This is a genomic window from Ancylobacter pratisalsi (genome assembly GCF_010669125.1).
Taxonomy (GTDB): domain Bacteria; phylum Pseudomonadota; class Alphaproteobacteria; order Rhizobiales; family Xanthobacteraceae; genus Ancylobacter; species Ancylobacter pratisalsi.
Window position 1 is genome coordinate 3,220,001 of the sequence record NZ_CP048630.1, and the last position, 226,152, is coordinate 3,446,152.

A 226,152-nucleotide genomic window follows, 5' to 3' on the forward strand; every position below is an offset into this window, starting at 1 on the left:
AGCCGGACCTTCAAGGTTTCCAAGTCCATCACCGGGGTGATCGAGACCATCAAGCCGGGCAGCCTGCGGCGGATGCACTGGCATCCCAATGCGGATGAATGGCAGTACTGGATCAAGGGGCAGGGCCGGATGACGGTGTTCAACGCCGGCCCGCGTGCGCAGACCATCGATTTCCAGGCGGGCGACCTCGGTGTCGTGCCCAAGAGCCAGGGCCATTACATCGAGAACACCGGCACCGAGGACGCGCAGGTGCTCGCGGTGTTCCGTGCGCCGGAATATGAGGAGATCGATCTGTCGAACTGGCTGACGCATGCGCCGCCGGAACTGGTCGCGCAGCACCTCAACATCAATCCGTCGGTGATCGCACGCTTCCCCAAGGGGGAGAACGGCATTCAGCCGGCGGGCGGAAAGGGCTGAGGCGCCCCGCCGTTCGCTCGGGGCGCCTCTGTCAGTGACGGGAGAGGACCGGGAGAGAAGCACCCGCCCCGGAGGGCGGGTGCCGCGAGGGCGTCAGCTCGCCTTCTTGAAGCGCTGCGCCTCTTCCGAGCCGCCGGTCGCATTGCCCTTGGAATAGGAATGCGCGCCGGTGCCAGCCAGGGCGCCGCCCTCGACGATGAGATACTCGTCGCGGATCGGCCGGCCTTCGAAGAAGCACTCGAGGATCTCGCGCGTGCCGGCCGCGTAACGCGCCTGCGCCGTGAGGGTGGTGCCGGAAATATGCGGGGTCATGCCGTTAAAGGGCATGGTCCGCCACGGGTGATCCTTCGGCGCCGGCTGCGGGAACCAGACATCGCCGGCATAACCCGCCAGCTGGCCCGATTCCATGGCGCGGGCCACGGCGTCGCGGTCGCACAGCTTGCCGCGCGCCGTGTTGACGAGGTAGGCGCCGCGCTTGAACAGCTTGAGCGTCTCGTCATTGATCATGTGCTCGGTTTCGGGGTGCAGCGGGCAGTTCAGCGTCACCACATCGCAGACCGGGTACATTTCCTCGCGCGTGGCGTGCCAGGTGAGGTTGAGTTCCTTCTCCACCGACTCCGGCAGGCGGTGACGGTCGGTGTAGTGCAGGTTTACGTCGAACGGCGCCAGGCGACGCAGCACGGCGAGGCCGATACGGCCGGCCGCGACCGTGCCGACCTCCATCTTTTCCAGATCATAGGCGTGGCTTACGCAATCGGCGATGTTCCAGCCGCCGTTCTTCGCCCAGTCGTGCGAGGGCAGATAGTTGCGCACCAGCGACAGGATCATCATCACCACATGCTCGGCGACGCTGATCGAGTTGCAGTAGGTGACTTCCGCCACGGTGATGTTGTTGTCGATCGCCGACTGAAGGTCGACATGGTCGGAACCGATGCCGGCGGTCAGCGCCAGCTTGAGGTTCTTCGCCTTGGCGATGCGCTCGGGCGTGAGATAGGCCGGCCAGAACGGCTGGGAGATGACGATGTCGGCATCGACCAGCTCCTTCTCGAACACCGAGTTCGGGCCGTCCTTGTCGGAGGTCACAACCAGGGTGTGGCCGTTGGATTCAAGATATTTGCGCAGGCCAAGCTCGCCGGAGACCGAGCCGAGCAGTTCGCCCGGGGTGAAATCGATGGCATTGGGCGTCGGCAGGGTCTGTCCGCCGGGGTAACGCTCCATCTTGGGCAGGCCATCGCGGGCATAGCTGGTGGGGTAGCCGGTGATCGGGTCGTCATAAAGGACGCAAAGTACCTTCGCCATGCTGGCATCTCCTCGCTTCGGTGAGCGGAAACGCGTCGGCCGCGCAGACAACCGCATTGGCGCCGCGCGGAGGCGCGGGCCCTGGGCTGGTCAGCAATCGCCTGAACCCGGCGCGCGCCATCTGGTGATGCGCCAGCGCGACGGACGTTTCCGCATCGGCGTGGCGCGCGGCTTCAGATGTGCCGCTGCGCCGTCGATGGCCTGAATCTGGGGCAAGAGCGCGCGCGGTTCAAATTGAAAGGGCGGAACAATTGATAGACGGCGACGATGAAGTCGCGATTACTTTTAAATAGTCTCAATTGACATTAGGGAACCTTCCGGGTCGCGGGGCAGCGCGCGGGCCAGTTTCATCAGTGCGCCGGCGACCGGGCTCAGCGGCTCGCGATCGGAAAGCACGAGGCCGATGGGCTGCGCATGCACGGGATCGACCAGCGGGATGCCGACAAGATCCGGGCTCTCGCCAAGGCCGCGCCAGCTCGCCTCCGGTACGATGCTGGTCCATGGTCCACGGCGCACGAAGCTCCACACCCCCATGAAGGAGCTGGTCTCGATGGCTGGCTGCACCGCCAGCCCCGCATCCCCCATCACCTGGTCGATGATGCGGCGGTTCTGCATGTCGGCGGTCAGCAGGCACAGCGGCCGAGCCGCGGCCTCGGCCCAGCACAGGGTGCGCCGGCGCGCCAACGGGTCGTCCCGCCGGGTGACGAAGACATAGCGTTCGACATACAGCTCCACGCGGCGAACCCGGTTCAGCGGCTCGTTCTCCAGATAGGTGATGCCTGCATCGAGTTCGAGCTGGTCGAGCCCGCGCTGGATCGCCACCGAGCTCAGGGTGAGCATCTGCACCTTCACGTCGGGATGGCGGTCGTGAAAGCGGGCCAGCAAAGCGGGGGCTGCCGCTGTGGTGGAGGGGATGGCGCCGACCCGCAGCGTGCCCGAGAGCTGGCCGCCGGGCTCGGTGCGCTCCTGGCGCAGGCTCTCGTAATCGGCCGCGATCTGGCGCGCCCAGCCCAGCACCCGCTCGCCCTCCACGGTGAAGCCGAGGAAGCGATGCCCGCGCACCACGATGGGCAGGCCAAGCTCCTGCTCCAGCTTGCGAATGCCGGCGGAAAGCGTGGGTTGCGACACGTTGCACGCCTCGGCGGCGCGGCCGAAGTGCTTCTCGCGGGACAGGGCGACGAGGTAGTGCATCTGCCGGACGAACATCGGGATTTCCTGCGTTGAAAAGGCGAGGCCGATGCGTCCTCTTATTCCTTTAGCGATACAGGATCAAAATAAGCCGCGATACGGCGGTGAAACGCCTTCGGCCGCTCGGCGAACAGGCGCTCGCGCAGGCGCAGCGCCGAGAGCGCGAGGCGCTGCTGGCGCGCCTGCGCCGCGCTTATGACGCCGGCCGGCCATTCCTGTTCGCCCGCGGGCGCGGCACCGGCCTGCTGCGCCGCAGTGATCTGACCGAGCAGCACGGCAAGGTCATGATGCTGGCCGAGTTTGTCGCGCAGGCGCTGGAGCTCGTCCTCCCACACCTTGCCAAGGCGCGGCCAGAACGGCGTCACCAGCGCCATCTGGTAGCGATGGGCGATGACGGCCTTGCGCAGGTCATGCAGGCTTTCGGGATCGTCCGTGTCGACGGGGCGCCGCCGCGCGCGGGCGTAATCGTCGCGAAGGGCGGCGAGAAGCGCCTTGTCCTTCATGCCGCCGGAAAGGCGAGGGGTGTCGATGAGGCACTGGTAGACAAGCGCGTCGAGCGCCGCCCGGTGCGGGCCGATGCCGCCTTCCGCGGCGCTCGGCGCCGGCACGGCCTCGGACGAGGGGGCATCAAGCGGGGCGGAAAGCGCCTGCGTGGCAGCCGCGGCGTGGGCGGTGTCGAGGCCGGCCTTGGCCACGAGATCATCGAGCGCGTCCTGCCGGGCGGCGTGATCGCGCGCTCCCGACAGGTGGCGTGCCGCTTCCGCCATGGCGCGGCCGAGGGCGCGGGCCTGCGCGCGCTCCCGGCGCCCGCGCACCAGCCGCAGCAGCGCGCGCAGGCGCTTGAACGCCTTTCTCAGGTCATGGACGGCCGTGACCGGGTCCTTGGTATCCAGCGCGGTCCGCGCCTCCTGGGCGGCGTCGAGAAGGCCATGGGCAAGCGGGCCGAGCGAGGCGCCAGCATCCGATACGCCGGTATCAGGAGTTGCCCCGGCATGACGGGCATCGGCGCCGGTGTTATGAACAGCCCCCTCGCGGCTTCGGTCCCGCATTAAATTCCTCCATTTTCTCAATTGGTTATATCATCAATATCGATGCTGGCGACGTTCCGATGACAAAAAGTTGGCCTCCAGGCCTTTCAATTGGGCACCGGGATTGCTAGATACCCCTCGTCGACACGAGGTTGCCCTGCCGGGCGCCGAAATGTCGGCTCTGACGCGGGGTGGAGCAGCCCGGTAGCTCGTCAGGCTCATAACCTGAAGGCCGCAGGTTCAAATCCTGCCCCCGCAACCACTGATACCGACAAACCCGCAGCCTCGGCTGCGGGTTTTGTTTTTCTAGCGGTCTTTCCGATTGCTTGGCGCTAGGTCCATTCGAGGATGGTTCGCCGTGCAGCGCCGCGAACATCTCGCCTCGTTCATTGCCGGGCGCCAGCACGATCCGCTCGATCAGAATCCGCAAACTTCCGCTGCCTGACGCCTTTCTTCCGGCCGGTTGAGCGCGTTGACGTGCTCCCCGCGTGTGTCCGGCCAGAACGGGAGTCCTCTGGTTTTATGCTCCGTGGTTGATGAGATCGCAATGGGGTCGGGGGCATGCCCCCGACCCCATTGCGCGGCGAGCCTGGCCGGGGTCTGTCCGCCGCGCTGTGCCACCCCGCACGCAGGCAGTCGCCGCTCTCCGTCTCGACGGACGCCCCGCCTGATCAGAGATCGAGTGTCAGGCTGCCTCTGGCGCGGGAGACGCAGGGCATGAGGCGACTGGCACGGGCCTTTACGCCAAGTACCGCGTCGCGATGGATCACATCCCCGCTCACATAGCCGCACTCGCACGAGCCGCACACACCGATCTCGCATGAAGAGCCACGCACGAAGTGATTGTCCCGCAACACCTCAAGCAAGCTGCGGTCCGCCGGAACATGGAGCTTGCGGCCGCTGGAGGTGATAACCACCTCGAAGGAGTCCGGGACGAAATCGGCATCCGACAGGGCTGCGAAATGTTCCCTGTGGTAGAGGTCGGCGGGAAAGCCCTGGGCGGCGATGGCCGTTTCAAGCGCCGCCGTCAGGCTGTTCGGGCCGCAAGCGTAGAGCTCGGCGCCCGCGGCCCGGGCCAGTAGCGTATGCACGTCGAGGCGCCGGCCTTCCTGCGAGAACCAGGTTGTCAGGCGGTCGCCGCACACGGCCCTCAGCTCGTCGAGAAGCGGAGCCTGCGCCGCATTCCTGGCGCAGTAATGGACGGTGAAGTCCGCTTCCCCCGCCGCCAGCACGCGGGCCATGGCGAGGATCGGCGTCACGCCGATACCGCCGGCCACCAGCACGTATCGCCCGCCTTTTCCATCAAGACCAAAATGGTTGCGGGGAGCGGAGACGTGAAGCTCCGAGCCTTCCCTCGCATGGTCATGGATCCATTTCGAGCCGCCGCGTCCACCCGCCTCGCGCTTGACCGCGATGCGGTAGCGGCCGCGATCCTCCGGGTCGCCCCAGAGCGAATACTGGCGCACGCCGCCGGCCACCATTACGTCCACATGGGCGCCGGCCGTCCATGCCGGAAGCGCCGGCCGCTTGGGATGCTGCAGGTCAAGCATGAGGACGTCCGGGGTCGTCAGCCTCGCGCCGACGACCCGCAATTTCATGATAAGACGGTCACTCATCGCCTAGTCCAACAACTCGATGACATCTCCCGGCCGGATCGTGCCGCTCGTCTCGATGCCGCAATTGAGGCCGGAGCGATTGTAAAGCGGCAGGAAGAGCGGGCGATCGAGTAGGTTTTCCAGATACTTGCAGGGAAAGTTGAGGCGCCCGCCACGCAGGACCACCTCGCCCACGCGAAAGCGCCGGCCCACCAGATGGTTGAGCGGCACTCCGCGCACGGTGAGATTGCGGCGGTGCTCCTCCGGCGCCAGCACCACCGGGCCCTCCTGGAGCGGCGGATCGTTGCGCGCAAGGGCATCGAGCGCTTCCTGCTCGATAAGCGTGATCTCGCGCACATCCGGGCGGGGCGAATAGGTGCCGGTGCCGAGATAGTAGCGATCGCCTTCGATGCCGCGCCCAGCGACACATGTCGCCTCGGTCAGCTCCTCCATCTCGTAGCTCGCCGCGGGTGCGATATGGATGTGCAGCAATTCGCCCTTCCAGCCCGTGGTGCCGCCCTCAACGCCCAGTGCCGCCTGAGCGGCGGGATGGGCGAAGGCCTCGATCTGTTTCACGCTCGTCTCGTCCGTCATGGCACCCTCAATCGACACGCGCCGCGATGGCTTCGATTTCGACCAGCGCGCCCTTGGGCAGTCGTGCCACCTCAATGGTGGAGCGGGCCGGCGCGCTGCTGGGAAAGGCCTTGGCGTAGATCTCGTTCATTGCGGCGAAATCATCCATGTTCTTCAGAAACACGGTGGTCTTCACCACACTGGCGAGGCTCGCCCCGCCCGCCTTCAGCACGGCCTCCAGGTTGGCCAGCGACGCCTTGGTCTGCGCCACGATCCCCTCGGCCAGTTCGCCGGTGGAGAGGTCTATGGGAAGTTGGCCAGAGACGAAGACGAGGTCGGCAAACGAGATGCCCTGGGAATAGGGGCCAGCGGCCGGGGCGGCCGCATCCGTCGCGATGACGTTGCGTGACATGTGGCTCTCCTTGAGCTTGGTAGGTTTTTGGAAATGCCTCAGTAACCGAGGTAGGTCGGCAGCCACAGGACCAGTGCCGGAACGAGAAGGCACAGTAAAAGCCCGGTGAGCTGAAGCAGAGTGAAGGGGATGATGCCCTTGTAGATGTCGCCCAGGGTCAGATATCCCTGTCCGGCCTGGCGCAGGTAGAACAGGGCTGGCCCGAAGGGGGGCGTCAGGTAGGAGGTCTGGAGGTTGACCGCCACCGCGATGGCGAACCAGAGCAGGATACGGTCCTTCGGCACCGCATCGCCGAAGTCCAGCTCCATCACGATGGGCCGGAATACCGGCAGAATGATCAGCGTGATCTCCAGCCAGTCAAAGACGAAACCCAGCAGGAAGATGATGCCCATCAGCAGGAAGAGCAGGGTCCAGTCGTGCAGGTCGAGAAGTTCGATGACGTGCACGATGGCATCGTCGCCTCCAAGCTCCCGGAAGACGTAGGAGAAAAGCGTCGCGCCGCAGAAGATGCCGAAGATCATGGCGTTGGTGAGCGCCGTGCTTTGCACCACATCCTTCAGCAACTTCAGCGAGAAGGTCCGGTTGAAGACGGCCAGGACCGTGGCGCCGAAGGCACCGACGCCGGCCGCCTCCGTGGGGGTGGCAAAGCCGCAGATGATGGAGCCGAGCACCAGCACCACCAGCGCCGTCGGCGGGACGAAGCCGCGGATGATGAGGCCAATGAGGCTCTGCCCGTCCGCCATCGGCGCCTTCTCTAGCCGGGGCAGGCGATCGGGCTTCAATATCGCCATGACCACGATGTAGACGAGATAGAGTCCCGAGAGCAGGAAGCCGGGAATCACCGCGCCGGTGAACAGGTCTCCGACCGGGATCGCCAGAAGATCGCCCATGATGACCAGCATGATGGACGGCGGGATAAGGATTCCGAGCGTGCCGGACGCGGCGATGACCCCGGAGGTGATGCCCTTGTCGTAGCCCCGCTCCATCATGACCGGCAGGGCCAGGAGCGCCAGCATGACCACCGAGGCGCCGACAATGCCCGTGGTCGCCGCCATGATGGTGCCCATCAGGACGACGGACAGGGCAAGCCCGCCGGGCACCCGCCGCAGCAGCACGGAGAGGATCTCCAGCAGGTGCCGTGCCACCCCGCTGCGTTCCAGCATGATCCCCATGAAGATGAACATGGGAATGGCGACCAGCACCAGATTGTCCGCGATCGAGCCCCAGATGCGGCTGACGACCAGAAACAATTGCGCCGGCACGAACAGATCGAGCATGCCGCCGACCAGGGCGAAGACGAGCCCCACGCCGGCGAGGCAGAAGGCCACGGGGAAGCCGGAGAACAGCACCAGCACAAGAAATGCCAGCATGGTCAACGGCAATGCGGTGTCGAATGCGCTCACAGACCGACCTCCTGGTGCTCGTCGTGATGGCTCCTGGGTGGCGGCGCGCCGAGGAGCGTCGCCAGAGAGCCGGTGATGGCGCTGAGGGCGGCAATAAGGAGAGTGGCGAAACCGACGAGAAGCGCCGACTTGACGATCCATCGGTGCGGCAGGCCGGTGAGCGAGGGCGAGCCTTCATCGAGCTGGAAGGAATGCGCGACGAAGCCCCATCCATAGCTGAGCACGATGATGCAGAACGGCGCGAGGAAGAGCGTCGCGCCGATCAGTTCGATGACAGCCGCGGTCTTCGGCCCGAAGCGGGCGTGGAGCACGTCGATGCGCACGTGCTCCCCTTCCACATAGGCGTAGCCGAGGCAGAGCAGGAAAAGAGCGGCATGGAAGTGCCACTCCAGATCCTGCAGCTTCGTCGAGCCAAGCACGATGAAGCGGCGGGTGATGACGTCGAGCACGACGGTCAGGATCAAGAACACGACACACCACGCCGCCACTTGCCCGACCCGCCGTGCGATCATCCTCAAGAGGTTTGACGCGGCGAGCAGGAAGGTCATGGGATCACTTCAGGTATCCGATTTCTTTCCAGGTCGCGTAGTCGTCGCGGAATGCCGAGAAGCTGGCATATGCGCGCGCGAAATCGGGATCGGCGGCGACCTGTTCGGCGATCACCTCGTCCACCGCGCCGTGCAGCTTTGCCAGGTCCTCATCGGACCACTTCTTGATGGTGACGCCCTTCTCCTGCAGCGCCTTGAGGGCCGGCAGCTGGATCGCCTCGCCCTCGGCGATGCCGTAGCGCACGTTGTCGCCGCACACGCTCTCGATCTGAGCCTGCTGAGTGGGGCTCAGCTTGTCCCACTTGTCCTTGTTCATCATCAGGTCGAAGAAGGTCGACTGCTGGTGCCAGCCGGGGAAGTAGTAGAATTTGGCGATCTGCCAGAAGCCCATCTTGAGGTCGATAGCGGGCTGCACGAATTCGAGACCGTCAATGACGCCGCGATCAAGGGCAGGGTAGACGTCGGGCGCCGCAAGAAGCTGGGCGGAGACGCCGAACTTGGCCAGCGCCTTGGCGCCGAGGCCGAAGAATCGCAGCTTGAGGCCATTGAGATCGTCGACGCTCTTGATCTCCTTCTTGAACCAGCCCGAGCCTTCGGGCGCGAGCATGCCGCACATGACCGACTTGATGCCGTACTTGGCGTAGATCTCGTCGAAGATCTCCTTGCCGCCGCCGAAATAGAACCAGGCCATGTATTCGGGTGCGGCGGGGCCGAACGGCAGGGCGCCGAAGACCTGCAGCGCCGGCACCTTTCCGCCCCAGAAGCCGGGGGTGGAAAAGGCGGCATCGATGGCGCCCATGGACACTGCGTCGAACGCCTCCAGCGGCGGAACCAGGGCGTTGGGCTCGTAGAAGCGAATTTCCATATTGCCGCCGGAGACCTTGTCGATCTGGTCCTGAATACGCTTCCCGAGGGTGCCGAGCTGCGGCAGCGAGCTTGAGAAGGTGCCGGCCATCTTCCACTTGACCTTGGTGTCCGCGGCGGCTGCCCCCGAGATGGGCAGGGTCGCGGCCATCAGGACCAACAGTGCCTGACGCACATGCTTGGTGAGCTTCATGGATCTGTCCCTCTTTGATTGTCAGCGTCCAGAAATTAGACAACGTTGCCTATTGAACAACCATTCTTGGCTTCCCGAAACGGTAATCCGAGCTTCCAACCCTTTACGTAGCAAGGCCTATGCCAAGCTCGCAAAGGCGGGGTTGTGGCAACGCGGCCGTAGGGGTTGCCTGATGATCAACATTGTACAATGGGCGCAATTGACCACTTGCAATCGCCATCCGAGTGGGGAAATTGTGCTGCCGTCCTCGCCAAAGTCGGTTCTGGGAGTTTGGGCCGTGCAGAACGCGGGTTTGTGCGATTCCGGTGCGCGCCGAGCAACCGCAGGAGTATGAGAGCCCCATGGTCACGCTAGCTGCCCCCGCGACGACAAAGGCTGCGACCGATGTGAGCCTGGGTCGCGCCATTCGCGCGCTGCGCACCGCGCGCGGGCTTTCCCTGTCGCAGCTGGCCTTGGCCGCCGCCGTGGACAAGGGCTATCTCTCGCGCGTGGAGCGGGGGCTGAAGGTCCCTTCCGTGGCCATCGTCCTGCGGATTTCCACGGCGCTGGAAGTGTCCGCCGCGCAGCTGTTCGGCGCGGCGGAGAACCACCAGCTGATCTTCGTCACGCGTGCGGGCGATCGCGATGCGCTCACCGCCGATGACGGCAACTACCACATGGAAGTGCTGACCCAGGGGTCCGACAGCTCAGGCCTGGAAGTCTTCCTCATGTATCCGCCTGCCGAGTTCGCCAATGAGCCGGAAGCGACCCATCGCGGCGAAGAGGTGCTGTTCGTCATTCAGGGCAAGGTGGAAGTGCGTTTCGCTGATCAGGAACTGGTGCTCAACAAGGGTGACTCCGTGCAGTTTCCCGGCGTTCTGCGCCACAAGGTCCGCCGTCTGGCGGACAACAGCTGCGTCCTGCTTTCCGTCTACGGCCCCTGAACCCTGGCTCCGATGGAGCGGAGGGGTAACGCGGGCCGGCGTCGGCGTCGCGCCGGGTTCACGTCGCGCCGGATACTGTCTCGGTGACGCACCGGTGCGCTGCGGCGATCGTCACGGCGGTGTCGATGGAGATCGGCTTGCCCAGCAGGTAGCCCTGCGCCTCCGTGCAGCCCGAACGCCGTGCCGCTTCCCACTGTTCGGTGGTCTCGATCCCCTCCGCCGTCGTCGTCATGCCGAGCCGGAAGGCGAGCATGGCGATGGCGTTGACGATGATGGCGCTCTCCGGGCGTAACGTCATGTCCCGCACGAAGAGCTGGTCGATCTTGATCTTGTCGAGGGGGAACAGGTGGAGATGGCTCAGGCTCGAATAGCCGGTGCCGAAGTCGTCGAGGACGATCTTCACACCCATCAGTTTCAGGCGGCTGAGCACTTCCAGATTATGCTGGTCATTGGTGAAGAGGGCGGTTTCGGTGATTTCGAGTTCGAGACGCGCCGGGTTGAGCCCACTCTCCTCCAGAGCCTGGCTCACGGCGGCCACGATGTCGCCGAAGGCGAGCTGGATCGGTGAAAGGTTGATCGCGATTTTCAGATCGTCCGGCAGGAGACAGGCATCGTGGCAGGCCCGGCGCAGCACCCATAGGCCGATGTCGACGATCAGCCGTGTATCCTCCGCGATCGGGATGAAGGTCGCCGGGCTTATGAAGCCGCGGATGGGGTGGCGCCAGCGTAGCAGGGCCTCGAAGCCGCACAGCCGTTCCGAGGCCAGATTGTAGATCGGCTGATACACCAGCTCGAACTGCTCGCCGGGCAGGGCGTGGAGCAAATCCCCCTCGATGGCGAGCCGGTCGCGCAGATGCGCGTCCATGCCGGGCTCGAAGGCGCAGAACCGCGCGCGGCCCTTGCCCTTTGCCTGGTACAGCGCAAGGTCGGCCTGCTTGAGCAGGGCATCGGCGTCCTGGCTTTCGGGCATCGCCACAGCGATGCCGATGCTGGCGCTCACCGAAATGGTGTGGCCGAGAATGCTGTAGGGCTGACCAAGCTCCTCGATGATCTTCGCGCTGAGCTGCTCGGCGTCCGCAGGCTGGTTCTGGGCCAGGCTGACCACGGCAAATTCGTCGCCGCCGAGCCGGGCGACGCGATCGGGGTCGTTCACGCAGTTGCTCAGCCGCTCGGCCACGGTGCGCAGCAGCGCGTCGCCGACCGGATGACCGAGCGTGTCGTTGACGTCCTTGAACCGGTCGAGATCGAGATAGAGCAGGGCGAGCTTGTCTCCCTCGGCCGTGGCCTTGCCGAGGGCCGAGGCGAGGCGCTCGCGGAACAGTACCCGGTTCGGCAGGCGGGTAAGGTCGTCATGATGGGCGAGGAACCAGATGCGCCTTTCGCGCTCGGTCAAGGCCGCGTTCTGGCGGTGGGCCTCGGCAGTGGCCTCGTTGGCCCGCTCATTGGCCTCGGCGAGTTCGCGCAGCATGGTCTTGAGCGGGGTGATGTCGGTTCGCGTGCCGACCGTTCCTCCATCGGCCGTGCGCCGTTCCTTCATCAGCACCCAGCGGCCGTCCGGGAGAAGGCGCTCCAGCGACCCCCTGCCGCGATGGTGCAGCTGCAGCATCGAGGTGATAAGCCCTTCCAGATCGTCCTTCGCTTCCGGGTACTGCCCGGCCTGCGCGGCCTTTCGCACCAGTTCTTCGAAGCTGATGCCGGGCTCGATAAACGGGGCGCTGATCCGGTAGAGGTCGCGGTAGCGTTCGTTGCAGGTGACCAGCCGATCATTCTCGTCCCACATCACGAAGCCTTCCGACATGGCTTCGATCGCGTTCACCAGCACCTTCTGCGAACGGCTCCGCTCAGATTCGACCTTCTCGCGCTGGCGCAGGGCGGCGATCAGCGCCAGGCTGAAGGCCGCGATCAACAGGGCGCCGACCGTGGCGGCGGCGATCGTGTTGTCGCGATCGCGTTTCCAGTCGCTGAGCAATTTCGTCAGCGGGGCGGTGAGCACCACGCGCAGGCTGCCATAGAGCGAGCCGCGGACGATGGCGAGCGAACGCTCGCCGGTGACCGGATTGATGGCAACGAACGCCTTGCCGTCGGCCGTGTGCGTTCCAAGCGCGGAGGGGCGTACCTTGCCGGTCTCTGTCTCATTATGCGGCAGCGAGGCGACGAGCATGCCGTCGGGGCGCTCCAGCTGCAGCTTCACGCCGGGTGGAATGCCGGTTTCGGCGAGGAGTTCCATCAGCGTGGGGAGCGGCACCTCGGCGACCGCGGTGATGCCGCTCCAGGCCACGAGGGAGCGGCAGACATAGAGCGACCAGTCGCCGGTTATGGCGTTGCGCAGGGGGCCGACGAGGGCGGCCGGACCAATATTCAGTGTTCTGGTGTCGAAGGGCAGCTTCTGCCCGGAGGGGCGCCGGCGGGCCGAGGCCAGAATAGTGTCATGGGAATCGACGAGGATCAGGTCGCGATAGGCAAGGGTCTGGAAATTCAGTCCCCGCAGGACGTCGTCGACGGCGGAGGGATCCATCGGCGTGATGCTTGAGGCCGCGAACAGTGTCGGCAGGCTGGCGAGCGCGCCGTGGACCTGGAGCAGCTGCCGGTTCAACGCGTTCTCAACGGCCTGGGCGGAGCGTTCCAGCGATATCCGTGCGGCCAGCATTGCCGCGCGCTCGGCCTGGTCGAGCAGCGCTGCCGTTCCTGCCGCTATAATCAGCAGGATGATCGCCGTCCCTGTTGCGACAGTCAGCTTGAGGCGATGCCAGATCATCGGGTGTTATCGGCTGCTCTGCGCGGGGTACACTTGAAGGGTATCACTTGGTGGGTTCGTCGGGTGGCATTCACTTGGCTGAGTTCACTGGACCGGCACCGTTATCGAATGAATGGGAGCGAGAAAGGTGTTCCACGCCTCCGCGCAGGCGTTGCCGCATCTCTCGATCCAGCGTGGCAACACGACCTCCTCGAGAAGGCGCAGGCGCTGCTGTGTATCGGCGGCGCTGCTCGGCACGATGGTCATCGGCCGCTCCGGATCCTTGCCGCAGGATATGGTGCCGGCATCGCAGGCAAGGCCACGCTCGGTGTCGGCCTCCGCCTGCTGCCAGATGCGTTGCTCAAGCTCCGCCACGCTCGAGCGCAGGATCGCCCGGTCGTCGGCCGGCAGGTTGTGCCAGGTCGCCAGGTTGGCCCCGAAGATCGAGATGCCCCAACTGATCGCCATCGCGTGCACATGGGTCGTGACCTCGGGCAGTCCGATCTCGTATCCGCTCAGTGTTCCGGTTATGGCGCAGTCCGCGACGCCGTCACGCAGCGCGTTCACGATTTCCGCAAACGGCACCTGAACCGGAATGGCGCCAAGCGCGGTCATCAGCTCGGATTGGCCGACGGAGGATGTGCGCACTTTCCGGCCCGAGATGTCGTCGAGATCCGTGAACGCGGCTTTGCAGAACAGGACCTGTGCCGGGTAGATGTAAATGCCGAGAAGCTCGATGTCGTAGCGGGTGCGCAGGATGTCGGCCAGATGCTGGCGGAAGGCGGCGACGGTGCGGCGCAGTGTGGCGATGTCGGGGTTGAGGACCGGCAGGTCAATGGCGTTCAGCTCGGGCTCGTCGCCCGCCACCAGGGCGAGCAGCGCCGTCCCGAACGGAACCACTCCCAGCCGCATGAGCTGCAGCATCTCCTGAACCCGCAGGCCGCCGCTGTCGAGGGGGCGTATGGAGGCGGTGATCCGGCCATTGGTGCGTTCGGGCAGCTCGTTTTCCCAGAAGGGGCGCTCAAGCTTCAGATACTGGGTCACGCCGCCCAGCCCTCCCACAACCTGAAGCTGGAGGGATTCGTGGACAGCGGACTCTGCCCGCGCGTCGCCCACGTGCGCCAGACAAAGGAGGGCGGCGAGCAGAAGCCCTCGAAGACCGTTCGTCGCCAGTCGACCGAGACACATTTGCCGCCGCGGACCCGCCATGCGTCTGCCCTGAGGTTTCATCTTTCGGGACAATAGGCGTGATCGCGAATTCACGAAATGCCCCTGTGTGTTGCACAGGACATTTCCTGGCCGGAAAGCCGGCACGCTCACCGAAGCAGCAATTTGACGCCGGCCACAAACAAAACAAGGGTGATGAGGATCCGCACCAGCCGCTCGTCGAGGCGCGAGCAGGCGAGGGTGCCCAGCGCAATTCCCGGGATCGACCCCAGCAGCAGCAGCCCGAGCAGGGCGAGGTCGACATTGCCGAGGATGAGATAGCCGGTGCCGGCGATGATGGTCAGCGGCACGGCATGTGCCGTGTCCGTCCCCGCGATCTGGCGGGCGGCGAGGGTGGGGTAGAGGGCGATGAGGAAGACGGCGCCGAGGGCGCCGGCCCCGACCGAGGTCAATGTCACCATGGCGCCGATGACGCAGCCGCACAGCACCGTGCCTCCGTCGCGCAGAGTGGTCAGGTGGGCGAACCGCTCGCTGCCACGTATCGCCGCCCGCTGGATGCGCTCGCGGAAGACCATCGCGACGGATGTCATCAGCAGCACGCCGCCCAGGATGTTGGTGGTGAACGAGGGATCAAACGTCGTGTGGGAGACGTACAGATAGAGCAGAACCAGCACGGACGAGGGAATGCTGCCTATGCCGAGCAGCACCGCGATGCGCAGATTGAGGCTGCCATATCTGTGATGGAAGGCCGAGCCGAACATCTTGGTCACGGCCGCGAACCACAGGTCGGTGCCAATCGCCGTGGTGGGTGCGACGCCGAAAAGAAGGATCAGAAGCGGGGACATGAGCGAGCCACCGCCCACCCCGGTGAGGCCGACCAGGATACCGACGAAAAACCCTGAAAATATATATGCAAAATCGATCATTGGCACGACCAGCAATCCCGAACGGGATATTCGCAGGGAAATCTTGGGACTCGAGAGGTCGTCGAACTCTAGTCGCCCGCGATTGCCGAGCGCAACCGACGATCGGTCGCATATCGACTCGGGCTTCGACGATTGCCGATCTTCTTGGCCCTTCGGGTTGCCGCACCGCGGCAAATCTGGAACCCTTGGGGGAACGAGTGTCGACATACCGCGTTGGCGATCTATCGCCAACTTGCCGAGAGCGTCGCGATCCGTGGCGGTCGTGACCATGAATGATGGGATTCCCCATGCCGCCACGTAAGATTCCAGCTGCCCTTCTGTTTCTGCTTGCGATTGTCTTCGCGGGCCCCGCCTTCAGCCAGACTCAGGCACTCTCCGCGGCGGCCACCGCCTCGTCCCCGGCACCACCACAAACCGCGCCGCACCTGAAGGCGCTGCTCGATACGCTGAGCAATGACCAGACCCGTGCGGAGTTTCTCAGCAAGCTGCGGGCGCTGGTGGACAGCGGGGCGGTGGCCGAGGAGCCACCCAAGCGGGAGGACTGGCTTTCCGGGGCAACGGAATCGCTGGGCGCTTTCTCCGGCGCGGTGCTGGGCATCGTCGCCGAGATCGAGACGCTGCCGGCGCAGGTCGCCGAGCTGTTCGAGAATCTGACGGATCCCTTCATACTGGAGCGGATCGGCTGGGCGATGACGACGGTCCTCGCCGTCCTCGCCGCGGCGATCCTGGCCGAGTATGTGTGCAAATGGCTGCTCGCGCGTCCGCGCCGGGCCCTGGAGGCGAGGCCCGCGCGCGCCTTTTTCGCCAAGTTCCTGCTGCTGCTGGTCCGCACGGTGCTGGACATCATACCGATCGGCGTCTTCGCCGCCGTGGCGTTCGGCGTGCTGGCGATGGTCGATCTCAGCTTCATCGTCCGGCTCGCCGTGGTGACGGTGATCAACGCCAATGTGCTGGCGCGGCTGGTTATCGCGGGCGCCCGGGCGGTGCTGACGCCGGATGCGCCGCAAATGCGGCTGTTCCGCCAGCACAACGAGAACGCCGCCTACAGCTATCTGTGGGTCCGCCGTTTCTCTCACGCCGCCATTTATGGGTACTTCATCCTGCGCGCCGCGTGGGTGCTCGGGCTGTCGCGGGCGGCCTATGTGTTCTTTGTCGACCTGCTGGGCCTTCTGCTGGCCGGCATGTGCATTGTCCTGATCCTGCAGATCCGCGTCGGGGTTGCCCGAAAATTGCGCAGGTTTGGAGCCAAGGACGGCCGGACGGTGCGGCTGCGCGAGACGATTGCCGATTTCTGGCACGTCCTGGCAATCGCCTATATCGGCGTCGCCTATCTGGTGTGGGTGCTGCATGTGGGGCGTGGGTTCGATTTCCTCGCCCGGGCGACACTGCTCTCCTTGATCACCATCGCGACGGCGACGCTGGTGGGCATCGCGCTGGGGCGCCTGTTTGATCGCGTGTTCCAGCTCAGGCCGGATCTTCGCGAGCGCTATCCGATGCTGGAGGCGCGCGCGAACCGGTATCTTCCCCTGCTGCGCAGCGCGCTGAAGAGCCTGCTGGCGATCGTTGTCGTCATGGCGCTGCTGGAGATCTGGGGCGCCGAGCCCTTCGTCTGGCTGGCGTCCGCGTCGGGGCAGGGCCTTGTCGGGCGACTGATCTCGATTGGCGTCGTGCTGCTGGCGGGGATGGTATTGTGGGAACTGTCCTCCGCCTTCGCTGAACGGATGCGGCTCGCCAATCCGAATTCGACACGGCTGAAGACGCTTCTGCCTTTCCTGCAGAACGCGTTCCGCGTCGTTCTGCTCACCCTCGGCGGGCTGATCCTGCTCTCCGAGGTCGGGGTCAACATCGCGCCGCTGCTCGCCGGTGCCGGTGTCCTCGGCCTCGCCATCGGCTTCGGCGCGCAGACCCTGGTCAAGGACGTCATCACCGGCGTGTTCATCCTGATGGAGGACACGCTCTCGGTGGGTGACGTTGTCGAGGTCGGCTCGCATGCCGGGCTGGTGGAGAAGATCACCATCCGCACCGTGCACATGCGTGACTTCGACGGCAATGTGCACTCCATTCCCTTCGGCGAGGTGCAGACCGTCAAGAACATGTCGAAGGAGTACGCCTATGCCGTGGTCGACGTCACCGTCGCCTATCGTGAGAACATCGACGACGCACTGGCGGTGATGGCGGAAGTGGCCGCGGACATGGCGGCGAAGGGGCCGCTGGCCGACACCATCGTCGAGCCCTTCGAGGTGGTCGGCGTCGAGGGACTTCAGGAATCCAGCGTCTGGCTGCGCGGACGCTTCAAGACGCGTCCGCTTGGCCAGTGGAACGTCAAGCGCGAGTTCTACCGGCGCATCAAGGCCGCCTTCGAGGCCAAGGGCATCGAGATTCCGTTCCCGCACCGCACGATCTACATGGGCACCGACAAGAAGGGGGATTCCGCGCCGTTGCGCGTGGTCAACCAGCGCCCGGAAGACGTGACCCTGCCGCAGAAGCGCCGTGCCGATGCCGCCCGGTCGGCCCGTACGCCCGGCCCGCACATCGAGGAGCATCCCGGTGCACGCGAGCGGACAGAGGAAGACGACGCGCCGCTGCTGCCTTCCATCGAGGAACGCTGACGCCCTCGCCCACCATGGCGGGCGAGGCCGGCACGTGAAATGGATGCAAAGGGGAGGCGGCCGGCCTTCAGCCGGCTCTGGCGCGCGGCGTCGGCTCCATCGCCGTTCCGGCGAGCTGCTCGAAAGCGTCCTCGACCAGGCTGACATGATGCAGCATCGCCGCATGGGCGGCGGTGGCATCCCCGGCCAGCACGGCGCGCACCACCGCGCCATGCTCGGCATGGGACAGCATCAGCCGGCCCGGCGCGCGGAACTGCGCGCGGCGGAACGGGCCGAGGCGGCGGCGCAGCCCCGCCGTCATTTCCGCAAGCACGGGGTTGTGGGTGCCGGCGTAGAACATGGCGTGCAGAGTGGTGTTGGCGCTGGTGTAGGCGGGGACGTCGTCCTGCGCGACCATCTCGCCCATGGAATCGTAAAGTGCGCCGAGGCGGCGACGCTCGATCGGCGTCATGCTCATGGCCGAGAGCCGCGCGCAGGTGGCTTCCAGCTCGCCCATCGCGACGAAGAGCATTTCAAGCTCGCCCGAGGTGACCTCGGCCACGATCGCCCCGCGGCGCGGGCGAAGATCGATCAGTCCCGTGGTGGCAAGCTGGCGCAGCGCCTCGCGGACCGGCGTGCGGGATGTGCCGTAGCGGGCCGCCAGCATGTGCTCGTCGAGACGGCTTCCAGGGGCCAGCGTGCCATCCAGAATGGCATCGGCGATCTCGCTCGCGAGCTTTTCGGTCCGCGTCTGTCGGTCGTCCGACATCGGTAGGCGCCTATCCTGCTGCATTCAGCCGAAGAACATCGCCTATCCTTGCCATGATTTGGGCCCTGCATACAGATCAGAAAATGAGCAACGCTGAAAACAATTTGAGCACGCAATTTCGGGAAATTGCATGCACAGTGGGTAACAGAGAACGCAAGGGTTCACCTCACATCGGACATCGCCCGGAGCTCGGCCTTCCATGAACCGTCGTGAATTTCTGACATCTGCCACCGTCCTTTCCTCCGCCGCGGCCACCGGCGTCGCCGCTCCCGCCATCTGGTCCTCGGCCAGCGCGCAGTCGGCGCGGCAGGAAACGCTGCTTCTGATCAGCGAGGACGGGCCCAACAATCTCGATATCCAGGGCGTCGGCACCAACCGCCCGGGCTATGAGGTGTCGTGGAACTGCTACGACCGTCTGATGAGCTACGGCTCCAAGACAATGCCCGACGGAACGGTGAGCTATGACCGCGACAAGCTCGTGCCCGAGCTGGCGGAAGAGTGGGATCTCACCCCGGATTCGGTCACCTTCAAGCTCCGCAAGGACGCCAAGTTCCACGACGGCTCGCCGGTCACGGCGCACGACGTGAAGTGGTCCTTCGATCGCGCGGTCTCCGTCGGCGGCTTTCCGACCGTGCAGATGAAGGCCGGCTCGCTGGAAAAGCCCGAGCAGTTCGTGGTGGTGGACGACCACACCTTCCGCGTCGACTTCATCCGCCCTGACCGGCTGACCATGCCGGACATCGCGGTGATCGTGCCGTCGGTCTACAATTCCAAGCTGGTGAAGTCCAAGGCCACCGAGCAGGACAAGTGGGGGATGGAGTACACCAAGCAGAACACCGCCGGCGGCGGTGCCTACAAGGTGGTAAAGTGGCAGCCGGGCACCGAGGTGGTGTTCGAGCGCAATGACGACTGGAAGTGCGGCCCGATGCCCGCGCTTAAGCGCGTGGTCTGGCGCATGGTGCCTTCCGCCGGCAACCGCCGGGCGCTGATCGAGCGCGGCGATGCCGACATCTCCTTCGGCCTGCCGGCGAAGGACTTTGTCGAGCTCGACAAGGCCGGGAAGGTCAAGGTCGTCTCCAACCCGATCTCGAACGGTATCCAGTATATCGGCATGAACGTCACCAAGCCGCCCTTCGACAAGCTCGAAGTGCGTCAGGCGGTGGCCTATGCGCTTCCCTACCAGAAGATCATGGATGCGGTGCTGTTCGGCCTCGGCAAGCCGCTTTACGGCGCGGCGTCGAACACGGTCACCGAGCCGGTGTGGCCGCAGGCCCATGGCTACAATACCGACATGGCCAAGGCCAAGGAGCTGCTGGCCAAGGCCGGCTATCCCAACGGCTTCGAGACCACGCTCTCCTTCGATCTCGGCTCGGCCGCCATCAACGAGCCGCTGTGCACGCTGGTTCAGGAGAGCCTCGCCCAGATCGGCATCAAGGCGACGCTGAACAAGATTCCGGGCGCCAACTGGCGCGGCGAGCTGATCAAGAAGGAGATGCCGCTCATCTCCAACTTCTTCTCGGGTTGGCTCGATTACCCGGAATACTTCTTCTTCTGGTGCTATCACGGCCAGAATACGCTGTTCAACACGATGAGCTACAAGAACCCGGAGATGGACAAGCTGATCGACGGCGCCCGCGCGGCGGCGGCGACGGCCGACTGGCCGACCTATGACAAGGATGTCGACGGCTTCATCGACCTCGCCTTCGCCGACATACCCCGCGTGCCGCTTTACCAGCCCTATCTCAGCGTCGCGATGCAGAAGCAGATCTCCGGCTACCAGTACTGGTTCCATCGCCAGCTCGACTACCGCACCCTCAAGAAGGGCTGAGGCGCGCGGGAACGTGTCACGGCGGCGCGATCGCCGCCGCCGTGAAGACCAGGGACTGGCAGGCTCTCGTGAGGGGAGGCGGCGTTGCTGCAACAGATCGTCAGGCGTCTTGCGACGGCGGTGCCCAGCATCATCGGTGTCGTCATCGTCACCTTCCTGCTGACGCGGGTGCTGCCGGGTGACACGGCGGCCTATTTCGCCGGGCCGGCGGCGACGCCGCAGGCGATCGCCGAGATCCGTGCCACGCTGGGCCTCGACCAGCCGCTGCCGGTGCAGTTCGTCGCCTATGTGAAGGACCTCGTCACCGGCAATCTCGGGACCTCGCTCACCACCGGCCAGCCGGTGCTGAACGACATCCGCGCGCGGCTGCCGGCGTCCGCCGAACTGACCCTGCTGGGGTTGCTGATCTCGATCCTCATCGCGGTCCCGCTCGGCATCCTCGCCGCCGTGCGTCAGGGCTCGTGGATCGACCATCTGTGCCGCATCGTGGCGACGGCGGGCGTTTCGCTTCCGGTGTTCTTCACCGGCTTGCTGCTGGTCTATGTGTTCTATTTCAAGCTCGGCTGGGCCCCGGCGCCGCTGGGGCGGCTGGACTTCTTCTACTCGGCGCCGCCCGACATCACCGGCTTCTATCTGATCGACACCCTCGCGGTCGGCGATCTCGAAACCTTCCGTGCCGCCTTCTCGCAGATCTGGCTTCCGGCGGTGACGCTCGCGATCTTCTCGCTGGCGCCGATCGCGCGCATGACCCGCGCCTCGATGCTCGCCGTGCTGGCCTCGGATTTCGTGCGCACGGCGCGGGCGAGCGGGCTGAGGCCGTCCAAGATCGTGATGGGCTATGCCTTCCGCAACGCGCTTCTGCCGGTAATCACCACGCTCGGCATGGTGTTTTCCTTCCTGCTCGGTGCCAATGTGCTGGTGGAGAAGGTGTTCGCCTGGCCGGGCATCGGCTCCTACGCCATCGAGGCGCTGATCACCTCCGATTACGCGCCGGTGCAGGGCTTCGTGCTCGCGATGGCGATTCTCTATGTGCTGCTGAACCTCGTCATCGACATTCTGTACGGCCTCGTCGATCCGCGCGTGCGCATCGAAGCGTGAGAAAGCCGACATGAGCGAACGGATATGGGAGAGCTGACATGAGCCTGGCTTCCGCTTCCGGTGCCCGGCCCGCCCGGGATGGCCTGCTTGCCCATGCGCGCCATGTGGTAGCCGAGAACCCGGTCACCGGCGTCGCCTTCGCCCTGTTCGCGCTGCTCGTGTTCGCGGCGCTGCTCGGGCCGGCGATCGCGCCCTACGACCCGCTCGCCAGCGATACGGTCGCGGCGCTGCAACCGCCGAGCGCGGCACACTGGTTCGGCACCGACCAGCTCGGACGCGACATCTTCAGCCGGGTGCTGGTGGCCGCCCGGCTCGACATGGTGATCGCGATCACCTCGGTGGCGCTGGTGTTCGCGGTGGGCGGCTTCGCCGGCATCGCGGCGGGCTATTTCGGCGGCTGGACCGACCGCATCGTCGGGCGCGTGTCCGACACCATCATGGCCTTCCCGCTGTTCGTGCTGGCGATGGGCATCGTGGCGGCGATGGGCAACACGGTGACCAACATCATCATCGCCACCGCCATCATCAATTTCCCGCTCTATGTCCGCGTCGCCCGCGCCGAGGCCAATATTCGCCGCGAGGCCGGCTTCGTGCAGGCGGCACGGCTCACCGGCAATTCGGAGCTGCGCATCCTGCTCACGCAGATCGCGCCGAACATCCTGCCGCTGATGATGGTCCAGGTGTCGCTCACCATGGGCTATGCGATCCTCAATGCCGCCGGGCTGTCCTTCATCGGGCTGGGCGTGCGCCCGCCGACGCCCGAATGGGGCATCATGGTCGCGGAGGGGGCCTCCTTCATCATCTCCGGCGAATGGTGGATCGCGTTCTTTCCGGGCGCGACGCTGATGGTGGCGGTGTTCTGCTTCAATCTGCTCGGCGACGGCCTGCGCGACCTCGTCGATCCCCAACGGCGCACCTGAGAGGCCGGGCCGTGAACATCCAGACAGGCATTGCGCAGGGGGCCAACCACATGCAGCCGCCGCTCCTCGACGTGCAGGACCTCACCGTCGAGTTCGCGACGCGGCGTGGTTCGGTGCGGGCGGTGGATCAGGTGAGCCTGACCCTCGCCAAGGGCGAGACGCTGGGCATCGTAGGCGAATCCGGCTCGGGAAAGTCCGTCACCTCCTACACGGTGATGCGCATTCTCGACCGCGCCGGGCGCATTGCGCAGGGCACCATCACCTTCGGCGGCGTCGATGTCGGCGACGCGCCGGAGAGCACGGTGCGCGCCTTGCGCGGGCGTGAGATGTCGATGATCTTCCAGAACCCGCGCGCGGCGCTGAACCCGATCCGCAAGGTCGGCCGGCAGATCGAGGACGTGCTGATCGAGCATATTCAGGCGCAACCTTCCGACGCCCGCGAAAAGGCGATCGAGGTGCTCAAGGCGGTGCGCATCGCGCGGCCCGAGGAGCGTTATCACGCCTATCCGTTCGAACTTTCCGGCGGCATGTGCCAGCGCATCGTCATCGCCCTGGCGCTGGCCTGCCGGCCCCAGCTGCTGATCGCCGACGAGCCGACCACGGGCCTGGATGTCACCACCCAGAAGGCGGTGATGGATCTCGTGGTCGAACTGGCGCGCGAGCGCAACATGGCGACCATTCTCATCACCCACGATCTCGGCCTCGCGGCGGCCTATTGCGATCGGGTGATGGTGATGGAGAAGGGCCGTGTGGTGGAATCAGCCACTGCCGAGGCCATTTTCCGCGCCCCCCAGCATCCCTACACGCGCAAGCTGATGCGGGCGACGCCGCGCCCCGGAATCGGTCTGCGCGACCTGCTGCCGGAGGGCACTGCGCCCGAGGGCGTGCCCGCCACGCTGGCTCCGCCCAAAACGGGGGAGCCAGCCGCCGCGCCGCTGCTGGTTGTCGAGAACCTCGTCAAGGAATATCCGCGCCAGGAGACGGGTGGGGGGCTTGCCCGGTTGCTCGGTCGCGGCGAGCCCGCGGCCCCGTTCCGGGCGGTGGACGGCATCAGCTTCCAGCTCGCCCGAGGGGAAAGCCTGGGGCTGGTGGGCGAATCCGGCTGCGGCAAGTCCACCACCTCGATGATGGTGATGCGCCTCACCGACCCGACAGCGGGACGCATCCTGTTCGATGGCGAGGATATCGGCGCCATGCCGGCGCGCCAGTTCGCCCGCTCTTCCTTTCGCCCGCGCATCCAGCTGGTGTTTCAGGACCCGACGGACAGCCTCAACCCGCGTTTCACCGCCGCCCGCGCCATCGCCGATCCACTGATGCGGATGGGCGCCGGCCTCGGCCGCGAGGCGCTGCGCGCGCGGGTGGAGGAACTGGCGGGCCTCGTCGGGCTGCCCGCCGAGTTTCTCGACCGTTTCCCGCACCAGCTCTCGGGCGGGCAGAAGGCGCGTGTCGGCATTGCCCGCGCCATCGCGCTCGACCCCGATCTCGTGGTGCTGGACGAGCCGACGGCCGCGCTCGATGTCTCGGTGCAGGCGGTGGTGCTGAACCTGCTGCACGATCTGAAGCAGCGGCTCGGCATGAGCTACATCTTTGTCAGCCACGATCTGGAAGTGGTGCGGATGCTGTGCGACCGCGTGATCGTGATGCGCGCGGGCCGGATCGTCGAGGAGGGGCGTACGGACGAGGTGATGGCCGCGCCGAAGGCGGAGTATACCCGCGAGCTTCTGTCCTCGATCCCGCACCCGCCGCTGTGAGGACGGTATCTGAAGCGCATTGAGCCCGGCGCGCAAAGACGCGATGATGGTGCAAGCCGCTGCGGCGGATTCCCTGGGTTGACTGTTTCATGCTGATCCGCCTGCTGCGCCATCCGGTGACACTGATCGTCGGAGTGGCGATCGCGCTGTTCGTTGTCTACGAAGTCAGCGTTCGCTACTTCGCCTACACTTCCGACGCCTATGTGATGAGCGACATCATCGTCATCTCCTCGCAGGTCGAGGGGCCGGTCTCGACGCTTTCGGTGCAGGACAACCAGCCTGTCGCGGCGGGCGACGCGCTGTTCGAGATCGAGCAGACGCCCTACCGGCTTAAGGTCGATGAAGCCGCCTCCGCGCTGGCGCAGGCAGAGGCCGACCTGGAACTGGCCACGGACGAAGTGGCGGCGGCACGGGCCAACGTCACCTCGGCCCAGGCGGTGCAGACCAATGCACAGGCGACGCTGGCACGGGCGAAGTCGCTTTCCACCGACGGCTTCTCGACCGAGGCGACGCTGGACGTGGCCACCCGCGACGTCGCCACCGCCGGCGCCAACGTGCTCTCGGCACAGGCCCAGCTCAATGTCGCCATCCTGCGCGTGGCGGTGGTCAAGGCGAGCATCGCCTCCGCCAAGGCCGTGCTGGACAAGGCGCAGTACGACTTCTCCAAGACCAAGGTCGTCGCGCCCGAGGCCGGCCAGGTCGCGCCCTTCACCGTCCGACGCGGCGACTATCTGGAGCGCGGCACCGAAGTGCTGGCGCTGGTGACACAGAACCGCCGGCGCGTCGTCGCCAACATCGCCGAGCGGCATCTGGCGCGGCTGCGCACCGGCCAGCGCGTCTGGCTGACCCTCGGTTCCGACCCCTGGGTGATCCATTCCGGCCGTGTCAGCGGCATCGCCGCCGGGGTGTCCCGCTCGCCGCAGAATCCGGAGGTGCTGCCTTATGTCGAGCCGACGACCGACTGGGTGCGCCTGCCCCGGCGCTTCCCGATCGAGATCACGCTTGACGACTGGCCCGTCTCGCTCGGCCTGTTCAACGGCGCGGATGCCCGCGTGCTGATCTGGTTCTAGGCCATGGATGATGTCGACCGGCAAGCCTTCGCCACCGCTTCGGGTGTCCTTGTCGCGGTCTATACCGCGCTGTGGATGGGACTTTCGGAGCCCTACTGGGCCGCGCTCAGCGTGCTGATCATCGCCAACACCGACCGCGACGCGGTGTTCACCAAGGGGGTACTGCGCGTCGCCGGAACGCTTGTCGGCGTGGGGCTCGGCTATGTCGTCGGACAGTGGATGGAGGGGCTCGCTATCCAGCAGGTGGCGCTGGTCGCCCTTGCCGCCGCCGTCGGCACCTATGGGCGCCAGCGCAGCGCCTTTGGCTACGCCTGGTTCTATGGCGCACTGACCTTCATGCTGGTGATGCTCTACACCATGGTCGAGCCCCAGAACCTTTTCCAGTTCGCCCATTACCGCTGCTACGAGATCCTGATCGGCGTCGTGTGCGGTACGCTCTCGAACTGGGCCCTGGGCCCGCGCGCGGGCGAGCTGCCGGCGCATTTTCTGGCGCAGGCGGCCGCCGCCACGCCGGAAAACGCCCTGCGCCAGGCGCTCATCGCCGGGCTCGGGGCCTTCACCATCGTGATGATCTGGGTGCTGTTCGACCTGCCGCAATTGCCGCAGGTGCTCATTTCCAGCCTGATCGTGGTCGACATCGATCCCATGGCGACGCGGCACAAGGGCTGGCAGCGGATCCTGGGTTGCTTCATCGGCGGCGCGGCCGGCTTCGGCGTGATCCTGCTCGATGCCAGCGACCAGTTCTGGTGGGTGGCGGCACTGTTCCTTGGCGTGTTTTCCTTCGCCCGGCTGCATCTGGGAAAAACGCCCAATGCCTATATCGGAACCCAGTCGGCGATCGCCTATCTGGTCACGCTGGTGGGTGCGGGGCCACCGACCTCGCTTTACCCGCCGGTCGACCGGCTGGTCGGAATCGTTATCGGCGTGAGCATCATGACCGTGCTGGTCTGGGCGCTCAATCCGCCCAGGCCCGCCACGCGCGCCGCCTGAGAGGCGGCTATTCCGCCGCCTGCTTGTGGCCGAGCCGGCTGGACAGCTTGGCGACGAGTTCGCCGGCGGCATCCGCGATCACGGTGCCGGGCGGGTAGATCGCCTCCGCGCCGGCCGCGCGCACCGCGTCGTAATCCTGCGGCGGCACCACGCCGCCGACCACGACCATGATGTCGGGTCGCCCCTCGGCCGCGAGCGCGGCCTTGACCTGCGGCACCAGCGTCAGATGACCGGCGGCCAGCGAGGAGATGCCGATGACGTGGACGTCATTCTCCACCGCCTGGCGCGCGGCTTCTTCCGGCGTGGCGAACAGCGGGCCGATATCGACATCGAAGCCGAGATCGGCGAAGGCCGAGGCGATCACCTTCTGGCCGCGGTCGTGGCCGTCCTGGCCCACCTTGGCGACGAGAATGCGCGGGCGCCGGCCTTCCTCGTGCTCGAAGGCATCCACCATGGCGCGGACCTCATCGACCTTCCCGGTCATCGCGGATGCCTCCCGACGATAGACGCCGGAGACCGCGCGGATTTCGGCGCGATGCCGGCCGAAGACGCGCTCCAGCGCATCGGAGATCTCGCCCACCGTCGCCTTGGCACGGGCGGCGTCGATGGCGAGCGCAAGCAGATTGCCCTTGCCCTCCGCCCCATTCTGCAACGCGGTCAGCGCAGCTGCCACCGCCTTCGGGTCGCGCTCGGCCTTCAGGCGCCGCAGCTTTTCGAGCTGGGCGGCGCGCACCGCGGAATTATCCACCTTCAGCACGTCGATCGGCGTTTCGCGCAGGGGGCGGAACTTGTTGATGCCGACCACGGCCTGCGTGCCGCCGTCGATGCGGGCCTGGGTGATGGCGGCGGCTTCCTCGATGCGCAGCTTGGGGATGCCGGCCTCGATCGCCTTCGCCATGCCGCCCAGTTCCTCGACCTCGGCGATATGGGCGAGCGCGCGTGTCGCCAGATCCGCGGTCAGGCGCTCCACATAGTAGGAGCCACCCCAGGGATCGATGGCGCGGGTGGTGCCGCTTTCTTGCTGCAGCAGGATCTGGGTGTTGCGGGCAATGCGGGCGGAGAAGTCGGTCGGCAGCGCCAGCGCCTCGTCCAGCGCGTTGGTGTGCAGCGACTGGGTGTGGCCCTGCGTCGCCGCCATGGCCTCGATCATGGTGCGCATCACGTTGTTGAACGCGTCCTGCGCGGTCAGGCTCCAGCCCGAGGTCTGCGAATGGGTGCGCAGCGGCAGCGACTTGGGGCTCCTGGCGCCGAGGTCCTGCATCAGCTTGGCCCAGATCAGGCGGGCGGCGCGCAGCTTGGCCACTTCCATGAAGAAGTTCATGCCGATCGCCCAGAAGAACGACAGGCGCGGGGCGAAGCTGTCGATCGGCAGGCCGGCAAGCCCGCCCGCCCGCACATACTGCACGCCGTCGGCCAGCGTGTAGGCGAGTTCGAGGTCCTGCGTCGCTCCCGCTTCCTGCATGTGGTAGCCGGAGATCGAGATCGAGTTGAAGCGCGGCATCTCCCGTGACGTGAAGCCGAAGATGTCGGAGATGATCCGCATCGAGGGGCCGGGCGGGTAGATGTAGGTGTTGCGGACCATGAACTCCTTGAGGATGTCGTTCTGGATGGTCCCTGAAAGCTGCGCCGGGCTGACGCCCTGTTCCTCGGCGGCGACGACATAGAGCGCCAGGATCGGCAGCACCGCGCCGTTCATGGTCATGGAAACGCTCATCTGGTCCAGCGGGATGCCGGAGAACAGGGTGCGCATGTCGTAGATGGAATCGATCGCCACGCCCGCCATGCCGACATCGCCGGCCACGCGCGGGTGGTCGCTGTCATAGCCGCGATGGGTGGCGAGGTCGAAGGCGACGGAAAGTCCCTTCTGCCCCGCCGCGAGGTTGCGTCGGTAGAACGCGTTGGAATCCTCGGCGGTGGAGAACCCGGCATATTGCCGGATGGTCCAGGGCCGCGTCGCGTACATGGTGGGGTAGGGTCCGCGCAGATAGGGCGCGATGCCGGGATAGGTGTCGACGAAGCCCAGACCCGCAATGTCCTCGGGGCCGTAGACCGACTTCACCGGAATGCCCTCCGGCGTCAGCCAGTCCGTTGCCGCCGGCGTGAGCGCGGCGGGGCGGGGCGCCTGCCAGTCGATGGCGGCGAAGTCGGGAATACGGCTGGCGCCGGCCTTCACGGTACTGTCCGTCACGGCACAACCTCCCGTTCCGCGTCGATGCCGAAGCGTCGAAGCGCGTCAGTGAGAAAGGCGAGAAGATCGTCGCCCGCGGCGAGGAAAACCTCAATCCCCGCCGCGCGCCACGTCGCCTCGTGTTCGCCGGGCCGGCCGGCGAGATAGATCGTCGTGGCCCCCGCCGCCCGCAAGGCGGTGGCCGCGTTGGCGGCGGTCGCGGCGTAGATCTCGTCGGACGAGCACAGGCAGGCCGCCCGCGCTCCCGAGGCGCGGAAGGCGTCGGCAAGGGCGTCGATGTCGCTGAAACCCTCATTGCCGAGGGCCGCGATGCCGCCGGCCTCGAAAGCGCTGCGGGCGAAGCCGCTGCGGGCGGTGAAATCGGCCGCCATGCCGAGATTGGCGAGGAACACGCGCGGGGCGGGCTGCGCCGCCTGCGCCGTCGCGCGCAGGTTCTCGAACGGCTCGGCGAGGCGATGGCCGATCAGCGGCTCGCAGGCGAGCGCGCCGTCGCCCCCGGCGAAGGCGGGCGCGCGCCGCGCCGGGGCGAGCAGGGCAGGAGCGGCCTCGCCCAGCAGGGGGAATTCCGAGGTGCCGGTGAGCGGCAGCCGCCGTGTCGCGACATCCTTCGCCCGCGCCGCGCGCGCCCTTGAAAGCTGTCGCTGCCATGCCCCGGAGCTGAGGCTCTCCACCATGCCGCCTTCACGCTCGATGGCGCGGAACAGCTCCCACGCCGTGGCGGCGAGCTTCTCGGTGCGCTCCTCGATGGCCCCCGCGCCGACGGCGGGATCGGCGACGCGGTGGATGTTGGATTCCTCGATAAGGATGAGCTGGGTGTTGCGGGCGAGCCGCCGGGCGGCCGGGTCCGGCAGGCCCAGTGCCTGGGTGAAGGGCAGCACGGTCAGGCTGTCCGCGCCCCCGACCCCGGCGGCGAAGGCCGCGATGGTGCCGCGCAGCAGGTTCACATAGGGGTCGTGCCGCGTCAGCATGCGCCAGGCGGTCTCCATATGGATCGACACCGGCACGGGCGACGCGCCGCACGCGCCGAGCATCGCGGCCCAGAGCTGGCGGAAGGCGCGCGGCTTGGCCTGGGTGGCGAACTGGTCGACATCGGCGGTCAGCGTCACCTCGATCGCGGCGGCGGCCTCCTCCAGCGATAGGCCGGCATTCTCCAGCGCGCGCAGATACGCCAGGGCGGTGGCGAGCGTACCCGCCAGTTCCTGCGCATCGGTGGCGCCGGCGTCATGGTGGAGCCGCCCATCGGCCCGCAGCATGGGCGCGCGCAGGCCCCGCCCGCGCAGCGTGCCGACCGTCTGGCCGAGCCGCGCGGCCAGTGCGTCCCACTCGATCGGGGCGCTGCCGAGCGCGGCGAAATCGCCGATCGGGTCGAGACCGAAGCGGATGTCCAGTTTCGCCGGGTCCTCGCCCTCGAACAGCCGGGCCAGCGCCAGCGCGATGTCGCGGCCCTGGAAATGGCCGGCCTCGACGCGCAGGGTGATCAGCTCCGGCATCACGCCCTTGAGCACGGCCACCAGCTCTTCATGGCGCAGGGGGAGGCCGAAGCCGCGCGCGGAAGGCGCGGAGGCGAAGATGAGGCTGGCGCCGTCGGCCCCGCCGTCGAGGTCCTCCAGCAGCTGCGCGTTGGCCGCCGCCGGGGTGTCGTGGTCGATGCGGGCAACGACGCGCCACGGCGCGCCGGCCGGGCGCCCTGCCAGCGGCATGGCCGCGCGGCGGCGTTCGGGCAGCGCGTCCAGCGTGTCGCCATCGGCCGTGCGCGTGACCATGCGCTTGTCATAGGAAGCGCCCTTGAGCACGCCCTCAACCAGCTTCAGCCATTCCTCACGGCTGGCGGCCGGGAAGGAGGCGAGGTCGAGCTCGGTCAGCGCATCCATCGGCGTACCCCTCAGGCGAATTCGAGAATGACGGCGTCCACCGCGAGGCTGTCGCCGGCCTTGGTGAGGATCCGGGCCACCGTGGCGTCGCGCTCGGCGCGGAGCACGTTCTCCATCTTCATGGCCTCGACCACGGCCAGGGCCTCGCCGGCCTTGACCTCCTGTCCTTCCGACACGGCGATCGAGACCACGAGTCCGGGCATCGGGCAGAGCAACTGCTTGCCGCTGCCGGCCTCGGTCTTCTCGGGCATCAGCAGGGCAAGCTCGGCTTCGCGGTTGGTGTAGACATTGGCGTCCACGGCGATGCCGCGATGGGCGAGGGCGACGCCGTTGAGGCGCGGGCGCACCTGCACGGCGATGGCCTCGTCGTCGAACACGCCGCTCCACACCGGCTCGCCGGGCTGCCAGCCCGAGCGCAGCTCGTGCGTATCCTGCGGCTTGCCGGCGTCGTCGAGGAAGGTGACGATGAATCCGCCGGCCGCCCGGTCCACCTCGCAGGGGAGGCTCTGGCCGCCGAGGCGCACCACGCGCTGGTGCTCGAAGCTCACCGGCTGGCCCGGCATCTGGCCGCTGATCCCGCGCTTGCGCGCATTGCCGACATTGTCGATCACCGCCGCCACGGCCGCGAGGCGGCGCGCGAGCACCGGGCTCGGGGCCGTGGGGTGGAAGCCGTCCTTGTATTCCTCGGCAATGAAGCCGGTGGAGAGCCGCCCCTCGCGCCAGCGCGGATGGCTCATCAGCGCCGCGAGGAAGGGGATGTTGTGCTGGATGCCGTCAATGGCGAAGGCGTCGAGCGCGTCCGCCTGGGCCTCGATCGCCTGCTCGCGGGTGGGCGCATGGGTGATCAGCTTGGCGATCATCGGGTCGTAATAGAGCGAGATCTCCCCGCCCTCGAAGACGCCGGTGTCGTTGCGGGTGGTGATGCCGTCCTTCACCGCTTCCGCCGGCGGGCGGTAGCGGGTGAGCCGGCCGATGGAGGGCAGGAAGCCGCGATAGGGATCTTCGGCATAGACCCGCGATTCCACCGCCCAGCCGTGCAGCTTCACGTCGGCCTGCGTCAGGGCGAGCGTCTCGCCGGCGGCGACGCGGATCATCTGCTCGACCAGATCGATGCCGGTGACCAGCTCGGTCACCGGGTGCTCCACCTGCAGGCGGGTGTTCATCTCCAGAAAGTAGAACGACTTGTCCTGACCGGCGACGAACTCGACCGTGCCGGCGCTGTCGTAATTGACGGCCCTGGCCAGCGCGACCGCCTGCTCGCCCATCTTCCGGCGGGTGGCCTCGTCCAGCAGCGGGGAGGGCGCTTCCTCGACCACCTTCTGGTTGCGGCGCTGGATCGAGCATTCGCGCTCGCCGAGATAGATGATGTTGCCGTGCTTGTCGCCGAGCACCTGAATCTCGATGTGGCGCGGCTCGACGATGAACTTCTCCACGAACACGCGGTCGTCGCCGAAGGAGGACTTTGCCTCCGACTTCGCGCGGTCGAAGCCGTCCTGCACCTCGTCGCGCGAATAGGCGATGCGCATGCCCTTGCCGCCGCCGCCCGCCGAGGCCTTGATCATCACCGGATAGCCGATCTCGTCGGCGATCCGCGCCGCGTGCTCGGCGTCCTCGATCACGCCGAGATAGCCCGGCACGGTCGAGACATTCGCCGCCGCCGCCGCCTTCTTGGACTCGATCTTGTCGCCCATCGCCTCGATCGCGCCGGGGTTCGGCCCGATGAACACGATGCCCGCCTCCTTGAGCGCCGTGGCGAAGCTGGCCCGCTCGGAAAGGAAGCCGTAGCCCGGATGCACCGCCTCGGCGCCGGTCTGGCGGCAGGCCTCGATGATCTTCTCGGCCAGCAGGTAGGACTGCGCGGCGGGGGCGGCGCCGATATGCACCGCCTCGTCCGCCATGGCGACGTGCAGGGAATCCTTGTCCGCGTCCGAGAACACCGCGACGGTTTTGATGCCCATGCGCCGGGCGGTCTTGATGACCCGGCAGGCGATCTCGCCACGGTTCGCAATGAGGATCTTGGAGAACATGGGAGGCCTCACAGCGGCAGGTTGTCGTGCTTCTTCAGGGGCGTCTCGACCTTCTTGGAGGCGAGCATGGCGAGCGCGCGGGCGATGCGCTTGCGCGTCGAGCGCGGCGTGATCACCTCGTCGATATAGCCGCGCTCGGCGGCGACGAAGGGCGAGAGGAAGCGTGCCTCGTATTCCTTGGTGCGCGCGGCGATCTTCTCGGGGTCGTCGATATCGGCCCGGAAGATGATCTCCACCGCGCCCTTGGCGCCCATCACCGCGATCTGCGCCGTCGGCCACGCATAGTTCACGTCGCCGCCAATGTGCTTGGAGGCCATCACGTCATAGGCGCCGCCAAAGGCCTTGCGGGTGATCACCGTGACCAGCGGCACGGTGGCCTGGCTGTAGGAAAACAGCAGCTTGGCGCCGTGCTTGATCAGCCCGCCATATTCCTGCGCCGTGCCGGGCAGGAAGCCGGGCACGTCCACGAAGGTCACGATCGGGATCTCGAAGGCGTCGCAGAAACGCACGAAGCGGGCGGCCTTGCGCGAGGCGTCGCTGTCGAGCACGCCCGCCAGCACCATCGGCTGGTTGGCCACCACGCCGACCGTGCGGCCCTGGATGCGCCCGAAGCCGGTGAGGATGTTGCGGGCGAAGGACGACTGGATCTCGAAGAAGTCGCCCTCATCGACGACCTTCCCGATCAGCTCTTTCATGTCATAGGGCTTGTTCGGGTTGTCCGGCACCAGCGTGTCGAGCGAGGCGTCGAGACGGTCGGCCTGGTCGAAGCTCGGCCATTCCGGCACGCCGGCCACGTTGTTGGCCGGCAGAAAGTCGATCAGCCGGCGCATCTGCAGCAGGCATTCGACGTCGTTCTCGTAGGACCCGTCCGCCACCGAGGACTTGGTGGTGTGCACCTTGGCGCCGCCCAGCTCCTCCGAGGTCACGCTCTCATTGGTGACGGTCTTCACCACCTCCGGGCCGGTGACGAACATGTAGGAGGTGTCGCGCACCATGAAGATGAAGTCGGTCATGGCCGGCGAATAGACGTCGCCACCCGCGCAGGGGCCCATGATGACCGAGATCTGCGGGATCACGCCCGAGGCGGTGACATTGCGCCTGAACACCTCGCCATAGCCGCCAAGCGCCGCGACACCTTCCTGGATGCGCGCGCCGCCGGCGTCGAACAGGCCGATGATGGGGGCCCGCGTCTTCAGCGCCATGTCCTGGATCTTGGTGATCTTGGCCGCGTGCGCCTCGGACAGCGAGCCGCCGAACACGGTGAAGTCCTTGGCGAAGACGAAGACCTGCCGGCCGTTCACCGTGCCCCAGCCGGTGACGACGCCGTCTCCGGGGGTCTTGGTGTTCTCCATGCCGAAATCGGTGCAGCGGTGCTGCACGAAGGTGTCGAACTCCTCGAAGGAGCCGGTGTCGAGCAGCAACTCGATGCGCTCGCGCGCGGTGAGCTTGCCGCGCTTGTGCTGGGCGTCGATGCGGCGCTCGCCGCCGCCCATCCGGGCGCCGGCGCGGCGCTGTTCGAGCTCATCGAGAATGTGCTTCATGGCGGTTCCTCGAACGCATGTGTCACGTCATTTCGGCGGCATGGCTTCGGTGCTTCGGGCGTGCCGCGCGCTCCCGGTCCGCCTCGAACGGCGCCCCGGCAGCATGCCGCGCGCCGGCCGCGCCCGTCATCCGCAGTTATCCGGTGGCGCAGGTTCCCTTTTGTGAAGTCGCCCAACGCCACGCTGTCTCTTAGGCCCTTGCGGAACAAAAGATAAGCTGTGAAAATGCGGATCGTGAAATTGTAAATCTTTCACAAAATCGAAAGCCCGCACCCATGTCGAAGAAGGTCTATGCCGGCCATGCGGTGCGCAATGTGCGCGAGAAGCTCGGCCTGACGCAGATCGACTTCTCCCGTCGTCTGTCCCTGTCCCCAAGCTACATCAATCAGATCGAGAGTAACCAGCGTCCAGTGACGGCGGCGGTGCTGCTCGCCATCAGCCGCACCTTCAATCTCGATATCGCCCATTTCGGTGCCGACGATCTCGACCGCGTGGTGGCGGATCTGCGCGAGGCGCTGGCCGATCCGGTGTTCAAGGGGCTGGAGCCGAGCCTTCAGGACCTGAAGAACGCCACCACCCACGCCCCCGCCTTCGCCCATGCCTTCCTGCGGCTCTACGGCGCCGTGCGCCGGCTGGAGGAGCGCCGCGTCGCCCATGACGACGCCGTGGTGTCGGTCGCCACCGAGCTGGACGGGGAGGCGCGCAACCTCGCCCCCTACGAGGAGGTGCGCGACCATTTCCACTACATCGACAACTATGTGGACGGGCTCGACCGCGCCGCCGAGGAGCGCAGCGCCGCCCTCGACCTGTTCGCGCGCGAGGACGCCTCGGCGATCCTGGTCCGGCATCTGCGCGAGCGCCACGACATCGCGGTCGATACCGCGCCCGCCGACGAGCCGGACGCGCCGTTGCTGCAATATGATCGCCATCGCCGCGTGGCGACGCTGTCGCGCATGCTGGAGCCGGCCAGCCGCAGCTTCCGCCTTGCGGCGCTGATTGCGCGCTTCGAGCAGAGCGAACTGATCGACCAGCACGTGCTGGAGGCGGGGTTCCGCAGCACCACGGCGCGCGAGGTGTGTCGGCTCTCGCTTCAGAACTACTACGCCGGCGCGCTGATCCTGCCCTACCGCCGCTTCGCCCGTCTGGCACGCGAGACGCGCCACGATCTCGACCTTCTGGGCGCGATGACCGGGGCGAGCCTGGAACAGGTCTGCCACCGGCTTTCCACCCTGCAGCGGCCGGGCGAGAAGGGCGTGCCGTTCTATTTCCTGAAGGTCGACCGCGCCGGCAACGTCATCAAGCGCCACAGCGCGACGCGCTTCCAGTTCGCCCGCTATGGCGGAGCCTGTCCGGTCTGGAATGTCCACGAGGCGTTCGAGCAGCCCTCGCGCACGCTGGTGCAGCTCGGCGAGATGCCGGACGGGGTGCGCTATCTGTGCCTGGCGCGCAGCACCTCCACGGCGCCCATCCGCTACGGCCAGCGCGAGCGTCGTTTCGCGCTCGGCATCGGCTGCGAGGTGTCCTATGCCGGCGAGATCGTTCATGCCGACGGGCTCGACCTGAAGTCGGCGCGCATGTCTCCGCTCGGCGTCAACTGCCGCATCTGCCCGCGCTCCGCCTGCCCCGAGCGCGCCTTCCCCCCGCTCGGCCGCGAGATCGCGCTCGACCCGGACCGGCGCGGCGTCGTGCCGTTCACGGTCCGCGAGTGAGCGGCAACGCAAACGGCCGGGCAGGGGCCCGGCCGTCGCCTGCGTGTGTTTTCAGCGCCGTTCAGATGTCGAGCGTGTTGTCGCGTTCCCACTGGGTGAGGTGGTGGGAATAGGCGTTCCACTCCTCGGTCTTCAGCTTGATGTAGCCGTCGATCAGCGGGGCGCCGAGGGCGGCGCGCAGCACGGTGGACTTCGACAGCGCGCGGGTGGCGTCGAGCAGGTTGAGCGGCAGCTTCTTGGCGCCGCGCACCTTGTGCCCGTCGGTGTACATGTTGATGTCGAGCCGCTTGCCCGGATCGCGCTGGTTCTGGATGCCGTCGAGCCCGGCGGCGAGGACGGCGGCGGGCATCAGATACGGGTTCGCCGCACCGTCCGGCAGGCGCAGTTCCAGACGCCCCGCATCGGGGATGCGGATCATGTGGGTACGGTTGTTGCCGGTATAGGTCACGGTGTTCGGTGCCCAGGTGGCGCCGGAGGTCGTGACCGGGGCGTTGATGCGCTTGTAGGAGTTCACCGTCGGGTTGGTGAAGGCGCAGAGCGCGTCGGCATTGTGGATCAGGCCGCCGATGAAGCCGTAGCCGAGATCGGAGAGGCCGAGCTCGCCATCCTCGTCGTCGAACAGGTTGGAGCCGTCCTCGCCCCACAGCGAGGTGTGCATGTGGCAGCCCGAGCCGGTGAGGTCGATGAAGGGCTTGGGCATGAAGGTCGCGCGCAGGCCGTGCTTCTCGGCGATCGAGCGGGCCATGTACTTGAAGAAGACGTGGCGGTCGGCGGTGATCAGCGCGTCGTCGAAGTCCCAGTTCATCTCGAACTGGCCGTTGGCGTCTTCATGGTCGTTCTGGTAGGGGCCCCAGCCCAGCGTGAGCATGCAGTCGCAGATTTCCTTGATGACCTCGTAGCGGCGCATCAGGGCGGACTGGTCGTAGCAGGGCTTGGTGGCGTTGTCGGCGGCGTCGGAAATCTTCGCGCCGTCCGGGGTGGTGAGGAAGTACTCGCACTCGACGCCGCTCTTCATCAGGTAGCCGAGCGAGCCGGCGCCGAGCATGGTGCTCTTGAGCACGTTGCGCGGGGCCTGCCGGACCAGTTCGTCATTCATGACGAGGTCGGAGGCGAGCCAGCCGATTTCCGGCTTCCACGGCAGCTGGATCAGGCTCGACGCGTCCGGCACCGCGAACAGGTCCGGGTCCGCCGGCGTCATGTCCAGCCAGGTGGCGAAGCCGGCAAAGCCGGCGCCGGTCTTCTCCATGCCGCTGATGGCCGAGGCCGGCACCAGCTTGGCGCGCAGGGCGCCGAACAGGTCGACATAGGAGATGAGGAAATATTTGATGCCGAGTTCTTTGGCGGCGTAAGCCAGATCGTTTGCCATCTGCTGCAATCCTACCTGCAATCCGTGCTGTTCCCCGGCCCTTTGGGGCTCGTTCGGTGTCGTGATGTGCAAACCCCGCGCCGTGCGCGGGGTCTGGTCGTTCAGAAGCGGCCGTTGCGGCCCGGAATCCAGTCGGTGCCGGCGAGCGGGACATTCGCCATGGCCGCCGCCTCGATGGTGAGGGCGGCGAGGTCCTCCGGCTCGAGATTGTGGACATGGCTCTTGCCGCAGGCGCGGGCGATGGTCTGGCACTCCAGCGTCAGCACCGCGAGGTAGTTGGCCAGGCGCCGGCCGGCAGCGACCGGGTCGAGCCGCTTCATCAGCTCGGGATCCTGCGTGGTGATGCCCGCCGGGTCGCGGCCCTCGTGCCAGTCGTCATAGGCGCCGGCGGTGGTGCCCAGTGCCTCGTAGTCGGCCTGATAGCGCGGGTCATTGTCGCCGAGCGCGACCAGCGCCGCCGTGCCGATGGCCACGGCGTCCGCACCCAGTGCCAACGCCTTGGCCACATCCGCGCCGTTGCGGATGCCGCCGGAGACGATGAGCTGCACCTTGCGGTGCATGCCCAGATCCTGCAGCGCCTTCACCGCCTGATGCACGGCGGCGATGGTGGGGATGCCGACATTCTCGATGAAGACTTCCTGAGTGGCGGCGGTGCCGCCCTGCATGCCGTCGACCACGACCACGTCCGCGCCGGACTTCACCGCCAGAGCGGTGTCGTAATAGGGACGGGCGGCGCCGACCTTCACATAGATCGGCTTCTCCCAGTCGGTGATCTCGCGCAGTTCCTCGATCTTGATCTCGAGATCGTCCGGGCCGGTCCAGTCGGGATGGCGGCAGGCCGAGCGCTGGTCGATGCCGACCGGCAGGGTGCGCATCTTCGCCACCCGCTCGGTGATCTTCTGGCCGAGCAGCATGCCGCCGCCGCCCGGCTTGGCGCCTTGACCGACCACCACTTCGATGGCGTCGGCGCGCTTCAGATCGTCGGGGTTCATGCCATAGCGCGAGGGCAGGTACTGGTAGACCAGCGTCTGCGAGTGCCCGCGTTCCTCATTGGTCATGCCGCCGTCGCCGGTGGTCGTCGAGGTTCCCATGGCCGACGCGCCGCGCCCGAGCGCTTCTTTCGCGTTGGCCGAGAGCGAGCCGAAGCTCATGCCGGCGATGGTGATGGGGATCTTCAGCGCGATCGGCTTCTTGGCGAAGCGGGTGCCGAGCAGCACCTCGGTGGAGCACTTCTCGCGATAGCCCTCCAGCGGGTAGCGCGACATCGAGGCGCCGAGGAACAGCAGGTCGTCGAAATGGGGCAGCTTGCGCTTGGCGCCGGCGCCGCGGATGTCATAGATGCCGGTGGCGGCGGCGCGGCGAATTTCCGAGAGCGTGTACTCGTCGAAGGTCGCCGAGAGGCGCGGCTTGGTGCGCGGCGTGTTGGTCATGTCCGTCATCGCGGCCGCCCTCAGTAGTTCGACACGTTGTCGACGTGGAAGTGGTAAAGCGTGCGGGCCGAGCCGTAACGGCGGAATTCGCCGATATCGACCGCGCCGAGAAGGCCGGCGGCCTCCAGCTTGGCGGCGAGCAGCGCCTTGTGCTCCTCGCGCATTTCCTTCTCGACGCAGTCGGCGCCAAGGCCGGCGACCGAGCCGCGCACGAACAGCTTCGCCTCGTACAGGCTGTCGCCCAGCGCCTCGCCGGCATCTCCCAGCACGGTAAGGGTGCCAGCCTGGCCCATGAAGGCGGAGAGGTGCCCGACCGAGCCCTTCACCACGATGTCGATGCCCTTCATCGAGATGCCGCAGCGGGCGGAGGCGTTGCCGTCGATCACCAGCAGGCCGCCATTGCCGGTGGCCCCGGCGGACTGGCTGGCATCGCCCTTCACATGGATGAACCCGCTCATCATGTTCTCGCCGACGCCAACGCCGGCATTGCCGTTCACGATGACGCGGGCCTGCTTGTTCATGCCGGCGCAGTAATAGCCGACCGGGCCGTCGATCTCGACCGTGACCGGCGCATCGAGCCCGGCGGCGAGCGCGTGGCGGCCGGCCGGGTTGGCGATCTTCCAGTAGGCCTCGGTGGTGTCGGGCGCGAGCTTGTGCAGCGCGGCGTTGAGTTCGCGCAGCGAGGAACTGGCGAGATCGACGGTGACGGCGGCCTCGACGGCGGGAGTGAGGGCAAGTCTCATGCGGCGCGATCCCAGAAATAGACCTTGGCGGGCTCGGGTTCGAACAGGCGGGCGGAGCTGATGCCCGGCAGGCCGGCCAGCGCCCGGTATTCGGAGCCGAAGGCGACGTAGTCGTCGGTCTCGGCCATGACGGCGGGCTTGCAGGCGATCGGGTCGCGCAGCACGCCGAAGCCGCTCTCGGTGCCGACGACGAAGGTGTAGAAGCCGTCGAGGTCGTCCAGCGAATGGGTCAGCGCCTCGCCCAGCGTATCTCCCTGCGCAATGCGGTAGGTGAGGTAGGCGGCGGCGACCTCGCTGTCGTTTTCGGTGTTCACACGCACACCCTCGCGGGCCAGCTGTCGGCGCACGCCGGCGTGGTTCGACAGCGAGCCGTTATGCACGAGGCACTGGTCGGGACCGGTGGAGAACGGGTGGGCGCCGTCGGTGGTGACCGCGCTTTCCGTCGCCATGCGGGTGTGGCCGATGGCGTGGGTGCCGGACATGCCCTCCAGCCCGAAGCGACGGGCGACGTCAGCCGGCAGGCCGACCTCCTTGTAGAGCTCCATGCGCGAACCGGTGCCCACCACCCGCACTTCGGGGGCGATGCGCGCCAGCGCGGCGCGGACGCCGGCCTCCTCGGAGGCGCTCACGCTCAGCACCGCATGGGTGTCGCGCGGCATCACGGGATGGCCGATCGCGGTGCCGATCTTCGCGAAATCGGTGCCGGCGGGGCCGCGCAGGGTGAGCTTCACCAGGCCGGGCGTACCGCTGCCATACACGGCGAACCCGGCCGAATCCGGCCCGCGGTCGCACATTACGTCGAGCATCTGCGCCAGCATGGCGCCGAGCTCGGGCTCGAGTTTGGGGTTCTTGAGGAACAGCCCGACAATGCCGCACATGGCGGAGCTCCTGGCACACGATCCGGGGGAAGGCGAAGTTGCCGTCCTTCATAGGAGCCTGCCGCGGGAGCGTCAATGAAGTGAGAATAATTTTTTCTTCTAAGGAAATTCCCGGTCCGGATCAGCTGGGCGCGCGGGGGTAGATGATGATCGACAGATAGGTCATCGGCCGCACCAGCAGCTCTTCCGGGCCATGCGTCGCCGCGGAATCGAACAGCAGCGAATCGCCCGGCCGCAGATGATAGGTGCGATCGCCGTGGCGATAGATCACCTCGCCGCTCAGCATGTGGATGAACTCGGCACCGGCGTGACGGAAGCCGGTATAGGACACCGCTTCCTCGCTCAGTGTGATCAGATACGGCTCAACCGCGACTTCTCCGCCCAGCGCGTAGCCCAGCAATTCGTACTGGTGCCCGACCTTGGTGCCGCGCCGTTCGATGTGAACGCCCTGGCCGGCGGGAACGAAGGAACAGTCGCGCTTCTCCTCGAAGCTGGCGAACAGCGAGGAGATCGGCACGTTGAGAACGCTCGATATCGCCTGCAGCGTGCCGAGCGAGGGCGAGATCAGCCCGTTCTCGATCTTCGACAGCATGCCCACCGAGATGCCCGCCGCGCTGGCGAGGTCCGACACGGTGAGGTCGAGGTCGCGCCGCGTCGCCCGCACCTGCAGGCCGAGCGCCTGTTCGAGCGTCGGTCCGCCCGATGGCGGCGCGCCGGAGCCCGTTGTCAGCTCGTCCAGCGCCGCGGCGACATCCTTTGAAACGTCGCCCGACGCACTCCTTGTCGCTTCTGACCGGCTCGACGGTCCGTGCCTGCGCTCGCTCACCTGCGTCCCCCTTCCGTCCGCTGCCCATTGAGGACCTTTCGGCGCCGTATGCCAAGCGCTTGCAGCAGGTTGTCCGCGCCTGTCATCCGGCCTTGGCATTCATCGTGCATCGACATTTGAGGCGCCAATCCCTGCCAGCCAACGGTGCAGCATCTCAATGTACGACTTCGACATGATTGTCATCGGCAGCGGCCCCTCGGGCCGGCGTGCCGCCGTGCAGTCCGCCAAGATCGGCAAATCTGTGCTGGTCATCGAAAAGGGCCGCCGCGTCGGCGGCGTGTCGGTCCATACCGGCACCATCCCCTCCAAGACGCTGCGCGAAACCGTGCTCAACCTTTCCGGCTGGCGAGAGCGCGGTTTCTACGGCCGTTCCTATCGGGTCAAGCAGGATATCGGCGCCGGCGACCTTATGGCGCGGCTGCACAAGACGCTGGACCACGAGGTCGACGTGCTTGAGCACCAGTTCGCCCGCAACGCGGTGAAGACCGCCCGCGGCGAGGCGCGCTTCCTTGATCCCCACACCATCGAGGTCGCCGGGGAGGGCGGGGAGATCGAGACCGTCACCGGCGCGCATGTGCTCATCGCCTGCGGCACCCGCCCGTTCCGCCCCGACTATGTGCCCTTCAATGGCATGAGCGTGTTCGACAGCGACGAGATCGTCGATCTGCCCAAGCTGCCGCGCAGCCTCGCGGTGATCGGCGCCGGCGTCATCGGTGTGGAATATGCCACCATTTTCAGCGCGCTGGACGTCGCGGTGACGCTGATCGAGCCGCGTGCGACCTTCCTCGATTTCATCGACAAGGAACTGATCGACGAGTTCGTCCATGAGCTGCGCGACCGCAATGTCGCGCTGCGGCTGGGCGCGGCGGTGACCTCGATCGGACTCGACCCCGACGAGCGGCCGGTGTGCAAGCTGGCGGACGGGCGCACCGTGCAGTCCGACATGCTGCTCTTCGCCGCCGGCCGGGTAGGCGCCACCGACCGGCTCAACCTCGACGCGGCCGGCCTCGCGGTCGATCATCGCGGCCGCATCGCCGTCGAGCCCAAGACCCTGCAGACCGCCGTGCCGCACATCTACGCGGCGGGCGACGTGATCGGCTTCCCCAGCCTCGCCTCGACCTCCATGGAGCAGGGCCGCGTCGCTGCCTGCCACGCCTTCGGGCTGGAGCCCCCGCCGCCGCCCGAATTCTTCCCCTATGGCATCTATTCGGTGCCGGAAATGTCCACGGTCGGCATGAGCGAGGAAGAAGTGCGCCGGCGCGAGATTCCCTATGAATGCGGCATCGCCCGCTTTCGCGAGACCTCGCGCGGCCACATCATGGGGCTGAACAACGGGATGATGAAGATGATCTTCTCGGTAAAGACCCGCCGCCTGCTCGGCGTGCACATCGTGGGGGAAGGTGCCACCGAACTGATCCATATCGGCCAGGCCGTTCTGAACCTGAAGGGCACGATCGACTATTTCATCGAGAACACGTTCAATTACCCGACGCTGGCCGAGGCCTACAAGATCGCCGGCCTCGACGCTTGGAACCGGCTACCGCGGGTGTAGTGCGCCATCAACCGCCGGCGGCAACCTGCCGCCGCGCCGCCGTCAGCGTGTTCTGTAACAAACAGGCGATGGTCATCGGCCCGACGCCGCCGGGCACCGGGGTGATCCTTCCGGCAATGCCCTGCGCCTCGTCGAAGGCGACGTCGCCGACAAGGCGGGTGCCGCCGCCCGCCTTCTCCACACGGTTGATGCCGACATCGATCACTGTGGCGCCCGGCTTGATCCAGTCGCCGCGGATCATCTCCGGCCGGCCGACCGCACCGATCAGGATGTCCGCCCGCCGGCACACATCCGGCAGGTCGCGGGTGCGCGAATGGGCGATGGTGACGGTGCAGTCCTCGCGCAGCAGCAGCTGCGCCAGCGGTTTGCCGACGATATTGGAGCGACCGACCACGACCGCCTCCAGCCCGGCGAGCGAGCCGAGCGCGTCCTTCAGCAGCATCACGCAGCCCAGCGGGGTGCAGGGCACCAGCGCGTCGAGCCCGACGCTGAGCCGGCCGACATTCACCACATGGAAGCCGTCGACATCCTTGGCCGGGTCGATGGTGGCGAGCACGGCCTGGGCGTCGATAGGGACGGGAAGCGGCAGCTGGACCAGAATGCCGTGCACCGCCGGGTCATCGTTGAGCTGGCGCACCAGCGCGAGCACATCGGCCTGCGTGGCGGTGGCCGGCAGCTTGTGCTCGATCGAGTTCATCCCGGCCTCGACCGTCTGGCGGCCCTTGTTGCGCACATAGACCGCGCTTGCGGGATCCTCGCCCACCAGCACCACGGCCAGACCGGGCGTCACGCCTGTGTCCGTGACGAAGGCGGCGACCTCGTCGGCAAGGCGCAGGCGCATCCGCTCGGCAAAGGCCTTGCCGTCGATGAGGCGGGTCTCGACCATGTGTCTCTCCTCAGTCGCGGAACACGACGGTCTTGCGGCCATTGATCAGCACCCGGTCGTCGAGGTGCCAGGCGAGCGCGCGGGCCAGCACCCGGCGCTCGATATCGCGGCCCTTGCGCACCAGGTCCTCGGCGCTGTCCTGATGGGTGATGCGCTCGACGTCCTGCTCGATGATCGGGCCCTCGTCGAGGTCGGAGGTCACGTAGTGCGCCGTGGCGCCCATCAGCTTCACGCCGCGCGTATGGGCCTGATGATAGGGCCGTGCGCCCTTGAAGCCGGGCAGGAAGGAGTGGTGGATGTTGATGCAGCGCCCGGAAAGCTTGGCCGACAGCCCGTCGGAGAGCACCTGCATGTAGCGGGCAAGCACCGCCACTTCCGATCCGGTCTTCTGGAACAGCTCCCAGAGCTGGGCCTCCTGCTCCATCTTGGTTTCCTTGGTGATGGGCAGGTAGTGGAAGGCGATGCCGTCGAGGTCGAGATGGGAATGGGTCTCGCGCGGGTAGTTCGAGGCGATGGCGGCGATGTCCATCGGGATCTCGCCGATCCGCCAGCGATAGATCAGGTCGGCGAGGCAGTGGTCGAACTTGGAGACCAGCAGCATCACCTTGCGCTTGCGCGCCCGCGCGCGCAGCCGCCAGCTCAGGCTGAACTTGTCCGCCAGCGGCAGGAACTTCTCGCTCAGGCTCTCCAGCGTCTCCTCGCCGGTGATCCGCTCGAACGAGACGCGCATGAAGAAGCGCCCGCTCTCGGTGTCGTCGAACTGCTGGGCTTCAAGAATGTTGCAACCCTGCTCGAACAGGAAATTGGCGACGCCGGCGACGATGCCGGGGCGGTCCGGGCAGGAAAACAGCAGCGTGTAGACATGCGTCTGGTCGGTCATGGCAGCTCTCGTCGTGGCGCTCCGCCCTGCCTTGTCCAGGCTCCGGCTGGAGCGCGGGACCGGCGGGCGGGAGATGCGTGGCGCGGGTTCTAGGGCGTTTGGGGCGAGGAGGGAAGCGCGCAACACGCCGCGGTCAACCTCGTGTCGCGAAGGACAACCCGAACGCGGCACCCGCGCCAATGAGGAACCGCGCCACGCTTACCCCATGGCTGCGCCCGGCCAGCATCACATAACGGTTCGTCGCCTCGCGCCAAAGGGTGACATTGAGATGCGCGACGTTCGTCGTCGCCGCCGTGCCGGGCGGAAACACCGACGCATCGAGATCCAGAGTCACGCCTCGCGCCAGCAGGTCGCCGACGCGCGGCCCCTCCAGCGCGAAGCCGACAAAGGCGTCGCCCTGTTCGGTAATCGCGGCGTGGGCGGCAAGCGGGGCCAGCCTCGCGTGCAGGTCGCCGGCCTCGCTCGCCAGTATCAGCCAGCGCCCCGGTGCGAGGCCGATGGCGCTGAGGTTATCCCCCCGCGACAGGCGCGGGCCGTCTTCCAGCGTCAGGCCAAAACCTTCGCGCATCGCCTCCGCGAGCGCCTCACCCTTGCCGCGACGGGCGGCGAGGGTGACGAGACCCGGCGGATCGAACATCAGCGCGCTCACGCCGGTGTCCTGCGCCGGGCCGTAATGGCCAGCTGGCGGCATCATGGTGACGGGAATGGTGTCGAGCGCGGGCATGGCGGATGTGGGGTCAGACACGCTGGCGGCTCCCTTCCGGGTCGATGAAGGCGGGCGAGCAGACCTCGACCTCGAAATCCTCGCCGCGCACGGGATCATAGGCGCGCATGCGGTAGCCGATGCGCTCTTCGCCGCCCTTCAGGAAGCCGAGCCCGATCCAGTGACCGAGATGGGGCGAGAAGGCGACCGAGGACATGTAGCCCTCGTCATGGGCCATGTCGGCCGGGGCGCCGGGGCTGAGAAAATGCGCCCCCGCACGCAGCCGGTGCGCGCGGTCCACCGGCCGGAAACCCACGAAGCTGGGCCGGTCCGGGTCGGTGAGGCCGGGGCGCCCCGCCATGACGCGGCCGATATAGTCCTTGGTCTGCGAGGCCATGCGTCCGAGCCCAAGATCGCGGGCGGTGCTCTGCCCGTTCAGCTCGTTGCCGGAGACGTGGCCCTTCTCGATGCGCAGCACACCGAGCGTCTCGGTGCCATAGGGCGTGATGCCGAACTCCTCGCCCGCGCTCATCAGCGCACGGGCCAGCGCCTCGCCCTGCCGGGCGGGCACCGCGATCTCGTAGCCGAGCTCCCCGGAGAAGGAGAGGCGGAAGATGCGCGCCTTTACCCCGCCCATCACCCGCGCCTCGACCGCGCCCATGAACGGCAGGCCCTCATGCGAGACATCCAGCGGCGCGTCGACGATCTTCGCCAGCACCTCGCGCGAGCGCGGGCCGGCGAGCGCGATCTGCGCCCATTGCTCGGAGACCGAGGTCAGCGTCACGTCCAGTTCCGGCCACAGCACCTGCAGGCAGAATTCCAGATGCTGGAACACCTTGGCGGCGTTCGCGGTGGTCGTGGTCATCACGTAATGTTCGGGCGCCAGGCGGGCGGTGGTGCCGTCATCCATGACGATGCCGTCCTCGCGCAGCATCACGCCATAGCGTGCCTTGCCGACCGCCAGCTTGGCGAAGCCGTTGATGTAGACACGGTCGAGGAAGGCACCGGCATCGGGACCCTGAAGGTCGATCTTGCCGAAGGTCGAGACGTCGATCAGCCCCACCGAGGCCCGCACCGCCTTGGCTTCGCGGCTCACCGTTTCCAGCCAGTCGCTCTCGCCCGGCCTGGGGAAATACTGCGCGCGCAGCCACGCGCCGGCTTCCACGAACACCGCGCCCTGCTCCTGCGCCCAGGCATGGGTAGGGGTGAGCCGGGTGGGGCGGAAATCCTTGCCGCGATGGTGGCCCGCCAGCGCGCCGAGCGTCACCGGCGTATAGGGCGGGCGGAAGATCGTGGTGCCGGTCTCGCCGATGCCCGCGCCGGTCAGTTCGGCCATGATCGCAAGGCCGGCGACATTGGAGGTGCGGCCCTGGTCGGTCGCCATGCCGAGCGTGGTGTAGCGCTTGAGCAGCTCGACCGAACGGAAGCCTTCCTTGCAGGCGATGCCGACATCCTTGGCGGTGACGTCGTTCTGCTGGTCGACGAAAGCCGGCCCTTTCGCGCCCTGCACATGCCAGAAGGCGGTGATCGCGATCGGCGTGTCCGCGGTTTCGGGAACCTCGGGTGCGCCAGCGGGGAAGCCGAGATCGGTCGCGGCCTGCGCTCCCTGCCGGGCGCCCTCGTCGAGGATGGCGCCAAGGGCGTAGCGCCCGCCCGCCGCGCCGGCGATGGACAGCCCGGGCGAAGCCTCGCCCGGCACGAAGGCGGCGATGTCGTCCTTCCACACCGGCCGGCCGCGATGGTGGCAGGTAAGGTGCACGTTGGGCGACCAGCCGCCGGACATGGCGAGGGTGTCGGCGGTGAGGGTCTGGCTCTGCCCGCCGGCGCGCACCGTGATCGCGGAGAGCACGCCACCGATCATGGCGCCGGACGTTCCCGTCACCTGCCCGTCGAGGATGGTGCGGATGCCCAAAGCCGCGGCTTCGTCCATCAGCGCCGGGGCAATCTCGCGGCGGATATCGATGAGCGCCACGACGGTAACGCCCGCCCGCGCCAGATCGAAGGCCGCGTTCCACGCGCTGTCATTATTGGCGAACATCGCGACCCGGCGGCCCGTCGCGACGCCATAGCGGTTGGCATAGCTGCGAACGGCGCCGGCGAGCATCACGCCCGGCCGGTCATTGCCGCCGAACACGATCGGCCGCTCGGTGGCGCCCGCGCACAGCACGGCGCGCCTGGCCGCGATGCGCCACAGGATCTGGCGTGGCTGATAGGGGGCGGGCAGGGCGAGATGGTCGCCCACCCGCTCCACCGCGCCATATTCGTCGTCATAGACGCCGAACACCGTGGTGCGGGTCATCACGCGCACATTCGGCAGGCTTGCCAGCTCGGCAAGGATGCCGGCCGCCCAGTCGGTGCCTGCCTTGCCGCCGATGCTCACCGCCTCGGCATTCAGCCGCCCGCCGGGCACGAAATCCTCATCGGCGAGGATGACCCGTGCCCCGGCGCGCGCCGCCGCGAGCGCGGCCATCAGCCCGGCCGGGCCGGCGCCGATCACCAGCACGTCGCAGAACAGGTTGCCCTTCTCGTAATGGTCCGGGTCGTTGCCTTCCGCGGCGCGGCCAAGGCCGGCGGCGCGGCGGATCATCGGCTCGTAGAGCTTTTCCCAGAACGCGGCCGGCCACATGAAGGTCTTGTAATAGAACCCCGCGCCGAGGAAGGGCGCGACGAGGCCGTTGACGCTCAGCGCGTCGAGCTTCAGCGAGGGCCAGCGGTTCTGGCTGGCGGCCTCCAGCCCGTCGAACAGTTCGGCCACGGTGGCGCGGGTGTTGGGCTCGCGCCGCGCGCCGGCGCGCAACTCCACCAACGCGTTCGGTTCCTCCGGCCCGGCCGAGAGGATGCCGCGCGGGCGGTGATATTTGAACGAGCGGCCGACAAGGCGCACATCGTTCGCCAGCAGCGCCGAGGCGAGGGTGTCGCCGGCAAAGCCCTGATAGCTCTTGCCGTCGAAGGTGAAGGACAGCGCGCGGGAGCGGTCGACCAGACCGCCTCGGGCAAGGCGGCTCATGGCGCGTCTCCCGCCAGCGTGGCGCCGGCAATGGCGTGGGTGAGCGTGTTGCGTTCCACCTTCACCCAGCGCCGACAGCCGCCGGAGTGGTACCACCACTCCCGATGCGCCCCGGCCGGGTTGTCGCGCAGATACACATAGTCGTGGAACGCGTCCTGCGCGTCCGCCGCCGCCGGGTCGGGGCGGGTCAGCGTGGCGTCGCCGAGATAGGTGAATTCGTGGGCGTCGCGCGCGCCGCAATAGGGACAGGGAATGCGCATCAGTGCAGGTTCGGCTGGGCGCCGACTCCCTTTTCGTCGATGATATGTCCGGTGCGGAAACGGTCGAGCCGGAAGGCGGTGGCGGTCTCGTGCGGCGTGTCGCGCGCCAGGAGATGCGCGAAGCACCAGCCCGAGGCCGGCGTCGCCTTGAAGCCGCCATAGCACCAGCCGGAATTGAGGTAGAGGCCCGGTCGCGGCGTGCGGTCGATGATCGGCGAGCCGTCCATCGACATGTCCATGACCCCGCCCCACATGCGCAGCAGCCGCAGCCGGCCGATGCGCGGCATCAGCGCCATACCGCTCTCGGCGACATCCTCCACCACCGGCAGGTTGCCGCGCTGGGCGTAGGAATTGTAGCCGTCGATATCGCCGCCGAAGACCAGCCCTCCCTTGTCGGACTGGCTGATGTAGAAGTGCCCGGCGCCGTAGGTGATGACGCCGTCGACCAGCGGCTTCAGCCCTTCCGAGACGAAGGCCTGCAGCACGTGGCTTTCCATCGGCAGCCTGAGCCCCGCGCGGCCGGCCACCCGCGAGGAGGAGCCGGCGACCGCGAGGCCCACTTTGCCGGCGCGGATCGACCCGCGCGAGGTCTCGACCCCGACAATGGCGTCGCCCTCGGTGAGAAAGCCGGTCATCTCGCAGTTCTGGATGATGTCGACGCCGAGCTGGTCGGCCGCGCGGGCATAGCCCCACACCACCGCGTCGTGGCGGGCGGTTCCGCCGCGGCGCTGGATCAGCCCGCCCTGCACGGGAAAGCGCGCATTGTCGAAATCGAGGAACGGGTACATCGCCCGCACCTGTTCCTTGCCGACCAGTTCACTGTCCGCGCCGGCGAGGCGCATGGCGTTGCCGCGCCGCGCATAGGCATCGCGCTGGGCGTCGGAATGGTAAAGGTTGAGAATGCCGCGCTGGCTGACCATGGCGTTGTAGTTCAGCGCCTGCTCCAGCCCCTCCCATAGCTTCATCGACCATTCGTAGAACGGCTCGTTGCCCGGCAGCAGGTAGTTCGAGCGGATGATGGTGGTGTTCCGCCCGGCATTGCCGGAGCCGATGACGCCCCTCTCGATGACCGCGACATTGCGGATGCCGTGCTGGCTGGCGAGGTAGAAGGCGGTCGCAAGCCCATGCCCGCCGCCCCCGACGATGACGACGTCATAGGCCGGCTTCGGCGCCGCGTCGCGCCAGGCGGGTTTCCAGCCGGACTGGCCGGAAAAGCCGTGACGGAGAAGGCTGAGGAAGGAATAGCGCATGGGCGGCTCGCTCGATCACTGCAAACAGCTTTAGAACGGCGCGGTGCTGGTGATAATATAAGTTTTGCTTATAGTACGAAGGAGAGTGGGAACCCCATTGCCATGGCCCAGCCTTCCGACACGCTGCCCTTCGATCTGCGCGGGCTCGATATCTTCCTCGCCGTCTGCGAGGCCGGCACCATGGCGCAGGCGGCGCGCCGCCTGGGGCTCACCCAGCCGGCGGTGTCGCAGGCGGTGGCCGAGCTGGAGCGGCGCATCGGCGTCACCCTGTTCGATCGAAGCGCGCGCCCGCTCGCGCTGACCGGGGCCGGAGGCGCCTTGCGCCAGCGCGCCAGCGCGCTTCTGTCCGAAGCGCGCCAGATCGCCCCCCTGCTGCGCGAGGCCGAGCATGCGCGGCTGCCGCTGTTGCGCGCGGGCCTTGTGGATTCGCTCTCGCGGGCGCTGATGGCTCCGCTCGCCCGCAAGCTCGACGAGATGGCCGAGCAGGCCTCGATGCTGTCCGGCCTCACCGCCTCTCACGCCGGCGCGCTGCTCACGCGCCAGCTCGACCTGCTGGTGGGAGCGGACGATCTCGACGAGATCGAGGGGCTGGAGCGCTGGCCGCTGATGAGCGAGCCCTATGTGCTGCTGATGCCCGCCGCCATCGCCCCGCCCGCGCGGCCGGCGGATCTGTCGGGGCTGGCGCAGACGCTGCCGCTGGTGCGCTTCTCCGCGCGCTCCAAGACCGGCATGGAGGTGGAGCGCCATCTGCGCCGCCTGCGGCTGGATCTGCCGCGCCGGCTCGAATTCGATACGCCCTATGGCGTGACCGCGAGCGTGGTGACGGGCGCGGGATTTGCCATCACCACCCCGCTCTGCGTGCTGGAATCCGCGCTCGATCTTGACGGCTATGCCTGCCATCCGCTGCCCGGCGCCGGTCTTGTCCGTCACCTGACGCTGATCGCGCGGCGGCAGGAACTGGGCCGCCTGCCGCGCGAGATCGCGGCCTTCTGCCGCCTGCACCTCGCCGGCCTTGTTCCGCAGTTGCAGGTGCTGGTCGGCGAGGAACTTGGCGCCCGGATCCTGGTCGAGAACGTCCCGCCTCAGGAGGCGTAGCGCTTCACCGCCAGCACGGCGTTGAGACCGCCAAAGGCGAAGCTGGAGGACAGCGCGATCTGCGGCGCCGCGTCGCGCGCGGCGTTGGGCACGCAGTCGAGGTCGCAATCGGGGTCGAACTCACGATAGCCCATGGTCGGCGGCAGGAAGCCCTCGCGCAGCGCCAGCACCGTGGTCACGAGGTCGAGCGCGCCCGAGGCGCTCATGGTGTGGCCGTACTGGGACTTCGAGGAAGAGACTGGCAGCTTCGGTAGATGATCGCCGAACACCTGCCGCAGCGCGCCCGTCTCGGTCTTGTCGTTCAGCGCCGTGGCGGTGCCATGCGCGCTCACATAATCCACCGCCTCCGGGGCGATGCCGGCATCGTCGAGCGTGAAGCGCATCGAGGCCGCGGCGCTGTCGAGGTCCGGGGCGGTGATGTCGCGCCCGTCGGCGCTCATGCCGAAGCCGATCATCTCACCATGAATGGTGGCCCCGCGCGCCAGCGCGTGATCCATGTTTTCCAGCACCACGGCGCCCGCGCCCTCGCCGACGACGAGGCCGCCGCGGTCCTTGGAAAACGGCCGGCAGGCATCGGGGGCGAGCACGCGCAGCGCTTCCCAGCTCTTCAGCATGCCGTAGGTGATCTGCGATTCCGCCCCGCCCGCCAGCGCGACGTCGAGCATGCCGGCGCGGATCATGTGGAAGGCGGTGCCCACGGCATGGGAGGCCGAGGAACAGGCCGAGGCGATAGAGAAGGAAGGGCCGTGAATGCCCAGATCCATGGTGATGTGGCTCACCGGCCCGCTGGGCATGGCGCGCGGCACGGTGAAGGGGTGCGGGCGCGGCGCCTTTTCCAGATAGAGCTTGCGGTAGCTGTCATCGACGGCGTGATAGCCGACCGAGGCCGCGAAGATCGAGCCGACGCGGTGCGCAGACACGCCCTCGCGCGCGGCCCCGGCATCGGCCATCGCCTGACGGGCGGCGACCAGCGCCATCTGCGAGGTGCGGTCGATCAGGCCGAGCTGGCGGGGCTCGAAATGCGCTTCCGGCACGAAGCCGCGCACCTGCGCGGAAATCCGCGTCTTCATCGCCGAGACGTCGATGTCCTGCGTCTCGCCGATGCCGACGGTTCCCTTCCTGAGCCCGGCGAGATGGGACGGCACATCGAGCCCGAGCGCGGAAAGCACGCCAAGGCCGGTGATCGCGACGCGTGCGTTCATCAGGCCAACTTCGCCGCGTTGGCGTCCGGGCCCTTCGCCGCGAGCAGCGCCGCGACGTGCTCGACCAGCGTGCCGACGGTGACGTCGTTGCCGTTGAGCGGGCCGTCATTGGGAATCTCGATGCCGAAGCGGCTTTCGAGCTTGAAGATGGTCTCGATGAGGTCGAGCGAGGAAATGCCGAGTTCCGAGACCGGTGTCTCGGGCGTCAGCAGGCTCGAATCGACCCCGACTTCGCCAGAGAAGAACTCGATGATTTCTGCGACGGCGGGATCGTCTGTCTGCATGCAACTGCTCGGGTTTTGCGGGTCCCCGCGCGGACGGGGACGCTTCGGATCTGACGCTTGGTAGCACAGGAAAGTGCGTTCTCGAACCAGCGTCAAATGACCGACATATGTGTCCGGCGCATGTCACCGCGGTCCGGTGGTCGGGGTCGCGCCATCGCCGGCTCAGGCACGCATCAGCTGCGACAGGAACTGGAGCGAGGCTTTCGGGGTGCGCTGCTGGGTATCGAAATCCACATGCACCACGCCGAAGCGGCGGCGCTTGCCCTCCGCCCATTCGAAATTGTCGAGCAGCGACCAGGCGAAATAGCCCTCCAGCGCGCAGCCCTGGCTGATCGCGCGGGCGCAGGCATCGAGATGCTCGCGGAAATAGGCGGTGCGCTCGGGGTCCTGCACCACGCCGCCGGCGGGGGCGGGGTCCTCGTAGCAGGCACCGTTCTCGGTCACATAGACCGGCGGATTGCCATAGTGGTCGCGCAGCCGCGCCAGCACCTGCACCAGCCCGTTGGGGTCGATCGGCCAGCCGAGCAGTGTGCGCGGCGTGCCCGGCGGCACCGCGCCATAGCCCGCCTGGGCGAGAAACGCCGACGGGTCGTGCTTGATGAAGGACGGGCCGTAGTAGTTTACGCCGAGAAAATCGACCGGCACCCGGATCGCCGCCATGTCGTTCGCCTGTATCAGCGGCGCGAAATAGGGCTCGAATTCGGCCGGGTAGCGGCCGAGGAACAGCGGGTCGAGATTGATCGTGTTCCAGCAGGCATCGAAGCGCGACGCGGCGGCGATGTCCTGCGGCGTGTTGCTGGAGGGGTGGATCGGCTGAAGCGAGAACACGGTGCCGAGCGCCCGGTCGCGGCGTTCGGCGCGGATCGCGGCGATGGCGGTTCCCTGCGCGAGGTTCTGGTGGTGCTGGGCCGTGACATAGCTCGCCCAGCCGGTCAGTCCGGGGGCGTGGTTGCCGAAGCCGTGGCCGAAGATCGCATGCACCGAGGGTTCGTTCAGCATCGCCCATGGCTGCACCCGGTCGCCGAGCCGGGCGACCGTGACGCGGGCATAATCGGCGAACCAGTTGGCGATGTCGCGATTGTGCCAGCCGCCCCGGTCCTGCAGCGCCTGCGGCAGGTCCCAGTGATAGAGGCACGCCATCGGCGCGACGCCGCGCTCAAGCAGGCGGTCGACGAGGTGGTCGTAGAAATCCAGCCCCGCCGTGTTCACCGCGCCGGTGCCCTGCGGCATGACGCGCGGCCAGGCAATGGAGAAGCGGTAGGCGCGGAAGCCGGCATTGGCGATGATATCGACGTCGGCGGCGTAGCGGTTGTAGTGGTCGCAGGCGACGTCGCCATTGGTACCGTCCGCGATCCGCCCCGGCGTGTGGGAGAAGGTGTCCCAGATCGAGGGCGCGCGTCCGTCCGCCTTTACCGCCCCCTCGATCTGGTAGGCCGAGGTCGAGGCGCCCCAGATGAACCCCGGGGGAAGTCGGGGAGTGGCCATCTGCGCCTGCGCGCGGCTGGCCGCGCCAAGGGCGGGAAGCGCGGCGGCGGCGGTCGCGCCGGCAAGGAAGTCACGACGGCGAAGCATCGGCGGTGTCCTTGTCCTTCAGGTGGCAATGAGCCGGATCAGCATCAGGGCCGTGATCGCGACAAGGCCCTGAAGCACGGCGCCGAGAGACAGGCGGGCGAGGCCCGCGCCGGGGCCGAGGCGTCCCGCGCGGCTAACCAGCCAGAAGAATCCGTCATTAATGTGCGGCGCGCACATCGCCCCGGCGCCGACACCGAGCGCGGCAAGGGTGCGCCCGGCCGGATCGTCGAGGCCCAGCGGGCCGACAAGCTCCATCATCATGCCGGCGGCGGTGATCGCGGCCACCAGCGAGGAGCCCTGCAGCGTCTTCACGATGGCGGCGAGCGCGAAGGGGAGCAGCAGCGCCAGCGGGCCGGGGGGAGCCCAGCCCAGCAGGCGCTCGGCGTTCATTTCCGCCATGCCGGTTTCCTGCGCGATCTTCTGCAGGCCGCCGGCAGCGCCGACCAGCAGCACCAGCGAGGCGGCGCGCACCAGCGCGCGCCCGGCCCAGCCCTCTTCCGAGAACCCCTTGGCGGTCCAGTGGCCGCTCAGCACCAGCATGAGGCCCGTTCCCACCAGAAGCAGGATAACGGGACGGCCGAGCGCGATCAGGAATTCGCGGTTCGAGCCTCCCCCCAGCGGTTCGCTGGCGATGTCGCCCAGAGATTGCACGGCGAGCATCGCGACCAGGACGAGGCTGACCGCGACCAGCGCGGCCATCGCCCGGCGCGGCGCGTGGAGGCGGCTGCCGTCGATGAGGTCGTCGCTTTCCATAGCCACCGCCGCCGCCTCGCCCGATGCGGCAGGGCGCGCGAACAGCGTGCCCACGAGGACCAGAAGGGCGGCAAGCGGCAGACCGATCCCCGCCGCCAGTGCCCAGTCGGCACCCAGAATGGTCGCGCTGGCGAGCATTACGGGGGCGGGGATCAGCACGCCGTGGCTGCCGGAAAGCGCAAGGCCCAGCACCAGAGCGCCGCGCGGGCTGTCGCTGATCGCCCGGCGCAGCGGGCTCAGCACCGCGAAGGCGGCCGCCGGCGTGGAGGCGATGCCGGCAACCAGACCGAGGATCGCCAGCGGCAGCGACCGCGTACGCCAGCCGCGCGCCTTCTCCGCGAGGAAGCCGGTCGCCCCCGCCGCGTCCGCGATCGCGGCGATGAAGGCGGCGCCGACGACGGTCAGGCCAAGCGCATTCACCGTCTGGCCGAAGCCGAGGCTGAACGCCTTGCCGACATGGGCGGTGGACATGCCCGCCGCATAGCCGAAGCCGATGGCGGCCACGGTGAGCGCGAGAAAAAGCTGCAGGCGGCCGCGCGCGACCGTAAGCACGAACAGGACCAGCGCGACAATGAAATAGGCGGCTTGATGAAGCGACATGGATGGCGGGGCCGGAGCGGAGGGGCGCGGGCGGGAGACGTCTGGATCGATTAGCGCGGGCAGGGCGGGCTGTCACTCGCCTTGATGCAGGCGGGGCCATGGGGACGGCACCGGATGGGCGGCGATCGTCGCGGCGCGGCTTTCCCATTGCCCGCGCGCGGTGGCTTGAATAGCGTGCCGGCCATGACGCTCTCGCCCCGCCCGCTGTTCTATCCTCATGTCGCTCGCCTTGCTCTGGTCGCGCTGGCCATGCTGGTGCCGTGGCTGCCGGTGCGCGCACGGGCGCAGGAGGCGCCGCCGGCACAGGCCGCGTCACGGGCGGATGTGGCGGGAGAGGGGGCGCCCGGTTTCGTGCGGGCGCAGGGCACGCGCTTCGTCAATCCGGACGGGTCGACCTACACCGTAAAGGGCATGAGCTTCGGCAACTGGCTGCTGCCGGAAGGCTACATGTTCAAGTTCGACGTCCAGCGCTCGCCGCGCGAGATCGAGGACGTGATCGCCTATCTCGCCGGCCCGGAAGAGGCGGCGCGGTTCTGGCGCGGCTTCCGCGATGTCTACATCCGCGAGGAGGATTTCGCCTTCCTGCAGGCCGCCGGCTTCACCACCGTGCGTATCCCGCTGCACTGGAAGTTCTTCCTCGATCCGGCCGATCCCTCGCGGATCGACCCGGCGGGTGAGGGCTGGGCGCTCATCGACCGCGCGGTTGGCTGGGCCAAGGCCCACGACATCAAGGTGATCCTCGACATTCACGCCGCGCCCGGCGGGCAGACCGGGGTGAACCATGATGACGGCGTCGGCTACCCGCTGACCTTCTACGTGCCGGAGTTTCGGCGCCGCACGCTCACACTGTGGCGGGCGATCGCCACGCGCTACCGGGATGAGACGGCGGTGCTGGCCTATGATCTGCTCAACGAGCCGATCTCGCCCTATCACGACATCGATTGTCTCAATCCGCGCCTTGAGCCGTTCTATGAGGAGATCGCGCGCACCATTCGCGCGGTCGATCCCAACCATCCGGTGATCCTGGCGGCGGCGCAGTGGAGCACGAATTTCGACGTGTTCGGCCCGCCTTTCACCGACAATGTCGGCTACACCTACCACAAGTTCTGGGCCAGCCCGGAGCGGCGCGAGGTGCAGGCTTACGTCAACTTCGCCAATCGCTGGGGTGTGCCGATCTTCCTCGGCGAGACCGGCGAACTCACCGATGAGTGGAACGCGAAGTACCGGGCGATGAACGAGCGCTTCGGCATCGGCTGGAGCTTCTGGACCTACAAGAACCTCGATTCCCGCTCCACCGTGGCCTCCATCGTCCGGCCCGAGGGCTGGGACGCCATCGCCCGTTTCGGCAGTGCGCCGCGCAGCCAGTGGGACGCGATGGAAAAGCCGCCGCGCGCGGCGGTGATCGCGACGCTCGACGCCTATCTCGCCAATGCGCGCTTCGCCAACTGCCACATCAATCGCGGCTATGTCGCTTCGCTGGGGCTGACCGCGCCCTGAGCCGCCGGTCTCCTGCGTAAAGGAGGCTCAGCGCTTCAGCTTGCCCAGCACGTCGATCAGCTCGGTAATCTTCTGGCGCTGCTCGCCGGGGTCGCCGGAGGCGATGGCATGCTCGACGCAATGGCCGAGATGGTCGCGGAGAACTTCCTCCTCGACCTTCTTCAGCGCCGCCCGTGCCGCCGCCACCTGGGTGATGATGTCGATGCAGTAGCGGTCGTCCTCGACCATGCGCGCAATGCCGCGCACCTGACCCTCGACACGGTTCAGACGTTTCAAACAAGCACTGCGCGTATCATCCTGCATGCTTGCCATATACCTATACAGGGTATATATCGCAAGCGCTGAATACCCATATGGGGTATGCCGGGAAGGGAGGCGGTCATGGCCGATCACGAGCACAGGCACGAGCCGAACGCGGCTGGCGGGTCCTGCTGCGGCGGGAAGGGAAGCGCGGCGAAGGCGTCCCATGAAGGTGCCGACAAAGCCGCGCACGGTGCGCACGCCCATCATCACCCTTCCGGCGCGCCTGCCCATACGCATGACCACGCAGCCGCCGATGCCGGGCATCGGGTCAAGGATCCGGTGTGCGGCATGGATGTGGACCCTGCCACCGCGAAGCATCGCGCCGAGCATGAGGGCGCGACCTATTATTTCTGCTCGGCGGGATGCCGGGAAAAGTTCGTCGCCGATCCCGGCAAATATCTGAAGGCCGAGACGGCGGGTGCCTGCTGCGGCGGGCACGGGCACGCCGGCGAAGAGGCCGGGCATCCGGCCGCCGGACATCTGGCGAAGGATCCGGTCTGCGGCATGGATGTCGATCCGCACACCGCCAAGCACCACGCCGAGCATGGCGGCAAGACCTATTATTTCTGCTGCAATGGCTGCCGCACCAAATTCGTCGCCGACCCCGGCAAGTATCTGGAGCCGCGTGCGGCCGAGCCGGTGCCGGAGGGCACCGAATACACCTGCCCGATGCATCCCGAGATCCGCCAGATCGGACCCGGCAGCTGCCCGATCTGCGGCATGGCGCTCGAGCCGATGATGGTCAGTCTCGACGACGGGCCCAACGAAGAACTGGTCGACATGACGCGCCGGTTCTGGATCGGCCTTGCCCTCACAGTGCCGGTGTTCGTGCTGGAAATGGGCGGCCACCTGTTCCCGGCGCTGCATCACCTGGTGTCCGGCACGGTCTCGAACTGGGTCCAGCTCGCGCTGGCGACGCCCGTGGTGCTGTGGGCCGGCGCGCCGTTCTTCGTGCGCGGCTGGCAGTCCATCGTGACGCGCAACCTCAACATGTTCACGCTGATCGCCATCGGCACCGGCGTGGCCTATCTCTACAGCCTGGTCGGCGTGCTGGCGCCGGGCCTGTTCCCGCCCGCGTTCCGCGCCGGCGATGGCACGGTGCCGGTCTATTTCGAATCCGCCGCCGTCATCACCGTGCTGGTGCTGTTCGGACAGGTGCTGGAGCTGCGCGCCCGCGAACAGACCACCGGCGCGCTGAAGGCGCTGCTCGACCTGACCCCGAAGACCGCCATTCGTCTGCGCGGACGCGATGGCGAGGGCGAGGATGACGAGGAGGAGGTGCCCGTCTCCGAGATCGCCGTGGGTGACCGCCTGCGCGTGCGTCCGGGCGAGAAGGTGCCGGTCGATGGCAAGGTCGAGGAGGGCCGCTCCGCGCTGGACGAGAGCCTCGTCACCGGCGAGGCCATGCCCGTCACCAAGAATGTGGGCGACGCGGTGATCGGGGGAACCATCAACCGCTCCGGTTCGCTGGTCATCGTCGCCGAGAAGATCGGGCGCGACACCATGCTCGCGCGGATCGTGCAGATGGTGGCGGAGGCGCAGCGCTCGCGCGCGCCGATCCAGCGCCTGGCCGATCAGGTGGCGGGCTGGTTCGTGCCGCTTGTGGTGGGCTGCGCGGTGCTGGCCTTCATCGCCTGGGCCAGCTTCGGGCCGGAGCCGCGCTTTTCCCATGCGCTGCTGGCGGCGGTGGCGGTGCTCATCATCGCCTGTCCCTGCGCGCTGGGGCTCGCCACCCCGATGTCGATCATGGTCGGGGTCGGGCGCGGCGCCGGCATGGGCGTGCTGATCAAGAACGCCGAGGCGCTGGAGCGCATGGAGAAGGTCGACACGCTGGTGGTCGACAAGACCGGCACGCTCACCGAGGGCCAGCCCACGCTCACGCAGATCGTGCCGGCCGAGGGCTTCGAGGAAGGCGCCGTGCTTGCCCTTGCCGCCGCTGTCGAGCGGCTCTCCGAGCATCCGCTCGCCCGCGCCATCGTCAACGCGGCGCAGGAGCGCGGGCTCGACATTCCGAAGGTGCGCGGCTTCGACAGTCCGGTCGGCAAGGGCGCCTATGGCCTTGTCGGGGGCAAGCGGGTGATGCTGGGCAGCGCCGCCTTCCTGTCCGAGCTCGGCATCGACACCTCCACGCTGACCGCGCCGGCGGACGAGCTGCGCCGCGAGGGTGCCAGTGCCATTCTCATGGCGGTGGATGGCAAGGTGGCGGCGGCGCTCGCCATCGCCGATCCGATCAAGGCGACCACCGCGCAGGCGCTGAAGGATCTCGGGACCGAGGGCATCCGCGTCGTCATGCTCACCGGCGACAACCGCACCACCGCCGAGGCCGTGGCGCGCCGGCTCGGCATCACCGAGGTCGAGGCCGAGGTGGCGCCGGATCGCAAGGCCGAGGTTGTCGAGCGGCTGAAGCGTGAGGGCCGGGTGGTGGCGATGGCCGGCGATGGCGTGAACGACGCGCCCGCGCTCGCCAGCGCCGATGTCGGCATCGCCATGGGCTCGGGCACGGATGTCGCCATCGAGAGCGCGGGGCTGACTCTGCTGCGCGGGGACCTCGCCGGCATCGTCCATGCGCGGCGGCTGTCGCAGGCCACCATGCGCAACATCCGCCAGAACCTGTTCTTCGCCTTCATCTACAATGCGGCGGGCGTGCCGATCGCGGCCGGGGTGCTCTACCCCGTCTTCGGCCTGCTGCTCTCGCCCATGGTGGCGGCGCTGGCGATGTCGCTGTCCTCGGTCAGCGTGATCGCCAACGCGCTGCGGCTCCGGGCCGTGAAGATGTAGGCACCGCGCCCGCTGGCGCCATCCTCCGGGGTGGATCGCACGTCATGGCCGCATCGAGACAGCCCCACCTCCACAGGGTGGGGCGATCATGATGGGAAGCGCGTGTGTCTGCTGGGCGGTGGGGCGGGGGTGAGGCATTCCTCACCCCCGCCCTTCTTTTATCGCTGCCGCAATGAACACCCGTCACCAGGCGGCAGAGCCTAGGGCGGGAGAGTTTGGTGCGGGAGAGCTTGGCCCCGCTACTCGGCCGCCATGCGCAGCATCGGCGCGGGGGTATCAAGCGGCATCGCGGTCTCGATCTTCGCCGCGATCATCTCGGCGGTGGCGCAGGACAGCGTCCAGCCCAGATGCCCGTGGCCGGTGTTGTAGAACACGCCGGGCTTCTTGCCGGCGTCGACGCGGGGCATTAGGTTGGGCAGCATCGGGCGCAGGCCCGCCCACGGCACCACGCGGGCGGTGGAAACGTCCGGGAACAGCTTGCGCGTCCAGTCCACCAGCGGGCGGATGCGGTCGGCGCGGATGTCGCGGTTCTCGCCGTTGAACTCGGCGGTGCCGGCGACGCGGAAGCGGTCCTTGCCCAGGCGCGAGGTGACGATCTTGGTCTTGTCGTCCAGAAGGCTCACCCAGGGCGCGCCGTTCTGGCTGGCTTCGTCGTCCAGCATCACGGTGATCGAGTAGCCCTTCACCGGGTAGATGTTCACCCGGTCGCCGAGCGCGGCGGCGAGGGCGCGCGAGCCGACGCCGGCGCACACCACCACGGCATCGAAGGAAAGCACCTCGCTGCGCGGCGTGGAGTCCTCGGCGTCGGGCGCCACGGTAAAGGCGATCTCGACGCCGGTGCCGTCGGGCCCGCGCCCGGTGTGACGCACGCTGTCGACGCTCGCCTCGCTGATGAAGTGCACGCCCTTGCGGCGGCAGACCTCGGCGAGGCCGAAGGTGAATTTGTGGATGTCGCCGGTGGAATCGGACGGTGTGTAGAAGCCGCCATAATAGGAGCCGTGCAGGGTCGGCTCGATGGCCCGCATCTCGGAGGGGGTAACCGCACGGCGCTCCAGTCCGCCGGCGGCGTAGAGCGCGTTCACCTTGGCCGCGGCGTCATAGCTCGGCTTGTCGCGGTAGATGTGCAGGATGCCGCGGGTCTCGTGGTTGAAGTCGATCTTCTCGCGCGCGGCGATCGCGAACATGTGCTCGCGGGCCTTGATGGCGAGGCGCGTGGTTTCAACCGTGTTGGCTTCGTAGTTCGGGATGTTGCCGAGGAATTCGGCCATCCAGGAATATTTGTGCCAGGAAGGCTTGGGGTTCATCAGCAGCGGCGCGTCGGGCTTGAGCATCCATTTGATGCCCTTCATCACCGTGGCCCAGGAGTTCCACACCTCGGCGTTGGAGGCCGAGAGCTGGCCGCCATTGGCAAAGGAGGTCTCCATCGCCGCGTAGCGCTGGCGATCGATGACGGTGACGTCATAGCCCTTTTCGTTGAGGGCGTAAGCGGTGGTGATACCGGTGATTCCGGCTCCGACAACGGCAATCTGGCGCATGGGTGGCTCCCGCGCTTGAGGACGACGAAACCGATCCCGCCCCGTGGCGGTCCGGCCGGCTGTCCCCAATCTGTCGCGGTACCTGAGAGCTCGCCCCGGGACGGAACGGCGACATGCCGTCTGGCCTTCCCGGGCTTCCCCTTCGGTGGGCATCCTGACGCCAAACAGGCGGCGCCGATGCCTCTCTCCAGATCGTCCTGATTACGCGGTCCCTGGTGCCTGAGAGTTTCCTGGGGGGTTGCTCCGTCGGCGCCGACACATGTCCGGGAGGACTGTCGGTCTCTCCCGCATAACCATTAGCAGACCCTTAGATGCATCGCACAAAAGCATGCCTCATTCAAGGGCAATCGGGCCTGTGCCCGATATTCAGCCGTTCATATCGGCCCTCACGCCTGCGCCGCGTCCAGGCCCAGATCGAGGATCGGCGCGGAGTGGGTGATCCAGCCGACGGAAATGAGATCCACGCCGCTGGCGGCGATGGCGCCGACGGTGTCGCGCGAGACCCGGCCCGAGGCTTCGGTCAGCGCCCGGCCGCCCACCATGGCGACGGCGCGGGCCAGTGTGGCGGGGTCCATGTTGTCGAGCAGCACCGCGTCGACGCCCTCGCTCATCACCTCTTCGAGCTGCGCGAGCGTGTCGACCTCGACCTCGATCTTCACCATGTGCCCGGCATTGGCCTTGGCGGCGCGGATGGCGGGCAACACCCCGCCGGCGACGGCGATGTGGTTGTCCTTGATCAGCACCGCGTCATCGAGGCCGAAGCGGTGATTGGAGCCCCCGCCCGCCCGTACCGCGTGCTTTTCCAGCCCGCGCAGGCCCGGCGTGGTCTTGCGGGTGCACACGATGTGGGCCGTGCCGTGCTGGCGGGCGATCTCGACGATGCCGGCGGTGGCGGTGGCGATGCCGGACATGCGGCAGGCGATGTTCAGCGCCACGCGCTCGGCGGTGAGGATGGCGCGGGCCGGGCCGGACAGGCGCATCACCACATCGCCGGGCGCGACGGGGCTGCCGTCGCCGCGCTCAATCGTGACCTTCAGCGCCGGGTCGATCAGCTCGAACGCGATCACCGCCGCGTCGATGCCGGCCACCACGCCGGGCTGCCGGCTGGCGATGACGGCCTCGAAGCGGGTGCTCGCGGGCACGACCGAATCGGTCGTCACATCGCCGGCGCGGCCGAGATCCTCGATCAGCGCCGCGCGCACGATCGGTTCGACCAGCAGGCGGGGGAGGGGCGGAAGAGAAGGCGTCATGACGGTACTCGCAGGGTTCTGGCAGTGCGCGTGCCCAGGAGGCGGGCGGGCAGGGAAACAGGCATGTCGGGAATTCAGGCCACCTGCCGGATGCCGGCGGCGTTGCCGAACCGTTCGTCTAGCGTGGTCTGCCCGTGTCGGGCGGTCTCGGCGGGCAGGGGATGGTCGGCACGGAAATGGCCGCCCCGGCTCTCCTCCCGGCGCCGCGCGGCATCGGCCACCAGCCAGGCGACGAGGGCGAGGTCGTCCTCCCCGCTGGCGGCGAGCATGCCGAGGCGCGCGACCGCCGCGTCGAGCAGGCCGGCCTCGCGCACCACGCCGACCTTGGCGTCCATCAGCGCGCGGATCTCGGCGCGTGCGGGGGAAGGGCGCACAGGCATGACAGCGCCGTCCGGGCGGCCCGGTCGGGCGTCTTCGCCCCCGATGTCGGCCGCGATCCATTGCGCATAGGCCAGCGCTTCCAGCAGCGAGTTGCTGGCCAGCCGGTTGGCACCGTGCAGCCCGGTTGAGGCGACCTCGCCGCAGGCCCAGAGGCCCGGCACACTGGCGCGTCCGGCGCCGTCCACCCGGATGCCGCCCATATGATAATGCGCCGCCGGCCGCACCGGTATCGGCGCGCGCAAAGGGTCCAGCCCATTGGCGCGGCACAGCGCGACCACGCCGCGAAAGCGCTCTTCGACCCCGTCCATGCGCGCGTCCAGCACCACCCGGCGCCCGGCCGCGATTTCGCGGAAGATGGCGCGGGCCACCACGTCGCGCGGCGCCAGCTCCTGGCCGGGCACCTCGCTCATGAAGCGCTCGCCGCGCTCGTTGAACAGCTTCGCGCCTTCGCCCCTCAGCGCCTCGGTGGCGAGCGGCATGGGGTCTGCGCCGACCGCGATGGCGGTAGGGTGAAACTGCACGAACTCCATGTCGCGCAGCACCGCGCCGGCCCGCGCCGCCAGCGCCAGCCCGGAGCCGGTGGCGCCGAGCGGATTGGTGGTGGAGCCGTAAAGCCCGCCCAGCCCGCCGGTCGCCAGCACCACCGCGCGCCCGGACAGCGTGCCCAGACGGCCTTCGCGATCCTGCACCGCGATCCCCGCCACGCGGCCGGTTGCGTCCTTCAGAAGCGTGATGGCGCGCTGGCCCTCGATCACGCGGAGGGAGGGGCAGGCGCGCGCCGCCGCGACCAGCGTCTCCAGCACCACGCGGCCGGTGCCGTCGCCCGCGGCGTGGACGATGCGCCGGCGCGAATGGGCGGCTTCCAGCCCGAGCGCGAGGCTCCCGTCGGGGGCGCGGTCGAACGGCGTGCCGAGCCCGACCAGCCAGTCGATGGCCTCGCCCGCCGCCCCGGCGACGTTGCGCGCGACATCGGCCTCGCTCAGCCCAGCGCCGGCGGCCAGCGTGTCGCGGGCATGGAATTCCGCGTCGTCGCCCGCGCCTATGGCCGCCGCGATGCCGCCCTGCGCCCAGCCCGTGGCGGCCTCGGCGCCGAGCGGGGCCATGACAACGAGGGTGACCGGAAGCGGGGCGAGGCGCAGCGCGGTGGCAAGGCCGGCAATGCCGCCGCCGACCACGATCACGCTGTCCGGGGAGTGTCCGATCGGCTGTTCCACCGCCATGTCCTCAACTGCCGCCCTGTCCTCAGCGGATGGCGAGCATGCGCTCGACGGCGAGCCGGGCGCGGTCGGCGATGGCGGGGTCGATCTCGACCTGGTGGGTCATGGTCTCCAGCGAACGCCGGATGTTGCCCAGCGTGATGCGGCGCATGTGCGGGCACAGATTGCAGGGCCGCACGAACTCGATGTCGGGGTGGCCCACCGCGACATTGTCGGCCATGGAGCATTCGGTGATCAGCACCACGCGCGCCGGCTTCTCGTCGCGCACATAGTCCGCCATGCCGGCGGTGGAGCCGGCATAGTCGGCCGCCGCGACCACTTCCGGCGGGCATTCGGGGTGGGCGAGCACGACCACACCGGGATGGTTCTCGCGCAGGTCGCGGATGTCGGCCGGGGTGAAGCGCTCATGCACCTCGCAATGGCCCTTCCACGCGATCAGCTCCAGCTCGGGAACCTCCTTCTGAACGTTCTGGGCGAGGTACTCGTCCGGCAGCATCAGGATGCGGTTGACGCCCCATTCGCGCGCGACCGCGCGCACCACCTTCACCGCGTTGCCGGAGGTGCAGCAATAGTCGCTCTCGGCCTTCACCTCGGCGGAGGTATTCACGTAGGTTACCACCGGCACGCCGGGGTAGCGCTGGCGCAGCAGGCGGATATCGGCAGCGGTGATGCTCTCGGCGAGCGAGCAGCCCGCCTTCATGTCCGGCATCAGCACGGTCTTGGAAGGGTTCAGCAGCTTGGCGGTCTCGGCCATGAAGTGCACGCCGGCCATGACGATGACGTCGGCGTCCACCGTCACCGCCTCGCGGGCCAGCGCCAGGCTGTCGCCGACAATGTCGGCCACGGTGTTGAAGATTTCCGGTGCCTGGTAATTGTGGCCCAGCACCACGGCATTACGCTCGCGCTTCAGCCGCTCGATGGCTTCGACATCGCGCGCGATCAGTGGCCATTCGGCCGGGGTGACGTGCTTTGACACGCGGGCATACAGATGCGCCAGCGGCATGTCCGGTACCTGCGGTGCCCCCTCGGGCACGTAGGCGCGGGAGAATTCGTTGACGTTTTCGGCACGGGTGGCGACGTTGAGATCCAGCATCGCGACCTCCCTTATGCTCGTTTTGAGTATATCTAGATCCAAAGAAGACCGGGCATCCAGCCCGGCCTGTCGAGGGTTATGCTAGAACTGAGTATAAGTCGCTGTCAACTGCGCGTCACAAATGGGGTGATCCGGTTCGGCGATGGAATCGGGCGGTGCTTTTCGGGGAGGTGCACATGACGATGACGATCGAGCCGGCAACGGCGAATGACGAGCGGGCGGTGGTCTATCTGTGGCGGGCCTGCGGGCTGGTCGTGCCCTATAACGACCCCGCCGCCGACTTCCGCTTCGCGCTCGCGGGCCCGAACGCGACCGTCCTGGTGGGACGGCTCGAATGCGGGCGCGTGACGGCGTCGGTGATGGTCGGCCATGATGGCCATCGCGGCTGGCTCTATTACGTCGCTGTGGATCCGATGATCCAGCGCCAGCGCGTCGGCGCGGCCATGGTGGAGGCCGCCGAGGGCTGGCTGAGGGAGCGCGGCGTGGTGAAGGCGCAGCTCCTGGTGCGCGAGACCAATACGGGCGTCGTCGCCTTTTACGAGACGCTCGGTTTCGAGGTCGCCCCGCGTGTGGTGATGTCGAAATGGATCGACGGGCGCGAGTAGCCGCGCGCCCCGTCTTCGCTCACTGCATGATCAGCCCGCCATCCACCGCGTACTGGCTGCCGGTCACATAGGACGCATCCTCGCTCAGCAGGAACAGTGCCACCGCCGCCGCTTCCTCCGGCGTGCCGGCGCGGCGCAGCGGCACCTGTCCGACGACGAAGTCCTCGAACGCGCCGCGCGCCTCCTCCGGCAGGAAATGGCGGAAATTGGTCTCGATCGGCCCCGGCACCAGCACGTTGACGCGGATGTCGCGCGGCGCCAGCGCGCGGGCCCAGCTCCGCGCCATCGCGATCACCGCGCCCTTGGTCGCCGCATATAGGCTGGTCATCGCCGCGCCCTCATAGGTCGAGCTGGAGGAGGTCACGACCACCGAGGCTCCCGCTTTGAGGTGGGGCGAGAGCGCGGCCAGCTGGAGCATCGGGCCACGTACATTGGCGGCCATCATGGCGTCGAAAGCCTGTGCCGTTACCTCCTCGATCGGCCCGATCTCGGCATAGGCGGCGTTGAGCCACAGCCCGTCGAGCCCGCCCATCGCCTGCGCCGCGTCGACCAGCGCCCGCGTCGCGCCGGGATCGGCGGCGTCATTGGCGATCACCCGTGCGCCTTCCGGCAATTCCCGCGCGGTGGCGTCGAGGCGCGCGACATCGCGGCCGGTCACCGCGACCGCGCCGCCCTCGGCAGCGATCCGCCGCGCCCCGGCCAGCCCCATGCCGCTGGTGCCGCCGGTAATGAGTACACGCCTGCCGATGAACCGGGTCATGTCCTTGATCCTTCATGTGTCAGGAAGAGAGCGGGCGCCTAGCGCCGGCCAAAGCCGCCGGGCAGGCGCACGCCGGGCGCCGGGCGTTCCAGCAGCACCTCGCGGCGGAAGCTCACCAGCCGGGCCGGGCGCCCGCCGGTTTCCGTCGTGGTCTCGCCGGTTTCCTCGACCAGGCGCTGCTGCTCGATCAGGCGGCGGAAATTGCCCTTGTGCAGCCGCACCCCCGAGAGCGCCTCCACGGTGCGCTGCAACTGCAGCAGGGTGAAGCTCGGGGCCATCAGTTCGAACACCACCGGGCGGTATTTGATCTTGCCGCGCAGCCGGGCGATGGCCAGCGCCAGCATGCGGCGGTGGTCCTCGCGCATCTCCATGCCGGAAGGCGCGGGTGCGGCGCGCGAGGAGCCGCGTTCGCGCAGCGCCTCGGCCACCAGCCCGGCCTCATAGAGCAGTTCGTAGCGCTCCAGCACGCGCTCCTCGTTCCAGCCGGTGCCGCCGAAGCACAGTGTCACGCGTTCCGCGCGCATCTCGCCCATGCGCGGATTGGCGGCCGCCGCCGCCCAGGCCCGCAGCCCCGGCTCCAGCGCGTCGAGCACGGCGGGGCGGCCGTCGCGCCAGTCCTCCCAGGGGAAATAGCGGTACCAGCTCTGCCAGGCGGCGTCGGCGTCGCCCGCCGGACGGGCCTCGCGCACCAGAGCGAGATAGGCCAGCGACAGCGCGCGCCGTCCGTCCTCGCCACGGTCGCGATCGCCGAAGGTGTAGAGCTGCTCGACATAGCCGAGCTTCTGCAGCGTCTGCCGCTCCACCCAGGTCCTGAGGCCGGTCTCCAGCGTGCGGTGGCCGCGCTCCAGCGGGCCGGAGGGCAGCGCCTCGCGACCGTCGGCGTGGCGGATGGCGAGCACCTTGGGGTCGTCGCCGGTCACCGCGACGATCACCGCCGCCAGCCCGATCGCCAGGCTCGGCTCCGGCGTGCCGGCGGGGTCGATGGGGTTCGGGGAACTCGTCAGGGTCGGGGCGGCCATGGGTTCGGTGGGGCGGGACGCGGGGGAACGGATCACCTGATAAATAGCACGGTAAGCCGCCGCTGGCGCCCGCCCCGCGAGGGACTGTGCACGACATGCGGGCCGGGCGGCACTTGCGTCGCGGGGGCGGGGATGGCAATCGGTCGGGGGAACAGCAAGCGAGGTGAATGATGAGCGGCAAGGTGGTTCTTCCCGGCGGTGAAAAGGTTCCCGCGCTCGGCATCGGCACCTGGATGATGGGTGAGCGCTCCTCGGCACGGAAGGATGAGATCGAATCGGTCCGCCTCGGCGTCGAGCTGGGCATGACGCTCGTCGACACCGCCGAGATGTATGGCGACGGTGCCTGCGAGAGCTTCCTGGGCGAAGCGCTGGCCGGCCTGCGCGACAAGGTGTTTCTCGTCAGCAAGGTCTATCCGCAGAATGCCAGCCGCGCCGGCGTCGTCGCCGCCTGCGAGCGCAGCCTGAAGCGCTTGAAGACCGAGCAGATCGACCTCTATCTCCTGCACTGGCGCGGCGGCGTGCCGCTGGCCGAGACCATCATCGGCTTCGAGCACCTGAAGACGGCCGGCAAGATCCGCCACTGGGGCGTCTCGAACTTCGACACCGACGACATGAACGAACTGTACCAGACCCCCGGCGGCGAGAGCTGCGCGGTCAATCAGGTGCTGTACAATCTGACCCGTCGCGGGCCGGAATGGGACCTGCTGCCGTGGCTGGAAGAGCACGAAGTGCCCCTGATGGCCTACAGCCCGATCGAGCAGGGCCGCATCAAGACGGCGGGCGTGCTGTCGGACATCGCGGCCAAGCACAACGCCAAGCCGTTCCAGATCGCGCTGGCCTGGGCCCTGCGCAGCCCGAACAACATCGTCATTCCCAAGGCCTCGCGTCCCGTGCACATGCGCGAGAATGCCGGCGCGCGCGACATCGCGCTCGACGCCGACGATTTCGCCGCGCTCGACGCCGCCTTCCCCCCGCCGGGCCGCAAGCGCTCGCTGGAAATGCTGTGAGCCGGCCCTCACAATAGCCTCTTCCTCCCCGGGCGCTGTCCGGGGGGCCTCATCTTCACCGCGTGTCAGACCAAGTGCGCCACGACACGGGGATACCTGCCGCATGAGCGACGCCTCGATCCTTCTCGACAAGGTGACCCTTCGGCGCGACGGGCGCGTGGTGCTCGACGCGCTGTCGCTGGAGCTGGCCGAGCGGCGGATCGGGCTGATCGGTTGCAATGGCTCGGGCAAAAGCTCGCTGGTGCGCCTGTTCAACGGGCTTCTCAGTGCCGATGAAGGCCGCGTCGTGGTCCACGGTCTCGATGCCGCCGGCAACGCGGCCGTGCTGCCGCGCAAGGTCGGGTTCATCTTCCAGAACCCGGACCACCAGATCATCTTTCCCACCGTCGCCGAGGAAGTCGCCTTCAGCCTCGAACAGGCCGGCCAGTCACGCCGCGAGGCGTTGAAAGCCTCGCTTCCCGCGCTGGCCCGCTTCGGGCGCGCGCATTGGGCGGAACGGCCGGTGCACACGCTGTCGGAAGGCGAGAAGCAGTTTTTGTGCATCATCGCCGTGCTGGTGATGGAACCGGCGGTGCTGATCCTCGACGAGCCGTTCTCCAGCCTCGACCTGCCGACAAGGCGGCGGCTGGAGCGGCTGATCGCCACCCTGGACCAGCAGGTGGTGATGATCGCCCACGAACTCGACGCCCTCACCACCTATGACCGCGTGGTCTGGCTCCATGAGGGCCGGGTGCGGATGGATGGCGCGCCGGACGCGGTGCTCGGCGCCTACCGCGCCTTCGCCGAGGCGCTCGGTGCGGAGGGCCCGGCGTGATCTCGCTCTATCTGGCCGAACGCACCTGGCTGCATGGCATTCCGGCGGGCTGGAAACTGCTGGCGCTGGCGCTGGTGAGCCTTGTCGTGGCGCCGATCGACGCGGTGGCGGCGATGGCGGGGCTGCTCGTCGCCACGCTGCTGCTCTATGTCTCGCTTGGCCGCCCGGCCTTGCGGCAGATCGCGTTGCTGCGCCCGATGTGGCCGCTGCTCGTCCTCCTGCTCGCCTTCCACGGGTGGAATGGCGACATCTGGCTGGGTGTGGCCACCGCCCTGCGCCTCATCGCCATGGTGCTTCTGGCCAATGCGGTGACCATGACCACGCGCATGGACGCGATGATGGACGCCATCGAGCCGCTGTTGCGTCCGCTCTCCCTCATCGGGGTGTCGCCGCGCGCGGTGGCGCTGGCGGTGGCGATGATGATCCGCTTCGTGCCGCTGCTGTTCGCGCTGTGGGAGGCGCTGAACGAGAGCTGGCGCGCGCGCACCGGGCGACGCGGCGGCTGGCGCCTTCTGGCGTCCTTCTGTATCCAGACGCTGAGACTTTCCCATCATGTCGCCGAGGCGCTGGCCGCGCGCGGCGGCGTCATTCGAGGAGACCGCCGATGAAGGAGCGCTCGCTGGTGCAGATCGCGCTTTATGCCGCCATCTTCGCCGTGCTCGGCCTCTTGCCGAAATTCGACATTCCGCTTGCCGGCGGCGTGCCGATCACCGCGCAGAGCATGGGCGCGATGCTGGCTGGGGTGATGCTCGGCGCCTGGCGCGGGGCGCTGACCATGGTGCTGGTGCTGTTCGTGGTGGCGCTTGGCGCGCCGCTGCTGGCGGGCGGGCGCGGCGGGCTCGGCGTGTTCTTCACCCCCTCGGTCGGTTTCATCTTCGGCTGGGTCGCGGTGGCGTTTGTCAGCGGCTGGCTGATGCAGGTGATGCGCGCACAGGCGGTGTTCGCCTCCGCGCTCATCGCCTCCGTCATCGGCGGCATCGTTGTGATGTATGCCTGTGGCATTGTCGGCCTGGCGCTGAAGGCCAATCTGTCGCTTCTCGACGCCACCAAGGCGGTGCTGATCTTCATTCCCGGCGATGTCATCAAGGCGGTTCTGGTGGCCTTCATCGCCCAGACGGTGGCGCGCGGCATGCCGGATGCGCTGCTGTCGCGCCATGCGTGAGCGGTGAGCGGCGAAACCATCGGCGCCCGTCTGCCCGCGCTGGCGCTGGCGGATCCCGCCCGGCCCGCGCTTGTCTGCGATGGCGAGGTGCTGGATCGCGCGGGCCTGTGCGCACGCGTGGCGGGGCTGGCGGGCTGGCTTCAGGCCCGCACCGCGCCGGGCGCTTCCATTGCGCTGGCGCTGGCCAATTCCCCCGCGCTGGTCGAGCTGTTCATGGCCTGCGCGGTCTCGGGACGCGAAGCGCTGGTCTATGATCCCGCCTGGCCGCCCGCGACCCGCGCCGCGCTCGCCGCCGCCGTGGCGCCGGATCTGACGCTGGCGCAGCAGCCGGCCGTTTCAGGATCCGGGATCAACCCCTCTCCGTCCTGGCCCGCGCCGCCGTCGCCGGACGCACCGTTCTATGTCGGCTTCACCTCGGGCACCACCGGGCTGCCGAAGGGCTATCGCCGTGGCCACCGCTCGTGGATCGACAGCTTCCACGTCAGCGCCGCCGCCTTCGGGCTCGGGTCGCAGGACGTGATCCTGGCGCCCGGCGGGCTTGCCGCCTCGCTTCATCTGTATGGCGTCGTCCATGCGCTTCATGTCGGCGCCTGCGCGGTGATGATGCGCCATTTCAACCCGGAACATGTGTTCGCGCTCATCGTCCGCCATGGCGTCACCGCGCTCTATGCCACGCCCACCCAGCTGCAGATGCTGATCAGGATGGGCGAGGGTGCGCGCTTTCCCACCGTGCGCGCGCTCATGATCAGCGGCGCCAAATGGCAGCCGGGCACGCGCGCGGCCACCCATGCGCTGTTTCCCAACGCCCGCATCTTCGAATTCTACGGCGCCTCGGAAACCAGTTTCATCACCATCGGCCACCCCGCAGACGCCGTGCCCGAGGGCTCGGTCGGCCGGCCCGCACCCGGCGTGACGCTCGCCATCCGCGACGGGGAGGGCAACGATGTGCCGGCCGGGGAGACCGGGACGATCTGGGTCGCCAGCTCGATGCTGTTCGACGGCTATGCCTGCGGCGGATCCGGGGAGATGCGCCGCGACGGCGGCTTCATGAGCGTGGGCGATCGCGGCTGGCGGGACGCGGCCGGCTTCCTGTTTCTCGCCGGGCGCGAGAAGCGCATGCTCGTCACTTCCGGGCAGAACGTCTACCCCGAGGAGATCGAGGCGGCGCTGGCGGGCCTGCCCGGCATCGAGGAGGCGGCGGTGTTCGGGGTCAACGACGCGCTGCGCGGGGTGCGGCTGGTCGCCGTGCTGCGCGGCGCGCCCGTGGCCGGGGAGGGGCGGGTCGACGAGGCCGGACTGCGCGCCGCGCTGCGCCCGCTGCTGGCGGCGTACAAGATTCCGCGGCGTTTCCTCTGCCTCGACGACTGGCCGCGCACCTCCGGTGGCAAGGTCGACCTGCCCGCGCTGCAACGCCGCGCCGAGACGCAGCTGGCGCAGGAGCGGGGCGCGGCGTAACCATTCCCGCATCGTTGGAATGTCGCAACTGGGCATTATCGTCGGCCGGCCGTGCCCGAAGGTACAACACAGGGGTGGTTAGCAGCGGGGCTGCGCTGCCCTAAACTCGCGCGCCATCCGCCGGCAGGCTCTCGCGAAGCAGAAGGATCAACGCATGGAAATGCGACGACTAGGCCGCTCCGACATACTGGTCCCCCCGCTGTGCCTGGGAGGCAACGTGTTCGGCTGGACAGCCGATGAAGCGACCTCGTTCCGCATCCTCGACGCGCTGACCGAGGCCGGCTTCAATTTCATCGACACCGCCGACGTCTATTCGCGCTGGGTGCAGGGACATGTGGGTGGTGAATCCGAGTCCGTGATCGGCAAATGGATGAAGGCGCGCGGCAACCGCTCCCGGCTCGTCATTGCCACCAAGGTCGGCGGCGACATGGGGCAGGGCGGCTACTGCCTGAAGCCCGACTACATCGCCCGCGCGGTCGACGCCTCGCTGACCCGGCTCCAGACCGATTATATCGACCTCTACCAGTCGCACTGGGACGATCCCGACACCCCGTTCGAGGACGTGCTGGAGGCCTATGAGAAGCTGATCGCCGCCGGCAAGGTGCGCGTCATCGGCGCCTCCAACCTTTCCGCCTCGCGCCTGTTCGAGGCGCTGGCCGTCGCGGCCCGCGAGAAGCTGCCGCGCTACGAGACCCTGCAGCCGGAATATAATCTGTGCGAGCGCGCCGGCTATGAGGCCGAGCTGGAGCCGATCTGCAGCCGCAACGCGCTCGGCGTGATCAGCTATTTCTCCCTCGCCGCGGGCTTCCTGACCGGCAAGTACCGCGCGCCCGCCGACGCCGCCAAGAGCGTGCGCGGCAAGGGGCTGGTCGACAAGTATCTCAACGAGAGGGGCCTGCGCATTCTCGCCGCGCTGGATGATGTGGCGCAGGCCCGCCAGGTCAGCCCGGCGACGGTCGCGCTCGCCTGGATCATCGCCCGCCCGAGCATCACCGCGCCGATCGCCAGCGCCTCGAAGGTCGAGCAGCTTGGCGACGTGTTGGCGGCGGCGTCGGTCAACCTCACCGCCGCCGAGATCGCCCGGCTCGATGCCGCCAGTGCCTGGAAGGACTGATATGATGAGCACGCTCACCCCCGCCGAGATCGCCCGCTTCATCGACGCCGGACGCGGGGTCGCGCCCGCCGATCTCGTGATCAAGGGCGTGCGCCTGCTCGACATCATCACCGGCGCGGTCACGCAGACCGACATCGCCATCGTCGGCGATCGCATCGTCGGCACCTATGAGAGCTATGAAGGCACGCACGAGATCGACGGCGCCGGGCTGTTCGCGGTGCCGGGCTTCATCGACACCCACCTGCATGTCGAATCCTCGCTCGTCACGCCGCTGGAGTTCGACCGCTGCGTGCTGCCGCGCGGCGTGACCACCGCGATCTGCGATCCGCACGAGATCGCCAACGTGCTTGGCGCGGAAGGCATCCGCTACTTCCAGCGCTCGGCCGAACACACCATCATGGACCTGCGGGTCCAGCTCTCCTCCTGCGTGCCGGCCACCACTTTCGAGACCTCGGGCGCGGAGCTGAGCGCGGCCGATCTGGTCGCCCTGCGCGGCCATGCCAGCGGAATCGGCCTTGCCGAGTTCATGAATTTCCCCGGCGTGCTGTTCAAGGACGAGGGCTGCCTCGACAAGCTCTCCGCCTTCTCCGGCGGGCCGATCGATGGCCACGCCCCGCTGTTGAGCGGGCGCGACCTCAATGGCTACATCGCCGCCGGCATCCGCACCGAGCACGAGGCCACCGCATTGGCCGAGGCCCGCGAGAAGCTGGCCAAGGGCATGACGGTGCTGATCCGCGAGGGCTCGGTCTCCAAGGACCTGCATGCGCTGATCCCGCTCATCACCGCCGACACGTCCGCCTTCCTGGCCTTCTGCACCGACGACCGCAACCCGCTCGACATCGCCGAGGAGGGCCATCTCGACTACATGATCCGCGAGGCGATCCGCCATGGCGCGCCGCTGCATCATGTGTACCGGGTCGCCAGCTGGTCGGCCGCCAATGCCTTCGGCCTGCGCGATCGCGGGCTCATCGCGCCCGGCCGGCGCGCCGACATCGTGCTGCTGGACGATCTGGAGGCCTGCGCCGTGCGTCAGGTCATCAGCGCCGGGCGGCTGGTGACGCCCGAGCTGTTCGCCTCGCGCGGCTTCGTCGAGCCGGTGGGGCTGGGCTCGATGAAGGCGGAGAAGGTGGACGCGGGCGATTTCGCCATTCCGGCCACGGACATGTCCACCCGCGTCATGGGCGTCATTCCCGGCCGCATCATCACCGAGGACATGACCCTGGACCTGCCGGTGGTCAATGGCGAGAAGCAGGTCGATCTCGACAAGGACGCGGTGAAGGTGTGCGTGGTCGCCCGCCACGGCAAGAACCGCAACATCGGGCGCGGCTTCGTGCACGGCTTCGGCATGAAGCGCGGCGCCATCGCCTCCTCGGTGGGCCATGACAGCCATAATATCTGCGTGGTCGGCGCCGACGAGGCCGACATGGCGGTGGCGGTGAACCGGCTGATCGAGCTGAAGGGTGGCTTCGTGGTAGCGGAGGGCGGCGCGGTGCGCGCCGAACTCGCCCTGCCGGTGGCGGGGCTGATGGCGACGACCTCGTTCGAGGAGGTGCATGACGGGCTCATTCCGCTGCGCGCCGCCGCCAAGGCGCTCGGCGTGGTGCTGCCCGAGCCGTTCCTTCAGGTGGCGTTCCTGCCGCTGCCGGTCATTCCCCATCTCAAGATCACCGACTACGGCATGTTCGACGTGAACCGCTTCGAAATGATCGCGGGGCAGAGCGCCCCGATCGGCACCGGCGGGTGAGGGTGCGGGGGCGGTGTCGGCTCGCCCGCGCCGCACCGGGCTGCTCCTTCCGCCGGCCCCTCTGCCGGGCCTCCCTTCCGCTGGCATGATCTGCTAGACCGGCGCGTCACGTTCTTGAGGTTCTTCTTCCCCGATGCCCCGCCTGCGTTCGTCCGTCTTTGTGCTGCTGCTGGTTCTGTGGACGGTGATTTTCGCTCCGCTCGTTCCCTGGTTCATGCTCCGCAAGAACCCCAGGACGACACGGCGCGTTTCGCGGTTCTGGGCGGATGGCGTGGTCAGGATCCTGCGCCTGGTCGGTCTTGCCTACCGCATCATTGGCGAGGAAAACCGCCCGGCCGGCCCCGCGCTTTACGTCGCCAACCACCAGTCCGCCTTCGAGACCATCGCCGCCACCGTGCTGGTGCCGGACGTGGCGATCGTGCTGAAGGAGGAGCTTTACCGCATCCCGATCTTTGGCTGGTTCCTCAAGAACTCGCCCATGATCGCGATCGACCGCGCCGGCGGCGCAAGCTCGATGAAGAAGATGTTCCGCGAGGCCCGCGCGGCGAGCGAGGACGGGCGCAGCCTGCTGATCTTCCCCGAAGGTACGCGCCGGCCGGTGGATGAGCGCGGCGAGTTCCAGCGCGGCGTGGTGCTGCTCTACAAGGCGCTCGGCCTGCCCGTGGTGCCGATGGTGAACAATGCCGGCCTGTTCTGGCCCGCCCGCACCTTCGCGATCAAGCCGGGCGAGATCACCGTCTCGATCCTGCCGTCGCTGCCGCCCGGCCTGCCGGACGCCGAATTCCTCGCCCGCATCACCGACACGATCTACGCCGAGCGTGACCGGCTGGTGGCGGAAGCCCTTGCAAAGGAGGAACGGTGATGGCCGAACCCAGCGACGCGCCGGCGGGCGCGGGTGTCGTCATTGTGGGCGCGGGGCAGGGCGGTTTCCAGCTCGCCGCCTCCTTGCGCGAGGCTGGCTTTGACGGGCCGGTCACGCTGCTGGGCGATGAACCGGGCCTGCCTTACCAGCGCCCCCCGCTGTCCAAGGCCTATCTCAAGGGCGATGCCGGGATCGAGCAGATCGAGCTGCGCCCGGCGGCGTTCTACACCCAGCATCGCATTATTCTGGCCCATGGCCGCGCCAGCGGGATCGACCGCGCGCGGCGCCGGCTTCTGCTGGAGGGCGGGGCGAGCCTGCCTTACGAGCATCTCGTGCTTGCCACCGGGGCGCGCAACCGGCCGCTGCCGGTGCCCGGCCACGAACTGGGCGGCCTCCACGCTCTGCGCACCCGCGCGGACGCCGACGCGCTGAAGTCAGCCCTTGCCGGCACCCGCCATGTGGTGGTCATCGGCGCGGGCTTCATCGGGCTGGAATTCGCCGCCGTGGCGCGTGCGCTGGGCCATGGGGTGACGGTGCTGGAAGCTGCGTCCCGGCCGCTGGCGCGCGCGGTTTCGCCGGACATGTCGGCCTTCTTCGTCGAGGCTCATGCGGCGATGGGCACGCGGCTGCTGCTCGGCACCGGCGTGGTCGGGCTGGCGGGTGCGGGCGGGCGCGTCACCGGCGTCGAGGCAACCGACGGGGTGGTCTATCCCGCCGATGTCGTGGTGGCCGGCATCGGCGTCACGCCCAATGTCGAACTGGCGGCCGAGGCGGGTCTTGAGATCGCGAACGGCATCGTGGTGGACGATCATCTGGCCACCGCCGATCCGGCGATCTCGGCCATTGGCGATGCTGTCGCCTATCCAAGCCGCTTCGCGGGGGGGCGGGTGCGGCTGGAATCGGTGCAGAACGCGGTGGACCAGGCCCGCTGCCTGGCCGCCCGCCTTGTGGGCCGCTCGGCGCCGTTCGAGGCGGTGCCGTGGTTCTGGAGCGACCAGGGCGACCTGAAGCTGCAGATCGTTGGCCTTGCCGGCCCGACGGACAGCGCGGTGCTGCGCGGCGATCCCGCCTCGCGGCGGTTTTCCGTGTTCCGGTTCCGTGACGGCGTGCTCACCGCCATCGAGAGCGTCAACCGCCCGGCCGACCACATGCTGGGCCGTCGCCTGCTGGCCGGCACGCCGCGGATCACCCCCGCGCAGGCGGGTGACGAGGGCTTCGAGCTGAAGAGCCTGCTGACGCGATAGTGGCCTCTGTTTCCCGGTCGCGGCGCGCGTCGCTGTCGTGAGCGGTGGGAAGAGGCACGGCGGGAGGTCGGTCTGACGCTTCTCACGCGCCATTCGCGCGCCTCACGCTCCCCATGCGCCGCCTCATGCGCCTCACGCTCCACGGTGGTCGAGGTGGCTACCCACGGTTCGATGCGGGGTGCTACCATCGTGGTTCCCTGGCTCCCGTGGAATTTCCGATGGCCTTCTCGCTGCGCCAGCTTCAGTATTTCGTGGCCGTCGCGGAAAACGGGTCGGTGTCCTCGGCGGCGCATACGCTGTCGATCTCGCAGTCCACGGTGACGGAAGCACTGCGCGAGCTGGAGCTGGACCTCGGCTTCAAGCTGCTGGAGCGCCATGCCCGCGGGGCGGACCTGACCCTCAAGGGCCATCACTTCCTGCGCCATGCCCGCAAGATTCTCGGCGACGTGGCCGATGCACGCCGGGCCCTTGCCGGGCCCGAGACGGCGGCATTGGCAGGGCGGCTGTCGGTCGGGGTGACGCCGCTGGTGGCGGGCTATGTCTATTCGGATCTGATTGCCCGGTACCGCCGCGCCTTTCCCGGCATCGCCGTGGAAGCGGTGGAAGACGCGGCGGATTATCTGGAGCACCTTCTGGTCGGCGGCGAGCTCGATGTCGCGGTCATGGTGCTGCCCCAGGGCCGGCGTTCCGCCGCGTTACAGACTGAATCCGTTGAGGTTTCCCCCTATCGGGTGTGGATGCCGCTCGGCCATCGCGCGCTTGCCGAGGAGCGCGTAAGCCTCCTTGACCTCGCCGGGGAGCCCCATGTGCTGCTTACCATCGACGAGATCGCGGAGGCCTCCGAGGTGGTGTGGCGCCGGCTCGGCATTCGTCCCCCGGTGGCGTTCCGCACCCGTTCGGTGGAGGCGGTGCGCTCGCTGGTGGCGACCGGAGCGGGGGTCGCGGTGCTGCCGGACCTGACCTATCGTCCCTGGTCGCTGGAAGGCGACAAGATCGAGGCGCGCGTGCTCGTCGACGAGGTGCCCGCCGTGGAAGTCGCCACCGCCTGGCGGCGTGGCTCGCCCCTCTCGGCGGCGGCGGCGGGTTTCGTCTCCGTCGCCGCGACCCGGCACGGCGGCCGCAGCCGCTGAAAGCCCCCGACACCGCGTGAGGAAAGCGCCCGGTTATTACTCATCGGTTTTTCCGATGGCTGCGTTCTTTTCTTTGGTGTGGCGCAAGGGCAGGGCGGACGGCACACTCATGTCAAAGGGCCGCTAGCGCCCGCAGGACAGAGGGAATTCGATCATGCCGACGTCGCGTGTCACCCGTTATCTGCATCTGCCGGCGCTCGCCGCCTGCGTCTCCCTTTCCATCCAACCCGTTGTTGCTGCTGAATTAAAGGAGCTTGGCAAGGGCGAGGGCCAGGTCGATATCGTCGCCTGGGCCGGCTATATCGAGCGCGGCGACACCGACAAGGCGTTTGACTGGGTCTCCGATTTCGAGAAGTCCACGGGCTGCAAGGTCAATGTGAAGACCGCCGGCACCTCAGACGAAATGGTGGCGCTGATGAACGAGGGCGGCTTCGACCTCGTCACCGCCTCCGGCGACGCGTCCCTGCGCCTGATCGCGGGCAAGAAGGTCGCCCCGATCAACACCAAGCTGATCCCGAGCTGGAGCACCGTCGACGACCGGCTGCAGAACGCGCCCTGGCACACGGTGGATGGCGTGCATTACGGCGTGCCCTATCAGTGGGGCTCTAACGTATTGATGTACAACACGGAAGCCTTCAAGGGTGAAGCGCCCAAGAGCTGGAGCGTGGTCTTCGAGGAGCAGACCCTGCCGGACGGCAAGTCCAACAAGGGACGCATTCAGGCCTTCGACGGGCCGATCTACATTGCCGACGCCGCGCTCTACCTAATGGCGCACAAGCCCGAGCTCGGCATCAAGGATCCCTATGAGCTGAACGAGGAACAGTACAAAGCCGCGCTCGATCTGCTGCGCCAGCAGCGCAAGATCGTGCAGCGCTACTGGCACGACGCCATGATCCAGATTGACGACTTCACCAATGAAGGCGTTGTCGCCTCCTCATCCTGGCCGTTCCAGGTCAACCTTCTGGTTGGTGAAAAGCAGCCCATCGCCTCCACCATCCCGAGCGAAGGCGCTACCGGCTGGGCCGATACCACCATGATGCACACCGACGCGGCCCATCCCAACTGCGCCTATATGTGGATGGAGCACTCGCTCAGCCCGAAGGTGCAGGGCGACCTCGCCTCCTGGTTTGGCTCGGTGCCGGCCGTACCCGCCGCCTGCAAAGGCAACGAACTGCTCGGCCCGGACGGGTGCGCGACCAACGGAATGGGTGATTTCGAGAAGATTCACTTCTGGCGCACCCCGGTCTCCAAATGTGCCACGCAGGCCGAGGGTTGCGTGCCTTATTACCGCTGGGTGTCAGACTACATCGCGGTGCTTGGCGGGCGCTGATCGCGCGCTCCATGCGGCCCGGCTGCGTGGCCGGAATCGTTCCGGTTCGTTGAAAGTCCTTGAATGGCACGACCTGGAGGCTGGGGCGCGTTCCCCGGCATGACAGCCTGCGAAGGGGCGTGCCCATCGCCTGTGGAATCGACATGCGCGTAGTTGCCGACACCCAGCCCATCGTCCCGGCCGTCCGCTTTCAGGGCGTCATCCGCCATTTCGGGGCGATCCGGGCGGTGGACGGCGTGGAGCTTTCCATCGCGCCGGGTGAGTTCTTTGCCATGCTGGGACCCTCCGGTTCCGGCAAGACGACTTGCCTCCGTCTGATCGCGGGCTTCGATCAGCCGGATGCGGGCCATATCGAGATCTTTGGGGAGGCCGTCGAGGGCCTGCCGCCCTATCGGCGGGGCGTGAACACCGTATTCCAGGACTACGCGCTGTTTCCTCATCTGTCTGTCGGCGACAACGTTGCCTATGGCCTGCGCGTGCGCGGTGTCGGTCGGGCGGAGCGGGACAGGCTGGCGCGCGAGGCTCTCGCCCTCGTCAAACTCTCCGGCATGGAGACGCGTCGTCCCGCGCAGCTTTCCGGCGGTCAGCGCCAGCGCGTCGCCTTGGCGCGTGCGCTGGTCGTGCGCCCCAGGGTGCTGCTGCTGGACGAGCCGCTCGGCGCGCTCGATCTCAAGCTCCGCGAGGAGATGCAGACCGAGCTGAAGGCGCTCCAGCGCGAGCTTGGTCTGACCTTTGTCTTTGTGACCCACGATCAGGGCGAAGCCCTGTCCATGGCCGACCGGGTGGCGGTGTTCAACCAGGGCCGGATCGTGCAGGTAGGCCCGCCCGAAGAGGTGTATGAGCGCCCGGCGACACGGTTCGTCGCGCAGTTTGTCGGCTCCGCGAATGTGCTGGATGCCGCACAGGCCGCGGCGCTGGGGGGCGCCCGCCGGGTCTCGAGCCTGCGGCCGGAAAAGATCCGCCTGCTGTCAGGGCAGGAGCTGCCGCCGCAGGATGCGCGGGTGGTCGAGGCACGCATCCTCGACGTCTCCTATCAGGGCGCGGTCCGTCGTATCTCGGTGGACACCAGCGACGGGCTTCGCCTCGTCGCCGCCATACCGGCCGGCGCAGGAGGCGCCTCCATCGGAGAGGGGATCCGTCTGACCGTGCCGGTAAGCGCCCTCCAGCCGATGGAGGGCGAGGAATGAGCCTTGCGAGCTTCGACCTGCCCGCGCCGCGCGGCGGGCTCCTTCGCAGTCTTTCGGACACGTTGGTGCGGCACGGGCGCCTTCTGACGCTGCTTCTCCTGCTGCCGCCGCTTCTCTGGCTGGGCCTGATCTATCTCGGTAGCCTGTTCATTTTTCTCGGCCAGTCGATCTTCTCGATCGACGAATTCTCCGGGACCATCGTGCGCGAGCCGACGACAGCGACGCTGATCGAGCTGTTCCGGCCGGCCAATTTCGACATCGTGCTACGCACGGTGGGAATCGCGGCGACGGTGACGGCGCTGTGTGCGGTGCTGGCCTTTCCCATCGCCTATTACGCCGCACGCTATGCCGGCCCGAGCGTGAAAGCCGGCTTCTATCTGGCGGTGATGATGCCGCTATGGTCGAGCTACCTCGTCAAGGTCTATGCGTGGAAGCTTCTGCTGGCCAAGGAAGGTGCCATCGGCTGGATCGCCGAACGTCTGGGACTGGGCGGTTTGCTGGAGACCTGGCTTTCCCTGCCGGTTGTTGGCGGCCCCTCGCTGTCGGTCAGCTATACCGGGATGGTGCTGGCCTTCACCTATCTCTGGCTGCCTTTCATGATCCTGCCGGTGCAGGCGGCGCTGGAGCGGGTGCCTCCTCACCTGATCGAGGCGGCGGGGGACCTGGGCGCCGCGCCGGGCGTGGTGTTCCGCACGGTGATCCTCCCGCTTGCGCTGCCGGGCGTCGTGGCTGGAGCGATCTTCACCTTCTCGCTGACGCTTGGCGACTACATCGTGCCGCAGATCATCGGCACATCGGCGCTGGTGCTGGGGCAGGCGGTCTACACGCTGCAGGGAACGGCGGGAAATATCCCGCTCGCCGCCGCCTTCTCGCTGGTGCCGATCCTCGTCATGGCGGCGTTCCTCACCATCGCCAAACGCGTGGGGGCGTTCGATGCGCTTTGAGGCTTTCCGGTCCGCACAGCGGAAGAGGCGGTCATGACCCGCGCCTCACTGTCGCTCAAGATCGCCGCGCTGGCGGGCCTTGCCTTCCTGCACATCCCGCTGCTGTTCATCCTGCTTTACTGCTTCACCACGGAAGAGCGGAGCTATGCCTTTCCCCCACCCGGCTTCACCCTGAAATGGTTCGGCGTGGTGTGGGAGCGGGCCGATATCTGGGCGGCCGTTGGCCTCTCGCTCAGGGTTGCCGTTGTCGCGACCCTGCTGGCGCTTGTGCTCGGCACGCTCGCCGCCGGTGCGCTGGCACGAGCGCGGTTCTTCGGGCGCGATCCGATTTCCCTGCTCTTCGTACTGCCGATCGCCCTGCCGGGCATCGTTACCGGCATCGCGCTCCGGCAGGCTTTTGGACTGATGGAGATTCCCTTCTCCTTCTGGACCATTGTCATAGGTCACGCGACCTTCTGCATCGTCGTCGTCTACAACAATGCGGTCGCCCGTTTGCGCCGGCTTTCGCCCTCGCTGATCGAGGCCTCGATGGATCTGGGGGCCGATGCGTTCCAGACCTTCCGCCTCGTCGTGTTGCCCAACATCGGCACGGCGCTGCTCGCCGGAGGAATGCTCGCCTTCGCGCTCAGCTTTGACGAGGTCATTGTTACCACCTTCACGGCCGGCCAGCAGTCGACCCTGCCGATATGGATGCTGTCCGAACTTATCCGGCCCCGGCAGCGGCCGGTGACCAATGTCGTCGCCGTGCTCATCATTATCGTGACCTTCCTGCCCATTCTCGCCGCCTACTACCTGACCCGCGAGGGCGAAGCGGTGGCAGGTGGCGGAAAATAGGAGACGTCCCAATGAATGCCCTTTCCGATACAGAAATGCTCATCGGCTCCAATTTCGTCGCCGGCACGGAAACGGCCGAGACAGTACTGAATCCGAAGACCGAGGAGACGCTCATCGAGCTTCCCGAAGCCTCGCCGGACCAGATCGACGCAGCGGTGACGGCGGCGGAGAAGGCGTTCACGACATGGTCGCGGACCACGCCGGCTGAGCGCTCCTATATGCTGCTTAAGCTCGCGGATCGCATCGAGGCCGAAGCGGAATCCTTCGCCACACTGGAGGCGCTGAACTGCGGCAAGCCGCGCCATGCGGTGCTGAACGACGAGATTCCCGGCATCGTGGACTGCTTCCGCTTCTTCGCCGGCGCGGCCCGCACCCAGCACGGCATGGTTGCCGGGGAATACATGGCCGGTCATACGTCCATGATCCGGCGCGACCCGATTGGCGTCGTCGCGTCGATCGCACCTTGGAACTATCCGCTGATGATGGCGGCATGGAAGCTCGCTCCGGCACTTGCCGGTGGCAACACCGTGGTGATCAAGCCATCCGAGCAGACGCCGCTGACCATGCTGAAGCTGGCAAAGCTCATTGCGGACATCTTTCCCGAAGGCGTGGTGAATGTCGTGGTGGGGCGCGGCGAGAGCGTGGGCAACGCGCTCATCAATCATCCCAAGGTGGCGATGATTTCGCTCACCGGCGACATCGCCACAGGAAAGAAGGTGCTGGGCGCTGCGGCCAGAAGCGTGAAGCGCACGCATCTTGAACTCGGTGGCAAGGCGCCGGTGATCGTGTTCGACGATGCGGACATCGAGGCCGTGGTCGAGGGCGTGAAGATCTTCGGCTACTACAATGCCGGACAGGACTGCACCGCCGCCTGCCGCATCTACGCCGGGAGCAAGGTCTACGAGAAACTGGTAGCGGATCTTGTGTCCGCCGTCTCGGGACTGAAGTTCGGCCAGGCCGACGACAGCGAGAACGATATCGGCCCGCTGATCTCCTCCCGCCAGCGTGCCCGTGTCGCCTCCTTCGTGGAGCGTGCGTCCGAGCTCGATCATATTGAGATTGCGACAGGTGGAAAGCTCGCCTCCGGCAAGGGCTTCTTCTACGAGCCGACAGTCGTTGCCGGCGCGTTGCAGTCCGATGAGATCGTGCGTCGTGAGGTGTTCGGTCCGGTCGTCTCGGTCACACGCTTCTCGGATGTGGACGAGGCGGTAGGCTGGGCGAATGACAGCGACTACGGACTGGCTTCCTCGGTGTGGACCAAGGATATCGGCAGGGGCATGGCGACCGCTTCGCGCCTGCAATATGGCTGCACCTGGGTGAACTGCCATTTCATGCTGGTGAGCGAGATGCCGCACGGCGGTCTCAAGCAGTCCGGCTATGGCAAGGACCTCTCCGCCTATGCGCTGGAGGACTACACGGTCGTGCGTCACGTCATGGTGAAAAATGCCTAAATAGAGGTACTTGCTGGGTTGCCCCACGGGCGATCCGGTACTCAGGGGCGCCTATTGCCGATTTGTGATGCTGGCGGGCTGAATATGACGGATAATTAAGTTGGAACTTCCCGCGTCTTCTGCTGTGTCGCAACATGGATTTCCATGCTTCGGGCTCAGCTTGGCGAGGACCCCTTATGCGACGCAGGTTCGGCATTGTGCTTTGTCTGGCCGTCCTTGGCGGTGCGGGCTACCTCGCGCAGCAGAAGGGTTGGCTTGAGGCGGGCCTCGCCGCCGTGAAGGACGAAGCTCGTGCGGCCCCCGAGCCCCGCGCCTCGGGCGCCCAGCGGGTGCCCGTCGAGGTCTCTCCGGCCCGCGCCTCGCAGGTGACAACCGATATCCGGGCAATCGGCAGCTTGCAGTCGGACGAGTCCGTCAAGGTGGCCTCTGATGTTTCCGGCCGCATCGAGGAGATCGCGTTCCGCGAAGGCGAGCACGTCAAGCAGGGCGACGTGCTCGTTGTGCTCGACGCGGCGCTGGTCAAGGCCTCGCTTGAAGAGACCGAAGCGCGTCTGGAACTGGCCAAGGCCAACTACGACCGCGCTCAACGTCTCCAGAAGAGTGGTTCAGGTACGGAGCGTGCGCTCGATGAAGCCCGGGCCGAGCTCAACACCGCCAACGCACTGCTCGATTCCCAGCGTGTGCAGATCGCCAAGCACACCATTACGGCGCCGTTCGACGGGGTCGTGGGCCTGCGCTCGGTCTCCGTGGGTGCGTACATTCCGGTTGGCACGGAACTGGTGAATTTGGAGAAGATCGACCTGCTCAAGGTCGATTTCAAAGTCCCCGAGATCTACCTGCGCAGTGTCGCCGTGGGGCAGGAAGTCCAGATCAGCGTGGATGCGATACCCAACGAAACGTTCACTGGTGAAGTCTACGCGATCGACCCTCTGATCGATGTGAATGGCCGCGCGCTCAGTGTGAGGGCACGGCTGCCAAATTCCGATCTCATGCTGCGTCCCGGACTCTTCGTTCGCGTGCTGTTGAAGGGGCAGGATGCGCGCACGGCGATCTTCGTTCCCGAGAGTGCCATCGTGCCCCGTGGCCAGGAGCGTCTGGTGTGGGTTGTCGAGGACGGGAAGGCGATCGAGAAGAAGGTGACGCTCGGGCAAAGGCTGGCGGGTGAGGTTGAAATCACCGACGGCATCGTCGCCGACGCGAGCGTTGTCACGGCGGGTCAGGCGCGGTTGCGACCCAATGTGCCCGTTGAGGTGGTTGGTCGGCCACCGGACCCGCAGAGCTGAGACGCGGTCATGGGGCTCGCCGAAATCTGCATCCGCCGACCCGTCTTCGCCACGGTTCTCAGTCTGCTCATGGTGCTCGTGGGCATCGTCGCCTACAGCCGTCTCACCGTCCGTGAATATCCGAACATCGACGAGCCGGTCGTTTCCGTCGTCACCAAATATTCCGGCGCTTCGGCGAGCATCGTTGAGAGCCAGGTAACGCAGGTACTTGAGGGATCCATCGCCGGCATCGAGGGCATCGATGTGCTCGAGTCCACGAGTCGGTCGGAATCCAGTCGCATCACCGTACGCTTCCGCTCCGAGATCAACCCGGACGTTGCCGCCAGCGACGTGCGCGATCGTGTGAGCCGTGTGCGCCAGCGCCTGCCGGACGAAATCGACGAACCGGTGATCTCAAAGGTCGAGGCCGATGCTCAGCCGGTCATGTTCATCGTGTTCAGCTCGGATCGGATGAACGCGCTTGAGCTGACTGATTACATCGACCGCTACGTGATCGACCGTTTCAAGAATCTCACCGGCATCGCCGATGTGCAGATCTATGGCGAGCGCCGGTACGCGATGCGCGTCTGGATCGATCGCGAGCGTCTCGCTGCCTACAATCTGACGGTTCAGGACATCGAGGATTCGCTGCGGGCGCAGAACGTCGAGATTCCCTCTGGCCGCATCGAGAGCGCGGACCGTGAGTTCACCGTGCTGTCACGCACGGCATTGGCGACGGTTGACCAGTTTAACGACATCGTCGTCAAGCGAGCCGACGGTGCCCAGGTCAAGCTGTCGGAAGTGGCCAAGGTCGAACTCGGCGCAGCGGACCAGCGCCGTTCCAGCCGCTTCAATGGCGGGGAAGCAGTCATCGTCGGCATCATCAAGCAGGCGGTCGCCAATCCGCTCGACGTCTCCGCGGGCGTGCGTGATGTCCTTCCGGCTGTGAATGCGAGCCTGCCCGAGGGGATGACGGCAACGATTGGCAACGACAACGCCGTGTTTATCGACCGCTCAATTCGCTCGGTGTTCCACACCATTCTCGAGGCGGTCATTCTGGTGGTGCTGGTGATCGTGGTGTTCCTGCGTTCGCTGCGCGCGTCGATCATCCCGATTGTCACGATACCGATCTCGCTGATCACCACCTTCGCGATCATGTACGCGCTGGGTTTCAGCGTGAACACGCTGACATTGCTCGCGCTCGTTCTCGCCATTGGCCTCGTGGTCGATGATGCCATCGTCGTGCTGGAGAACATTTTTCGACATATCGAGCACGGCATGAAACCGATTCCCGCCGCGATCAAGGGCGCGCGCGAGATCGGTTTCGCCGTGGTTGCGATGACGCTGACTCTGGCGGCGGTCTATGCGCCGGTGGCGTTCGCCTCAGGCCGCACCGGACGGCTGTTCCTCGAGTTTGCGCTGACGCTGGCTGGGGCGGTCCTTATTTCCGGCTTCGTCGCGCTTTCGCTGACGCCGATGATGTGCTCACGACTGTTGAAGCATGACGCCCATCCCGGGCGGGTTTCCGCGTTCATCGAACGGTGTCTTTGCGGCGTCGAGAATGGCTACCGCCGTCTGCTTGGCGTGTCGCTGAAGGTGCGTCCGCTCATGCTGTTGGTCGCGTTTCTGGTGGCGGGGGTGAGCGGGATCCTCATCTATGCGCTCCCGTCCGAGTTATCGCCGGTCGAGGATCGAGGCGTTGTACGCGTGAATGGAAGTGGGCCGGAGGGTTCGACGCTGGCCTTCACGACGCGCTACACCAATCAGGTGGAAGGCATCCTCGACAAGATACCGGAGATGGACAGCGTGCTGATCATCAACGGCCTGCCCGAGGTGCACCGCTTTCTGATCATCGGCCGGCTGAAAGATTGGGATGAGCGGGATCGGCGCCAGCAGGAGATCGTTGCCGAGACAGCGCCGAAGCTTCGCCGTATCGCCGGGGTGAGCGCCTATGCCAATAACCCGGCCTCGCTTGGGGCCTCCAACAACTCTCGGCCGATTGAGTTCGTTCTCCAGACCTCGGGCACCTATGACGAGCTCAACGAATACGTCGACCGCTTTCTCGAAAGGATCGAAGGCTATCCGGGGCTTACGAGCATCCAGAGCGACCTCAAGCTGAACAAGCCCGAGATATCCATCACCATTGATCGAGCCAAGGCGGCCGATCTGGGCATAGATGTCGCGGTGCTGGGGCGGACGCTGGAGAGCCTGCTCGGCGGCCGCCAGGTGACGCGCTTCGAGGTCGGCGGCGAGCAGTACGATGTCTACGTGCAGCTTGATGCGCGCGACCGCGCCTCGCCCGCGACCCTCGACACCATCTATCTGCGCTCTGCGAGCGGAGACATGGTGCAGCTTTCCAATCTTGTCAGCGTGCGCGAGACGGTTGCACCTCAGGAGCTCAAGCGTTTCAACCAGCTGCGTTCGGCGACCATCTCCGCCAATCTCGCACCGGGATTTTCACAGGGCGAGGCGCTTGCCTATCTCGGGAGAACGGCAAGCGAGGTGCTGCCCCGTACCGTTCAGACGGATGTTTCCGGTCAGAGCCGGGAGTTTCGCGCCTCCGGCCAGAGCCTGCTGCTGGTCTTTCTGCTGGCGCTTGGCTTCATCTATCTCGTGCTCTCTGCGCAATTCGAGAGCTTCCGCGATCCGGTTATCATCATGCTGACGGTTCCGCTTTCCATGACCGGCGCGCTCGCGGCACTTTATTTCACCGGCGGCACACTCAATGTCTATTCGCAGATCGGCCTCGTGACCCTTGTCGGCCTCATCACCAAGCACGGCATTCTTATTGTCGAGTTCGCAAATCAGCAGCAGGAAGCGGGCCTCGATCGTGTTGCTGCTGTGATAGAGGCCGCGACGCTGCGCCTGCGTCCCATCCTGATGACGACAGGCGCGATGGTTCTTGGTGCGCTGCCGCTGGCCCTTGCAACCGGGGCTGGCGGGGAAAGCCGGGCCCAGATCGGCTGGGTCATCGTCGGCGGCATGTCGCTTGGTACGCTGCTGACGCTGTTCGTGGTACCGGCCGTCTATTCGCTGATCGGGCGCATCCATCACACCGCCCATGCGGAGATCGCGCCGGGCATCGTGCATAGCCCCGCGGAATAGGCCTCGAAGGTACCTGGGGGCAGGCTGATCGTGGCCGTGAATCCGGGTGCGCGGGGGCTTGAAGTGGCTTCGCCCGCCCCCTAATGTGCGCCGGCCTGAGCGGGCGTAGTTCAATGGTAGAACGGCAGCTTCCCAAGCTGCATACGAGGGTTCGATTCCCTTCGCCCGCTCCATCGCTCCTCTCGTTAATGCGATGATTTAAAAGCGCTATTTCCTATCTCTCCCCAATTGATCATCCATTATGTTACCCAAACAGGGTTACATTGGGGGTGCGGCTGGCTGGCATGTCTCCCCAGCGTAAGGACGGTGTTTTTGGCATCTGATCCGCCGCGTCCCGGATAAGTACCGGCACGTCGACAAGCGGTCGCCTGTGAAGCTCTCAACACGCGCGGGTCGCGGACGACCCGCGCGTGTTGATTTTCATTGAGAGTTGACCCGTCAGGGACAGATTTTTCCATTGAGAACTGACCCATGTTTTCACCACATCTCACGCGGGGGACAGCGGAGTGATCGACATGGAATTATTGTGGCTCATCGTATGAGTCTCTGTATCATTTTGATATTTATCAGTTTTTTTGATGCTCACCGAAGCTGGGGTAGGCTTTGGGGAGCAGTATTTAGTGCACCATCGTGAACATCACAGTCGATCACCGGCGCACTCAACGAGCCCCTTTCATGCAATGCACAGCATTCAGTCCTTTCGCCTAACAGTTTCATCCCTCAATTCAACGTGAGCCGCACCGCCGGTGCCGGCGTCGTCCATCATGTACCGGAAAAGGCACTGCACGAGTGGTGTCCGCAACACCGTCTCGGCCTGATCCACTCCGACCGCGGTTCGCAGTAGGTCAGCGTACCCGAGCGAATGGCCGAGGCTGTGATAGAGCCCTTCGTCGGCAGCGTCGGCGACAGCTAACGCTCCTGCGCCATACCGAACGTGCCAGCCATGACGGTGCGATCTAAACCAAATGGCCTCCGGGAATTCGGGCGATTCAAGTTCGATGCAGGGTGGCGGCAACAAACGCCGTGGGTCAGGCCGCGCTCGCTGAGGTAAGTCGACCAACCTTCTCAACGTCAGCAAAAACACCTCGCCACTGACAATTGTATGTTATAACAAATATCATCCCGGACTTGATAGTGGAGGCTTACATGGAGGCGCGAGCGAAAGTGCATGTCCTTCTCATTGGCTGCGGCAATATGGGATACGCGCTGGTCGTCGGCTGGCGGACAGGCTCAGACGGGATAGACGTGCATGTCATCGAACCGTCCGCGCCGCTACGCGAACGCGCGGCAGCGGCCGGCGCCACGACATCGGCCGGGTTGATCGACGTATCCGCCCCGCCCACACCCGATGTCGTGATACTGGCCGTCAAACCAGAGCAGATGAACACGGTCCTGCCTGACGCTAGGCGCTTCGTCGAAAGCGGTGCCCTGGTCATTTCCGTGGCCGCGGGCGTGGGGCTAGGGTTCATGGAGGCGGCTCTCGGAACCCGCGCCTCTCTCATCCGCTGCATGCCCAATACGCCCGCCGCCATTGGCGCCGGCATGATGGTCTGCGTGGCGAATGGCCAAGCCTCGCCGGACCAGCGCGAGCTGGCACAGCGCCTGCTTTCCGCAACCGGTCGGGTGCGCTTCATCGAGGACGAGGCCTTGATGGACGCGGTCACGGCGGTTTCGGGCTCCGGCCCGGCCTATATCTTTCACGTCATCGATTGCCTGGAGCGGGCAGGGATTGCCGAGGGCCTGCCGGGCGATCTCGCCCGCGATCTGGCGCTGCAAACGGTCTATGGCGCTGGACGGCTCGCCCGTGAGGGCGACACGGATCCGGCAACCCTGCGGCGGCAGGTCACCAGTCCCAACGGCACGACCGCCGCCGCGCTTGCCGAGCTCATGGGCGATGCGGGAGTCGACCCTATCGTCGCCCGCGCGGTGAGTGCCGCCCGTCGCCGCTCGTCGGAGCTTGGCGGCGATCAAGGGCGGGTGTAGCTCTCTCCTCCCTCGGCCTCTTGCCCGCATTGACGGTCCATGCTGTCTCTTTTCAACCGCCTTATCAGCCCCACCAACGCCCACGCGTTCTGGATCGGCATCACCTTTATGGTGCTGGGCAATTTCTTCTTCGCCCTCAATGACACGATGGGGAAGATCCTGGTCGGCACCTTCGCCGTCAGCCAGGTTCTGGCGATCCGCTCCATCGGCGCCTTCCTGGTGCTGGGACCCATGCTTTGGGCCGGGCGCAGAGTCGGGCGGATTGATCGCCCGTGGTTGCAACTCGCGCGGGTCGGCGTGGCGACGGGCGATACAGCGCTGTTCTACGCCGCTGTCGCCTATCTCCCGCTGGCCGATGTCTTCACCTTCTACATGGCCGGCCCGATCTATGTCGCGGCCATGTCCAGTCTCCTGCCAGGAGGCGGGGTCGGTTGGCGCCGCTGGCTGGCCATTCTCGCCGGGTTTGGCGGCGTGGTGGTCGCGCTCGGCCCTTCTTTCGCGGTGTACTCACCAGGCATCGTCTACGCGCTCGCCGGCAGCTTCTGCTATGCGGGCGCTTTGATGATGAACAAGGTGCTGGTGAAGACCAGCGATACCGCACTTGCCACGCTCCAGGCGCTCGGGGCGCTGGTCGGCGGCGGGGTGTTCGCCGTCTTCCAGTGGACGCCACCGGATGCCGTCGATATCGGCCTTCTGCTGCTGCTCGGCATCGTCGCCTGCCTGGCGCATCTGCTGATCAGCCGCTCGGTCAAGCTCACCCCGGTCAGCGTGCTCGCCCCGTTCCAGTATTCGCTGCTGTTGTGGGGCATCGGCTTCGGCATTCTGGTGTTCGGCGACGTGCCGAAGGAGCGCGTCGTGCTGGGGGCTGCCATCATCACCACGGCCGGGCTGTTCCTGCTCTACAGCGAATCACGTTCGCGCCGACGGATGCGGGCGGACGCTCTGATAAAGGACCTTCCCTGACAGGTGCCGCCTCAATCCGACGCGCTGCGGGCGGCGAGGTTGCGGAAATAGATCACCTCGATCTCGCGTAGCACCGTCTTGGGCTCGTCGTCATAACTCTCGGAGAAGGTGCCCGCATCGCTCTCCACCGTGATCGCCCAGTGGCCGCGATGCGGGTTGAGGGCGCAGGCGGGGAAGTTCATGTGGTGGTGCCAGTGCACGCCCTGCGCGTCGATTTCGCGTACCCGCGCCAGCAGCGCCGAGCCAGCCACTTCGGCGGGATCGGCCGCCCTCGCCGTGCCCTCGTCGAGAATGTCGTCGCCATGCAGCATCTTCACGAAGGTCTTGTCGACCTCCGGAAACCCTTGCGACGGGGCGATATAGGCGACATGCGCGCCATCATCCTCGACCACGATGGCGTAGAGCCCCTCATAAGGATTGAAGGTGCAGCCGGGCGAGAGAACGTGCGAATGCCATTTCGTGCCGGCGGCGATGAAGCCTTCGACCAGCGGCAGGCAGTACTCAAGCGCGATCACGCGGTAGGTGATGTCGCCGCGGGTCAATGTCTGGGTCATCGCCGGGCCGTTTCTCACAGGGGGTGGGTCAGCCGCGCCGCATCGAGCATGGCGGCGTGGAGATTGCGCGACGACCAGGCGTCGCCGACCTTGTAGAGCACGAAGCGGCCTTCGCCATTGTTGACGATGGTCTGCTCGCGCGCGTCGGCGAGCGCCCGCAGGTCCACCTCGCCGAGATTGCGCGAGAGCGGCTTCAGCGCGGTGTAGACGTCGTCATTGGGCAGCGTGCCATTGTCGCCGATCACCAGATCGACCGGGATCTCGCGGCGCTTTTCGCTATAGGTGTTCTCCACCGTGGCAATCAGCCCGTTGCCCTCGCGGCGAAGCGCGACGAGGCGGGAATCGGTCTCGATCGCCACGTCGTGCTTGTAGAGCTCGGTCATGTGGGCGCCCAGATTGGTGCCGCCGATCTCGCGGCCGAATTCCCGGTCAGGCGTGACGATGTGTACACACGCGCCCTTCGCGGCGGCGAATTCCGCCGTGGAGGCAACCGAGGCGGTGCCGTTCTCGTCGGCAATCAGCACCACGCCGCCGACGCTGGTCTGGCCGGAGAGCACGTCCCAGGCAGAAACGGCAAGGTCCACGCCCTCGAACCGGCCGAGATTTGGCAGGCCACCGGTGGCGATGATCACCGCGTCCGGCGTCTCCGCCAGTACTTCGTCGGCCTCGGCAAAGGTGTTGAGGCGCACATCGACGTTCAGGATTTCCATCTGACGGGCGAGCCAGGCGGTGATGCCGGAAATCTCGCGCCGCCAGGTCGCTCGTGCGGCCAGAAGAAGCTGGCCGCCGAGTTGCTCTCCGGCTTCGAACAGCACGACCTCATGGCCGCGTCGCGCGCTCACCCGGGCCGCCTCCATGCCGGCCGGGCCGCCGCCGACGATCACCACTTTCTTCTTCACGGCGGCGGGCGCCACGTTTTGCGGGATCGTCGCCTCGCGCGAGGTCGCGACATTGTGGGCGCAGAGTGCGTCGATGCCGCGAATGGCGCGATCCACGCAGTAGCCGACGCCGACGCAGGGGCGGATGTTTTCTTCCTCACCCGCCTTCAGCTTGTTGGCGTAATGCGGGTCGGCGATGAAGACGCGGGTCATGCCGACCATATCCACCGCCCCGCTCTTCAGCGCGTGCTCGGCGGTGGCGGCGTCGGTGATGCGGGTGGCGTGGAAGATCTTGACCTTACCCTGCACCTCGTCCCGGATCGCCTTGGCGAGCGGCAGCCGGGCGGCGGAGGGCACCCACATGGTCGGCCAGATGCGCGCTTCCGACTTGTAGTCGGAGGCCTGCCCGCCGACCACCGAGATAAAATCGATGAGACCAGAGCCGGCATAGGTGGAGGCGATGGTGAGGCAGTCCTCTTGTGTGAGGCCGCCCTTCAGCATCTCGTCACCCGGCATGCGGATGCCGATGACATAATCGTCGCCGAGCCGCCGTCGCACCGCTGCGAGGATGTCGAGGCCGAACCGCATACGGTTGGAGAGCGGGCCGCCATAGCCATCGGTTCGGTGGTTCATCGCCGGCGACCAGAACTGCTCGATCAGCGTGCCGGCCTGGCAGGAAATCTCTACCCCGTCGACATCACCCTCGCGCACCCGCGTCGCCGCCGCGGCATAGTTCTCGATGGTGCGCTTTATGTCGTGATCTTCCATCGTCGCCGGGAAGGTACCGTGGATGATCTCGCGCAGTGGCGAGGGTGAGAAGGTGGGTAGCCAGTTGGTGAGGTCCCAGCGCTCGCGCCGTCCGCCATGGGTCAGCTGCACCGTGCAATGTGCGCCATGCTGGTGGATCGCGGCCGCCATCCTGCGAAATTGAGGGATGACCTTGTCCACCGAGCCGTTGATCTGGCCGTAATAGAACGAGTTCTCCGCCGAGACGGCGGTCGCCCCGCCGAACTGTGTCAGGCCGATGCCACCCTTCGCCTTCTCCGCTTGATAGGCGACGTAGCGGTCGGTGATATCTCCGGCCAGGACATAGCCGGGCTCGTGGCTGGTGGAGAGAAAGCGGTTGCGGATCGTCAGGTTGCGGATCTGCAACGGCTGGAACAGGACATCATAGGCCGCCATGGCGCGCTCCGATGGGCCGGAAGTCGAAATCCTCGCCACCGTCCACGCTCCCGGGCGCAAACGGCACGGGGTGGAAAGGGTCGCCTCAGCTCAGGCCGAGCCGGTCCTTGGCTTGGTAAAGCGGGAAGACAAGGCGCGCGGCGCGCACTTTCAGTGCCCAGAGCGGCACGTCGCGCCGCTGTTCGATAACCGAGACCGGCACATCGTCGAGGCTGCGCGTTCCGGCGGCGAACTCGCCGACCACCCGGCCGAGATTCTGCGCCAGATTGACGCCGCGGGTGGAGAAACCCACCACCGCGAACACCTCCTTGCCCAGACGCTGCACATGCGGAAGGTAGCTCTCGGTGATGGCGCAGTAGCCCTCCCAGTAGTCCTCGAACTCGGCATCCGCCTCGGTGAGCTGGGGAAAGAGCTGGCGCATGCGCTTCCTAGCATGGGCGATGCCATAGGCCTGCTTGTCGCCGAAGGCGAACACCGCGCCGCCGGAGATCAGCCGTCCCGCATCGTCGAGCCGGCCGAAGCCGCCGGACTTGCGCAAATCGGTGAAGCACTCCCCACCCGGCAGGATTGAGGCGCGCAGCTCCGCCCGCAGCGGGCGGGTAGCGGCGTGGTAAAGATACACTGGCAGGGTCGCGCGCTGGACCTGCGGGAGGAAATCGCCGGTATAGGCATTGGTGGCGACGATGACCCGCTTGGCCCGAACCCGTCCGGCACCGGCCTTGACAGCGACACCGCCGGGGCCTTCCTCGATGCCGTCGACCGGGCTCCTCTCGAAGATGCGCACGCCTTCCTGCACCGCCACGCGGCCGAGGCCGATGGTCAGGCCATAGGGATTGACCGTGCCGCCCGTCGGATTCAACCAGCCGGCGACATACCCGGCCGCCCCGAGGCGGGCGGAGAGATCGCCCGCTGAAAGCCAGGTCACATCCGCGCCCCAGGCCTTCCAGGCGTCAAAGACCTTTTTCACCTTGGCGAGGGAGGCTTCGGAATGTGCCGGCTGCACCCAGCCATGCTGCACCGCCGAGCAGTTGATCTGGTAGCGCTCGATCTGCCGGAACACCGCATCCGCGCCGTCCAGCACCAGCTCGGAAAGCGCCTGTCCCTTCTTTTTGCCGATCGCCGCTTCGACGCCGCCAGGCGTGATGCCGCCAGGAAACTGAGGAACATTGTAGCCGCCATTGCGCCCCGAGGCGCCGCTGCCGACGATGCCGGCCTCAAGCAGAATTACCTTCTGTCCCGTCTTGGCGGCGGCGAGGGCGGCGTTGAGGCCGCAGAATCCGGCCCCGACCACCACGATATCGGTGCTCTCCTCGCCGGCAAGGGCCGGGTAGGAGAGCACGGGCTCCTTCAACGTCCGCTTCCAGACGACGCCTTCGAGTTTGCTGTCGATCGGACTGGCCAGCGACATGGGACGGCCCCTGCTTTTGGGCGTTAGGGTGGGAGGTCAAATCAGCGAGAGGCTGCGCCGTGCCTGGTCGAGCGCCTCGCGCGGCGGGGCGCGCAGCTGGAGGCGCGTGCTCTTCACCGTTCCGAGCTTCATCGCGATGTCGGTCATGGCTTCGAGATATTTCAGTGCGACGGTCGAGGAATCCACCACCGGCACGCCAGTGCCCGGCACTTCGCAATAGCCGGCCATGCGCAGCAGCGGGCCGTAATAGGCACAGCCGATGAGAATGACGTCGGCTCCATCGGCGATGCAGGCCTTCGCCACTTCTTCGACGCGCGGGATGAAGGCCGCATAGGGATCGGAGACCGCGCCGAGCAGCAATTCCGCATCGGATTCCGGCATGATGGTGCGCACCGGACGCACGATCGCGCGGTCGCGCAGGCCATAGGCCAGCAGGTCGTTCTCGATCGCGACCGTGGTCTTCTGCGAGACGGTGACGACCGCGAGCCGCTTGCCCATGGCCAGCGCCGCCAGCATGGACTGCTCGCTGACCGAGCCGACCGGCACCGAGAGCACCTCGCGGGCCTCCCAGAGCGGGTCGTTCCAGCAACCGAGGAAGACGCCGTCAAAGCCGTCCGCCTCCGCTTTCAGCGCCGCCTCGACGATGTGGACCGAATTGATATGTTCGGCATAGGCGGAGCGCACGAAATTGCCGCTCTTCGGCAGGAAGCGGAATTCCAGCTCGGTGCCGGCGTGCAGCGCCGGCCGCACTGCCGCGTCCAACTTCTGCCAGAGCGGGGCGAGGGCGTCATTGGCGGTTGTGGGGTGTATCCAGCAAAGTTTCACGCAACCAGATCCTTCGTGGGGACCGATGGCCGGAAAGCAACCGCCATCGCGGCTACCTTGGCATCACGACCGCCTTGGCATCGACTGGCACGAAGTGTAATATGTTATAAAAGTTTTGCAACAGCGAGCGTACGTTGAAACAGCAAGGGCGTGGCCTCGCCTTAAACGACGCCGCATCAAAGGTTATGAGCTTGACGCGCGTGATGCATATCATAACAAACAAAGAAATTGGCCGGGGACGCACCAATGGTTGAAGCCCTCTCGAACTTCTCTCCCTTCCAGCGCACCGAGACGCTCGGCGTGCGCGTACGCGACCAACTTCGACATGCGATCATGGCCGGCCTGTTCAAGCCGGGTGAGAAGCTGACCCTGCGCGCGGTGGCTGGCTCGCTCGGCGTCAGCCTCACCCCTGCGCGCGAGGCGCTGTTCAATCTGGCGGCCGAAGGCGTATTGGAACTCGGCAGCAACGGCTCGATCTACATTCCCCGTCTCGATGAAGAGAATATCCGGGAGCTGGTCAAGATCCGCTGCTCGCTTGAAAGCCTCGCCTCCCGCGAGGCCGCGCCCAACATCACGCGCGACGACATCATCGAGATCAGTTCCATCAACGACCGGCTCATCGAAGCAAACCGCGAAAAAAACTACACGTTGCTGACCGAGCTGAACTGGATTTTCCATTTCACCATTTATGAAGCGTCGAAAATGCCACTTCTGGTGAAGATGATCGAAAGCTGCTGGCTGCGCACGGGGTCCTATATCAAGACCATCTACCCCGCCTTTTCCAACACCGATGACGGTATTCTCAACCATATCGCCATCATCCGCGCGGTGCGCGAGGGCAATCCGCAGGCGATCGCCGACGCCATCGCGCATGACATCGAGTATTCCTCGCAGGCCTTCTATCGCGCCGTGCGCGAGGAGGAGTGAGGCCGGGCCGGGCGAGCGACGGAATCACCCGCGCGGCGTCGCCGTGCTCCCGGTGCGCGGCAGGCCCGTGCCGCCGGCGATATTTCGTATTCAAACGGTCCTGGCGCGTCCTTCGGTGAGTGCATCAGTGCGCGCACGCATTCGCCGCAATGCCGCTTGACGACGACATTGATATAACAAATAACATCTCCTCATGTCGGATCACGTGAAGGGGACGGTCTCCATGCTTGAGAAGGGAATGCGCGCTCTGGTCACAGGCGGCAGCGGCGGTCTGGGCTCCGCCATGGTCCGCATGCTGGCCCGCCATGGCGTCCACACCATCGCCCTGTCGAACGACCAGGCGAAGCTCGACGCGCTCGAGGGCCTGCCCGAGGTCGAGACGGTGTTCATGGATGTGACCGATTCTGAGGCGATGCGGAGTACTTTCTCCGGCCAGGAGATCGACATCCTCATCAATGCCGCCGGCGTGCTGGGGGTGACGGGCACGCTCTATTCGGTGCCCACCGCCTCGGCCCAGCGCATCCTCGATGTCAATGTGATGGGCATCCACAACGCGCTTTCGGCCACCGTGCCGGGCATGGTGGAGCGCAATCGCGGCCATATCGTCAATTTCGGCTCGCTCGCCGGGCCCTATCCTTCCGCTGGCCAGCCGATGTACAGCGCCTCCAAGGGTGCGGTGCACAATATGAGTGCCAATCTGCGCATGGAACTGTTCGGCACCGATGTCCGGGTTACCGAGATCCGCCCCGGCCGCGTCCGCACCGGCATGCATGCCGAGATGTTCGACGGCGACCATTCCAAGTCCGACGCCCTACTCTACGATCCCTATGAGTGCCTGCAGGCAACCGACATCGCCGATGCCATTGAATATGTGCTCGGCACTCCCCCGCATGTGTGCGTCTCGCAGATCGAGGTGGTGCCGACCCATCAGGTCGTCGGTGGAACCCGGATGTACAACCGCCAGCTCGGCAAGTGAGCGGCAACGGATCCGTAAAACGCGAGCGGAGGCCGCATGCCGGCACCGGGTGAGCAGAACATAGCCGTCATCGGTGCGGGCATCGTCGGCATTTCCTCCGCCCTCTACCTCCAGAAGGCGGGGTTCGCCGTTACCCTGATCGACCAGGACGAGCCCGGCCATGGCGCCACCTTCGGCAATGCGGCGGCGCTGGCGCCGCATGCCTTCGTGCCGATCAACAGCCCGTCCATTCCCCGGCGGCTGCTACCGCTTTTGTTCGCCTCCGGCTCGCCGCTGAGCATCGATTGGGGCTACGCGCCGCGCATGCTGCCGTGGCTGCTGTCGTTCCTCTCCCACTGCACGCCGGCCGAGGTGACGCGCATCGCGCAGGCGATGCACGCGCTGCTGTCGAGCAACCTCGATTACGCGCTGCCGCTGCTCCGCGAGAGCGGGGCGAGCGGCCTGATGCGCGGCGGCGGCTATCTCCATCTCTATGAGAGCGACGCCGCCTATCGCGCCAGCGCCGGCGAGGTCGCGCTCTACAAACGGTTTGCCGGCGACGTCGAGGAGATCGACGCCACCGAAATCCGCCGGCTGGAGCCCAATCTGGCACCGGTCTTCGTCCGGGCGTTGTATTTCCATTCGGCCCTGCACTATCTCAGCACGGTCGATGTCTGCGCCACGCTGGTGAAGTACTTCTGCGCCCAAGGCGGGCGCTTCGTGCGTGACGAGGTGCGCACGCTGGGGGCCCGTTCGGATGGCCGGATCTCCGTCGTCGGCACGCAGGAGAGCGTCTACGACCAGGCGGTTCTCGCCGCCGGCGCGCAGGCGCGTCGCCTGTTCGGCGGCGCGGTGGAAAAGCTGCCGCTGGAGACCGAGCGCGGCTACCACATCATGTTCAGCGGGCAGGCCGGCATCATCAGCCGCACCTGCTCTAGCGCCACGGCGGGCTTCGCCATGACGCCGATGACCGCGGGCCTGCGCTGCGCGGGAATGGTTGAGCTGGCCGGCCTCGACAAGCCGTCGAACCCGGCCTGCCACGCCTATCTCGACCGCACGGCCAAGCGCTTCCTGCCCGGCATTACCGAAAGCCCGGCATCGACCTGGATGGGCTTCCGCCCCTCCATGCCCGACGCGCTGCCGGTGATCGGGCGTTCCGCCCGCACGGCGAACGTCATCCTGGCCTTCGGCCACCAGCATGTCGGCATGTCGAGCGGCTGCGTCACCGGCGCTATCGTCGCCGACATCGCCGCCGGACGCACGCCGCCGATCGATATCACCCCCTTCTCGCCCGCCCGTTTCTAGAGGACGCGATGCTCCCCTATTACGACCGAGACCAGATCGCCGCCGTGCTCGACATCGATGCGCTGATCGACGCCATGGAGAAGGCGCTCATTTCCTTTTCCACCGGCGCCTCGCTGCAGCCCGTGCGGATGCGGGTGATCGACGAGGAGGCCGGAGGCGACATGTGCCTGATGCCGGCGGTGACCGATATTTTCGCGGTCAAGTTGGTCGGCAACTATCCCGGCAATCACGACCGGGGTCTGCCGAGCCACAATGCGGTGGTGGTGGTGTTCGATCGCTGGACCGGCATCCCCAAGGCGGTGCTGGACGGCACCTACATCACCCAGATGCGGACCTCCGCCGTCTCGGCCATGGCGGCGCGCCGGCTTGCCGCTCCGGACGCGAAAATCCTCACCATCATCGGCAACGGCATCCAGGCGCGTGGCCATTTCGAGACGATGCGCCGCGTGCGCGACTTCGACGAGGTCCGCGTCTGGGCCCGCGATGGCGCGAAGGCGCAGGCCTTTGCCGCCAAGATCGGCGCCACCGCCTATGCCCGCGCCGAGGACGCGGTGCGCGGCGCCGATGTGATTGCCACCACCACCTCGGCCCGCGAGCCTGTGGTGAAGGGGGAGTGGCTCAAGCCCGGCGCCCATGTCAGCGCCGTCGGCTGGAACGGGCTTGACGGGCGCGAACTGGACGACGCGGTGATGAAGAACCTCGTCATGGTGGAATCGCGAGACGCGGCCAGCCAGGAATCCGGCAACATCCTGGTCTCCGGTGCCACCATCCACGCCGAACTCGGCGAGGTGCTCGCCGGCACGGCGGAGGTGGACGTGACGAAGACCACCGTCTTCATCTCGGTCGGCATCGCCACCGAGGACGCTTTCGCGGCCAGCCTCGTTCTCTCCGCACTCGGCGGCTGAATCTGGCGACAAAGCTGTGCAAGGGCGTCGACTTGGCGCCAATTATGTTACAACATATATCGTGTAACGATGCCAGATCGGCATCAGAGGTTCGAAATGAAGAATTCGCCTTCCCTCGACGAACAGCTTGAGATGCATCGCAAGATGGTCGTCGTGCGCCGGCTGGAGGAGCGGCTCGGCGAGCTGCACAAGGCTGGCAAGACGCGCGGGCCGATCCACCGCTGCGACGGCCAGGAAGCCGTCGGCATCGGTGCTACAGCCGTGCTTGGCACGAGCGACTTCATCACCAGCACCCATCGCGGCCATGCCCATTACATCGGCAAGGGCGTCGATATTCGCGGCGTGACCGCCGAGATTCTCGGCCGCGTCACCGGCACCTGCGGCGGGCGCGCCGGGCATATGCTGATTGGCGACTGGGACAAGGGCATGATCGGCGGCAACGCCATCGTCGGCGGCTCCATCCCGGCGGCCACTGGCATGGCGCTGTCGATCCAGGTGCGCGGCACGGCCGATGTCGCCATGTGCTTCTTCGGGGACGGCGCCGCCCAGACCGGCATCTGCCATGAATCGATGAACATGGCCGGGCTGTGGAAACTGCCGGTGATCTTCATCCTCGAACACAACCAGTTTGGCCTGACTGTCCACCACACTGTCCAGTCGCCGGTGGCCGATCTCAGCATCCGCGCCGCTGGCTACGCGATGCCAGCGGAGATCGTCGACGGCAATGACACGGTGGCGATGTACCACGCGGTGGCGACCGCCGTGGAGCGCGCCCGTCGTGGCGAGGGCCCGACCCTGATCGAGGCCAAGACCTACCGCATGCAGGGATTTTCCACCTCCGACATGGGCGGCTATCAGAGCGAGGCCGATCTTGCCGAGTGGAACCGGCGCGATCCCATACAGGTGAGCCGCCGGGCGCTGGCCGATTCCGTCGGCACCGACCGGCTCGACCAGATCGAGGCCGTGGCCGTGGCCGAGGTCGATGCGGCCGTCGAGGAAGCCCTCCTCGCCCCACCGCCGACCTTCGAGCTCTTCACACGGAGCTCCCCCTACGCCACCGCCCTGGAGGCCGTCTGACATGGCGATGATGCGATATGCCGAAGCGTTGAATCAGGCGCTTCGCGAGGAAATGCAGCGTGACCCCAGCGTATTCCTGTTCGGCGAGGACATTGGCCGCTATGGCGGCGTGTTCAAGGTCACCAAGGGGCTGATGGACGAGTTCGGCGAGGGCAGGGTGCGCGACACGCCGATTTCCGAGCAGGCGCTGGCGGCCATGGCGGTCACAGCCTCCATGACCGGCACCCGCCCGGTGCTGGAGATCATGTATGCCGACTTCATGCCCCTCGTGCTCGACGCGCTGATCAATCAAGCCTCGATCTACGAGTATCTCTGGCAAAACGTTACCATGCCTTTCGTGCTGCGCACGCAGGGCGGCGGCGGCGCAGGGGCTGGCGCGCAGCACTCCAAGAGCCTCGATTCCCTCGTCGCGCACATTCCCGGCATCAAGGTGGTGGCGCCGGTGTCGCCGGCTGACGCCAAGGGATTGCTGAAATCCGCCATCCGCGACAGCCAGCCCGTAGTCTTCCTCGAACACAAGCTGCTCTACAATCTACGCGACGAGGTGTCCGACGATCCTGACTTTCTGGTGCCGATCGGCAAGGCGAAGACGGTGCGAGAGGGGGCGGACGTGTCGATCTTCGCCACCTCGCGCATGGTGCTGGAGAGCCAGAAGGCGGCCGAACTCCTCGCGCGGGACGGCGTTTCCGCCGAGGTGATCGACCTGCGCACCCTTCGCCCACTCGATCTCGACGCCATCACCACCTCCATCGCCAAGACTCATCATGCGGTGGTGGTCAACGAAGGTTGGCGTTTCTGCGGCTATGCCGCCGAACTTTCCGCCACCATCATGGACTTCGCCTTCGACGATCTCGACGCGCCGGTGGCGCGGGTGACGCTGCCCGACATGCCGGTGCCGTATGCCGAACCGCTGGAGCTCTCGGTTCTGCCGAACGCCGCGCGCATCGCCGATGCCGCGCGCGCCACGCTCACGTGAGGGCCGGTCGTGAAGGGGAGGGTCTTGCCGTGACCGATATCACTGTCGTCGGCGCTGGCGGCGAATACATGGAATCCGTCGTCGTGGTCTCCTGGCACAAGAATCCCGGCGACAGCGTCTCGGCGGGCGAACTTGTCGTCACCGTGGAGACGGCGAAGGCGGCCACCGAGATCGAGGCCCCCGTTTCCGGCATTCTCACCGAGATCCGGGCGCAGATCGGCGAGGAAGTGGCGATCGGCATGGTGCTCGGCACCATTCGCGATGGAGCGGCGGAGAGCGCGGCAGCGCCCAAGGCTGCCCCTGCCGTGATCGCTCCTGTACCGCCGTCTGTCCTGCCCGTGGCGTCCCCCGTCGCCACTTTGGGACCGGCACGGGTGACCGCTTCGCCGCTTGCCCGGCGCATCGCCGCGCAACGAGGGGTCGACCTGTCGGCGATCACTCCTTCCAGCCCTTCGGGCCGCATCAAGCTGCGCGATATCGACGCCTTCACCCATGCGCACCCGGCTCCCGCCGCTGCGCCGAGCCTAGCTGCCGGCGGGGTCAGCCTTACCCGTCGCGGGATCGGCACCGGCACGCCCTTCGTGTTTCTGCATGGCTTCGGCGCCGACGGTTTCTCGTGGCAGCCCTTACTCGCGATGCTCGGTGCCGGTCACGCCGCCATGCTGGTAGACCTGCCCGGTCACGGCCGTTCGCCGGCGAACGCCGGAGCCGCGAGCTTTGAAGACCTCGCCGCCGCTGTTGGGCAGGCGCTCGCTGAGGCCGGCATCGAGGAGTGCCATCTTGTCGGCCATTCGCTCGGCGGCGGCGTCGCCATCGCGCTCGCGGAAACCGGCCGCGTTAACGCGCGCTCGCTCACGTTGATCGCGCCGGCGGGGCTGGGGCCGGAGATCGACGGGGATTTCCTCGACGGCTTCTGCCGCGCCACCCGGGTGGAAAGCCTGAAGCCCTGGCTGCTGCGGCTGTTTTCAGATCCCTCCATTGTGTCGACCGGCTATGTCCAGGCAACGCTGAAGGCGCGCGGCGACGAGCTTCGGCGGGCGCAGGCCGATCTCGCCGCCAGGCTGTTCCCGGACGGCACGCAGGCGGGGGAGATGCGCGCGACTCTGCGCCGGATCGCGGTGCCACAGAAGATCATCTGGGGCAAATGTGACCGCATCATCCCGATGCGCCACGCTCTGGGCGCGGGCCCCGAAGCAGCCATCCATCTGCTGCCCAATGTCGGCCACATGCCTCATGTCGAGGCCCCGGCCACAGTGGCGCGGCTGATCCTACAAAACGCCTGCAGCGCCGGCTGAACCGGGGGGCAGGGGGCGACATGCAACCGACGGCGATCGTGACAGGCGCGACAGGCGGCATCGGTCGCGTCATCGTCGCGCAGCTCGCGCAGGCGGGCTATACGGTGCTCGCTCTCGGCACCAATGCGGACGCCCTCGCCGACCTCGCCAGACGGACCGGATGCTCTAGCCGCACGCTCGACATCCGCAACGCGCAAGCGGTGGTGGCGGCGTTGGCGGATGAGAAAGCCGACGTGCTGATCCACAGCGCCGGCATTCTCGGCCCGCAGATTCCGCTCCACGAAACTCCCGCCGATGTTGCGGAGTCACTCGTCGCGATCAATATTCTCGGCACCGTCAACCTGCTGCGGGCGGTGGTGCCGACCATGAAGGCGGCCGATGCCGGCACCATCGTGCTTCTGGGCTCGATCTGCGGCACGGCTCCCGGCACCGGGCCGGCGCTCTACAGCGCCACCAAGGCCGCCATGCACGCCATGTCGGCTAATCTGCGAGTGGACCTGCGCGACAGCCATATCCGCGTCACCGAAATCCTGCTCGGCCGGGTGCAGACCGGCATTCACGACCAACTTGGCGCCGACGAAGAATTCTATGACGGCTATGAGTGCCTCACTCCCGCCAATGTGGCCGCCACCATCCTGCATGTGTTGAGTAGCCCGGCCCTCGTCGATCTCAGCACCATCGAAATGCTGCCGACGCGGCAGGTTGTCGGCGGTGCGCTCTTCTCCAAAGGATAATAGTCACATGCCTTCGCTCACTTTTACGCTGGACGGGGTCGCGCACGAGATCGAGCTCTTTCCCGACCTCGCGCCGGTGACGATCGGCAAGGTGATCGCCAACCTGCCGGCGACACTCGACATCCACTGCGCCAAGATCGCGGGGCAGCATATCTTCTGGCACGCGCCTGTCGTGGCCGACATCGAGAAGCCGGCGGACATCCTCACCCTTCCGGCCGGCACCTTCCTTTATTGGCCGGAACGCCAGTTCCTGGAGCTGATCTATGGCGATCTGCAGGCCGAGAAGGCACAGGTCTCTGTCCTCGGGCGGCTGACGGGCGATATTGGCTGGCTGAAGGATTTCGGCTGCCGCGTGGTCGAGAACCACGGCCAGGAGCCGTTGCTGGCGGAGCTCAGCGCCAATGAGGACGCGCTCGCCCTCGCTCTGCCGGAAAAGCCCTTCACCGCGCCGGGGCTGATCGCCCTGCGCACGGCGCGCAAGGCGATGTGGCAGGCCCCGCCGGAGGAGATGTTTGGGCTGCTGCGCCGGCCGGGCATGATGATCCCCTATGGCCCGCTCGCTATGGCGGAAGGCGAACTGCGTAAGCTGCACGAACTGATCTGGCGCCTACGCAGCGCCGCCTATGGCATCGGCACCGGCGAGCGTGCCCGCGTGCTGGCTTTCCTCATCGATGCCTTCAACGCCCGGATCGACGGCTTCTGCGCCTTGCACGCGACGGGCAAGGTGCTCGACGACGCCAAGACGCTGCTAAGTGTGCCGGACGACATCGACGATGTGATCGAGGAACTGGTGCTGTTCACCGGACGCGCCGCCGCGTGGCTCGACACGTTCATTCCCTGGAACGTCCTCAACGAGGTGACTCGGGCAGCCCTTGCACGGCAGAATCTGCGCTGAGCCCACCCGCTTCTGCCGAGCGAGAACGGGCGCCTCCTCGCGGGGGCACCCGTTTCCTACAGCGGTGTAGGTTCAACTGAGGCCGAAATAGATCCGCTCGACGCGGTTCAGCACCCCGGAGGGCTCGTTGGCATAGTCGCGGATCACCGGCTCGTTTCCGTCGATCTCGACGAAAAGCCGCCATTTGCGGTCCGAGGTGTTCAACCCGCAGGCCGGGAACATCATGTGATGGTGCCAGCGCGTGCCCGCCTTCGCCGCCCGCTCAATGGTGGCGAGTAGGGCCTCGTCCTCATCCGACAGGTTGGCCCCGGTCGGCTTGTCGGCGAGGGCGTCCGCGCCGTGTAGCAGAGGCAGGAGCTGCTTGTTCACCGCCGTCGGCTTGTCGTCGTAGAAGGCGCAGAGAGCTCGCTTCGCATCGGTCAGCTCCAGCAGGAAGGTGTAGGCGCCGGGCTTCGGGCTGAAGGTGCAACTGGGCGCCAGCACATGAAAGTGCCAGGCCTGCTTGCTCTCATGTGCGGTGGTCGCCGCCGCGACGATGCCGGCCTCGTCCACGACCTCGAAACTCAAGGGCAGGCCTGAATGGCAGCTCTGACACATGGGGAATCTCTGTCCGTTCTAGAGCCGTTCGGTGAACTCCCGTTCACCGGAAATGCTCTATCCATTTGTTTTCACAAATTTTCTTTACGTGAATCGGAGCCGACTTCGCTCGAAAATGCTCTAGCTGGTCATCCACAGCCAATGACGGCCGTCGCCGAGATCTCGACCAGCACGCCCGGAACCGGGAAGGCTACCACGAGCGCGGCATTGGTCGGCAGCACATCCGCGAAGATCACGCCGAGTTCCGGGCCAACCTCCTTGAAGACTTCCGGCGCCGTCACATAGGTGGTGATCTGCACAATGTCCTTCAGCGAGCCGCCAGCGGCCGCCAGCGGAAGCTCGAAGTTCTTAATGATCTGGCGCACCTGACCGACCACATCCTCGGGCATCTTGCCGGCGGCATAGTCCATGCCGATGGTGCCGGAAATGTACAGCGTTTCCCCGACCTTCACGGCGCGGGAATAGCCGTAGAGCTTCTCGAACTGAGAGCCGGAGGAAATATTCTGACGCTTTACCATGGGGTCTCCATCACGAATGGGGCCTTCATGCGAGGGCCTGGCGAAAGACGTGTCGAACGATCAGGCGCCCGCCTTGGGCGCCATGAGGAAGCCGTTGGCGAGCCAGCCGCCATCGACGGCGAGGTGATGCCCGGTGGTCATGCCCGCCTCGTCGCTGACGAGGAAGCCGCAGGCGGCGGCGACCTCTTCCGGCTCGGCGATGCGGCGCAGGGGCGTGCGCCGAGAGACGGCATCGACGTCATAGATACCGCGGTCGATCAGCCCCTGGACCATGGGTGTGCGGGTGCCGGTGGGCACCACGCTGTTGACTCGGATGCCGAGCGGGCCCCACTCCACGGCGAGCGAATTGGTGAGATTGACGACCCCGCCCTTGGACGCACAATAGGCGGTGCGGCCCGGGGCGCCCTGAAAGCCGTAGACCGAGCTGATATTGACGATGGAGCCGCTGCCGGCCTGCGCCATGTGCCGTGCCGCCGCCTGGCAGACGATCCAGGTCCCGATGAGGTTGACCTCGATCACCTCGCGGAAAATGCCGATCCGCGCCTCCAGCGCCGGCTCGACCACCACCATGCCGGCCGAGTTCACCACCGCGTCGATGCTGCCATAGGTCGCGACCATCGCCTCGACCACGCCGGCTATCCCGGCCTCGTCGGTAACGGAGACCGTGTGGCTCAGCGCCTCGGTGCCCGGCGGCAGCGTGCCAAGCGTGGCCGCCAGCGCCTCGGCGTCGATATCAACAAGACACAGGCGCGCGCCCTCGCCCGCGAAGAAGCGGGCCGCCGCCATGCCGATTCCATTTCCGGCGCCCGTGATGAGAACCCGCCGACCCGTATGACGCTGCATGTTCGCCTCCAATTATTATATAACAAATGACATAACTTCAGAGAGGGGCAAGGGAAAAGGTACACTCCATCCGCCCTGCGCGCACACGGAGTCGATTAGAATTTTGGAAAAAATACGTAAAATCAAACAGTTGAAAACATAAACGAAAGCGACGTTCGCGTCTGTCAAATCTCCATTTGACAGGGGGTTTCAGATTTATACGATATAACAAAAAGCAGCTACGAACCTGATTGTCCGCTTGGGGCGGACATCATGCGTGCATATCGGCTTCCGCAAAGGGGAAATACAAAATGACTTTAGCTCGCGTTTGGAAGAAGTTTGCAAGGCTCTGCACGCACGGCATCGGCGCGGGCGCTCTCGGCCTTGTGGTTGTCGCCGGACTGTCGGCCGCACCGGCCCATGCCGACGGCTACTGGTCGGAAGTGCAGAAGCGCGGCACTTTGCGCTGTGCCTCCGCCATCTCGCCGCCTTATGTCATGAAGGACCTTAAGACCGGCGAATATGGCGGAGCCTATCTCGACCTGTGCAAGCAGTTCGCCGAGGTGCTCAAGGTGAAGGTCGAGTTCGTCGACACCACCTGGGACAACATCGTCGCCGGCCTGCAGGCCGGTAAGTGGGACATGTCACCCGCGCTCAACCGCACCCCGGCCCGCGCCCTCGTCATCAATTACAGTGGTATCGCCGGCTATGACGAGATGAACTTCGCCTATCTTCTGGCGAGCGAAAAGACCAAGAATCCGGCCGCCGATCTCTCCACCTTCGACGTGCCCGGCATGCGCATCGGCGTGATGTCCGGTTCGGCCCAGGACCACAAGGTGACCGAGCGCTTCAAGAAGGCACAGATCGTCCGCCTGCCGGACGCCAACGGCCTCAATCTGGCGCTGCTCTCCGGCCGCGTCGACGTGGCGGGCGCGGACTCGACCACCAACCTGCTGTTGCAGACCGCCAATTCGGAAAAGGTAGGCCTGCTCGAAGCTCACCCCGCACTGATGAAGCAGGGTATCTCCTTCGGCCTGCCGCCGCAGTTGACCTATCATGACATCCAGGTGCTCAACATCTTCCTGGAAGAGAAGGTGTCCCTCGGTGCGGTCGATGCCTCGCTCAAGCACTGGAGCGAAGTGTACCTCGCCGGAGCTAAGTGAGCTGACGATTTCCGGAGCGGACGGCGCCGGGTGGTGCCGTCCGCCTCTCAATGTGAGTAAGAGGGGTCGGCATGTCATCTAGCTTCCTGAACGTGCAAGGGCTGCGCAAGTCGTTCGGCGGACATCTGATCGTTCTCGATGACATCAACTTTCAGATGGAAGCCGGTGAGCGTGTCGTCGTCATCGGGCCCAGCGGCAGCGGTAAGAGCACGCTGCTGCGCTGCGTGATGGGCCTGGAGAAGATCGATCGCGGCCGCATCGAGCTCGAAGGCGCGCGCTACATCGAGGCCAACCCCAAGTCCAAGAAAGACAATTTCGTCGACATCCCGGTCCGCAACAAGGTTGGGATGGTGTTTCAGCACTACACGCTATTCCCGCATCTCACCGTGCTCGGCAACCTTATTCTCGCGCCGATGCGGGCCCGCGGCGAAAGTCGTTCGAGCGCGACGGAACGGGCCATGCAGCTGCTGGCCCGCCTTGGCCTCGAGAGCAAGGCCGGCGCCTTCCCCGGCATGCTGTCGGGCGGCCAGAAGCAGCGCGTCGCCATTGCCCGCGCCTTGCTGCTCGATCCCAAGATCATGCTGTTCGACGAGGTGACCTCGGCTCTCGACCCCGAACTCGTCACCGAGGTGGAAGGGGTGATGCTCGAACTCGCCGAGCAAAAGATGTCAATGATGATCGTCACCCACGACATGTGGTTCGCCAAACGCATCGCTACCCGGGTGATCTTCTCCGCCGATGGCCGGATCGTCGAGGACGCACCCCCCTCGAAGATGTTCACCAACCCCTCCGAGCCGCGCACCGCGGATTTCCTGAAAAAGGTTCTTCACGTCGAGACCATTTCCTGAGGAGTGGAGACGATGGGTCGTTATTCCTGGGACTTCTCGGTCATCACGGCAAACTGGGACCCGCTGATGGCGGGGCTTGCGGTCACGCTCCAGCTCACCGCGGTCTGCGCCGTCATCGGTCTGGTCGGCGGCTTTCTCGTCTGCCAGATGGTGATGAGCCGCATTGCGCCGCTGCGCTGGCTCGCGATCGGCTTCATCGAGCTGTTTCGCTGCACCCCCGCGCTGGTCCAGATCATCTGGATCTTCTACTGCGTGCCGTATTTCTTCGGCGTTTTCTATGATCCGTTCTACATGGCCATCCTGGCGTTGGGCATGAACATCACGGCCTTCAACGCCGAGGCATACCGCGCCGCCATCCAGTCCATTCCCGCCTCGCATTACGATGCCTGCACGGCGCTCGGCCTGTCTCCGCTGAAGAAGACGATCTATGTGATCCTGCCGCAGGCGGTGCTGATGGCGATCCCGGTGTTGCTCACCAATACGATCGGCCTGCTGCAGCAGACGTCTCTGGTGGCGATCGTGGCCATTGCCGACCTCATGTATGAGGGCAAGACGCTGGCCACCCAGACCTACCGCCCGATCGAGATCTACACCACAGTCGCCTTCATCTACTTCGCGCTCTCGCTCCCTCTTTCGCAGGTCGTGGGCCTGTGCGAGCGGCGCCTGCGCTCGCGCCTAGCGTGAGGGGAAGGACGACATGAACATCACTGCCGCTCTCGGCTTCCTCTGGGACTATCGCCTCGCGCTGTCCATCGGCCTCGGTAACACGCTGTATTTCACCGCGCTCGGCCTCGCCTTCGGTCTCACTCTCGGCTTCCTTGTCAGCGTGGTGCGCCAGGCCGGTCATCCGGTGCTTCAGGTGATTGCCACGACCTATGTGGAGATCTTCCGCGGCACGCCGGTGCTGATCCAGCTATTCTGGTTCTTCTTCTGCCTGCCGGCGATCCTGGGCATGGAACTCGGCAACGTGTTCTCCACCGTGCTGACCCTCTCGCTCTATATGGGTGCCATTTCCAGCGAGAGCTTTCGCGCGGCGCTCAAATCCATCGGCGCCGAGCAGCGCGATGCCTGCGTTGCCCTCGGCCTGCCAGCGCGGGTGAGCGTGCCTTATGTGATCCTGCCCCAGACCGTTCTGCGCGCCGTCCCCACGCTGCTGTCCAATTGCGTGACCCTGTTCAAGGAAAGCGCGCTGGTCTCCGCCGTCGGCATGGCTGACCTGATGTATCAAGGCCAGATGATTGCCGATTCGACCGCACGGCCAATCGAGATCCTCACGGCTACGGCATTGATCTATTTCATCATCGCCTTCTCGGTGACGCGGATCGTCTCCTTCTACGAGCGGGGCTATCTCGCCCGCATGCGGCTGTAGACACTCTTTTCCAGTCTCAGATCGGCCACGGCCTCCTTCAGGGCCTGCGCTTCACGACGCAGGTCCTCGACCTCGTTGCACGTCGCCGCCCGTGCCGTATCGCCGGCCAGCCGACGCTTGCCGGCATCGAGAATCTCTTTTGACCAGCCATCATACATCGACGAGGCGAAGCCCTCGCGCCGGCACAGCTCGGCGATGCCCTCCTCGCGGCGCACGCCTTCCAGCACGATGCGGATCCTCATCTTCGGCGGAAAACTGCCGGCGGGTGGTTCGCCTGATGTCCTTCACGATCAGCTCTGCCGGCGCTTTCTCCGGCCCGGACTTCTGGCTCATCTGCGTTCCATAATGGTTGCGATGATCCAGAAATCCTCCCTTCCAGAAAACTCCTAAACGGTCTCAAGGGCGCTGAAGGCGGACAGTTCAACTTCCGGTCGTGGGAGACTTCCGTGCCGCCGTACTTCCATCGCCAAGTGTAGAACGTCTCGTCGCTGATGCCGTGCTTCCGGTAGAGATCCGCGACAGGCATCCCAGCCTGATGCTTCTTCACAATGCCGATGATCTGCTTTTCGCTGAATCTGCTCTTTCGCATCGTCCGTCTCCCGTCGACGGATTCCAGTTCAGAACGAGGACCTCCCCCAGGGGGCAAGGTCAAAACTTGACCGCCACCTGACCCGAGGCCACCCTCGGCCTGGGGCACTTCTCAGTGGAAATCAACAGCCCTTCGCCCGCTCCAGCCTTTCTGCCACTTGCAGGTTCGGCGGCGACGTGAGCCGGGTCAGGGCGTGTTCTCCGATATCCCAGAAGAGCTCGCCTCCTTCGGCTGTTTCTTGGAGCGCGCTTCCAGGGTGCGTTCCAGGGGGAGCACGGCGGCGAGGAGCAGCAGGGTGACAAGCAAGGCCGACAAAATGAGGTGCCAGCTGGCGAGGGCGCAGGCGACGCCAAGGGCTGCCGTCACCCACACTGTCGCTGCCGTGGTGAGCCCATGTACTTCCAGCGGATGACGGCGACGCAGCACGACGCCGGCTCCAAGGAAGCCTATGCCGGTCATCACGCCTTGTATGATGCCCTGAACGACGCGGCTTGTGGCATCGGGGTGACCCGCGATTCCATCCACGCGCATCGCCGTGAGCGAAATCAGCGCTGCGCCCATGCTCACCAGGCCGAGCGTGCGCATGCCTGTCGGCTTGCCGCGCAGGTCGCGGTTGAGACCGATCAGCATGCCGCAGGCCACAGCCACGACCAGGCGCAGTACAGCTTCCAGATCGTGGGGGGAAATGATCTCCATCAGCCTAGCACTCGTCCTCATTCCAGCTGGCCACTAGGCTCGCGTTATCGTTTGACCAGTTCGATTTCGCTCGGTCGCCAGCTTTTGTCGAAGAACGGCTCAAGCGGACTATAGAGGCGCAGAATCGTGAACCATCCTTTGCCAGGCACCGTTTGTATCCAGTTGCCCGGTTTGACACCCTCAGGCTGCTCGGGTCCGAAATAGATCACTGTCGAGCCGTCCGCTTCGGCCTCCGCCGCCGGTGTCGGATAGCTTTGGCTACCCGCACGGGGGAAACGCTGCGGTGTGTCGAGCATGGACCGGGTCATGTTGTCATAGACCGTGATGGACCAGAAGTTCGCCTCTGGGATGCCTTTGGGCAGACTCACCTTGTAGGTTTTCGCGCCATCGAAATGGTTTTTCTCGGCATCGAGCGTGGCAAGCAGATATTGCGAGCCTATCCCGGTCAGACGCATGGCCATGGCTGGCGTGATGCCGGTGACGCCGTAGAAGAAGTTGGTGCGCGCATCCATGGTGCGGTAGCCGGTCGGCGGGAAGGGCTTGGCTCCCTCGCGCGTGATCATCGGAATCGGCGTTTCGAACGCGTAGCCGGTCTGAAACAGGTAATTGAACCACGCTGAGCCAGGATAATAGAACCAGCTGGCCTCGCGTGGGCTGACGAACAGAGTGCGCGCGGAAGCGTTGGCGATCGCGAGCGCGTCCGTCATGATCCTCTTCATGCGGGCGTCAGGCGCGAAGGGCTTGCCTTTCACGACGCCGATGGCGGCGATGGGCCCCATCAGTTCGGCGTCGAGTGCTATGGCCGGCTCCTGCTGGACGACCTCGTTCAACGCCTCGAAAAAGGTCCAGTCATTGGGCGGGATGGTGTTCATCACCTTGCCGCTGCCCTCGTGGAACACCGTCGCGGGCGGCTCGGATGTCTGCGTGAGACGGGCCTCGCCGTTAAGGAATTCAGCGATGGGGGTGCCAACGCCGCCAGGCTGGTAGGGATAGACCTTTGTAAATTCCCTGATCGTCCTGACGACCGGCTTTGGATCGCTCCCATCCTTCAAGAAGGAACGGCCGAACCACACGATATGGTTCGTAAGCGCGTGCGCCATGTAGTACCCGCCCTGCGGCAGGGTGCCGGTGTAGCCGGGGGGCACGATGAGATACCGGCCGCCGGTTCCACGATCAGGCCCGGGAAGCCCGAGGTCGATCACCCAGCGAAACCAGGCGTCCTGTACCGCGCCCAGAAAGTCGGGCGGTGTTTCCAGCACCATCGGCCCGTTGGTAAGGTCGATGGATCCCATGACATAGATCGTATCGGCGTTCGCGGTCAGGAACAGCGACTTGGAATCCATCAGCTCGGAGAAGACAAGAACCTCGTTGTCCTTGACGCCGATGCTCTCCATGCCCCTGCGCAGGGCCAGGATGCTCACGCCGCTCATGTTGTCCATGAAAGCGCGATACGCATAGGTAAAGTCGATGTTGTCGTAAAGCCTTGACTGCGTCGCCGCGCTGGGGACGCCGTCGGCGAATTCGAGTGTGCCGAGATGGGTCTCGATGGTGTCAGGCGTTGAAATCGAAGAGGGAATGGTACTGGTCTGGCCGAAGGCGTGCCTGACGTCCAATCTCACCCCGGCCAGGATCATGATCCCGCAAAAGCCGGCGCCCAACATATGCCGGAATCGAAAGGGCATGGCTGACACTCCTTTGTTTCCTCTTATGGAAGGCGTGTTCCGCCTCTCGTTCTTGTCGACATGGCCTTCGGGTTGGAGTTGCGGGAACATCTGTGTTGTGACGGCAGGTGGTCGTCGCGCGCTCAGGAGAGTCCCCCGCTGCCGATGAAGATCAAGCATCGCTCGCCCAACCTATCACCTCTTCGTAGGTAAAATAGCACTCTTCACGGAAGGCATACGGCTATTGAGATCATGGTCTCATCGGCGCGGGGAACCAAAGGGAAAGAGGCGGTTCAAAGCGCAAGAGACGACATCGGCTGCCAATTGAGCGCCGATGTCGCTTCGTGGCCGGTCCGACACGATGCGGAGCCTCATATCCGGGGAAGCTGATCAAGCGCCTTAAGGGGTGAGGGGCCAATCTCATCCTCGGGGCCGTTGCTTTCGGGCTTTCCAATCAGGGGGTCTTTGGCGCCGCTGTTTCCGCAGTGTCGTCGATCTCGGCATCCGGCCGATCGGTGCCCTGAGCGGTCTCTTCGTGCCAATGGCCGTCACTGTCCTGGAACAGAATGGGCCGCGTTTCGCCCGAGATCGTCTGTCTCGCCGCGGCCTCTCGCGCGGCGCGTAGCGCGCCCTCGTGTGTCGCATGGGTTTCGGAGAATACATCGCCGAGCTTGTAGGCCCAGCCACCATCGTGCTGGACAATTTCATAGCGGATATGGGTCATTTCGATCCTCCTATACCCTGAACCCCCGGCGCTTGGAGGCGGTTCCTAGGGGAACGCGCGGCATCCGTGTCCGGTGTCGATCCCGTGGGCGTCGCAGACCAACACACCGCAGACTGGTGCATGCTTCAAGCATGATCTCAACCCGGCCGCACACATTCGTGCACGCCCGCGCTGCGCCGCCTTGCCGTGGCGCACGGGGGAGAGTGATCGAGGCCTCGCATGGGAATGCTGGTCAGTGGCCGAATGATTCGGCGAGGGGGAGACCGGTACCTGAACTGCGCGGCTTTCCGGCCTCTCTCAGCTGCTCTTCAGGCGCGCGATCAGTGCCGCGACGGCCATTTCATAGCCTTCCGGGCCGAGGCCAATGATGCAACCCGTGACTACGCTTGAAAGCGGGGAATAATGCCGGAAGTTCTCGCGCTTGAAGACGTTGCTCACATGGACCTGGATCGCCGGCAGGGCGGCAGCGGACAGCGCATCGAGAATGGCGATCGAGCTGTAGGAGAGGCTCCCGGCGTTGATGATAATGCCGTCTGCCTCTGTTCGGGCGGCCTGGAGCCAATCAACCAGAACGCCTTCGTGATTGGACTGGCGGAACTCCAGGGTCGCGCCAAGATTCGCTGCGCATGCCCGACAGCGTTCGGAAATGTCGTCGATCGTAAGCGTCCCATACGGGCCATTGGGATCGAGGCCATAGAGATTTGTATTGGGGCCATTGAGTACGACGATACGGATGGGCGCGCTCATGCTTCTCGGTTCCGGAAATGCGGGATCAGGCGACGCGTTCGCGCGGGCGCGTGGCGACCATTGAGTGGAGTTCGTCGAAGGCTTCGAACCAGGCTGTGGCCGAGGGGCGACCTGTACGCCAGTTCAGATCGGCATAGCGGAAGTCGAGATAGCCCAGTGCACAGCCGATCGTGATCGATCCGATCGTCACGCTGGCGTCGAAGGTCGATACGATCGTCTCGATGTGGTCGAGCGCGCCGCTCACTTTGGCAAGCTGGGCATCGGTCCAGCCCTGCCAGCGCTTTTCCACGGGACGCATCACCGTCTCATAGCGATTGGCGATGGCTGCATCGAGCAAGCCGTCTCCCAGCGCCTGCTGGGTGAGCGCCGACCATCGGGCAGGGCCGGCAGTCGGGAAGATCCTGGTGTCACCCACGCTCGCAGCCAGATACTCGCAGATCACCGGGCTGTCATAGATGGTCGAGCCGTCATCGAGGATCAGCGCGGGAATCTTCCCGAGCGGGTTCTGTTCAACGAGGGCAGGGTCCCGCTGGAGGGGACTTGCCGCGTTGAACTCGATGTCTATCCGCTCCGCAAGGCCGGTCTCGATCGCAACGACCATAACCTTCCGTACGAAGGGGGAGGTGGGTGCGTGAAGCAGCTTCATGGCATTTGATCCTCGGCGCCGATGGCGGCCAGCCCGGCTCGCGCGACTTCGATGTCCTGCGCCCCGGTGCCCGAGCCGACGCCGATGCCGCCGAGGCACTGACCCTCGATGAGGATGGGCAGGCCGCCCACGAGATTGGTCAGGCGCTGGCCGGCGGCGAGCTGCAGGTTCACCGCGTCCGCCGGATTGAGCCGGCCGCTGGGCTGGCGGTGCGAGGCGGCGGTGATCGCCTTGGACAGCGAGGTCTCGCGCGACAGCAGCTTGGCACCGTCCATGCGCACAAAGGCGAGAAGATTGCCGCCCTCGTCCACGATGTTGATGTTCTGCGGCACGCCGAGTTCCTTCGCCTTGGCGAGGGCGCCCGCGAGCATGGTCAGCGCGCCTTCATGGGTCAGCTTGAGCGAGGGGCGGGTGGCGGACATGGCGCCTCACTCGTCGCCGGGAACGCCATAGGACGGTGCGGTGGACGGATCCAGCGCTCGCGTCACATAGGCTTCCATCTGTGGAACCCAGAGCTTCCAGAGGGTCTCGAACTCGTCCATCACGTCGCCTTCCGACCAGTCGATCCGCAGGTCAGCGACCGGCCAGGCCACCTTGTCGACGAGCAGCATTCCCACCGAATGCACGGGACCTTCCTCACCACCCGCTGCTACCGCTGCCTTCATCGCGGCTACAAGCCGGTCGCCGAGAGAGGCGTCGGGCATCGACAGGAAGCTGTCGACCATCGCCTGCGGCACCTTGTCGGAGGACAAAAGGTTACCAGCCGCCGCGACGTTCGGAGCCTGAGCAATGGTGTGGGTTCCGAGGGTCTTTATGCCCGAGTGGCCGGTGGAGGTGCCTGTCTTGTCCAGCACCACCACCTGCCGGTAGTCGAAATGCGAGGCTTCGGCCTTGAAGCGGGCAATCACTTCTTCCGAGGTGAGGCACTTTGCCAGGAGATCGAGCCCCTTGGGGCCGAGGGTCGGGTCGGTGATGTTCTGCGTTGCCACCACCCCCACGCCGGCGCGGGCATGGGCGCAGCGTGCCGCGACGGCCGGTGAGGACGACGAGACCGCGATGCCGAACATGCCGGTGCGTTCACACCGGGCGGAAATGGAGAAGGTCACGCAGCGTCTCCCGCTCAGGCTTCGTCAGGGATGACAGCTGTTACTTCGATTTCGACCACCCATTCCGGGCGGGCGAGGGCGGGCACGACAAGGCCGGTGGAGCAGGGGAACACACCCTTCAGCCACTTGCCCATCTCCTGGTAGACGGCCTCGCGGTAGCGGATGTCGGTGATGTAGACCACGATGCGGCAGATGTGGCTCATGTCGCTGCCGGCCTCTTCGAGCAGCATCTTGATGTTCTGCATGGCCTTTTCGGTCTGTTTGCCGGGATCGCCGGCATACAGGCTTTCGCGTGTATCGAGATCCTGGGCGATCTGGCCGCGAAGGAAGACCATGGTCCCGCGTGCGACCACACCCTGGCTGAGGTCATTGTTCAGCTTCTGCTCAGGGTAGGTTTCCTTGGTATTGAAGGGACGAATACGCTTGTGCACGACCATGTCGAAAGCCTCGTTGGGGACTAGAAGAGTGGATCGGTGGGGTTGTCGCCAAGGGCCTCGGCGAGCTTGAGCATCAGGGCATCCGCGCTGGCGAGTTCGTCCAGTCCCACCCATTCGTCAGGTTTGTGGGCGCGGTCGATATTGCCAGGGCCACACACCAGTGTCGGGATGCCGGCTTCGAAATAGAGCCCGGCCTCGGTACCGTAGGCGAGCGTGACCGGTCCCTCATTTGAGCCGAGGAGCCGAGAGAGACGCGCCGCAGCCACAAGGTCGGCCGGCGTGTCGAGACCGGGATAGTCGCTGATTGGTTCAACCCTGATATCGGCCACTGAGGCCTGCGCCTTAAGGTCCGCGCGCACCTCGTCGACGAGCGCGGCGATCCTGGCCTTGATCGCAGCTACGTCCACACCGGGGATCGTGCGCACTTCATATTCAAGCACGGCCAGGTCCGGCACGAAATTCAAGGCTCCGCCGCCATGAAGCGAGCCGACATGAACGGTCGTGAATGGGGGATCGAACGCATCATTGGTGGCGCTGGTCAGCTCGGCGCCTATCGCCTCCAGCCCACATGCGAGGCGTGCCGCCGCTGTCACCGCATTGGCTGCGAGATGGGGCAGGGCTGAGTGCCCGCCCTTGCCGGTGACGACCAACCGGTTCGCGAACTTGCCCTTGTGCGCGCGGCCGACCTTGAGGGAGGTCGGCTCGCCGACAAGACACAAGGCGGGCGGCACGCGAAGCGCCGCCGTCGCCGCGACGAGGTCCGGCGCCCCGGCGCAGCCGAGTTCCTCATCATAAGAAAAGCAGAGGTGGACCGGACGCCCGGTGGCGCAGCGCACAAAGGCCGGCACCGCTGCGAGCACCACGGCGAGGAAGCCCTTCATGTCCGAGGAGCCGCGCCCGAAGAGTTTCCCCTCGCGTATGGTCGCGGTGAAAGGGGCGCTCGACCAGTTCTGTCCCTCGACGGGAACGACATCGGTATGGGCTGAAAGGGCAAGCCCCGGCCTGTGGCTCGGGCCAATGGTGGCAAGAAGCGAGGCTTTGTCGCCTCCCGCATTGGGAATGAGCCGGCTCTCGACGTCATGGCGCGACAGATAGTCCGCGATGTAGCCGATTATCGGCAGATTCGAGCGGGAGCTTACGGAGTCAAAGGCGATGAGATCGGAGAGGATATCGAGCGTATGGGAAGACGTCAGCACCCCACCGCCGTCTTCGACAGGCCGCATATTGTCTTTCATGCTTTCCGCTCGCATAGACCTCAGGCCGCGTGCAGTCGGCGATAGCTGCGATCGGAATAGACCAGCGGATCTATGCCGTGGGTTTCCAGCGCCATCACTTCACCCGCGATAATGCTGTGCGTGCCGAACTCGAAGACGCTCGCGATTCGACAATCGAAGCGGCACAGCGCTCCCTGTAGCAGCGGCGCTCCCGTGTGCAAATGGTCCCATGTCCCGGCGGCAAAGCGATCGTCGCGCAACTCGGGGATAAGTCCGGCGAAGCTGTCGGCCACGCGCTGCTGACCCTGTGCCAGAATATTGGCGGCGAAGACTCCATTGCCGAGCAGCACCGGGAGGCTGCGGCTCCCCCGGTGCAAGCAGAACAGCACCGAGGGAGGTTCCATCGAGAGCGAACACAGGCTCGATACGGTCACCCCGACACGACCATGCTCGCCATCGCTGGTCACAACCGTGACCCCGGATGCGGTACGGCCCATGGCCTGGCGGAAATGAGCCGGATCGATCGTGTTCATTTGCCTTTTCCCATCACCTGGTCGGAAAGACCGGCTGCCTGGCGCACGAAGTCCAGCGGACCGGAGAAGTCGAAGGAGTTGTAGACCGCGTTCAGATGGTTGAAATGCGGGGCTTGGGCAAACTGCACGAATGTCAGCCGGTGGCCGGCATAGTCCGAGTTGAGCAGGTCGCGGGCGAACGCCAGTAGCTTGCGGCGATCTTCCGCCTCCCACTGCTTGTTCAGCGTGTAGAACTTCTTCAGCCAGTCGCCCGAGCCGGCATTGTGGAACGAGGAGGCATTCGGGGTGACGCAGATCTGGCCGCCGCACAGTTCACGCGCGATATGCATCATCGCCGGCAGGTTTGCACAGGCGTGGACGCGGCCGGCATAGAGCAGCGACTGGTTGGGCATGAGAAGACCACCGGGGCTCTTCTCCGCGAGCGCGATCGAGGCGGTCAGATGGGCGTTGATGCCCTCTCGGTAGCACACGAGGTCCGCGAGCTTCTCGCGCACCGCCTGCAGCTTGTCGAGACCGGTCTGTTTGGCGTTCCACATCGCCGCGCCGATCATCATGTCGGCGACGTAGAGCAGGCGATGCACATAGGGAAACGCCGAATAGCGGTGCAGTGTGGCGCGAATGTACTGGGCCGCCTTGGTATGCCGGTAGAAGAACACGTTTTCCCAGGGGATCAGCACGTTGTCGAAGATCACCAGAGATTCGACCTCGTCGAACTTGTTCGCCAGCGGGTAGTCTTCCGGGCTGGTGCGGCCGGCGAAGGAGGAGCGGCAGATCTGCTTCACGCCCGGCGCGCCCATATCGACGATGCCGCCCACCGCGTAATCGGAAAGCGTTTCGTTGGTCCAGGCGCCGACCGTGGGCTTGAGGAAGGCCTGGTCGGCATAGGCTGCGGCGGTCTCGTACTTGGCGCCGCGGATGATGATGCCCGCGTCGGTCTCCTTGACGACATGGACCATCATGTCGGGATCCTGATCCTGGGGCGGAAGGGAACGGTCGCCCTTGGGATCGGTGTTCGCCGAAATGTGGAAGATGTCGTTTTCGAAGATGTTCTGGACGTGCCTGTCGACATTGTCGGCGAAGCGGGGGTCAAACTCCGCCAGAACGTCACGTCCGTCGATGAGAGACCAGACTTCTCCGATCGTCTCGTCACCGACGCGGGTTACAACGCCGCCGATGTCCTTCATCACTGCGTCGACCGCCTCGACCTTGTCGGTCCAGTCCTTGGTCTCGCGGGGCGGCTTATAGAAAATGGTGTTGCGCTTGTTGTCCTCGACGTAGGTCAGGCGATCCTGATACGCCGCTTCATGCGCCATGTCGTACATCCGGGCCCGGACATCGACGATCGGCTTGAAAGCCGCGTGCTTGGTGACATCTTTCACCCGCTCGCCGTCAATCCAGACCTCGCGGCCGTCCTGAAGCCCCTCGCGATACTGTTCGCCCGTACGGATCATTGCTGCTTCCTTTTTCCTGCGAGGAAATATTGCGCTGAGCGAATGGATCGGTAAAATATTTTCGATATGGTTTTGAGATCGAAAAATCCGATGAACGTTTCTCTCCGTGCGCTGCGCTATGTCGTGGCTACCGCTGATTTCGGCAATCTTACTGAGGCGGCGAGGCATCTGAACGTGTCTCAGCCTTCGATCTCGGCGGCGATCGCCCAGTTCGAGGCCGAATGTGGCGTGCAGGTGTTTGTGCGACATCATGCAAAGGGCGTGACGACCACGATTGCCGGGACGCGCATCGTCAACGAGGCGCGCCTGCTCCTGAACCATGCCCGCGATTTCGGAAAGAACGCCCGGGCGATGTCCGACGAGGTGCGCGGCGAAATTGCCGTGGGTTGCTTCTGGACCATTGCCACCCACTTCATGCCCAGCCTGCTGTCGACGTTTGCCGAGAGTCACCCCGGCATCACGGTCAGCCTGGATGAAGGCGATCAGCAGCAGATCCTGGAGGGCATCGTTTCAGGGCGGACGGAGCTAGCACTCTCCTATGAATTCGCCCGGCCGGACGATGTCGTGGCAGAGCCGCTCGCCGAATTGCTGCCCTATGCCGTGCTGCATCCTGATCATCCCCTGGCCCAGCGCGATCGCATCAGCCTTGCGGATCTGCGCGACGAGCCGTTTATCCTGCTCGACCTGCCGCATTCGCGGGATTACTTCCTCAGCCTGTTTCGTACCGTCGGCATCGAGCCTCAGATCACGTTCCGCTCGAAGGCCTATGAATTGACACGCGGTCTCGTTGGCCATGGACGCGGCTACACCATCCAGAACGTGCTGCCCCGGACGCAGATCACCCACGATGGTGGACGGGTCGCGGCGGTGCCACTCACCGATCCGCTGCCGCCGGTGCGCCTTGTGAGTCTCAAGCTGCGACGTCAGGCGCCGCGGCCGGCCGTGGAAGTGTTCGCGCGTCATCTCAAGGCGTCGTTCTCGCAGGGCGGAATCTTCGAGCCCGGCACGCTGTCACCTCACGTCACCATCCGCTGAGGGAAAGCCGCCGCGGATCTTCCGTTTCTCTTCATAGAGCTGCCCTATCGACTTGATCGGTAAACTGTTGCCCGCGTGGTCCTGCCTTCGATTGCCGCCATCAATGGGCGCTCGTTAGTCTCCGTTCTCTTTGGCTTAGGGGACGGTGACCGGCGTGGACCGGTGCTGCATAGAGTGTATGGGTTGGATAAAAGTTCTCACGACATCAGACTACAAGGTCACCCCGTGGAAGAACGGCGGTGGCGTCACGCAGGATGTGCTCCTGATGCCCGAGGGCGCGACGCATGAGAACTTTGACATTCGGCTCAGCATTGCGCCGATTGTCAGCGAAGGCGCTTTTTCCTCTTTCCCGGGGGTGGACCGGCACATCACTCTTCTCACGGGCGAGCGCCTCGGTCTGTCCTTTGGTGCCGAAACCCGCCAGTTGAAGCGGCTCGAACCCTTCTATTTCGACAGCGTGCAGCAGCCGCAATCGCTTCTTCCTGATGGACCGGTGCGTGTCTTCAACATCATGACTCGCAGGGGCCGCTGGAACGCTCAGGTAATGCCTGCGTCCGGCACCACCGAGCCTCTGCTTGCCGCACCCGATGAGGGGCTCGTGGTGCTGCATGCCGTGAGCGGCACCTGGCAGGTCGGACATGCGCTGGGGTCGGTGGTGGTCCGTCCGGGAGATACTCTGGTGTCCAGCGAAGAGGCGACGCTGCGGGCAAGTTGCGAGCCCGCTGGAGACGCCATCGTCGCCTTCCTGACGCCGACCGGATCACGCGGATGATGGATCGGAACTTTCTATCTTGAGTAGTGGTTAAAAGTATTTTTCTATCCATCCATATGCGTCAACATTTCCTGACAGGAAAATCGGTGTCGTCGGGAAGCTGAGCGTATGGGGCTTTGTAAGGCTCAACCACGCAGGCAAGGTAGGATGGGTGGCCCCCGTCACTGCGTGCGTGTGTCTGTGTTTGCCAGCAAGGTCCCGTCATGACAGCCGATGCTCTGGTTTTCTACAGTCCTGTTGACGATGCCGTCGCCTGGCGCGAGGCGCTGACGGCGGAACTGCCGGGGATCGATTTTCGCGTCGATCCCGATGTGGGCAATCCGGACGAGATCGGCTACGCGCTGGCCTGGATGCCGCCGAAGGGTTTTTTTTCGCGGTTCCCCAACCTGAAGCTGGTGACCAATCTCGGGGCGGGTGTCGATGCGCTGGTGCGGCGCGATGATCTCGTGCCAGTCAAATTTTCGCGCCTCTCCGATCCCGGCATGGTGGCGATGATGACGAGCTATGTCGTCTTCGCGGTCACTCGATATGCGCGTGACATGCACATCTTCGAGCGCGCCACGCGGCGCGGCGAATGGGAGTATGTCCATCCGCGTCCGTTGTCCGACATCCACGTGGCCGTGCTGGGGCTGGGCGAACTCGGTGGTCCGGCGGCGCGAACCCTCGCGTCGATGGGCTTTTCCGTCACCGGCTGGTCTCGCTCAGTCAAGAACATTGAGGGTGTCACGTCCGTGACCGGCGAGGACGGGTTGGAGCGTGTGCTCGCCGACAATGAGATCATCGTAAGTCTCCTGCCCTTGACGGTGCAGTCCCGCGGCCTGCTCGGCGCCCGCGAGTTCGGGCTCATGCCGAGGGGTGTCAAGTTCATCAACGCGTCCCGTGGCGCGATCGTCGACGAAGCCGCGATGATCGAGGCTCTGCGCTCCGGGCATATCGGCGAGGCCACGCTCGATGCCTTCGAGATCGAGCCGCTGCCGCCCGATCATGCGCTTTGGTCGTTCGAGAATGTGCTGATCACCCCGCACATGGCCAGCATCACCGTGCCGAAACTGGCAGCACGCGATGTGGCGGAGAGTATCCGTCGCGTGCGGCAGGGGCTGCCGCCCTTGCATGAAGTCGATCCTGCCCACGGCTATTGAGCGGGAACGATTACTAACAGACTGGGCGGCGACGTCGCCCCAATCAAAGAGGTGGAACGATGAAGAAGGTGTGCATTGCCCTCGGGGCCTTGGCCGTGATGGCCACCGCCGCATCGGCTCAGGAGAAGCTGGTCATCAGCACCTGGGGCGGCAATTGGAAAGAAGGCGTCGCCATTGTCGGCAAGGAATTTACGAAGCGTACCGGCGTTGAAGTTGAATACATCACCGGTGGCACGCTCGACCGTCTGGCCAAGGCGAAGGTCGCGCGGGACAACCCCGAGTCCGATCTCGTCAACACCACGGGCCATGTCGGCTATCTCTATTATTCCGACGGGCTGATGGAGAAGATCGACTGGTCGAAGGTGCCGAACGCGGCAAAGCTCTATCCGATGGCCAAGCGCTCCGACTACACGGTCTCCGACTATGTGTACGTCTATGCTCCCGCCTTCCGCACCGATCAGATGCCCAAGGACTTCAAGATCGACTCCTGGGAAGTGCTGTGGGGTCCCGAAGTGAAGGGCAAGCTCGGCCTGCCAGACTTTGACCCCAGCCACATCATCATCGCCGCCACCAAGCTGGCGGGCGTGAAGCCGGAGGAGTGGGACAAGGTCAAGCCGAAGCTGCTTGAGCTGAAGCCCTCCATCAAGGCGTTCTACCAGTCCGACGCGACCAGCCAGAATCTCATGCGCACCGGCGAGACGCCCGTCCAGGTGCTGCTGAACATCAACGGCTATCATCTCGAAAAGCTCGGCATGCCGGTGAAGATCGAGGTTCCCAAGGAAGGCGCTGTCGTGGGCGTCGACGTGTGGGGTATCAACAAGAACTCCAAGCACAAGGAATGGGCCGAGCAGTTCCTCAACATTGCGCTCGAGCCCGAGATGCTTGCCAAGCTGTGCAACTTCCATAAGTGCTCGCCGATGAGCCCGGAAGCCAAGCTGGATCCGGAAGTGGCAAAGCTGCCCGGCATCTTCACCAGCCAGGAGCAGATCGAGAAGGAAGCCATCGTTCTCGAAGACAAGACCTACGCCACTCTGCTTCCGCAGTGGAAGGTGTGGTTCACTGAGAACATGATGCACTGACCACACGCCTTCACAGGAGATCCAGCCGGCCGGTGGCGTGTCCATCAGGCCGGCTGGATACGTGACATGACCCAACGCCGCCCCTTCTTCATCACCTTTCTCGCCCCTGCTGTTGTGACGGCCGTGATCCTGGCCGCCGCCATCTTCGAGGTGCTTCAGTACAGCGTGCGGGAGTTCATTCCCGGCTCGCTCGATGTGGGGGGCTTCACGCTCGACAATTTCACGCGGATCAATCGGCCTATTTATTGGCTGGTGTTGGTCGACACTTTTTACATCAGTCTGCTGACGGCGGTGTTCTCGCTGCTGCTGAGCTATCCGGTCGCCTACGCGCTGGTGCGCGCCGAGCGCGACTGGGTTCGGTCAGTCCTGGTGTCGCTCTCGATCACGCCGCTGTTCACCGGCGAGATCGTGCGCACCTTTTCCTGGATGCTCACGCTCGGCTCGGACGGCTTCATCAATTCGATCCTGCGCAAGCTGTCGATCATCGATATGCCGATCCAGTTCATGTACACGCGGCTCGGCGTGGTGGTGGCGCTGGTGCAGTTCTCGATGCCGGTGATGATCATCCTCCTCGCCACCGCGATCAGCCATGTCGACCGGGACTGCGAGAAGGCGGCGGCCAATCTCGGTGCCAGCCCGACGGCGGTGTTCTGGCGGATCACGCTTCCGTTGACCATGCCCGGTATCCTTTCCGGACTCGTGGTGGTGTTCGCCTGGACCATGAGCGCGTTCTCGACGCCGCAACTGATCGGTGGTGGCAAGGTGCTGATGATCTCGAACCTCGCCTACCTGCAGGGCTTTTCCATTCTCAACCTGCCGTTCGCGGCGACGCTGAGCCTGATCGCGCTTGTGGCGGCGCTTGGCAGCCTCGCCCTCATGAAATCGGCAACCGGGCGCATCGAAAAGCGCCTGGCCATTAGCTGAGGGAGGCACCTATGCGTAGCTTTGCCTTCTGGAGCCTGGTTACGGCGATCCTCATTTATATGACGTTGCCGACGATCGTGGTCCTCATGACTTCGGTCAATCCAACCGAGATCCTTGCCTTCCCGCCCCAGGGCGTCTCGTTTCAGTGGTATGAGAAGGCCGTGACCTATCGCGATTTCCAGGTCGCATTCAAAAATGGTCTCATCGTCACCACATGCGCCTCGACGCTGGCGCTCATTGTCGGCTCGGCCTTTGCCTGGCTGGTCAACCGCTATGACTTTTCCGGTCGGCGGGTTCTGGAAGCGGTATTGTGGTCGCCGCTGATTATCCCTCACTTCACGCTAGGCTTCGGCTTCCTTCTTCTGGGCGGCGCATTCCAGCTGCAGCAGGGTTACGTCATGGTTGTGCTGGCCCACATGGTGCTGGTGATGCCCTTCGTGACCCGCGCAGTCTATGTCAGCCTCGCCAATGTAGATGCCGATCTTTCCCGCGCGGCAGCAAATCTGGGCGCGTCGCCCTTGCAGGTGCTGATGCGGATCGAGCTTCCTCTGGTGCTGCCCGGCATGGCAGGTGGCTGGCTGATCGCCGCGGTGTTGTCCTTCACGGAGTTCACCGCCTCACTGTATGTCACCGGAAGCCGGACGCAGACCCTGCCGGTCGCGATGTACAACTACATTCGCGAATATGCCGATCCGACCGTTTCCGCGATTTCGGCGATGTTGATCATCGCAACCACCCTGATCATGTTCATCGCCGACCGCGCCTTTGGCCTGCGCCGCGTGCTGGCGATCGACACCTACTGAAGCCGTGCCGGAGATGAATCCATGAACCCAGTCAAGCCGGCCGATTCCGCCGTCGAAATTGTGCGCGTCCGGAAGGATTATGGCGGCGCGGTCGGTGTGGCGGATGTTTCGCTCACCGTTGGTCGGGGCGAGTTCGTCACGCTGCTGGGCCCGTCGGGATGCGGCAAGTCGACTCTTCTCGGCATGATCGCCGGATTTGTGACGCCTACGGCAGGCAAGATTATCGTCGATGGCGCCGATGTCACCAACATCGAGCCGTTCCGTCGCGACATCGGCATGGTCTTCCAGTCCTACGCGCTGTTTCCGCATATGAACGTTTTCGACAACGTCGCGTTCGGGCTGCGCATGCGCAAGTTGCCCAAGGCCGAGGTCGAGGCCGAGGTCCGGCGCGTCATCGAGATGATGAAGCTTGGTGGTATGGAAGACCGGCGGGTGCGTCAGCTTTCCGGCGGGCAGCAGCAGCGTGTGGCGCTCGCCCGCGCCATTGTAATTCGTCCGAAGGTTCTGCTGCTCGACGAACCGCTGTCGGCTCTCGACAAGAATCTGCGTGCGCAGATGCAGTTCGAACTGTCTGATCTGCACCGCAAGACCGGTCTCACGACGATCTTCGTGACCCATGATCAGGGGGAGGCACTGAGTCTTTCCGATCGCATCGTGGTGATGAACCGGGGAGAAGTTCACCAGGTCGCCGCGCCAATCGAGCTGTATCGGACGCCCGCCAATGGGTTCGTCGCCTCCTTCATCGGCGAGATCAACGCGTTGCCGGCCGGACGCTATGAAATCGATGGCGAGCAGATGGCGCTGGCTCTTCCTGGCATCGGCCGATTGACCGCCGCGCTGCGTCCGGAGTTGCAGTTCGGCCATGGCACCGACGTTCGGGCCTTCCTGCGTCCCGAACACGTGGTGCCTGCTGAAGGCACGGAGGGAGCGAACAGGGTCACCGGCGTGGTGACAGCCCATGTGTATCAGGGCTCTCACACCATCACGCGGGTTGCGGTCGAGGGCATTGGTTTGCTCGAGACGCGCGTTACGGGCGCCGACATCATCACAACGACGCCGGTGGGTTCGACGATCACGCTGACCCTAGATCTGGGCCGGGCGGTACTGCTTAGAAACGGCTAGGCCGATCCCGATGAGGGTGTCGACGGTTCTTAGCTGAGAACGGCTTCAGCCTCTGCCGGACGGTGGAAGAAAAACCCCTGGTACTGATGCACGCCCAGCTCAAGGAGCTTGGACAACTGCACATCGAGTTCCACTCCCTCGGCGACCAATTCGAGCTTGAGCGAATTGGCGATAGAGATCGCGGCTTTCATCAAGGCCTCGTCGATAGGGTCCTGAAGCAGGTCGCGCGTGACAGTCCAGTCGATCTTGATGCCATCAACAGGCAGGCGCTTCAGAGCTTCGAACGAATTATAGCCATTGCCGAAATCGTCCAGGTAGATGTGCATGCCGCGCGATCTCAGGTCGCTGAGATATGAGCTGATCTGCCCAATATCGTCGATTTCCTCGGTCTCTGTAATTTCCATCCGGAGGGCGTCTTCAACGCCCGGATGCATGTCCAGAAGATCCATGAAATTGCGTTGAAAGGCCGTATCAGCGAGGGAATGTGCCCCGACATTCATGGAGATGTACTGGCGCGTGCCGCGATTGACCAAACGCATGGCGAGGTCGATCGAATGGCGGCACACCCAGGAGTCGATACGACCCATGAGGCCCAGCCTGCGCGCGGCTGGAAGGAACTGGCCGGGGCTGCATCGGACACCCTCTTCGTCGACCAGACGGATCAGGGCCTCATAGCCGAGCACCTTCCGGCGATCGTCGACGATGGCTTGAAGGTGCAGGGTGAACCTATCCAGCTCGAGCCCAAGCTGGATGCGCTCGGCCCAGCTGAGCTGCTGCTGGGTGTTGTTCACCTTAGGGTCGCCGAGATCATAAAGCTGAACGCGATCGCGTCCTGCCTCCTTGGCGACGTAACAGGCCGTGTCCGCCGCGGCGAGCAGGCTGGATTCGGTGGCGAGGGCGGCGGTGTTGCGCGCGAGGCCGATGCTGAGCCCTATGGAGAAGCTGCGTCCCCCAGCCATGAAGGTTCGGCCATGGGCCGAACTGTTGAGCCGCCGCGCGATACGAAGCACTTCTTCGTGTTCGAGGCCCGTCAGCAGAATGGCGAATTCGTCGCCGCCGAGCCGGGCAACCATGTCGTCACCGCGCACAAGCGTGCGCAGAAACTGCCCCACGTCCCGCAGCAGCTCATCCGCAGCCGCATAGCCGACAGCGTCATTGATGCCTTTGAAGTGGTCGAGATCGATAAACGCTATCCAGATATTGCCTGGGGTGCGGTCGCGCAGAAGCTGGCCAAGTCGTTCCTCAAGTGCAAAGCGGTTTGGCAGGCCAGTCAGCAAATCGTGGCGTGCCTGGCGCGCTATTAACCCCGCGAACTCGGCGAGGGCATCGCTTTGCTGGCGAAGCTGCTCACGCATCGCGATCAGCTCCGCCTCGCGCTTCTTCTGTGCGGTGAGTTCGGTCCACACGCCGACCGTGCAACCATTCTCCATACGGCTATGGCACGCCAGCATCCATCCTCCATCTCGAAGAGGAATCTCCACTCGCTCGGCTGGCGTTTTATGGAGCTGCGCGATCAGTTTGGGAACGAAGCCGTCCTCGATATTGCCAGCGAAGAAGCCGTCCTTCACGGCTTCTTCCAGGATCTCCTGCAGTCGGCGACCCTCCTTGAGCTGGACGTCACTCGCCGCGAACATTTCCCGGATACAGCTGTTCGTCAGCAGAATACGCTCATCGGAATCCAACAGGACGAAGCCCTCGCCCAAGCTGTCTATTGCGTCCAGAAGCTTTTTTTCGTCCGACTTGAAGACGCTAATGTCTGTCCAGGTAGAAACGATCCAGCCCTCCGCCGTGCGGTGCTCGCGCGCCTGTACCCATCCACCTCCCTCAAGGGGAATGTTGAATGGCTCGCCGGTGGCCGCCAGGTGGCGGCGAACCCTCTCGGCGACATACTCCTCCGGTCTATCCACCCAGTTCCATTCACCGCTTGGAACGGAGGCGAGCGCGTAGAATGTCAGTCCATGAAGGTCCCCGAGCGGCTCAAGGAACGGAAAAAACTCGAGGAAGCGGCGATTGTGAAGGACCATGCGATCCTCAGCGTCGAACAGGGCGAAGCCATCATCGATTGATTCAAGTGCCGACATCAGATGTTGTTCCACGCCTGACCGGGACCTGCCATTTGATGGGGACCCGACAGGGGACAGCTTCTTGGGACGTTGAGATTCAATCATTTGGTAAGGGCCCGCCCGCCCCCTCGCTGTGGATGTGCGTAGCCTTGGAAGCAATTTCCAAGTTTCTTGTATACACGAAAATAACCGAGCCTCGATCAGTACGCATTTCAGTACTATTTTGCCTGAGGGGCAAGCCGAACGCGCTGTGCCTTTTGATTTTGTTTAACAAGGGTTTACATGAAATTGGTGGAAACGGCTGAGAGAGCGAAGGCCGAAAAGTTAGGTCGGCCGATGAGCAGACCGTTACTCTGGACGCTGGCAGCGCTCGGATTGGCGTTGCTCGTTGCGGCAATCGGTCTGTGGGCGCGTCACGGTGCCGCCGTTTTCTTTGACTTGGTATCCGCAGGCTTCGCCTACTGCTTCTAAGAGCGCGGAATCACCCGCCAGTGCCGATCGGCACACTCCCCGGGCGCCTCCGCCGTCCGCCATTTGCAGGCTGTTACATGTCGCATCGACGCGTTCTGGTTCTCCTCGTTGCCTTCGTTATCGGTGCCGCCGTGATCGTCACCGGTGCCCTCGCCCTTCTGCCGGGTGGCGAAACAAGTGTCTCGACGCAGACGACGATAGGAGGTCCATTTGAACTTGTGGACCAGGACAGCCAGCCGGTCAGTCAGGAGACTTTCCTCGGCGAGCCGGTGCTGGTGTTCTTCGGATTCACGCATTGCCCGGACATTTGCCCCACAACGCTGTTCGAGATGTCGCAGCTTTTTGATGCGCTTGGGCCCGATGCACGCAAGGTGACCGGTCTTTTCATTACGGTCGACCCGGAGCGGGACACGCCTGAGGTGATGAAGTCCTATCTCGGCAGCTTCCATCCGAGCATCCAGGGGCTGTCCGGCACGTCCGAACAGGTCGCCGCTGTGATCAAGGCCTATCGTGCCTATGCGAAGAAGGTGCCGACTCAGGACGGCGACTACACGATGGATCACACAGCGATCGTTTACCTGATGGGAAAGGATGGCGAATTCATCGCTCCATTCAATCTGAAGCGTTCGCCTGATGAGGCGGCTGCCGAGCTGCGTCGCTACCTCTAGGGCGTGATCCACCGCCGAGACGGAGGCGCCGGCGAGAGGTGCGCGCCAGTCCGTGGTCCGTCTTTTCCCAGCGCTGGGGAGCGATGATGAGCTGGAGGAGTGCCCGCCAGGCGGCGATCGACATCATGACCCAGTAGACAGGGATAAGCGGGACGACGCGGCCAATGCCCGTGAGACCGCGTCGCCGCATGCCAATGACGGTGCTCAGAAGGGTGCTTGTGTAGCCAAGTGCCAACACGGCAACGCCGACGCCTTCGAGCATTGCCGCGGCGGGCCCGTCCGCGGGCTGGTTGCCGAACCACCAGTCGATCATGAGAGCCGCCATGAAGAACGGATGCATAAGGGCGGCGGTAACGCCGCCCCCCAGCAGGAACAGCAATGCAAGGGCGCCAGCCCACCCGGCCTCACGCGCCAGCTGACGCGGTTGACGACCGTGGACCAGCAGGGTTTGCATCCAGCCTTTGTACCAGCGGGTCCGCTGGCGCAGCCAGGGACGAATGCTGCGGGGCGCTTCCTCATCGGTCGACGAATTGATCACGGCCGTCCTCCATCCGGCCCGTGCGAGCCTTACGCCGAGGTCCGCGTCTTCGGTGACGTTGAACGGGTCCCAACCGCCGAGCCGCTCAAGCGTGTCGCGGCGGAAGTGATTTGAGGTGCCGCCGAGCGGTATGGGAAGCCCGCAAAGGCCCAGCATGGGCAGCACGACGTCGAAATGGCTGGCATACTCGGCGGCGAACTGGCGCGTGAGCCAACTGTCCGCGATGTTGTCGATGGCGAGCCGCGCCTGGACGCACCCGATCGCATGGCCGCCGCGCGCCATAAGAACTGCGCAGACGCGGCGCAATTGCAGCTGATCGGGCACGTCCTCAGCATCGAATATGCCGATCACCGTGCCGCGCGCGAAAGGCAGCGCGGCGTTCAGCGCTTTCGGTTTGGTCCTCGGGCCGAGATTGGGAGCGACGACGATCTCGAAACCCGGACGAGGAAGGTGGCGCATCAGCATCGCCGTTGTCTCGGCATCGTCGGGCTCGATCACGAGCAGGATTTGCAGTTTTTCCCGTGGGTAATCGAGGCTGTCGAGTGCCTCGATCAGCTGAGGAACGACGCGCGCCTCGCGGTACAGAGGAACGATCAGGCTGTAACTGGGCAGCAGTCGATCCGCCTGATGCGGCGCCGGTTCGATCTCCGGCGGCATGGTGCAGGCCGCTAGCCGCAGGCCGCACCAGCCGAGCAACACGGCCGCGATGACTGCGGCAAGTGGCAGCATCACCAGAGCAGGCCCGATCTGCATCAGGAGGGGTAGAGCGGCGAGCATCATGCCTATCGCCGCCATGACGAAGCGCGACGCGCCCAGCGTGCTGGCTGAGAGGGAAGGGCGGATGCGCAAGAGATGAAACGCCGCGTGCTGGCCAAGTTCCTTTGCGAAATGGCGCCGGACAAAGGTGGCGAGCCGTTCAGGTGTCGTCAGCGTGGCCCGCGACCGCAATTCCGGGCGGGAAGCGAGCTTGGCTGCAAGTTCGCGTAGCTTTAGTCCGCGTGCGGCGACGATGAAACGACCGCCACTGTCCGTCATGATGCCGCTGCGCAGCAGCCCAACAATATCCACGCCCGTCGGCCTCGTCGCGCGGCTGGCCGGACGTTCGTCGAGCGGTGCGAAGGCAATTCCCAATTGGCGTGCGGTGGCGTCGGCGAGTTGATCGGCTGAAAAGAGGCTAGAGGCCAGCAAAACCTCGTCCGCTCCGATGTTCAGCCGGGAGGCGCGGCGCACGGCATGAGCCAGGTCGCCAGGTGCGAGCGCAGCAGCCACGCCCGCGATCTCAACCGGCGCGGAGGAGGGGTCGAAACCTGCATCTGGCGGCTTAAGGCTCTCGCGCGGTCTCATGCTCCAGCCCCTCGCCTCAGCCGCCTCGACACGGTACAAGACCGTTGCGACGCAGCAAGAGGCGTTGGCCGGAGCGAGATCGGATTTGGCCGGGTATTTTGGAAAAAGTTTGATTTCCGGACTTTGTGTCGTGGCAATGCTCGCTTTCGAGTGCACGTTCGCACGCGGTGCGGCGTTCGCTCAGGCGGGCAACACGCCGACAGAGATGAGCCCTTCGCCGGTGCCGTCGGTTGCCGTTCCGGGTTTCTGGGACCCGAAACGCCGTCCCGATCGGCCCGACATCACGCGGCTACCGACCCAGATTCGCTTCGTGACAACGGAAGACTATCCGCCCTTCAGCTTTCGGGGTGAGGACGGGCGACCGGCCGGCTTCAATGTCGACATCGCCCGCGCCATCTGCAGCGAGTTGGCGATCACCTGCACGCTGGAGATCATGCCGTTCGACGAATTGGTGGCGGCACTTGACGATGGCAAGGCCGATGCGGCCATCGCGGGTATTGCCATTACGCCCGCGAGCCGGGAGCAGGTGGACTTCACCGACCGCTACTTCCGTTCACCGGCGCGATTTGTCAGCCGACGTGGTGACAGCCTGACTTCGATCACGCCGGTTTCGATCGCATCGAAGACCGTGGGCGTTGTCGGGGGCACGGCGCATGAGGCGTTTCTGCGCGACTTTTTCGCCGAAACGGCGATCCGCTCCTTTCCCGACGCCGATGCGATGCGCGAGGCCTTGCGCAAGGGCGATGTCGATCTGGTGTTTGGGGACGGGGTGCAGCTTGCTCTCTGGCTCAACGGCACCAATTCCGAGGGATGCTGCGCCTTTGTCGGGGGCCCTTTCACGGAGAGTCTCTATTTCGGCGAGGGGATGGGTATCGCGGTCAAGCGCGGCAACGAGACACTTCGGCAGTCGCTGAATTATGCGTTCGCCCAGCTCTGGGAGGAGGGCGTCTATACCGACCTCTATCTGCGCTGGTTCCCGATAAGCGTTTATTGACGTGCGAAGGCGGACTTCCTAGACGTGTCCGCCCGAATGGCCTCGTTGGCCGTTCCGCGCTTGATTTTTCGAACTACGCCCGGAGGGCAGATCATGACGGCGACCGCTCAGGTCGAAGATGTTGCAGCCGAACTGCGCAGTGCGGCGGAGAATGCCAGCGCCTGGCCGTTCGAGGAAGCGCGCAAGATCATTGAGCGCCTGAAGCGGAAACCCAAGGCCGAGATCCTGTTCGAGACCGGCTACGGTCCCTCGGGCCTGCCTCATATCGGTACCTTCGGTGAAGTGGCACGCACCACGATGGTGCGCCATGCCTTTCGCGTTCTGACCGACGACACCATCCCCACGCGTCTGCTTTGCTTTTCCGACGACATGGACGGCATGCGCAAGATTCCGGAGAACGTGCCGGATCCGGTGGCGATGAAGCCCTACCTGCAGATGCCGCTCACCGCTGTGCCCAATCCGTTCGGCGGGCCCTATGAGAGCTTTGGCGGGCACAACAATGCCATGCTCCGACGGTTTCTCGATACATTTGGCTTTGATTACGAGTTCGCCAGTGCGACCGACTATTACAAATCCGGCAAGCTGGACTCGGTCCTTCTGAAGGCCGCGGAGAAGTACGAGGCCATCATGGAGGTGATGTTGCCGACACTCGGTGAAGAGCGTCAGGCGACCTACAGTCCCTTCCTGCCCATCTCGCCGACTTCGGGTCGCGTGCTCTACGTGCCGCTGAAGGGCGTGAACTCCGCCGAAGGCACGATCACGTTCACTGACGAGGACGGTGTGGACAAGACCGTTCCTGTCACCGGTGGCCATGTGAAGCTGCAGTGGAAGCCGGACTTCGGTGCCCGATGGGCTGCCCTTGATGTCGACTTTGAGATGTTCGGCAAGGATCACCAAACCAACGCGCCGATTTATGACCGGATCTGCGAGATCCTCGACGGTACAGCGCCTGAACATTTTGTCTATGAGCTGTTTCTCGATGAGAACGGCCAGAAGATATCGAAGTCCAAGGGCAACGGCCTCACCATTGACGAGTGGCTGACCTATGCGAGCCCGGAGAGTCTTGCGCTTTACATGTTCCAGTCGCCGCGCTCGGCGAAGAAGCTGCACTTCGATGTCATTCCGAAGGCGGTGGACGAATATTATAGCTTCCTCGCCCGTTACCCCTCGCAGGACTGGAAGAACCGGCTGGGCAATCCGGTGTGGCACATCCATTCCGGCCACCCGCCGGTCGAAGAGCTGCCGCTGACCTTCGGCCTGCTGCTCAAGCTTGCCTCCGTCTCCAATGCTGAGGACAAGGCAGTGTTGTGGCGCATCATTGAGCGCTATGCCCCCGGCACGACGGCGCAGACCAGTCCGACCATCGACAAGCTGGCGGGCTATGCGGTGCGCTACTTCATCGACAGGGTGAAACCCTATCGCCATTTCGACCTGCCCACGCCGTTCGAGGCAAAGGTGCTGGGCGAGCTCGACGCGGCACTGGCCGCTCTCGGCCCTGCCGACGACGCCGAGATCCAGAACGTGATCCTCGATGTCGCGCGCAAGCATCCCGAATATCAAAACCTCAAGACGAAATCGCCTACCGGCGGGCCGGGCGTTTCTCGGGCCTGGTTCGAAATGCTCTACCGCACCCTGCTGGGCGAGAAGGAAGGGCCGCGTTTCGGCACCTTTGTCGCCGCTTACGGCATTCCCGAGACGCGGGCGCTGATCGCGCGCGCGCTGTCGGGCGCGTTGGCGACTGGCAGCTCCAGCGGCCGTGGTGCCCCGGCAACCGACAGCATCGCTGCGGGCTAGGACGCCAGTACCGAACGAGACGGAAACCGGGCTGTTTAATCAGAGCAGTCCGGTTAAATACGCCTCGAAACTTTATGCGGAACCCAATGTCAGGCGTCTTGCGAGCAAGTAAGCGGTTCCATGGACTTCACGGATTTTGATCGACGGCGTATTGAGCTGTATGTCGCGGGTCTTCATGGTGCTGACCATGGTCAAAGCGCTAGAGATGTACCACGAGATACGGTGATATGTGGTTCATGCGAGACGCGTTCCAGTATTGAACGTCGAAATGTCGATCGTTTTCCAAAAGGACTTGGGGCCGTCTACAGTGCGTATGTGAGGCAGGCTCAGGCGCTTTTTTCCTTCGTAGCCCCCACGTCAAGTTTTTCCGTTTGCGCGGCTGACAATCGATCGCGGTTTTTGAATCCGACGATTGTGAAATCGCGACTTGTGGCAGACAGAAATTCGCAGGGCGTATTGCTGCCGCTTGATAGAAATCGTCACTGGGGCGAATTGTTGCACCTGTCGAAGTTTGATCGTCCGTTTGATCAGAAGGATGACAGACTTGTTTGGCGGGGGGCAACGACAGGGGTTTTTAATAGGGCAGGTTTATCTGTCGATTATTCCGCGCGCTATTATGTGGCGTTACAGAATCATAAAAATGCAAATATTGATATTAAATACAATAAGATAGTTCAATTGGATGAGTGCGTTCCTGACATTCCAATTGAATTGATCAAGGCGCATCATGATCCGCAGGGGCTGTCATTAGCCCAGCAGATGGCATCAAAATTTCTTCTCTGTTTGGAGGGGAATGACGTTGCGACAGCCTTGAAATGGATGATGGCCTCGAATTCTACCGTTATCATGCCAACGCCGACCTGCGAAACGTGGTTCTGTGAAGGAGAGCTTGTGCCATGGGAGCATTATGTTCCGATTGATAATGACCTTTCGAACATTGAAGATGTGTATGATTGGTGTCTGACTAATAATATTAGATGCAGAGAAATAGCTCAGAACGGAAAGCGATTTATATCTAAATTTTTGTCGGTCTGGAATGAGGCTAATATTATTAGAGAAGTCATTAATTGTTATGTGAATAGTTCAGATATTGATGTCCATTTCCCGCTTCGGGATAGGGTATTTCAGGCGGGAAATTGTGTTGGATTGCAATTTAGATTCGCGCGATTTTTGGCGAGTACGGTTCTGATGCGCAGAGGGATCGGCGCTTTCTAGGTGGGGCAGGGCGTGGGCCCCCGGAGATGCGCCTGTATCACCTGACCGCATGCCGCCTCGCCAAAGGACAACCGGACGGGTGCGGCCCTATCGACGTGTGATGCTCGTTGCGCCATTTAGTGCGCCGGAACGTTGATATCGGGTGGTGATGCAATGCGTGCTGAAGGGCACATCGACCTCAGGGTGGACGACCCCCAACAATTGCTGGATATGCTCGATCCCTTCCCCTTCCGGGAGAGGCGGCTCGACGATGATGTCGATGAGTACATCTGCGAGCGGGCCGGCGAGTTCGCGCCGCAGACAGCGCTCACCATCGCCATTCACATGCCGGCTCCGGCGGCCGACAGTGAGCTAGGCCGAGGCGTTGGTGGCATCATCACCCGGCATTTCGAGCGGCAGGAGGCGCGCCGTACCACGGAGCTGGCCCAGCTTTTCGCGCTCGGGCGCAAGATGCTGCTGATCGGCATTGTCGTCTTGGCGCTGTGCCTGCTGGTTGGCCAATCCCTTGTCAGCCTTTTTCCTCAATCGCGGATGGCCGAAGTCGTCATGGAGGGGTTGATCATACTCGGCTGGGTTGCCAACTGGCGCCCGATGGAAATCTTCCTGTTCGAATGGTGGCCGTTGGTACAGGAGCGCCGGCTGTACCGTCGGCTGGCCCATGCCAAGGTCGAGGTAATCGCAGCGGCCAGGCACTGAGCTTTCGTCTCAGCGATCGGCGTTCTAGTTTCGGACGAGTTGAAATGGGAGGCAGGCTTGGGACATGACCATTCACACCACAATACTCCCCCTGTTGAGGCGGACGGCGCGCCGCGCTGGAAGCACGACGGGGTCCGCGTCATCAAGGGCGATTGCCTAGACGACAGTACGGCGCAGACGCCGGGCATGTACAGGCAGGCGGCCATCAACCATGCCCGCGTCGGGGCCCAGAAAATCTGGGCCGGTACGGTCACGATACAGCCGGACGCCAAGACGGGCGTGCATCATCATGGTGCGCTGGAGAGCGTGATCTATGTGGTGCGCGGGCGCGCCCGTATGCGTTGGGGGGAGAAGTTAGAATACGTGGCGGAGGCCGAGCCGGGCGACTTCATCTTCGTGCCGCCCTATGTGCCGCATCAGGAAATCAATGCCGATCCCAATCAGCCGCTCGAATGCGTGCTGGTTCGCTCCGATAATGAGGCGGTGGTGGTAAACATCTCCAATGTCGAGCCCGTTGAGCGGCCTGAGGAGGTTTACTGGATCGACCCGATCCACAAGGCGCCGCCCGCCTAGGGCTTACGTCCGTTGCTATGGTTTCGCGCAGACTTCGGCGAAGGTCATGTACGGGTCCGCCATGCCTGCCGGACTGATGATGTGGCGCGCGCCTTTCACGATCAGCGAGAACGGGCGCGCCGACTTGACGATCCCTTCTAGAGCCGCAAGCGGGCCATGTCCCTCGACGTCAATACCGCCGCTCTCGTCATTCGCGAGTGCCTTGCCGGGAAACGAGGCCCGCGTGCGCAGACCCTCGAGCCTTATCTCCGCATCCTCTCCGGAAAGGAGGCCATTCGAGCCAATGAACGAGCGAACAGTCACCTCACCGCTGCCGGGTTGGCAGGAGATGTCCAGCGATGCCTCGTCCGTGTCGGGCACGCCGAGGACGAGGTGCACGGAATCCGCATCCGAGGCGACGTACCACGACTCGGCGATCGACGCCTGTACCGGTCCGAGCGACAGGGCAACAAGGGCGAGGCTGGCTAGGGCGGACCGGAACATGGGGCACCGTGAGGCTGCGAGGGCAGGGTGGGCGTGATGATAAGGATCTGGCGCTTCAGCTCACGGCACGGCTCGCCAGTGATTTTTCGCGCAACGCGCTCAAGCTCGTCGTTGGCGTGATCGCCTCGGGGTCGAGCTTCACATGCACGATTGCCGGTTTTCCACTGGCAAAAGCCGCGTCGAGCCCGGCCGAGAAATCTGCGTCCCTTTCCACTGTGACGCCGAAGCCGCCGAAGGCACGGGCGTAAGCGGCGAAATCCGGGTTTCTGAGTGTCGTGCCAAAGACGCGGGTCGGGTGCTCGCGTTCCTGATGCATGCGGATCGTGCCGTACATGCCATTGTCGATGATCACGGCGACGATGGGCACATCGTACTGGACGGCGGTCGCAAACTCCTGTCCGGTCATCAGGAAGTCCCCGTCGCCGCACACCGCGACAACGGTTCTGTCCGGCTGCATGCGCTTGGCGGCAATCGCGGCGGGAACGCCGTAGCCCATTGAGCCTGAGGTCGGCGCCAGCTGGGTGCCGAAGCGTCGGAAGCGATGGAAACGATGTACCCAGATCGCGAAATTGCCGGCTCCGTTGCAGATGGTCGTATCGGCCGGCAAATCGCGCAGGTAACGGACCAGAGTCGCCATTTGCACGGCGCCGGGATTGGCCGGCGGCTCCTCGCTCCAGGCGACATAGTCCGCGCGGGCGGCGGCCCGCCAGTCGCTCCATGCGATCGTATTCGGAGGTTGCACGCCCTCCAATGCCGCAGCGAAGGCGGCGGGGGTCGCATTGATGGCAAGCGAGGGTTGATACACCCGTCCGAGTTCATCGGCATCAGAGTGGACGTGCACGAGTGCCGCCCCGGGATCGGGAATGCCGAGGAGAGTGTAGCCTTGCGAGGGCACCTCTCCGAAACGGCCGCCCGCAAGAATAATGAGGTCCGCTTGCCTCAGCCTTTCGAGCAGCCGAGGGTTAAGCGAGAAGCCGATATCGCCGGCATAGCTGCCGTGATCGGCGGGGAAGAGCATCTGCCGGCGGAAACTGGCACAGACGGGCAGGTCGAACCGTTCGGCAAAGCGTACAACAGACGCAACCGCCTTCGAATTCCACCGTCCGCCGCCCAGCACCATCACGGGCCTTGAGGCCGCCCACAGCATCTTTTGCAGCCGCATCATGTCTGTGAGGCCGGGCCAGGTCTCCGTGGGCTCGACGCGGGGGGCATCGGGTACGTCGACGATGTCACTCAGCATGTCTTCCGGCAACGCGACCACAACCGGGCCGGGTCGTCCCTGCATAGCGACGCGGAAGGCACGGGCGATGACTTCGGGAATGCGCGCGGCGTCGTCTATCTCAACCGCCCATTTGGCAAGCGTGCCGAAGACCGCGCGGTAATCCACTTCCTGGAACGCCTCGCGTCCGCGCATTGCGCGCGAGATCTGCCCGACGAACAGGATCATTGGTGTGGAATCCTGCTGGGCAATGTGCACGCCCGCGCTGGCATTGGTGGATCCCGGGCCGCGAGTAACGAAGCAGACGCCGGGGCGGCCGGTGAGCTTGCCACTCGCCTCCGCCATCATCGCGGCACTGCCTTCCTGCCGACAGATGATGAAATCGATGGCTGTGTCCGACATCGCATCAAGCACGTCGAGATAGCTCTCGCCGGGGACACCGAAGGCGCGCTCGACGCCGTTGGCGACAAGTGCGTCGACGAGAATGCGGGCGCCTGTGCGGGAGGTGGCGGTTGATACCAGTGAATTCATCGGCCTGCGCTGCGGTGAGGGACTCGAAACAGAAAAGGCCGATACTTTAGGCGTCGTCCGACCGCAAGGCGAGGGCGCCCATCGCTCCGCCTTCTAGGTGATACGAAACGATGGGACGCGGGGCTCGGGACGCGTTTCGATATCGGGATGGAACGAGCGACAGGCGCGGAGCAGCCGCCGCGTCTTGCGGGCGTCAATCCGGCCGAACCCGCACGAAAATGCCAATGCCTATTCGGCGGAGAGCTCGTCCACTCTTCTACGGAACAGGCCGATCAGTCGGGCATCAGCCGAAGCCAAATCGACTACCGGCCCTTTTTCGTCGTCGAAGAATACGTAACGGACAACGCCATCTTTCGACTCACAAATGTCCAGTAATCGGCCCTTACGTTCCAATTCGTAAAAAACTGCCATCTTCCCTTGATAATCGCGATAGCGAATACGATCAATGCGTTCGAAGAGGTTGGCGTCTCCGGCAGAGAGAAACGCAAGTCGGCGGCGTACGTTCTCGAAGGCGGCCAGTTCGCCCGCGGTCGTTTCTGGCTCTATGCGGACCTGCGCTGGCGTGGGGGGTGCTGGTTGTGACATTAGAGGGGAGGGCGCGGCTACCTGCCGATCCTTGATGTCGAGCTTCCGCAGAATATTTGAAGTGACGACGTCGTCGATGGCCGATTTCGCAATGTTCCGATAGGCGTCGATCGCTTGGGTTCTTACGTGCTTGATAGCGTTTTCTTTGAGAAGAAATCGCGTGAACTCTACTGAAGGTTCCTGAAACTGAGCGGTCAAATAATCGGAGAAGGCGCGCTGCGTAAGGCTCTTTCGCGCATTGTCTCCGATCGTTTCCGGATCGAAATGTACTTTTGTTAGTCCAAAAAGGGCATCGAGCACACTCTCCGAGATCCGACCTTTAGCAAGCTCCTCTGCGTGGAGTGAAAGAAACGGCTCATCGTCCATAAGATTGGGTTCTTCTGAATCTACGAAAAATTCATAGCAGTACCCATCGCTTAGAACGCCAAGTTTCACTGTCCTACATGCATTGAAGTATGATTTGAGCTGGCCCCGGTCGTCTTTCTTGCCGTTCCCTGCTCCTTTGCATTCGACCGCAATTATCGGCTCCATGTTTCTCAAGATCGCATAATCAACTCGATTACGGTATTTCTCGGAGAAATCAGCTGCATGCTCAGCCGCCACCTCAACCGGGTCCCGGTCGTCATAACCGAGCAATGCGATGAATGGCAGAATAAGAGCCACTTTAGTGGCCTCTTCGTTCTTAAGATGATCGCGAACCTTCAGTGCTCGTTCACCGAAGCTTATCAGGCTCGCTCGGAATTCTTCGCGTGTTGTCATCCTGCGCCCCTTCCCCGAAATCGGGTAAAGGGGTGCATCTAACAGCAGTGCTCGTCAAGCATTACACGTCGACGCTTGCGCGCAGGGCATTCGCCTGAATGAACTCGCGACGCGGTTCAACGACGTCGCCCATCAGTCGATTAAAGAGGTCGTCGGCGTCGGCAACCTCCTTCACCTTGACCTGGAGCAGGGATCGGGCATTGACATCGAGTGTCGTTTCCCAGAGCTGCTCCGCGTTCATCTCGCCGAGACCTTTGTAACGCTGCAGCGCAACGCCCTTGCGTCCGGCATCCGTCACGGCATCAAACAGGTCCATCGGGCCGAACACCTGCGTATCCGAGCCCTTCCGGCGCAGCGTGCCTGCATTCGCGTGCACTTCCTGAAGTTCGGCGCCGAGGCTATCCAGGCGGCGCGCCTCCATCGAGGTGACGAAGGCGGTATCCAGAACGGCGACTTCCCGAACGCCACGCACGGTACGCGTGAAGCTGTAGCCGGAGGCGTCGGCAGTGCCCACCCAGCCACGTTCCGTCTCTTCGGCGATCAGGTCGAGCCGGGTCGCGACAGCCGACGCAACCTCGCTTGCGCGCTCTTCCTCGGAGAGAATACCGGCGGCGAAGGCACCGGCGATGGCCGCCTGCTCGACGGCGGCGCGGTTGTAGCGCGGGTGGAGGCCGTTCATCACGTGTCGGAAGGCACGGGTGGCTTCCAGTACGTGGTGCAGGTCAGCGCCCGTGCGGACCTCGCCGGATGAGAGGTGGAGCGATGCTTCTTCGAGGCCCTGCGTGATCAGGTAGTCCTCCAGCGAGCGTTCGTCCTTGAGGTACTGCTCGGACTTGCCACGGGTGACCTTATAGAGCGGGGGCTGGGCGATGTAGATGTGCCCGTTCTCCAGAAGCGCGGGCATCTGCCGGAAGAAGAAGGTGAGCAGCAGGGTGCGGATATGGGCGCCATCGACGTCGGCGTCCGTCATGATGATGATCTTGTGATAGCGCAGCTTGGCGATGTTGAAATCGTCGCGGCCAATGCCGGTGCCTAGCGCAGTGATCAGCGTGCCAATCATCTCCGAGGAGAGCATCTTGTCGAAGCGCGCGCGCTCGACGTTGAGAATCTTGCCACGCAGCGGAAGGATCGCCTGGAAGGCGCGGTTGCGCCCCATCTTGGCGGAGCCACCTGCCGAGTCACCCTCGACGATGAAGAGTTCGGACTTGGCCGGGTCTCGTTCCTGACAATCGGCAAGCTTGCCGGGAAGGGAGGCGACGTCCAGCGGGCTCTTGCGGCGTGTCAGCTCGCGCGCCTTGCGGGCGGCCTCGCGGGCGGCGGCGGCTTCCACCACCTTGGTGACCACGGCCTTCGCCTCGGCGGGGTTCTCTTCCAGCCAGTTGTTCAGCGCATCATTGACCAGCGCCTCGACGACAGGCCGAACCTCGGAGGAGACCAGCTTGTCCTTGGTCTGCGAGGAAAACTTCGGGTCAGGCACCTTGACCGACAGCACGGCGGTCAGCCCTTCGCGGCAGTCCTCGCCAGTGGGGTCGACCTTTTCCTTCTTGGCGATACCCGAGCGCTCGGCATAGCCAATCACCTGACGCGTCAACGCGGCCGCGAAGCCGGTGAAATGGGTACCGCGGTCGCGTTGGGGAATGTTGTTCGTGAAGCAGAGCACGTTCTCGTGGTAGCTGTCATTCCACGACAGCGCGCACTCGACCGTGATCCCGTCGCGTTCGGAGCGAATGACCACGGGCTTCGGCAGCACCGCCTGCTTGGAACGGTCGAGATACTGAACAAAGGCTTCGATGCCGCCCTCATACATCAGCTCCTCGCGCTTCACTTCGGTGGAGCGCGCGTCGGTCAGTACAATGCGGACGCCGGAATTGAGGAAGGCGAGTTCACGCAGCCGGTGCTCGAGCGTGGCGTAATCGAATTCGATCTTCGTGAAGGTTTCGGGCGAGGGGACAAACGTCACCATCGTGCCGCGCCGACCTTCGGGCGCGGGGCCGGTCACTTCCAGCGGTCCTTCGGCGTCGCCATGGCGGAAGCGCATCTTGTGCTCCTGCCCCTTGCGCCAGATGGTGAGATCGAGCGTGGTGGAGAGCGCGTTGACGACCGACACGCCGACACCGTGCAGGCCGCCCGAGACCTTGTAGGAGTTCTGATTGAACTTACCGCCGGCGTGGAGCTGGGTCATGATGACCTCGGCGGCCGACACGCCCTCTTCGTCGTGAATGTCGGTCGGGATGCCGCGGCCGTTGTCGGTGACTGTCACCGAACCCTCGGCGTTAAGCGTCACCGTGACCATGTCGGCATAGCCGGCAAGGGCCTCGTCGATGGCGTTGTCTACCACCTCATAGACCATATGGTGGAGACCCGAACCGTCGTCGGTGTCACCGATATACATGCCAGGACGCTTGCGCACCGCATCAAGGCCGCGGAGCACCTGGATCGACTGCGCGCCATAATCCTCCCCGTTCGGGGCGGGGGTCGGTTCGTGGTCGGAGTCGGCCATAAGTGCAACTCTTCGAATCGTTTGAATTGATAGGTCTTTTATAGCGCAACCGCGCGGTTATTTCGTGGCCACAAGCACGGCGGCACCCGCCATTGCGGTACCACAGGCGCGATTGATCAACCGAACGCCTCTCACACTCGTCGCGAACCGTCGCGCGCGGTGCGCAAGCACCACGTAGCTGCCGAACACACTTGTGAGGACGACGGTGATGACACCGCAGAGTTCCGCAAAGCCGATCATCGATAGATGGTTGAGATCGACAATGCTGGGCAGCAGGGCGAGATAGAACGCCATCGCCTTCGGATTTCCAAGCGTCATGCCAAGCCCGGTGAAGAAGAGACCGGTACGCGAATCCGTCTCCCGGATTTCCGCCGCCGCGACAACTCCAACAGGTGCCGTCCAGAGCTTCCAGGCCAGATAGACAAGGTAGAGGGCGGCGGCGAAGCGTACGAGAACGAACAGCGACCCCAGGGTGACCGCCAACGCCGCGAGCCCGAGTGCGGCGCCGGCCAGCCACACAATATCGCCAAGGACGATGCCGGCGACCAGCGGTGCCGTGCCGTCACGCCCGCGAACCAGTGTACGGGCGACGAGCGCAATCACACTGGGGCCCGGGGAGGCGGCTGCGAGCGCCAGCGCGGTTGCGAAAATGATGAGATCAAGCGCGTCCATGATGGCGCCTCTCGTGCGCGCCCGCGCGCGTCAGGTCAACCCCTGCTTTGGCGTGGCAGCCTTTCCGGCATTGCCAGTTGTGTGGTGCCGGCTCGCGTAGGCTCGGTTTCATGTTTTGAGTTGAGACACATGGCCCGGCGTGACGCTGAAGCGTTCTGCGCGTGATCCAAGAGCTTCGAAAGCTGAAGGGTCCGCGCCGGTCATCCACACCTGACCGCCCAAGATATCCAGTGCCTCGAACAGGGCGGTGCGGCGGGAGGGGTCGAGATAGGCAACGACGTCGTCCAGCAACATGATCGGAGTCATTCCGGCCATCTCGCGGACAAGTCGGGCGTGGGCGAGGGCCAAGCCGATCAGCAGGGCTTTCTGTTCACCCGTCGAGCCTTGCGCTGCCGGAATGGACTTGGGGCCATGGCCAACAAGAAGATCGCTGAGGTGTGGCCCATCAAGCGTGCGCCCGGCGGCGCGATCCCTTGGTCGAGCCGCACGTAGCGTGGCGCGATATCTATCTTCAACCAGAGTTGCCGGCTCCCGGGCGAGCGCCCGTTCAACTTCGCCGTCGAGCGACACGGTGGCCCAGGGAAAGGGTGAGGCGTCGTCGCGTCCCAGCGCGATGCCGGCGGCCAGACGGCGCACGGTTTCAAGCCGCGCGGCGGCTACGGCGATAGCGAGGGCTGCCAGTTCGTGCTCAATGGCATCGAGAAATCGCGGGTCGGCGCCTGGTTCCTCGAGCAATCGGTTGCGCGAGCGCAGGGCGCGTTCGAGCGCGTTGACCCGCGCGCCGTGCTCGGCATCGACCGCAAGCACCAGGCGGTCCAGAAACCGACGGCGTTCGGAGGGCGGTCCGAGGAAAAGCCCGTCCATCTCAGGCGTCAGCCAGACAATCCGGATGTGCTCGGCGAAGGCCGTGGCCGAACTGACCGGCTCACCGTTGATGCGGCAACGACGTGAGCGCGCTTCGCTTGCCTCGGCCTCGAGGCCAGTTCCGAGCGTCACATCCCCATAGGCCCCCTCGACGAGGGCCGAGACCGCCCATCCATCAGCGGGAACAACTGAGGACTCGCGTGCGCCAAACTGATGGAGCGCGGCGCGGCGCAGCCCGCGCCCGGGCGCCAGAAGCGAGATCGCTTCGAGAAGATTGGTCTTTCCCGCGCCATTGGGGCCGACTAGCACCACCGGCCCGTTGCCGGTATGAAGCTCGGCGGTACGGTAGCTGCGAAAATTCGTCAGCTTCAGACGGGTTATGCGTGTGTGAATCACACGCGCATCGGCATCAGTACATAGAGCGCGCCGCGCTTGTCCGGATCCTGCACCAGGGTGGGGGAGCCCGGATCGGCCAGCTTCAGCTCCGCCGTCCCGCCTTCGATCTGCGAGGTGATGTCGAGCAGATAACGGCTGTTGAAACCGATATCGATTGGCTCGGATGCGTAATCGACCTCAATCTCCTCGGTCGCACTGCCGGAATCGGGGTTGGTAACGGAAAGCGTGAGTTTGCCGTCCCCGATGGAGAGCTTGACCGCGCGCCCGCGCTCGCTCGCCACGGTCGAGACGCGATCAACGGCGGACGCGAAGTCGGCCTTGTCGACGATCAGCGTCTTGTCATTGTTCAGAGGGATTACCCGGCCGTAATCGGGGAAGGTGCCGTCGATCAGCTTGGACGTCAGCACGACGCGATCCAGTGAAATCCGGATCTTCGCGGTGGAAAGCTCCACCGTCATTTCTTCATCGGCATCTTCGGCAAGACGCTGGATCTCGGCGACCGCCTTACGGGGCACGATGACGCCGGGCATGCCGGCCGTTCCTGCCGGCGCGCCGGTCTGGGCCTGTGCCAGCCGGTGGCCGTCGGTTGCCACCGCGCGCAACATCGGACCATTGGCATCGACGACATGCAGATAGATGCCGTTCAGATAGTAGCGGGTCTCCTCGGTGGAGATCGCGAACTGGGTCTTGTCGACCAAACGCTTCAGCTCTCCCGCCGGAAGGGCGAACTTGTGCGTCATCTCGCCGGCGGCGAGATCGGGGAATTCACCCTCGGGAAGCGTCTGAAGCGCGAAACGCGAGCGTCCCGCGCGCACAGTCAGCGTGCCACGGTCGCCGGAAGTCTCGATCTGCACCTGAGCGCCTTCGGGGAGCTTTCGCACGATGTCGTAGATCGTGTGCGCAGGAACCGTTGTCGCGCCTTCCTGAGCCACTTCGGCCGGAATGGTCTCGACGATCTCGATATCGAGATCGGTTGCACGCAGGGCCAGCCCTCGCGCATCGGTGCGCATCAGCACGTTTGCAAGAATCGGGATGGTATTGCGCCGCTCGACGACACGATGGACGTGGGCGAGAGATTTGAGCAGCTCGGCCCGCTCGACAGTGACCTTCATGGCCGCGACACCCGTTGGCAGTGCGAGAAACGGAACGGAACGACGGGGAGGCGGGCGCTGCCCACCGTGCGCTCCGGGCGAACGGCGCAGGAGCGCCGCCGGGGGCGACGACATTGCCGCTAGTGCCGCGGTAAGGCAAGGCCACCCCGCCGCAATGCGGCAGAATGGTGGGGAAAGTAGCTGGGAAAACGGGGAAAGCGCCGTTCCCGGCGCTCTCTGCATCCGTCAGCAGGGCTTCAGAGCCTGCTAGTCGTCGTTGACCAGCCGCTTCAGCGCTTCGACCTCGTCCGCTATGGCGCGGTCGTTGCCGACGAGACCCTCGATCTTGCGGACGGCGTGAAGCACCGTCGTGTGATCGCGTCCGCCGAAACGACGCCCAATCTCGGGCAGTGAGCGCAGCGTGAGCATCTTCGCAAGATACATGGCGATCTGGCGCGGCTTCACCACATTCGCAGTGCGGCGCTGAGAAAGGATGTCGGCGCGCGTCACGTTGTAGTGCTTGGCGACAATCCGCAGAATGTCCTCGACGCGCACCCGCTTCGGTTCGCTGGGGCGCACGAGATCACGCACAGCGGTCTCCGCCATCTCAAGCGTGATGGCGCGGGAGGTGAGCTGATTGTGCGCAAGCAGGCGATTGAGCGCTCCATCAAGGTCGCGCCCGTTCTGACCACAGTGGCGCGCAATATAGGAGAGCACGTCGGTGGGAACGGTGAACCCGGGGTGCTGCTGGCCAAGCGCGGCGACGCGCGCGGCGAGAATGTCGTGCTTCAGCTCGTCATCGAGCGGAGAAATCTCCACCACGAGACCTCCCGCGAGGCGCGAGCGTACCCGCTCCTCCAGAGCGTCAAGCTCCGCCGGAGGCCGATCCGCGGCGATCACGACCTGCCGGCCGGAATCCATCAGCGCATTGAGGGTGTGGCAGAATTCCTGTTGGACGCTTTTGCCCTGAAGGAACTGCAGGTCATCGATCACCAACGTGTCGATGCCGCGAAGCTGTTCCTTGAACGCGAGCGACGACTGGCTCTTCAGCGCGGCAACGAAGCCATACATGAAGCGCTCGGCGGTGAGGTAGACCACGCTCCGCCCGTGTTCCGGTCCAGCTGCGGCGATGGCCTGCAGCAGATGCGTCTTGCCGAGCCCCACGGCAGCATGAAGATAAAGCGGATTGAAGACCGGCCCGGAACCGGCGGGCGCCTCGGCCACCTTGAGCGCGGCCGCATGAGCCAGGCGGTTGGAAGCGCCAAGCCTGTAGGTCGAAAAACTCAGGCGCGGATCGAGCGGCGAGCCGCTGCCGACCGCGGGAGCACCCGCAAAGCCCGAACGACCGGAATCCATCGATTGCCGCGCAACATTGGCAGATGTCGTCGTCGCGGACGAGGCGGGTGTCATGGCGCGCACCGCTGCCGCCGCGCCAGGCGGACGCAAGACCGCCGATCGCACGATCAGCTCGACGCGCTCAATTCCCATCTCTTCGCGCCAGAGCGCCGTCAGGCGTTCCACATAGTGCTGCTGAAGCCACGTCTTAAGAAAGCGGGTCGGAACCGAAAGCCGCACGGATCCGCCGTTGATCATGTCGAGCTCGAGCCGGGGAAACCAGCTCGAATAGACTTCTTCGCCAATCTCGGCGCGCAGACGCCGACGCACCCGTTCCCACGCTTCGCGCGGGGCGGCATCCAAACTTACATGCGAACCGGAACTCGTAACGGGACCTGGGTAGGGACCCCCTTCGGAGGGCTCAAGGCTGTTGGATTTGAACATGTAAGCTCCGCAGGTTTTTGGCGGTTGTTTCGAACATCAAGCAGACGCGCCGCGCGGCAGTCGCACCGCAGAAGTGCGGCGGAGCCACGGACGGAAATCTGTCGATGTCGATGGGTGGAATTCTACCAATCCGAGGCCAGGTTCGGCCAACAGACGGGCGTAACGGTCAGGCTCTGCGCCGCATCAGCCGGGAGGGCTGGTCGAGAGCGAGGCGGGAGGGATGGCGGACAATCCGAGGAGGGGGAGCGTGTCGATCATGAAGGCCATCTTCCTGGCTTGCTCGGCAAGCCTGCCTTCACAGGTTGTATCCACTCTTCCGTCCGTCCGCGTAGTCATAGTCGCCCCTTCGCGGCAAGAAGTTTGCCGTCCCCAATTAAGCTTCATATTTTTTGCGCAACTATAAGTGAACTCTGCGAGCTTCTACTCGACGAGTGGCGCCATTGTCTCTGGCTTCGTCATGCAGCTACGCAAGTAACGCGATGCAACGGAGGGGTAAAATGACAGCAAAAACACGCTTATCCCCTCCCCAAGACAAAAGGAGTACTTGATAACTCAACTTTTCGCTGAGGTGCCCGGCGGAACCGGATGAAGAGAACATACACAGCGCCTCTCTTCGGCGCAACGCTCTTGGTGCGATTCCGTCTCGTGGAACAGCGCTCGAAGCGCGAATCAGAGCGTCAAAAAAATACCATCAGTCGGCAAATCTCTGAGTCGCTTGCAAGAATCTGGGCGGCCTCATGATGACCCTTCCACCGATCCTTTTTACGTTTCGCGAGGCGGCAGGAGGGATGGGAAGGCTGATTCTCGGGGGCGGCGTGCGTATGCATCATAACACATTGATATATATAATAAAATTGTGAGCGAAGAGTGAGGCTCTATCGATGTTGATGGCGGTGAGTGGGCCTGCTCTCGGGGTCATCGTGAGTCAAGGGTTCGGCTGTGGCGCCATGTCGGATTTCCGCGCTATTCACGTTATGTGACAGTTTTGCAACGGGCGACGAGGCCGGGGTGAGGCATGTTCGGCTGGTCTGGTGCCGGCCGGTGCCCGCGGAAAGCAAAAAGCCCGGCTTGCGGCCGGGCTTTTCAAAGACTGCGGGTATTTGCAACGCTCGATTGAAAACAGTCGTCCGGGAGCCAAGTCGCGATCCCGAAACGCCTGATCAGGCGCTGAGCTTGGCAACCCGCTGAGCGAGGCGAGATACCTTGCGCGAAGCCGTATTCTTGTGAAGCACGCCCTTCTGGGCGGCACGCATGATTTCGGGCTGAGCCGCTTCGAAGGCGACACCGGCAGCGGCGCGGTCACCGGAAGCAAGCGCTTCTTCAACCTTGCGCACAAAGGTGCGCATCCGCGAGCGGCGGTTCTTGTTGACCTCGGTACGGCGCTCAATTTTGCGAGCCGCCTTTTTGGCGGAGGGCGTATTGGCCATCGGCCGTCCTCTTCGTCGTCGCAGGCGCGGGGAGTCCGTCCTGCCGGAATGTGTTGCGAAATCGTAAGCGTGGCCAGACCCGAAGGAGCCCCGCGTGAGTGGCGGGCTTATAGTCGCCGCCTGCCATGTCGTCAATACATAAGGCAGCTGGGGGCGGATCGTGCGTCTCACTTATTCTCGAACGAAGGCTCCCTCTTGTCGATGAAGGCGCTCATGCCCTCCTTCTGATCGGCCGTGGCGAACAAGGCCTGGAACAGGCGGCGCTCGAAGCGGATGCCCTCGGAGAGGGTGGTCTCGAATGCTCGGTTCACACTCTCCTTGGTCATCATCACCGCCGGCAGGGAGAGGCTGGCGATGGTCTCCGCGAGCTTCATCGATTCGTCCATCAGGTTGGCCAGGGGGACGACGCGCGAGACGAGGCCGAAGCGGTCGGCTTCTTCGGCCGAGAGGGTTCGCCCGGTCAGGCACATCTCCATGGTCTTGGCCTTCCCGATGGCGCGGGCAAGACGCTGCGAGCCGCCGGCGCCGGGCATGACACCGAGCCGGATCTCGGGCTGGCCGAAGCGGGCATTGTCGGCGGCGAGAATGATGTCGCACATCATGGCGAGTTCGCAGCCTCCGCCGAGCGCGTGGCCGGCGACAGCGGCGATGACGGGCTTGCGGCAGCGCGACAGCCGCTCCCAGGAGGTGATGAAATCATCGGTATAGGTCGCGGGAAAGGTGTGCGCCTGCATTTCCTTGATGTCGGCACCCGCTGCAAATGCACGATCCGAGCCGGTCAGCACGATGCAGCCAATGCCCGCATCCGCTTCGAACTGGTCGAGGGCCTGCCCGAGTTCGGCGATCAGCGCGCCGTTGAGGGCGTTCAGTGCCTTTGGGCGGTTCAGGGTGACGATGCCGACCCGTCCGCTGGTGGTAACGAGAATGTTCTCAAAGCCCATGGCCGCGCATCTCCGTTGAGGAAAGGGGTGCTATCGCTGGCACGACGCACAGTAAAAGGTGGAGCGGCCGTTCTGGACAAGCCGCGCGATGGTGCCATGGCAGCCGGGCATGCTGCAGGCGCCGCCCTCGCGGTCATAGGCCCGGAACGCGTGCTGGAAATAGCCGAGGGTGCCGTCCACCTGGGCGTGGTCGCGCAGCGTGGAGCCGCCGGCGGCGATGGCTTCCTCCAGCACGGCCCGGATGGTCTCGACCAGGCGGCGCGTGAGGGCGATGGGGCGGCCGGTGGGTGTCGTGAGGCTCGCGGCGATACGCTCAGGCGAGAGACCGGTGCGATGCAGCGCCTCGCAGACATAGATGTTGCCGAGCCCGGCGACGACCTTCTGGTCGAGCAGCGCCGCCTTCAGCGAGGTGCGCCGACCCCTAAGCGCCGCGGCAAGGTGGTTCGCGTCGAAGGCGTTGCCGAGCGGCTCCGGCCCGATGTCGCGAAACAACGGATGGATTTCGAGCTCGGCGCGGGGCACCAGCAGCATGGCGCCGAACCGGCGGGGATCGTTGTAGATGATCTCCGCGCCGCCTTCGAGCCGAAGGACCACGTGGTCGTGAGCCTCCGCCTTCGAGCGTGGCAGGTGGAAGTCACCCGGCAGCTGGCTGTCCTCGCCGGTCTCGATGCGGAAGGAGCCGGACATGCCCAGATGCATCACCAGCACCTCGGCCGGTGCCGGGCCCTGAGCGTCCAGATCGGCGAGGAGATACTTCGCCCGCCGTCCCAGCCCGGCGACCCGCCGCCCCGCAAGGCGCTCGGCAAAGCGCTCGGGCAGCGGCCAGCGCAGGTCCGGCCGCCGTGCCAGCGCGGAGAGGATGCGCCGGCCTTCCATTGCCGGGGCCAGGCCGCGACGGACGGTTTCGACTTCAGGCAGCTCGGGCATGGGGCGACTCAGGTGCGCGGTTCAGGTGCCAGGTGCATCGGGCGTCAAGGTGCACCGGGGCGGACACCTTATATAAGGGCGAGTTCGGCCAGACAGGATTCGAGTTCGGCGGCGCCGCGGAAATGGTGGGCGCGCAGGCCTGCCGCCCGGGCGCCTTCCACATTGGCGATCTTGTCGTCGATCATCAGCGCCTGCGTCGGGGCGACCTTGTAGAGCGCTGCGAGACGGGCATAGATCGCGGGATCGGGCTTCTTGGTGCCGAACTCGGCGGCGACATGCATGGCGCGGCCAAACAGCGCGCGCAGCTCGGGCACGAGGGCATCGAAATGCTCCTTCATGATGTGCCCGTTATTGGTGAGCAGCGCCAGCGCCGACCGCCCGGCCACGCGGGACGCCAGATCCACGACATCGCCGTCCAGCGTCATCGCCAGGGCACGGGTGCGGAACCACTCGGGCCGGCCGAAGGGCGCGCCGATCGCCGCCGAGATCGCGGCGAGATAGGCGTCGGGCGTCAGGCGGCCGGCATCGGAGGCATCCTCGATACCGCTGGCCCAGACCAGGCGTTCCACATCCGACGCACTCAGCCCCGCCAGCGCGCCCATCGCGGTGCGCCGGGCCTCGACGTCATAGCGCAGCAGCACGTCGTCCATGTCGAAGATGACAAGGCGGACGGGCTGGTCGGACGCGGGAGGAGAATCAGCAGCGCCGGGCATCGGGCAATTCGGGGTCGGAGGCGGCTCGGGAGGAGGGACGACTCAGGGGAGGGCGTCAAATCCTTCGCCGAACCCCTTGAGGCTCAGCGGGATGCCGATGCCTTCCTCGGGGGTCTGGAACACGATGAAGGTGGCGCTCTGCCCGTTGCGGAGCTGATTGATCAGCTTGTCGTCCATCACCACCTCGGCGACGCAGCCATTGGGCACGCAGCGCACGAAACCGGCCCGGCCGATATCGGCATTGTCGATCTTGAGCCCGAGGCCGGAGGGAAGCAGCACGCCCAGCGGGGCGAGAATGCGCAGCAGCCGACTCTGCTGGTCGGCGGTCTTCAGCACGATCACGGTGAGGCCGACATTGGGGCGGTCGTCGGCCTGCACGCTCTGGAGCAGGACGCATTGTTCCGCCTGCGCACCGGGCGGAGTGTCGCACCGAATCTGCCATTCGCCATGTACGGAGCGAACCACCCCTTGTGCCTGCGCGCCTGGCGCGGTGGCGGCAAACGCCGCCATGGCGAGTGCCGCGAACAGGACTGAACGGAGGGCCGCGAAGCCGCACATAGGCTGTCTCCTCAACAATTACACGAAGAGTCTTCTAAAGAAACGCCGCTGCGGGACAAGGCGAATCGTGTCGCGCCCTGCGCAGGTCACCCCCGGCAGGAACGCCGTACAACGCCTCACCGCCATGTCAAGAATGGGGCGGAAGTACCACTCCAGCAGATGGAACGGTTCCAGGGACCCGACGTCATGTCGCAGGATCGGAGGGGCGTTGGCGCGTTGCTCAGGTGTCCTTTTTGTGTTTGATGAATGTCAAATGCCGTTGGTCCGGCCGATGGCCACGCATGGCTATGGTCGGAGCGCAAGGTAATCGATGGGAGTGACGATCGCGATGAAATCGTGGATCCGCAACGCTGCGCGCACCGCCGCCGGCTTCATTGTGGGAATGACCGGCCTGCTTGTCCTGGCACTGACAGGAACGGGCGCGGCGCTTGCCGGCACCGGGCAGCCTTCCCCCTGGCAGATCAACCTGCAGGGGGCCGCTTCTCCGGTGATGGAGAGCATCCATTCGTTCCACACATTTCTGCTGGTGATCATCATCGGCGTGGTGCTGCTGGTGCTGGCACTGCTCATCCTTGTGATCGTGCGGTTCAACGAAAAGTCGAACCCGGTTCCCTCGCGGACCACCCACAACACGCTGATCGAGGTGCTGTGGACGGTGGTCCCGGTGCTGATTCTGGTGGCGATCGCCATTCCCTCGTTCCGGCTGCTCTTCCTTGAGCTCGACCTGCCCAAGGCCGACCTGACGGTAAAGGTGACCGGACACCAGTGGTACTGGTCCTACGAATATCCCGACAACGGCGCCTTCAGCTTCGACAGCCTGATGGTGGCGACGGCGGACCTGAAGCCCGACCAGCCCCGCCTGCTGACGGTGGACAACGAGGTCGTGGTGCCGGTGAACAAGATCGTCCGCATCCAGGTGACGGCGGCGGACGTGATCCACTCCTTTGCCCTTCCTTCCTTCGGCGTGAAGATCGACGCCCTGCCGGGCCGGCTCAACGAGAGCTGGTTCCAGGCAACCAAGGAGGGCGTATATTACGGCCAGTGCTCGGAATTGTGCGGCCGCGACCATGCGTTCATGCCCATCGCCATCCGGGTGGTGAGCGACGCCGAGTTCGCGAGCTGGGTCGAGAAGGCCAAGCAGGAATTCGCCTCGGTGGAAACTCCGGAGCGGTTGGCTCAGGGCGACATCGTACCGGCCGTGGCCGGCGCGGCGGCGCGCTGACGGTTCCGGTTCGGCGCATCAACGATTCGAAGCGTGCGCAAGCACGCGAATGAGGGACGGTTCAATGGCATACGCAGCCGGTCACACGGGCGATCCGACGGGTTGGAAACGCTGGGTCTATTCGACCAACAACAAGGACATCGGTGTGATGTACCTGATCTTCGCCATCGTGGCGGGGATCGTGGGCGGTATCCTGTCGATCGGCATCCGCATGGAGCTGCAGGAACCGGGGATGCAGATCTTCTCCGATCCGCAGACCTTCAACGTGTTCACCACCGGTCACGGCCTCATCATGATCTTCTTCATGGTGATGCCGGCGATGATCGGCGGCTACGGCAACTATTTCATCCCGCTGATGATCGGTGCGCCTGATACCGCCTTCCCGCGCATCAACAACGTCGCCTTCTGGCTGCTGCCGCCCGCTTTCGGGCTGGCCATCCTGTCGCTGTTCGTCGAGGGCGCCGCCGGTTCCAACGGCTTCGGCGGCGGCTGGACCATCTATCCCCCGCTGTCCTCCAAGCTCGGCCACCCCGGCCCGGCCATGGACCTGCTGATCCTCTCGCTGCACATCGCGGGCGCGTCGTCGATTCTCGGCGCGATCAACCTGATCACCACCATCCTGAACATGCGCGCCCCCGGCATGACGCTGCACAAGATGCCGCTCTTCGCCTGGTCGCAGCTGGTCACCGCCTTCCTGCTGCTGCTCTCGCTGCCGGTCCTGGCGGGCGCCATCACCATGCTGCTCACCGACCGCAACTTCGGCACCACCTTCTTCGACCCGGCCGGCGGCGGCGATCCGATCCTGTTCCAGCACCTGTTCTGGTTCTTCGGCCACCCCGAAGTGTACATCCTGATCCTGCCGGGCTTCGGCATCGTGTCGCACATCGTCTCGACCTTCTCGAAGAAGCCGGTGTTCGGCTATCTCGGCATGGCCTATGCGATGGTCGCGATCGGCGTGGTCGGCTTCGTCGTGTGGGCGCACCACATGTACACGGTGGGCCTCTCCTCCTCGACGCAGGCCTATTTCGTCGCCGCGACCATGATCATCGCGGTGCCAACGGGCGTGAAGATCTTCTCCTGGATCGCGACCATGTGGGGCGGGTCGATCTCGCTGCGCGTGCCGATGCTGTGGGCGATCGGGTTCATCTTCCTGTTCACGGTCGGCGGCGTCACCGGCGTGGTGCTGTCCAACGCCGGCATCGACCGCTCGCTGCACGACACCTATTACGTGGTGGCCCACTTCCACTACGTGCTGTCGCTCGGCGCCGTGTTCGCGATCTTCGCCGGCTGGTACTACTGGGCGCCGAAGATGTTCGGCTACATGTACTCCGAGACCATCGGCAAGATTCATTTCTGGCTGACCTTCGTGGGCGTGAACCTGGTGTTCTTCCCGCAGCACTTCCTTGGTCTCGCCGGCATGCCGCGCCGCTATGCGGACTATCCGGACGCGTTCCACGCCTGGAACTTCATCTCCTCGATCGGCTCGTATATTTCGGGCTTCGCGGTGCTGGTGTTCCTGTTCGGCATCTACCGCATGTTCGCGGCCAAGGTGCCGGCCGGCGCCAATCCGTGGGGCGAGGGCGCCACGACGCTGGAGTGGACGCTGCCGTCGCCGCCGCCCTACCACCACTTCGACGTCCTGCCGCGGATCAAGTGATCGCCTCGGGACGCATGTCCTACCCGGCGCGAGGCTCGCGCCGGGCGCACGAATGGAGGCGCCGGCTGGCGCTTCCCGCGGGCTGGGGCCCGACTGTTGAGAGCGTCGCTTCACGCGACGCCGGAGTGAGTTCATGAGCGACGTCGCCTCGCGCGAATACGACCTGACCCAAGCCGAGCCGCGCCCAACCGACGCGCCCTATTACGCGTCGGTGGCCGACTACCTCGCGCTGCTGAAGCCGCGCGTGATGTCGCTTGTGATCTTCACCGCGCTGGTCGGCATCGTGCGCGCGCCGGGTGACGTGCATCCGGTCATCGCTTTCACCGCGCTGCTGTGCATCGCCATCGGCGCCGGCGCCTCCGGCGCGCTCAACATGTGGTGGGATGCCGACATCGACGCGCTGATGAGCCGCACGCAGCGCCGGCCCATCCCCGCCGGGCGGATCACGCCGGGCGAGGCGCTCGCCTTCGGCATGACGCTGGCCGTCGGCTCGGTGCTGGTGCTCGGCCTGCTGGTGAACGAGCTTGCCGCGGCACTGCTCGCCTTCACCATCTTCTTCTATGCCGTCGTTTACACGATGTGGCTGAAGCGCTGGACGCCTCAGAACATCGTCATCGGCGGCGCGGCCGGGGCGTTCCCGCCCATGGTCGGCTGGGCGGCGGCTTCGGGCGGAATCGGCCTGGAGAGCGTGCTGCTGTTCCTCATCATCTTCTTCTGGACCCCGCCGCACTTCTGGGCGCTGGCGCTCTACAAGTCGGGCGACTACGCGCGGGCCGGCGTGCCGATGCTTCCCGTCGTCGCCGGCCCCTCGGAAACGCGCCGCCAGATCCTGCTCTACACGCTGGTGCTGGTGCCGCTGGCGATGTCGCCTTTCCTGCTCGGCATGGCGGGCATCGTCTACGGGATCGTCTCGGCGATCACCGGCGGGCTGATGCTGCTGCTGGCGGTCCAGGTCTATCGTCGCCGGGAAGGCGCTGCCGCCGAAGCCGCGGCCAAGCGGCTGTTCGCCTTCTCGATTCTCTATCTTTTCCTGCTCTTCGCCGTTCTTCTGATCGAAGCGGTGACGCCGTCCTGGTTCGGACTGTGAGCAATGTGCGCCGCGAGGACTGATCATGGCGGACAAACGCAAGGCCTCCACGGCCTCGAAAACCGGCAAACCCGGCGCGGCTTCCAAACCCGCGCGCGCGTCGAAGTCCGTAGCCGCCCCGCGGCCCGCACCGGCGCCGGAAGAGGGCGTGGTGCTGACCGAGGCGCAGAAGCGCCGGCGCCGCTCGCGTTCGGTCGCGATCGCAACCGTGCTCGGCGCGCTGTGCCTGCTGTTCTACATCGTGACCATCGTGAAGCTCGGTCCCGCCGTGCTGGTTCGGCCGCTGTGAGGGCGTGATGAGCGAAGAGAGCGCAAAGCCGGAAAATGGGAACGGGCCGGCGCCGCGTCGGCGCGGCAGCCATTCGGTGGTCGCGCTGTCCTGCGCGCTGTTCGTCGTGGCCATGATCGGGGCGGCCTATGCCGCCGTGCCGCTTTACCAGATGTTCTGCCAGGTCACGGGTTTCGGCGGCGCCACCAAGGTGGCGATCAAGGCGCCGGACAGTTCCATCGACCGCGTGATCGAGGTGCGCTTCGACGCCAATGTCGCGCCCGGCCTGCCATGGAGCTTCGAGCCGGAGACGCGCTCGGTGCAGGTGCGGATCGGCGAGACCAAGCTGGTCTATTACCGCGCTCATAATCGCGGCAAGGAGCCGATCACGGCGGCGGCGACCTACAATGTGACGCCGGCCCAGTCCGGCTACTACTTTTCCAAGATGCAGTGCTTCTGCTTCACCGACCAGACGCTGCAGCCGGGCGAGACGCTCGACATGCCGGTCATCTTCTTCGTCGATCCCGCACTGGCGGAAGATCCGGAGCTGGCGACCCTGAAGACGATCACCCTGTCCTACACCTTCTTCTCCAAGGCGGCTCCGGTCGCGGCGGGCAAGAGCAACCCGGGCAAGGCCCCACTTTAGCGGGCAGAACGCCACATTGCGGCCGCGGTAACGGCCCGCTAGAAAACATACGGAACGGAGAGCGCGACCCATGGCCGAGGCCCACGCCAAACACCACGACTACCATCTTGTCGACCCGAGCCCGTGGCCCTTCGTCGTCTCGGTCTTCGCCTTCGTCATGGCGGTCGGCGCCGTGTTCTGGATGCACGGCCAGCTGACCGTGCTGGTGATGATCGCCGGCCTGCTGGGCGTGTTGTACACGCTGATCATGTGGTGGCGGGATGTCATCCGCGAGGGTGAACACGAGCACGCCCACACGCCGGTGGTGCAGATTCACCTGCGCTACGGGATGATCCTGTTCATCGCCACCGAAGTGATGTTCTTCGTCGCGTGGTTCTGGGCGTTCTTCGACGCGGCGCTGTTCGTCGGCGAGGAGATTAATTTCAGCCGCGCCGAGTTCACCGGCGGCCACTGGCCCCCGACGGGCATCGAGACGTTCAACCCGTGGCACCTGCCGCTCCTGAACACGCTGATCCTGCTGACCTCGGGCACGACCCTGACCTGGGCGCATCACGCGCTGGTGCACGGCGACCGGCAGAGCGCGAAGTGGGGTCTGTGGCTGACCGTGGGCCTCGGCTTCCTGTTCTCGCTGCTGCAGGGCTACGAGTACAGCCACGCCGAATTCGCCTTCTCCGGCAACATCTACGGCGCGACCTTCTTCATGGCGACCGGTTTCCACGGCTTCCATGTCATCATCGGCACCATCTTCCTCGCCGTCTGCCTGGGCCGCCTGTTTGCCGGGCATTTCACGCCCACGCATCATTTCGGCCTCGAAGCCGCCGCCTGGTACTGGCATCTGGTCGACGTGGTCTGGCTGTTCCTCTTCACCTTCATCTATGTGTGGGGCAGCGCCGGCGCGCCACACTGAGGGTCTGACATTCTCTGCAAGGGGCGGCGTCCGGCCGCCCCTTTTTCGTTTCCGACATCAAGCCCTGCGCGGCATTTCCGTGAAGGGCAAATGGGAGTAGAGGCCAGTCATGGATCTCCAGCCTTTCCATAGCGGCGTTTCTCCCTACACGGCGGGTCTCACCTGCCGCTGCCCGCGCTGCGGGCGTGGACGCCTGTTCAACGGATTCCTCACCGTCGCGCCGTCCTGCGACAATTGCGGGCTGGATTACAGCTTCGACGATTCGGGCGACGGTCCCGTGGTGTTCATCATCCTGCTGGCCGGCTCGCTGGTGGTGGGGCTGGCGCTGTGGGTGGAACTCACCTGGTCGCCACCGTTGTGGGTCCACGCGCTGCTGTGGACGCCGCTGGTGCTGATTTCCACGCTCGGCCTGCTGCGCCCGCTAAAGGCGACGATGATTGCCCTGCAGTACCACAAGAAGGCTGAGCAGGGGCGCCTCGACAAGGGTGATGCGTGAGCAGGCAGGCGTCTTCCAAGAGCAGGCAGGCGCCTTCCAAGGCCCGTCCGCCCGCGCCTGTTGCCCGCGTAGACGAGCCGGGCGCCGGGCTGCGCGGTCTGCTGCCGGTGGCGCTGACGGTGCTGGTGGCCTTCGGCATTCTTGTCGGGCTTGGCGTCTGGCAGCTTGAGCGGCTGGCCTGGAAACAGGAGCTGATCGGCAAGGTCGAAGCCCGGATCCACCAGCCGGCCCAGCCGGTGCCCGAAGAGGCGGACTGGGGCAGGGTCGATTTCGAGAACGACGAATATCGCCATGTGACCGCGACCGGCCGTTTCGACCATGACCGCGAGGTGCAGGTCTACGCGCTCGTCGACACCGCTCCCGATGGCAGCGGCGGGCCGGGCTATTGGGTGATCACCCCGCTGGTGCTGGCCGACGGTGCTGCCATCCTGGTCAATCGCGGTTTCGTGCCGCTTGATCGCCGCACCCCCGCCAGCCGGGCCGAGGGGCAGGTGGAGGGGCTCGTCACCGTCACCGGGCTGCTGCGCATGCCGGAGCAGGCGGGCATGTTCACCCCCGCCAACGACCCGCAGGCGGACAGCTGGTTCACCCGCGATCCGCGCGCCATCGCCAGCGCCAAGGGGCTGCTGCGGGTGGCGCCGTTCCTGATCGACGCCGATGCGGGGAGCAATCCCGGCGGGCTGCCGATCGGCGGGCTGACGCGGGTGAGCTTTCCCAACCGCCATCTGGAATACGCGCTGACGTGGTTCGGGCTGGCGGCGACACTGATCGGCGTGTCGGTCGCCTTTGCCTGGTCGCGGCGGCGTCGACGGGCCGAGGGAGCGGCTCCGCTTGCTTCGAACCCGGCCGACCACTAGTTTGCCGCCGACTTCGCACCTACCGGAGGCGCGCGTGCGCTATATTTCGACCCGCGGCGAGGCTCCCGCTCTCGCCTTTTCCGATGCGCTTCTGGCTGGGCTGGCGCGCGACGGCGGCCTTTATGTGCCGGACGTGTTTCCCTCGCTCACCGCGACGGAGATCGGCCATCTGGCCGGGCATTCCTATGCCGAGGTGGCGGCGCGCGTGATCGCCCCCTTCGTCGACGAGGCGTTTCCGGGCGCGGTGCTGAAGCCGATGCTGGAGGACGCCTATGCGAGCTTCCGTCATCCGGCGACCACGCCGCTGGTGCAGATCGCGCCGAACCGCTTCGTGATGGAGCTGTTCCACGGCCCCACGCTCGCCTTCAAGGACGTGGCGATGCAGCTGCTGGGGCGGATGATGGATCACGTGCTGATCGCCCGCGACCAGCGTGCCACCATTGTCGGGGCCACCTCGGGCGACACGGGCAGCGCGGCGATCGAGGCGTTTCGCGGGCGTGAGCGCACCGATGTGTTCATTCTCTATCCGGCGGGGCGGGTTTCCGAGGTCCAGCGCCGGCAGATGACCACGGTGCCGGACGCGAATGTCCACGCCATCGCGGTGGAGGGCACGTTCGACGACTGCCAGGCCCATGTGAAGGCGATGTTCAATCACCACGCCTTCCGCGACCGGCTGCAGCTGGCGGGGGTGAACTCGATCAACTGGGCGCGGATCATGGCGCAGGTGGTCTATTATTTCGTCGCCGGCGTCGCGCTCGGCGCGCCGCACCGGCCGGTGTCCTTCGTGGTGCCGACCGGCAATTTCGGCGACGTGCTGGCGGGTTACGTGGCCAAGCGCATGGGGCTGCCGGTGTCGCGGCTGACCATCGCCACCAATGTGAACGACATTCTCGCGCGCGCGCTGGCAACAGGGCGCTACGAGATGACCGGCGTGGTGCCGTCCTCCTCGCCCTCGATGGACATTCAGATCTCGTCCAATTTCGAGCGCCTGCTGTTCGAGGTACTGGAGCGCGACGCGGGCGCGCTGCGCGGGCTGATGGCCAGCCTTTCCCAGTCCGGCGCGTTCTCCCCGCCCACGCAGGCGCTGGAGGCGATCCGCGCCGATTTCGACGCGGCGCGGGCCGATGAGAGCCAGACCATGGACACGATCGCGCAGGTGCGGCGGGCGTGCGGCTATCTGCTCGATCCCCACACCGCCGTCGCGGTGTCGGTCGCCGAGCGGATCGAGCATGATCCGCGCGTGCCGCAGGTGGTGCTGGCGACGGCCCATCCGGCCAAGTTCCCCGACGCTGTGGAACGGGCCTGCGGCGAGCGTCCCCCGCTTCCCGCCCATCTCGCCGACCTGATGGAGCGGGAGGAGCGGCTGCCGACGCTGCCCAACGACATCGCCGCCATCGAGGCCTACATCACCCGTCACGCCCGCGCGGCGGAGACGGCGGCATGAGCGTGGTGCCCTCCAGGACATACGACACCAAAGCGCCGCGCATCACCCAGCTCGACAACGGCGTGACCGTCGTCAGCGATGAGATGCCACATCTGGCGACCGCCTCGCTCGGCATATGGGCGGGTGTCGGCGCGCGTGACGAGCATGCCGACGAGCACGGCATCTCGCATCTTCTCGAACATATGGCGTTCAAGGGCACGCGCCGGCGCAGCGCGCGCGACATCGCCGAGGAGATCGAGGCGGTGGGCGGCGACATCAATGCCGCCACCAGCGTCGAGCACACCAGCTACAATGCACGCGTGCTGGGTGAGGACGTGCCGCTCGCTCTCGACGTGCTTGCCGACATTCTCGCCGAGCCGGCCTTCGACCCGGAGGAGCTGGAGCGCGAGCACAATGTGATCGTGCAGGAGATCGGCGCCGCGCTCGATACGCCCGATGATCTGGTGTTCGACCTGTTCCAGGAGCGGGCCTTTCCCGGCCAGCCGATCGGCCGCTCGATCCTGGGCACGCCGGCGACGGTGCGCTCCTTCGATGCGGAGCGGCTGCGGGCCTATCTGTCGCGCACCTATCGCCCGCAGCGGATGATCGTCGCCGGCGCGGGCGCGGTCGAGCATGAACGGCTTGTCGAGGAGGCCGCCAAGCGGTTCGGCGGCTTTACGCCCGGCGACAAGCCCGAGCCGGTGGCGGGGCGCTACGAAGGCGGCACCGAGATCGGCGGCGGGCGCGAGCTGGAGCAGGCGCATCTGCTGATCGGGCTGGAGGGCCTGTCCTACCGCGATCCCGGCATTCACGCGCTGCAGGTGTTCTGCAATGTGCTGGGCGGAGGCATGTCCTCGCGCCTGTTCCAGGAGGTCCGCGAGGCGCGGGGCCTGTGCTACGCGGTGTACTCGTTCCACTGGGGTTATGCCGATACCGGCCTGTTCGGAGTCTATGCCGGCACCGACGGGGGGGATGTCGGCGAACTGGTGGATGTGGTCGTCGATCAGATCGAGGCCAGCGTCGAGTTGATGAACGAATCCGAACTCGCCCGTTCCAAGGCGCAGGCCAAGGTCGGGCTGCTGGCGGCGCTGGAGAGTTCGGGCGCGCGGGCGGACCAACTGGCGCGGCAGATGCTGGCCTTCGGGCGGCCTATCCCGCTTGAGGAGATCGTCGCCAAGGTGCAGGCGGTGACGCTCGACGATGCGAAAGCGGCCGGGCGGGCGCTGCTGGCGCGCGGGCGACCCACCTTCACCGCGCTGGGCCCCGGCAAACCTCTTGAATCCGCCGCGCGCATCGCTGAACGTCTGTCGGTTGGCTGATCCGGTTTCCGCAACGTCCGTATGTCGCTGTTTCGCACGGTCTCCTGGCCTGAACCGCCCACTCTGATCGAGGGCGAGGGCGTCGTGCTGCGCGCGCCGCAGATGGCGGACTTCGCCGCGTGGTCGGCGCTGCGCGAGGCGAGCCGGGAATTCCTGACGCCGTGGGAGCCGCTCTGGCCGACCTACGACCTGACGCGGGGCTCGTTCCGCCGCCGCATCCGGCGCTATACCCGCGACGTGCGCGAGGACAAGGCCTATCCGTTTCTGGTGTTTCGCGCGGCGGATCGGGTGCTGCTCGGCGGCCTTTCGCTTTCCAATGTCCGGCGCGGCGTCACCCAGACCGCGAGCCTCGGCTACTGGATGGGCGCGCCGCATGCCGGCAAGGGATATATGAGCGCCGCGGTGCGGGTGCTGCTGCCCTTCGCCCATGGCGCGCTCGGCCTGCGGCGCATCGAGGCCGCCTGCCTGCCCACCAACGCAGCCTCGATCCGGCTCTTGGAGAAGACCGGCTTCCACCGCGAGGGCTATGGCCGCGAGTATCTGTGCATCAACGGCGAATGGCAGGACCATCTGCTGTTCGCGCGGCTGAGCCGCGACCGGGTGGGCTGCGTCACGTCCGGGGCGAAAGCAGAGCGGCCAGTTTAGTAGCGCTCCAAAGTGGAAATGGTATCCGTTGGGGCATCTAGTCTAGAACGGATAAAAGTTAAGCCAGCTCTTGGCTTGTTCATATGGTCACGTGATCGATAGATAGGGTTTTCCCGATTGACGCACTTCGGGAATAGAGCGAGAAAGTAAGACAAGGGCCAAATTTAGAATAATTCTAAACGGCTCATCACTTGGTTCGCCGTCGCGATGATTGTCTGTTCCTGTAATGTGATTTCGGATCGCCAGATCCGCGACGCGGTGAACGAGACTCAGCCGTCCGTGCGCACAGCCGGGCAGGTGTATCGTTGCCTGGGATGCAGCGCGCAATGTGGGCGCTGCGCCCGGATGATCCGCAAGCTGATCGACGACGTGAACGCGAGTGCCTGCGGCGCCTGTCCGCGCGAGTGCCCGGTGGCCGGGCACAGTCACAACCACAACCACAGCCATCCCCCCACGCACTTGCCGACCCACGCCGCGGTTCCGGCCGAATAGTGTCGACTTTTCTGTGTGTCCGGCATCCATTGGATAGCCGGCACAGGTCGCAAGCTTGCCTCTTTATTGGAATTATTCTAATTACGGTCGACACCAACAACAGGAGACGTCGCGGCCATGAAGGGTGATGCCAAGGTCATTGAATACCTCAACCGCGGCCTGAGGTCTGAGCTTACCGCCATCAACCAGTACTGGCTGCATTTTCGCATGCTGGATGACTGGGGCTTCAAGAAGCTGTCCGTGAAGTGGCGGGCGGAATCGATCGAGGAGATGCAGCACGCCGACAAGTTCGTCGACCGCATCCTGTTCCTCGACGGGTTCCCGAACCTGCAGGTGCTGGATCCGCTGCGTATCGGCCAGGATGTGAAGGAAGTGATCGAGTGCGACCTCGCCGCCGAGATCGAGGCGCGCGCGCTGTATCAGGAAGCCGCGGCCTATTGCTCCGAGGTGAAGGACTATCCCAGCCGCGACCTCTTCAAGGAGCTGATGGCGGACGAGGAGGGGCACATCGACTTCCTCGAGACCCAGCTCGAACTGATCGAGCGCCTCGGCGTGCAGCTCTATTCGCAGCACCATATTGGCGGCCTCGACTGAGGCACAGCGGCCGCCGACAACATGCCGCGAGCAAGACGGGAGCCGGTCGTGAGACCGGCTCTTTTTTGTGGCCCGCGTTTCTAGTTTTTCATTAGACGTATTCTAAGCTATTGATCTGACGCACCTTTTTATTGACGCAGGGTGATCTCCATCCTACCGCGACAGGCAGGGCACGAAAGTGGGCTCCTCACAACGGAGCCGCCGCTCGCAGGAGGAGCAAGATGAACCACACGTCGATGACACGCCGGTCCTTCAATGGATACGCTCAGCGCTTCGCGCTCGGCGGCCTGTTCGCCGCCAGCCTGGCGTTCGCACCGGCGCAGGCGCGCGCCGAGGAAGTGGTGAATGTCTACACCACCCGCGAGATCGGCCTCGCCAAGCCGCTGTTCGACGCCTTCACCGAGAAGACCGGTATCAAGGTGAACAGCATCTTCGTGAAGGATGGTCTTGCCGAACGCGTGAAGGCCGAGGGCGAGTCCTCGCCGGCCGATGTGCTGATGACCGTCGACATCGGCAATCTGCTCGATCTGGTCGACCAGGGCATCACCCAGCCGGTGCGCTCGGAAGTGCTGGAATCGGCCGTGCCGGCCAATCTGCGCGGCGAGGACGGAAGCTGGTACGCGCTCTCCATGCGCGCCCGCGTGGCCTATGTCTCCAAGGACCGGGTCAACATTTCCTCGCTGCACTATGAGGATCTCGCCAAGCCGGAGTGGAAGGGCAAGGTGTGCATCCGTTCGGGCAAGCATCCCTACAACACCGCGCTGATCGCGGCCTATATCGTCCACCATGGCGAGGCGGCCGCCGAGACGTGGCTGACCGGGGTGAAGGACAACCTTGCCCGCAAGGCCGCCGGCGGCGACCGCGAGAACGCCCGCGATATCCTCGCCGGCATCTGCGATCTTGGCATCGCCAATTCCTACTATGTGGGCCTGATGCGCTCCGGCAAGGGTGGCCCCGAGCAGGAGAAGTGGGCCGAGGCCATTCACGTCGTGCTGCCGACCTTCGAAAACGGCGGCACCAATGTGAACATCTCCGGCGCCTCGGTGGCGAAGAACGCACCGAACCCCGGCAACGCCGTGAAGCTGCTGGAGTACCTTGTCTCGCACGAGGCGCAGGATCTCTACGCCAAGTCGAATTTCGAATATCCGGTCGTCGCGGGCTCGCCGGTGGATCCGATCATCGCCGCCTTCGGACCTCTGAAGATCGACGACATCGACCTCGTCGCCATCGCCAAGGCGCGCAAGACCGCGACCGATCTGGTCGACAAGGTCGGCTTCGACAATTGACACTGAGGCGGAGCGCCTCCACCAACATCGCCGCGCGGCCGGTTGCCGCGCGGATCGGTGTGCAAGAGGTCCGGCGCCGCGAGAGGTGCCGGCCGTGACGGTGGCAGGCGTGGCGACTTCGGAGGGAACAGGCGGCGGGCGCGCGCTGCGCGGCGCAGCCGTCATGGTCGTTTGCGTGGTGATGCTTCCGCTCGCCGCGCTGATCTGGACCGCCGCGAAGGGCTCCGGCGACCTGTGGCCCCACCTCGTCCGCAACGTGGTGCCGCACGCGCTGACCGAGACCGTCCTGCTGTCGCTGGGCGTCGGCGTGCTGGCGGGTGTCATCGGTACCGGCACCGCGTGGCTGGTGGCGGTGTGCCGCTTTCCCGGACGCGGCATCTTCGAGTGGGCGCTGCTGCTGCCGCTCGCCATTCCCACCTATATCCAGGCCTTCGTCTATGTCGATGCGGTCCATCCGCTGGGTCCGATCCCGACGCTGATCCGCTCGCTGCTCGGCATGACCAGCCCGCGCGATCTCTGGCTGCCGGAGGTGCGCAACCTGCCGGGCTGCATCGTGCTGCTGGGGCTGGTGCTCTACCCTTACGTCTACCTCGCGGCGCGCGCCGCCTTTCTGGTCCAGACCGCGTCCGTGCTCGATGCCGCGCGCACGCTCGGGGTGGGGGCGGGCGAGGCGTTCTTCCGCATCGCGCTGCCGTTGGCGCGACCGGCCATCGTGGTCGGCGTGACGCTGGCGCTGATGGAGACGGTGAACGATGTCGGCGCCTCCGAATTCCTGGGCGTGCAGACGCTGACGCTGTCGATCTATTCGACCTGGCTCAACCGCTCCAGCCTGCCGGGCGCGGCGCAGATCGCGCTGTTCATGCTGGCGATCATGTTCGCGCTGGTGCTCGTCGAACGCTGGGGGCGGCGTCATCTCAACGCGTCGGCCATCGGCGCGCGCTCCCATTCGCCGGTGCGGCGGGCGCTCGGGCGCGGGCAGGCGGGGCTGGCGATCACGGCCTGCCTCATCCCGGTGCTGCTGGGCTTTGTTCTGCCCGCCGGCCATCTCGTGCACACGGCCTGGCTGCGCTGGCAGTTTCACGGCATCCCCGAGAACATCTGGCAGGAAGCGGCCAATACCGCGCTGCTGGCGGGTCTTGGTACGCTCACCGCTGTCGGCGGCGGGCTGGTGATCGCGGTGGCGCTGCGTACCAACGCGTTGCGCTCCGGGCTGGTGCCGCGCCTTGCGAGCCTGGGCTACGCCGTGCCCGGCACGGTGCTCGCCGTCGGCCTGCTGGTGCCGCTGGCCGCGTTCGACAACGCGGTCTCGGCGCTGAGCGCGCAGCTGACGGGCGTGCCGACCGGGCTGCTGCTTTCCGGCTCGGGGGTGGCGCTGGTGCTGGCCTATGTCATCCGCTTCCTTGCCATACCGGTCGGCGGGCTGGAGGCCGGCTTTGGCCGGATCAGCGGTACGCTCGACATGGCGGCGCGGAGCCTGGGCGAGAAGCCCGGCGGCGTGGTGCGGCGCATCCACCTGCCGCTGCTGCGGCCCGCGCTCGGCACGGCGGCGCTGCTGGTGTTCGTGGACTGCATGAAGGAGCTGCCGGCGACGCTGATGCTGCGGCCGCTGAACTTCGAGACGCTGGCCAGCCACGTCTACGGCGAGGCCGCCCGCGGCACCTATGAGGACGGCGCGCTCGCCGCCCTGCTGATCGTGCTGGTCGGGCTGGCGCCGGTGATCCTGCTGGCGCGGCTGAGCCGGCCGCGCCAGGACTGAGCAGAGCCCGCGTTGGGCGGCGGCTAGGCCGACAGTTCCGGCAGGTCGCGGTACAGATCCAGCGCTTCCGGATTGGCCAGCGCCTCGGTGTTCTTCACCGGCCGGTTATGGACGACGTCGCGCACCGCCAGCTCGGTGATCTTGCCCGAACGGGTGCGGGGAATGTCGGCCACGGCGACGATCTTCGCGGGGACATGGCGCGGGCTGGCGCCGACGCGGATCTGGGTTTTGATGCGCTTCTCAAGCTCGGCATCGAGCACCGCTCCGGCTTTCAGCCGCACGAACAGCACCACGCGCACGTCGTTGTCCCACTCCTGGCCGATGGCGATGGCCTCGACGATCTCCGGCACCTGTTCGGCCTGGGCGTAGATCTCCGCCGTGCCGATGCGCACCCCTTGCGGGTTCAGCGTGGCGTCCGAGCGTCCATGGATGATGATGCCGCCATGATGGGTCCATTCGGCGAAGTCGCCGTGGCACCACACATTGTCGAAGCGCTCGAAATAGGCGGCGTGGTACTTCACGCCCTCCGGGTCGTTCCAGAACATCACCGGCATGCAGGGGAAGGGCCGGGTGCAGACCAGCTCGCCGCGCTCGCCGACCACGGGCTTGCCCTCGTCCGACCAGACCTCGATCGCCATGCCAAGGCCCGGCGCCTGGATTTCGCCCCTGTAGACCGGGGCGGTGGGATCGCCGAGCACGAAGCAGGAGACGATGTCGGTGCCGCCCGAGATCGAGGCGAGGTGCAGGTCCGGCTTGATCGCCTCATAGACATAGGCGAAGTCGGCCGGCGCCAGCGGTGAGCCGGTCGAGGTGAGGGCCTTCAGCTTCGACAGGTCATGCGTCTCGCACGGCCGCAGCCCTTCCTTGCGCAGCGAGTCGATGTACTTCGCCGAGGTGCCGAACAGCGCGAAGCCCTCCTTCTGCGCGTAGTCGAACAGCGCGGAGGGGCTCGGGGCGAAGGGGGAGCCGTCGAACAGGCAGAGGGTGAGGCGGCTCGCCAGCCCCGAGACCAGCCAGTTCCACATCATCCAGCCGCAGGTGGTGAAGTAGAACAGACGGTCGCCGGGCACGAGGTCGCACTGCAGCCGGTGCTCCTTGATATGCTGGAGCAGCGTGCCGCCGGCGCCATGGACGATGCATTTGGGCGCGCCCGTCGTTCCCGAGGAGAACAGGATAAACACGGGATGATTGAAGGGCAGCCGCTCGAAGGTGAGCGGGGCAGGGGCATAGGGGGCGAGGAACGCGTCCAGCGCCACCCCGTTCGGAAGGGCTGACGCCACCGCCTCGGCATCGCCGAGATAGGGGATGATGACCGTTTTCACCGTTCCCGGCAGGTGTGGCACCACGGCCTTCAGCTTGTCGCCGATCGCCACCCGCTTGCCGGCATACCAGTAGCCGTCGCAGGCGAAATAGACCTTCGGCTCGATCTGGCCGAACCGGTCGAGAATGCCGCGTTCGCCGAAATCGGGCGAGCAGGACGAGAAGATCGCCCCGAGCGAGGTCGCCGCCAGCATGATGGCGATGGTCTCGGGCATGTTGGGCATGGTGGCGGCGATGCGGTCGCCCACACCCACGCCGGCCGCGCGCAAGGCCTGCTGCAGCCGGGAGACAAGCGCGGTGAGCTCACCAAAGCTCATGTGCCGCTCGACCTTGTCCTCGCCATGGAAGATCAGCGCGATCTCGCCGGCATCGCGCGGACGCAGCAGGTTCTCGGCGTAGTTGAGGCGGGCCTCGGGGAAGAACCGCGCGCCGGGCATCCGGTCGGCGTCGGCCAGGGGGACAGTGCCGCGCTCTCCGATGACCTCGCCCAGGTCCCACACGCGTTCCCAGAAATCGGCGGGATGGGCGATCGACCAGGCGTGAAGATCGCGATAGTCGCGCAGCGACGTGCCGTGGCGATCATTTACGGCATGAATGAACGCCGTGATCGCGCTGGCGGCGATCCGCTCCGGGCTGGGTTTCCAGAGGGGCTCATCACTTGCGGCGACCATTGGTTGCTCCATGCGTGGCGGGCCGGCGAATTCTTGCGTTGCTCGACCTTTGTCAGGATGCAATTCATAGCGCTGGGCTCGGCGTCTGTCAGGCCATCAAACAGACACAGACACACAAGATGTTGCGGCGTTCGCGGGTTGGCAGCCGTCGCCGTGCCGCGGGTCTGCGCTTGCGCGCTTCCGCCCCGGTGCTGTACGCGGACTACCAGGGGACGCTACCGATCCATTGATGAAGAAACTTATTCCCATCCTGCTGCTGCCCGTGGCGCTCGTGATCGCCGCAGCCGCTCTCGCGCCGAAGCTGGCATCGGAGGCGCGCCTGCGCACCGAAGCCGTGGCGGCGTTGCGCGCGGCGACCGGCCAGGAGCCGCGCATTGCCGGGCCGGTCAGCTTTTCCGTGCTGCCCTGGCCGGCGATCACGGTCGAGGAACTGACGGTTGGCAATGGAGAGACGGAGCTTGTCGTTCCCCAGGTGCGCGTCGTGCTCGGGCTTCTGCCGCTGCTGACGGGACAGGCGCGCGCCGATTCGATCGAGCTGCTCTCGCCCGAACTCACCGTGATCAGCAAGGAAGCCAATCTCGACAGCCTCGCCGTGCTGCTGGCCAGCGTGGGTACCCGCCGCGTCGACGCGCAGATCGAGGTCACGGACGGGCAGCTTCTGGCCCGGCATGGCGCGGTGAGCGAGGTGCTGGTGCCGCGAGCGGACCTGCACCTTTCCTGGCGTGGCATGAAGGACGTGTCGGTGCGGGGAAATCTTACCTGGCAGGGTGAGCCGCTCAACATAGACTTCTCGGTTTCCGAGCTCGCCCGCCTCGCCACGGGCGACGCTTCGCCGATCCGGCTGGTGGCCTCGGGACCGCCGGCCGAGTTTTCGTTCGACGGCTCGGTCAAGCTGGCCGGCGGACCGGTGGCGGAGGGCACGCTTTCCGCCTCGTCCGACCAGCTGCGCGATACGCTGGAGTGGCTTGGACTGGAGGCGCCCACCGAGCGCGGCTTCGGCGCCTTCGCGCTGCGCGGGCAGGCGCTGATGTCGGATCAGGGCGCGGCGTTGAGCAGTGCGCGGCTGGAACTCGACGGCAATGTGAGCGAGGGCGGTTTCAATGTGCGGCTGGAGGGCGGGCGCACCATCGTGCAGGGCTCGCTGGCGAGCGATTCGGTTGACCTGTCGCCCTATGGCGAGCTGACCGTCTTCGATCCGGCCGGTATTGCCTGGAGCGAGGAGCCGATCGATCTCGGCCGCCTGGCGCGTCTGGATCTCGACCTGCGGATCTCGGCGACGCAGGTGCGCGCGGGGAACGCCCGGTTCCAGCGCATGGCGGCGAGCGCGGTGCTAAAATCCGGCAAGCTCTCCCTCGCCATTGGCGAGGCCGAGGCCTGGGAAGGCCTGTTTCGCGCCGCCATTCATGTCGCGCCGGGTCCTGACGGGAGCGGCGCGGATGCCCGCGTCGATCTCGCCGGCGAGGATGTGGCACTGGCCAAGGCCTTCGGCGACCTGTTCGGTTCGCAGCGGCTGGAAGGCAAGGGAACGTTCCACCTCACCGCCGGCGGCGCGGGCAACAGCGTCGCCGAAATCGTGACCGGCCTGAACGGGACCTTCACTCTCGCGGGCCAGAACGGCGCGCTGGTGGGGATGGATGTGGGGCGCATTCTGGCGCGTCTGGAGCAGCGGCCGCTGTCGGGCGTGGGCGACCTGCGTGGCGGGCGTACGCCGTTCGACACCGTCGATCTGTCGGCGACGATCGATGGCGGCATCGCCCGGATCGAGAAATTCGACGTCGAGAGCACGAAACTGCGCATCACCATGGGCGGCGAGTGCTCGATCGCGAAGCGGGATCTCGATCTGAGCGGGCAGGCGACGCTGATCGATTCCAAGAACCCGCTGGCAAAGGTGGCCGCCTTCGAGCTGCCTTTCATCGTACGCGGCGATTGGGAACGGCCGGCGGTGCTGCCCGACGCCCAGGCGCTGATCCGCCGCTCCGGCGCGGCGCGCGCCCTGTTCGGCGACAAGCTGGACGCCATGGGCATCGCCGGCTCGGCTCCCTAGTCCGGCGGCAAGACGCTACTTACCAGGACGCTACTTACGACGCGAGCACCCGGGTCGAGGGGAAGGTGATCTCGACGATGGTGCCGACATCCACGGCGCTGCGGATGTTGAAGCTGGCGCGGTTGGCTTCCGCCAGCGCCTTGGTCAGCGGCAGGCCGAGGCCGGTGCCGCCCGAACCCGAGCGCCCCGACGTGGCGAGCTGGCGGAATGGTTCCATCGCGATGGACACGTCGGTTTCCGACATGCCCACGCCGGTGTCGCGCACGCGCAGCACCACTTCGCTGTTCTCGGTGAGCGCGGTGGACAGGATGACCTGCCCGCCGGGACGGGTGAACTTGACCGAGTTCGACACCAGATTGAGCACGATCTGCCGGATGGAACGGGCGTCGGCGACGATCTGGGGCAGGTCGGAGGCCAGCGAGGAGCGGATGATGATCCGTTCGCGATTGGCCTGCGGCTGCATGATCCCCATGCACTGCTGCACGATCTCGTTGAGCGGCACGCTGGTGAACTGCAGTTCCAGCTTGCCGGCCTCGATCTTCGACAGGTCGAGCAGGTCGTTGATCAGCGAAATGAGGTGCCCGCCCGAGGCATGGATGTCGCGCAGATAGTCGCGGTAGCGCTGGTTCTCGATCGGGCCGAAACGCTCTTCCATCATCACTTCCGAGAAGCCGATGATGGCGTTGAGCGGGGTGCGGATCTCGTGGCTGATCTTGGCCAGGAAGTCGGACTTGGCGAGATTGGCGCGCTCGGCGAGCTGCTTGGCCTCGGTGAGTTCTTCCTCGGCGCGCTTCCACTGGGTGATGTCGCGCAGCACCGCGCAGAATTTCGTCGCGTCCTCGCCGATCCGCCCGACCGTCATGAACAGCGGAATGAGCCCGCCCTCGCGGACCCGGCCGATGACCTCGCGTCCGTCATTGAGCACGCTCGCCACGCCATTCGAGGCCAGTCCGTCGAGATAGTCGATGGCGGCCTGATGGCTTTCCGGGGCGAACAGCAGGGTGAAGGCCTCGCCCTTCACCTCGCCGGCCTCGAAGCCGAACAGCGCCTCGGCGGGGTGGTTCATCGACAGGATGGTGCCGGCGGTGTCGATCAGCACCACGCCGTCGGTCGCGGTATCGAGAATGGCGCGCAGTTCGCGCTCGGAGTTCTCGGCGCTGCGCAGGGCAAGCTCGGCCTGGCGCAGGCGCTCATCCGCAATGCCCTCGATCCGGTGCAGCACATAGAGCATGGCCGTCCCGCCCTCCCAGGGCGTGGAGATCAGCCGGGCCTCGACGGGGATCGCGCCTCCGCGCGCGGTGAGCAGCGTCAGCGCGCCGGCTTCCGGTCCCCTGCGCTCTTCCGAACTGCCGAACAGCCCGGCGAGCCCGCCGGCGGCTTCAAGCGCGGCGAGATCCTGATGACCGGTCCAGTCCAGCAGCGCGCGGTTGGCGTAGAGCATGCGGTCGCCCCGGAACGCCAGCATAGCGAGCGGGAGCCGGTCGAGCACCGGTCGCTCGCCATCCGCCAGGACCCGGCGCAGGCCATCGGGCTCGGTCGGGGCGGTGACGGACGGCGCGGGCTCGGCCGGGAGTGGATGTGTCGGGGCGGGTGTGGCGCGGCCGGAGGCGGAGCGGATGTCGATGGGTGCCGATGTGTCGGGCGCGGTGGTGTCGGGCCGCGGCCCGTCTTCGCCCGACGTGGAGGGCTCACCGAGAAAGTCGGGTGCGTCGTCGTCGCCTTCGAGGCGGGCTCCGAGCGCCCGTGCGATTTCGCGGAAGGCATTGCGCTCGCCGGTCGACAGCCCTTCCCAGGAGGCGCGAATGGTTGCGGGGCGCGGCGCGGGCGGCTCGGCGTGGAGCTGCACCACATTGGGCGCCTTTGGCGGCGTGGGGGGCACGACGGGCGGGGCTGCCGGCGCCGGCGTGTCCTGTCCGGGCAGCCCGTGGGGGGCTTCGGTGGCGGGAGCAACAGGCGCTGCGGGAGGCACGGGCCCGGCAATGGGGGGCTGCGCGACAGGGGGCGTGGGCGCGGCGAAGGGAGTTGCGGCAATGGGCGGCGGCGCGGGTGGCGCCGGCTCGGCAGGGGTGATCATGGGCGGGGGGGTATAGAGCGGCGGAGTAGGCGGCGCGGCGCGGCGGCCCCGGACGATGCCGAAGCCACGCATGCCATCGCCCCGGATGGGAGCGCCGCCGAGTTCGATATCCAGCGCGTCGCCGCGTGCGGTGGGCAGCACGATGGGCAGATGATTGAAGCTCAGGCCCTGAAGAACAGCGTGGTGCGCACCCGGAGCGCCCAGGGCCTGAAAGTCGCGACCCGCGATGGTCTCCACTGGCTGGTCGAGCGCGGCCGCCAGACGCGGATCGATATGGTTGAGGCGCGCGTCCGGTCCGGTCCGCCAGGTGAAGCGTTGCGGCAGAGAGGGGGCGGCGGCCGCTTCGGGCGTGGCGTTGGCGGGCTGCGGCGCCGGGGCCGGCTCGGCCTCGCCTATGGCGCCGATACGCTCCCCCGCGACCAGCAGAGCGGCCTTCGCCGGTCCGGCGGTCAGCAGCGTGCAGGCGAAGACGACGGGCGTCAGCCGGCCGGGAAGACGCAGCCGCTCAAGCCGCGCCGGGCGATCGGCCCTCAGCATCGGCAGGATGCGGACCAGCGTCGCGGCCAGTTCCGCGGCAACCGCCGCTGTTTCCAGCAGCGCACGACCGCCCGCATTGGCCGCCAGAAGCGTGCCATTCGGGCGCAGCAGAACCGCAGGCATAGCTCCGCCGAGCGCCGTCTGTGCGCGCGTGCAAAGCTCAGCCTCCGCGTGTGCCTGCTGCATGGTATGTTCGTCCCCGGAAGCACTCGTGCCGGGCGGAAGGCCTTTCGGCGATATTCCTTCCATCCGGCACCCGCACTACCTTAATGTCCACTGTGCCCTTGCGCCATGTCGGCGGGGGTGCGTCATCACGGCTTCGCAGTTTCAGGTTAACCGGTGACCACTGAAGCCGGTTAATCACTTGCAACCATGGAGCCGTCGCGGGCCAGCGATTTCTGTTGCGTTGCGGCGCGTTTATAATACTTTCGTCGTAGGCATCTGCGCCAATGGAGTATGCCGGACGACTGGCGTTAGGATGAAACGTCGACAGCGGAGGTGTGCCCATGGCCGATGATCCGAAGACACGTGTTCCTGAAGAGTTGCGCAATTTCGCCGAGCAGGGCGTCGATCAGGCGCGCGCGGCGATGGATGGCGTGATGACCGCCGCCCACAAGGCGCTCGACGATGCCGGCCGACAGGTCGACGCCGCCCATGACAATGTCCGCGAATTGGGCCGGACCACACTCGACTTCGCGGAGGCGAACATCGCCGCGGCCTTCGACTTCGCCGCGCGCATCGCCAAGGCACAGACCGTCGACGAGTGGCCCCGTCTCCAGGCCGACTTCCTGAACGAGCAGGCGGCGCGCCTGACCGAACAGGCCAAGACGCTGGGCGAGCACGGCGTCTCCGCGACCATGAAGGGCGCCTCAGGCATCGATCCCGCCACGCCCAAGAAGTAGTGCGGCACCCGCCGGGAAAAGGCTTTCCCGGCATGTCCCCGCAAAAAAAATTCGGCTTCGGGTTTTATTGTGCATTGCAATATGATAGTGCAATGCACAATTGATGGATGCGGCGTCAGGAAGGACCCCCGCTCGATATCGGGTGTCGCGTCTTCCACGCGCGAGGTGCGATCGTAGACCGCGGAAGCGATCGCGACCTTCTTGGTTGTTACCGCGATGCGAGGAGACAACACATGGTTGAAGCTACTCCCGTCACGCCTTCCCCGAAGAAGGCTGCCAAGGCTGCCACCAACGCGTTCGAGTCGACCTTCCCGAAGATGGACATGCCCTCTCTCGAAGTGCCGGCGGCCGTGCGTGAAATGGCCGAGAAGAGCGTGCAGAGCGCTCGCGAGGCTTACGAGAAGATGAAGGCAAGCGCCGAGGAGACCACGGATCTCCTTGAGGACACCTACACGACCGCTTCCAAGGGCGTGACCGAATACAACACGGTGGCTCTGGAGTCGCTGCGCAGCAATGTGAACGCCGCCTTCGACTATATGAGCGCGCTGATGGGAACCAAGAGCGTCTCCGAGGCGGTCGAGCTTTCCACCGGCCACATGCGCAAGCAGTTCGACGTGCTTTCCGCCCAGGCGAAGGAACTTTCCACCATCGCCCAGAAGGTGGCCACGGAGACCGCAGAGCCGATCAAGGCTTCGGTCGAGAAGAACATCAAGAAGTCGGCCTGATCCCGGCTTCGCGCGTCAATCTGCGCCATCAAAACCGGTCCGCGTCGCGGGCCGGTTTTTTTTTCGTGCCGGCACGCTTTTTCGGCGCTTCCTTCTGCTTGACACCTTTTTGTGGCCTGCCTATCTCCGCAGCGGTTTTGGCACTCGCTTCAGAAGAGTGCTAGACGTCCACCCGAACGCCAAACTGGCGTGTGACAGGTTGATCCGAGGAGCCTCCAATGGCCAAGCTGAAGTTCCGCCCCCTGCATGATCGTATCGTGGTGAAGCGCCTCGACGCGGAAGAGAAGACTGCCGGCGGCATCATCATTCCCGACAGCGCCAAGGAAAAGCCCTCCCAGGGCGAAGTGGTCGCGGTTGGTCCCGGCGCGCGTGACGAGGCCGGCAAGCTGGTCCCGCTCGACGTCAAGGCGGGCGACAAGGTGCTGTTCGGCAAGTGGTCCGGCACCGAGGTCAAGGTTGACGGTCAGGACCTCCTGATCATGAAGGAATCCGACGTCATGGGCATCGTCGGCTGAACGCCGGCTGATCGCACCGCGACGAACCGGCCCGGATCGCCCGGCGTCTCCACGCCGCTCCGGGCCGTGAACACCCCTATTCAGGAGTAGGCTATATGGCTGCCAAGGAAGTAAAATTCGCCGGCGATGCGCGCGAGAAGATGCTGCGCGGCGTCGACATCCTCGCCAATGCGGTGAAGGTCACGCTCGGCCCCAAGGGCCGTAACGTCGTCATCGACAAGAGCTTCGGCGCCCCGCGCATCACCAAGGACGGCGTCACCGTCGCCAAGGAGATCGAGCTCGAGGACAAGTTCGAGAACATGGGCGCCCAGATGGTGCGCGAAGTGGCCTCGAAGACCAACGACCTTGCGGGTGACGGCACCACCACCGCCACCGTGCTCGCCCAGGCGATCGTCAAGGAAGGCGCCAAGGCGGTTGCCGCCGGCATGAACCCGATGGACCTCAAGCGCGGCATCGACCTCGCCGTCACCGAGGCGATCAAGGACATCGTCAAGCGCGCCAAGAAGGTGAAGTCGAGCGACGAAGTCGCCCAGGTCGGCACCATCTCCGCCAATGGCGACGCCGCGATCGGCGAGATGATCGCCGGCGCGATGCAGAAGGTCGGCAACGAGGGTGTCATCACCGTCGAGGAAGCCAAGACCGCCGAGACCGAGCTTGAAGTGGTCGAGGGCATGCAGTTCGACCGCGGCTACCTCTCTCCCTATTTCGTCACCAATGCCGAGAAGATGACGGTGGATCTCGACGATCCCTACATGCTCATCTTCGACAAGAAGCTCTCCGGCCTGCAGGCGATCCTGCCCGTGCTTGAGGCGGTTGTGCAGTCGGGCAAGCCGCTGCTCATCGTTGCGGAGGACGTCGAGGGCGAGGCTCTGGCCACGCTCGTCGTCAACAAGCTGCGCGGCGGCCTCAAGGTCGCGGCCGTGAAGGCTCCCGGCTTCGGCGATCGCCGCAAGGCCATGCTGGAAGACATCGCCATCCTCACCGGTGGTCAGGTGATCTCCGAGGAGCTCGGCATCAAGCTTGAGAGCGTCAGCCTCGACATGCTCGGCCGCGCCAAGAAGGTGCTGATCGAGAAGGAAAAGACCACGATTGTCGACGGTGCCGGCAAGAAGAAGGACATCGAGGGCCGCGTTGCCCAGATCAAGGCGCAGATCGAGGAGACGACCTCGGACTACGACCGTGAGAAGCTCCAGGAGCGTCTGGCCAAGCTCGCGGGCGGCGTTGCGGTGATCCGCGTCGGCGGCGCGACCGAAATCGAGGTCAAGGAAAAGAAGGACCGCATCGACGACGCGCTGAACGCCACCCGCGCCGCGGTGCAGGAAGGCATCGTTCCCGGCGGCGGCATCGCCCTGCTGCGCGCCAAGAAGTCGATCGACAAGCTGACCAATGACAACCCCGACATCGCCGCCGGCATCAAGATCGTGCTGAAGGCGCTTGAGGCCCCGATCCGCCAGATCGCCGAGAATTCCGGCGTCGAAGGCTCGATCGTGGTCGGCAAGGTCCAGGAGTCGAAGGACCAGAACTTCGGCTTCAACGCCCAGTCCGAGCAGTATGTCGACATGATCGCGTCGGGCATCGTCGATCCGGCCAAGGTCGTGCGCACGGCCCTGCAGGACGCGGCCTCGATCGCCGGCCTGCTCATCACCACCGAGGCGATGGTCGCCGACCTGCCCAAGCCCGCAGCGGCGGCTCCGGCCATGCCGGGCGGCGGCATGGGCGGCATGGGCGGCATGGATTTCTGACGAAATCCACGGTCCCCACGCTGTGTCCGGGTGCTCGGGCCCGGCGAAACGGGGCTTGAGTGGTGGCATGGATTTCCCAGGAGGGCCACGCTCCCACGACGGACATTGCCTGTGACGAGGATGAGGGCGTGGCGAGAGCCGCGCCCTTTTCTTTTGGCGCGCCACTGGTCGTTGGCGGGCCCTTGTCCTCCGCTTGGCGACCCCGGCCCCGGCCGTCTGCCTCTGGCCAGATCTCGGCAGCGCCATAGATGACGTCGGCAGGCGCTGTTTGCGACATTCTGATGTGCGCCTGCGGGGGAGGCGGTTCATCCTCCCTTCACACCGAGAGGGAGGCGCGCCGATGGATCAACGCATTATCGATCTCTACGATCGCTTCACGCATGGTCAGCTCGACCGGCGCAGTTTCATGGACCGGCTGGCAACGCTGGCCGGGTCGGCGGCAGCGGCGGGCGCCCTGCTGCCGCTTCTCGCCAACGACTATGCGAGCGCCGCGATCGCGCCGGAGGACGACCCCCGGCTGGAGGTCGCGCGCGTCAGCTATCCATCCGGCAATGGCGAGGTGAGCGGCTATCTGGCCCGTGCCCGGCGTGTCGACAGCAAGCGGCCGGCGGTGCTTGTGATCCATGAGAACCGGGGCCTTAACCCGCATATCAAGGACATTACGCGGCGGGTCGCGCTGGGCGGCTATCTCGCCTTCGGCGTCGACCTGCTGTCTGCGCAAGGAGGGACGCCCGACGACGAGGACAAGGCGCGCGACATGATCGCCGCGCTGGACCGGCCGGCCACGGTCGCGCGCGCGGTCGATGCCGTCGCGTTCCTGGCTGCCCACCCGGCCTCGACAGGGGAGGTGGGCGCTCTCGGCTTCTGCTGGGGTGGGGCGATGGTGAACCTGCTCGCCGAGGCGAGCCCGGAGCTCAAGGCGGGCGTGGCCTATTACGGCATGCCGCCGCCGCTCGATCAGGTGGGCGACATCAAGGCTGCGCTGCTGCTGCACTATGCCGGGCTCGACAACCGCATCAACGCGGCGGTTCCCGCCTATGAGAAGGCGTTGAAGGCGGCCGGAAAGGACTTCACCATCTACGTCTATCCGGGTGTCAATCACGCCTTCAACAACGACACCAGCCCGACGCGCTTCGACCCGAAGGCGGCCGAGCTGGCCTGGGGGCGGACGATGGATTTCCTCGCCGAGGAGCTGGGCGTGCCGCCACCGGTGGAGACCTGAACTGCCCCCTGATACGGCGCTAGATCGGCGGAAGCTGCAGCCAATTGGCAAGGGCGTTGACGACGAGGTCGACCGCCAGCGCCGCCAGCACCATGCCCATGACGCGGCTGATGATGGAGGCGCCGCCCTGGCCGATGAAGCGGATCAGCGAGCCCGCCGCGATCATGATGCCCAGAGTAAACACCAGCACCAGGCTGAACGTCGCGATCGTCATCATCCGGTCAGGAAAATCGTGGCGCGCATCATCGGTCAGCACCACGGCCGCCAGCATGGCGCCCGGGCTGGCGATGGAGGGGATGGCCAGCGGGTAGATCGCGATTTCCACCGGGTTGGTCTCGGGCGTGGTGTGCGCGTCCGAATGGCCGGATCCGTTGATCATGGTCAGCGCGAACAGGAACAGCACGATGCCGCCCGCGATCTGGAAGGAATCGATCGAGATGCCCATCGAGCGCAGCAACCAGCTTCCCGCCAGGGCGAAGAACACCAGTATGCCGAACGAGACCAGCACCGAGAGGACGGCCGCCTTGCGCCGGTCGGCGGCGTCGAGCACGGCGGTGACCGCGATGAAGACCGGAAGCGTGCCGAGCGGATCGATGACCACCCAGAGGGTGACGAATTCCTGAAGCCGTTGCGACCAATCCATATGGGCACTCCCTGCCTTACGCTTTCTGCCACCTGATCATGACACAGACGCGGCGCCGCGCGGTTGCATCGCAAGAGAGCGGCCGGCATCCTGCGCGAATCGAACTGAAGGGGCAGTGAATGGCCATCGCACGCCAGAGGCCGGATTTCACCCATGAAGCTACGGCGTGGCGGGCGGGGGACATTCCGGTGGCGGGAGCCGACGAGGTTGGCCGGGGTCCGTGGGCCGGACCTGTCGTCGCGTGCGCCGTCGTCCTCGATCCCGCGCGCGTGCCGGTAGGGCTCGATGATTCCAAGAAGCTGAAGGCCGACAAGCGCGAGCGCCTGTTCGATGAGATCTGCGCCACCGCGGAGGTGTCACTGGCCTTCGCCCCACCCGCGCGCATCGACGGCCATGACATCCGCAAGGCCACGCTCTGGGCGCTGGCGCAGGCGGCGGCCGGGCTGGCGCGCCCGCCGCGCCTGTTACTGGTCGATGGGCGCGATGTGCCGGTGGTCGCCTGCGCGACCCGCGCGATCATCGGCGGGGACGGGCTTGTCGCCTCCATCGCGGCGGCCTCGATCGTCGCCAAGGTGACGCGCGACCGGCTGATGAAGCAGCTTGGGCTGGCGCATCCGGGCTACGGTTTCGAGCGGCACATGGGCTATGGCACGCGCGAACACGCCGAGGCGCTGGCGGAACTCGGGGCCTGCCGTCATCACCGCACCTCGTTCGCGCCGGTCAGGGTCCGTCTCGCGCTCGACCGGCCGACCGCCGACCGGCTCTAGGAGCGCCCATGCTCTGGTCGGCACGGTGGATCGAAGCACTGCGCGCGCGGCCCCGTCTGGCGGTGCTGATGGCGGGTGCCGCTCTCGGCCTGTTGTGGCTGGTCGTGCCCGCCCTGCTTTTTGCCACGCCCCCGCTTGATCTGACGGAATATCTGCTGGCCGCCCGCGCCGGGCGGATCGGCGCCGATGCCGGCGGGCCTATCGCGGCGGGGTTGAGCTGGCTTGCGCTGGACTATGTCGGACCCTGGGCTGTCTACGGGCTGTTCGCGCTGGCGATCACCGTTTCGGCCGGGCTCGTCTATCGCCTTGGCGCCCGACTGGTCGGGCGTGCCATGGGCGGCGCGGCGGCGCTGGTTTTCGTGGCGGTGGAAGGCATCGGAATGCCGCTCGATCCCTTTGCCCCGGATCGGCTGGCATTGCCGGCGGTGCTCTGGGTGTGTCTGGAAGCGTGGCGGCTGATCGGGGAAGGCAAAAGCCGCGCCTGGCCTGCGCTCGCGGCGGCGGCCGGGCTTGCGCTGTTCACCGGCTGGTCGGGCTGGGCGGCAGTAATCTCCGTCGCGCTGCTGATCGGGCTGACGGCGGCGGGACGGGCGGCGCTGCGCACCCGCGATATGGTCCAGCCCCTCGCGATGGGTCTTACCTTCCTGGTTCCCTTCGTGCTGTGGACGGTGCGTTTTCCCCCGCCGCTACCGACCCTTGGGGCGATGGAAGGGGTGACGGCCGCCGTTCCTGCCGCGACGCTGCTGGCCGGGCTCGCGCTGGCCAGCGTGCCGGGCGCCCTGCTGGTACTGATCTCGTCGGCCATTGGCGATCGCGGCAAGGTCGATGATGTGCCCGTGCTGGTGCGCGGTCCGCTGCCGGGCTTCGCGGCCGTCTTCATCATTGTGCTCGCTCTGGTGCCGCTCGCCATCACGCTGGTTCTGGCCATGCTCGGGCAACGGCAAAGCGTGTGGGGCACGCCGGCGCCGGCACTGCTCGCGCTTGTTCTGGTGGCGTGGCGCGGGCAGAGCGCGGGTATTCACCGTCGCGAGGCGCTGACGACCGTGTGGCTGTGCTGTGTCGGCGCGCCCATAGCCGTGACAGCGCTGGTGACGCTTGGCGCGCCGGTGCTCGGGCGCGAGGGGCAGGACGTCAATTTTCCCGCACGCGCGATCGCGCGGCCCCTGACCGAGGTGGCGACACGCCGGCTCGGGGGGCCGCCGAGTGTGATCGGCGGGGCGCCGGAACTGGCGGCGCCGATCGCCCTGGCGAGCCCGGCCGGCCCGCTGCTGATGCCGGATGCGGATCCTTCGCAGGCGAGCGAGCAGGTGCGCCAGCGCGCCGCGCAGGCGGGAATGGTCGTGGTGTGGAAGGTATCGAGCCAGAACAGGGGCGCGCCCTATGCGCTGCGCCAGCTCTGGCCGAACCTCGTGCCGGAAGTGCCGATCGTGGTGCCGTGGGCGATTGCCGGGCGGCTGGAGCCGGTGCGGGTCGGCTGGGCCGTGGTGCCGCCACGCGGCGCGCGGTGAGCGCTCAAGGCCCGGCAGACGCTTTTCCGGGTGTCGGACGGCTCAGTGGTAGCCTTCGCCTTCGCGCACCTTGCCACGGAACAGCCAGTAGACGAAGGCAGTGTAGCCCAGGATCACCGGCAGCATGAAGACCGTGCCGATGAGGGTGAAGACCTGGCTCGCAGGCGCCGCGGCGGTGTCCCACACGGTCAGCGAGGGCGGGACCAGATAGGGGAAGATCGAGATGCCGATGCCGACATAGCCGAGCAGGAACAGCCCTATGACCCCGAAGAAGGGCATGTTCTGGTGCCCGTTCTCCAGCCAGCGCCAGACCAGCGCGGCGAGGATGAGCGTGATCACCGGCACCGGCGCGAGGTAGAACAGGTTCGGCGTGGTGAACCAGCGCTCCGCGATGCGCGGAAAGGCGATCGGAGTCCAGAGGCTGACCGCGCCCATGAAAAGCAGAACCGCGGGCAGCAGCAGCCGGGCGTGAACCCGCGCCCGCACCGCGGTGGGGCCGTCGGTCTTCATGATCAGCCAGACACTGCCGATGAGCGCGTAACCGGCAACGACGCCGAGGCCGCACAGCAGCGCGAACGGCGTTGCCCAGTCAAGCGGTCCGCCGGCGAAGGCGTTGTTCTCGACCTTGATGCCCTGCACGAAGCCGCCGAGCAGCACTCCCTGGAAGAAGGCCGCGAGCGTGGAACCGCCGGCGAAGGCGATGTTCCAGAGGAACCGGCTGGTTTCGGCGACATGGCGGAACTCGAACGCGACGCCGCGGAACACCAGCGACAGCAGCATGAATATCATCGGCAGGTAGAGTGCCGGCATCACGATGGAATAGGCGAGGGGGAAGGCGACGAACAGGCCGCCGCCGCCCAGGATGAGCCAGGTTTCGTTGCCGTCCCAGAACGGGGCGACCGAGTTCATCATCTGGTCCTTTTCCCGGTCGTTGCGGGCGAAGGGAAACAGAATGCCGATGCCGAGATCAAACCCGTCGAGCACCACATACATGGCAATGGCGACCGAGAGCAGCAGCCCCCAGATCACGGGCAGATACCAGGTCATGCCGAGACCGACTTCCATGGCTCACTCTCCCGTGGTGTTGATGGCGGCGCGGGTCGCCTCATGGGCCGAGGTGAGCGGGCGGTTCGGAACGCCGGTCGGGGTTTCGACCGCCTCGCCCTCCGGGCCGCGCGCGATCAGGCGGTTGATGTAGTAGATGCCGCCCGAGAACACGACGCCGTAGACCAGCACGAACAGGACAAGGGTCGTGGCCACCGCCCAGCCATCGACGGGTGAGATGGCGTCGACGGTGCGCAGGATGCCGTAGGCGACCCAGGGCTGGCGCCCGACCTCGGTGACGAACCATCCCGACAGCACGGTGATGAAGCCGATCGGCCAGATGTGCTGGACCGGGGCCAGGTACCAGTCGGTTTCGAACAGGCGGCGGCGCCACAGCAGGAAGGCGCCGAGCCAGCCGGTGAAGATCATCAACAACCCCATGCCGACCATGACGCGGAAGGCGAAGAACGGGATGGCGACGGGGGGCCGATCGTCGGGCGCGAATTCCTTCAGCCCCTTGAAGGTGCCATCCCAGCTATGGGTGAGGATCAGGCTGCCGAGGTGAGGGATCGCGATCTGGTAGTCGTTGCTCTCGGTCTTCTCGTTCGGCCAGGCGAACAGCACCAGCGGGACGCCGCCGTCCACACCATCGGTCTCGCCCCAATGGCCTTCGATCGCGGCGATCTTCACCGGCTGGTGTTCCAGCGTGTTCAGGCCGTGGGCGTCGCCGATATAGGCCTGAAGCGGCGCCAGGATGGCGATCAGCCCGATCGCCATGCGCATCATCGTGCGCGCGTCCTCGGAATAGCGGCCCTGATAGACGTAGCGCGCGCCAACCGCGAGCACCACGAAGGCGGTGGTGAGGTAGCAGGCCGTCACCATGTGGGCGAAGCGGTAGGGGAAGCTCGGGTTGAAGATGGCGGCGAGCCAGTCCACCGGATAGGCGACGCCGTCGATCACTTCGTGCCCGGCGGGCGTCTGCATCCAGCTATTGGCCGAAAGGATCCAGAACGCCGACAGCGAGGTGCCGGCCGCCACCATGATGGAGGCGAAGACATGGACGCCGCGTGGCACCCGGTTCCAGCCGAACAGCATGATGCCGAGGAAGGTCGCCTCCAGGAAGAAGGCGGTGAGCACCTCATAGCCGATCAGCGGCCCGATGACGTTGCCCACGACATGGGAGAAATGGCTCCAGTTCGTGCCGAACTGGTAGGAGAGCACGATGCCCGACACCACGCCCATGCCGAACGACACGGCGAAGATCTTGGTGAAGAAGCGCGCGATGCGGTGATAGCGCTCAAGCCCGGTGGTGATCCACAGAACCTCAAGGGTCGCGATGTAGGCCGCCAACCCTATGGTGAAGCTCGGAAATATGATGTGGAACGAGACGGTGAAGGCGAACTGGATGCGAGCCAGAATGACAGGATCGAATTCCATCGGCCTCCCCCAATGATGCATGCTGCCGATAGGTGACGCGGGTAGAGTAGCCCCATCGATCGCAGTATGGAACGACTCAAAACGCCCCGTCGACAACTGTGCCCCGGCAGGGATAACGGAATCGAGACAGTGAGGGCTCCGTTCCCCAACCTATTGCGGAGTATGCTCGTTCTGGCCCGCCGGCGCCGCCAGCCGCGCCTCGATGGCGAGCATGTCGCGCCAGGCCATTCGCTTACCCAGCGGGGTGCGCAGCAGATAGGCGGGGTGGAAAGTGGCAAGCGCGGCAATGCTGCGGGTGCCGGTGTCGTAGGCCATCCACCGTCCGCGCGCCTTGGTGATGCCCTCGCGGATGCCGAGCAGCGTCTGTGCCGAGGGGCCGCCGAGGCAGACCAGAATGTCCGGGTTCGCCAGTTCGATCTGGCGGCGGATGAAGGGCAGGCAGATCGCGGTTTCCTGCGGCGTCGGGGTGCGGTTTCCCGGCGGACGCCAGGGCACGACATTGGCGATGTAGGCGCTGGTCCGGTCGATGCCGATGGCGGCCAGCATGCGGTCGAGCAGCTTGCCGGAGCGGCCGACGAACGGCTTGCCCTCGATATCCTCGTCGCGTCCGGGCGCCTCGCCGACCAGCATAAGGCGGGCGGCCGGGTTTCCGTCGGCGAAGACGAGCTGCGTCGCGGTCTGTTTGAGGGGGCAACCCTCGAACTGCTCCAGCAGGGTGCGCAGGGCTTCAAGCGTCGGGGCGCTGGCGGCGGCCTCGCGCGCTTCGAGCGCGGCCTGGTCCGGGGGCGCGGGCGCGGCAGGTGTCGATTGGGCAGGTGTCGGCGGGGCAGGGGCCTGGGCGGGCGTACGGCCGCGGACGGGCGCGGCCGCCGGTGCGCCGTTCGGCACCCCCGCCGTCGGAGCTGCCTCGCGCGCCGGGCGGGCGGCGGGGCGCTCACGCGCGGTTTCCTCGAACCGATCGACCGGCTCCTCGCCAAGCGCGATATCAACGCCCGCCTCCACATGGAAGGCGAGCAGCTCGGCGATGATATCGTGATCGCTAAGTGTCGGGAGCATAAAGGCGTTCTTTCGTCGGGGGCCGCATCCTAACCTCCGGGGGCGTGGTTGTCAGGACCGGCGCTCCATGAAAGAAGCGTAGAGACGGTCCAATCCTTCCAAGGTCGCCGGAGAACCCGATGAGTGAGCCTGCCCTGCCTGAACGTGAGGCGATGGAATATGACGTCGTTATCGTCGGTGCGGGACCGGCCGGGCTGGCGGCGGCGATCCGGCTGAAGCAGCTCAACGAGGAAACCTCGGTCGTCGTCGTCGAGAAGGGCTCGGAGGTTGGCGCGCATATTCTCTCCGGCGCCGTGATCGACCCCATCGGCCTCGACCGGCTTGTTCCCGACTGGCGCGAGGATGCCGATGCGCCGCTGAAGACGCCGGTCACCGACGATCGCTTCTATCTGCTCGGTCCCACCGGCGCGATGCGGCTGCCCAACGTTCTCATGCCCCCGCTGATGAACAATCACGGGGCCTATATCGGCTCGCTCGGCACGGTGTGTCGCTGGCTGGCCGGCCGCGCCGAGGCACTGGGCGTCGAGATCTATCCCGGTTTCGCCGCCGCCGAAGTGCTCTATGACGAAAACGGCGCGGTCGCGGGGATTGCGACCGGCGACATGGGTGTCGGGCGCGATGGCGTGCCGACCGCCGGCTTCACCCGCGGCATGGAACTGCGCGGCAAGTACACATTCTTCGCGGAAGGGGCGCGGGGCTCGCTGACCAAGCAGCTGATGGCCCGCTTCGACCTCGCCGAAGGGCGCGAGCCGCAGAAATTCGGCATCGGGCTCAAGGAGCTGTGGCAGGTTTCGCCGGAGCAGCACCGGCCGGGACTGGTGCAGCACTCCTTCGGCTGGCCGCTGGACGCTGCGACGGGCGGCGGCTCGTTCCTCTATCATATGGAGGACCGGCAGGTGATGGTGGGCTTCGTGGTCCACCTCAATTATGCGAACCCGTATCTCTCGCCGTTCGAGGAGTTCCAGCGCTTCAAGACGCATCCGCTGGTGCGCGGCACGCTGGAGGGCGGCAAGCGCCTTGCCTATGGCGCGCGGGCGATCACCGAGGGGGGCTGGCAGTCCGTGCCCAAGCTCGCCTTCCCGGGCGGCGCGCTGATCGGCTGCGCGGCCGGCTTCGTCAACGTGCCGCGTATCAAGGGCAGCCATAATGCGGTGCTGTCGGGCATGCTCGCCGCGGAGAAGGTGAGCGAGGCGCTGGCCGAGGGCCGCGCGGGCGACACGCTGGCGGCCTATGAGGCGGGCTGGCGTGGGTCCGACATCGGCCGCGACCTCCACACGGTGCGCAATGTGAAGCCGCTGTGGTCGAAGCTCGGCACCTATGCCGGCATCGCGCTGGGCGGGCTCGACATGTGGATGAACACCGCGCTCGGCTTCTCTCCTTTCGGCACGTTGAAGCACGGTAAGCCGGACCATGCGACGCTGAAGCCGGCGGCGCAGTGCCGCAAGATCGAGTACCCGCGGCCCGACGGCGTGGTGTCCTTCGACCGCCTCTCCTCGGTGTTTCTGTCCAACACCAATCATGAGGAAGAGCAGCCGGTGCACCTCAAGGTCGCCGATATGGATCTGCAGAAGACGTCGGAGCACGACGTCTTTGCCGGCCCCTCGGCGCGCTATTGCCCGGCGGGGGTTTACGAATGGGTGGAGAAGGCGGGTGAAGAGGTCTTCGTGATCAACGCGCAGAACTGCGTGCACTGCAAGACCTGCGACATCAAGGATCCCAACCAGAACATCACCTGGGTGGCGCCCGAGGGCGGTGGCGGGCCGAACTACCCGAACATGTGAGGCGCCGGGGGGCTCGGCTGATCAGGGCGTCGCGGTGAAGACCGGGGCGCCGCCCGCCCTCAGAACAGGTTCATCACGAAGGCCAGCAGCAGCACCGCCGAACCCCAGAGATCGCTCGCCATGGCCACGGTCTCGCGCATGCCGCGGTGCGGGCGCCTGAGATGGTTGATGCCGGCAAGGCCGAGGAAGACGCCGCCGATGAAGGCCACCGGCAGCGTCCAGCTGCTGAACAGCATGGAGAGCAGGCCGGCCAGACCGATGGAGGTGTTGGCGAAGCCGAGTTCGCGGGCGATGATATAGGCGCGCGGCTCGTCCACGCCGAGAATGCTCTTGAGCGTGAAGCCGGGTTTCCAGATCTGGGTGATGCCGGCGAGCAGCAGCCGCACGCCGACCGCCCAGAACGCGAACCATTTGATCGACACGGCGAGGAAACCGCCAATGCCAGTGGTGGTCGCCAGCTCGGCCGAGATGCTGAAGATCGGCAGCACCACCATGGTGAGCAGGATGATTGCGTAATACATGGCTTCCCCCCGGGCACGGCGCGCCCCGGAGGACTGTGACGCCCCACGCCCCGCAGGGTCAACCGGGCACCGCCGGCCATTGGCGGTTGGTTTAACGGTTAGTTGAGAGGCCGGGGCGTGTCACAGGCGCCCAGGGCGAGCGTCATCGAAACGTTACGCAAGGTTCATCCACGCGTCACCGCCCGCCGATACCCCAAGCTGGATTTTAACTGGCTGACGGGGGACCGATGGCGGCAGCTCTCCAACTCGACCGCGTAAGCAAGACCTACGGCTCGAAGGGGGGCCCCAACCTCCGCGCTGTCGACAACGTCTCGCTGACGATCCGCGAGGGGGAACGCGTCGCGCTGATCGGGGCTTCCGGCTCGGGCAAATCCACGCTGATCCGCCTCGCTGCCGGTCTCATACTGGCGGATGCGCAGGGCGGTGGCTCTGGCGCCGTGCACGCGTTCGGCATCCGCGTGCAGGAGAACGGGCGCCTGGCCCGCGAGGTGCGCGCGGCGCGGCGCAATATCGGGCTGGTGTTCCAGCAGTTCGCGCTCTCCGGCCGGCTGTCGGTGATGACCAATGTGCTGGTGGGAGTGCTGGGGCGCATCAGCGCGCTGCGCGGCACGTTCGGCCTGTTCAATGCCGATGAGAAACGCACCGCCTATGCCGCGCTGGCCGAGGTCGGCATCGCCCAGCACGCCGCCAAGCGGGCGCGCGAACTCTCCGGCGGCCAGCAGCAGCGCGTCGCCATTGCCCGCGCACTGGTGCAGGGCGCCAAGCTGGTGCTTGCCGACGAGCCGATCGCCTCGCTGGATCCCAAATCGGCGAAACGGGTGATGGACACGCTGGTGACCATGAGCCGGGACTACGGCATCGCGCTTGTCGTCTCGCTGCACCAGGTGGACTACGCCACCGCCTATTTCGACCGCGTGATCGCGATGAACGGTGGTCGCGTCGTGTTCGACGGTCCCGCCTCGAAGATCAATGCCGGCTTCCTGACCGAGCTCTACGGCGCCAGCGCCGAGGAGCTGATCCTGCCGAGCCAGTTCGCGGTGGCGGCTCCCGCCGTCACCCATCACCCATCATCCCAGCCCGTATCCTGACAGGAGCGACCCTCATGAAGCGCATTCTTGCGGCCGGCCTCGTGCTCGCCGGCCTCACCGCCCCGCTGGCGGCCGAGGAAATCAAGGAGCTGAACTTCGGCATCATCTCCACCGAGTCCTCCGCCGGCCTCGCCAAGAGCTTCGACCCGATGCTCAAGGACCTCGAGAAGGCGGTCGGCATTCCGGTCAAGGCGTATTTCGCCCAGGACTATGCCGGCGTGATCGAAGGCATGCGCTTCAAGAAGGTCGACCTTGCCTGGTTCGGCAACAAGTCGGCGATGGAAGCCGTGGACCGCGCGGAAGGCGAAGTGTTCGTCCAGACCACCAAGCCGGACGGCACCAAGGGTTACTACTCGCTCATCATCGCCAATGCCGACAACAACAACGTCAACACCCTCAAGGACGTGATCGACTGCTCGAAGGGCCTGAACTTCGGCAATGGCGATCCCAACTCGACCTCGGGCAACCTGGTGCCGAGCTACTACGTGTTCGCGCTCAACAAGGTCGACCCCAATAAGTGCTTCAAGCGCGTCGTGGTGTCGAACCATGAGGGCAATGCGCTGGCCGTCGCCAACAAGCAGGTCGACATCGCCACGAACAACACCGAGTCGATGGACCGCCTGAAGCAGCTTCGTCCCGACGACGCGGCCAAGATCAAGGAAGTGTGGCGCTCGCCGCTCATCCCGTCCGACCCGCTGGTGTGGCGCTCGGACCTGCCGGCCGACCTGAAGGCGAAGATCTACACCTTCTTCCTGACCTATGGCCGCCTCGGCTCGGACGCGGAAGTCGAGCGCCAGCGCGCCGTCCTCGCCAAGACCTCGGATGGCTGGGGCGTGTTCGTGCCGTCCTCGAATGCCCAGCTCTATCCCATCCGCCAGCTGGCGCTGTTCAAGGACCGTCTCAAGATCGAGGCCGACACCAAGCTCTCCGCCGACGAGAAGGCCAAGAAGCTTGAAGCCATCGACGCCCAGCTCGCCAGCCTCGACGAGCAGATGAAGAAGACCCCGGCCATGTGATCGGGGCGGGTGCGGGGCCTCGTCCCTAGTGCCCGTCGAACCGCCGCGACGCAGATCCCGGAGGGGCACGGCGCCCTTCCGGGATCTTCTTGAAATAACGCCCCTGCACACCGCGCCGTCTCGCCCTGGGCGAGACATGTGACGAGGAATGCCCACGCCATGTTCGCCTTCGACGCCGTCCACCGTGCCGCGACGAGTACCATGCCGCCGCCTCCGCAGGTGCCGCTGGCGACCCAGCTTGGGCGCCTTCTGCTCGGCGCCATCACGATCGCGGTGCTGGTTTTCGCCTGGTATGAGGCGGAGATGGACCCGGCGCAGCTGGTGCGCGATTCCGGCAACATGGCGACGCTTGGTGCCGACTTCCTGCGTCCCGACTTCTCGGAGCTGAGCCTCTACTTCGACAAAATGCTGGAGACGCTGGCGATTGCGATCTGGGGCACGCTGCTCGCGGTCATCGCGGGCATTCCGCTCGGCGTGCTGTCGGCGGACAATGTCGTGCCGGGCTGGGTGGCGTTCCCGGTGCGGCGGATGATGGATGCCTGCCGTGCCATCAACGAACTGGTGTTCGCGCTGATTTTCATCGCCGCGGTCGGGCTCGGCCCGTTCGCCGGTGTACTCGCGCTGTTCATCCATACCACGGGCGTGATCGCCAAGCTGTTCTCCGAAGCCGTGGAGGCGATCGACCCCGCGCCGGTCGAGGGCATTCGCGGCACGGGTGGCACCTGGCTGCAGGAGATCGTCTTCGGGGTGATCCCGCAGGTGTTGCCGCTGTGGATTTCCTACGCGCTGTACCGCTTCGAATCCAATGTGCGGTCGGCGACCGTGCTTGGCATCGTGGGTGGCGGGGGTATCGGCATGACCTTCAACGAAACCATGCGCGGCTTCCTGTATTCGCAGGCCTCCGCGATTCTGATCCTGGTGGTGCTGACGGTTTCCGTGCTCGACATGGTCAGCCAGCGCATCCGCAAGCGGTTCATCTAGACGAGTGGCAGGTGGGCGCGGGCCAGAAACCTGGCCCGAAGAATTGGCTTCGACATCAAGCACGGGCCGATAGGCCGTGCCTTGCTGCGATTTCCGCCCATTTTATCGTGCGTTTTCGCAATGACGCCAGGCCTCCTGCCGGCTTGCGGGGCGTCGGCGGGCACATAGCTGAATCTCCGAATGGGCGCAGAAGGCGCCCGAACGGAGTAACGTCTATGTCGAGAAAAGAGATCGCCGTGGCGATGGTGGCGGCTGTCATGGCCCTGAGCGCGGGCGCGGCGCATGCAGGTGGGCGCAGCAAGGACGACCGCGTCAATTTCTATCGCACCCTGCATGAATCGGCCCAGCCCTGGAAGGCGCTGTTCGGCATGAGCCCGGCGCCGACCGCGCCGGTGGTCGCTCAACCGGCGGCCAAACCAGCCACCCCCGCCAAACGCTGAGCATCCGCCGAACGCACAGGCAGCGGCGCACGCCCTACGGCACGGCGCGCGCCGCACGCTCCGCACAGAATTGACGCAAGGTCATAGCTTTCCAAAGTTTAATTCGCCGGCCATGATTCGGCTGAGATTGGCGACACTAGTATTCGTCAATCCCTGCCGACGTGTGTCTTGGCGCCCCCAGACTTCGGAGTAGCTTTCTTGCGCTCGATTCTTGCCCTGCTCGCCGATGTGTGGCGGCTGTCGATTCCCTATTTTCGCGGCGATGACAAATGGCGCGGTGGCGCGCTGCTCGCGGCGGTGATCGCGCTTGAGGTTGGCTGGGTCTATGCCAGCGTCCTGATCAACGAGTGGAACAACGCGTTCTACAATGCGATCCAGGAAAAGAACTACGCGGCGTTTACGCATCAGCTCTGGCTGTTCGGCTTCTATGCGACGGTGGCGATCATCATCGCCGTCTACCAGATCTATCTGAGGCAATGGCTGGAGATCCGCTGGCGTACCTGGATGACGGAGAAGTATCTTTCCGCCTGGCTCGCCAACGAGACGCACTACCGCATGCGCCTGAAGGGCGACAGCGCCGACAATCCGGACCAGCGCATCGCGGAGGACATCCGCGCCTATGTCACCCAGACCATCGGCATCTTCATCGGGCTGCTCAGCGCGGTGATGACGCTGGTTTCCTTCGCGGTGATCCTGTGGGGGCTTTCCGGGGATTTCGCGTTCAATCTTTTCGGCTTGTCGCTTGATATTCCCGGCTATCTGGTCTGGGCGGCGTTCGCCTACGCCGCCGTCGGCACGCTGCTTACCCACCTCATCGGGCGGGTGCTGGTGAAGCTGAACTACGACCAGCAGCGTTTCGAGGCGGACTACCGCGTCGATCTGGTGCGCGTGCGCGAGAATGGCGAGCAGATCGCGCTGATGGGCGGCGAGGGGGTGGAGCGCGAGCGGCTGCTCACCCGGTTCACCAGCGTGGCGCATAATTTCTGGTCGATCATGATCGCCCAGAAGCGGCTGACCTGGTTCACCGCGGGCTATGGGCAGCTGTCAGCGGTATTCCCGCTTATCGTGGTCGCGCCGGCCTATTTCGGCGGCAACATCGCGCTCGGTCAGCTGATGCAGACCGCTTCCGCCTTCGGGCAGGTGCAGGGCGCCTTCTCCTTCTTCATCAACGCCTATTCCTCGCTGGCGGAGTGGAAGTCCGTGGTCGACCGACTGACCGGCTTCCAGCACTCGGTCGAGACCACGCAGGGCGAGGCGCTGAATTCGGGCTATCGGCAGGTGCCGGCCAATGACGGCTCCGCGCTGAACGCGACCGACCTCGAAGTGCGTCTTCCCAATGGCGAGGCGTTGCTGACGGTGGAGGGGCTTACAGTACGGCGGGGCGACAGGGTGCTGCTCACCGGGCCGTCGGGTTCGGGCAAGAGCACGCTGCTGCGCGCGCTGGCCGGTATCTGGCCCTATGGCCATGGCGAGGTGGCCGTGGAGGCCGGCGCGCGCGTGCTGACCCTGCCGCAACGACCCTATCTGCCCGTGGGTTCGCTGCGCGGCGCGCTGGCCTATCCCGATCCCATGGAACGTTATTCCGACGAGGAGCTTCGGCTGGTGCTGGAGGCCGTTGGGCTTCCCGAACTCGCCGGCCGGCTCGACGAACGCGGACTGTGGTCGGCTGTGCTGTCGGGCGGCGAACAGCAGCGGCTGGCGGTAGCCCGGGCGCTGCTCATCCGGCCCGACATCCTGCTGCTGGACGAGGCGACGTCGGCCCTCGACGAGCCGGGCGAGGCCAGGCTGTACGGTGTGCTGCGCGAGCGGCTGGCCAACAGCGCCATCCTCTCCATCGGCCATCGCTCCACGCTGCTGGAGCTGCACGAGCGGCACCTGAAGCTGGAACGTCCCGCCGAAGGGCCGGGACGGCTCGCCATGGCGGCCCCGCTTGCCGCGGAGTGACGCCGGGAAGCCGTCAGGCCACGGGGGCTGTCGGCACGGCGGGCGCGGGTGCCTTGGCCGGGCTTTCCGGCGATGCGGTGGCTTCCGCCTCAAGCGCCAGGGTACGGTCCAGCAGGATCTCATAGATCGGCCGGCCGCCGAGTGACTGCGCGATCATGTTGGAGAAGATGGTGGTGAGCATGACCGGCACCAGGATGCCGTAGGAGCCGGTCAGTTCCATCACCAGCACCACGCCGACCAGCGGCGCGCCGATGGTTGATGCGAACAGCCCGCCCATGGCCGCGATGGCGAGAGCCTGCAGGCCGTTGTCGGGCAGCGCCACCACTGTGTCGATCGCGGTGCCGTAGCAGAGCCCGATCGTGGTCGCCAATGCCAGGATCGGCGCGAAGATGCCGCCGGTGACGCCGGTGGAATAGCTCGCCATGGTCATGGTGAAGCGCAGCACGACGATGAGCGCGAGAATACCGAGCGGGCGGCCTTCCTTGGCCAGTGTGACGGCGAGGATCTCGCCACCCTTGGTGGCCTCGGGCAGCGCGAACACCAGCACGCCGACGATCAGGCCGACGACGGCCGGGAAAATGTAGAACGACCAGCGCAGCCCAATGCGGCGGACGGTGTTGAGCGACCAGACAAGCGTCCGGTTGAACCCGACACCGACAGCGCCGAGCAGCAGGCCCAGCACGATGAACACCGGATACATGCCCATCGGCACTTCCGGCACCACCAACAGCATGAATGGCACGCTGCCGGTGATGGACGTGGTGACAATGGCGCTGGAAACGGAGGCCAGCACGACCGCGATATAGGTGCGGGCGCTATAGGGGAACTGGCGGCGGGTTTCCTCGATGACGAAGAGGACCGCGGCGAGAGGAGCGTTGAAGGCGGCGGCAAGGCCGGCCGCGCCGCCGGCCGCGAGCAGGGCGCGCATGTCGCGTGCGGTCCAGCCCATCAGGTCGGAGACGGCTTTGGCGATCGAGGCGCCGATATGGATGGTGGGGCCCTCGCGGCCGAGCACCATGCCCGAGCTCAGCGCCAGCAGGCCGCCGACGAACTTCACGGGAAGCACGCGGCGCCAATGCACCTCGCGCAGACCTTCCATCGCGCCCTCGATCTCGGGCACGCCCGAGCCGGCGGCCTCCGGCGCGAAGCGCCGCACCAGCCAGAGCGAGACCAGGGTCATGGCAGCGGCCACCAGCGCGGCGGCAACATAAAGCGCCGGGCCGTCCAGCCCCATCCCCGTGTCGAGAAAGGTTGGCCAGCCCTGGGCGAGCATGTCGACACCGAAGTGGAAGGCGGAGCCGACGAGCCCGACGGTTGCCCCTATGACGATGGCCGCGGCGAAGTACGCCACGTTGCCCGACAGAATGGCCATTCCCGTTCTCGACCTCCGGACCGTTCAATTCGCGGGCATCGGTATCACCGTCGACCGTGTACCGGAAGCATGGAGCGGGCCAATTTATACGCCGCGAAACGTTTCATCGTTTCGCGGCGCACCTTTTCCGGTACCGATCAGAGCCGCCAAGATCGTCCGATCACGGCAGCGCCGGCGCATAGGTGGCGACCGGCTCGACCTTGTCGATCAGCCCGTGGTCCTTCATGAACTGCGCGAATCGCGCATACCGCCCGGTGTCCAGCGCGGCAGGGGCATGGGAAAAGTGGCGCAGCGTGTCCTTCCACGCGGTGCGATTGAGCTCGTCGTCGAGCTTCGGGTTCGCCTTGACGAAGACGGCCCAGGCCTCATCCGGATGGTTGAGCACGTAGATCGTCGCGTCCTCCACAGCCGCGAGGAAGCGCTTCAGGCGCGGGTCGGCCAGCTTGTCCTTGTGCGCGACGTAGATCAGCTCGTCGAAGATGGGCACGCCATGCTCTTCCGGGAAAAAGGCGACGCCTTCCTTGCCTTCCAGCTTGATCTGGGTGAGTTCGAAATTGCGGTAGGCGCCGATCACGGCGTCGACCTTGCCCGCCACCAGCGCCGGCGAGAGCGCGAAGTTGACGTTGATCATGGTGACGTCGCTCGGCTTGAGGCCGGCATCGGTGAGCATGGTGCCGAGCAGAGCGTCTTCCAGTCCGGCCACGGAGTAGCCGACCGTCTTGCCCTTGAGGTCGGCGATCGACTTGATCGGCCCGTCCTTCAGCGCCACCAGTGCCGTCAGGGGTGTCGAGACCAGTGTGCCGATACGCGCGAGCGGCAGGCCCTCATTCACCGAGAGATAGATGCTGGGCTGGTAGCTGACCGCGATATCGGCCTGCCCGGCGGCAACAAGGCGCGGCGGGGCCGAAGGGTCGGCGGGAGCCACCAGATCCACATCGAGGTCGTGGGCCTCGAAGAACCCCTTCTCCTTGGCGATGACAAGCGGGGCGTGGTCGGGATTGACGTACCAGTCCAGCAGCACGGTGAGCTTGTCGGCCGCGGCGGCCGGCGTCAGCGACAGCGCGAGGCCGAAAGTGGCGGCGGCGATGAATTTGAAGGTTTTGGTCTTGAACATGGATCTCCTCGCAGTTGGAGATCCGGCACATGAGCTTTCGGGGGAATTCCGGCGCGGGACCCCGCAGGACCCACCGACGTTCCGTCCCTTCGCCGGCATGACCCGGATCAGGTTCAAAGGGTCTGGCATGTGCCATCTCAGCCCCTGAGACCCTTGCGGGCCGGCGGGACACCCCTCGGACGCGGCAACGCTAGCAGAGCTGGCATGCCGGGGCAAATGTATGGGAAACGCGGAGTTGCGGGCGGTTCACGCGCCGCGCCAACCATCCAGATAGGCGACACGCTCCACTCCGGCGAAGCGGGCAAGGCGCCCGAGTTCGGCGTCGAGGGCCGCGAGGCGGCCGGTGGAGGCGCGCACGCCGGGCTCCAGCCAGAGCCGGCGCACATCGAGCACGCCGGCCTTCCGGTCGGCTTTCATGTCAATCCGTCCGACCATGCGGTCGCCCTCGAGAATGGGGAAGACGTAATAGCCGTAGACCCGCTTCGGGGCGGGCACGAAGACCTCGATCCGGTAGGTGAATCCGAACAGGCGCTCCGCCCGGTTGCGGTCGCGCAGCAGCGGGTCGAACGGGCTGAGCACCCTGAGGCGTGCCGGCGGCGGGGGCAGGGCGGCGAAGGCCTCGGCGCATCCCCTGAAGGCGTGGGAAGCACGGGTGCGGCTGCCATCGGCCAGCGCGATGGAGACCGGCTCCAGCCGGGAGGCGTTGGCCGCCACCCAGCGCCGTGCCTCGTCGGGCGAAACCAGGTCCCAGAATGCGGCGATCTCGCCATGAGTGGCGAAGCCGAGCCGTTCCAGTGCGGAACTGCACGCCCAGTCGACGAAGGCGTCCACGCTGACCTCACCCTCGAAGTGGCGAGCGGGTATCACGCGCTCGGTGAGGTCGTAGACCTTCTGGAAACCCTCGCGCCCGGCGATGGCGAAGGTGCCGGTGCGCCAGTGATATTCGAGCGCGGTCTTTTCCGGGTGCCAGTTCCACCATCCGCCGGGCGGGCGCTTCTCCGCCTCGAAGTCGCGGGCCATCAGGGGGCCTTCGCGCTTCACCCGCTCCATCACATGGTCGACATAGGTCTCGAAGCCGTTCTCGTGCCAACTGCGCCAGCGTTCCGCGAGGCTGTCGCGGGCCCGCGCGAAGCGGTGCTTCCAGTAGATGAAGAAGGCGCTGGGAATGATGGAGGCGTCATGGGTCCAGTGCTCGAACAGCTCGCCATCCTTCTCCAGAAGGGCGGCCAGATGCTCGTGCCGGTAGCTCGGATTGCGCGCGAACAGAATGTGATGATGGGCGCGCTCGACGGTGGCTATGCTGTCGACCTGCACGAAACCGATCTCGTGGATCAGCGCGAGCAGCTCTGCCTTGCCAAGCTTGCCGCGCGGCCGGCTGAGCCCCTGTCGGGCGATGAAGATGCGCCGCGCATCTGCGTTGGAAAGCTGGAGCATCGTACTAGTCCGGCGTTGTTTCCGGCGCCCACGGCACCATGCGGGTAAGGGCGCGGTCGACCAGTGCGAACAGTGTCAAGGCGATGGCGAGCAGGACGGCGAGGGCGGCGAAGACCATGTCGGTCTGCATGCGGGCGTTGGAATAGATCATCAGATAGCCCAGCCCCGCGGAGGCGCCCACCCATTCTCCCACCACGGCCCCGATGGGCGCGACCGCTGTCGCCACGCGCAGTCCCGAGGCGAGCGCGGGGAGCGCGGCGGGCACGCGGATGAGGCGCAGCGTGGTGAAAGTGCCGGCTGCGCTCAGGCGGGCGAGGTCCACCAGCCCCTGCTCGGTACGTGCAAGGCCATCATGAAAGGCGGAAGCGACGGGGAAGAAGATGATGAGGCTCGCCATCACGATCTTCGAGGACAGGCCGAAGCCGAACCAGATGACCAGCAGCGGGGCAATGGCGAAGACCGGCAGCGCCTGTGCCACCAGCAGAACCGGCCGCATCGCGCGCCGTGCCATCGGCGAGGAGGCCATGGCAAGCGCGCAGGCGACGCCCAGCACCGAGCCGCAGACCAGCCCGAGGAGCATCTCGCCCAGCGTAATCGCGGCATTGTGTGCGAGGATGGCCGCGTTGTCCCACCCCGTCAGCGCGATGCGCAGCGGGCCCGGAAGGATATAGGCGGGCACCTTGAAAAGACGCACGGCGCCTTCCCAGATGCCCAGCAGAAAGAAGGTGATGGCGAGTGCGCGCCCTATGGCGGCCATGCGGGGAAATCCTACATTAGTCGAGACCCTTATAGACGGGAGGGGCCAGGGATGCGACTTCGATGTCGGCGCGAACATGGTATCCCTTGACGCCTGTCAACGCAGCGCCAGTTGATTGGTCTTAACGTTGCGGAACGTAGAACAAGACAAGGAGTGGAGACGCACCATGATCAAGGACATTCTCGTCAGCCTTCGTGTGGGTGAAGGCGTGGACACGGCAGCCGACTATGCGGTTTCGGCGGCGTCCCAGCTCGGAGCGCACCTTACCGGTGTCGCGGTGACCTATGAGATCGATGTTCCGCCGGTTTACACCGAGGCGTTCTCAACCGACTTCCTGCAGTCGCAGCGGGCGGAGAGCCAGCGCATGGCGCAGGTCGCCATCGACCATTTCGGCGAGGCCGCACGGTCCATGGGATTGAGCGGTGAAGTGCGCCGGGTCGACGGCACGCCCGGTGGCGCAGCCGAGCAGATTGGCGTGATGTCGCGTCTCTACGACCTCGCCATCGTCAACCAGTCCGATGCCGACCGCATGGGCGCCGAGGAAGTGATCACCGAGGCGGTGCTGTTCGATTCGGGACGGCCGGTGCTCATCGTGCCGCGCCAGTACAACAAGCCGTTCTCGGCCAAGCGCATCATGGTGGCCTGGGATGGCGGGCGTGCCGCCGCTCGCGCGGTTGCCGAGGCCCGGCCGCTGCTTGCGCATGCTAATCTTGTCGAGGCCGTCGTCGTGGAGACCGGCCGGACCAAGAAGGCCAATGCGCTTCCCGGTGCCGACCTTGCCCGCCACCTTGCCCGCCACGAGAAGACGGTCGAACTGCGCAGCCTGGTGCCGGGCTCTGACGAAAGCGTGGTCGACGTGCTGCTGAAGGAAATTGCGGCGCGCGACATCGACATGGTGATCATGGGTGGCTACGGCCATTCGCGGCTGCGCGAGTTCGTGCTGGGCGGCGTGACCCGCGACGTGCTGGACCGCATGACGGTGCCGATGTTCCTCGCGCACTGATCCTTCCGGCCTGACGACCGCAAGACCGAACCCGGCGCACCCTTCGCGCCGGGTTTTTTTTGCGCTGGGCGAAAGCTCTAGCCCTCGGATGCGGCCTGGAAGGCGGCTTCGGCGAGATCGGTCTCGCGCAGCAGTTTCTGGGCGAGATCGGCGGAGACGCGATGGCCACGGGACAGTTTGACGATGGCCGCGCGTTCGGCCTTTAGCGCCAGGATGTGGAGTTCCTCCTCGTCATGGCGTTCGATGGTATCGCTGACGGGCATTGTCGCTTCGGGCTGAAGTTGAGACAGGCGATGCCGGTAGGAGTCCGCGACCGAGGCGACGGCCGCGAGATAGACACCATCGCCGCTATCCCCCCGCTCTCCCGCGCTCGCAAGTGCCGCGATCGCCGCCTTGGCGACCTCGATCCGCGCGTTGCGCTCCTGCAGGTCCCGATGTGGCTCGGGTGGCCCTTCAATGCCGTCCAGCAGGCTGGGCAGGCTGACATTGGCGACGATGAGGGAAAGCAGGATCACGCCGGCCGCGATCAGGATCACCAGGTCGCGGGAAGGAAACGGCGCGCCATCCGGCAGGACGAAGGGCAGGCTTAATGCACCGGCGAGCGTGATTGCGCCCCGCACGCCAGCGGTCGACATGGCCGTGACAAGCCGCCAGTTCGGCCTTGTGCGCCCACCCGCGGGGGCGGGGTGCCGGTGCAGCGAGATGGCAACCGAAATCCACACCCAGGTGAAGCGCAGCACGGCGAGGGCGCCTGTGATCGCCAGCACATACAGGGCGAGCCAGCCCAGGCCCGGATGTCCGCTTTCGGCGGCGCTGGCACTGACGCGGGACATGATGTCGGGCAACTGCTCGCCGAGCAGAAGGAAGATCGCGCCGTTCAGCGCGAACTGCAGCGTCTCCCACACCGCGTTGCGGCGGATCCGTGTGAGGGCCAGCGCGCGTCCGGAAAGCTCGACCCAGCTCATCATCATGCCGGCGGCGACCGCTGCAAGCACGGGCGAGCAGCCGATCGAATCCGCGAGTATGTAGGTCGCGTAGGGCGTCAGCAGGCTGATGAGGATCTGCGACGAGGTGTCTTCGCCGAGGCGCGCGACGATCCAGAACTTGATGGAGGACACCAGCAGGCTGAGCGCGGCACCCACGGCGATGCCGCCGGCCGCGGCCCAGACCAAGCTTCCCAGGGACGGCCAGAATTGGAAGCTTCCCGTCATCACTGCCGCCACAGCCAGCCGCAGGCACACCAGGCCGGACGCATCGTTGAACAGCGCTTCTCCTTCCAGCACGCGCAGCATGCGGCGCGGGATCGGCACGTTCGCAGCCATGGCGGTCGCCGCAACCACATCGGTGGGCGAGAGCACCGCCGCGAGAGCAAAGCAGACCGCGAGCGGCATGGCGGGCACCATGAGGTGAAGCAGCGCGCCGAGGCCGAACACGGTGAAGAACACCAGACCAAAGGCGAGCGAGAGAATTGACGGGGCGTTCTCCTGAAGATCCTTCTTGGGAACCCGCCAGCCATCGAGAAACAGCAGAGGCGGCAGGAAGAGCACGAAGAACAGCTCCGGTTCCATTTTCACGCCGAGATCGCTGGTCAGCCCGATGGCGGCGCCTGCCGCGATCTGCACCAGCGGCAGCGCGATGCGGTTACCCAGCGCCCGCGCGATCCAATGCGACAGGACGACGCCGGTCAGCAGGACGAGGATGATCCAGATCGCGCCCATGGGCAGCTCTCTCGCAAAAGGACATGAGCGCGCCGGCCTCCCGGTCGCCCGACAAAAAAAGAGGTGACGATGGAATGGACACCATCGTCACCTGAATTAATCGAGGGAGGGGAACGACGGCGGGGCCGTCGAGATGAACGATCTCATTTTCCCGACCCTCGCACTTGCCGGTTGGCATCGCGTTGTCGCATTCGAACACCTTTGCGCCAGGACGCGCACGTCGACGCCTACACCATGAACTCCTGCCGAAGGCTGGCATTGTGCGCGTTGAGCGCGGGAGCCCCGGGGCGGATGTGGGGGTCGGCATAGCCCGCCATTTTGAAGGGCGTGCCGGGCATGGTGATGCCGCCGGCTTCGATCTGCATGTTGCGCGCCTTTATCTGCGGTTCCGCGAAAGCCTGCGCCACGTTGAGCAACGGGCCGACGGGCACGCCGGCTGCGTGGATACACTGCAGCCAGTGAGCGGCCGGCTGGCGCTTCAGTTCGGTCTCCAGCTCGCTCTTCAGGGCGTCGACATGGGCGATGCGGGCCGAGTTGTCGCGAAAGCGTGCGTCGTCTGCCAGCTCCGGGCGCCCGATCGCCGCGCTCAACGCGTGGAACAGATGATCGTTTCCACAGCAGATGGCGACGTGTCCGTCCGCGCATTCAAACAGATCGAAGGGGGCGAGGAAGGGATGCCGGTTTCCGATCCGCTCCAGCGCGTGGCCCGTGGCCGTGACTTCCATCGCGCCGTGCTCCAGGAAGGCGAGCGTCGAATCGAACATCGACACGTCGACATGCGTTCCCTTGCCGGTCTTCTCGCGGGCATAGAGCGCGCTGGTGATGCCGGCGAACAGGTGCAGTCCGCCGAGCAGGTCCGACAGCGAGGTGCCGACACGGGTCGGCGGCCCATCCGGGAAGCCTGTCATACTCATCAGCCCGCTCATGGCCTGGATGATGGTGTCATAGGCAGGATAGGTCGCCAGCGGTCCGTTCTGTCCGAATCCCGAGGAGGAGGCATAGACCAGCCGTGGGTTCACCTTGGCGAGCTCCTCATAGGAGAAGCCGAGGCGCGCCATGACGCCGGGGCGATAATTCTCCGCCAGCACATCCGCCCGGCGCACCATGTTCAGGAACACGGCCCGATCGGCGTCGGCCTTGAGGTCGAGAACGATGCTCTCCTTGCCGCGATTGACGAAGGCGAAATAGAGCGATGTGTCGCCCAGGAAGGGGCCGTATTCGCGGGTGTCGTCGCCATGGCCGGGTGGTTCCACCTTGATGACGCGGGCGCCGAGGTCGGCCAGCATCATGGTGCCAAAGGGGCCGTTGAGGACATGGGTCAGGTCAATGACCAGCAGTCCCGAGAGCGGACCGGCGGCAGGTGTTGCGGCCGAGCTGCTGGCAGCCGGGCTCGTGTCAGCCGCGTTCATGTCAGCCGCGTTCATGGCGCGTCTCCTCCGTGCCTCGACCGGGTCGCCCTTCCGCGGACCCGTGCAGCTGCGACACATACCGCACCACGATGGTGCCGATTCTACGAAATCACCCGATCCGCGCCGCGCGGCGAATGCGACAAGGCTGCACGGCGGCGATCAGCGGATGACAATGCAGGCAGGGAATGCGCGGGTAAGCCGGCGACGCACGCGAGGGGCGAGCCCAAGCCCTTCGTCCCGGCGCCCCCGATAGGCCCGAGGGCCCGGCGAGTGTCGTTCGTGCGGGTGATTCTGGTACAGCTGGGTGGGCTCGAACCACCGACCTCCGGTTCCACAGACCGGCGCTCTAACCAACTGAGCTACAGCTGCGTGCCAGAACGGCGCGGAACCTACTTGGGCGGCCTCCGCTTTGCAAGACCACCTCACGCGGTAAGCGCGCCTCATGTTTCGGGCGCGGCTGCGAACGGTGGACAAGTGCCCACGGGCGGGTTCCGGATATCATCCGGCAGCAGGGCGTCGTGGCATGCTTCATGTATGCATTGATGCATACAATGGCTAACGGGCGCGGCGGCGCCCTGAGCGGGAGGATATCATGGACGGGCAACATCCCAAGGCCGAGGCCGACCTCGGGGCCTTTCTCGATGCGGCGCTGGCCGTGGCCGAACTGCCGCTTGAGCCAGAACTTCGTCCGCGCGTGCTGATGCATCTGCGCACGGCGGTGGAGATGGCTCAAATCGTTACCTCCTTTCCGCTTTCTGACGAGGCCGAACCGGCGCCGGTGTACCTGCCGTGAGCGCGCCCACCGGTCTTGAACCCGCCATCCCCGATCCCGTCGCCGCCGAATTGTTCGCCGGCCCGGCACTCGCCCTTGCCCGCGCCGTGCGCGAGGGGCGGATCAGCGCGCGTGCGGTGGTGGAAGTGGCGCTTGCCCGCATCGCCGCCATCGACCCCGTGCTCAATGCCTTTACCGATGTGACGGCCGCGCGTGCCCGAGCGCAGGCCGACGCGCTGGATGCGGCTCGTGCGGCGGGCGCCGAACTTGGGCCGCTGGCCGGCGTGCCCTTCGCGGTGAAGAACCTGTTCGATCTGGAGGGCCTGCCGACGCGGGCGGGCTCCAGGATCAATCGCGACCACGCCCCGGCGACCCGCGACGCGACGCTGGTGGAGCGGCTGACCGCTGCCGGGGCCGTCTGTCTCGGCGGACTGAACATGGGCGAGTACGCCTATGATTTCACCGGCGAGAACCTGCATGACGGCAATTCGCGCAATCCCCATGACATCAACCATATGTCCGGCGGTTCGTCGGGCGGTTCAGGCTCGGCGGTGGGGGGCAAGCTGGTGCCGCTCGCGCTGGGCTCGGACACCAATGGCTCGATCCGGGTGCCATCGTCCTTCTGCGGCATTTTCGGCCTGAAGCCGACCTATGGACGGTTGTCGCGCGCGCGCAGCTTTCCCTTCGTGGCCAGCTTCGACCATCTCGGCCCCTTTGCCCGCAATGTCGGCGACCTCGCGGCCGTCTATGACGCGCTGATGGGCCCCGATCCGGATGACCCGGCCATGACCGGGCGACCGGCCGAGCCGACGTTGCCGCAGCTCGGCGACGCAGACGGCCTTCGCGTCGCGGTGCTCGGTGGCTGGTTCGCCCGATCAGGCACGCCGCAGGCTTATGAGGCGGTGGCGCGCGCGGCCAAGGCGCTGGGCGCCACGCGGACGGTTGAACTGCCGGAGGTCGAGCGGGCGCGGGCGGCGGCCTTCATCATCACCATGGCGGAGGGCGCCTCGCTCCATCTCGACCGCCTGCGCGACCGGCCCGGCGATTTCGATCCGGCGGTGCGCGAACGGCTGCTCGCGGGTGCGGTGTTGCCGGCTGCGTGGATCGCGCGGGCGCAGAAGTTCCGGCGCTGGTTTCACGACCGGGCACTGGAGCTGTTTCAGGAATGGGATGTGCTGATCGCCCCGGCGACGCCGGTGCCGGCGCCGCGAAGCGGGCAGGCGACCTTTGTGCTGGACGGCAAGGAAATGCTGGTGCGGCCGAATATCGGCATCTACACGCAGCCGATTTCCTTCATCGGACTGCCGGTGGTGGCCGCGCCGATTCCTGGCGGGGAGCCGCTGCCGATCGCCGTGCAGCTCATCGCCGCGCCCTGGCGGGAGGACGCGGCGTTGAAAGCGGCACGGGTTCTAGAGGCCGCCGGCGTCGCCGTCGCGCCGGAGCCTTCGCTTTAGCGGCTCAGGCCGCGCGCGGGAGCGCGTTTACTTCGACGGTGACATGGGACAGCCCGTCAATATGGGCGAGCTGGTCCTTGTAGGTACCGGGCGCTTTGGGCGTGGCGGCGCGTAGCGCCACGACCGCCGCGTGGTGGCCGGGGCCGATCTGCCACACATGCAGGTCCGTGACCGTCACGTCGGGACGCTCCAGCGTCGTGCGAATGGCCTGCGTCAGGCCGCGGCGCGGCGCCGAGAAATCGAGCAGCACGCGGGCCGTGTCCCGCAGCAGGCCGAAGGACCAGCGGGCAATGACAACGGCGCCGACGACGCCGATGACCGGATCCAGCCAGAGAAAGCCGTAGAGGCTGCCGCCAAGCAGGGCGAGGATGGCGAAGACAGAGGTCAGGGCATCGGTCAGCACGTGCAGATAGGCGGCGCGCAGATTATTGTCGCGAGCGGCCTTGTTCGCCTGTGGCGGCATGCCATGCGGATGGTCGTGGTCGTGCTCGTCTTCATGGGAGTGGCTTTTATGGTCATGCCCGCCGTGGCCGTGGCCATGATAATGGTCGTGGTCGTCGCGCAGCAGCCAGGCGCAGACCAGATTCACCACCAGGCCGAAGATCGCCACCACGATCGCTTCGTTGAAGTCGATTGATACCGGTGCGGCGATCCGGAGGGCACTCTCCCAGCCGATCAGCAGCGCCACCATGGCGAGCACAATGGCGCTGGCGAAGGCTGCGAGATCGCCGACCTTGCCGGTGCCGAAGCTGAAGCGCGCATCGTCCGCGTGGCGCGCCGCGTAGCGATAGGCGAATGCGGTGATGAGCATGGCGGCGGCGTGGGTCGACATGTGCCAGCCATCGGCCAGCAGCGCCATGGAGCCGAACATCGAGCCGGCGGCGATCTCCAGCACCATCACGCTCGCGGTGATGGCAATGACGATCCAGGTGCGGCGCTCGTGGCGGCGATGATCTTCGCCGAGGAAGTTATGCCCGTGGACGTCCGAGAGCGTGCCGATGGCGAGGGCGGGCGAGGTTTTCTGATGCATGGCGAGTGCTCCGAGGATCACTTCAGATAGGTGCGGATGACGTCGAGCAGTTCGCCCGCGCCGCGTGCGCGTGCGGGGTCCGGTTCGGTGGCCGGGTCGACGACGTGGTGGCGCATGTGGTCTTCGATCAATTCGACCGAGAGGCCGTTCACCGCCCCGCGCACCGAGGCGACGAGCTGGAGCACGTCGGCGCAGCCGATCTCCGCTTCAAGCGCGCGTTCCACCGCCTCGACCTGCCCGCGAATACGCCGCACCCGCGCCAGCAGCCGGGATTTTTCCTTGATCGTGTGGGACATCGCTCTCTCGAATATAGGGTACCTCCCTATATTATACGTCACGTCGGCAATGTCACCCCTCGACGTGGCTGGCATCGATCAGTCGCGACGGAAGACGAGATTGGCGATGAAGCCCACCGCGAGGGCGCCAAGGGCGGTTGCCAGCCCATAGAGCCAGGCATGGTCCTGCGCGGCGGTGGCGACCGCCTGCTCGAAATCGACCTTGGTGACGTCGAAGCTGACAGTGCCGCTGACCATGAGCATGCGGTCGGTGAAAACCTTCACCTCGACCGAATAGGTGCCAACGGGAGCGATGCCGGGGATTGGGATCACCGCCCGGAACACGCGCGGCGAAATGAACTCGACGGCGTTGGTGCGCTCGAAGTACAGCCCCTGGGACTGCTTCACACGCAGAAAGGCCTGCCGGAACGGGTCGTCGGGCACTACGTCCGCATAGTCGGCTCCCACCCGTTGCAGCAAACGGTTCTCCGCGAAACCCGCCTGCTCCTGCCGAAGTAGCTCGGGGTCGGCCATGAGGGCGGGCGCGCGGTTGCTCAGAACGGCGAGGTAGGACGGCGCGGCCAGGAAGGAGCGGCTGTCGACATTCACCCACATGCCGAAGCGCCGCTCCTTGCGCCAGGTCACGAAGCTCTCGTCGGGCCCGCGCACCGTGCCGACGACATCGAACGCCGCGTCGAGCGCCAGGCCCGGCTGCGGCTCGATGACCCCGAACAGGACGATGCTGTCGCCGGCGAAGCTCGAGGCGATGGTCACGCGGGACTTCGAGAGCGAGAGCACGAGATGGGACTGCGGGGCCTCCGGCTGCGCCGCCGCTGGCTCCGGTACGCCGAGCAGCGCCAGAATAAGGGGGATGAGCAGGGCGAGGGACCTGCTCATCGCGTGCTCTCGTCAATGGTGACCGCGTAGAGCTCCGCCGGCCGGGCAACCTGATCGTAGGCGACCCGAAGTCCGACGGCCAGCACCAGCACGCCGAGCAGGAAGCGCAGATTCTCCGCCTTCATGGATTGCCCGGCGCGGGCGCCGAACTGGGCCCCGATGGTGCCCCCCACCATCAGCACCAGCCCGAGTACGGCGTCCACGGTATGGTTGAAGATGGAATGCATGATGATGGCTGCGACCATGGTCACAAGCGTCAGCAGAAGCGAGGTGGCCACCGAGGTCAGTGTCGGCACGCGCAGAAGGTAGATCAGCGCCGGAACCAGCAGAAAGCCGCCGCCGACGCCCATCAGCGAGCCGATGACGCCGATGGTGAAGCCGATCGTTACCACCGGGATGATGGAGACATAGATGCGGGACTGGCGGAAACGCATCTTGAACGGCATGCGCAGGAACCAGGGATGGGCGCCGGGGCGCCGCAACTGGGCTTTTACCCCGCGCCATTCGCGCAGCAGGGCGCGCACGCTCTCGATCACCATCAGCGAACCGATGGTGCCAAGCAGCGCGACATACGCGATCGCGATGACGAGATCGAGCTGACCGAAGCGTCGCAGCACGTGGAAGGTCAGCACGCCGACGAGCGTTCCCGCCAGGCCTCCCGCCAGCAGGACAAGGCCCAGTTCAACGTCCACCAGCTTTCGCCGCATGTAGTTGAGCGTTCCGGAGAAGGACGAGGCGGCCATATGGGTCGACACGCTTGCCACCGCCACGGCGGGGGGCACGCCGAGAAAGATCAGCAGCGGAGTCATCAGGAATCCGCCGCCTACACCGAACATGCCGGAGATGAACCCCACCGCGATGCCCATGGCGAGGAGGGTGAAGATATTCACCGGCAGTTCAGCGATCGGAAGATAGATGGTCACGGAACAATCCGGTGCGCGGGACGATCAGGCTGCGGCGTTCGCATTGGAATTAGCAGGATTCCGCTAACAAGGAATAAGCGCGCGACACGCGCGTTCAGACACGTGCATCAACGTGCGCGGCTGTCTCGATGGGCATTGGCGGCCGGCCCGCCGGTTTCTGGTATGAATTATGCGGTATCTCTAATATAAAAATATTCATGTGTAGTATTATTATGTTGCACCCTGGTATGTGGTGTTCATTTCTTTATGTAATTGTCGTGAATATTGAAGAAGGGTCATACTTGCTGACTTAACACAGGGTGTCTGCGTGCTAGCGTACCTCCGCCAACGGACCCGATCGAGGTCCGAATTCGTCTAGGAGGAACCCCATGGCTATTTTCCGGCGCGGCCAGCGGCCCGCTGCGCTGCTGGCATCAACCATGCTTGCCAGTGCTTTCCTGATCTCGTCATCGCTCGCTCCGGCGTGGGCGCAGGCAACCGACAATCTCAAGAAGCTGTCCGACTTCAAGACCACTGGCGCCTCCATGGAAATGGAGACCGTGCCCCAGACCGGGCCGCGCGTGGACGCGTTCAACAAGACGCTTTCCGGCATCAAACTGCCGGATGGCTTCAAGATCGCGCTCTACGCCATCGTGCCCGATGCACGCGAGATGGCGGTCGGGCCAACGACCGGTGTCGTCTTTGTCGGGACCCGCAAGTCCAAGGTCTGGGCGGTAACCGATCGCGACAAGGACCGTGTCGCGGATGAGGTGAAGGTGTTCGCGCCTTCCGTCGAGTTCAAGCTGCCGAACGGCGTCTGCTTCTCCAAGGACGGATTCCTGTTCGTGGCGGAGCAGAACCGGGTGCTGCTCTTCCCCGCGGCGGAGTTCTTCTATGAGGGGCCGGACGTGGCCGCCGTGGAAGTGGTCAAGCAGGGCGAGCTGATTCCCGCGAGCGAGGAATCCTTCAACCACACCGCGCGCGTCTGCCGTATCGGGCCTGACAACCGGCTCTACATCACGGTCGGCCAGCCCTTCAACGTGTTCCCGCCGGAGAAATTCGATCTCTATAAGGAGCACGGCCTTGGCGGAATCCTGGCGATGGATCGCGATGGCAAGAACCGCGAAATCTATGCCTGGGGCATCCGCAACTCGGTCGGCATGGACTTCAATCCCAAGGACAAGACCCTGTGGTTCACCGACAATCAGGTCGATGGCATGGGTGACGACATCCCGCCGGGCGAACTGAACCGCGCCACCGGACCGGGTCTCAACTTCGGCTTCCCCTATTATGGTGGCGGCTCGGTGCGCACGACCGAGTACAAGGACCAGACACCGCCCGCCGACGTGGTGATGCCGCAGGTCGAGATGACGGCCCATGCGGCCGATCTGGGCATGACCTTCTACACCGGCAAGCAGTTCCCTGAGAAATATCGCGGCGGCATCTTCTCGGTGCAGCACGGTTCATGGAACCGCACCACGCCGGTCGGGGCGCGGGTGATGTTCACACCGGTCAACGAAGACGGCACCGCCGGCGAGGCCATGCCCTTCGCGGAAGGCTGGCTGACGGATAACGGCGAGTATCTGGGTCGTCCGGCATCTGTCATCCAGCTCAATGACGGCTCGCTGCTGGTCTCCGATGACACGTCCGGCGCGATCTACCGCATTTCCTACGGGGAATAACTGAAGCACCTCCCGCGGTCGGCAGCGCCGGCCGCGGGAACTCATTCGACGGCCGGGACCCATCATGAAATGGACTGACTGCATGCCGCTCCTCGCGGCATCGATAATCGTGTGCTCTCCGGCGATGGCGGGGGACGCCAAGGTCGGCAAGGCCAAGGCCTCCGTACAATGCGCCGTGTGCCATGGCCCGACAGGCATTGCCCAATATCCGGAGGCACCCAATCTGGCCGGGCAGGTCGAGATCTATCTGGTCAAGGCGCTGGGCGACTTTCGCTCCGGCGCGCGTACCAACGAGATGATGACGATCGTCTCCAAGAGCCTGAGCGACGACGACATCGCCAATCTGGCCGCGTGGTACGCGTCGATCCAGATCAGCGTTCAGCAACCCCAGTAAGTCGGCTTGAGCGGTGCTCGGCGAGGAGCGCGGCCAGCACCGCTTCGAGGCCGCGTTCGAGGCGTGCTGCCGAGAGCACGCCCGCATGCGGCAGGGGGATGTGGACGAAGACCGCTAGGCGATGCTGTCCCGTGCGCCGGGCCCAGCCATAGGCCGAAAAGGCGAGGGCGTTGCAGACATAGCGGCCGGCATCGCGTGAGACTCGTGCAGGCACGCCAGACTGCCGCAATGCGTGGAGCAGGGGCGCGGGTGAGGCTGCGCAGGCGTAGGTGTCCGCGCCGCCTTTGGCCAGTCGCCGCGCCGCGGGGCGGCGGCGGTTCGCGTCGGGAAACATGCCGGTTGCGTTTCGTCCGATGAGTTCGACACACACCTGCGGGCGCCGTGCCGCCAGCCCGATCATCAGCACGATGTCCGGATCGATTCGATCAAGCATCGAGGGGAAGCGGGCCGCCTCGTCCCAGCTCGTCGGCAGAACCCTGACGTCGAGGCGTGCGTCATGTACTCGCCGGCTGCGCGCCAGCTTGCGGGCGAAAAAGCCGGAAGGATTCGAGGGAGCGCCGGGAAATCGGCCGAAGCCGGTGATCAATATGCGCGGCTTTCCCGCGTCGGCCTCGCCTGTCGGGAGCCGCCGGCGCTCAGGCCTGTCCGGCATTAAGCCCGGCGCCGAGCGCCAGCGCGAGTGCACCCTGGAGCTCCGAGAGCTGGAAAGGCTTGGTCAGCATGGGACGGTCGCGCCATTCCTCAATGATGTCCCCATCCTGATAACCGGTTGAAAAAACGAACGGAATGCCGTGCCCCGTGGCGGCGCTGGCGACCGAATAGCAGCGCGTGCCGCCGAGATTGAGGTCCAGCATCACGATATCGATCTCGTGGTGGCGGGTGGCGATGAAGTCGAGCGCTTCGCCGACGCGCGCCTTCGACCCGATAACGGTGGCGCCGAGTTCCTCGACCATCGCCTCCATCATCATGGCGACGAGCGTTTCGTCTTCTACAATCAAGACTTTGCGCCCGGAAAGCGGGTTATCGGCCATGTCTTCCTTGTCGTCCCCACCGGATCGCGTCGCACCATGTCGGCGCGGCTGCGAATCCGTTTCCTGAGTGATTTTTGCCCTGCCGTCACTTTTGCCTCGCAATCCGGCTTTTTTGCGAGGTCAGAGACTGAGCAGGCCCGCGATTTTCGAAGCCCCCAAAGTCGGGGCGAGCGTGCCTTCCGCGACAGCGCTTTCAATGGCGGGAATATCCGCGCGCAGGGTGGCGTCGCTGCGAATGCGCTCGCGCAGGCGGTCATCGAACAGCGTCCACATCCATTTGACCTGCTGAGCGCTGCGCTTGGTCGCGAAGGCACCGGCGCCCTGCGCGCGCGCGATATGGAGCAGGACCTGCTGCCAAAGCTCCTCGATACCCTCACCGGTCAGACCGGAGTATGTGAGCACGGGTGTTGACCAGTGAGGCTCGCGTGTGCCGAGAACGTGCAGTGCGGCTCTGTAGTCGGCGGCCGCAGCCCGGGCCCGCGTCGCATTGGCACCGTCCGCCTTGTTGATGGCGACGATGTCGGCGATTTCGATGATGCCCTTCTTGATGCCCTGAAGCTCGTCACCGGCGCCGGGCAGCATCAGCACCAGGAAGGTGTCCGTCATGTCCGCCACGGCGGTCTCCGACTGCCCGACGCCGACGGTTTCGACGAGCACGACATCGTAGCCGGCGGCTTCGCACAGCAGCATGGTCTCGCGCGTGCGTGCGGCGACGCCGCCGAGCGTGCCGGCGGAGGGGGAGGGGCGGATGAAGGCGCGCTCATCCAGGGAGAGCCTCGCCATCCGGGTCTTGTCGCCGAGGATCGAACCGCCGGTCCGGGTCGAGGACGGGTCAACCGCCAGCACCGCCACGCGATGGCCCTGCGCGATGAGCTGCGTGCCGAGCGCATCGATCGTGGTCGACTTGCCCACGCCGGGTACGCCGGTGATGCCAACGCGCACCCCGCTGCCGGTGAAGGGCAGCAGTTCCTGCAGCAACTGCTCGGCGATTTTGCGGTGCTCGGGTTTGCGCGATTCCACCAGCGTGATCGCCCGCGCAAGCATGGCGCGACGGCCGGCGCGCACGCCGCTGGCGAGTTCTTCGAGAGCGGGAAGGAGAGGAGCTTGGATCAAAATCGGTGCCTGCGCGTTGTCAGGGCAATGCTAGCAGCGACCACCCGGCCTGACGAGGCGGGGCGTTTGTTCAAAAAGGAGACATCCAATGAACTGGGATCGCATTGAAGGCAACTGGAAGCAGGTCAAGGGTCAGCTGCAGCAGCAGTGGGGCAAGCTGACCGATGACGACCTCGACCGCATGCACGGCAAGCGCGAGGAACTTGAAGGCGTCCTTCAGGAGCGCTACGGGCTGGCCAAGGACGAGGCCAACAAGCAGATCGACAACTGGAGCCGCCAGTTCAAGATGTGACCGGCGCCACCGTGGACGATGGAGCCCCCGCCCTATAGCGGGGGCGAAGTCGTTTCTAGCTGGTCTTTTCAGGCGTGGGCGAAGTCCCAGTAGAGTTCGCGCGCCCGGCGAAATACCGGACCCGGCTGGAGGTCTCGATCTTCGATGCGGGTAATCGGCGCCACTTTGGAATAATTGCCGGTCGTGAAAAGCTCGTCCGCCTGACGGAAATCGTCCCAGCGCAGCGAGGTCTCGACGACCTCGATGCCGGCGGCCCGCATCAGCTTGATGGAACGGGTGCGGGTGATGCCCGCGAGGAACGTGCCGTTCGCCGCAGGGGTGAGGGCGACGCCATCCTTCACCATGAAGACATTGGCGGTGGCGAGTTCCGCCACATTGCCCAGCATGTCGCAAAGCGCGGCGTTGTCGAAGCCGCGGCGGTGGCATTCCACCAGCGCGCGGGCGTTATTGGGGTAGAGCGCGCCGGCCTTTGCGTCGGTCACCGCGCATTCAACCGTTGGCCGCCGGAATGGCGAGAGCGTGATCGAGGTGCCGTGTGAGGGCTGGGGCATCGCCGCCTCATAGAGGCTGAGGCACCAGCGGGTTGATTCCGCATCGGCATCCACCGTGCGCGCGCCGGGATATTCCGCCCAGTACATCGGGCGGATATAGAGCGCGGCATCTGCCGGGAAGCGCTTCAGCCCCTCTTCTGTCAGCGCCATCCACTCTTCCACCGACACGGCGGGCTTCAGCCCCATCGCCACCGCCGAGCGGTTGATCCGGGCGCAGTGAAGGTCGAGGTCGGGCGTGACGCCCTCAAAGGCGCGCGCGCCATCAAACACCGATGTCCCGAGCCAGGAGGCGTGAGTGCGCACGCCCATGATCGGAACATTGCCTTCGTGCCAGGCGCCATCGAGATAGGTCCAGGTCGGGGACCAGCGGTGGGTCATCGGATGTTCCTTTTCTGGACCGGGATATCGTGGCCGGGTCGGCGGAGCATGGCCCTTGGTTTTCGACCTCTCCCACCCACGGGGCAACCCGATTTAGGTCTAGTCCCGAGGGTCGGCCGGCTTACCCGGCCAGCGCCGCGAGGATGCGCACCCAGCTCCGGATTCCCTTGTGGAACGAGGTCAGGTCGTATTTCTCGTTCGGCGAGTGGATGCGGTCGTCGTCGAGCGAAAAGCCGACGAGCAGCGTGTCCTGCCCGAGCGCCTTCTTGAACGCGCCCACAACCGGGATCGAGCCACCCTCGCCGATGGTGACCGGGGGCCTGCCCCATTCCGCCGCCAGGGCTTCCGCGGCCTTGCCAAGGTCGGGATTGTCGTGGGCCACGGCGACGGCGGGCGAGCCTTCACCGCCAAGAAATTCAACCGAGCAGTCCGCGGGAATGCGCGAGCGCACAAAGGCTCGCACCGCGTCGCGCACATGGACGGGGTCCTGGTTCGCCACCAGGCGACAGGAGATCTTGGCGGTGGCGATGGCGGGTATCACCGTCTTCGAGCCCTCGCCGATATAGCCACCCCACATCCCGTTGACCTCGAAGGTGGGGCGCGATGAAATCATCTCGACGAGCGAGCGGTCCTGCTCGCCGATCGGCTGGGCAAGGCCGACGGGGCCGAGGAAGTTCTCGGGCGTCAGGTCGAGATCGGCCCACGATGCCTTCATGTAGTCCGGCGGCTCGATCACCCCGTCATAGAAGCCGGGAATGGTGATCGCGCCGTCCGTGCCGTGGACCTCGGCGAGGATCTTGGCGAGGACATGCAGCGGGTTTGCCGCCGCGCCGCCGTAATAGCCCGAATGCAGGTCGCGGTCGGCGCAGCGCACGACAATCTCATCATGCATCAGCCCGCGCAGCGACAGGATGATGGCCGGGGTCTGCGGGTCCCACATGCCGGTGTCGCAGACCAGGGCCAGATCGGCCTTCAGCTCGTCCTTGTGGGCATCGATGAACGGCCCGATATTGGCCGAACCGCTCTCTTCCTCGCCTTCAACCATGACGGTGACGTCGATCGGCAGCTTGCCGGTGACCTTGACGAAGGCACGGCAGGCCTCGACGAAGGTCATGACCTGGCCCTTGTCGTCGGCGGAGCCGCGCGCGACGATGCGCTTCACGCCCTCTTCGTTCTCGACGATGCATGGCTCGAACGGCGCGCTTTGCCACAGGTCGAGCGGGTCGACGGGCTGCACATCGTAATGGCCGTAGAACATCACCCGCCGCGAGGCGCCGGTTTCCGAGCGCCCGGTGACGATGGGGTGCCCGGGCGTGTCGTTGAGCTTCGCCGTGAAGCCGAGCCCGGCGAGGTCGTCCACCAGCCACTGGCCCGCGCGCCGGCACTCGGACGCATAGGCGCTGTCGGTGGAAATGGAAGGGATGCGCAGGAACGCGAAGAGGCGCTCCAGGCTGGCATCGAGATCGGCGTCGACGGCGGCGAGAACCCGGTCGAGATCGGACATGGCGGTATCAACTCACTTGTAACGGTTCACTTCCGGCGCTTGCCGGAGCCGGGGCCGGTGAAGTCATCGAAGATCTGGGCGAAATCGTTGGAATCATTGGAGGCGGCGGAAGCGCTGCCGGAGCTTTTGGCGCGTGTCGGCGTTGAGGAGACCGCGCGCGTGGACCGGGCGCGGCCGCCGAGCACGTTGCGCAATATCGCCTTGGTCGCCTGGTTGACCACCTCGCGGGTGACCTGGCGCGCGACCTGCTCGCCGATCGACATCCGCCCGCGCGTGCGGGTGCCGAGCAGGCCGCCCAGTACGCCGTCGAGCCAGCTTCCACCGGAGGCGGCTCCTGCCTCTGTGGGCTTGGGCGCGGCGGGCGCCTCCGGTGCCGCCTCGGGAGCGGTTTCCTCGGCGCGCTTGGCGAGCATTTCATACGCGGATTCGCGGTCGACGGTCGTGTCGTAGAGTTTGCTGACCGGGCTGCGCTGCATGCTGAGCTTGCGCATTTCCGGATCGATCGGCCCGACGCGCGCGGAGGGCGGGCAGATCAAGGTGCGCTCGACCATGGACGGGGTTCCGTTGCCCTCCAGCATCGAGACCAGCGCCACGCCCTTGCCCAGCTCGGTGATGACCTGTGCGGTGTCGAGCTTGGGATTGGGCCGGAAGGTGTCGGCGGCGGCCTTCACCGCCTTCTGGTCGCGAGGGGTGAAGGCGCGCAGCGCGTGCTGCACCCGGTTGCCCAGCTGCGAGAGCACGGTTTCGGGCACGTCGAGCGGGTTCTGGGTGACGAAATAGACGCCGACCCCCTTGGAACGGATGAGGCGAACCACCTGCTCGATCTTCTGCAGCAGCGCCCTGGGCGCGTCGTCGAACAGCAGGTGGGCCTCGTCGAAGAAGAACACCACCTTCGGCTTGTCGGGGTCACCGACCTCGGGAAGCTCCTCGAACAGTTCCGACAACAGCCACAGCAGGAAGGAGGCGTAGAGCTGGGGCGAGCCCATCAGCTTGTCGGCGGCCAGGAGCGAAATGGTGCCGTAGCCCGAGCGCGGATCGACGCGCATCAGGTCCTTGATGTCGAGCGCGGGCTCGCCGAAGAACTTGTCCGCGCCCTGGTTTTCCAGCACCAGCAGAGCGCGCTGGATGGCGCCGACGGTGGCGGGTGAGACGTTGCCATAGGTGGTGGTGAGCTTTGCCGCGTTCTCCGCCGTGAAGGCCAGCATGGCGCGCAGGTCCTTCAGGTCCAGCAGCAGCAGGCCCTGCTCGTCGGCGATGCGGAATACGACGTTGAGCACGCCTTCCTGCACGTCGTTGAGGTTCATCAGCCGGGCCAGAAGCAGCGGGCCCATTTCCGAGACCGTGGCGCGCACGGGATGGCCCTGCTCGCCGAACAGGTCCCAGAAGATCACCGGGAACTCGTCGGGAATGTAGTCGGCACCGATCTCGGCGCAGCGCTTGACGATCCAGTCCTGGCCCTCGCCGGGCATGGCGACGCCGGACAGGTCGCCCTTGATGTCGGCGGCGAAGACCGGCACGCCGGCCCGCGAGAAGCCTTCCGCCAGCGTCTGCAGCGTCACCGTCTTGCCGGTGCCGGTGGCACCTGTGGCGAGGCCGTGGCGGTTGGCGAGCTTGAGCGTGAGATATTCGGGCTTCTCGCTCTTGCCGACGAAAATCTTGCCCTCAACCTCTACGGACATGGCCGTCTCCCCGGGAGCGAACTGAGGCACCCTTTAGAGCGCAGGCGAGGGGCGTTCGGCAAGCGGCCTTGCATCGTCCAATGGTGCGATGTGACAGGGGCGGGGCGAATTCGCCGCGCGCCAATCCTTCTCTTCGCGCCGCCTACGTGCCGTCCACCACTTGCCTTCCGCGCGGTGGCGGGCGATTGGGAACACAATGACTGCAACGCCGGAAACGCCATGACGTCTCTCACGCCGCCGACCAGACGCCTTCTCGACGCGCGCGGACGCCGGCTCGATTATGCCGGGCGCACGCTGGTGATGGGGATCCTCAACGTCACCCCGGATTCGTTTTCCGATGGCGGGCGCAGCACCGCGCTGGCGGATGCCGTGGCCAATGCCGAGCGCATGGTCGGTGAGGGCGCCGACATCATCGACATTGGCGGGGAATCGACCCGGCCGGGCCACACCCCGGTGCCGGCCGAAGAGGAGATCGCGCGGGTGCTGCCGGCCCTCGACGCGCTGGCTCACGTCTCGGTACCGATCTCCATCGACACGCAGAAGGCTGTTGTCGCCGAGGCGGCGCTGAAGCACGGCGCGGCGATCGTGAACGACATCTGGGGACTGATGGGCGACCCCGACATGGCGCGTGTCACCGCCGCCCATGATGCCGGGCTGGTGGCCATGCACAACCGCGCCAGCGTTGATGGGTCAGTCGATATCGTGGCGGACATGCTGGCCTTTTTCGAGCAGGCGCTGGAGCGTGCCGCGCGCGCGGGCATCCGTCCCGAGCGCATCAGCCTCGATCCGGGCATCGGTTTCGGCAAGACCTTCGAGCAGAACCTCAAGGCGCTGGCCTCGCTGGGCGAGATCGGCAAGCTCGGCTTCCCGATCCTGCTCGGCACCTCACGCAAATCGCTGATTGGCAAGGTGATCGAGGCGACGCCCGCCGAGCGGCTGCCGGGAACGATCGCCTCCAACGTGATCGGCATCATGGCCGGCTGCGCGATCATCCGCGTGCACGATGTCGCGGCCCATGTGCAGGCCGCGCGGGTGACGGAGGCTATTCTGCGTGCCCAGTAAAACCCCGCCGCCCGACTTCTTCATCCGCCGTCCGCGCCCGGTCGAGAAGCGCGTGGCCTATCTCTGCCTCGGCTCGAATCTCGGCGATCGCGCCGGCACCATGGCGAAAGCCGTGGGGTTGATCGCGCGCTCGGGGCTGAGGATCGTCGCGCGGTCCTCGCTCTACGAGACGCCGCCCTGGGGACCGGTGCCGCAGGGCCCTTATCTGAACATGGTGGTCGCGGTGGAGACCGAACTCTCGGCACGCGAGCTGCTCAACATGCTGCTCGGCGTCGAGCATGCGTTCGGGCGCGACCGTACCCGCGAGGTGCGTTTCGGGCCACGTACCATCGACATCGACATATTGCTGTTCGGCGATGATGTGATCGCCGAACCGGACCTTGAGATTCCTCATCCGCGGATGATGCAGCGCGCCTTCGCCCTAATCCCGCTGGCGGAGCTCGCGCCCGACCTGGTGGTGCAGGGTGTGCCGGTGCGCCAGGCTCTGGGCGAGCTGGACCGCACCGGCATCGTGAAAGTCGAGCCCTCATCCGCGAGCGAGGGCTGAAGGCTCCCGAAGGAGCCGTCCCCGCAGGGGCTCCCGCTCAGCGGCAGACCTCGACGTCGCGGTAATAGGGACGGCCCCAGCGGTTGTAGAAGGTCTGGGTCTGGGTCAAGCAACGCGGGCGGCGGTAGTTGTAGACCGGGCCGTAATAGCCGGGACCGGCGGCAGGCACGTAGCCGGGGCCATAACCACCCCGACCATAGCCCGGGCCATAGGCCGGCGGGGGCGGCGGCGGGGCGTAGTAGTTGTTGTTGGCGGCTGCGGCCGCGAGGCCGCCGACGACCAGACCGCCAACAACCCCCGCGGCGATGGCTGCGCCGGTGTTGTTGCCGGCCTGCGAGGGGGTCGGCAGGCTGGTGGCGAGAGCGACGGCCGCGAGCGCGAGCGCGGCGATCTTGGCAGGCTTGGCAAAATGAAACATGGCGTCCTCGTCTTGTCCTGGCACTCGCTGGCGGCCGATGTGACCGTCGATAGAGGCGACACTAGAATCCCCTGCCCGAACCCAGTCTGAACCGGCTGTTGCAAAAGGTTCATTAAGCTGAACGCATTCATTGGGGCATGTTCATCCCCCGTTCATCGCCGCCGGGGCGGCAGCATCGCGTTGAGGAGCCTGATCTTGCCCGACTATGACAACGAAGGGCTGGTGGCCGCCTGGGTATTCGACGGCATGGGGCGGGCACAGCGGATCGGCTGGAAGGAGATCCGGCAGGGGCCGATGCCGGGCGCCGGGTTCCAGTGGGTGCATTTCCAACAGCTCGACCGCGGCCAGGGAGACAAGGAGAGCTGGCTTACCCATGAGAGCGGCATCGATCCCGCGATCGCCGATTCCATGGTCGCCGCCGAGACACGTCCGCGCTGCTCGCTGTTCGAGCATGGCGCGTTTCTCAATCTGCGCGGCATCAACCTCATGCCTTATTCGCTGCCCGACGAGATGCACTCGATCCGGTTCTGGGTGGAACCGAACCGCGTGGTTTCGGTGCGCCAGCGCTCGCTTTCGGCGGTGGCCGATTTCGAGGACGCACTGGCGCGCGGACGCGCGCCGCACACCCCCGGCGAGTTCATCGCCGACCTGTCGATGCGCCTCGTCGACCGCATGGACACGGTGATCACGGCGCTGGCCGAGGATGCCGACGAACTTGAGGAACTGGTGCTGAACGCGACGCTGTCAAACCTCAGCGCCAAGGTTTCCGAGGTGCGGCGCGTGGCGATCCTGCTGCGCCGCTACATCGCCCCACAGCGCGAGGCGTTGAACCACTTCTCGCTGGAAGATGCCGAATGGCTTTCCCAGCGCGACCGCAACCGGCTGCGAGAGGCGGCCGACCGGGTGACACGATTCGCCGAGGAACTGGATTCGGTGCGTGACCGCGCCGCCGTGATCTACGACCAGATGGTGGAACGCCGCGCCGAGCAGATGAACCGCTCCATGCTGATCCTCGCCGTGGTGACGGTGGTTTTCGCCCCGTTGACGCTGGCCACGGGTCTCATGGGCATGAATGTCGGCGGCATTCCCGGCAGCGACGACCCTTCCGGTTTCTGGACTGTCACCCTGCTGGCGACGGCTGCGGGGTTGGCCATGGCGGCCGTGCTGTTCCGCTGGGCGCGCTGGATCTGACGCGTCAATCGGCGCGGGTGTATGGTGGCGCTCAGCCGCCGGGTACGCCAGCCAGGGAGGACGCGGAGATGAAGCCGGGACAGAAGGCGTTTGCCGTGCCGAGCATGGCCAACGCGCGCATTTCCGCTGCACGTCTTGCTTTGGGTGCGGCCATTGGGGCGGCCGCGCTCGCGGTCGCCGGCGGGCAGAAGGCCCGTGCCTACGAATACACCGGCGTTTTTCCGGGCGGCGACTGCGCCGCCATGGCCGAGAAGATACCGCCCTCGAAGCTCTGGTACGGCCATTTCACCGGCCAGCGCGAATGGGGGGTGAACCTCAACAAGATCCAGACGCGCACCGTCTCCGGCTGCTTCACGAACAAAGCCACCTGCGAGAACTGGCTCTACCAGTGGCGCTCCGCCTACCAGTATAATTTCTGGGCCGACTATTGCGTGCTCAGCAACCAGCCGAGGCCGCGCCGCCCCTATGCGGGCTGAGCCGAGGGGAACGGCCACGCGCACATGAAAAAAAGCCGCCCGCACCCGGAGGTGCGGACGGCTTCTCATGGAACGCAAGGCGCGTCAGACGGCCTTGGAATAAAGCTCGGCGACGTATTCCCAGTTCACCAGGCTGTCGACGAAGGCCTTGAGATAGTCCGGGCGACGATTGCGGTAGTCGATGTAGTAGGAGTGTTCCCACACGTCGCAGCCCAGGATCGGGGTGGCGCCGTGGACCAACGGGTTTTCGCCGTTCGGGGTCTTCATGACGACGATCTTGCCGTCCTTGACCGCGAGCCAGTTCCAGCCCGAGCCGAACTGGGTGACGCCGGCCTGGATGAAGTCTTCCTTCATCTTCTCGACCGAGCCGAGATCCTCGACGATCTTCTTTTCGAGTTCGCCGGGGATGGCGCCGCCGCCATTGGGCTTCATCCACTTCCAGAAATGGATGTGGTTGAAGTGCTGGCCGGCATTGTTGAACAGGCCGGCATTCTTGCCGTAGGAGCCCTTGACGATCTCCTCCAGCGTCTTGCCCTCGAACTCGGTACCCTTCAGCAGATTGTTGCCGTTGGTCACGTAAGCCTGATGGTGCTTGTCGTGGTGGTACTCGAGCGTCTCGCGCGACATGAAGGGATTGAGCGCGTCGTAGGAATAGGGAAGCTCGGGAAGCGTGAAGGACATTGAAGCTGTCTCCGCAAATTGAAACTCGACCATGCCGCGTCGCGGCGCTCCCGCACGGGTGCCGAAACACCGCGAGAGTTAGGCGATGATTTAGATAGGGCTGTAACCGACGGCGGACAACCAAAAGCATCGTGTGCGCTGCAATTCTTCCTCGCAGCACCGGCCGGGCGGGGTCGATACCCCGAGCATCGCTTCACTAAAGGTCGTTGCACGCATGCGGTCTTCCCGCGCGACGCTTTCGCAATAGCTGTGCTGGACGTAATGTCACATAGAAGAAGGGCCGATGGCGAATCGGTCCGACGGAGTTTCTACATGGGTGCAATTCTCATTGGCATCGGGATTGCGATTGCCGTTCTCGGTGTCCTTCTGGGCACAATTGGCTTCGGGTCGTCCGAGACAACTTCCGGCGCGGCGCTGATGACCGCCGGAAGCATCGGCTTTGTCGGCGGTATGCTGCTGCTCGGGCTCGGCTTCATTCACCGGGCGCTGGTGGACATTGGCAACAAGCTCGACGGGGTCGTGCACTTCGAACCCGACGAGGATGACATTCACGTCGCCGCGTCCGAGCATGGACATGCCGGCGCCTTGCCGATCCACGCTGAGCCTTTCGAACCGGCGTTCGCGCCGCCGGTCGAGGAGGCGCCCCGCGCAGAGCCGCCGGCCTTCTCGCCGCCGCCGGAGCCCGAACCCGCCGCACCGGTCCGCCCCGCCGCCGAAGAACGCGCCGCGGACGCCGGACGGGGGCTGCCCTCCTGGTTCCGCCGCAAGCGCGAGGCCGAGCCTGTCGCCGAGGAGCCGAGCGAGCCCGCCAGCCCTGAACCGCTGCCGCCGCCTCCCTTGTCGCCCCCGCCGATGGCGCCTTCTCGCGAGCCGGCTTTTGACGAGCCGCGTCTGGAGCCGCTGCGGCCCGACCTTGCGCGCCGCGAGCCGCCGGCCTTCCTGCGCGAGAGCCGCGAGCGCCCGACGTCGGGAAGTTTCTCCGGCGACGATTTCGTCCCCCGTTTCGGCGAGCCGCGCCCGTCAGCCCCCGCGCCGACGCCGCAGGCTCCGACGGTTTCGACCCCTGCCGTCTCGGCGCCTGCCGTTTCCGCGCCCATGGCTCCGTCGCCATCCGTGCCAATGAGCGAACCGCGTCCCCCCAGACTGCGCGACGAGACGATCCCCGACCCCGGCGAGCCGCCGGCTTTCCTTCGGGAATCGGACCTGCTGGGAGATGTCGAGGAAGAGATCGTCGAGCCGTCCATCACCGTGCTGAAGGCCGGAACGATCGGGGGCATGGCCTACAAGCTGTATTCCGACGGTTCGATCGAGGCGGACCTGCCGGATGGAACGCTACGCTTTGCGTCGCTCCAGGAACTGCGCGACCACGTCGCCAGCAGCGCGGCCGCACGCGGGGAAGGCTGACCGACCCTCTCCGCGCCATGCGGGCAGACAGACAGTGCCGCGACATTCGGGAGCCGAATGTCGCGGCACGTGCGTTTTCAGGGCAGGCAGAAGCCGGCCGGTGTCAGAACGATGCGGCCGGACGTGGCTCTCTGGGGCTAAAGCGCGCCCGCCACGCTGAGGGCGAAGGCATAGACCATCGCGGTCTCTTCCAGCCGGTCGAACCGTCCCGCCGCACCGCCGTGGCCCGCATCCATGTTGGTGCGCAGCAGCAGCGGGTTGGTGTCGGTCTTGGCCGTACGCAGCTTGGCCACCCATTTCGCCGGTTCCCAATAGGTCACGCGCGGATCGGTGAGACCGGCGAGGGCGAACAGCGCGGGGTAGTCCTTCGCGGCGACATTGTCGTAGGGCGAGTAGGCCCGAATGGTGGCGAATGCCTGCGGATCGGTGATCGGGTTTCCCCATTCCGGCCATTCCGGCGGCGTCAGCGGGAGCGTGTCGTCCAGCATCGTGTTCAGCACGTCGACGAAGGGGACCTCCGCCACGATGCCGGCGAAAAGCTCGGGGCGCATGTTCGCGACCGCTCCCATCAACATACCGCCCGCCGAGCCGCCATGGGCGATGATGCGATCCGGCGCGGCCACGCGCTCGGCGACGAGATGCTCGGCGGCGGCGATGAAGTCGGTGAAGCTGTTGGTCTTCTTCGCCAGCTTGCCCTCGCGATACCAGCGCCACCCCTTCTCGGTGCCGCCGCGGATATGGGCGATCGCATAGACAAAGCCGCGATCCACCAGCGACAGACGTGATGTGGAGAAGTTGGCCGGAATTGAAATGCCGTAGGCGCCATAGCCGTAAAGCAGACAGGGGGCGGTGCCATCCAGCGGGGTGTCGGCCGCGAACAGCAGGGAAATGGGAATCAGCTCACCATCCGGCGCGGGTGCCATGAGGCGGCGGGTCACATAGCGCTTGGGATCGTGGCCGGACGGCACTTCCTGACGCTTGCGCAGCACACGGGCGCGGCTCGCCATGTCGTAGTCCCACACCTCGGAAGGGGTGGTCATGGACGAATAAGAGAAGCGGATCTCGGTCTTGTCGAAGCCGTAGCCGGGATCGAAGCCCAGCGAATAGGCCTCTTCCGCAAAGCCGATGGGGTGTTCGGCGCCATCGGTGAGGCTGCGCACGATGATACGCGGAACCCCATCCTCCCGCTCGAGCCGCACCAGATGGTTACGAAACACGCTGACCGAGAGGATGAGCCTGCCTGCCCTGTAGGGTACGATCTCGTGCCAGTTCGCCCGCCCCGGCGCCGCGAGCGGGGTCGCGACGATCTTGAAATCCTCGGCCCCGTCGGCATTGGTTTCGATGATCAGGCTCTCGACGCCGTCGAGCGCGGGGTGATGCTCGACACCATAACGCAATCCCGGCGAACGCGGCTCGACACGCCTGGGTGGCGTGAGAGGGGCGGCGAGGTCGATGAGCCAGACCTCGCTGGTGTCGTGGTCGCCGCAGGAGATCAGCCCGAACCTTCCCGACTGCGTGCGTCCGAGCGAGACGAAGAAGCCCTTGTCCGGCTCCTCGTAGATCAGCGTGTCCTCGGCGGGATCGGTGCCGAGCCTGTGGCGATAGACGAAGCTGGGACGATGCTCGGCGTCCCGGCGCACGTAATGCAGAAAGGCGCCGTCCGCGCTCCACAGCACGTCGCCGGTGGTCTCTTCGATGGTGTCGGGACGGTCCTCGCCGGTCGCGATGTCGCGCACGCGCAGCGTGTAATATTCGGAACCCGCCTCGTCGGCTGTCCAGGCATACAGCGCGTGATCGGGCGACTGGTGGGCGTCGCCGAACTGGAAATAGGCCTTGCCGTCGGCGAGGGCGTCGCCGTCGAGCAGTATGGTCTCGCCCGCAATGGCGCCGGCCGGGCGCCGACAGATCAGCGGGTGCTGCCCGCCCTCGCGAAAGCGGGTGAAGTAGGCGAACGGGCCGTCCGTCGCCGGCACGGATGAATCATCTTCCTTGATCCGCGCCCGCATCTCCCTGACGAGGCGCTTGCGCAGGTCGGTATGAGGGGCGAGCCACGTGTCCGCCGCCGCGTTTTCGGCCTCAAGCCAGGCGCGGATATCGGGGGCGAGCACGGCGGGGTCGCGCATGACATCGCGCCAGTTCTCGGCGCGAAGCCAGGCATGGGGGTCGGTCAGCGTCTGGCCATGGAACGTGCGGACCAGCGGGGCATGCGGGACGGCGGTGGTGTGGTGATTCACGAAGCGGTCCCACGTGCTGGGGTGGTGTCTGCGGCGGGCGCGTCAGCCTGGAAGCTGAGGGCGACCCCGTTTATGCAATAGCGCATGCCGGTGGGACGCGGGCCATCCGGGAAGACGTGGCCGAGATGCGCGTCGCAGGTGGCGCAGCGCACTTCGACACGGCGCATGCCGTAGGAGGTGTCGTGGTGTTCCACAATCGCGTCCGGCGACACCGGGCGGAAGAAGCTGGGCCAGCCGGTGCCTGATTCAAACTTGGCGTCGGAGCGGAACAGGGGTGTATCGCAGCAGACGCAGCTGTAGACGCCGGGCACCTTCTGCGCGAGATGCGGACCGCTGAAGGCGCATTCCGTGCCGTGTCCCCGGGTAACGCGGTATTGCTCCGGCGTGAGCTGTGCGCGCCATTCGGCGTCCGTCTTCACCACTTTGGGACGGCGAGATCCTTCATTCATGGCTTTTTCCTTGCGTTTTCAGCGTCGAGATAGGCGCGCTCGGGCGCGCCTGCAAGCCTTGAACGGTTTCACGAAGCTGTGGCTGCTACTGATCTGCCTCCACAACGACACGATTTCAGCTTGCCTTTTTCGACCGGTGTATAGGGGCGTACCTTGGCAGAACACAGACAAGATGGTTTTTGTTACGAAAAATCTTGCGATGGATACGCAGTAAGTCTATTTAGCATGTTATATCCGCTTGCCGAGTGAAGTACGTTATCTGATAGCGTATTGGGAAGCGCTCCAGCGGTTGCCTGCCGCGCCCGCAATGTGGCGCTCCCCTTTTTGTATGTCATGTGAAGATTGGCCCATGAGCGACACCACGGATGCCGAGAACTATATCGAGCTCGCTGCCGATATTGTCTCCGCCTATGTAAGCAACAATGCTGTCCTGACGAATGATTTGCCGATGCTGATCGGCGATGTGCATTCCGCTCTGCAGCGGCTCGGCAAGGGAGAAGCCGAGCCGGTCGTCGAGCCGCTTCGTCCGGCGGTGCCGGTGAAGAAGTCGATCGCGCCCGATTACATCGTGTGCCTTGAAGACGGAAAGAAATTCAAGTCGCTCAAGCGTCATCTGCGCACGCAGTATGATCTGACGCCCGAGCAGTATCGCGAGAAGTGGGGCCTGCCCCTGGACTATCCCATGGTCGCTCCGAACTACGCCGCCGCGCGTTCCGCCCTGGCCAAGCAGATGGGTCTGGGCCAGCAGCGTCGGCGCACGCCTCGGCGTTGATCCGGACCTGACGGGTTCCATCCTATTGAAGGGCGTCGCGATGTTCGCGGCGCCTTTTTCATTTTCCACCCGTGATTTCGCGCATCAGCCGACTGATTGCCGCGTGGCGCAGCGGATCATAGCCAACGCCGCGCCGCGCGGCACCGCGCTCGGCACGCAGCATGTTGCGTAGCCGCGAGCGCCTTTCCTCCACGGTGTTTCCGAGAAACGGCCGCAAGGCGTCGCTTCGCATGGCGATGGCCGTCGCCGGTTCGTGCGTGCGTTGGGCGCGAATGCGTTGACGAGAACGGCTGGGCGTCATGTCCGACCTCATGCGTGGGTTCACCATGGGCCGGATTATTGGAGAGGTATCGCGGGGTGCGGATATAATTCCTAGAACGATTTCCCTCGGGAGGCCGTCCAGGCCACCGAAGTTCATGAAATCAAATATGGTTGTGTTTATGTTGAACGCAACCAAAGAGTGTGTAGGGATTGAATTCCTATTTTGGGGAATTCAGGCATGGACACTCAGACACTTCCCACAGCTCCCGAACTCTGCCGTCTCGCCGCGCGGCTGGTTGCCGATGAGGCGGGCGTGCCCTTCCACGCGGTGCTGAATCGGTGCCGCCTCAGTCACGCTGTCTCGACCACCCGGGCGCTCGCGATGTATCTGGCCCATGTGGGCCTTGGCCTCTCGATGAGCGCGGTGGCGCGCGGCTTCGGGCGCCACCGCTCCACCGTGGCGCATGCTTGCCGGCGGATGGAGGAGTATCGGGAAACGCCCGGCTGGGATCTCAAGATGGCGGCTCTGGAGAACAGGATCAGCCAGACGCTCGCCGGGGAGGTGCTCCATGTCGCGTGAACGCCGATTGGGCCTTCAGAGCGTTGAGCTCTGTG

General features: G+C 65.8%; 203 protein-coding genes, 3 tRNA genes, 2 pseudogenes and 3 riboswitches (2 of these 211 only partly in view). Of the genes and pseudogenes, 105 read left to right on the forward strand and 103 right to left on the reverse strand.

Annotation, left to right across the window (positions count from 1 at the left end; all coding sequences use genetic code 11):
- Window positions 1-417, forward strand: the end of a protein-coding gene (locus G3A50_RS15150; protein WP_163076042.1) for a cupin domain-containing protein. Its footprint begins 840 nt before the window's first position; only the last 417 of its 1,257 coding nucleotides appear in the window; its start codon lies off the left edge, out of view; it ends in the stop codon at window positions 415-417.
- 93 nt (window positions 418-510) lie between these two features.
- Here G3A50_RS15150 and G3A50_RS15155 read toward each other — a convergent pair whose 3' ends face one another.
- The 3 genes from G3A50_RS15155 to G3A50_RS15165 all read right to left on the reverse strand — a co-directional run bounded on the left by G3A50_RS15155 (window position 511) and on the right by G3A50_RS15165 (window position 3,953).
- Window positions 511-1,716: an NAD-dependent formate dehydrogenase gene (locus tag G3A50_RS15155; protein WP_163076043.1), complete on the reverse strand. Its 1,206-nt coding sequence runs from the start codon at window positions 1,714-1,716 to the stop codon at window positions 511-513.
- A gap of 285 nt (window positions 1,717-2,001) precedes the next feature.
- On the reverse strand, window positions 2,002-2,922 hold the full coding sequence (locus tag G3A50_RS15160; RefSeq protein ID WP_163076044.1) for a LysR family transcriptional regulator: 921 nt from the start codon (window positions 2,920-2,922) through the stop codon (window positions 2,002-2,004).
- Window positions 2,923-2,963: 41 nt separating this feature from the next.
- Entirely contained in the window at window positions 2,964-3,953 is a 990-nt protein-coding gene (locus G3A50_RS15165; protein WP_163076045.1) for a CHAD domain-containing protein, read from the reverse strand.
- A gap of 164 nt (window positions 3,954-4,117) precedes the next feature.
- On the opposite strand from G3A50_RS15165, the gene G3A50_RS15170 reads away from it, so the two are divergent.
- Window positions 4,118-4,194, forward strand: a tRNA-Met gene (locus G3A50_RS15170).
- 409 nt (window positions 4,195-4,603) lie between these two features.
- On the opposite strand, the gene G3A50_RS15175 is transcribed toward G3A50_RS15170, so the two are convergent.
- The 6 genes from G3A50_RS15175 to G3A50_RS15200 are packed head-to-tail and all read right to left on the reverse strand — an operon-like array spanning window position 4,604 to window position 9,520.
- Window positions 4,604-5,548 carry a PDR/VanB family oxidoreductase gene (locus G3A50_RS15175; RefSeq protein WP_163076046.1) on the reverse strand — a complete coding sequence of 315 codons (945 nt, stop codon included), beginning with the start codon at window positions 5,546-5,548 and terminating at the stop codon, window positions 4,604-4,606.
- Between the two features lie 3 nt (window positions 5,549-5,551).
- Window positions 5,552-6,121 carry an MOSC domain-containing protein gene (locus tag G3A50_RS15180; protein WP_163076047.1) on the reverse strand — a complete coding sequence of 190 codons (570 nt, stop codon included), beginning with the start codon at window positions 6,119-6,121 and terminating at the stop codon, window positions 5,552-5,554.
- Window positions 6,122-6,128: 7 nt separating this feature from the next.
- Window positions 6,129-6,512, reverse strand: coding sequence for a RidA family protein (locus tag G3A50_RS15185; RefSeq protein WP_163076048.1), 384 nt, complete (start codon window positions 6,510-6,512; stop codon window positions 6,129-6,131).
- Window positions 6,513-6,550: 38 nt separating this feature from the next.
- A complete protein-coding gene (locus G3A50_RS15190; protein ID WP_246251733.1) occupies window positions 6,551-7,915 on the reverse strand; it encodes a TRAP transporter large permease in 1,365 nt (454 codons plus the stop codon).
- The gene (locus tag G3A50_RS15195) at window positions 7,912-8,463 is read right to left on the reverse strand and encodes a TRAP transporter small permease subunit (RefSeq protein ID WP_163076049.1); all 552 of its coding nucleotides are present in this window, start codon (window positions 8,461-8,463) and stop codon (window positions 7,912-7,914) included. The genes G3A50_RS15190 and G3A50_RS15195 overlap by 4 nt, the downstream gene beginning before the upstream one ends.
- Before the next feature lie 4 nt (window positions 8,464-8,467).
- Window positions 8,468-9,520 (reverse strand): TRAP transporter substrate-binding protein, encoded by a 1,053-nt coding sequence (locus G3A50_RS15200; protein ID WP_163076050.1) that lies wholly within the window; start codon window positions 9,518-9,520, stop codon window positions 8,468-8,470.
- 341 nt (window positions 9,521-9,861) lie between these two features.
- Between G3A50_RS15200 and G3A50_RS15205 the strand changes: the two genes are divergently transcribed.
- Window positions 9,862-10,443, forward strand: a complete 582-nt coding sequence (locus G3A50_RS15205) for a helix-turn-helix domain-containing protein (RefSeq protein WP_163076051.1) — start codon at window positions 9,862-9,864, stop codon at window positions 10,441-10,443.
- 58 nt (window positions 10,444-10,501) lie between these two features.
- On the opposite strand, the gene G3A50_RS15210 is transcribed toward G3A50_RS15205, so the two are convergent.
- The 3 genes from G3A50_RS15210 to G3A50_RS15220 form a co-directional block, all read right to left on the reverse strand.
- Window positions 10,502-13,198: a bifunctional diguanylate cyclase/phosphodiesterase gene (locus G3A50_RS15210; RefSeq protein WP_163076052.1), complete on the reverse strand. Its 2,697-nt coding sequence runs from the start codon at window positions 13,196-13,198 to the stop codon at window positions 10,502-10,504.
- Between the two features lie 84 nt (window positions 13,199-13,282).
- The gene (locus G3A50_RS15215) at window positions 13,283-14,221 is read right to left on the reverse strand and encodes a TRAP transporter substrate-binding protein (protein ID WP_210255148.1); all 939 of its coding nucleotides are present in this window, start codon (window positions 14,219-14,221) and stop codon (window positions 13,283-13,285) included.
- 272 nt (window positions 14,222-14,493) lie between these two features.
- Window positions 14,494-15,270, reverse strand: a complete 777-nt coding sequence (locus G3A50_RS15220; RefSeq protein WP_163076054.1) for a sulfite exporter TauE/SafE family protein — start codon at window positions 15,268-15,270, stop codon at window positions 14,494-14,496.
- A gap of 287 nt (window positions 15,271-15,557) precedes the next feature.
- On the opposite strand from G3A50_RS15220, the gene G3A50_RS15225 reads away from it, so the two are divergent.
- Window positions 15,558-17,879, forward strand: a complete 2,322-nt coding sequence (locus G3A50_RS15225; RefSeq protein WP_246251735.1) for a mechanosensitive ion channel family protein — start codon at window positions 15,558-15,560, stop codon at window positions 17,877-17,879.
- A 67-nt stretch (window positions 17,880-17,946) separates the two neighbouring features.
- Here G3A50_RS15225 and G3A50_RS15230 read toward each other — a convergent pair whose 3' ends face one another.
- A complete protein-coding gene (locus G3A50_RS15230; protein WP_163076056.1) occupies window positions 17,947-18,627 on the reverse strand; it encodes a GntR family transcriptional regulator in 681 nt (226 codons plus the stop codon).
- A 199-nt stretch (window positions 18,628-18,826) separates the two neighbouring features.
- Between G3A50_RS15230 and G3A50_RS15235 the strand changes: the two genes are divergently transcribed.
- The 6 genes from G3A50_RS15235 (at window position 18,827) to G3A50_RS15260 (ending at window position 26,284) form a co-directional block, all read left to right on the forward strand.
- On the forward strand, window positions 18,827-20,455 hold the full coding sequence (locus G3A50_RS15235) for an ABC transporter substrate-binding protein (RefSeq protein WP_163076057.1): 1,629 nt from the start codon (window positions 18,827-18,829) through the stop codon (window positions 20,453-20,455).
- An 84-nt stretch (window positions 20,456-20,539) separates the two neighbouring features.
- Complete coding sequence (locus G3A50_RS15240) at window positions 20,540-21,553, forward strand: ABC transporter permease (RefSeq protein WP_163076058.1); 1,014 nt, start codon at window positions 20,540-20,542, stop codon at window positions 21,551-21,553.
- A 38-nt stretch (window positions 21,554-21,591) separates the two neighbouring features.
- On the forward strand, window positions 21,592-22,473 hold the full coding sequence (locus tag G3A50_RS15245) for an ABC transporter permease (RefSeq protein ID WP_163076059.1): 882 nt from the start codon (window positions 21,592-21,594) through the stop codon (window positions 22,471-22,473).
- A gap of 50 nt (window positions 22,474-22,523) precedes the next feature.
- Window positions 22,524-24,224 (forward strand): dipeptide ABC transporter ATP-binding protein, encoded by a 1,701-nt coding sequence (locus tag G3A50_RS15250; RefSeq protein WP_163077693.1) that lies wholly within the window; start codon window positions 22,524-22,526, stop codon window positions 24,222-24,224.
- Between the two features lie 89 nt (window positions 24,225-24,313).
- A complete protein-coding gene (locus G3A50_RS15255) occupies window positions 24,314-25,294 on the forward strand; it encodes an HlyD family secretion protein (protein WP_163076060.1) in 981 nt (326 codons plus the stop codon).
- A gap of 3 nt (window positions 25,295-25,297) precedes the next feature.
- Window positions 25,298-26,284, forward strand: coding sequence for an FUSC family protein (locus G3A50_RS15260; RefSeq protein WP_163076061.1), 987 nt, complete (start codon window positions 25,298-25,300; stop codon window positions 26,282-26,284).
- 7 nt (window positions 26,285-26,291) lie between these two features.
- Here G3A50_RS15260 and scpA read toward each other — a convergent pair whose 3' ends face one another.
- The 4 genes from scpA to G3A50_RS15280 are packed head-to-tail and all read right to left on the reverse strand — an operon-like array spanning window position 26,292 to window position 33,911.
- On the reverse strand, window positions 26,292-28,472 hold the full coding sequence (gene scpA / locus G3A50_RS15265) for a methylmalonyl-CoA mutase (RefSeq protein ID WP_246251738.1): 2,181 nt from the start codon (window positions 28,470-28,472) through the stop codon (window positions 26,292-26,294).
- Window positions 28,469-30,343 (reverse strand): methylmalonyl-CoA mutase family protein, encoded by a 1,875-nt coding sequence (locus G3A50_RS15270; RefSeq protein ID WP_163076062.1) that lies wholly within the window; start codon window positions 30,341-30,343, stop codon window positions 28,469-28,471. The genes scpA and G3A50_RS15270 overlap by 4 nt, the downstream gene beginning before the upstream one ends.
- A gap of 11 nt (window positions 30,344-30,354) precedes the next feature.
- A complete protein-coding gene (locus tag G3A50_RS15275) occupies window positions 30,355-32,370 on the reverse strand; it encodes an acetyl-CoA carboxylase biotin carboxylase subunit (protein ID WP_163076063.1) in 2,016 nt (671 codons plus the stop codon).
- An 8-nt stretch (window positions 32,371-32,378) separates the two neighbouring features.
- Window positions 32,379-33,911: an acyl-CoA carboxylase subunit beta gene (locus tag G3A50_RS15280; protein WP_163076064.1), complete on the reverse strand. Its 1,533-nt coding sequence runs from the start codon at window positions 33,909-33,911 to the stop codon at window positions 32,379-32,381.
- A 275-nt stretch (window positions 33,912-34,186) separates the two neighbouring features.
- On the opposite strand from G3A50_RS15280, the gene G3A50_RS15285 reads away from it, so the two are divergent.
- Window positions 34,187-35,620, forward strand: coding sequence for a short-chain fatty acyl-CoA regulator family protein (locus G3A50_RS15285; protein ID WP_163076065.1), 1,434 nt, complete (start codon window positions 34,187-34,189; stop codon window positions 35,618-35,620).
- 61 nt (window positions 35,621-35,681) lie between these two features.
- Here G3A50_RS15285 and glnT read toward each other — a convergent pair whose 3' ends face one another.
- From glnT to G3A50_RS15310, 5 genes are all read right to left on the reverse strand, one after another.
- Window positions 35,682-36,986, reverse strand: a complete 1,305-nt coding sequence (gene glnT / locus G3A50_RS15290) for a type III glutamate--ammonia ligase (RefSeq protein WP_163076066.1) — start codon at window positions 36,984-36,986, stop codon at window positions 35,682-35,684.
- 101 nt (window positions 36,987-37,087) lie between these two features.
- Window positions 37,088-38,425 (reverse strand): FMN-binding glutamate synthase family protein, encoded by a 1,338-nt coding sequence (locus tag G3A50_RS15295; RefSeq protein ID WP_163076067.1) that lies wholly within the window; start codon window positions 38,423-38,425, stop codon window positions 37,088-37,090.
- An 11-nt stretch (window positions 38,426-38,436) separates the two neighbouring features.
- A complete protein-coding gene (locus G3A50_RS15300; RefSeq protein ID WP_163076068.1) occupies window positions 38,437-39,159 on the reverse strand; it encodes a GltB/FmdC/FwdC-like GXGXG domain-containing protein in 723 nt (240 codons plus the stop codon).
- Entirely contained in the window at window positions 39,156-40,037 is an 882-nt protein-coding gene (locus tag G3A50_RS15305; RefSeq protein ID WP_163076069.1) for a class II glutamine amidotransferase, read from the reverse strand. Before G3A50_RS15305 ends, G3A50_RS15300 begins: the two co-directional genes overlap by 4 nt.
- Before the next feature lie 121 nt (window positions 40,038-40,158).
- The gene (locus tag G3A50_RS15310; RefSeq protein WP_246252485.1) at window positions 40,159-40,776 is read right to left on the reverse strand and encodes a helix-turn-helix domain-containing protein; all 618 of its coding nucleotides are present in this window, start codon (window positions 40,774-40,776) and stop codon (window positions 40,159-40,161) included.
- Window positions 40,777-41,020: 244 nt separating this feature from the next.
- On the opposite strand from G3A50_RS15310, the gene sthA reads away from it, so the two are divergent.
- Window positions 41,021-42,415 (forward strand): Si-specific NAD(P)(+) transhydrogenase, encoded by a 1,395-nt coding sequence (gene sthA, locus G3A50_RS15315; RefSeq protein ID WP_163076071.1) that lies wholly within the window; start codon window positions 41,021-41,023, stop codon window positions 42,413-42,415.
- Between the two features lie 7 nt (window positions 42,416-42,422).
- On the opposite strand, the gene folD is transcribed toward sthA, so the two are convergent.
- The 6 genes from folD to G3A50_RS15345 all read right to left on the reverse strand — a co-directional run bounded on the left by folD (window position 42,423) and on the right by G3A50_RS15345 (window position 49,401).
- The gene (gene folD / locus G3A50_RS15320; RefSeq protein WP_163076072.1) at window positions 42,423-43,301 is read right to left on the reverse strand and encodes a bifunctional methylenetetrahydrofolate dehydrogenase/methenyltetrahydrofolate cyclohydrolase FolD; all 879 of its coding nucleotides are present in this window, start codon (window positions 43,299-43,301) and stop codon (window positions 42,423-42,425) included.
- Between the two features lie 10 nt (window positions 43,302-43,311).
- Window positions 43,312-44,181 carry a formyltetrahydrofolate deformylase gene (gene purU / locus G3A50_RS15325; protein WP_163076073.1) on the reverse strand — a complete coding sequence of 290 codons (870 nt, stop codon included), beginning with the start codon at window positions 44,179-44,181 and terminating at the stop codon, window positions 43,312-43,314.
- 133 nt (window positions 44,182-44,314) lie between these two features.
- Window positions 44,315-44,926: a sarcosine oxidase subunit gamma gene (locus G3A50_RS15330; protein WP_163076074.1), complete on the reverse strand. Its 612-nt coding sequence runs from the start codon at window positions 44,924-44,926 to the stop codon at window positions 44,315-44,317.
- Entirely contained in the window at window positions 44,919-47,891 is a 2,973-nt protein-coding gene (locus G3A50_RS15335) for a sarcosine oxidase subunit alpha family protein (protein ID WP_163076075.1), read from the reverse strand. Before G3A50_RS15335 ends, G3A50_RS15330 begins: the two co-directional genes overlap by 8 nt.
- Window positions 47,888-48,151, reverse strand: a complete 264-nt coding sequence (locus G3A50_RS15340; RefSeq protein WP_163076076.1) for a sarcosine oxidase subunit delta — start codon at window positions 48,149-48,151, stop codon at window positions 47,888-47,890. Before G3A50_RS15340 ends, G3A50_RS15335 begins: the two co-directional genes overlap by 4 nt.
- Entirely contained in the window at window positions 48,151-49,401 is a 1,251-nt protein-coding gene (locus G3A50_RS15345; RefSeq protein WP_163076077.1) for a sarcosine oxidase subunit beta family protein, read from the reverse strand. The genes G3A50_RS15340 and G3A50_RS15345 overlap by 1 nt, the downstream gene beginning before the upstream one ends.
- Window positions 49,402-49,503: 102 nt before the next feature.
- Between G3A50_RS15345 and G3A50_RS15350 the strand changes: the two genes are divergently transcribed.
- Complete coding sequence (locus G3A50_RS15350) at window positions 49,504-50,496, forward strand: LysR family transcriptional regulator (RefSeq protein WP_163076078.1); 993 nt, start codon at window positions 49,504-49,506, stop codon at window positions 50,494-50,496.
- Here G3A50_RS15350 and G3A50_RS15355 read toward each other — a convergent pair.
- The 4 genes from G3A50_RS15355 to G3A50_RS15370 all read right to left on the reverse strand — a co-directional run bounded on the left by G3A50_RS15355 (window position 50,484) and on the right by G3A50_RS15370 (window position 54,907).
- Window positions 50,484-51,698: a beta-ketoacyl-[acyl-carrier-protein] synthase family protein gene (locus G3A50_RS15355; protein ID WP_163076079.1), complete on the reverse strand. Its 1,215-nt coding sequence runs from the start codon at window positions 51,696-51,698 to the stop codon at window positions 50,484-50,486. The two genes, G3A50_RS15350 and G3A50_RS15355, sit on opposite strands and share 13 nt — an antisense overlap.
- The gene (locus tag G3A50_RS15360; protein WP_163076080.1) at window positions 51,698-51,982 is read right to left on the reverse strand and encodes an acyl carrier protein; all 285 of its coding nucleotides are present in this window, start codon (window positions 51,980-51,982) and stop codon (window positions 51,698-51,700) included. The genes G3A50_RS15355 and G3A50_RS15360 overlap by 1 nt, the downstream gene beginning before the upstream one ends.
- A gap of 162 nt (window positions 51,983-52,144) precedes the next feature.
- Window positions 52,145-53,554, reverse strand: coding sequence for a GH1 family beta-glucosidase (locus G3A50_RS15365; RefSeq protein ID WP_163076081.1), 1,410 nt, complete (start codon window positions 53,552-53,554; stop codon window positions 52,145-52,147).
- Window positions 53,555-53,572: 18 nt separating this feature from the next.
- Window positions 53,573-54,907: a GntP family permease gene (locus tag G3A50_RS15370; RefSeq protein ID WP_163076082.1), complete on the reverse strand. Its 1,335-nt coding sequence runs from the start codon at window positions 54,905-54,907 to the stop codon at window positions 53,573-53,575.
- A gap of 183 nt (window positions 54,908-55,090) precedes the next feature.
- Here G3A50_RS15370 and G3A50_RS15375 point away from each other — a divergent pair, with 183 nt between their 5' ends.
- On the forward strand, window positions 55,091-56,404 hold the full coding sequence (locus G3A50_RS15375) for a glycoside hydrolase family 5 protein (protein WP_163076083.1): 1,314 nt from the start codon (window positions 55,091-55,093) through the stop codon (window positions 56,402-56,404).
- A gap of 27 nt (window positions 56,405-56,431) precedes the next feature.
- Here the strand turns inward: G3A50_RS15375 and G3A50_RS15380 are convergent, their stop codons facing one another.
- Window positions 56,432-56,707, reverse strand: coding sequence for a metal-sensitive transcriptional regulator (locus G3A50_RS15380; RefSeq protein WP_163076084.1), 276 nt, complete (start codon window positions 56,705-56,707; stop codon window positions 56,432-56,434).
- A 78-nt stretch (window positions 56,708-56,785) separates the two neighbouring features.
- Between G3A50_RS15380 and G3A50_RS15385 the strand changes: the two genes are divergently transcribed.
- Complete coding sequence (locus G3A50_RS15385) at window positions 56,786-59,485, forward strand: heavy metal translocating P-type ATPase (RefSeq protein ID WP_163076085.1); 2,700 nt, start codon at window positions 56,786-56,788, stop codon at window positions 59,483-59,485.
- Window positions 59,486-59,724: 239 nt separating this feature from the next.
- Here G3A50_RS15385 and G3A50_RS15390 read toward each other — a convergent pair whose 3' ends face one another.
- From G3A50_RS15390 to nadA, 4 genes are all read right to left on the reverse strand, one after another.
- Complete coding sequence (locus tag G3A50_RS15390; protein WP_163076086.1) at window positions 59,725-61,089, reverse strand: D-amino acid dehydrogenase; 1,365 nt, start codon at window positions 61,087-61,089, stop codon at window positions 59,725-59,727.
- A riboswitch (glycine riboswitch) is annotated at window positions 61,087-61,215 on the reverse strand. (Overlaps the previous gene by 3 nt.)
- A gap of 1 nt (window position 61,216) precedes the next feature.
- Window positions 61,217-61,318, reverse strand: a riboswitch (glycine riboswitch).
- 88 nt (window positions 61,319-61,406) lie between these two features.
- Window positions 61,407-62,270 (reverse strand): carboxylating nicotinate-nucleotide diphosphorylase, encoded by an 864-nt coding sequence (nadC, locus tag G3A50_RS15395; protein ID WP_163076087.1) that lies wholly within the window; start codon window positions 62,268-62,270, stop codon window positions 61,407-61,409.
- A gap of 74 nt (window positions 62,271-62,344) precedes the next feature.
- Entirely contained in the window at window positions 62,345-63,853 is a 1,509-nt protein-coding gene (locus tag G3A50_RS15400; RefSeq protein WP_163077697.1) for an L-aspartate oxidase, read from the reverse strand.
- Window positions 63,854-63,893: 40 nt separating this feature from the next.
- Window positions 63,894-64,871, reverse strand: a complete 978-nt coding sequence (gene nadA, locus G3A50_RS15405; protein ID WP_246252489.1) for a quinolinate synthase NadA — start codon at window positions 64,869-64,871, stop codon at window positions 63,894-63,896.
- A 266-nt stretch (window positions 64,872-65,137) separates the two neighbouring features.
- Here nadA and G3A50_RS15410 point away from each other — a divergent pair, with 266 nt between their 5' ends.
- Complete coding sequence (locus G3A50_RS15410) at window positions 65,138-65,566, forward strand: GNAT family acetyltransferase (RefSeq protein WP_163076089.1); 429 nt, start codon at window positions 65,138-65,140, stop codon at window positions 65,564-65,566.
- Between the two features lie 19 nt (window positions 65,567-65,585).
- On the opposite strand, the gene G3A50_RS15415 is transcribed toward G3A50_RS15410, so the two are convergent.
- Window positions 65,586-66,326 carry an SDR family oxidoreductase gene (locus G3A50_RS15415; protein ID WP_163076090.1) on the reverse strand — a complete coding sequence of 247 codons (741 nt, stop codon included), beginning with the start codon at window positions 66,324-66,326 and terminating at the stop codon, window positions 65,586-65,588.
- Window positions 66,327-66,364: 38 nt separating this feature from the next.
- A complete protein-coding gene (locus tag G3A50_RS15420; protein ID WP_163076091.1) occupies window positions 66,365-67,345 on the reverse strand; it encodes an NUDIX hydrolase in 981 nt (326 codons plus the stop codon).
- Between the two features lie 170 nt (window positions 67,346-67,515).
- Here G3A50_RS15420 and G3A50_RS15425 point away from each other — a divergent pair, with 170 nt between their 5' ends.
- The 20 genes from G3A50_RS15425 (at window position 67,516) to G3A50_RS15520 (ending at window position 90,936) form a co-directional block, all read left to right on the forward strand.
- Window positions 67,516-68,352, forward strand: coding sequence for an aldo/keto reductase (locus G3A50_RS15425; protein ID WP_163077698.1), 837 nt, complete (start codon window positions 67,516-67,518; stop codon window positions 68,350-68,352).
- Between the two features lie 103 nt (window positions 68,353-68,455).
- On the forward strand, window positions 68,456-69,166 hold the full coding sequence (locus tag G3A50_RS15430; protein WP_163076092.1) for an energy-coupling factor ABC transporter ATP-binding protein: 711 nt from the start codon (window positions 68,456-68,458) through the stop codon (window positions 69,164-69,166).
- Window positions 69,163-69,774, forward strand: a complete 612-nt coding sequence (locus G3A50_RS15435) for an energy-coupling factor transporter transmembrane component T family protein (RefSeq protein ID WP_163076093.1) — start codon at window positions 69,163-69,165, stop codon at window positions 69,772-69,774. Before G3A50_RS15430 ends, G3A50_RS15435 begins: the two co-directional genes overlap by 4 nt.
- Complete coding sequence (locus G3A50_RS15440; RefSeq protein WP_163076094.1) at window positions 69,771-70,328, forward strand: biotin transporter BioY; 558 nt, start codon at window positions 69,771-69,773, stop codon at window positions 70,326-70,328. The genes G3A50_RS15435 and G3A50_RS15440 overlap by 4 nt, the downstream gene beginning before the upstream one ends.
- A 3-nt stretch (window positions 70,329-70,331) precedes the next feature.
- Window positions 70,332-71,783 (forward strand): AMP-binding protein, encoded by a 1,452-nt coding sequence (locus tag G3A50_RS15445; RefSeq protein ID WP_163076095.1) that lies wholly within the window; start codon window positions 70,332-70,334, stop codon window positions 71,781-71,783.
- Between the two features lie 154 nt (window positions 71,784-71,937).
- Window positions 71,938-72,897 carry an aldo/keto reductase gene (locus G3A50_RS15450; protein ID WP_163076096.1) on the forward strand — a complete coding sequence of 320 codons (960 nt, stop codon included), beginning with the start codon at window positions 71,938-71,940 and terminating at the stop codon, window positions 72,895-72,897.
- A 4-nt stretch (window positions 72,898-72,901) separates the two neighbouring features.
- Window positions 72,902-74,641, forward strand: coding sequence for an adenine deaminase (gene ade / locus G3A50_RS15455; protein ID WP_163077700.1), 1,740 nt, complete (start codon window positions 72,902-72,904; stop codon window positions 74,639-74,641).
- A 133-nt stretch (window positions 74,642-74,774) separates the two neighbouring features.
- Complete coding sequence (locus tag G3A50_RS15460) at window positions 74,775-75,503, forward strand: lysophospholipid acyltransferase family protein (protein WP_163076097.1); 729 nt, start codon at window positions 74,775-74,777, stop codon at window positions 75,501-75,503.
- A complete protein-coding gene (locus tag G3A50_RS15465) occupies window positions 75,503-76,747 on the forward strand; it encodes an NAD(P)/FAD-dependent oxidoreductase (protein ID WP_163076098.1) in 1,245 nt (414 codons plus the stop codon). Before G3A50_RS15460 ends, G3A50_RS15465 begins: the two co-directional genes overlap by 1 nt.
- Window positions 76,748-76,965: 218 nt before the next feature.
- Window positions 76,966-77,877, forward strand: coding sequence for a LysR substrate-binding domain-containing protein (locus G3A50_RS15470; protein ID WP_163076099.1), 912 nt, complete (start codon window positions 76,966-76,968; stop codon window positions 77,875-77,877).
- A 154-nt stretch (window positions 77,878-78,031) separates the two neighbouring features.
- Entirely contained in the window at window positions 78,032-79,207 is a 1,176-nt protein-coding gene (locus G3A50_RS15475; protein ID WP_163076100.1) for an ABC transporter substrate-binding protein, read from the forward strand.
- 170 nt (window positions 79,208-79,377) lie between these two features.
- The gene (locus G3A50_RS15480; protein ID WP_163077702.1) at window positions 79,378-80,394 is read left to right on the forward strand and encodes an ABC transporter ATP-binding protein; all 1,017 of its coding nucleotides are present in this window, start codon (window positions 79,378-79,380) and stop codon (window positions 80,392-80,394) included.
- Window positions 80,391-81,338: an ABC transporter permease gene (locus G3A50_RS15485; protein ID WP_163076101.1), complete on the forward strand. Its 948-nt coding sequence runs from the start codon at window positions 80,391-80,393 to the stop codon at window positions 81,336-81,338. The genes G3A50_RS15480 and G3A50_RS15485 overlap by 4 nt, the downstream gene beginning before the upstream one ends.
- 33 nt (window positions 81,339-81,371) lie before the next feature.
- Window positions 81,372-82,172, forward strand: coding sequence for an ABC transporter permease (locus tag G3A50_RS15490; RefSeq protein WP_163076102.1), 801 nt, complete (start codon window positions 81,372-81,374; stop codon window positions 82,170-82,172).
- Window positions 82,173-82,183: 11 nt separating this feature from the next.
- Window positions 82,184-83,623, forward strand: a complete 1,440-nt coding sequence (locus G3A50_RS15495) for a gamma-aminobutyraldehyde dehydrogenase (RefSeq protein WP_163076103.1) — start codon at window positions 82,184-82,186, stop codon at window positions 83,621-83,623.
- A 197-nt stretch (window positions 83,624-83,820) separates the two neighbouring features.
- Entirely contained in the window at window positions 83,821-84,906 is a 1,086-nt protein-coding gene (locus tag G3A50_RS15500) for an efflux RND transporter periplasmic adaptor subunit (protein WP_246251741.1), read from the forward strand.
- A gap of 9 nt (window positions 84,907-84,915) precedes the next feature.
- The gene (locus tag G3A50_RS15505) at window positions 84,916-87,990 is read left to right on the forward strand and encodes an efflux RND transporter permease subunit (protein WP_163076104.1); all 3,075 of its coding nucleotides are present in this window, start codon (window positions 84,916-84,918) and stop codon (window positions 87,988-87,990) included.
- Between the two features lie 99 nt (window positions 87,991-88,089).
- Window positions 88,090-88,163 (forward strand) — tRNA-Gly (locus G3A50_RS15510).
- A gap of 973 nt (window positions 88,164-89,136) precedes the next feature.
- Window positions 89,137-89,973 carry a pyrroline-5-carboxylate reductase gene (proC, locus tag G3A50_RS15515; protein WP_163076105.1) on the forward strand — a complete coding sequence of 279 codons (837 nt, stop codon included), beginning with the start codon at window positions 89,137-89,139 and terminating at the stop codon, window positions 89,971-89,973.
- 39 nt (window positions 89,974-90,012) lie between these two features.
- The gene (locus G3A50_RS15520) at window positions 90,013-90,936 is read left to right on the forward strand and encodes a DMT family transporter (RefSeq protein ID WP_163076106.1); all 924 of its coding nucleotides are present in this window, start codon (window positions 90,013-90,015) and stop codon (window positions 90,934-90,936) included.
- Between the two features lie 11 nt (window positions 90,937-90,947).
- Here the strand turns inward: G3A50_RS15520 and G3A50_RS15525 are convergent, their stop codons facing one another.
- The 4 genes from G3A50_RS15525 to G3A50_RS15540 form a co-directional block, all read right to left on the reverse strand.
- The gene (locus tag G3A50_RS15525; protein ID WP_163076107.1) at window positions 90,948-91,490 is read right to left on the reverse strand and encodes a hypothetical protein; all 543 of its coding nucleotides are present in this window, start codon (window positions 91,488-91,490) and stop codon (window positions 90,948-90,950) included.
- A 14-nt stretch (window positions 91,491-91,504) separates the two neighbouring features.
- Window positions 91,505-93,550, reverse strand: a complete 2,046-nt coding sequence (locus G3A50_RS15530; RefSeq protein ID WP_163076108.1) for an oxidoreductase — start codon at window positions 93,548-93,550, stop codon at window positions 91,505-91,507.
- Between the two features lie 85 nt (window positions 93,551-93,635).
- Window positions 93,636-94,958: an NAD(P)/FAD-dependent oxidoreductase gene (locus G3A50_RS15535; protein WP_163076109.1), complete on the reverse strand. Its 1,323-nt coding sequence runs from the start codon at window positions 94,956-94,958 to the stop codon at window positions 93,636-93,638.
- Window positions 94,959-94,994: 36 nt separating this feature from the next.
- Entirely contained in the window at window positions 94,995-95,783 is a 789-nt protein-coding gene (locus G3A50_RS15540) for an aspartate/glutamate racemase family protein (RefSeq protein ID WP_163076110.1), read from the reverse strand.
- A gap of 246 nt (window positions 95,784-96,029) precedes the next feature.
- Here G3A50_RS15540 and G3A50_RS15545 point away from each other — a divergent pair, with 246 nt between their 5' ends.
- The 9 genes from G3A50_RS15545 (at window position 96,030) to G3A50_RS15585 (ending at window position 104,852) form a co-directional block, all read left to right on the forward strand.
- A complete protein-coding gene (locus G3A50_RS15545; RefSeq protein ID WP_163076111.1) occupies window positions 96,030-96,710 on the forward strand; it encodes a GntR family transcriptional regulator in 681 nt (226 codons plus the stop codon).
- A 223-nt stretch (window positions 96,711-96,933) separates the two neighbouring features.
- The gene (locus tag G3A50_RS15550; RefSeq protein WP_163076112.1) at window positions 96,934-97,686 is read left to right on the forward strand and encodes an SDR family oxidoreductase; all 753 of its coding nucleotides are present in this window, start codon (window positions 96,934-96,936) and stop codon (window positions 97,684-97,686) included.
- A 36-nt stretch (window positions 97,687-97,722) separates the two neighbouring features.
- Window positions 97,723-98,970, forward strand: a complete 1,248-nt coding sequence (locus tag G3A50_RS15555) for an NAD(P)/FAD-dependent oxidoreductase (protein WP_163076113.1) — start codon at window positions 97,723-97,725, stop codon at window positions 98,968-98,970.
- Window positions 98,971-98,978: 8 nt separating this feature from the next.
- Window positions 98,979-99,875 carry an ornithine cyclodeaminase family protein gene (locus tag G3A50_RS15560; protein ID WP_163076114.1) on the forward strand — a complete coding sequence of 299 codons (897 nt, stop codon included), beginning with the start codon at window positions 98,979-98,981 and terminating at the stop codon, window positions 99,873-99,875.
- A 96-nt stretch (window positions 99,876-99,971) separates the two neighbouring features.
- Window positions 99,972-100,952 (forward strand): thiamine pyrophosphate-dependent dehydrogenase E1 component subunit alpha, encoded by a 981-nt coding sequence (locus G3A50_RS15565; RefSeq protein ID WP_163076115.1) that lies wholly within the window; start codon window positions 99,972-99,974, stop codon window positions 100,950-100,952.
- A gap of 1 nt (window position 100,953) precedes the next feature.
- Entirely contained in the window at window positions 100,954-101,928 is a 975-nt protein-coding gene (locus tag G3A50_RS15570) for an alpha-ketoacid dehydrogenase subunit beta (RefSeq protein ID WP_163076116.1), read from the forward strand.
- Window positions 101,929-101,957: 29 nt separating this feature from the next.
- Window positions 101,958-103,223 carry an acetoin dehydrogenase dihydrolipoyllysine-residue acetyltransferase subunit gene (locus tag G3A50_RS15575; RefSeq protein WP_163076117.1) on the forward strand — a complete coding sequence of 422 codons (1,266 nt, stop codon included), beginning with the start codon at window positions 101,958-101,960 and terminating at the stop codon, window positions 103,221-103,223.
- Between the two features lie 20 nt (window positions 103,224-103,243).
- A complete protein-coding gene (locus tag G3A50_RS15580) occupies window positions 103,244-103,957 on the forward strand; it encodes an SDR family oxidoreductase (RefSeq protein ID WP_163076118.1) in 714 nt (237 codons plus the stop codon).
- A 7-nt stretch (window positions 103,958-103,964) separates the two neighbouring features.
- Complete coding sequence (locus tag G3A50_RS15585; protein ID WP_163076119.1) at window positions 103,965-104,852, forward strand: hypothetical protein; 888 nt, start codon at window positions 103,965-103,967, stop codon at window positions 104,850-104,852.
- Window positions 104,853-104,924: 72 nt separating this feature from the next.
- Here G3A50_RS15585 and G3A50_RS15590 read toward each other — a convergent pair whose 3' ends face one another.
- From G3A50_RS15590 to G3A50_RS15600, 3 genes are all read right to left on the reverse strand, one after another.
- The gene (locus tag G3A50_RS15590; RefSeq protein WP_163076120.1) at window positions 104,925-105,449 is read right to left on the reverse strand and encodes a hypothetical protein; all 525 of its coding nucleotides are present in this window, start codon (window positions 105,447-105,449) and stop codon (window positions 104,925-104,927) included.
- 128 nt (window positions 105,450-105,577) lie between these two features.
- Window positions 105,578-105,967, reverse strand: coding sequence for a Rid family hydrolase (locus G3A50_RS15595; protein ID WP_163076121.1), 390 nt, complete (start codon window positions 105,965-105,967; stop codon window positions 105,578-105,580).
- Window positions 105,968-106,027: 60 nt separating this feature from the next.
- Window positions 106,028-106,810 carry an SDR family NAD(P)-dependent oxidoreductase gene (locus G3A50_RS15600; RefSeq protein ID WP_163076122.1) on the reverse strand — a complete coding sequence of 261 codons (783 nt, stop codon included), beginning with the start codon at window positions 106,808-106,810 and terminating at the stop codon, window positions 106,028-106,030.
- Between the two features lie 290 nt (window positions 106,811-107,100).
- Between G3A50_RS15600 and G3A50_RS15605 the strand changes: the two genes are divergently transcribed.
- The 4 genes from G3A50_RS15605 to G3A50_RS15620 all read left to right on the forward strand — a co-directional run bounded on the left by G3A50_RS15605 (window position 107,101) and on the right by G3A50_RS15620 (window position 110,169).
- Complete coding sequence (locus G3A50_RS15605; protein ID WP_163076123.1) at window positions 107,101-107,952, forward strand: substrate-binding periplasmic protein; 852 nt, start codon at window positions 107,101-107,103, stop codon at window positions 107,950-107,952.
- Between the two features lie 71 nt (window positions 107,953-108,023).
- Window positions 108,024-108,800, forward strand: coding sequence for an amino acid ABC transporter ATP-binding protein (locus G3A50_RS15610; RefSeq protein ID WP_163076124.1), 777 nt, complete (start codon window positions 108,024-108,026; stop codon window positions 108,798-108,800).
- Between the two features lie 12 nt (window positions 108,801-108,812).
- Window positions 108,813-109,484 (forward strand): amino acid ABC transporter permease, encoded by a 672-nt coding sequence (locus G3A50_RS15615; protein WP_163076125.1) that lies wholly within the window; start codon window positions 108,813-108,815, stop codon window positions 109,482-109,484.
- Between the two features lie 13 nt (window positions 109,485-109,497).
- Window positions 109,498-110,169 carry an amino acid ABC transporter permease gene (locus tag G3A50_RS15620; RefSeq protein WP_163076126.1) on the forward strand — a complete coding sequence of 224 codons (672 nt, stop codon included), beginning with the start codon at window positions 109,498-109,500 and terminating at the stop codon, window positions 110,167-110,169.
- Here G3A50_RS15620 and G3A50_RS15625 read toward each other — a convergent pair.
- The 13 genes and pseudogenes from G3A50_RS15625 to G3A50_RS15685 all read right to left on the reverse strand — a co-directional run.
- Window positions 110,151-110,502 (reverse strand): annotated as a pseudogene (locus G3A50_RS15625) (transposase); the annotation flags it as partial. The gene G3A50_RS15620 and the pseudogene G3A50_RS15625 overlap by 19 nt on opposite strands.
- Before the next feature lie 88 nt (window positions 110,503-110,590).
- Window positions 110,591-110,758 (reverse strand): annotated as a pseudogene (locus tag G3A50_RS15630) (transposase); the annotation flags it as partial.
- A gap of 186 nt (window positions 110,759-110,944) precedes the next feature.
- Complete coding sequence (locus G3A50_RS15635; RefSeq protein ID WP_163076127.1) at window positions 110,945-111,454, reverse strand: MgtC/SapB family protein; 510 nt, start codon at window positions 111,452-111,454, stop codon at window positions 110,945-110,947.
- A gap of 44 nt (window positions 111,455-111,498) precedes the next feature.
- Entirely contained in the window at window positions 111,499-113,088 is a 1,590-nt protein-coding gene (locus G3A50_RS15640; RefSeq protein WP_170308672.1) for a DUF1254 domain-containing protein, read from the reverse strand.
- Window positions 113,089-113,569: 481 nt separating this feature from the next.
- The gene (locus tag G3A50_RS15645) at window positions 113,570-113,839 is read right to left on the reverse strand and encodes a DUF2188 domain-containing protein (RefSeq protein ID WP_163076128.1); all 270 of its coding nucleotides are present in this window, start codon (window positions 113,837-113,839) and stop codon (window positions 113,570-113,572) included.
- Between the two features lie 297 nt (window positions 113,840-114,136).
- Window positions 114,137-114,586, reverse strand: coding sequence for a type II 3-dehydroquinate dehydratase (locus tag G3A50_RS15650; protein WP_163076129.1), 450 nt, complete (start codon window positions 114,584-114,586; stop codon window positions 114,137-114,139).
- 25 nt (window positions 114,587-114,611) lie between these two features.
- Window positions 114,612-115,232: a glutathione S-transferase gene (locus G3A50_RS15655; RefSeq protein WP_163076130.1), complete on the reverse strand. Its 621-nt coding sequence runs from the start codon at window positions 115,230-115,232 to the stop codon at window positions 114,612-114,614.
- Window positions 115,229-115,654, reverse strand: a complete 426-nt coding sequence (locus G3A50_RS15660) for a GlcG/HbpS family heme-binding protein (protein WP_163076131.1) — start codon at window positions 115,652-115,654, stop codon at window positions 115,229-115,231. Before G3A50_RS15660 ends, G3A50_RS15655 begins: the two co-directional genes overlap by 4 nt.
- A 6-nt stretch (window positions 115,655-115,660) precedes the next feature.
- Complete coding sequence (locus G3A50_RS15665) at window positions 115,661-116,338, reverse strand: DUF1028 domain-containing protein (RefSeq protein WP_163076132.1); 678 nt, start codon at window positions 116,336-116,338, stop codon at window positions 115,661-115,663.
- A 14-nt stretch (window positions 116,339-116,352) separates the two neighbouring features.
- Window positions 116,353-116,775 carry a RidA family protein gene (locus G3A50_RS15670; RefSeq protein ID WP_163076133.1) on the reverse strand — a complete coding sequence of 141 codons (423 nt, stop codon included), beginning with the start codon at window positions 116,773-116,775 and terminating at the stop codon, window positions 116,353-116,355.
- 20 nt (window positions 116,776-116,795) lie between these two features.
- A complete protein-coding gene (gene argE, locus G3A50_RS15675; RefSeq protein ID WP_210255150.1) occupies window positions 116,796-118,010 on the reverse strand; it encodes an acetylornithine deacetylase in 1,215 nt (404 codons plus the stop codon).
- Between the two features lie 20 nt (window positions 118,011-118,030).
- Window positions 118,031-118,522: a flavin reductase family protein gene (locus G3A50_RS15680; protein WP_163076135.1), complete on the reverse strand. Its 492-nt coding sequence runs from the start codon at window positions 118,520-118,522 to the stop codon at window positions 118,031-118,033.
- Window positions 118,519-119,973, reverse strand: coding sequence for a 4-hydroxyphenylacetate 3-hydroxylase family protein (locus G3A50_RS15685; RefSeq protein ID WP_163076136.1), 1,455 nt, complete (start codon window positions 119,971-119,973; stop codon window positions 118,519-118,521). Before G3A50_RS15685 ends, G3A50_RS15680 begins: the two co-directional genes overlap by 4 nt.
- A gap of 90 nt (window positions 119,974-120,063) precedes the next feature.
- Between G3A50_RS15685 and G3A50_RS15690 the strand changes: the two genes are divergently transcribed.
- From G3A50_RS15690 to G3A50_RS15720, 7 genes are all read left to right on the forward strand, one after another.
- Window positions 120,064-121,008, forward strand: coding sequence for a LysR family transcriptional regulator (locus tag G3A50_RS15690; protein ID WP_163076137.1), 945 nt, complete (start codon window positions 120,064-120,066; stop codon window positions 121,006-121,008).
- 178 nt (window positions 121,009-121,186) lie between these two features.
- Window positions 121,187-121,780 carry a HutD/Ves family protein gene (locus G3A50_RS15695; protein ID WP_163076138.1) on the forward strand — a complete coding sequence of 198 codons (594 nt, stop codon included), beginning with the start codon at window positions 121,187-121,189 and terminating at the stop codon, window positions 121,778-121,780.
- 203 nt (window positions 121,781-121,983) lie between these two features.
- Window positions 121,984-122,919 (forward strand): 2-hydroxyacid dehydrogenase, encoded by a 936-nt coding sequence (locus tag G3A50_RS15700; protein WP_163076139.1) that lies wholly within the window; start codon window positions 121,984-121,986, stop codon window positions 122,917-122,919.
- 59 nt (window positions 122,920-122,978) lie between these two features.
- Complete coding sequence (locus G3A50_RS15705; protein ID WP_163076140.1) at window positions 122,979-123,998, forward strand: ABC transporter substrate-binding protein; 1,020 nt, start codon at window positions 122,979-122,981, stop codon at window positions 123,996-123,998.
- A gap of 66 nt (window positions 123,999-124,064) precedes the next feature.
- Complete coding sequence (locus tag G3A50_RS15710) at window positions 124,065-124,922, forward strand: ABC transporter permease (RefSeq protein ID WP_163076141.1); 858 nt, start codon at window positions 124,065-124,067, stop codon at window positions 124,920-124,922.
- A gap of 11 nt (window positions 124,923-124,933) precedes the next feature.
- Window positions 124,934-125,725, forward strand: coding sequence for an ABC transporter permease (locus tag G3A50_RS15715; RefSeq protein ID WP_246251748.1), 792 nt, complete (start codon window positions 124,934-124,936; stop codon window positions 125,723-125,725).
- A gap of 21 nt (window positions 125,726-125,746) precedes the next feature.
- Window positions 125,747-126,847: an ABC transporter ATP-binding protein gene (locus G3A50_RS15720; protein WP_163076142.1), complete on the forward strand. Its 1,101-nt coding sequence runs from the start codon at window positions 125,747-125,749 to the stop codon at window positions 126,845-126,847.
- Window positions 126,848-126,876: 29 nt separating this feature from the next.
- Here the strand turns inward: G3A50_RS15720 and G3A50_RS15725 are convergent, their stop codons facing one another.
- Entirely contained in the window at window positions 126,877-128,928 is a 2,052-nt protein-coding gene (locus G3A50_RS15725) for a putative bifunctional diguanylate cyclase/phosphodiesterase (protein ID WP_163076143.1), read from the reverse strand.
- A gap of 530 nt (window positions 128,929-129,458) precedes the next feature.
- On the opposite strand from G3A50_RS15725, the gene G3A50_RS15730 reads away from it, so the two are divergent.
- A complete protein-coding gene (locus G3A50_RS15730) occupies window positions 129,459-130,049 on the forward strand; it encodes an SCO family protein (RefSeq protein WP_163077711.1) in 591 nt (196 codons plus the stop codon).
- Here G3A50_RS15730 and G3A50_RS15735 read toward each other — a convergent pair.
- The gene (locus G3A50_RS15735; RefSeq protein WP_246251751.1) at window positions 129,994-131,817 is read right to left on the reverse strand and encodes a glycosyltransferase; all 1,824 of its coding nucleotides are present in this window, start codon (window positions 131,815-131,817) and stop codon (window positions 129,994-129,996) included. The genes G3A50_RS15730 and G3A50_RS15735 overlap by 56 nt on opposite strands.
- A gap of 319 nt (window positions 131,818-132,136) precedes the next feature.
- Between G3A50_RS15735 and G3A50_RS15740 the strand changes: the two genes are divergently transcribed.
- From G3A50_RS15740 to G3A50_RS15760, 5 genes are all read left to right on the forward strand, one after another.
- Window positions 132,137-132,925 (forward strand): transporter substrate-binding domain-containing protein, encoded by a 789-nt coding sequence (locus G3A50_RS15740; protein ID WP_163077713.1) that lies wholly within the window; start codon window positions 132,137-132,139, stop codon window positions 132,923-132,925.
- 93 nt (window positions 132,926-133,018) lie between these two features.
- Window positions 133,019-134,719, forward strand: coding sequence for a lysine--tRNA ligase (locus G3A50_RS15745; RefSeq protein WP_163076144.1), 1,701 nt, complete (start codon window positions 133,019-133,021; stop codon window positions 134,717-134,719).
- Between the two features lie 120 nt (window positions 134,720-134,839).
- Window positions 134,840-135,934 (forward strand): glycosyl transferase family 90, encoded by a 1,095-nt coding sequence (locus G3A50_RS15750; RefSeq protein ID WP_163076145.1) that lies wholly within the window; start codon window positions 134,840-134,842, stop codon window positions 135,932-135,934.
- Between the two features lie 153 nt (window positions 135,935-136,087).
- A complete protein-coding gene (locus G3A50_RS15755; RefSeq protein WP_163076146.1) occupies window positions 136,088-136,630 on the forward strand; it encodes a hypothetical protein in 543 nt (180 codons plus the stop codon).
- Between the two features lie 57 nt (window positions 136,631-136,687).
- Complete coding sequence (locus tag G3A50_RS15760; protein ID WP_210255151.1) at window positions 136,688-137,203, forward strand: cupin domain-containing protein; 516 nt, start codon at window positions 136,688-136,690, stop codon at window positions 137,201-137,203.
- 15 nt (window positions 137,204-137,218) lie between these two features.
- Here the strand turns inward: G3A50_RS15760 and G3A50_RS15765 are convergent, their stop codons facing one another.
- From G3A50_RS15765 to G3A50_RS15825, 13 genes are all read right to left on the reverse strand, one after another.
- On the reverse strand, window positions 137,219-137,686 hold the full coding sequence (locus G3A50_RS15765; RefSeq protein WP_163076148.1) for a hypothetical protein: 468 nt from the start codon (window positions 137,684-137,686) through the stop codon (window positions 137,219-137,221).
- Between the two features lie 55 nt (window positions 137,687-137,741).
- Window positions 137,742-139,436, reverse strand: coding sequence for a thiamine pyrophosphate-binding protein (locus G3A50_RS15770; protein ID WP_163076149.1), 1,695 nt, complete (start codon window positions 139,434-139,436; stop codon window positions 137,742-137,744).
- Between the two features lie 228 nt (window positions 139,437-139,664).
- Window positions 139,665-140,780, reverse strand: coding sequence for a type I restriction enzyme HsdR N-terminal domain-containing protein (locus G3A50_RS15775; RefSeq protein ID WP_163076150.1), 1,116 nt, complete (start codon window positions 140,778-140,780; stop codon window positions 139,665-139,667).
- A 61-nt stretch (window positions 140,781-140,841) separates the two neighbouring features.
- Complete coding sequence (gyrB, locus tag G3A50_RS15780) at window positions 140,842-143,280, reverse strand: DNA topoisomerase (ATP-hydrolyzing) subunit B (RefSeq protein ID WP_163076151.1); 2,439 nt, start codon at window positions 143,278-143,280, stop codon at window positions 140,842-140,844.
- Window positions 143,281-143,337: 57 nt separating this feature from the next.
- A complete protein-coding gene (locus G3A50_RS15785) occupies window positions 143,338-143,952 on the reverse strand; it encodes a LysE family translocator (RefSeq protein ID WP_163076152.1) in 615 nt (204 codons plus the stop codon).
- 108 nt (window positions 143,953-144,060) lie between these two features.
- Window positions 144,061-145,212, reverse strand: coding sequence for a DNA replication/repair protein RecF (recF, locus tag G3A50_RS15790; RefSeq protein ID WP_163076153.1), 1,152 nt, complete (start codon window positions 145,210-145,212; stop codon window positions 144,061-144,063).
- Window positions 145,209-146,324 carry a DNA polymerase III subunit beta gene (gene dnaN / locus G3A50_RS15795; RefSeq protein ID WP_163076154.1) on the reverse strand — a complete coding sequence of 372 codons (1,116 nt, stop codon included), beginning with the start codon at window positions 146,322-146,324 and terminating at the stop codon, window positions 145,209-145,211. The genes recF and dnaN overlap by 4 nt, the downstream gene beginning before the upstream one ends.
- A gap of 246 nt (window positions 146,325-146,570) precedes the next feature.
- On the reverse strand, window positions 146,571-148,001 hold the full coding sequence (dnaA, locus tag G3A50_RS15800; RefSeq protein ID WP_425483476.1) for a chromosomal replication initiator protein DnaA: 1,431 nt from the start codon (window positions 147,999-148,001) through the stop codon (window positions 146,571-146,573).
- Window positions 148,002-149,242: 1,241 nt separating this feature from the next.
- Window positions 149,243-149,509 (reverse strand): 30S ribosomal protein S20, encoded by a 267-nt coding sequence (rpsT, locus tag G3A50_RS15805; RefSeq protein ID WP_163076156.1) that lies wholly within the window; start codon window positions 149,507-149,509, stop codon window positions 149,243-149,245.
- Window positions 149,510-149,676: 167 nt separating this feature from the next.
- Window positions 149,677-150,450, reverse strand: coding sequence for an enoyl-CoA hydratase (locus G3A50_RS15810; RefSeq protein ID WP_163076157.1), 774 nt, complete (start codon window positions 150,448-150,450; stop codon window positions 149,677-149,679).
- A 30-nt stretch (window positions 150,451-150,480) separates the two neighbouring features.
- Window positions 150,481-151,377: a bifunctional DNA-formamidopyrimidine glycosylase/DNA-(apurinic or apyrimidinic site) lyase gene (gene mutM / locus G3A50_RS15815; RefSeq protein WP_163076158.1), complete on the reverse strand. Its 897-nt coding sequence runs from the start codon at window positions 151,375-151,377 to the stop codon at window positions 150,481-150,483.
- Between the two features lie 68 nt (window positions 151,378-151,445).
- A complete protein-coding gene (locus G3A50_RS15820) occupies window positions 151,446-152,090 on the reverse strand; it encodes an HAD family hydrolase (protein ID WP_163076159.1) in 645 nt (214 codons plus the stop codon).
- Between the two features lie 42 nt (window positions 152,091-152,132).
- Window positions 152,133-152,648 (reverse strand): invasion associated locus B family protein, encoded by a 516-nt coding sequence (locus tag G3A50_RS15825; protein WP_163076160.1) that lies wholly within the window; start codon window positions 152,646-152,648, stop codon window positions 152,133-152,135.
- A 382-nt stretch (window positions 152,649-153,030) separates the two neighbouring features.
- Here G3A50_RS15825 and coxB point away from each other — a divergent pair, with 382 nt between their 5' ends.
- From coxB to G3A50_RS15900, 15 genes are all read left to right on the forward strand, one after another.
- Window positions 153,031-153,870 carry a cytochrome c oxidase subunit II gene (coxB, locus tag G3A50_RS15830; protein WP_246252491.1) on the forward strand — a complete coding sequence of 280 codons (840 nt, stop codon included), beginning with the start codon at window positions 153,031-153,033 and terminating at the stop codon, window positions 153,868-153,870.
- Window positions 153,871-153,934: 64 nt separating this feature from the next.
- Window positions 153,935-155,527, forward strand: coding sequence for a cytochrome c oxidase subunit I (gene ctaD / locus G3A50_RS15835; protein ID WP_163076162.1), 1,593 nt, complete (start codon window positions 153,935-153,937; stop codon window positions 155,525-155,527).
- A gap of 133 nt (window positions 155,528-155,660) precedes the next feature.
- Window positions 155,661-156,614 carry a heme o synthase gene (locus G3A50_RS15840; RefSeq protein ID WP_163076163.1) on the forward strand — a complete coding sequence of 318 codons (954 nt, stop codon included), beginning with the start codon at window positions 155,661-155,663 and terminating at the stop codon, window positions 156,612-156,614.
- Between the two features lie 25 nt (window positions 156,615-156,639).
- Window positions 156,640-156,903 carry a hypothetical protein gene (locus G3A50_RS15845; protein WP_163073206.1) on the forward strand — a complete coding sequence of 88 codons (264 nt, stop codon included), beginning with the start codon at window positions 156,640-156,642 and terminating at the stop codon, window positions 156,901-156,903.
- 7 nt (window positions 156,904-156,910) lie between these two features.
- Window positions 156,911-157,528 (forward strand): cytochrome c oxidase assembly protein, encoded by a 618-nt coding sequence (locus G3A50_RS15850; RefSeq protein ID WP_163076164.1) that lies wholly within the window; start codon window positions 156,911-156,913, stop codon window positions 157,526-157,528.
- A gap of 70 nt (window positions 157,529-157,598) precedes the next feature.
- Window positions 157,599-158,435 carry a cytochrome c oxidase subunit 3 gene (locus tag G3A50_RS15855; protein ID WP_163076165.1) on the forward strand — a complete coding sequence of 279 codons (837 nt, stop codon included), beginning with the start codon at window positions 157,599-157,601 and terminating at the stop codon, window positions 158,433-158,435.
- Between the two features lie 109 nt (window positions 158,436-158,544).
- A complete protein-coding gene (locus G3A50_RS15860; protein ID WP_163076166.1) occupies window positions 158,545-158,931 on the forward strand; it encodes a DUF983 domain-containing protein in 387 nt (128 codons plus the stop codon).
- An 89-nt stretch (window positions 158,932-159,020) separates the two neighbouring features.
- Entirely contained in the window at window positions 159,021-159,788 is a 768-nt protein-coding gene (locus tag G3A50_RS15865) for an SURF1 family protein (protein WP_163077715.1), read from the forward strand.
- A 34-nt stretch (window positions 159,789-159,822) separates the two neighbouring features.
- Window positions 159,823-161,232: a threonine synthase gene (gene thrC / locus G3A50_RS15870; RefSeq protein ID WP_163076167.1), complete on the forward strand. Its 1,410-nt coding sequence runs from the start codon at window positions 159,823-159,825 to the stop codon at window positions 161,230-161,232.
- A complete protein-coding gene (locus tag G3A50_RS15875) occupies window positions 161,229-162,530 on the forward strand; it encodes a M16 family metallopeptidase (protein WP_163076168.1) in 1,302 nt (433 codons plus the stop codon). The genes thrC and G3A50_RS15875 overlap by 4 nt, the downstream gene beginning before the upstream one ends.
- A gap of 21 nt (window positions 162,531-162,551) precedes the next feature.
- Complete coding sequence (locus tag G3A50_RS15880; protein ID WP_163076169.1) at window positions 162,552-163,175, forward strand: GNAT family N-acetyltransferase; 624 nt, start codon at window positions 162,552-162,554, stop codon at window positions 163,173-163,175.
- Between the two features lie 207 nt (window positions 163,176-163,382).
- Window positions 163,383-163,667 carry a (2Fe-2S)-binding protein gene (locus tag G3A50_RS15885; RefSeq protein ID WP_163076170.1) on the forward strand — a complete coding sequence of 95 codons (285 nt, stop codon included), beginning with the start codon at window positions 163,383-163,385 and terminating at the stop codon, window positions 163,665-163,667.
- Between the two features lie 117 nt (window positions 163,668-163,784).
- Entirely contained in the window at window positions 163,785-164,261 is a 477-nt protein-coding gene (bfr, locus tag G3A50_RS15890) for a bacterioferritin (protein ID WP_163076171.1), read from the forward strand.
- Window positions 164,262-164,482: 221 nt separating this feature from the next.
- The gene (locus G3A50_RS15895) at window positions 164,483-165,547 is read left to right on the forward strand and encodes a Fe(3+) ABC transporter substrate-binding protein (RefSeq protein WP_425483413.1); all 1,065 of its coding nucleotides are present in this window, start codon (window positions 164,483-164,485) and stop codon (window positions 165,545-165,547) included.
- 109 nt (window positions 165,548-165,656) lie between these two features.
- Window positions 165,657-167,303, forward strand: coding sequence for an ABC transporter permease (locus G3A50_RS15900; RefSeq protein WP_246251761.1), 1,647 nt, complete (start codon window positions 165,657-165,659; stop codon window positions 167,301-167,303).
- Window positions 167,304-167,326: 23 nt separating this feature from the next.
- On the opposite strand, the gene G3A50_RS15905 is transcribed toward G3A50_RS15900, so the two are convergent.
- Window positions 167,327-169,294 (reverse strand): acetoacetate--CoA ligase, encoded by a 1,968-nt coding sequence (locus G3A50_RS15905; protein WP_246251763.1) that lies wholly within the window; start codon window positions 169,292-169,294, stop codon window positions 167,327-167,329.
- A 229-nt stretch (window positions 169,295-169,523) separates the two neighbouring features.
- Here G3A50_RS15905 and G3A50_RS15910 point away from each other — a divergent pair, with 229 nt between their 5' ends.
- The gene (locus G3A50_RS15910) at window positions 169,524-171,338 is read left to right on the forward strand and encodes an AsmA family protein (RefSeq protein ID WP_163076173.1); all 1,815 of its coding nucleotides are present in this window, start codon (window positions 169,524-169,526) and stop codon (window positions 171,336-171,338) included.
- A gap of 34 nt (window positions 171,339-171,372) precedes the next feature.
- Here the strand turns inward: G3A50_RS15910 and G3A50_RS15915 are convergent, their stop codons facing one another.
- Complete coding sequence (locus G3A50_RS15915) at window positions 171,373-174,135, reverse strand: ATP-binding protein (protein ID WP_163076174.1); 2,763 nt, start codon at window positions 174,133-174,135, stop codon at window positions 171,373-171,375.
- A gap of 320 nt (window positions 174,136-174,455) precedes the next feature.
- Here G3A50_RS15915 and G3A50_RS15920 point away from each other — a divergent pair, with 320 nt between their 5' ends.
- The 5 genes from G3A50_RS15920 (at window position 174,456) to G3A50_RS15940 (ending at window position 179,055) form a co-directional block, all read left to right on the forward strand.
- Window positions 174,456-174,851, forward strand: a complete 396-nt coding sequence (locus G3A50_RS15920) for a phasin family protein (RefSeq protein WP_163076175.1) — start codon at window positions 174,456-174,458, stop codon at window positions 174,849-174,851.
- A 233-nt stretch (window positions 174,852-175,084) separates the two neighbouring features.
- Window positions 175,085-175,576 (forward strand): phasin, encoded by a 492-nt coding sequence (locus G3A50_RS15925; RefSeq protein WP_163076176.1) that lies wholly within the window; start codon window positions 175,085-175,087, stop codon window positions 175,574-175,576.
- A gap of 218 nt (window positions 175,577-175,794) precedes the next feature.
- Window positions 175,795-176,091 carry a co-chaperone GroES gene (gene groES / locus G3A50_RS15930; RefSeq protein ID WP_163076177.1) on the forward strand — a complete coding sequence of 99 codons (297 nt, stop codon included), beginning with the start codon at window positions 175,795-175,797 and terminating at the stop codon, window positions 176,089-176,091.
- 95 nt (window positions 176,092-176,186) lie between these two features.
- Entirely contained in the window at window positions 176,187-177,833 is a 1,647-nt protein-coding gene (gene groL, locus G3A50_RS15935) for a chaperonin GroEL (RefSeq protein WP_163076178.1), read from the forward strand.
- Between the two features lie 340 nt (window positions 177,834-178,173).
- On the forward strand, window positions 178,174-179,055 hold the full coding sequence (locus G3A50_RS15940; protein WP_163076179.1) for a dienelactone hydrolase family protein: 882 nt from the start codon (window positions 178,174-178,176) through the stop codon (window positions 179,053-179,055).
- Window positions 179,056-179,074: 19 nt separating this feature from the next.
- On the opposite strand, the gene G3A50_RS15945 is transcribed toward G3A50_RS15940, so the two are convergent.
- A complete protein-coding gene (locus G3A50_RS15945; protein WP_163076180.1) occupies window positions 179,075-179,698 on the reverse strand; it encodes a MarC family protein in 624 nt (207 codons plus the stop codon).
- A 119-nt stretch (window positions 179,699-179,817) separates the two neighbouring features.
- Here G3A50_RS15945 and G3A50_RS15950 point away from each other — a divergent pair, with 119 nt between their 5' ends.
- Together G3A50_RS15950 and G3A50_RS15955 are read left to right on the forward strand one after the other, a co-directional pair.
- Window positions 179,818-180,465 (forward strand): ribonuclease HII, encoded by a 648-nt coding sequence (locus tag G3A50_RS15950; protein ID WP_163076181.1) that lies wholly within the window; start codon window positions 179,818-179,820, stop codon window positions 180,463-180,465.
- Between the two features lie 8 nt (window positions 180,466-180,473).
- Entirely contained in the window at window positions 180,474-181,973 is a 1,500-nt protein-coding gene (locus G3A50_RS15955) for a glycosyltransferase family 39 protein (protein ID WP_163076182.1), read from the forward strand.
- Window positions 181,974-182,015: 42 nt separating this feature from the next.
- Here G3A50_RS15955 and cydB read toward each other — a convergent pair whose 3' ends face one another.
- The 3 genes from cydB to G3A50_RS15970 form a co-directional block, all read right to left on the reverse strand.
- Window positions 182,016-183,038 carry a cytochrome d ubiquinol oxidase subunit II gene (gene cydB / locus G3A50_RS15960; protein WP_163076183.1) on the reverse strand — a complete coding sequence of 341 codons (1,023 nt, stop codon included), beginning with the start codon at window positions 183,036-183,038 and terminating at the stop codon, window positions 182,016-182,018.
- A gap of 3 nt (window positions 183,039-183,041) precedes the next feature.
- On the reverse strand, window positions 183,042-184,454 hold the full coding sequence (locus tag G3A50_RS15965; protein ID WP_163076184.1) for a cytochrome ubiquinol oxidase subunit I: 1,413 nt from the start codon (window positions 184,452-184,454) through the stop codon (window positions 183,042-183,044).
- 150 nt (window positions 184,455-184,604) lie between these two features.
- Window positions 184,605-185,510 (reverse strand): uracil-DNA glycosylase, encoded by a 906-nt coding sequence (locus G3A50_RS15970; protein WP_163076185.1) that lies wholly within the window; start codon window positions 185,508-185,510, stop codon window positions 184,605-184,607.
- A gap of 119 nt (window positions 185,511-185,629) precedes the next feature.
- Between G3A50_RS15970 and G3A50_RS15975 the strand changes: the two genes are divergently transcribed.
- Window positions 185,630-187,291, forward strand: a complete 1,662-nt coding sequence (locus tag G3A50_RS15975) for an electron transfer flavoprotein-ubiquinone oxidoreductase (RefSeq protein ID WP_163076186.1) — start codon at window positions 185,630-185,632, stop codon at window positions 187,289-187,291.
- A gap of 59 nt (window positions 187,292-187,350) precedes the next feature.
- Here G3A50_RS15975 and G3A50_RS15980 read toward each other — a convergent pair whose 3' ends face one another.
- Complete coding sequence (locus tag G3A50_RS15980; RefSeq protein ID WP_163076187.1) at window positions 187,351-187,812, reverse strand: hypothetical protein; 462 nt, start codon at window positions 187,810-187,812, stop codon at window positions 187,351-187,353.
- A 227-nt stretch (window positions 187,813-188,039) separates the two neighbouring features.
- On the opposite strand from G3A50_RS15980, the gene G3A50_RS15985 reads away from it, so the two are divergent.
- From G3A50_RS15985 to G3A50_RS16005, 5 genes are all read left to right on the forward strand, one after another.
- Window positions 188,040-188,900, forward strand: a complete 861-nt coding sequence (locus tag G3A50_RS15985) for a phosphonate ABC transporter ATP-binding protein (RefSeq protein ID WP_163076188.1) — start codon at window positions 188,040-188,042, stop codon at window positions 188,898-188,900.
- Between the two features lie 14 nt (window positions 188,901-188,914).
- Complete coding sequence (gene phnD, locus G3A50_RS15990; RefSeq protein ID WP_163076189.1) at window positions 188,915-189,916, forward strand: phosphonate ABC transporter substrate-binding protein; 1,002 nt, start codon at window positions 188,915-188,917, stop codon at window positions 189,914-189,916.
- Between the two features lie 159 nt (window positions 189,917-190,075).
- Window positions 190,076-190,897 (forward strand): phosphonate ABC transporter, permease protein PhnE, encoded by an 822-nt coding sequence (gene phnE, locus G3A50_RS15995; protein ID WP_163076190.1) that lies wholly within the window; start codon window positions 190,076-190,078, stop codon window positions 190,895-190,897.
- Window positions 190,898-191,112: 215 nt separating this feature from the next.
- A complete protein-coding gene (locus G3A50_RS16000) occupies window positions 191,113-191,337 on the forward strand; it encodes a hypothetical protein (protein ID WP_163076191.1) in 225 nt (74 codons plus the stop codon).
- 198 nt (window positions 191,338-191,535) lie between these two features.
- Window positions 191,536-193,281, forward strand: a complete 1,746-nt coding sequence (locus G3A50_RS16005) for an ABC transporter ATP-binding protein/permease (RefSeq protein ID WP_163076192.1) — start codon at window positions 191,536-191,538, stop codon at window positions 193,279-193,281.
- 13 nt (window positions 193,282-193,294) lie between these two features.
- Here G3A50_RS16005 and clcA read toward each other — a convergent pair whose 3' ends face one another.
- The 4 genes from clcA to G3A50_RS16025 form a co-directional block, all read right to left on the reverse strand.
- Entirely contained in the window at window positions 193,295-194,653 is a 1,359-nt protein-coding gene (gene clcA, locus G3A50_RS16010) for a H(+)/Cl(-) exchange transporter ClcA (protein WP_163076193.1), read from the reverse strand.
- Between the two features lie 160 nt (window positions 194,654-194,813).
- Window positions 194,814-195,767 carry an ABC transporter substrate-binding protein gene (locus G3A50_RS16015; protein ID WP_163076194.1) on the reverse strand — a complete coding sequence of 318 codons (954 nt, stop codon included), beginning with the start codon at window positions 195,765-195,767 and terminating at the stop codon, window positions 194,814-194,816.
- 67 nt (window positions 195,768-195,834) lie between these two features.
- Window positions 195,835-195,953: riboswitch (TPP riboswitch) on the reverse strand.
- Window positions 195,954-196,013: 60 nt separating this feature from the next.
- The gene (locus G3A50_RS16020; RefSeq protein WP_163076195.1) at window positions 196,014-197,201 is read right to left on the reverse strand and encodes a winged helix-turn-helix domain-containing protein; all 1,188 of its coding nucleotides are present in this window, start codon (window positions 197,199-197,201) and stop codon (window positions 196,014-196,016) included.
- 4 nt (window positions 197,202-197,205) lie between these two features.
- Window positions 197,206-197,958, reverse strand: coding sequence for an ABC transporter permease (locus G3A50_RS16025; RefSeq protein ID WP_163076196.1), 753 nt, complete (start codon window positions 197,956-197,958; stop codon window positions 197,206-197,208).
- A gap of 166 nt (window positions 197,959-198,124) precedes the next feature.
- On the opposite strand from G3A50_RS16025, the gene G3A50_RS16030 reads away from it, so the two are divergent.
- On the forward strand, window positions 198,125-198,961 hold the full coding sequence (locus G3A50_RS16030; protein ID WP_163076197.1) for a universal stress protein: 837 nt from the start codon (window positions 198,125-198,127) through the stop codon (window positions 198,959-198,961).
- A gap of 77 nt (window positions 198,962-199,038) precedes the next feature.
- Here G3A50_RS16030 and G3A50_RS16035 read toward each other — a convergent pair whose 3' ends face one another.
- From G3A50_RS16035 to G3A50_RS16045, 3 genes are all read right to left on the reverse strand, one after another.
- Window positions 199,039-200,679, reverse strand: a complete 1,641-nt coding sequence (locus G3A50_RS16035) for a Na+/H+ antiporter (protein ID WP_163076198.1) — start codon at window positions 200,677-200,679, stop codon at window positions 199,039-199,041.
- Between the two features lie 227 nt (window positions 200,680-200,906).
- Entirely contained in the window at window positions 200,907-202,103 is a 1,197-nt protein-coding gene (gene yfdE, locus G3A50_RS16040) for a CoA:oxalate CoA-transferase (protein WP_246251765.1), read from the reverse strand.
- A gap of 277 nt (window positions 202,104-202,380) precedes the next feature.
- Window positions 202,381-202,457, reverse strand: a tRNA-His gene (locus G3A50_RS16045).
- A gap of 223 nt (window positions 202,458-202,680) precedes the next feature.
- On the opposite strand from G3A50_RS16045, the gene G3A50_RS16050 reads away from it, so the two are divergent.
- Together G3A50_RS16050 and G3A50_RS16055 are read left to right on the forward strand one after the other, a co-directional pair.
- Entirely contained in the window at window positions 202,681-202,881 is a 201-nt protein-coding gene (locus G3A50_RS16050) for a DUF4089 domain-containing protein (RefSeq protein WP_163076199.1), read from the forward strand.
- 26 nt (window positions 202,882-202,907) lie between these two features.
- The gene (locus G3A50_RS16055) at window positions 202,908-204,314 is read left to right on the forward strand and encodes an AtzE family amidohydrolase (protein WP_163077723.1); all 1,407 of its coding nucleotides are present in this window, start codon (window positions 202,908-202,910) and stop codon (window positions 204,312-204,314) included.
- A 4-nt stretch (window positions 204,315-204,318) separates the two neighbouring features.
- Here G3A50_RS16055 and dmeF read toward each other — a convergent pair whose 3' ends face one another.
- From dmeF to G3A50_RS16075, 4 genes are all read right to left on the reverse strand, one after another.
- Entirely contained in the window at window positions 204,319-205,344 is a 1,026-nt protein-coding gene (gene dmeF, locus G3A50_RS16060; RefSeq protein ID WP_163076200.1) for a CDF family Co(II)/Ni(II) efflux transporter DmeF, read from the reverse strand.
- 17 nt (window positions 205,345-205,361) lie between these two features.
- The gene (locus G3A50_RS16065) at window positions 205,362-205,640 is read right to left on the reverse strand and encodes a metal/formaldehyde-sensitive transcriptional repressor (RefSeq protein WP_163076201.1); all 279 of its coding nucleotides are present in this window, start codon (window positions 205,638-205,640) and stop codon (window positions 205,362-205,364) included.
- Between the two features lie 78 nt (window positions 205,641-205,718).
- Window positions 205,719-206,516: a TIGR02186 family protein gene (locus G3A50_RS16070; RefSeq protein WP_163076202.1), complete on the reverse strand. Its 798-nt coding sequence runs from the start codon at window positions 206,514-206,516 to the stop codon at window positions 205,719-205,721.
- Entirely contained in the window at window positions 206,513-207,439 is a 927-nt protein-coding gene (locus G3A50_RS16075; RefSeq protein WP_163076203.1) for a sulfite exporter TauE/SafE family protein, read from the reverse strand. Before G3A50_RS16075 ends, G3A50_RS16070 begins: the two co-directional genes overlap by 4 nt.
- 368 nt (window positions 207,440-207,807) lie before the next feature.
- Between G3A50_RS16075 and G3A50_RS16080 the strand changes: the two genes are divergently transcribed.
- Both G3A50_RS16080 and G3A50_RS16085 read left to right on the forward strand, forming a co-directional pair.
- The gene (locus G3A50_RS16080) at window positions 207,808-209,100 is read left to right on the forward strand and encodes a PQQ-dependent sugar dehydrogenase (protein ID WP_163076204.1); all 1,293 of its coding nucleotides are present in this window, start codon (window positions 207,808-207,810) and stop codon (window positions 209,098-209,100) included.
- Window positions 209,101-209,164: 64 nt separating this feature from the next.
- Complete coding sequence (locus G3A50_RS16085) at window positions 209,165-209,494, forward strand: c-type cytochrome (RefSeq protein ID WP_246251767.1); 330 nt, start codon at window positions 209,165-209,167, stop codon at window positions 209,492-209,494.
- Here the strand turns inward: G3A50_RS16085 and G3A50_RS16090 are convergent.
- Genes G3A50_RS16090 through meaB form a run of 3 tightly spaced genes read right to left on the reverse strand, consistent with a single transcriptional unit; the run spans window position 209,472 to window position 211,635 of the window.
- Window positions 209,472-210,146 (reverse strand): pyroglutamyl-peptidase I, encoded by a 675-nt coding sequence (locus G3A50_RS16090; RefSeq protein ID WP_163076205.1) that lies wholly within the window; start codon window positions 210,144-210,146, stop codon window positions 209,472-209,474. The two genes, G3A50_RS16085 and G3A50_RS16090, sit on opposite strands and share 23 nt — an antisense overlap.
- Window positions 210,130-210,627, reverse strand: coding sequence for a response regulator (locus G3A50_RS16095; RefSeq protein WP_246251770.1), 498 nt, complete (start codon window positions 210,625-210,627; stop codon window positions 210,130-210,132). The genes G3A50_RS16090 and G3A50_RS16095 overlap by 17 nt, the downstream gene beginning before the upstream one ends.
- A gap of 18 nt (window positions 210,628-210,645) precedes the next feature.
- Entirely contained in the window at window positions 210,646-211,635 is a 990-nt protein-coding gene (gene meaB / locus G3A50_RS16100) for a methylmalonyl Co-A mutase-associated GTPase MeaB (RefSeq protein ID WP_163077728.1), read from the reverse strand.
- 91 nt (window positions 211,636-211,726) lie between these two features.
- On the opposite strand from meaB, the gene G3A50_RS16105 reads away from it, so the two are divergent.
- Window positions 211,727-211,930, forward strand: a complete 204-nt coding sequence (locus G3A50_RS16105) for a CsbD family protein (protein ID WP_163076206.1) — start codon at window positions 211,727-211,729, stop codon at window positions 211,928-211,930.
- A gap of 68 nt (window positions 211,931-211,998) precedes the next feature.
- On the opposite strand, the gene G3A50_RS16110 is transcribed toward G3A50_RS16105, so the two are convergent.
- From G3A50_RS16110 to G3A50_RS16120, 3 genes are all read right to left on the reverse strand, one after another.
- On the reverse strand, window positions 211,999-212,859 hold the full coding sequence (locus tag G3A50_RS16110; RefSeq protein ID WP_163076207.1) for a branched-chain amino acid aminotransferase: 861 nt from the start codon (window positions 212,857-212,859) through the stop codon (window positions 211,999-212,001).
- 121 nt (window positions 212,860-212,980) lie between these two features.
- Complete coding sequence (locus tag G3A50_RS16115; RefSeq protein ID WP_163076208.1) at window positions 212,981-214,363, reverse strand: M20/M25/M40 family metallo-hydrolase; 1,383 nt, start codon at window positions 214,361-214,363, stop codon at window positions 212,981-212,983.
- A 26-nt stretch (window positions 214,364-214,389) separates the two neighbouring features.
- Window positions 214,390-216,042, reverse strand: coding sequence for a helicase HerA-like domain-containing protein (locus G3A50_RS16120; protein ID WP_163076209.1), 1,653 nt, complete (start codon window positions 216,040-216,042; stop codon window positions 214,390-214,392).
- Window positions 216,043-216,261: 219 nt separating this feature from the next.
- On the opposite strand from G3A50_RS16120, the gene folP reads away from it, so the two are divergent.
- Both folP and folK read left to right on the forward strand, forming a co-directional pair.
- Complete coding sequence (gene folP, locus G3A50_RS16125) at window positions 216,262-217,104, forward strand: dihydropteroate synthase (protein ID WP_163076210.1); 843 nt, start codon at window positions 216,262-216,264, stop codon at window positions 217,102-217,104.
- Window positions 217,094-217,651, forward strand: a complete 558-nt coding sequence (folK, locus tag G3A50_RS16130) for a 2-amino-4-hydroxy-6-hydroxymethyldihydropteridine diphosphokinase (RefSeq protein ID WP_163076211.1) — start codon at window positions 217,094-217,096, stop codon at window positions 217,649-217,651. Before folP ends, folK begins: the two co-directional genes overlap by 11 nt.
- Window positions 217,652-217,688: 37 nt before the next feature.
- Here folK and G3A50_RS16135 read toward each other — a convergent pair whose 3' ends face one another.
- Window positions 217,689-218,069 carry a hypothetical protein gene (locus tag G3A50_RS16135; protein ID WP_163076212.1) on the reverse strand — a complete coding sequence of 127 codons (381 nt, stop codon included), beginning with the start codon at window positions 218,067-218,069 and terminating at the stop codon, window positions 217,689-217,691.
- 195 nt (window positions 218,070-218,264) lie between these two features.
- Here G3A50_RS16135 and G3A50_RS16140 point away from each other — a divergent pair, with 195 nt between their 5' ends.
- Both G3A50_RS16140 and G3A50_RS16145 read left to right on the forward strand, forming a co-directional pair.
- Window positions 218,265-219,260, forward strand: coding sequence for a zinc transporter ZntB (locus tag G3A50_RS16140; RefSeq protein WP_163076213.1), 996 nt, complete (start codon window positions 218,265-218,267; stop codon window positions 219,258-219,260).
- A 68-nt stretch (window positions 219,261-219,328) separates the two neighbouring features.
- On the forward strand, window positions 219,329-219,736 hold the full coding sequence (locus G3A50_RS16145) for a hypothetical protein (protein ID WP_246251774.1): 408 nt from the start codon (window positions 219,329-219,331) through the stop codon (window positions 219,734-219,736).
- 84 nt (window positions 219,737-219,820) lie between these two features.
- Here the strand turns inward: G3A50_RS16145 and G3A50_RS16150 are convergent, their stop codons facing one another.
- Window positions 219,821-220,417 (reverse strand): superoxide dismutase, encoded by a 597-nt coding sequence (locus G3A50_RS16150; RefSeq protein WP_163076214.1) that lies wholly within the window; start codon window positions 220,415-220,417, stop codon window positions 219,821-219,823.
- 312 nt (window positions 220,418-220,729) lie between these two features.
- Between G3A50_RS16150 and G3A50_RS16155 the strand changes: the two genes are divergently transcribed.
- A complete protein-coding gene (locus G3A50_RS16155; protein ID WP_163076215.1) occupies window positions 220,730-221,821 on the forward strand; it encodes a hypothetical protein in 1,092 nt (363 codons plus the stop codon).
- Window positions 221,822-221,958: 137 nt separating this feature from the next.
- Here the strand turns inward: G3A50_RS16155 and G3A50_RS16160 are convergent, their stop codons facing one another.
- Window positions 221,959-224,055, reverse strand: coding sequence for a S9 family peptidase (locus tag G3A50_RS16160; RefSeq protein WP_163076216.1), 2,097 nt, complete (start codon window positions 224,053-224,055; stop codon window positions 221,959-221,961).
- Window positions 224,052-224,504 (reverse strand): peptide-methionine (R)-S-oxide reductase MsrB, encoded by a 453-nt coding sequence (gene msrB, locus G3A50_RS16165; RefSeq protein ID WP_163076217.1) that lies wholly within the window; start codon window positions 224,502-224,504, stop codon window positions 224,052-224,054. Before msrB ends, G3A50_RS16160 begins: the two co-directional genes overlap by 4 nt.
- A 349-nt stretch (window positions 224,505-224,853) precedes the next feature.
- On the opposite strand from msrB, the gene G3A50_RS16170 reads away from it, so the two are divergent.
- Window positions 224,854-225,276: a Ros/MucR family transcriptional regulator gene (locus G3A50_RS16170; RefSeq protein ID WP_163076218.1), complete on the forward strand. Its 423-nt coding sequence runs from the start codon at window positions 224,854-224,856 to the stop codon at window positions 225,274-225,276.
- A 58-nt stretch (window positions 225,277-225,334) separates the two neighbouring features.
- On the opposite strand, the gene G3A50_RS16175 is transcribed toward G3A50_RS16170, so the two are convergent.
- Window positions 225,335-225,577, reverse strand: a complete 243-nt coding sequence (locus G3A50_RS16175; RefSeq protein ID WP_246251777.1) for a hypothetical protein — start codon at window positions 225,575-225,577, stop codon at window positions 225,335-225,337.
- 198 nt (window positions 225,578-225,775) lie between these two features.
- On the opposite strand from G3A50_RS16175, the gene G3A50_RS16180 reads away from it, so the two are divergent.
- Together G3A50_RS16180 and G3A50_RS16185 are read left to right on the forward strand one after the other, a co-directional pair.
- Window positions 225,776-226,117 carry a helix-turn-helix domain-containing protein gene (locus G3A50_RS16180; protein WP_163076219.1) on the forward strand — a complete coding sequence of 114 codons (342 nt, stop codon included), beginning with the start codon at window positions 225,776-225,778 and terminating at the stop codon, window positions 226,115-226,117.
- A protein-coding gene (locus G3A50_RS16185) for a DUF6456 domain-containing protein (protein WP_163076220.1) crosses the window boundary here: on the forward strand, window positions 226,107-226,152 show its 5' end (the start). The gene runs 500 nt beyond the window's last position; only the first 46 of its 546 coding nucleotides appear in the window; its start codon is at window positions 226,107-226,109; its stop codon lies beyond the right edge, outside the window. The genes G3A50_RS16180 and G3A50_RS16185 overlap by 11 nt, the downstream gene beginning before the upstream one ends.

Excerpts from the sequence above, each read along its gene's own strand:
- folD (WP_163076072.1), bottom strand. The coding sequence starts at position 43,301 with ATGGTCGAGACCCGCCTCATCGACGGCAAGGCCTTTGCCGAGCGGATG.
- G3A50_RS15715 (WP_246251748.1), top strand. The coding sequence starts at position 124,934 with ATGCGTAGCTTTGCCTTCTGGAGCCTGGTTACGGCGATCCTCATTTAT.
- G3A50_RS15220 (WP_163076054.1), bottom strand. The coding sequence starts at position 15,270 with ATGATCGATTTTGCATATATATTTTCAGGGTTTTTCGTCGGTATCCTG.
- G3A50_RS15765 (WP_163076148.1), bottom strand. The coding sequence starts at position 137,686 with ATGTTCCGGTCCGCCCTAGCCAGCCTCGCCCTTGTTGCCCTGTCGCTC.
- G3A50_RS15720 (WP_163076142.1), top strand. The coding sequence starts at position 125,747 with ATGAACCCAGTCAAGCCGGCCGATTCCGCCGTCGAAATTGTGCGCGTC.
- G3A50_RS15535 (WP_163076109.1), bottom strand. The coding sequence starts at position 94,958 with ATGTCGCTGGCCAGTCCGATCGACAGCAAACTCGAAGGCGTCGTCTGG.
- G3A50_RS16175 (WP_246251777.1), bottom strand. The coding sequence starts at position 225,577 with ATGACGCCCAGCCGTTCTCGTCAACGCATTCGCGCCCAACGCACGCAC.
- G3A50_RS15225 (WP_246251735.1), top strand. The coding sequence starts at position 15,558 with ATGCCGCCACGTAAGATTCCAGCTGCCCTTCTGTTTCTGCTTGCGATT.
- G3A50_RS15730 (WP_163077711.1), top strand. The coding sequence starts at position 129,459 with ATGTCGCATCGACGCGTTCTGGTTCTCCTCGTTGCCTTCGTTATCGGT.
- G3A50_RS15945 (WP_163076180.1), bottom strand. The coding sequence starts at position 179,698 with ATGGATTGGTCGCAACGGCTTCAGGAATTCGTCACCCTCTGGGTGGTC.
- G3A50_RS15620 (WP_163076126.1), top strand. The coding sequence starts at position 109,498 with ATGAACATCACTGCCGCTCTCGGCTTCCTCTGGGACTATCGCCTCGCG.
- G3A50_RS15305 (WP_163076069.1), bottom strand. The coding sequence starts at position 40,037 with ATGTGCGGCATTGTCGGGCTGTTCCTCAAGAACCCCAAACTCGAGCCC.
- cydB (WP_163076183.1), bottom strand. The coding sequence starts at position 183,038 with ATGGAAGTCGGTCTCGGCATGACCTGGTATCTGCCCGTGATCTGGGGG.
- G3A50_RS15895 (WP_425483413.1), top strand. The coding sequence starts at position 164,483 with ATGAACCACACGTCGATGACACGCCGGTCCTTCAATGGATACGCTCAG.
- G3A50_RS15855 (WP_163076165.1), top strand. The coding sequence starts at position 157,599 with ATGGCCGAGGCCCACGCCAAACACCACGACTACCATCTTGTCGACCCG.
- G3A50_RS15530 (WP_163076108.1), bottom strand. The coding sequence starts at position 93,550 with ATGGCGGCCTATGATGTCCTGTTCCAGCCGTTGCAGATCCGCAACCTG.
- bfr (WP_163076171.1), top strand. The coding sequence starts at position 163,785 with ATGAAGGGTGATGCCAAGGTCATTGAATACCTCAACCGCGGCCTGAGG.
- G3A50_RS16120 (WP_163076209.1), bottom strand. The coding sequence starts at position 216,042 with ATGTCCGTAGAGGTTGAGGGCAAGATTTTCGTCGGCAAGAGCGAGAAG.
- G3A50_RS15695 (WP_163076138.1), top strand. The coding sequence starts at position 121,187 with ATGGGTTGGATAAAAGTTCTCACGACATCAGACTACAAGGTCACCCCG.
- G3A50_RS16110 (WP_163076207.1), bottom strand. The coding sequence starts at position 212,859 with ATGACCCACCGCTGGTCCCCGACCTGGACCTATCTCGATGGCGCCTGG.
- dnaN (WP_163076154.1), bottom strand. The coding sequence starts at position 146,324 with ATGAAGGTCACTGTCGAGCGGGCCGAGCTGCTCAAATCTCTCGCCCAC.
- G3A50_RS15360 (WP_163076080.1), bottom strand. The coding sequence starts at position 51,982 with ATGCAGACAGACGATCCCGCCGTCGCAGAAATCATCGAGTTCTTCTCT.
- G3A50_RS16105 (WP_163076206.1), top strand. The coding sequence starts at position 211,727 with ATGAACTGGGATCGCATTGAAGGCAACTGGAAGCAGGTCAAGGGTCAG.
- G3A50_RS15180 (WP_163076047.1), bottom strand. The coding sequence starts at position 6,121 with ATGACGGACGAGACGAGCGTGAAACAGATCGAGGCCTTCGCCCATCCC.
- G3A50_RS15985 (WP_163076188.1), top strand. The coding sequence starts at position 188,040 with ATGGCGGCAGCTCTCCAACTCGACCGCGTAAGCAAGACCTACGGCTCG.
- G3A50_RS15420 (WP_163076091.1), bottom strand. The coding sequence starts at position 67,345 with ATGGCCGCCCCGACCCTGACGAGTTCCCCGAACCCCATCGACCCCGCC.
- G3A50_RS15165 (WP_163076045.1), bottom strand. The coding sequence starts at position 3,953 with ATGCGGGACCGAAGCCGCGAGGGGGCTGTTCATAACACCGGCGCCGAT.
- nadC (WP_163076087.1), bottom strand. The coding sequence starts at position 62,270 with ATGACGCCTTCTCTTCCGCCCCTCCCCCGCCTGCTGGTCGAACCGATC.
- G3A50_RS16025 (WP_163076196.1), bottom strand. The coding sequence starts at position 197,958 with ATGGCCGCCATAGGGCGCGCACTCGCCATCACCTTCTTTCTGCTGGGC.
- G3A50_RS15450 (WP_163076096.1), top strand. The coding sequence starts at position 71,938 with ATGGAAATGCGACGACTAGGCCGCTCCGACATACTGGTCCCCCCGCTG.
- G3A50_RS15980 (WP_163076187.1), bottom strand. The coding sequence starts at position 187,812 with ATGTATTACGCAATCATCCTGCTCACCATGGTGGTGCTGCCGATCTTC.
- G3A50_RS15950 (WP_163076181.1), top strand. The coding sequence starts at position 179,818 with ATGGCCATCGCACGCCAGAGGCCGGATTTCACCCATGAAGCTACGGCG.
- G3A50_RS15490 (WP_163076102.1), top strand. The coding sequence starts at position 81,372 with ATGACCCGCGCCTCACTGTCGCTCAAGATCGCCGCGCTGGCGGGCCTT.
- G3A50_RS15255 (WP_163076060.1), top strand. The coding sequence starts at position 24,314 with ATGCTGATCCGCCTGCTGCGCCATCCGGTGACACTGATCGTCGGAGTG.
- G3A50_RS15750 (WP_163076145.1), top strand. The coding sequence starts at position 134,840 with ATGGACTTCACGGATTTTGATCGACGGCGTATTGAGCTGTATGTCGCG.
- G3A50_RS15415 (WP_163076090.1), bottom strand. The coding sequence starts at position 66,326 with ATGACCCGGTTCATCGGCAGGCGTGTACTCATTACCGGCGGCACCAGC.
- G3A50_RS16030 (WP_163076197.1), top strand. The coding sequence starts at position 198,125 with ATGATCAAGGACATTCTCGTCAGCCTTCGTGTGGGTGAAGGCGTGGAC.
- G3A50_RS16070 (WP_163076202.1), bottom strand. The coding sequence starts at position 206,516 with ATGAGCAGGTCCCTCGCCCTGCTCATCCCCCTTATTCTGGCGCTGCTC.
- G3A50_RS15425 (WP_163077698.1), top strand. The coding sequence starts at position 67,516 with ATGAGCGGCAAGGTGGTTCTTCCCGGCGGTGAAAAGGTTCCCGCGCTC.
- G3A50_RS15775 (WP_163076150.1), bottom strand. The coding sequence starts at position 140,780 with ATGACAACACGCGAAGAATTCCGAGCGAGCCTGATAAGCTTCGGTGAA.
- G3A50_RS15910 (WP_163076173.1), top strand. The coding sequence starts at position 169,524 with ATGAAGAAACTTATTCCCATCCTGCTGCTGCCCGTGGCGCTCGTGATC.
- G3A50_RS15555 (WP_163076113.1), top strand. The coding sequence starts at position 97,723 with ATGCCGGCACCGGGTGAGCAGAACATAGCCGTCATCGGTGCGGGCATC.
- G3A50_RS15745 (WP_163076144.1), top strand. The coding sequence starts at position 133,019 with ATGACGGCGACCGCTCAGGTCGAAGATGTTGCAGCCGAACTGCGCAGT.
- glnT (WP_163076066.1), bottom strand. The coding sequence starts at position 36,986 with ATGGCAAACGATCTGGCTTACGCCGCCAAAGAACTCGGCATCAAATAT.
- G3A50_RS15925 (WP_163076176.1), top strand. The coding sequence starts at position 175,085 with ATGGTTGAAGCTACTCCCGTCACGCCTTCCCCGAAGAAGGCTGCCAAG.
- G3A50_RS15545 (WP_163076111.1), top strand. The coding sequence starts at position 96,030 with ATGGTTGAAGCCCTCTCGAACTTCTCTCCCTTCCAGCGCACCGAGACG.
- argE (WP_210255150.1), bottom strand. The coding sequence starts at position 118,010 with ATGAAAGACAATATGCGGCCTGTCGAAGACGGCGGTGGGGTGCTGACG.
- G3A50_RS16155 (WP_163076215.1), top strand. The coding sequence starts at position 220,730 with ATGGGTGCAATTCTCATTGGCATCGGGATTGCGATTGCCGTTCTCGGT.
- G3A50_RS15175 (WP_163076046.1), bottom strand. The coding sequence starts at position 5,548 with ATGAGTGACCGTCTTATCATGAAATTGCGGGTCGTCGGCGCGAGGCTG.
- G3A50_RS15705 (WP_163076140.1), top strand. The coding sequence starts at position 122,979 with ATGAAGAAGGTGTGCATTGCCCTCGGGGCCTTGGCCGTGATGGCCACC.
- G3A50_RS15570 (WP_163076116.1), top strand. The coding sequence starts at position 100,954 with ATGGCGATGATGCGATATGCCGAAGCGTTGAATCAGGCGCTTCGCGAG.
- G3A50_RS15685 (WP_163076136.1), bottom strand. The coding sequence starts at position 119,973 with ATGATCCGTACGGGCGAACAGTATCGCGAGGGGCTTCAGGACGGCCGC.
- G3A50_RS15355 (WP_163076079.1), bottom strand. The coding sequence starts at position 51,698 with ATGAACGCACGCGTCGCGATCACCGGCCTTGGCGTGCTTTCCGCGCTC.
- G3A50_RS15700 (WP_163076139.1), top strand. The coding sequence starts at position 121,984 with ATGACAGCCGATGCTCTGGTTTTCTACAGTCCTGTTGACGATGCCGTC.
- G3A50_RS15940 (WP_163076179.1), top strand. The coding sequence starts at position 178,174 with ATGGATCAACGCATTATCGATCTCTACGATCGCTTCACGCATGGTCAG.
- G3A50_RS15280 (WP_163076064.1), bottom strand. The coding sequence starts at position 33,911 with ATGAAGCACATTCTCGATGAGCTCGAACAGCGCCGCGCCGGCGCCCGG.
- nadA (WP_246252489.1), bottom strand. The coding sequence starts at position 64,871 with ATGCCGCTGGCGCATCTGTATGCCCGCGTGTCAAAGCACGTCACCCCG.
- G3A50_RS15350 (WP_163076078.1), top strand. The coding sequence starts at position 49,504 with ATGGCCCAGCCTTCCGACACGCTGCCCTTCGATCTGCGCGGGCTCGAT.
- yfdE (WP_246251765.1), bottom strand. The coding sequence starts at position 202,103 with ATGAACGCGGCTGACATGAACGCGGCTGACACGAGCCCGGCTGCCAGC.
- G3A50_RS15770 (WP_163076149.1), bottom strand. The coding sequence starts at position 139,436 with ATGAATTCACTGGTATCAACCGCCACCTCCCGCACAGGCGCCCGCATT.
- phnD (WP_163076189.1), top strand. The coding sequence starts at position 188,915 with ATGAAGCGCATTCTTGCGGCCGGCCTCGTGCTCGCCGGCCTCACCGCC.
- G3A50_RS15380 (WP_163076084.1), bottom strand. The coding sequence starts at position 56,707 with ATGCAGGATGATACGCGCAGTGCTTGTTTGAAACGTCTGAACCGTGTC.
- G3A50_RS15205 (WP_163076051.1), top strand. The coding sequence starts at position 9,862 with ATGGTCACGCTAGCTGCCCCCGCGACGACAAAGGCTGCGACCGATGTG.
- G3A50_RS15505 (WP_163076104.1), top strand. The coding sequence starts at position 84,916 with ATGGGGCTCGCCGAAATCTGCATCCGCCGACCCGTCTTCGCCACGGTT.
- G3A50_RS15365 (WP_163076081.1), bottom strand. The coding sequence starts at position 53,554 with ATGCTTCGCCGTCGTGACTTCCTTGCCGGCGCGACCGCCGCCGCCGCG.
- G3A50_RS16020 (WP_163076195.1), bottom strand. The coding sequence starts at position 197,201 with ATGCTCCAGCTTTCCAACGCAGATGCGCGGCGCATCTTCATCGCCCGA.
- G3A50_RS15270 (WP_163076062.1), bottom strand. The coding sequence starts at position 30,343 with ATGGATGCGCTGACCGAGCTCGACCTCGCCTCCTTCCCGGCCGCCAGC.
- G3A50_RS15295 (WP_163076067.1), bottom strand. The coding sequence starts at position 38,425 with ATGACGGACATGACCAACACGCCGCGCACCAAGCCGCGCCTCTCGGCG.
- G3A50_RS15160 (WP_163076044.1), bottom strand. The coding sequence starts at position 2,922 with ATGTTCGTCCGGCAGATGCACTACCTCGTCGCCCTGTCCCGCGAGAAG.
- G3A50_RS15495 (WP_163076103.1), top strand. The coding sequence starts at position 82,184 with ATGAATGCCCTTTCCGATACAGAAATGCTCATCGGCTCCAATTTCGTC.
- G3A50_RS15785 (WP_163076152.1), bottom strand. The coding sequence starts at position 143,952 with ATGGACGCGCTTGATCTCATCATTTTCGCAACCGCGCTGGCGCTCGCA.
- G3A50_RS15210 (WP_163076052.1), bottom strand. The coding sequence starts at position 13,198 with ATGATCTGGCATCGCCTCAAGCTGACTGTCGCAACAGGGACGGCGATC.
- ctaD (WP_163076162.1), top strand. The coding sequence starts at position 153,935 with ATGGCATACGCAGCCGGTCACACGGGCGATCCGACGGGTTGGAAACGC.
- purU (WP_163076073.1), bottom strand. The coding sequence starts at position 44,181 with ATGACCGACCAGACGCATGTCTACACGCTGCTGTTTTCCTGCCCGGAC.
- G3A50_RS15520 (WP_163076106.1), top strand. The coding sequence starts at position 90,013 with ATGCTGTCTCTTTTCAACCGCCTTATCAGCCCCACCAACGCCCACGCG.
- G3A50_RS15610 (WP_163076124.1), top strand. The coding sequence starts at position 108,024 with ATGTCATCTAGCTTCCTGAACGTGCAAGGGCTGCGCAAGTCGTTCGGC.
- G3A50_RS15955 (WP_163076182.1), top strand. The coding sequence starts at position 180,474 with ATGCTCTGGTCGGCACGGTGGATCGAAGCACTGCGCGCGCGGCCCCGT.
- ade (WP_163077700.1), top strand. The coding sequence starts at position 72,902 with ATGAGCACGCTCACCCCCGCCGAGATCGCCCGCTTCATCGACGCCGGA.
- G3A50_RS15915 (WP_163076174.1), bottom strand. The coding sequence starts at position 174,135 with ATGCAGCAGGCACACGCGGAGGCTGAGCTTTGCACGCGCGCACAGACG.
- G3A50_RS15475 (WP_163076100.1), top strand. The coding sequence starts at position 78,032 with ATGCCGACGTCGCGTGTCACCCGTTATCTGCATCTGCCGGCGCTCGCC.
- G3A50_RS15525 (WP_163076107.1), bottom strand. The coding sequence starts at position 91,490 with ATGACCCAGACATTGACCCGCGGCGACATCACCTACCGCGTGATCGCG.
- rpsT (WP_163076156.1), bottom strand. The coding sequence starts at position 149,509 with ATGGCCAATACGCCCTCCGCCAAAAAGGCGGCTCGCAAAATTGAGCGC.
- G3A50_RS15905 (WP_246251763.1), bottom strand. The coding sequence starts at position 169,294 with ATGGTCGCCGCAAGTGATGAGCCCCTCTGGAAACCCAGCCCGGAGCGG.
- G3A50_RS15690 (WP_163076137.1), top strand. The coding sequence starts at position 120,064 with ATGAACGTTTCTCTCCGTGCGCTGCGCTATGTCGTGGCTACCGCTGAT.
- G3A50_RS16170 (WP_163076218.1), top strand. The coding sequence starts at position 224,854 with ATGAGCGACACCACGGATGCCGAGAACTATATCGAGCTCGCTGCCGAT.
- G3A50_RS15340 (WP_163076076.1), bottom strand. The coding sequence starts at position 48,151 with ATGCGCATTCCCTGTCCCTATTGCGGCGCGCGCGACGCCCACGAATTC.
- G3A50_RS15850 (WP_163076164.1), top strand. The coding sequence starts at position 156,911 with ATGAGCGAAGAGAGCGCAAAGCCGGAAAATGGGAACGGGCCGGCGCCG.
- sthA (WP_163076071.1), top strand. The coding sequence starts at position 41,021 with ATGTACGACTTCGACATGATTGTCATCGGCAGCGGCCCCTCGGGCCGG.
- G3A50_RS15260 (WP_163076061.1), top strand. The coding sequence starts at position 25,298 with ATGGATGATGTCGACCGGCAAGCCTTCGCCACCGCTTCGGGTGTCCTT.
- G3A50_RS15740 (WP_163077713.1), top strand. The coding sequence starts at position 132,137 with ATGAGCCCTTCGCCGGTGCCGTCGGTTGCCGTTCCGGGTTTCTGGGAC.
- G3A50_RS15285 (WP_163076065.1), top strand. The coding sequence starts at position 34,187 with ATGTCGAAGAAGGTCTATGCCGGCCATGCGGTGCGCAATGTGCGCGAG.
- G3A50_RS15410 (WP_163076089.1), top strand. The coding sequence starts at position 65,138 with ATGACGATGACGATCGAGCCGGCAACGGCGAATGACGAGCGGGCGGTG.
- G3A50_RS16065 (WP_163076201.1), bottom strand. The coding sequence starts at position 205,640 with ATGTCCCACACGATCAAGGAAAAATCCCGGCTGCTGGCGCGGGTGCGG.
- G3A50_RS15155 (WP_163076043.1), bottom strand. The coding sequence starts at position 1,716 with ATGGCGAAGGTACTTTGCGTCCTTTATGACGACCCGATCACCGGCTAC.
- G3A50_RS15820 (WP_163076159.1), bottom strand. The coding sequence starts at position 152,090 with ATGCCCGGCGCTGCTGATTCTCCTCCCGCGTCCGACCAGCCCGTCCGC.
- G3A50_RS15725 (WP_163076143.1), bottom strand. The coding sequence starts at position 128,928 with ATGTCGGCACTTGAATCAATCGATGATGGCTTCGCCCTGTTCGACGCT.
- G3A50_RS15200 (WP_163076050.1), bottom strand. The coding sequence starts at position 9,520 with ATGAAGCTCACCAAGCATGTGCGTCAGGCACTGTTGGTCCTGATGGCC.
- G3A50_RS15470 (WP_163076099.1), top strand. The coding sequence starts at position 76,966 with ATGGCCTTCTCGCTGCGCCAGCTTCAGTATTTCGTGGCCGTCGCGGAA.
- G3A50_RS15975 (WP_163076186.1), top strand. The coding sequence starts at position 185,630 with ATGAGTGAGCCTGCCCTGCCTGAACGTGAGGCGATGGAATATGACGTC.
- G3A50_RS16115 (WP_163076208.1), bottom strand. The coding sequence starts at position 214,363 with ATGTCCGATCTCGACCGGGTTCTCGCCGCCGTCGACGCCGATCTCGAT.
- G3A50_RS15345 (WP_163076077.1), bottom strand. The coding sequence starts at position 49,401 with ATGCGCTATTCCTTCCTCAGCCTTCTCCGTCACGGCTTTTCCGGCCAG.
- G3A50_RS15335 (WP_163076075.1), bottom strand. The coding sequence starts at position 47,891 with ATGAGCCGCCTTGCCCGAGGCGGTCTGGTCGACCGCTCCCGCGCGCTG.
- G3A50_RS15615 (WP_163076125.1), top strand. The coding sequence starts at position 108,813 with ATGGGTCGTTATTCCTGGGACTTCTCGGTCATCACGGCAAACTGGGAC.
- G3A50_RS15250 (WP_163077693.1), top strand. The coding sequence starts at position 22,524 with ATGCAGCCGCCGCTCCTCGACGTGCAGGACCTCACCGTCGAGTTCGCG.
- msrB (WP_163076217.1), bottom strand. The coding sequence starts at position 224,504 with ATGAATGAAGGATCTCGCCGTCCCAAAGTGGTGAAGACGGACGCCGAA.
- G3A50_RS15485 (WP_163076101.1), top strand. The coding sequence starts at position 80,391 with ATGAGCCTTGCGAGCTTCGACCTGCCCGCGCCGCGCGGCGGGCTCCTT.
- proC (WP_163076105.1), top strand. The coding sequence starts at position 89,137 with ATGGAGGCGCGAGCGAAAGTGCATGTCCTTCTCATTGGCTGCGGCAAT.
- G3A50_RS15375 (WP_163076083.1), top strand. The coding sequence starts at position 55,091 with ATGACGCTCTCGCCCCGCCCGCTGTTCTATCCTCATGTCGCTCGCCTT.
- G3A50_RS15605 (WP_163076123.1), top strand. The coding sequence starts at position 107,101 with ATGACTTTAGCTCGCGTTTGGAAGAAGTTTGCAAGGCTCTGCACGCAC.
- G3A50_RS16000 (WP_163076191.1), top strand. The coding sequence starts at position 191,113 with ATGTCGAGAAAAGAGATCGCCGTGGCGATGGTGGCGGCTGTCATGGCC.
- G3A50_RS16150 (WP_163076214.1), bottom strand. The coding sequence starts at position 220,417 with ATGTCCTTCACGCTTCCCGAGCTTCCCTATTCCTACGACGCGCTCAAT.
- G3A50_RS15970 (WP_163076185.1), bottom strand. The coding sequence starts at position 185,510 with ATGCTCCCGACACTTAGCGATCACGATATCATCGCCGAGCTGCTCGCC.
- G3A50_RS16080 (WP_163076204.1), top strand. The coding sequence starts at position 207,808 with ATGGCTATTTTCCGGCGCGGCCAGCGGCCCGCTGCGCTGCTGGCATCA.
- gyrB (WP_163076151.1), bottom strand. The coding sequence starts at position 143,280 with ATGGCCGACTCCGACCACGAACCGACCCCCGCCCCGAACGGGGAGGAT.
- G3A50_RS15460 (WP_163076097.1), top strand. The coding sequence starts at position 74,775 with ATGCCCCGCCTGCGTTCGTCCGTCTTTGTGCTGCTGCTGGTTCTGTGG.
- G3A50_RS16090 (WP_163076205.1), bottom strand. The coding sequence starts at position 210,146 with ATGCCGGACAGGCCTGAGCGCCGGCGGCTCCCGACAGGCGAGGCCGAC.
- G3A50_RS16015 (WP_163076194.1), bottom strand. The coding sequence starts at position 195,767 with ATGTTCAAGACCAAAACCTTCAAATTCATCGCCGCCGCCACTTTCGGC.
- G3A50_RS15635 (WP_163076127.1), bottom strand. The coding sequence starts at position 111,454 with ATGGAGATCATTTCCCCCCACGATCTGGAAGCTGTACTGCGCCTGGTC.
- G3A50_RS15965 (WP_163076184.1), bottom strand. The coding sequence starts at position 184,454 with ATGGAATTCGATCCTGTCATTCTGGCTCGCATCCAGTTCGCCTTCACC.
- G3A50_RS15230 (WP_163076056.1), bottom strand. The coding sequence starts at position 18,627 with ATGTCGGACGACCGACAGACGCGGACCGAAAAGCTCGCGAGCGAGATC.
- G3A50_RS15195 (WP_163076049.1), bottom strand. The coding sequence starts at position 8,463 with ATGACCTTCCTGCTCGCCGCGTCAAACCTCTTGAGGATGATCGCACGG.
- G3A50_RS15600 (WP_163076122.1), bottom strand. The coding sequence starts at position 106,810 with ATGCAGCGTCATACGGGTCGGCGGGTTCTCATCACGGGCGCCGGAAAT.
- G3A50_RS15710 (WP_163076141.1), top strand. The coding sequence starts at position 124,065 with ATGACCCAACGCCGCCCCTTCTTCATCACCTTTCTCGCCCCTGCTGTT.
- G3A50_RS15585 (WP_163076119.1), top strand. The coding sequence starts at position 103,965 with ATGCCTTCGCTCACTTTTACGCTGGACGGGGTCGCGCACGAGATCGAG.
- phnE (WP_163076190.1), top strand. The coding sequence starts at position 190,076 with ATGTTCGCCTTCGACGCCGTCCACCGTGCCGCGACGAGTACCATGCCG.
- groL (WP_163076178.1), top strand. The coding sequence starts at position 176,187 with ATGGCTGCCAAGGAAGTAAAATTCGCCGGCGATGCGCGCGAGAAGATG.
- G3A50_RS15580 (WP_163076118.1), top strand. The coding sequence starts at position 103,244 with ATGCAACCGACGGCGATCGTGACAGGCGCGACAGGCGGCATCGGTCGC.
- coxB (WP_246252491.1), top strand. The coding sequence starts at position 153,031 with ATGACCGGCCTGCTTGTCCTGGCACTGACAGGAACGGGCGCGGCGCTT.
- G3A50_RS15875 (WP_163076168.1), top strand. The coding sequence starts at position 161,229 with ATGAGCGTGGTGCCCTCCAGGACATACGACACCAAAGCGCCGCGCATC.
- G3A50_RS15845 (WP_163073206.1), top strand. The coding sequence starts at position 156,640 with ATGGCGGACAAACGCAAGGCCTCCACGGCCTCGAAAACCGGCAAACCC.
- G3A50_RS15655 (WP_163076130.1), bottom strand. The coding sequence starts at position 115,232 with ATGAAGCTGCTTCACGCACCCACCTCCCCCTTCGTACGGAAGGTTATG.
- G3A50_RS15825 (WP_163076160.1), bottom strand. The coding sequence starts at position 152,648 with ATGTGCGGCTTCGCGGCCCTCCGTTCAGTCCTGTTCGCGGCACTCGCC.
- G3A50_RS15755 (WP_163076146.1), top strand. The coding sequence starts at position 136,088 with ATGCGTGCTGAAGGGCACATCGACCTCAGGGTGGACGACCCCCAACAA.
- G3A50_RS15640 (WP_170308672.1), bottom strand. The coding sequence starts at position 113,088 with ATGATCCTGGCCGGGGTGAGATTGGACGTCAGGCACGCCTTCGGCCAG.
- G3A50_RS15440 (WP_163076094.1), top strand. The coding sequence starts at position 69,771 with ATGAAGGAGCGCTCGCTGGTGCAGATCGCGCTTTATGCCGCCATCTTC.
- groES (WP_163076177.1), top strand. The coding sequence starts at position 175,795 with ATGGCCAAGCTGAAGTTCCGCCCCCTGCATGATCGTATCGTGGTGAAG.
- G3A50_RS15920 (WP_163076175.1), top strand. The coding sequence starts at position 174,456 with ATGGCCGATGATCCGAAGACACGTGTTCCTGAAGAGTTGCGCAATTTC.
- G3A50_RS15300 (WP_163076068.1), bottom strand. The coding sequence starts at position 39,159 with ATGAGACTTGCCCTCACTCCCGCCGTCGAGGCCGCCGTCACCGTCGAT.
- G3A50_RS15860 (WP_163076166.1), top strand. The coding sequence starts at position 158,545 with ATGGATCTCCAGCCTTTCCATAGCGGCGTTTCTCCCTACACGGCGGGT.
- G3A50_RS15465 (WP_163076098.1), top strand. The coding sequence starts at position 75,503 with ATGGCCGAACCCAGCGACGCGCCGGCGGGCGCGGGTGTCGTCATTGTG.
- G3A50_RS15680 (WP_163076135.1), bottom strand. The coding sequence starts at position 118,522 with ATGAACACGATCGATCCGGCTCATTTCCGCCAGGCCATGGGCCGTACC.
- G3A50_RS15565 (WP_163076115.1), top strand. The coding sequence starts at position 99,972 with ATGAAGAATTCGCCTTCCCTCGACGAACAGCTTGAGATGCATCGCAAG.
- G3A50_RS15660 (WP_163076131.1), bottom strand. The coding sequence starts at position 115,654 with ATGTCCGCCACCCGCCCCTCGCTCAAGCTGACCCATGAAGGCGCGCTG.
- mutM (WP_163076158.1), bottom strand. The coding sequence starts at position 151,377 with ATGCCCGAGCTGCCTGAAGTCGAAACCGTCCGTCGCGGCCTGGCCCCG.
- dmeF (WP_163076200.1), bottom strand. The coding sequence starts at position 205,344 with ATGCATCAGAAAACCTCGCCCGCCCTCGCCATCGGCACGCTCTCGGAC.
- G3A50_RS15370 (WP_163076082.1), bottom strand. The coding sequence starts at position 54,907 with ATGTCGCTTCATCAAGCCGCCTATTTCATTGTCGCGCTGGTCCTGTTC.
- G3A50_RS15550 (WP_163076112.1), top strand. The coding sequence starts at position 96,934 with ATGCTTGAGAAGGGAATGCGCGCTCTGGTCACAGGCGGCAGCGGCGGT.
- G3A50_RS16145 (WP_246251774.1), top strand. The coding sequence starts at position 219,329 with ATGAAGCCGGGACAGAAGGCGTTTGCCGTGCCGAGCATGGCCAACGCG.
- G3A50_RS15810 (WP_163076157.1), bottom strand. The coding sequence starts at position 150,450 with ATGGGCTTTGAGAACATTCTCGTTACCACCAGCGGACGGGTCGGCATC.
- G3A50_RS15235 (WP_163076057.1), top strand. The coding sequence starts at position 18,827 with ATGAACCGTCGTGAATTTCTGACATCTGCCACCGTCCTTTCCTCCGCC.
- G3A50_RS15840 (WP_163076163.1), top strand. The coding sequence starts at position 155,661 with ATGAGCGACGTCGCCTCGCGCGAATACGACCTGACCCAAGCCGAGCCG.
- G3A50_RS15885 (WP_163076170.1), top strand. The coding sequence starts at position 163,383 with ATGATTGTCTGTTCCTGTAATGTGATTTCGGATCGCCAGATCCGCGAC.
- G3A50_RS15650 (WP_163076129.1), bottom strand. The coding sequence starts at position 114,586 with ATGAGCGCGCCCATCCGTATCGTCGTACTCAATGGCCCCAATACAAAT.
- G3A50_RS15245 (WP_163076059.1), top strand. The coding sequence starts at position 21,592 with ATGAGCCTGGCTTCCGCTTCCGGTGCCCGGCCCGCCCGGGATGGCCTG.
- G3A50_RS15185 (WP_163076048.1), bottom strand. The coding sequence starts at position 6,512 with ATGTCACGCAACGTCATCGCGACGGATGCGGCCGCCCCGGCCGCTGGC.
- G3A50_RS15670 (WP_163076133.1), bottom strand. The coding sequence starts at position 116,775 with ATGGTCGTGCACAAGCGTATTCGTCCCTTCAATACCAAGGAAACCTAC.
- G3A50_RS16135 (WP_163076212.1), bottom strand. The coding sequence starts at position 218,069 with ATGTTTCATTTTGCCAAGCCTGCCAAGATCGCCGCGCTCGCGCTCGCG.
- G3A50_RS15645 (WP_163076128.1), bottom strand. The coding sequence starts at position 113,839 with ATGACCCATATCCGCTATGAAATTGTCCAGCACGATGGTGGCTGGGCC.
- G3A50_RS15430 (WP_163076092.1), top strand. The coding sequence starts at position 68,456 with ATGAGCGACGCCTCGATCCTTCTCGACAAGGTGACCCTTCGGCGCGAC.
- G3A50_RS16035 (WP_163076198.1), bottom strand. The coding sequence starts at position 200,679 with ATGGGCGCGATCTGGATCATCCTCGTCCTGCTGACCGGCGTCGTCCTG.
- G3A50_RS15385 (WP_163076085.1), top strand. The coding sequence starts at position 56,786 with ATGGCCGATCACGAGCACAGGCACGAGCCGAACGCGGCTGGCGGGTCC.
- G3A50_RS16180 (WP_163076219.1), top strand. The coding sequence starts at position 225,776 with ATGGACACTCAGACACTTCCCACAGCTCCCGAACTCTGCCGTCTCGCC.
- G3A50_RS15595 (WP_163076121.1), bottom strand. The coding sequence starts at position 105,967 with ATGGTAAAGCGTCAGAATATTTCCTCCGGCTCTCAGTTCGAGAAGCTC.
- G3A50_RS16050 (WP_163076199.1), top strand. The coding sequence starts at position 202,681 with ATGGACGGGCAACATCCCAAGGCCGAGGCCGACCTCGGGGCCTTTCTC.
- G3A50_RS15880 (WP_163076169.1), top strand. The coding sequence starts at position 162,552 with ATGTCGCTGTTTCGCACGGTCTCCTGGCCTGAACCGCCCACTCTGATC.
- G3A50_RS15560 (WP_163076114.1), top strand. The coding sequence starts at position 98,979 with ATGCTCCCCTATTACGACCGAGACCAGATCGCCGCCGTGCTCGACATC.
- folP (WP_163076210.1), top strand. The coding sequence starts at position 216,262 with ATGACGTCTCTCACGCCGCCGACCAGACGCCTTCTCGACGCGCGCGGA.
- G3A50_RS15590 (WP_163076120.1), bottom strand. The coding sequence starts at position 105,449 with ATGTGTCAGAGCTGCCATTCAGGCCTGCCCTTGAGTTTCGAGGTCGTG.
- clcA (WP_163076193.1), bottom strand. The coding sequence starts at position 194,653 with ATGGCCATTCTGTCGGGCAACGTGGCGTACTTCGCCGCGGCCATCGTC.
- G3A50_RS16085 (WP_246251767.1), top strand. The coding sequence starts at position 209,165 with ATGAAATGGACTGACTGCATGCCGCTCCTCGCGGCATCGATAATCGTG.
- G3A50_RS15275 (WP_163076063.1), bottom strand. The coding sequence starts at position 32,370 with ATGTTCTCCAAGATCCTCATTGCGAACCGTGGCGAGATCGCCTGCCGG.